We start from the raw sequence: 166895 nt of genomic DNA on the forward strand, positions 1-166895 counted from the left end.
TTCTCAACCGCACCTCCCGCCGACAGGCCCTGACGGAACTGGGTCGCACCATGGCCGAGCGCGCCATGCGTCTTCTGGAAGACGCGGAGGCCGTCGAAGCGGAAGCAGGGACACAATCGGTGACGCCGCGCGGCCTCGTGCGGATCGCAGCACCCATGTCCTTCAGCGTCGACCATGTGGGCCCATTGATTCCGGAATTGCTCTCCGCGCACCCCCAGATTTCGATCGACCTTCATCTGAGCGACGAGCAGGTGGATCTGGTGGGCGGCGGGTATGACCTCGCTCTGCGCATCGCCGTGCTCACCGATTCCACCTTGCGGGCGCGACGCCTCTGCCAGATCCGGCGGCTGCTGGTGGGATCGCCCGCCTATTTCGAGCGGCATGGTCGCCCCGCCCATCCGCGCGATCTCGTCCGACACGCCTGTCTCGGTTACGCCTACCTGTCCACGCCCGACCGCTGGCGCTTCGTTCACCGGGAAACCGGCGAGATCGCCTCGGTGGCACCCACGGGCCCGATGCGCACCAACAATGGCGAGGTCCTGCGGCCGGCGCTGCGGGCCGGTGCCGGGGTGGCGGTGCAGCCCGAATTCCTGGTGGCGGAAGACCTTGCCGCCGGTCGTCTGGAAGCCCCTCTGCCCGATTGGTCGATGCCGCCTGTCGCGCTGAACATCGTCACCCCGCCCGGTGGGCGGCGGCCCGCGCGGGTCACCACTGTCATCGAGTTCCTGGTGCAACGCCTGTCTGCCGCGCCCTGGGCGATCTCGCCGCACGGGGAGGCCAGTCACTAATTCTCAAGTGCTCAGAAAGTCCATTGAGAGACGGGACTTTGAATGCAGGGGTCACTCAATCTTGATGCGGACGCTCTGGACCCCGTCCTTGACCGACACGTCCAGGACCTGAAGCCGCTCGGATATGGGATGACACTGATGCTGCCGTTGCGCTCCAGATAGGCGCGCCGGATTTTCGAGCGATCCGTGTGTTTGGCGTTGATCCGCAGGGCCTGATCGAGATCCGCCGAGGTAATCCTGGCCCGTCGCATTGCCTCTTCCTGCACCTCGCCATCCTTGATCAGGAGCTGAGGCTCACCCTTGAAGATCGTCCCAATGCTCGTGTGGACGGCCAAGGAAGCGAGTACCCAGTGCAGCGCGACGAGAGCCGCAGCCGCCAGGACCGTGGGCAGGAACGGCGCCGACCCATTGATGGCTCGGCTGAGGATGGAGCCGAGCATGATGGCGACGATCACATCGAACGCCGTTGCCTGGCTGAGGAAGCGCTTGCTGGCGACCCGGATCAGCACCAGCGCGAGGCCGTAGATCAGGATGGCCCGGAGCGCCATCTGGCCGGAACTGACGTCCTTGATGTCGCGCTCCAGCCCGAGCAGCCAGTCGGCGGTCTCCTGGAGGGAAAGCACCAGGGGCCAGATCCAATCGGGCACGCGCCCTCCTTTCAGACGGACCACGGCCCAGGCTCGTTCTGTCCAGGAGACGGAGCCGCAGTGTCGGCCCCCAGGTCGAGTTGTGGGCCTGGGGCTGTCCTTCAGTCAGCCCGAATCATGGCCGGCCATGTCGGGGAGGTCCAGGTGCCGTTCTTCTTCCTGGATCGGTTTCAGCTTGCTCTCGATGGCTGCGCGGCGCGGCTCCAGGAAGGGCGGAAGGACGAGCTTCTCGCCCAACGCTTCCACGGGCTCGTCCACGGCAAAGCCCGGGCCATCCGTGGCGACCTCGTAGAGAATGCCGTTCGGATCCCGCGCGTAGAGGCTGCGGAACCAGAACCGATTCACCGGGCCGCTGGACCGCACGCCCAGGCGCTCCACCCACTGGTGATAGCTCGCGTCGGGGATGCGGAAGGCGACATGGTGCACGCCACCGGCGCCCGGCAGGGCAGGGGGCAAGTCCGGGTCGGCCCGCACATGCAGCTCGGCGGCCAGGCCGCCTTCGCCCATCTCGTAGACCTGGACGGTCACGCGAGGGGTGTCGGTCGCGACATAGGAGCGGCTCTGGTGCATTGCCATGACCCTGGTGAGGAATCGGTCCGTGGGCTCGAGGTCGCGCACGCTGATGGTGACCGGCCCCAGGCCCTGGATCTGGTGCGCCGCTGGCACCGGGCTGTCGGACCAGGGATGGAAGAAGAAAGCGCGATCATCCTCCACCAGGGTCAGGCGCTGACCTTCCGGGTCCTCGAAGTCGAGATGTCGTCGGCCGTCCAACTCGTAGACGGGACCGTGCGGCACGCGCTCGTTTTCGAAGCGGGCAGTCCAGTAGTGCATGGCGTTCGCGCCCGAGACGCGCAGCGCCGTGCGCACGATGGAGTTCGTGCCCCGATGTTCGGGCTCATCCTGCCAGTCGAAAAAGGTCAGGCCGGTGCCTGGGCTGCCGACGCCGTCGCCATAGAACAGGTGGTAGACGCTGGTGTCGTCCTGATTGACGGTCTTCTTGACCAGCCGCATCCCGAGCACGCGCGTGTAGAAGTCGTGATTGTTGCGTGCATCCGCCGTGATGGCGGTCAGGTGATGGATTCCATAGAGATGCATGACGACGTCTCCTTCATTCTGGCCGTGTTGCGTGAAAGGCGTGCCATTGTCCGCAGGCAAGGGCACGCCTCGGATCAGCCCGGGGCTATTGGCCCAGTGCCTGGACCAGTTCGGGCTGCCACCACAGCAGCACTCGGGCGATGAGCCAGGCCACCGCCAGCGCCCCGATCATCCAGATCGGCGCACGGTTGTCCGTGACGCGTGGATCCCAGGTGGGATCACCCGCCATCCAGGTCTGGCCGGTCCGCTCGTAATGCGCCCGTTGCAGAGGGGCGACCTCTCGGTGCGCGCTCATGCCGAGCCTCCTTCGTGACCGTTCTCAGCTTCCCCGTCACGCCTTGGACGTGACTGGGTGACGGAAATCGCGACCGGGTCGCTCGCGGGGAAAGTATCGGCCAGGGCGTCGTCCAGCCGGGCGTCCATCGCCGCGCGCTCGGACCAGGCAGAGCCATCATGCTCTGCCCAAACATGGGTCATCATGTGTAAGACCTCCATGCAGAGGAGGGGCTGTCTCTCGAAGAGACGGGCGCCCCATCAAATCTCTCGTGGGCTGTCCCCGGGCCGTAGGGCCCGGGGCTAGACACCCGCGAGGAGAGTTCCCGCATGGCGCGGGTGTCGGCAAATAATTCCGCGCTTTTTAATCATGGCTTATATGTAAGAAATTGCCTGAGCGATTTCAACTGTATTTTCCGCTGAGGAGCGCTGATCCAGAGGTGCGTGGCAGGGCCCAATGAAAAGCGCCTGTCGCGCGGAAATAACTTCTCGGCTGCTGGTATGCGCTCTGTTGATTCTTCGTCGATGACTTGGCGGGTGAACTTGTTCACCTCCTTCGGCGCCGGGGATCTGGTGGGTCCGACCGGAAAGCCTGTGGGGGAAACTGCTGCCCTTTCTCGGGCCTTGGAGCAGACACTGGGACCCGCGGGTAGGCACCGGTGGCTGGATGGCTGTTCAGGATTTTGTGGGTGGGGACCGCGCTCCTGCTGGTGGCGATTGTCGGCCTTCGCCTGCTCTATCCGCTTCCGCCTCTGGAGCCTTGCCCAGCTTCCGCCGCGTTGACGGACACGGAGGATACGCCGCTCGGCCTTGGGGCAGGGCAAGCGACCGTCCGGCAGCCAGGACTGAGCGGCGTCCATCTCCTGGATGACGGGCCCGCCGCCTTTGCGGCGCGCGTCCTGCTGGCGCGGTCAGCCACGCGCAGTCTCGACCTGCAATACTACATCTGGAGGGGCGACCTCTCGGGCTCTCTGTTGCTCGACGAGATCCGCGCGGCGGCGGGCCGCGGTGTTCGCGTCCGCCTCCTGGTGGACGACAACGGCACATCCGGTCTGGACGGACCGCTCGCCGCGCTCGACGACCTTCCGAACGTCGAGGTCCGCCTGTTCAATCCCTTTGTCCTGCGCTGGCCGAAGTGGGTCGGTTATCTCACCGAATTCTCGCGGCTGAACCGGCGGATGCACAACAAGAGCTTCACTGCCGATAACCGGATCACGATCATCGGAGGGCGGAACATCGGCGACGAATATTTCGGCGCCCGCGACGAGGGCCTGTTTGTCGATCTGGACGCCCTCGCGGTCGGCCCGGTGGTCAGCGACGTCTCCGCCGATTTCGACCGCTACTGGAACAGCGCTTCCGCCTATCCGGCCTCGCGCGTCCTGCCCGCCGTCAGGCAGGAAGACCTCGCGCGGATCGTCAACGCGGCGGCCGTCGCTCGCAACACACCAGCCGCGCAGGCCTATCTCGCATCGGTCCAGACGCTGCCGATCATCGAGGAGGCACGTGAAGGGACGCTGCCCTGGACCTGGGCGGCGGTCAGGATGGTGAGCGACGACCCGGCCAAGGCGCTCGGACTGGTGCCACGCGAGAGCCTTCTATGGCCCACGCTCAGTCGGGCCATTGGGCAGCCGAGACGAAACCTCCGCCTCGTTTCCGGCTATTTTGTGCCGACCGATGCAGGGGTCGAGATTTTCTCAGGCTTGGCCCGCGATGGGGTGGATGTTGCCATCCTGACGAATGCGCTGCGGGCGACGGATGTGCCCGTCGTTCACGCGGGCTATGCCTATCAGCGCGAACCGCTACTGCGTGCCGGCGTGCGGCTCTATGAACTCCACGGCATCGGCGGGGGGCCCGTTGTCGCCGAAGGATCGCGGGCCCTACTTGGAGAGGGCTCTGGACCACGCGGGTCACGTGTCGTGGGCGGATCGGCACTTCACGCCAAGACCTTCGCGGTCGATGGCGAGCGCCTTTTCGTCGGGTCTTTCAACTTCGACCCGCGTTCGATTCATCTGAACACGGAGCTGGGCTTCGTGATCGAAAGCCCGCCCCTGACGCAGGCTGTCGAGACCAGCTTCGCAGCGCGGGTCCCGGCCCAGACCTATGAGGTCCAGCTCGGGCCGGATGGAGGCATTCTCTGGATTGAGAGGCGCGGCGGCGAGGTCATCCGGTACGAGAGCGAGCCAGGGACGACCTTTCTGCGGCGGGCCGCAATCTGGCTGCTCTCGTTCCTGCCGATCGAATGGCTCCTGTGACGAATTGGCCTTCCCGCCTGACGTTCAGGCATTCGTCCCGGCACTCACAAGGACGGCGACTGCCTCGGCCGTGGCGGCCGAAAGCGTCCAGCCCAGGTGGCCGTGGCCGGTGTTGTAGAACACCCGCGGATTCCGGCCACGCATCACGCGCGGCATCATGTCGGGCATCATCGGCCGCAGCCCCGCCCAGGGCACCGCCTGGCGCGTGCTCATGCCGGGGAAGTGGGCACGACACCACGCGACGAGGGGAGCGATGCGCTCCGCCCGGATGTCGCGGTTGTAGCCGCTGAACTCCGCCGTTCCCGCCACGCGGAAACGGCGCTGTCCCAGTCGGCTGGTCACGATCTTGGCCTTGTCGTCGAGCAGGCTGACCCAGGGTGCGGCCTCCTGGTCCGCCGCCTCCTCCAGGGGTACCGTGATCGAGTAGCCCTTCACGGGGTAGATGTTGATCCGGTCACCGAGCGCCTGGCCGAGCCGACGTGACATCACCCCGCCGCAGATCACCAGCTTGTCGAAATGATGCTTCTCGGTCGGGTGCGGGGTGCCGTCTGCCTTGGGCTCAACCGGCCGGCTGATGACCGTGGTGTCGTAAGTGTTCGCGGACGTCGAAAGCACCTCGGTGCAGAAGCGCATCCGAACCCCGAGGCGGGCGCAGGCCTGCGCCAGGCCATGGGTGAACTTATGGATGTCGCCCGTGAAGTCGCTCGGCGTGTAGAAGCCCGCGTAGATCTGGCCCTTCAGCGCGGGCTCGATGGAGCTGATCTCGGCGGGTGTCACCGCCCGCCTCTCCAGCCCGCCCTTCCGCAGTAGCTCGGTCACGCGGGAGGCCGCCTCGAAGTCTTGCTTCGTGTGATAGAAGTGCAGGATACCGCGGTTCTCCGCGTCGAAGTCGATCCCTTCCTCCTCGGCCATGCGACGGAGATGCGCCCGCGCCTCGATGGCAAGGCGGGCCGAGGTGACCGTGTTCTCCTCATAGCGCGGGATCGAGGCGACGAACTCAGCCATCCAGGAGAGCTTGTGCCACGAGGGGCGGGGGCTCACGAGCAAGGGTGCTCCGGGCGTGAGCATCCACTTCATGCCCTTCAGCACCGTGGCCCAGCTGTTCCACACCTCGGCGTTGGACGCCGAAAGCTGGCCGCCATTGGCAAAAGAGGTCTCCATCGCCGCGTAGGGATGGCGGTCGAAGACGGTGACCGCATGGCCGCGGCGGGCGAGGTTGTACGCGGTGGTGATGCCGGTGACGCCAGCGCCGATGATGGCGACGGTCTGAGGACCCGAGCGAGGCATATGCATTCTCCTCCCGCGCCTTCGCGCGGGTCGAATGCCCCCTCTGTCATTGGCCTGAGAGCATCACCGCTGCTCCATCGCGGGGCAGGGGCTTACACCGTCGGCGGGAGCGGCTGCTCCACTTTTCAGAGTTCAAAATCGGCGCGGTGCTGAGCCTGAGAGTTTCCGGGGCGGTTGCTCCTTCGGCGCCGCAACGACCTTTCAGCCGCTGCGATCTCTCCCGCAGCGCCATTTGACCAAGGCCGGAAGTTTATGTCAATTCTGTAATTTGTGGCTGGCTGTGTCCTCGCGGCCGCTGCCAATACAGATTTCGCGCGCAGGATTTTCGGCAGCAACAAATCGGACGATGCATGCTTCGTCCGAGGCCCGGCTGGGCGTGATTGGTCGCGCCCGCGAGTGAAGAGGCAGTTCAGCCGGGAGCCACGATGATCACAGTGCCCCAGGGATCGCACAGCATCCTCTCTCCGCTCTCAGCCTTGACGGTCATGCCTGCCGCCCGCGCGCGGGCCTCGACGGCGCTGCCGTCGGCGCCGTTTCGGATCATCAGTTCAACGGCGTCGAGGCCAGCCATACCTTCCATGCGTGGCCCGGCGCCTCCGCTGCGCCAGGTGTTGGCTGCAAGCTGGTGATGGTAGCCGCCTGCGCCGAAGAAGCTGGCTTGGGGAAAACGGCAGGTCACTTCGAAGCCAAGGAGGTCACCATAGAAGTGCTCGGCCTCCGCGATGTCGCCAACCTGCAGATGCACGTGGCCGATCGTGCTTTCCGTCGGCATGCCGGTCCAGGGGCCATCGGCTACGCGCATCAGTTCTTCGAGATCCAGCCTGTCGTTCGTCATCTCAACCTTTCTGCCGGTGCGGTGCCATGCCGACACTGGGCGGTCGGAGTAGATCTCGATCCCATTGCCCTCCGGGTCGGCGAGGTAGACTGCCTCGCTCACTCCATGATCGGCAGCGCCATCCAGGCCGATGTTCCGTTCTTTCGCGAAACGCAGCCATCTGCCGAGGCTGGTGCGGTCGGGCAGGATAAAGGCTGTGTGGAACAGGCCGGCCTGACGGCCTTCGAGCGCAGCGAAACGTGGATCGCCGATCAACTCCATGAGGGGCTGTGCGCCTGCGCCAAGGACGGCGCGTCGGTTTGATTGCTTCACCGGCACTAGGCCCAGAATGTCGCGGTAGAACTGGACGACCCCTGAAAGGTCGCGCACCCGTAGGCGGACGCGGCCGATCCGCATTGGCGCCGCGTTGAGGTCGAAGGAGGGGTCGAGATGTTGGTTTGAGCCGGACATGAGGTCCTCCCGGCCCGAAACGTCTCAGAAAAGGTGAAGGATGCGTGGCGTGGCCAGGGAGGCTGCCCAGGCTGTCGCGCGCAGGGCTGGCGGGTCAGGGGCGAATGCCTGCTCCGGCAGCCGCGTCGCGGCTGCGGAGTGTCTGGGCCGGCGACCGAGCCCGCTGACACCCGTGGACTGGCCGCCTGGGCCGGGTCACCTGCGCCGTGCTTTCTGCAATTTTGACGGAGTGATGGGCTCGGCTGCAGCCGGCGCTTCCGGAAGAATGCAGCATCATTGCACTCATCGTGCATTGAATTTCGTTGGACCTTTTTCGGGCGGCAGCCTCATTCTCTTGACGGTATCTCCGGTTCGGGTGGCGCCCGAGTTCTCGCGCGACCACTGGTCTTTTCGTCAGGCGATGAGGAGGAGGTCATGGACAACGCGACGGCTCGAAGTGTGATGACATCAGAGGTCGTGGTCATTCCGCCGGATGCGCGCATCCTGAAGATCGCTGCGTTGATGCGGCAGCACAGGATTTCGGCGGTTCCGGTCGTGGACAAGGGCGGCGCCTTGGTTGGAATCGTCACGGAGGCCGATCTGATGCGCCGCCTCGCCGTCATGGCAGAGAAGCCGCCATCTTGGTTTGCGTCTCTTTTCGCGGATCCCTCGGAGGAGGCGGACCGCTTTGCCCGGTCGCATGGCTTCGTGGCTGAAGAGATCATGACGACAGAACTGGTAACCGTTTCGCTCGAAACCCCGGTCGCTGAGATCGCCGCCTTGCTGGAGCAGCGCCACATCCGTCGGGTGCTGGTGGTCAAGGCCGGACGCTTATGCGGCATCGTCAGCCGTGCGGATCTGCTTCGGGTCCTCGATGAACCAAGGAACGATGCGGCTGACGCCTCCGACGAGCGCATCCGTCTTGCGGTGATCGCGGCGATGCGCCGCGAGCATTGGGCCTACAGCCCTTATACGAGCATTTCTGTTGAAGACGGCGTGGTCACGTTTCACGGCTTCTCGCAGGACCGGGCGGTTCAGCGCGGGCTTCGCGTCCTGGCTGGGTGCATCCCCGGTGTGAAAGGCGTCGTCGACAAGACAACGCTCATGCCGCCCGAGATGCTTTATCAGGCGCTGTAGGCCCGGTAGCGTTTGCGAGCCTTGCGGTCTGGCCGTTTCGCCTTCTGGCGTGGCGCTGCCATTTCGCGGGCCGGATGGGGCTCCGACGCTCGGGTGGTGTCCGCCTGCGACACGATGGCCGCGTGGCGCAGGCCTGCCAGCGCCGTCTCCATCAATTCGCGGTCGCCACCGTTCTGCGCGTAGACGGCGTAGGCCGGGTAGATGAACTCGGGCGCGCCCTGCACAAGCTCGAGCTGACCGCTCGCCAAGTGGGATCGGACCGCGCCGAGGCGGAAGTACCCTGATCCGCCCGCCTGGAGGATGTAGGTCAGTGCCAAGGGGCCGAGGCCGACATGCAGGCCAGGTTCGGCCCGGTCGGGAAACGCCATGCCGTGTCGGACGGCGAATTCCGGGCCCCAATCCACATAGACGTAATTGTCGCCGTTGCTCTTGGCGCGCTGTCCGGGCGCCTTTACCATGACAAGCCTTTGTTCCGCCACAAGGTCCACCTTGAGGCCCGCGCGGTAGCGCGGCGCGTAGACGACGGCCAAGTCGAGGATGCCCCCTGCGACCTGGTTGGCCAGGTCATCGGCAAGACCGATGCTGACGCGCAGAGCGACATCGGGCGCCGAGCGACGCATCCACACCAGCCATTCCCGGAGAAGCGGCTCCCACAGGCTCAGTTCGCCGCCGATCGCCAGCATCGCCCGCCGGCCGGCCGGTACGGCGACTTCGTGGCGCGCCCGCTCCCAGAGCTGGATCATCTGCGGCGCATGGCGAAGAAACTGCTCGCCCGCCGATGTCAGCACCGCACCCGCTTTGTTGCGGACAAAGAGTGGCCGGCGGAGTTGCTCCTCAAGTGAGCGGATCCGCGCGCTGACCGTCGTCTGCGCCACATGCAGCTGGTCGGAGGCACCCACAAAGCTTCCAGCCGAGACGATGGCGAGAAAGGTGCGAGCGAGTTCGATGTCCATGGGCATTTTCTCGCACGGATGAACGCAAGATTTTCGCTTGAATCGTCCAATATATTTCGTTGGACCGTCGGCTCCGCCGTGGGTCCAGCCTCCCGGACGGGACCGCCCAGAAGAGGAAGGGATGGCGGAGAATCCGAATTTGGAGCGGCTCTCCGAGAGTTGGCGCTCTCACGACAGGGCCCGCCTGGGACACCTACGCCGATCCTCCTCGCGCGGCAGGGGCTGGCAGCTTACTGGCACTGCGCAGCAGAGTCGTTTCTCCTGCCGCGGCAGACGCGGCGCCCCGCCGGGCGTCGAGACCCACGTGGAGCCGCCGGTGCAAGGGCGGAAAGGCGCAGCCAAGCGTCAGCCCCCACAAGAGGAAGCCCAGAAAAACCCCGAGGGCCGGGTTTCCGATCAAGGTGGGTCGCCCAGGCAACCACTGCAGCAGCGGCACGGGCACAAGCAGCCACAGCGCGAAACCAAAGGCCATGCCGAACAGCCACCCGCCGCGAGGGTCATTGGCGGCGCGTTGGAAGGTCAATCCGTAGAGCAGGCCGCTCCCTGCCATCCCTCCAAGGCAGGCCAGAACGCCCATGAGCCAAGGGCTTGTCCCCGTCCGCCCCAGTGCATCGAGCGATCCAAGGGCGTGCAGAACGGCGAGCATTGGCAACGCGGCCGCGAGGCCAGAGAGAGCGCCGCCCAACATCGGCCTTTGCGATGGGCCGGCCTCAAGACCGTGGGCCCGCAAGATCCTAAGCATCACACGCCTCAGCAGCTTCATGCAGCACCGTGTCGAGGGGCGCGCTTCGAGAAAGTTCCGAGTCAAACAGGTGCGCGAGATGTCGATAGGCCTGGCCTACCGGGCGCGGATCGCGGTTGAGATCGAACAAGCCGACCGGGTTCACGTTTCCCAGCGGTTCGCGCATCCCGATGTCCCAGTCCACCTGATCGGTCAGCGAGAACCAGGTGAAGCCGACGATCGGCACGTTGCGCTGGCGCATGAGCTGCACGTTGTGCCACTGCCGCCACAGCCAGCGTGGAGCCTCGCGCGCATCAAGGTGGTTCGTCTCGGTGTGCATGAGCGGCCGCCGATAGCGCTCGTAGTATTGCTCGGCGACGACGTACCAGCCAAACAGCTCGCCCAGGGCCTGCACGCGGCGGTCGCTGTCGATGAGTTTCTCGTTCCAGTCATAATAATCGACGCCGAGCACGGCCCGATCGCGCACGCGCTGGCCCATGAACCAAGCGTACTCCTCGTCGGGCATTCCGTTGACGGCGAGATGAGCACGCATTTCCTCGCACACTGGTCTGGCATAGAGCAGATCGAGCGGCAGAAACCGGCGCTCGTTCTCGAAGGCAGCGATGCGGCGGATTTCCGGGTCTGGACAGCAGGGCTGATAGAACTCACCGCTCTCGCTGTTCACGAAGACCGCGTCTGGTCGCTCCTCCGCGATCGCCTGCATCATCAGCACATTCGCCTTGGCGAGGTGACGGACCGCGGTCACGAAGGCTCGCTCGTCCCGGAGCTGCTCGTTCCACAGACCATCGAGCGCGCTCAGCTTTGCGCAGACATACATTTCGTTCACCGGGGTGTAGAGCCGCACCCAGGGGAAGCGGCGCGCGAAGGCCCGCGCGTAATCGGCCAGTGCCCGTGGCACTTCCGGATTCTGAAAGTTGCCGAGCCAGTCGGGAAGGCCGAAGTGACACAAATCCATGATCGGCACGATGCCGAGCCTCTGCATCTCGGCAGAGACTTCATCGGGGAAGGACCAGTCGTACCGATCCGCCCCGCGGTGAACGAGGTGCAGAGGCGGTCCGTAGCGCAGGTAGCGCAGGCCGAGTTCGCGGACCAACGCCAGGTCGGTGCGCCAGTGGCGGTAGTGGCCGCAGGCCTGCATCTGGTCCATCCGCCAGCTTCCGCCCTCAATGGTGGGATAGCTGCACTCGATGCCCGTGGCGAGCATGAAGCGCTCGTGGCTTTCCTGACGCGCCTGGCCGCGAGAGGCGAGGATGTGAGCCGCGCCTTTCCTGCCTTTCGCAAGGCCGATCCGCGGAGGTGGGCCGCCCGTGGGCGCACCAACCGGCCGCACATACAGCCAACCGAGTGTGACCCCCCAGAGAAGATGCCCAAGGGCGATCGAGATTGGTTCATGCAGACGGCCGGGCAGGCCGGCGAATCCGAAGTGCGGAAGCGCGGCCGCCTCGGCGCCGCGCAACTGCATGAGTTCGAATTGCGGGTGCACGACGAGGATGGCAAGCGTCATCGGAATGAAGGCGAAGAGCAGCCCCTGCAGCACGGGGCGAATCGGCAGGTCGGACCAGAAGAAGTAGGCGTAGAAGATGGCCCAGATGGCGCCGACCAGAAAGTGAAGCAGCAGGCCTGCGCCCCATGATACCCAGACGCCTACTCCCGGTGCCGCGACCGCGCCGAGCGTGCCCACGATGTCGGCGACAGGCAGCCCGAACAGAATCAGCAGCCGGGCAAGCGCCTCCCAGACCGCGGCTCCCGCTACGCCGGCGAGGATGACCTTCCGATATGCAACCTTGCGGATCATGACCGGAGTGGGGGCGAGGTGGTGTGCGCGCGGCGTCGCGCCAGGGCGATGGCCAATCGCGACGCCATCCCGGTCACCAGGAGGGCCGACGCTGCCCGTGCGAGTGCCGCACTGATGCCAAGAACCTGCGGCTTGGCCTCGTCTTCAAATGGGCCTCGCACACCCGCATCGTCTCCGGCAGGGTGGTTCAGAATGCTGGTCCCGTCACCCGCCGGCTCGAGCGACATCTGCGCCTCGTAGGCGCTTCGCGCGAGGTAACGGTCGAACAGGCCGGGCGCCACCATCGTCCCCAGGATCGCCCCGATGGCGGGCATGCCGACCCAGAACTCACGGGGAGCGTGAAGTGCGGCGCGGACGATCTGCCGAGCGGCTGCCTCGGGCTCGAAAATCTTTCCGACGGGTCGGTGCCGGCGCGGCATGTGGGTCCGCGACCAGCTGAACTGCGGCGTGTTCACGCCGGGAAGCTGCACCATCGTCAGCCGCACGCCGCTGCGGTCGTGCAGCAACTCGCAGCGGAGGGAGTCCGTGAAGCCACGGAGGGCCGCCTTGGCGGCGCAGTAGGGTGCCTGCAGCGGGATTGAGCGATAGGCGAGAGCCGAGCCGACCTGCACGATGGTGCCGCCGTCCGCTTCTCGCATATGCCGGAGGGCGGCGAGCGTGCCATGCACGGCGCCGTGATAGGTCACCTCCGTCACCCGCCGCCACTCCTCAGGCAGGACGCGCTCGGCAGGTCCGAAGACGGTTGCCATGGCGTTGTTCACCCATACGTCCAGGCGACCCCATTGGGCGACGACCTGATCAGCCGCGGCGGAGACCGCAGCGCCATCGGCAACGTCGAGGGGGATAACCAGCGCCGCTCCGCCTGCTGCCTCCACGTCCCGGCGAGCGCCTTCCAACCCGGCGTGGCCTCGCGCCAGCAGCGCCACGCGCCATCCCAGGCGGGCGAAGGCCACGGCCGTCGCCCGTCCAATGCCCGCCGACGCACCAGTCACGACGAGGACGGGCGCGGCCGACCCGCCGTTCCGTGCGGGCCGAAGGAGGTGCGACGACATCAGAGCATCTTTCTCAGCGTGCCGTCGCGCCGCACGAACTGGTGCCAGAGCGCAGCCGAGACGTGGAGCACGATCATGCCGATGAGGCTCCAGGCCATCAGGCGGTGCGCGAAAGTGACCATCTCGGCCAGCGGCACGTTCTTTCCGACCGGATCGGGGAGGGGCACCAAGCCGAACCAGGTGAGCGGAAAGCCCCAGGCATTGGTCGCGATAAAGCCCAGCACAGGCATCACCAGAAGCCAGAGATAGAAGGCCCCGTGGTTCAGCCGGGCGGCGAGCTTGAGCGCATCCGGCAGATCCGCCGGTAATGGCGGAGCCGGATGGCCGAGGCGCCAGATGAGGCGGGCCAGGGTCACCAGCCCGATCGTGACGCCGATGCTCTCATGCAGGTTGTACAGCGTCATCTTGATCGCCTCTCCGGGCTCGGCATGGGCGATCCAGAGGCCCAGCATCGCGGCAGAGAGAACCAGCACCACGGTGAGCCAGTGAAAAACGCGCGACGTTGTGTCGTAGCGCGCGGGGACAGACTGGGCACGCAAGACGTTCACGGCGGTCGACATCGGCAGCCTCCCTTCTGGGTGGGCGCTGCGAAAGCGCCCCGTTCGTGAGCGGTCAGCGGAACAGCAGCGTGAGATAGGATGGCGCCACGGCCGGCTTGCGGGGAGCATCGCCTTCGGAAAGGCGCGACGTGAGCGTGATGCTGAGCGCCATCAAAGGCGGGGCTTGAGGTTCTGCGGCCCGTTCATCGGCGCCGATGTCACAAAGCCGGTCGAGCAGGTCGATGGCCTTGTTCCAGTACCATTCCTCATCGTCGGCCGTCGGTGCATCGGCCGCGCACAAGGTGATCAGGTGCCCCGCGGCCTCCGCCACGCGCTCCTTCAGCTCAAAAGGCGTGCTCTGCTCGCCTTCGGCGAGGAGCTTGGCGCGCGCGGCTGTGATCTCGCCGATGAGGACGCGTTTCGCCCTTCGGGTCCACAGGCGCCAAAAGAAGCCGCGCTCCCGTCCTTTGGCGCGCTCACGCCCCGCTTCAAACAACGTCTTGGGGACAACCTCCTCAAGAATGGCGCGGCACAAGATGGCCGCCCGCAGGCCGTCGAGCCCGTCATTGGTGCCGAGGATGCGAGGCACGAAGACCTTCAGGCGCTGACGCGCCTCTGGAGGCATCCGGTCATTGACCGGGATCGCCAGGGCCCGGATCACCGCCGAGGCACAGCGGGGGCGATCGGTGTGACCTTCGCCTGCCAGGCAGGCGACCAGCGACATGACGCAGAACTGGCCGAGAAGCGGGTCACCAACCCCTTGGACAAGCTCCACTGCTTCGCAGACCGTCTCCAACTGCGGACTGTTCATCGTCCTTCCTCCTTGGCTGCCTCCCCGGGAGGGAGGCTGGGTCTCATGCCGGCTCGGTTGCGCTTCTCCGGTTCTCAGCGAGTTCGCGTCGCAGCGACCGCATCTCCTCGAAGCGGCGGGTCACGTCCCGCAGGATGGCGGCCATGCCCTCCATCCGCCCGTTGGGCCCATGGAGCGGCACAATGGTGAACTCGACCGAGATGCGGCTGCCATCCCCTCGCATCGCGGGCACCGCGAGCAGCCCGTCCGAGCCATACCGGCTCTCGCCGGTTTCGATCACGCGCTGGAATCCGGCCCAATGACGGGCCCGCTGCGGCTCGGGGATGATGAGGTCGAGCGACTGGTCCAGCGCATCAGAGGCTGGAATGCCGAAAATGCGCTCGGCGCCGGGGTTCCAGAACCGGATGATCCCGTCCTCGTCGGCCACGATGATGGCGTCCGAGGCCGTGTCGAGCAGCGCGCGCCCGACCCGATCGAGTTCCGAAGAACTCAGTTCCCCACCACACATGGCACTTCCTCCTTTCTCGCTGAGTAGGTCACGTGCCGGTCGCAATCCGTGCCGCGCTCGGTGATGACCAGATCCATCGGTATGTCGTGTGGCTGCGGGTAGATCGTGCCCAGGCGCGACATCTCGAAGCCAACACCGATCGCAATCGGCTTTGGCGCCATGGCCGCCAGGGTCCGGTCGTAATATCCGCCGCCATAGCCCAGCCGGTGGCCGCAGCCGTCGAACCCGACCAGCGGCACCAGCAGGATGTCCGGGAGAAGGGTCTCTCCGCGCGCGGGAATGGGGATGTCCCAGAGATCGGGGACCATGGCAGCCCCAGGCCGCCATTCCCGGAAAATCACGGGCCTCCCCCGCTCCACGACCACCGGAAGCGCCAGGCGGATGCACCGGTGATGCAGCTGGCGCGCGAGAGGCCGCGGGTCGAACTCGCCCTTGAAGGGCCGAAAGAAGCCGAGGGTGCGCGGTGCGCTCTGGGTCGCATCGACCATGAGGCTGAACAAGTGGTCGGTGATGATGCCATCCCGGACCTTCCGCTCCTCGCGCGGCACAAGGAGCCGTCGCGCGATCAGGCGCTCCCGCTCGGCGCGTCGCCAAGCGCGCACTTCGTCCCAGCTGGGCATGGCCTTCTATTCCTCCTCTTGCGCTGCGGCGCAGTGCCTGCGGAGGAAATGCTGCAAGCTGGCGGACACGTCCTGAAGGTCGCGTCGCAAGCTTCGGTCTTCGATGCGCGGCAAGGCATCGCGCAGGTCGAGGGCGAGTTTCCGCAATGTCTCAGGAGTCGGTTCCTCCTCCACCGCCGCCAACTGCAGTGGCGATGTGGCCTTCGTTGCTCGGCCGTTGATCTGGGCGATGTGGCGGCGCAGCATGCTGCCGAGCCAGGCGCGCTCGAGAGGGGTGCGTGCCCATCGCACCGCGAGGAGGTCTTCCAGGAGCACCAGGATCTCAGCGCGCGTCAGAGGACCGAGGAAGGAAGGCGAGAACTCACGAAGGAAGCAGGGCGGCGAACTGCAGGAGATAAGGGGGATGTCGGGGTCGTCTTCGCGCGAGGCGGCTGCCTCACGCCTGTGATATCCGTTCATGTGCGCTTCTCCGCTTGTGTTGCAGCCTTGACGACTTTCAACCATCGCGGGGAGGAGGGCTGCGGTGCCTCCGCGGCGAAGAGTTCGATGCGCGTCCTTCAGCCGGCTTTTGTCAGCGCCGTCGGCAGTCAGGAATCGACTCAACACTGTCGCCGCGCCGTCCGAGAGATGCGGTTGATCCGCTGTCGCCATCGGTTCCATCTCAAGCGACAGCCTCATGAGTCGAAGGATGCAAAGCAAACGAAAATCAATGCAGGAAGAGCGCAAGTTTATTGCATTAAAGGGTGATGCGACGCCGAGGCCCAGCAGCGGGTCTGGGGGCGCTTATCGGCCCAGCATGGCGACCGCCTGCGCTGTGTCACCGCCGGGCCGCTCCAAGCGCAGCCGATACCGCCGGTGAGGCGCCGGCACAGCCCGCCGGCGGAGCGCCTCATCCACGGCGGTCAGCACCGCATCGCGGCAATCGATCTCCTGGGCGAAGCTCGGCACCCAGTAGCGGACCATGTAAACAAGGCCCTCCGCCTCATGCGCGGTCAGGCGCGCATCCGGTGGCGGATCGGATAGAACGCCCGGGGCCGCGGCGGCCGCCTCTGCCAGCAACTGGCGCGCGTCGTGCGCTGCCAGCGAGTGGTCGAGGGTGATGCGGACCTGCTGTCGATACTGGGGGCGCGGGGCGCTGTAGTTCGTGACGCGCTGCTGGGCGATGCGCCCGTTCGGCACGATGACTTGCACCTTGTCGCGCGTCTCGATGCGTGTCGCCCGCCAGGTGATCTCGATCACGCGCCCGCCGAGGCCCGCCTCCAGCTCCACCCAGTCGCCGATGCGGTAGGTGTGTTCAAGGCCGAGCGCGATGCCTGCGAAGACGTCGCCCATCACGCCGCGGAGCGAGAAGCCGAGCACGGCCACGATGACGCCGGACGTTGCCGCTGCGCCAAGGGCCGAGCCCTCGAAGACCAGCGCGATCGTCGCGAATGCCGCCGCCGAGAAGGCCGCCGCCGCCAGCAGGTCCTTCAGGAGCTTGGGCGAGCGCCGGCGTCCGCTGCCTTTCCGGGAGAGCACGGCATCGGCGAGGCGCGTGGCGAGCCAGGCGGCGCTGAAATAGGCCGCGCTGCCGAGCAGCAGGCGCAGGACCTGCCCGCTGCCCGGGGCCGGGCCAGCGTTTCCGAACAGCGGCAGCAGCAGCGGCTGCGCGAGCAGAAGCCCGACGCTCCCCAGCGTGGCGGCGAGCGGCCCTGCGATCCGCCGCAACTGCGCGTTCATGCCGACGACTCAGCCAGACGCTCACCCACCTCGAAAGGCTGTGGCGAGACCCGCAGCACGGTCAGCTCGCGCTCGCGCCCTTGCAGCGTGGGCCACAGAATGGAGCGGCCGGCGGCCATGCCGATCAGGCCGGCACCCACCAGGGTGAGGACGGAGACGCGTCCTGCCTCGATGTCGGCCTCGTGCGGATAAACGATCTGGACACGGCGAACCGTGCCGGTTCCGCCGTCGCGGTATTCGACATGCGAGTGCATGGCGACCACGTCCGGTGGCACGCGGCCGGGGGGCACGATCCGGGCGCGATCGATCTCGCGCAGGAGGTGCTCTGCCACCTCGGGGCTTCGGCGCGCGACGGCCGCGGCGAGGCTAGACAGCCGCTCCTCGTCCGTGGCCGAGAGGGTGATGGGGGGTTGGGCCAGCTTCTTGGTGCGGCGGGCCACCAGCGTTGTGGGCTCGGTGTTCATGGGTTTCTTTCTTTCGGGGTCATCACGGGCTGGGCTGGGCTTGTTGCTGACTGCGCCCAGCAGCGCGCTGTGCCATTCGACACGGCGTTCCCTGGGTCACGGCGATGCCGACCGTGGGAAATGGCCGGTCCGCAAGCGATCCGCGGCCGAGGAAGGGCGTCAGCCCAAGGAAAGGACGAATTCGGGCTTCCACCAGGACAGAAACTGCGTGACAGCCAAGGCCGCCACCAGCGCGCCAACGATCATGGCCCGGACCTGGCCTTCCGTGGGGCCGCTCTCTTCTTCGGAAGGGGGCGCCCCGAGTCCGCTGATCACCCCGCGCCCGCCGGAGGCCGGACGTCCGTCACGCCGCGTCGCCAAAGACGCCAGGAAAGCCCGGGGGCCGCGCCGGCATGGTGCGACGGATTGGTGGCGGCCAAGGGCCGCAAGAAGCAGCGTATCGACCGACGCCGCGCGTCGATCCACGGAGGCATAGTGCTGCTCCGCTAGGTCTTGCTGTGTCATTGTGAAAACCTTCATGCCAAGAGCGGTGCCGTTCAGGCGTGCGCATCAGCGGTCTTGCGCCGGACCATCCCCGAGCCGAAAGGCCCGGGGCTAATCTCCTGCGAGAAGGGTTCCCGCTTGGCGCGGGCGGAATGAAATTCCGCGCATCGGCATGATGACCTTTATGTAACAAATTCTTCGAAGGATTTCAACTCTATTCCATTTAGCGGGGAGAATTAGCGGCCCGCTGGAGAAGGGTCGTCAATCTGAGCTTGAAATCTTCATGAGAATCATTCCGCCCAGTAGTAGGAAGGCGGCGAGCACGCGCAAGGAAGTGACCGCCTCATCCAGGACGATGATCCCGACGACAAACGCGCCGACAGCGCCGATCCCGGTCCAGATCGTGTAGGCGGTTCCCAGCGGAAGAACCCGCATCGCCCAGGAAAGGAGGACAAAGCTCAGCAACATCGCCGCCAGGGTGGCGACGGTGGGCCAAAGCCGCGTGAAGCCCTCCGATTGCTTCATGGTGAAGGCCCAAAGGACCTCAAGCAAGCCGGCGGCAATGAGATACACCCAGGCCATCGCAGTCTCCTCTGGGCATCGGAGGCCTGGACACCCTGGGGGACGATGCCTGGCGGTCTTGGGGCTTGTCCCTTGAAGGCGCCGTGCCGGTCAGTCGCGGTAATCGAAGCCTGGCATGGCGCGGACCTCGTCGCGGGTCATGGGCAGCTCCGCTCGGCGGTTGTTGCCCATGCGCAGGCGCTCAAAGGGAATCATGACGTGGCGGTCGCTGCGTAGCAGGCCACGGTCCACTTCCACGACGACGCCCACGACACGTCCCTGGGCGTCCAGGATCAGATCCTCGACCTCGCCGACTTCGTGGCCGTCGGAGCTGTACACGTCCCAGTCCATGATGGCCTTGGCCCGCAGGTGGCCCTGCGCCATGCCTGCAGGCGCCGTTGTGGCCCGGGGGGCCGTCGTCACGCCTGGGGTCGTTGTCGTGCTGGGCGAAGGGGTCTGTGCCAGGGCAGGGGCCGCCAAGCCCAGAGCCAGGGCGGCGGCGAAAGTGGCCTTGAGCATGAGAGGTCCTCCTCTTCAGCCCGGAGGGCGCCGAGGCCTGCACCTTGTTGCGAAGGCGAAGAGATCAGGCCATGCAGAGGCAAGTGTCCCGCACTCGGCTGACAGAAACCTTGCAAGCCGGATACGGCTGATTTCCAGCCCTGGCCGCAGCCCGAGATCCAGCGCTGTGTCCTGATCTTAAGGGCAGGGCGAGCCCTTTCTGGTAGGCGCCGAGCCCGTGGGATCCACCGGCGCGGAGTTTGCAGCGAGGCTTCAAGCCGAGGACGCAAAGTGGGGGGAGGCTGCCCGGGCAGCAGGGCTGAACCCAAGGTGATTGGCGGAAACTGACGCTCTTAGCAGGAAGCACTCTCTTCCTTGAGTGGGCCGATTCACATCGTGATTCCAGGTGCTTAGACTCATGCGATGGCCCGATCCCTTCGCACGCACCAGCGCCGCATCCTCGGGGTCGTGCGGGCCATTGCGTCAGGCGAAGCCTCAGGGCTTCAGGACATCCTCGCGGCGGTGACACCGGGCGGGGGCAAGAGCCTCCTGCCTGTGCTGGCGGCGAGCGAGTTGATCCGCGCCGGGGTCGTGGACCGGGTGTGCTGGGTGGTTCCCAGAGACAGCCTGCGCCTGCAGGCAGAAGAAGCTTTCGCCGACGGGGGGTGGCGTTCGGAGCTTGGTCACAGCCTCTCCGTCCGAGCCGCCGAGAACGCGCCTGACCCATGCCGGGGCCTCGCGGGCTACGTGACCACCTACCAAGCCGTCGCCGCCGCTCCCGAACTGCACATGAGGGAATTCAGCCGGCACCGGTATCTGCTCGTGGTGGACGAGATCCATCATCTCCCAGCATTGAGCGACGCAGAGCCCTCGGGACAGGTAGGGGAGGGGGCGTGGGCCTTGGAGCGCGAGGCCTCCTGGTCGCGGGCCTTGTTGCCGATGCTCGAACTTGCCCGGGTCCGTCTCTTGCTTTCCGGAACACTCATGCGCGCGGATGGGCGGCCGATCCTGTGGCTGCCCTACGGCAAGGGAAGTTCCGACCGGACACGGGAAGTGGACCTTCGGGCGTCCGGCTGGGCGGTGGTTGGCTATTCCCGCGCCGAGGCCCTGCGGGAGAAGGCCGTGCTGCCGGTGACCTTCGGTGCCGTACAGGGGGAGGCGTCTTGGATCGAGCCCGACGGCCCAGCCGTAGGGCCCCATACACTGGATGCGGATTACGAGACCACGCGACCCGCTCTCTTCACGGCACTCCGCACCGAATTCGCCTTACAACTGCTCGACCGCGCCTTCGACGAGACGCGCATGCTCAGGGCCGGGCGACGCCGGAAGCTCGGTGTGATGGCGAGGGACGGCGGCAAGGGACTTGGAAAGCTCCTGGTCGTGGCACCTGATCAAGTGCAAGCACGGCGATACCTGGACCACATCAGAGGGCGGCTGCCCGTGGCGCGGCGGCTGGTGGATGCGCGGCTCGCCATTTCGGACGAGCGCGACGCGCAAGAAACCCTTGCTGCTTTTCGGCTCATGAGCGAGCCGGCATGCCTCGTGACCGTGGCGATGGCCTACGAAGGCTTGGACGCTCCGGGCGTGTCGGTCGTGGCCGCTCTCACCCACATCCGGTCACGGCCCTGGCTGGAGCAGATGATCGCCCGTGCCACGCGGATCGACCCCCATGCGGGGCCGGTGGACGAGCAGAGGGCGCTGGTCTTTCACCCTGACGATCTTCTGTTCCGCGCCTTCCGACGCCGTATCGAGACCGAGCAGGGCACGGTCGCGCGGAGGCCTAAGGAAAGCCGGGGGCAGCGCCTACCGGATTGGTTAAGACAGGAGCTGGGGGAAGAAGGCCGACACGGCATCGTGCCGCTCTCCTCCAACGCCACGGGGCTGCGGTGGGAGAACCTAGCGGCCGGGCCGACGCTTCAGGTGGGGCGCCCGGCAGCGGCGAAGGATCCGGGTCCGCTGCTCGATGGGCTGCCCACAACGCCCGATGCCCCGACCCCTTCGAGCGTGGAGCGGCGGCTGCGGCATCAGGTCGGCGAGATGGTGGCCGCACAGGCGGTGGAGGACGAAGCCGCGCTGCGGGCGCCGCGCGGCGACGGGACCTATCACCGCTATAATGCCGTGTTGAAGCGGGTGATGGGCAAGGGCAGAGGACTCATGACCCTGGCCGAGCTTGAGGCGACGGTGGGCTGGCTCGAACGCAATCGCCTGGCCGAGCATCTGCATCTCGTGGAAGGCGACCCTCGCTACGCGCACCGGGCGCGGCGCGTGAACGAGGCGGAGCGGCGGCGCCTAGCCTCGGAAGGGCAGAGCGCCCTCGATGCGACGAAGGCCCAAGCCGAGTTCTGGCGGCCGCCTGTGGGAAAGCCCGACACCAGGGCGAGACGGGGATAAGGCGGGCCTCTGACGCGGCGCGCGACGGTGGCGGGTGGCGGCGCAGAAACTAATCCGCACTTTGCGGATTTGTCATTGACGGCCGCGCCGCAAATCCGCACATTGCGGACACGACGAGGGTTAAGCCCCGTCAGATCGAGTGGAGACGCCGTTGAGCACCACCACGGACATCCCCGAGCGCCTCAACCTTGCGGAGCTGGTTTCACGCATCGAGCGCCAGCAGGAAGAGACGCGGAAGTTTGTCGCCGAGCAGCACAAGCTGACCGCCGAAGCTGCGAAGCTGAGCGCGGAGGCATCCAACCTGCGTGTCACGCGCTTTGTCACGCCGGTGGCCGCAGTGGTGGCGGCGATCGGTGCCCTGACGGCTGCCGCTCCGGTGATCGCACGTTGGCTGGGAGGGGGTGGATGAGCCCCACCCGCCTGCGTGAGTGCCTCATTCTCCTGCGGTGGACGCAGCGAGGACTGGCCGATGCTCTGGGCATGGACGAGGCGCGCGTCCGAAAATGGGCCAGAGGCGTGGGCAGCGTGCCTACCGAAATCGCGGAGTGGCTGGAACGCCGTGCCGCCGCCATGGCCGAAGACCCGCCACCAACGGCGCCCGATGGACGACGCCGGCAGCCCGAGGCGGCTTAGTCACAGCCAAGCAGGATAGGCTGGGCCGCTTCAGGCGGCGCTTGTGGGTTCCCGACGCAGGTGAGGACGGAAGGCAGGAGAGACCGTGCACATCCAAGCTGACCTAACCGAGTTCCTCGCCACGGTGTCCGACGCCAGCGGACAGATCCGGCCCCTGGCGCTGTGCGAGCGGCTGCGCATCACGCCCGCGCAGCTCGCCGCATCCATCGGCGTGTCCTAAGAAGCGCTGACTCAGGGCGCGCGCATCTCCACACCCACCATGCAGGCTTGGCTCCGCGATCTGGCCGAAATCATCGGCCGGGTGCGGCAGGCAGCGGGATCCGAGCTGGCGGCCTTTGCCTGGTAGCAGTCGCAGAACCTGCCTGGCTTCGGTGATCTGACCGCCGAAGACCTCGTGAAGGCCGGGCGAGCCGACGCGGTGCGCAGATACCTGGCCGACATCGAGCACGGCGGCTACGCGTGACTGACTGAGGACGGAAACACCACGCGTCCCCCGGGACTCTTGCGGAATCCCCTCCCTCTTTTGGTAGACGGTTCCCAGAATGTTCACGCTGGGAGGTCGCGATGGAGGAAAAGAAGCCGGCCAAGGAGACGGAGAGCGCCGTTGTTCTCGACATCGAGACGGTGCCTGACCTCGATGCGGCGCGCCGCCTGCTCGGCTTCGGACCCGAGGCGCAAGATCAGGAGGTCCGCGCCGCCCTGACGGATTATTGTCGCCGACCGGGCCAGAAGGACGAGGAGGTCTTCGTCAAACCCGTCCTGCAGAAGATCGTCGCGATCTCGGTGATCCTGTGTCGCCGCACGGAGAACGTCGAGAAGTCGCGGGGCTGGGAGGTGTTGCGCATCGCCACCCGGCACACGGGCCATGGGAGCGAGCGGGACATGCTGGAGCGGCTGGATCAGCTTCTCGGGCCCCGCCGGGAGACCAACAAGCAGCCCTGCATCATTGGCTGGAACACGGCGGGTTTCGATCTGCCCTTGGCCCGCCTTCGCGCCGTGGCGCTGCGCCTGCCGGCTCAGTACCTCGCCTATCGCAAGCCCGCAGGGATTCAGGACTGGAAGTTCGAGAAGGAGCACGGATACCCGCTGCCGCATGACTACTGGCGAAAATACGCCGACTGTCATGTGGACCTGATGGAGATCATGGCGAACTGGGGCGCCAGCACAAGGTACAAGCTGGTCGAAATGGCGGCTGCGATGGGACTACCTGGAAAGGCCGACGGCGTGGAGGGTTCCATGGTCGAGCCCATGGTCAACGAGGGCCGGATCGAGGAGGTGGGCCGTTACTGCGAGGGCGATGTCGGCCTGCTCTACGGTGCTTGGCTTCGCTACCAGCTTGCTTGCGGCCATCTCAATGAGAAGGAGCACGCGCAGAGCTGGAAGTCCTTGGCGGACTGCGCCCGGACCCGCGGCGAGCGGTTCGATCATCTGCAGCCGCTGCTCGACGTCGCAGACATAGAAGCGCGCAACGCCGGCCTCCTGACAGCCGAACCCGTCATGGCCTGAGGCGGCACCTCCGTATTCTTCCTCGGTGCGAAAAAGGATTCCCAAGCGGTGTGGCTTGGGCTTCAAAGAAATGCGCTCGCCCAGCGAGGCTTTTTCAAGGGAGTGGAATTATGTCCAAGGCGCTCATCATCGAGACGATCAAGAGCAACATCGAGATCACCGGGGTCGAGGCCACGCGGCTGGCCGGCGAGATCATCGGGGCGCTGCGCGACGAGCTGGTGAAGGAAGGCCGGCTGGCTCTACCCGAGATCGGTTCCTTGACGGCGCGTGAGCGGGCGCCGCGCTCGGGCTTCAACCCGCGCACCCAGGAGAAGATCAAGATCAAGGCCGGCGTGGGCTTCAAGTTCCGTCCCTCGGCCTCGATGAAGACGGATGCGCTGTCGGGTCTCAAGAAGGCGAAGCGCAAGGCCGCCAAGGGCTGATCCGCAGCGAATGAAGATACTTGTTTGGGCGGCCGCCGCGCTGGTGGCCGCCGGTTTCGCCTCTGTGCCTGCGCACGCCCAGGGGCCGCGAACCGAGCGCATCCCCGGCGGTGAGGTGCGGCTGGAATGGCCGGAGCTGAATGGGGACCCACGGCTGCGGCAGACGCTCGCCATCGGCCCGACGCGGCTTGCGATGCAGGCCACGGACCTCGGCGAGTTTTCCCTGCAGGCCAATGGGCGGGCGCTCCTCACCGGCGAGGAGGGCTTCGGCGGCTTTGCGGGTGTGTATCCGGCGCAGGACCGGACCTTCGTGCTGCTGACCGTCGAAAGCGGCGGGCGCGTGTGCCCGGCCCGGTTCCGCATCCTGGAGATGGGGCAGGGGGGAATGGCGGTCTCGCCGGCGTTCGGAACCTGCGCACCCAATCCCCGCGCGACGGTCACGGAGGATGGGCGGCTGCGGGTGCAGGTCGCGGCTTGGCAGCGGCGCGCCGCGCAGGTGGTGACGTTTCGCGATGGGGCGATGCGCGAGGGACGGTAGGAATTCCCGCGCGGGCGGGGAGCGGCTCGACAAGCACATCGGCGAGTGCGTGATGGCGGGTGCATCCCCGCGAGGCGAGGAACATCTCCGCCCGCTCGTCATCGGTCACACGCATCGCGGATCATCCCCGCAAAGGCAGGGGAACGTGTCGAGGACGCGGGTGGCACCAACACCTTTGAAGGGCCATCCCCGCAAGGGCAGGGAGGAGCAGGCCTTGCTCTGGGTCCGATTCTTTTGATCGGGCCATCCCCGCGAGGGCAGGGAAGCTGTCATGGGTCAGACCACGGGCAACGTCTACGCCGGGCCATCCCGCAAGGCAGGGACACTCAGCCCATAAGCGCATCCAAACGCAAAAGACCGGCTCATCCTCTTCGGGCGAGGAACAGAGACAGTTCGTGATGATGGCGTCCTGGATGTTCGGTGCAGCCCCGCAGGCGGGGACCTGTTGAACGCCAAGCCAGGGGTCGTCGTGACGATCGGGTCATCCCTGCAAGTGCAGGGAACGGATGAATACGGTGCGTGGTCGGGACCTCGTGTGCGGTTCATCCCCGCTCGGCGGGGAATGCAGATTGTCTCCTCCAGCACCATTTCCAACGCTGGATCATCCCCGCAAGGGCGAGGAGCTTGCGGCCCACAAGCGCATGCATACCAAAAAGATCGGCTGACCCCCGCAGAAGCAGGGAACCTCTCGGTCTTGGTCTCGGCGGTGCATATGATGACCGGCGCATCCCCGCGAGGGAAGGGAGCCGGATTTCAGCTGGGCCGAGTTCGCTTCTACCGAGGGCCATCTCCGCAGAGGCGGAGAGTGGGACTGGCGAGCAGGCAAACTCACCTAGCAGACCGGTGCATCCCCGCAGGGCGGGGAAGAGGTTTGCACGCTGATCGCCTTGCATCACACCCCTGGATCATCCCCGCGCGGGCGGGGAACACATGCGCCTCTTCGGCAACTTCGAGAAAAACGTCGGCGCATCCCTGCGTGGGCAGGGAAAGGACGCGCTGCGGCTTTAGCCGCCCGTTGGGTTGGGCTCATCCCCGATGGCGGGGAACACCAAGGCACTGATGTCGGCGGCACATAGGAGCCAGGATCATCCCCGCTGACGCAGGGAACCTCTTCGGGTGCTGGACCTCAAGCCGCCTCATTCGGGCTCATCCCCGCAGCGCGGGGGCCAAGGCAACAGCAACTATGGCCGCACCACCGATCTCGGCTCGTCCCCACGCGAGCAGGGGAACAACTGGGCCGTGAAGGTGCGCTGTAACGGGCGTGTGGCTCATCCCCGCACGCGCGGGGAACACCTCAAGATGCCCTACGAGGAGCGCAAAGAGATCGGCTCACCCCGCAGGCGCGGGGAACACGGTCGCTGCGGCTAGAGTGACACCAGTCTATTTGGATCATCCCCGCACGTGCGGGGGACACTCTTCCCGAAAGTCCTTGTTATCAAAGTTTTTCAGCCGGATCTCCCAATCGAGAATGGCGACCTGCCTTCTGAAGGCGGCGCGCGGCCCAATGAGAAAAGTGCCAGTGTCGACATCCAAGGGCCTATTGGCGTCAACGGCTGCTGGAAATGGGGCGATATGGGCTTTGATTCTCGTATATCGCTCAAGAGGCTGCGTCAGGTGAGAAGGTAATCTCCCGTGGTCAGGCTGCCACTGTCGACACCAGCGAGCGTCACGGCTCCAAAGCCCGACACGCTGATCACCGTGTCGGCTCCAACCTGCTGCACACGCACGTGCGGCTCTCGCGGTCCGTGCAGGCCAAGCACGGCGAACTCCAGGATGTCCTCACCCGGCTGGAAATCGCCGACCCAGTCCCGCCCGAACCGGCCCGTGAAGACGAACCTGTCCTGCCCACCTTCGGGAGGATCGCCAGGGGGATCCGCAGCGGCAATGATGGCGAAGTCGCCCCAGAGCGTGTCATTGCCGGGTCCGCCGTTCAGCACGTCATCGCCGCCACGCGCCTCGCCGGTCTCGGCCTGCAGAGCGTCGCCATACAGGGTGTCGTCGCCGCTACCGCCCGCCAACTCGTCGTTTCCGCCCGGGGCGTTGAGAAACGTCGCATCACCTAGCACCACGTCGTTCCCTGCCCCGGCCTGGAGCTGGTCATCGCCGGCTATGGCGCCTGCGAACATCTCATGCGCGTCGCCACGCAGAACGTCGTCCCCATCGCCGCCAAGGAGGCTATCACTTCCTCCCCCGCTGCCTGCGAACATCCAGAACGCATCGCCCATCAGCACGTCGCTACCGCCACCGCCGTCCAGCAAGTCGTCAGCACCCTGGCCGCTCAGCTCGTAGTAATCGCCAATCAGCCAGTCACCTCCGAGGCCACCGAAAAGGCTGTCCTGACCAGCGAGGCTTCCATAGTTGCCGTCTCCGAGGAGGGTATCGTCACCCTCTTCCCCGAAGAGCAAGTCGTTGCCGCCCTGGCCGTCGCCGACCACGATGTAAGCGTCGCCGTACAGCACGTCGTTGCCGTCGCCGCCCCGGAGAGTATCGTGGCCGCCCTGGACATCAAGGATGCTGCTGCCGAACTCGCCTGGCAGGTCCTCGACGTCACCAAACAGTCTATCCGGCCCCGGCGTGCCGGTAATGGTGTCGTCGCCAAGCGTGGTGCTGAGTGCCATGACGGCCCTCCTGTCGATAACACGCTGATATTCATAGCAGTTCCGATAAAAGCGGACCAGAAAATCCGAACTCATCCGGGCAATGCCGGTTTCTACACCTCGCCGGACGGCCAAACAGCCGGCCCGGCGAGGGTCGTGATTGGCTGCGCGGAAGCACCCTTCTCGCGACCGAAGTTCAGACACGGCCGGTGAACAGCATCAGGCCGTGTCCAAAGGCGCGGGCCCGGCCGAGACCTGATGCTATGGCCTCCCGGAGCTTGCCGGGGTCCGTCACCTCCAGCACGCCGACGAGATCGGCGACATCCAAGCGGATCTGCTGCCCTTTTCCGGCGCAAGCGCGGCTGAGCGAGGTGTGACGCTCCTGTTCGACCTGGAGATCCAGCAACGCGAAACCGTGCTGCTCGCCCTTGCGGGAAAGCCAGTCCCGAAGTGCGGCATGAACCAAGCGGTCCTTCTCTTCGGGCGCGGCGTCCCGCGGCAGGCCGCGCAGCGCCTTGGAGACGACGCCGAGCCGCTTTCCCCGCTTCTTGAGGAGGCCGCCTTCCTCGCGCACCGAGGCTGTCGGATTCACGCGCAGCTTGAAGCCCCAGCGGTCCCCAGCCGCCAGCGATAGCGGCAGGGGTTTGGTCCGCAAGTGGAACAAACCATGCGGGTCGCGCGGCTCGCGATGCGAAAGCACCCAGGCCACGTCGTCCTCCAGCCGCCACAGGAAGTCACGGCGGTCGTCGCGCGCCTCATGGAACAGGCCCCAAAGGAGCTTGTGCCAGGTGTCTGAGCGCTCGCTGTCGTCACGCGGCTGCAGCAAGGGCACGAAGGCCTGTGACGGCTGGTCGCGGCGCAGGCTGACCTGCGAAAGCCAGAGGGGATGCGTCATCGGGGGATCTCCGCCACGAATTCGGCGCGGCTGTCGTATTGCCGGCGCACGCGCGAGCGCAGGGCATCGAGACGCTGCTCCACCCGGCCCGAGAGGGTGAGGGAGGCGGCGTCCGCTTCGTCCAGCGCGAGGGTTTGGTGCTTCTCCCCGCCCGCATAAACGTCGAGAAGTCGCTTGCCCCGTCGCCCCGACAGCACCGTGTTTTCCGGCCCCGTCTGAGCACGCTCCTTCAGGGCGACCTCGGCGTTCGGAACCTGAATGATGCGCGGGGCCAGGGGCAGGGCGAGCGGGCAGCAGGCCCGCCCGAGGTAGGGAGCGAAGACGGGCCGTCGCATGGCTTCCGCCACCTGCTCCAAACTCCAGGGTGAGGCCTCCCGCTCCCAGAGCGCCCCGAGGTGCCAGACATCCTCGCGGTACTGGCGGCGAGTAATGCGGGTGGTCAGGGACGAAGCACCCGGCACGCGGAACTGGACCGTGTGGTAGTCCACGCTCATCCGCCCAGGGGCGAGGGTGAGCACGCCGAGGCCGAAGCAGCGCTCGATTTCCAGATGCGCGGCTTCGTCCGACCGTTCCACGCCCAGACAGGCCGCCACGAGGCCGAGCAGGCCCGACCGGGTGGGCCGGGCTTGGCTCGGGCGGATCTCGCCCAGCGCCAACTCGCCGAAGGCGGCGAGCGGCGCCACCAGGGCGAAGGTGAGATGCGGGCGCATCTCAGGGCGTCAGGGCGAGGGCGATGAGGTCCTCGCGGCTGATGCTCGGCGGCAGCTTCTTGCCCTGGCAGGGCTCAGCCTTCTTGTCCGCTTTCCCGAATGGCACCCGGGCCGCGACCGCCTCTGCGATCTCCGCCGGCATCCGCGTGGTCATCATCGCGGCGGCATTCCCGTTGCCATAGATGCGGTTCAGCCGCGCCCGGTAGTCGAGCAGCGAGCCGATCGAGGCATTCAGCAGGTCCTCACCCGACACCGGCATGGCGAAGGCGCCGGCGAGGGAACGGGGCTGCTCAGCGCCGACCTCGACCAATGTGAAGTCCACGGGCGGATAGGCCGCGAAGCTCGCTTGCCGTCCGCCCGGCACCGCAGCCGGCAGGGCCTCGATCAGCGCGGTGATGGTGTCGCGGAGGAGGGCATTTTTCTCCTCAGCAGCCAGCCCGGTGCCGAGATTCCGCTCCAGCAGGGCGCGGTTCAGCACGAGATACTGGTAGTAGACGCCGGAGCCGAAGAAGGCGGTGTCGATGTGACCGGCGCCGGTCTCGTCCGCGCCGCTGCGATCATCCATCCCGGAAAAAAAGTCATCCTCAGCGACGGCGCGATGCGTGGTGAAGGCATGGGCCACATGCAAGGCGGCCGTGCGGTCGAATTCGTGCGCGTCAGCGAACATCCGCCCCATGAGCGCGACATCCACGCCCGGATCGGCCGCGTTCAGCACCGCCGCGCGGATCTCGCCCTGCGCCCTGCCAATCGCCTTCTCGTCACGCTTGGGCTTGGGGGCCGGCTTGCCGCCCTTCCTGGACTTCTCGGCCGCCTTGGCCTTGGCGGCGGGCGCGGCCGTGGGCGTGCCGAACATGTCGGTCGCACCTAGCACGGTGCCGGAGAAGTCGTCCTGCGCGGGCCCATCCTGCGCGCCCTCGGGGCCGGCATCGGCGTCGGCCGCGGGCGCCGTCTCCTCCGGTGGGATCGCCGCCAGTGTCAGGAAGGCCTTGATCCTCTCCGCATCCGCGAGCGTCTCGACCAGGAAAGCCTTGAGGCGCTGTTCCTCGAAGGGGGAAAAGAAGGCGAGCGTCTTGTTCTGGATACGCCCGTTGGTCTTCTCAGCCGCTTCGAGCTTGCCAAACGCCTCGGCGATGAAGTGCGACAGGGTCAGCCGGTCCGCCGCGGAGAGGGACTGCGCGGCGGTGGCGTGCCGGGCCTCAATCTCGGCACGAATCGTCTCGCCGATGCGCCGGGTCCGTGCGCCGATCAGGCTCTCCAGCCGCGCCTGGAAGGCGGGCGAGAAGCGCAGCGCGCGCTTCTGGCTTTGCGAAGACAGCCGCAGGCGGGGCACGCCGCCCACGTTCGCCTGCTTGGGCTGGCCGGCCTCATCGCGGTTGAGGTTGTGCAAGCCGATGAAGCGCAGGAGGTGGATCTGCACGAAGGGCCGCTCGGCATAGGTGGGGGCATCCCCCGCGCGCAGCGGCGCGGAGGCAATGGTCGTCTTGGTCATGGGGGTCTCGTCAGGAGGAGGGGAGGGAGGAGGGCTCGGAAAAGCCCCAGAATTGGTAGACGAGCCGCTGCTTTCGGCGGTCGTTCCAGTCGAGCAGGGTCTCGGCCAGGTCGATGATGGGCATCGTCCGGCCCAGGAGGTGGACCGTCCGCCGCCATTCGCCGAGCAGCAGTTCGGGCTCGGCGATCTTCAGCAGCCGCGCGAAGCGATGGGGGTTCATCACACGGCTGTCGCTGCCGGGACGGAGCGCGCCGAGATGGCGGCCCAGGCTTCGTGAGACAGCATTCTCGCGCACCTGCGCCAGCACCCCGGCCGTGAGCGCCACCTGCTCGAAGCGGGGTCGGTACTCGGCCGGAAGCTTGCTGAACAGCTCAGCGGCGGCCGGCTGGGTCATGAGCGCGAGCAGCGTGTCGGCCCGCGCCAGGGCGGTGCGGCTGCCCGCATCGCCCTTGAAGCTGCCGTTGCCCTGCAGGCGCGCCCACCAGGAGAGCGCCACGCTGCCATGCGTTTCTTTTTCGGCAGGGCGGGCGCTCATGCCGCACTCTCCACCGTGTTCGCGGGTCGCAGGGTCAGGGAGATCCCCAGGGGCTTGGTGATGGCCTTCCGGGCATCGTCGGTGCGTCCGAACAGGTGATCCATGAGGATCCGCCTGGCTTTGGCGATCCGCTCATTCGCGGGGCTGCCCAGAGGGTCCAGCGGCGCTTCCTCGTCGAAGATGCGCAAGGCCTCGAGCCGCAGCCGCGCCACCCAGGCCTCGCGACCCGGCATCAGCACGCCCGCATCCTCGCGGACGCGAGCCAGCGTGTCGTAGAACAGTGCCTCGGTGGCGCCCTCTAGCTGCTCTGTCACTGCGAGCAGCACGCCGTTCGACCCATCGAGCGCGCCAGTGTAGCTCGCCTTGCCGAGGAAAAGGGCGTCGTTCAACGCAACTCGGAGCACTTGGCTGGCGAAGTCTGCGGCTTGGGTAAGCAGCGTGGCCTCGGTGTGTACGCGCGGGGCGGCCTCCGGCTCCATCGCGAAGATGGGCAGGCGGCTGTGGAGAAAGCTCAGGGCCTTCGAGTTGGTGGTCTCGTAGCCCGCGAGCAGCAGGCTGCCGGCAGCGGCGGCATTGGTGTGCCCCCGCCCCACGGCATAGGCCTCGCCGCGCCACTCCAGCCATTCCTGGGTGGCCGGCGCAGGAGAGATGTCGGGGGCGTCCGGCCGCAGCAGCGCCAGGTTGTGGTAGTGGCGATAACCCACCAGGCCACGCCGGGCCTTCAGGCTGCGCTTGATCCTCGGCCCGTCCTTGCCAGCGGACAGATGCGCCACGGGGGTCAGCGGGTGAACCCCGGCCCAGTCCGCGTAGCGCACGCCGGACGACTGCATCCAGAAGCTCGACAGGACCACCTCCGGCTCCGTGCCGGTGATGGAGCAGGCGCGTCCGTTGGCGGGCTCGAAGCAGAGGCGGATGCGGCGCGGCATGGGCCAGAAGGCTTGCAGATCGTGGGCATCGTCGCGCACCGGGCGCACGGAGCGGCCGCCGATGCCGGTGATGGTGGGCGCGAGCCAGGGGAAGATCCGGGGCAGATCGGCCGCCTCGGGGGCCTTGCCGCGCGGCGTGTTGGCCCACACCGCCTCCCACAGCGTGGCATCGGGACGGGGCTGCACCAGCTGCACCAGGGGCGAGGCGCCGCGCAGAGTCGAGTAGTGGCCCCGGCCGCCGGGATGCGCCCAGGCCTGCAGCGTGTAGAGCGCGATCGCGGCCGCCCCGGGCGAAAGAGCCATCTCGAAGCCCGGCTTCATCGTGACGGGGTTGCCGTCTGCCAGGTCGAGCAGCAGGTCGGTCGCCGGGCGCTGGTTCTTCTCGCGCCCGTCCAGGGGATCGAGGTCCTGGAGGAAGCGCGGCGCATCGCCATCGGCCCACAGATTGAACGCATGCGCGAAGGGAGCGAAAGCCGCTTCCAGTTCCGCTGGCGAGGGCGGGAAGGCGACGCAAAGGCGCCAGTCGCGGCGGTCCTGCGCGAGCCCGGCGAGGCGCATCAGGCCGACCAGCATCTCCAGCGTGGCGATGTGGAAATCCGCGCGCGGCCAGTCGATCCGTATGACAGGATTCTCTCGGAACTGGCTGGTGATCTGGGCAGGGCTGATGGTGGCCCGGGAGCCGTCGGCACGGCGCACCGGGAGCCAGGGATCGGTGATGAGGTTCATTCAGGGGGTCTCGGAAGTGTGGGGGTGAAGACCCCTGCTCGGCGCGCAAAGGCGATCCGGCCGGCCTCGTCAAAGCCGGGCCGGAACCAAGGCAGGGCAGGGGGAAGAGGAAATCCCGACGGGAGGGAGGCTCAGCCGTCGCCCTTGGAGCGGGGCAGGAGCAGGCCCTCGCGGGGGTGGTAGCGGACGTCGCGCAGGCCGAAGACCGGCACGGGCGAGCCCTGGGGATCGGGCCGTCGCGCGAGACAGCCAAGCAGGAGCCGCTCGTTGTCGCGGTCCAGCTCGTTCCACGTCTCGCGCGTGGCTTTCATCGCCGCGTCCATCTGAGATGGAGCGGCAATCGCTGCGGCGCGCTTGAGCGATGCCGAGACTTCGGAGAGCGCCCAGGCGAGGGAAGGGCGCTTCTCGGTCGAATACGGGCGGAACTTCCCGCTCTCCAGGAAGCCCAGCCGGATCGTCACCGTCGGCTGATCCTCCAGGCGGGTCCGGGCCGACTCTTCGGATGTCCAAGGCGCGGAGCGGCGATAGCCGTCCTCGAAGCGCAGCACGGTGCTCTTGGCGATGGCTTCCTGGCGGCTTTCGTCCTCGCGGGCTTTCTGCGCCAAGGCGACGAGAGCGCCAGGTCCACCCTCTGCCGCGGCCGCTTCGATCAGGGTGCGGAGATTTTGCTCCTTGTCCTGGTGGCCCGGGGCCTTGATCGCGCCTTGGTCGAGAAGGGCTTTAGTGGACCGCCACAAGAGCGAGGGATCCGCGTAGACGGCGGCCGAGCCCTTGTGCTGGTCCAGCCATTCGGCGATCGCGTCCTCCGCCGGCTCCGGCGCGTAGAGCAGCAGCTCGGCGCGGGGCAGCGGACGGTGCGGTCGCTCGATGTGACGCCACAGGCGCCCAGCCCTCTGGATCACGAGGTCCACTGGGGCGAGGTCGGTGATCATCAGATCGAAGTCGAGGTCGAGCGACTGTTCGACGACCTGGGTGGCGATCAGGACCCGCGCCCTCTGGTCGGGCGTGCTCGTCTTGCCGAAAATGTCGAGCACCTCGGCTTCGATGGCGAGACGGTCTTCCATCGCGAAGCGGGCGTGGAAGAGGATGGGATCCAGCCCCCGGCTCCGCAGCAATCGCGCGGCCTCGATGGCCTCGTCCACGGTGTTCCGGACCCAGCACACGGCCGCGCCGAGCCGAGCGGCTCCTTCGATCTCGCTCAGCACCTCGCGGAACGAGCCGACGCGGCGAACGGCGGTGCGCGGTCCGATGGCCGGGCGCGCCAAGCAGGGCGCTTCGCGAACGCCCGAGGCGGAAGCCAGCGTCATCAGCGGATAAGCTTCGGCTGTCACCGTCTCGGGTTGGACGCCCAAGCCTTCAGAATAGGCGTCCACCAGGCGCTGGCGCAGCTGCATCGGCAGGGTCGCGGACAGGATGATGGCGGAGCCGCCCAGGGCCGCATGAAAGCGCAAAAGAGTGAAGATCTCCTCGCGCATGTAGCTGTCGAAGGCGTGCGCTTCGTCGATGACGAGGACCTTCTGGCTGAGGCCCCAAAGGCGCAGCGCGGCGTGCCGCACCGGCAGAATGGAGAGCAACGCCTGGTCGATAGTTCCCACACCGACGTGAGCCAGAAGCGCCTTGCGGCGCTCATCGCCAAGCCAACCCGCGCACTGGGCTTCGCTGTCGTTGCCCTGGATCACGGGGATGTCCTCGAACATCGGCAGGATCGTCGAAGTGAACTCCTTTATGAGATCGGCGCGGCCGTGGGAGAGAGCGAGCGAGGGCTGGGTGCCGGGAACAAAGAACCGAGACCAGCACTTGCGCAGGCGGCGAAACATGCCGTTCGCCGTCGCCATGGTGGGGAGGGCGAAATACAGGCCGTCGCCGCGGCCCCTGGCGAGCAGCCGGTGCGCCAGGGTCAGAGCGGCTTCCGTCTTGCCCGCGCCCGTCATGTCTTCGACCAGGACCAGCACCGGCCCCTCGGGCAGGGGCTCGGTCTCGGCCTTTCTCTGCAGCGGCGTGGGTTGGGCAATCTGAGGGAAGAGATGGCGCAGCCCCGCGAAAGGCGCGACCTTGGCGTGACGGATGCCCGAGGTCGCCACAGCATGATCGGCAATCCGTCGGGACCGGGCCAAGTAGTCCGACAGCGGCGGAAAATGCTTCGCCTCGACATAGGTGAACTGCTCGCGCGAGGATCCGAGCCAGTCGGCGAGCACCACGAAACCCGCCAGGCGCCACGTCAGCGTCGCCAGGGCGTGATCGCTGTCGATCGCGGGCAGGGGCTCAGGCCGGAACAGGTCGAGCAGGTGGCGCACGTAGGTCTCGGCAGCCTCGCATTCGAGCGGGCCGAGCTGCGTGGGAGCGGGCGGCAGGATGAGGTCGTGCGGCTTGCCGTGATGCCCGAAAATCACGTGCAGCAGGGCGTCGCGCTCCCACGGCATGAGGTTCGCAAACAAGGGGGCGAGGAGCGTGCGGATGTTCGGCAGGCGCACGAGATGGTGCCCCACACCCTCGTGGCCGGGATCGTCCACGGCCGGCGGCTCGCAGCCGAACAGGGCCGCATCCCAGGCCTCCGGCGCCTTGGCTTGGAAGCAGCGCGCGAATTTGCCGATGTCGTGAAGTGCCAGGAGAAAGCCGAGTTGTGCCTCGGAGAATGGCAGATTGTGGGGAAGCGTCATGGCGCACGCCGCGACATCAAGATTGTGCCCGATGACCGGATGGCTGTGGGTGGTGGCTTGGGCGTCAGGCTTGGCCTTCGCCCAGAAGCGCAGAAGAGCGTCGAGATGCATGGGGATCGCCGGGAGGAGGAGAGGAGTCCGGCAGCGCGACGGGATCTTTTCTTTTCATGCCACTGAGGCGGACCGTTCCGGCCTCCTGCGGGAGAAGAAAACCAGCGCTGCCGCGTCTTTTGTTTTCTTCACCGGACCGAGAAAGAAAAAAGGCCGGGGCGCCCCCCGACGCCCCGGCCCACTTTACCCTCACTATCCGGGAGACAGGCCCAGGCGACGAAACCTGGACCGCACGAAGGAGGGCCGGGTTTTGAAGCTGGGCCTGAACTCCATCACTGGTTTTTCAGGCGCTTAGCCGACTTTCCTGTCTGGAAAGTCGCCCAAAGGGCCTGCATCAGGCCAGGGCCGGTTCGAGCTGCGGCACGACGGCAGCGCTGTGGGACAGATCCTTCTCCATCCGCGCGGCGATCGCCTCGCCCGACGCCCGGAGAGCCTTCGGCGCGGTGTCGCTGATCACCAGATCGCATTCGAGGGCGAGCAGGGCGGCCATGTCCGGCGTGGTGACGAGAATCTGCGCACCCGACCGCGCCTTGTCCGTGGCGAAGGCGCCGTTCGCTTCGGCTGCCGGATCGGCCTGAAGCAGGATGGGGTTGTAGCCGCCGACGCGCAGCAGGCTGGCCGCTTCCAGGGCGTCGTCCGCGGTCGCGCGGATCCAGCACACCGTCGCGCCAGCCATGGAGGCGCGTTCGATTTCGCATAGCGCTTCGACGATCGAGGAGATGTGGCGCGCAGGCGTGGAGAGGGCGTTGGGGAGCGGGCAGGTGTCGAGGGTCATGGGGTTCGCCGTCGGAAGGGGTGAGGAATTCGACAGCGCAGGGCGGCTTTTTCTTTTCTGCGGTCGCGCGATGCGCCGCGAGGTGCCGGAGGCTAAGCGCTGAAGCGTCTTTGTTGTCCCTGGAGGACGGAGAAGAAAAAAAGCCGGGGCACCTTTCGGTGCCCCGGCCAAGTTATCCTGCAATCTACTAGGAGACGGCCCAGGCGACGAAACCCGGTCCGCACGAAGGAGGGCTGGGTTTCAGCGCTGGGCCAAACCCACTTCCATCACTTTCTGGCCTATGCCGATTTCCTTGGACCTTCCGTAGGGATTTGCCTTTGACTTCGCCTGCTGCGATTGGAAGGAAATCCAGAGGAGGGGCATAAGATAATGAGCTTTTTGCCTAGGGAGATTTTGTTGATCCCCATGGCCGTTGGGCTCCTGCTCGGAGGCTGCGTGCAGGATCAAGCTGCGACCCAATTCGAGGACGTCCGCCCCATTGCGAGTTCCCTCGCCAGCCCTGGGTCTAGAAGAGCGGGATCAACACAGCATTGGGCGATAGGCCGTTGGACCGGTGAACTTGTTGGCCAACTGAGAGGCAATACGCGAACTCTACGGATCACAGAAGTAAACGGGCCTCGAGCAAGAGGGACCTGGGCAGGCTCTCCGGTAGACATCGTCATTGATGACAGAACCTTGAACTTTACGGGTCCGCAAGGCAACCCAATAAGCCTAACGATGACCGACCCAAACACTCTTTCGGGATACGTCATCACCATGCGTAACCGATCAGGCGGCCGCTGGACTGTTGTCTTAACTCGAAGCTGAGTGCATGGCCTCTCCGTGGCGCCGCCTCTTGAGGACATATGTGTCCGGTCGGAGATGTGGTGCGCGGTCGCCAGCCGGTCTGATAGATCCGCCTGCTCATTCCTCGGCGTCCTCTATTTCGCTTCCTCGCTCGACTGGCTCAGGCGCTGACGGGCTTTGGCGAATTACAACTCCACGACAAGATCCGGACGGAAGTCAGGATTGGGGTCGTGGCCTACATAGCCGCGCGGATTGGCGACGAGACGCGTGCGGCCGATCCAGAAGTCCTGGCTCGTGTGGATGTGCCCGAACAGCCAAAGGTCTGGCTGCATCTCCTCGATAAGGCCATCGAGCTTCGACGCATAGGCCACGATGAACGGGTCGGAGAGCCGGTGCTGCGGCACGGCTTGCACCGAGGGCGCGTGGTGCGTCATGACCACCGTCCGGCCCGCGAATGGCTCCTGGAGCTTGTCGCGTAGCCAGCGCACCGATTGCTCGTGGAGCATGGCAGCGTCCTTGGGCCGGAAGCACCGGTAGGCGTCGGCCGCGACCCGGATTGCATGGAAGTCGTTGATCCGGCGGCGGTGGCGGTCGCCCACGCAGATGTTCGCCACGCGCCGCACCTCATCCAGAGCGGCCACGGGGTCTTCATCGCCGGTGAGCGGAAGGCGGAAGTCGGCCCACAAAGTGCATCCCAAAACGCGCAGCTCATGGCCGATCCGGAACTCGTCGCACTCCAGGAGCGCGAGACGTTTGGCTGGCGACATCGCCTTCAGCTTCGGCACCATGGTGTCGATCTTGCCGTCGTAGAACGCGTGGTTCCCACAGACCGCGACCACGGGATGGCCAAAGGCGGCTTCGGCATCCTCCCAGGGGCATAAGCGGCCGCGGGTGAAGGTGTCGCCCGCGAGCAGAGCTAGGTTGGCTTCCACGGCCGGCGGCTCGAAGACACCGAACTGACGCTGCTCGCTCGCAGTGCAAATCGGACAGGACGTGCAGGCGCATGGCGATAGAAGTTCCTTGCCGGGCGGATACAAGAGGCCACACCGATATTTTCTTGCAGGATCAGAATCTTATTTTCAGTTTCGGGTGTATGCCCCCGCTGCGCGGGACGACCTCCGGATGATCCAGCCTGCCTTGAGCGCGTCCCTGCGCCTCACCCCTGAGCGTGTATCGCCCAACGAGAAACGACGATGCGCTGGACCTCCGAAGTGCCATCAAGGATGCGGAACAGTCGAGCGTCCCGGTAAAGCCGCTCGATCGCCGACCCTTCCATGTAGCCCTCCCCTCCGTGTAGCTGCAGCATCCGGTCGGCGACGCGACCGAGGGCCTCGGTCGCGAAGAGCTTCGCCGCCGCCGCCTCGCCTGGGGCGAGCCTCCCTTCGTCACGCTTCCGTGCAAGTTCGAGCGCCATGCAACGCGCGGCCAATGCCTCTGTCGCGCTGTCTGCCAACATCGCCGCGACCATTTGGTGCTCGTGCAGAGGGCGCCCGAACTGCTGCCGCTGCGCAGCATGATGTACGCCATCGCTGATCATCCGCTCGGACAGGCCTGCGCAGAGTGCGGCCAAGTGCAGCCGCACCTTGTCCAGGCCAGCAAGCGCCGACCTCAGGCCGGCTCCGGCCGGACCAACCAGCGCGTCGCCGGGCAGGCGCACGCCATCGAAGCGAAGGTCCGCCACATGCATCCCACGCAGCCCCATTTTGCGTTGTGTGGGCAGAACGGTGAGCCCCGGCACACCGGCCGGCACGGCGAAGGCGCTGATGGCGTCTCCCGTACGGGCCATGACCAGGAAGAGCCCAGCTTCAGGTGCGTTCGTCACCCAGCGCTTGCTGCCTTGCAGTACCCAGCCTCCCGAACCATCGGGTCGTGCCTCGCTGCGCAGCGAGGCAGCGTCCGAACCCGCTTCCTGCTCCGACAGACAGAAAGCGGCTACGATCTCGCCGCTGGCCATGGAGGGCAGCCATCGCGCCTGCTGGGCCTCACTGCCCGCATGCAGCAGGATCTGCGCGGCGCCGCCGCTGTTCAGGGCATATCGCGACCGGTACGCGGGGGCGGAGTGGCCGAGCACCAGCATCAGCTCGGCCTCCTCCTCCATGGTCAGGCCCAGGCCACCGAAGCTATCGGGGATCGAGATGCCGAAAAGACCAGCCTCCCGGATCGCGGCCAGGACGGGAGCAGGCACCTCATCCGTCTGGTCCATCTCGGCCTCGGCTGGGATCAGGACGTCCTCCACCAAGCGCTTCGCGGCCAGAAGGCGTGCTTCCTGGGCTGTGCGGTCCCGTATCACGACGAGCCTCCTGACCGCGCCGTCCGAGTGTTCGTCATGGGAGGAACCCGATCGCGACGAGGACGCCCAACACCGCTATCCCCCTGAGGGGCCGCAAGCCACCATGAGCACGTCGCCCGGCTCGGCCTGCACCAGCGTGCCAAACATGGCGCCCCCGTCGGCCGGCGAGGCCTCGTCGGGGCCCAAGAGGGCCGCATTGGTCGGATCCAGCGGCTTGATGCGGCGGTCGAGCGTGGCCCAGGCCGCGCATCGTTCTGCAACGATGCGCGGACTGAGTGCCGTGGAACTTCTCCACCAGTGCTTGAGAAGGGCAGCGGCCGAGGTGGACCGTCGGCAGCGGCGGATTCATGTGCATGCTCCAACTCTGCCTGAGTTGAGGCCGGACGAACATCCGACCGTTTCGTTCTGGACGCGGCCTTATTGTGCGAGCTCCTTCAGGGCTACGCCACAGGCTCGTAGCCCTGAAGGTGGAGAGCTGCCTTCACTACTTCCTGCAACTCCAGGCCCGTAGCGCACGCCCACGACGATGAACGGATGGAGGGTTGAGCTGTGCTCCCTCTTGCTTGGCTTAGCGTAGCACCGCGATCTCATTGCGCTGGATGAGACCGAAATCGATCTCGGCTCCAAGACCCGGCTTCTCGGGCGCGCGCACCATGCCATCCGCGTCGATCTCGATCTCCTCCAGCAAGCCATACTTCTGCGCCTCTTCCGGGAGCAGCACCTCGAAAAACTCAGTGTTCGGAATGCACATCGCGAGGTGAAGGTTTGCGAGGTTGTTCAGCGAGTTCCCGCCGTGGTGGATCTCATAGTTCATGCGAAACGCCTGGGCCAAATGCGCCGTCTTGAGGCAGGTGGTCAGCCCGCCCTTCACTGTCACATCGCCGCGCAGGTAGTCGGTCGCGTGGTTCATGAGCCAGACTGGATAGCTCTCAAGCCCGGTCATCGGATACTCTGTCGCCATGATGGGAATACGGAGCGTCTGGCGCAGCTTGACGTAGTTGTAGACGTCCTGGTCGTGCAAAGGATCCTCGTACCAATAGAAGCTCATCTCTTCGATGGCTCGTCCGACGCGCAATGCGGTCGGGAAATCGTAGCCCCACGTCGAGTCCAGCATGACGCGATAGTCGTCGCCAACGGCGCGGCGGACAGCGGCGCAGGCCGCGATATCGTCCGCGAGGCGCTGTGGCGGGTGGATCTTGTAGGCCGCCCACCCGGCTTCCTTGATGCGGACCGCTTCCTCGGCATAGGCGGATGCTGAAGGAAGGACAGCCGAACTCGCGTAGGCGGGGATTGCGTCTCGGACCTTTCCGATCAGCTTCCAGACCGGCACGCCGAGCGCCTTGCCGGCGATATCCCAGAGTGCGATGTCGATGGCGCCGATGGCGCGGGTCGAGGTCTGTCGGAGGCGACTCCAGAGCTTCAGATTCAGCTTTTCGCGAGCGAACGGATCTTCCCCAAGCATCATGGGTTTCAGCGTGCGAATCAGCGCCGCTGCTTCGGTGTCTGCCCCGTTGGTCGCGCTGCCGAGAAAGGCATGGCCTGTCACGCCTGCGTCGGTTTCGATGGCGAGGAGGCCCAGCTTCGACTCGCCGCCGCCGGCCGCATGCGCTCCGTAGCTGATGGCAGGAAGACCCTTCCACGTGAAGAGCGTCAGGGTGATGTCCGTGATCTTCATCGCGTTCAGCTTTGCACCGTGATGTTGCGTTCGCGGATGACCCGGCCGTAGCGCACCTGCTCGTCCCGGATCAGGGCAGTGAAGTCTTCCAGCGCAACGTTCGCCAGCTCCATATCCGGCGTCGCGCGCTGGCGCAGGAAGTCGGAACGAAGGGCGACGCCGAGCGCATCGGCGAGGCGCGCGCGGATCGGTTGCGGCACGCCCGCAGGCAGAACCAGCCCGTGCCAATAGCGCATCACCAAGTCGGCATGCACCGTCTCGCGGAAGGTCGGCACGTTCGGCAATGCCGGCAGGCGCTCGGGGGAGGACACGGCAAGGATGCGGAAGCGGCCGCCCTCAAGGTGCGGGAGGAGCGAATTGGTGGAGCCAGCATAGAAGGGAACCCGCCCCGTCATGAGGTCGGAGACGATCGGCGCTTCGCCGCGATACGCGACGCTCTCGATCGTTATGCCTGTCAGGCCCGCCATCATCTCGATGAAGACATGCGGCGAGCTGCCGTTGCCGACGCTGCCCACACCCTCGCCGGGCTTGGCGCGCATGTGTGCGAGGGCCTCCTGGACTGTGCGGATGGGGAGCTGTGCGCTCACGGCGAAGGCGACGGGTGCGCGGTAGGCCATCCGGAGCGTTGCGAAGTCGTCCAACCCGTAGGTAATGTTGGGGTAGAGGTTGGGATTCATCACGAGGGTCGAAGTCGCGACCCATCCGATTGTATATCCATCCTTGTCCGACCGAGCGACGTGCTCCGCCGCAATCATGGTGTTCGCACCAGGGCGGTTCTCCACCACCACGCTCTGGCCCAGGCTCTCGCGTAGCCTCTCCGCGATCGCGCGGGCGAGGAAATCCCCGCCGCCTGGTGCGAAGGGATAGACAATGCGAAGTGGCTTGTTTGGCCAAGCCATGTCCTGCGCGATGGCGGCGGCAGGCAGGGCAGCGATGCCGCTGGCGAGCGCGCGACGGCCGATGCTGATGGTCATTGCTTTGCTTCCTCCCTGTTCGCGGCCTCGTTTCCGGCCGCTCGACGCGTTCTCAAGCCACGGCGGCGCGTACCTTCCGCTGCGAAACTGGGATGGCCTCCGTTCCGATGACTTGCGCCTCTTCCAGTCGCGCAAGTTCTGCGGGTGGCAGGCCCAGTAGACCACCCAGCACTGCAGCGTTGTCCTCCCCGAGGGTCGGGGCCGGGCGGCGAACGGCATAGGGGGGGGCGCCGGCCTCCCGGAATGGTGCCGAAGGCTGGCGATGCGGGCCAAGCCAAGCGCGGTCGGTCGCCTGCCAGAAGCCGCGCGCGACGAGGTGGGGGTCGTCGTAGAGGCGTGTCGGCCAGCGAACGGCGCCAGAGGCAACGCCTGCAGCCTGCAGGGCCGCCATCGCGGCATCAGCGCCGCGCCCGCGCGTCCAGGCCGCGAGCGCCGCTTCGAGTTCCGCTTCGCGCGCACGGCGCCCTTCAGCGGCCGCAAGGCTCGTGTCGGAGGCGAGGTCGCTGCGGCCCAGGGCGCGGCACAGGCCTTGCCAAGCCGCATCGTCGGTCACTGCCACGGCGACCCAGTCCCCCCCAATGCAGGGGAAGCAGCCATGCGGCACGTGTTGCGGATGCCGGTTGCCGAGGCGCGGTCCGGGAGACCCGGTTGCCGATTGCGCCACGATCCAGGGTGCGACCAGGGGGAACATGCACTCGACCTGCGCGAGGTCGATATGCTGGCCTTCCCCGGTGCGAGCCCGATGCAACAAGGCGGCAAGCACTGCGGCCGCGGCGTTCAGCCCACCGATGGGGTCGCCATAGGCCAGCTGGTTCGTGGTCGGTGGCCAATGGGCCTCGCCGGAGACGCTTGGAAGGCCGGAGGCGTGCTCCAGCGTCGAACCATAGGCACGCGCGTCGCGCCATGGGCCGGTGCTCCCGAAGGCCGGCATGGAGACCATCACGAGGTCCGGACGCTCCTGCGACAGGACGGCATAGTCGAGGCCCAGCTTCGGAAGCACCTCGCGCGCGTAGTTTTCCACCACCGCGTCGGCGTCGCGCACCAGCCGCCGGAGCAGCGCCGCGCCATCGGGCGAGGAGAGATCAAGCGTGATCCCAGCCTTGTTGCGGTTCAAAACGCAGAAGCGGATGTCCTTCTCATACTGGCGCTCGGCGAAGAAGGCGTCGCGCGGGTCCACGCCCCGCCACCAATCCGGGTATTGCAGCGCCTCGACCTTCACCACCTCGGCGCCGAGATCGGCGAGCTGGCGCGTGCAGATTGGCCCAGCCCAGCCCATGGACAGGTCCACCACCCGCAGCCCAGCGAGCGGCAGCCCGCCCGTGCGCTGTGGCGGAGAGGGTGGGCGGGCGGGGAGGGGTTTCCCATTGTGCTCACCGGGAAGTGGCGCGCGACCCCCCGCCAGAGGGGGCGTGCGCGTCAGGCGCTGGGGAATCGTCGGGCCTTCGAATTCGGCCGTGCCGATGCGCACGGTGCCGAAGGCATCCCGCGCCCGGTGCGTCGGGGTAGCGAGCAGCCGCGCGATGTCGGGGACCACGGCGAAGGGAAGGCGGCGTTCCAGCGCCTCGGCGAACCATTCCTCGGCGGTGCGCTCCGTAAGGCGGGGCGCGAAGAGGGCTTCCAACTCGTCGGCGAAGCGCAGGCGGTCGATCCCCATCACAAAGCGCGGGTCGCGCCCCAGCTCGGGCGCGCCGATCATGTCGCAGAAGGTGCGGAACTGCGCAGGCGTCACGATGGTAATGCCGAGCCACCCCTCCTTGCAGCGATAGACGCCGAGCGGGCTGGTTGGCGCGAAGCGGTTCACGCCGTGGCGCCGGTCCACCTCGGGGTGCGTCAGGCCCTGGGTCGCTTGGTACTCTGCGATGGCGACGTTGGCCTCGTGAATGCTGACCTCGAGCCGTCGCGGCGCGCCGGAGAGCAGCGCGGCGGCGACGGCGTTGAACGTAGCGATGCCGCCCACCGCCTCCCCGGCGATCCCGCCCAGCATGGAGGGTGGACCTTCGGCAGGGCCAGTCCCGGCGACGACACCCGCCAGGGCGCGGCAGGTGGTGTCCGTGGCTGCGAAGCTGGCATAGGGACCATTCTCGCCGAACCAGGAGATGAGCGCGGTGATCGGCGCTTCGGCGCTGCGTTGCCCGACGGGCCGCGAGTCGAGCAGCACGTCGAACTGCCCAGCCTCCGGCGCATGGGTGACGCTTTGCTTATTGGTGTTGAGCCAGGCAAACAGAGCGGATTGCGCACCGGCCCCGGTTTCGATGAGCGGTGGCGCCTGGCGGAGCGGGTCGCCCCCGGGCGGCTCGAGCTTCACGACGGTTGCGCCGAAATCGGCAAAGAGCTTGCCGGCATAGGCCAGGGCGACGCCTCCGCCGGCCTCCATCACCCTTAGATGGGCAAGCGGCAGGGGAGCGTCACTGGCACGCGGCATCGGGCAGAATCCTCCAGGCCCTGTCCGGGTGGACAGCGGCCAAAAAATTTGTGATCACTATTTTGGCCGCGCCTGGGGCTGTCAACCCTTCCGCGCCGCGTTGATCTCCGGAAGGCGGCGGAGGATGGCCTGCGAGTAGACAGCGATGTCCCGCTGGACCGCCAGGCGCGCGAGAGCCCCATCACGGGCGCGCAGGGCACGGATGATCTCGTTGTGAGGATGCTCCTCGGGCCGGTGCAGGAAGCGCATGTGGAGCAGCGCGAAGTTCAAGGGGCCGCAGCGCAGCCAGAGGCCTTCCACGATCTGCTGCAGCACAGGCATGTCGGCGAGGTTGCAGAGTTCCATGTGAAAGCGTTCGTTTTCGATCAGCATCTCGGGCGCGCGGCCCGCCAGCCGCGCCTCCGACATACGAGCATGGATGCCAGCGAGCCGGTCCGCGTCCGCCGGGGAGGCCCGTTCCGCCGCGCGTTCCGCGGCCTTTCCCTCCAGCTCCATGCGAAGTTCGCAGACCTCGTTCAGCCGTTCATCGGAGAGGAGCGGCACACGGGCCGAGCGGTGGTCCACCTGCTCGAGCGCATTCTCGCTCACCAGCCGCGCGAGGGCCTCGCGCACGGGGGTGAGGCTCACGCCAAGTTCCTCTGCGAGGTCGCGCAGCTTCAGCTTCTCGCCGGGCCGGAATCGACTTCGCATGAGTTCCTGTCGCAGCCACTGGTGCACGCGCGCGGCGAGGCGTTCGCCGCCGGGCGACTGACGCTCGGCATCCACGGTTGGCTTCCTTTCTCCACGCCTTGACAAAGGACGCGCAAGGCGGCGAATTTGTGATAACAGATTTAACGCCTTGGAGGAAGCATCATGGCCGAGATCACCGTCGTCGCCGAACTCGCGGCCGCCGTCTGGAAGGTCGAGGCCGCCTTGGGGGCGCGTGTCGCTGAGGGCGATACGATTGTGATCCTGGAGTCCATGAAGATGGAGATTCCGGTCCTGGCCCCGGCGGACGGCACGGTCATCTCTGTCCTCGTCGGCGAGGGCGAGCAGGTCGAGGAAGGGCAGGCTGTTGCGACCCTTGAGGCGTAACGTGATCGGGCCCGTCCTCATCGCGAACCGAGGCGAGATCGCCTGCCGCATTGCCGCCAGCTGCCGACGCCTGGGTGTCAGGACGGTCGCGGTGTATTCCGACGCGGATGCCACAGCGATGCATGTCGCCGCCGCCGACGCGGCGGAGCGCATTGGGCCACCGCGGCCGCTGGAGAGCTACCTTTCCATCCCGGCGATCCTTGAAGCCGCGCAGCGGTCCGGCGCGCGTGCCGTGCATCCGGGATACGGCTTTCTCAGCGAGAATGCCGACTTCGCCGATGCCTGCGCCGCGGCCGGGCTGGTGTTCATCGGCCCGCCCGCCGCCGCGATCCGCGCGATGGGGGGCAAGGCCGCCGCCAAAGCCGTGGCGCACCGGGCCGGCGTGCCGGCGCTGCCGGGCTACGACGGTGCCGACCAGTCGCCCGAACGTCTCGCGACAGAAGCGGCGCGCATCGGGTTTCCGGTGATGATCAAGGCTGTCGCGGGGGGCGGGGGGCGCGGCATGCGCCGGGTCGAGACGGCGGACGCCTTTCCCGCTGCTCTCGCTGCCGCCCAACGCGAGGCGGCCGCGTTCGGGAACACGGCGGTGCTGCTCGAGAAGTTCGTCGCCAGCGCGCGGCATATCGAGGTGCAGATCTTCGCCGATGCCGCCGGGGAGGTGATCCACCTCGGCGAGCGCGACTGCTCTCCGCAGCGGCGCAACCAGAAGCTTCTCGAGGAGGCGCCGGCGCCGGGAATGGACCCCGCACTGCGCGGCGAACTTGGCCGACGTGCGACGGCGCTTGCCCGGGAAGTGGGCTATGTCGGCGCCGGCACGGTGGAGTTCGTCGCCGACGGCTCGCAGCCGCTCAGCGCCGATCGGATCTGGTTCATCGAGATGAACACGCGGCTTCAGGTCGAACATCCCGTCACCGAGATGGTCACGGGCCTCGATCTGGTGGAATGGCAGCTTCGCATCGCGGCCGGCGAGCCCTTGCCGCTGGCTCAGGATCAGGTGCGGCTAGACGGGCACGCCATCGAGGCACGGCTCTGTGCCGAGGATCCGGCCCGCAACTTCCTTCCTTCGCCCGGCTGCCTCACCACGCTTCGCCTGCCCGAGCCAAGCCCGGGCTTGCGCGTCGACACCGGCGTGCGGTCCGGCGACACGCTGACGCCCTTCTACGACCCCATGATCGCGAAGGTCATCGCTCATGCGCCGACGCGGGCCGAAGCGCTGGAACGCCTCACCACGGCGCTGGAATCCTGCTCTGCGGAAGGTGTTCGCCTGAACGCCGCCTTTCTCGCCCGGGCGCTCCGCGCGCCGGAAATGCGGTCGGGCGGCGTGAATACCGCGTTCCTCGAATCCTTCCGCGCGCGCGAGGCCGCCGCCGCGCGCAGTGCAGCCTGAACCATGGAGACCCCCGCATGATTGTCCGCCGTGCAACAGATATCCTCCGCCTTGCGCTTCTCGCGCTGGGTGGGAGCTTGGCGATCGCCGCCTCGGCGCAGATCCAGGTACCGATGCAGCCGGTGCCAATGACGATGCAGAGCCTGGTCGTGCTGCTCGTCGGCATCGCCTACGGCCCACGCCTCGGAGCCGCCACGGTGCTGCTCTACCTCGTCGAGGGGGTGGCTGGATTGCCGGTCTTCGCCGGCTTCCGCTCCGGACCGGCGGTGCTGGCTGGTCCAACCGGCGGCTTCCTGATCGGCTTCATTCCCGCCGCGGCCCTGGCGGGCTGGCTGGCGGCTCAGGGCTGGGCGCGCGGCTCGCTGCGTTCGGTGGCGACCTTCCTCGCCGGGCATGCGGTGCTCTTTGCCTGTGGCATTGTCTGGCTCGGTTTGCTGATTGGGTTCGATCGTGCGGTCGCCGTTGGGTTTCTGCCCTTTCTACCGGGAACCGCGGTGAAGGCTGCGCTGGGCGTGGCGCTCCTGGCCGCGCTGCGGGGGGTGCGTCGTGCTTGACCGTCCTGAGAAGCCCGCCGAAACCAAGCCCCTGACCTGGCAGCCTGAGCTGGAGGAACTGCGACAGCGCGAAGCTTTCGCCCGCGAGATGGGCGGCCCGGACAAGGTGCGGCGTCAGCACGACGCGGGCCGCCTGACCGTGCGCGAGCGGATCGAGAAGCTTGCCGATCCAGGTTCCTTCCACGAGGTCGGAGCGATCGCGGGCAAGGCGAGCTACGACGACAAGGGTCAGCTGGTCGAACTCACGCCCTCGAACTGCGTCTGGGGACGCGCGACGCTGGACGGTCGCCGCGTGGTGCTGGTGGGAGACGACTTCACGGTGCGCGGCGGCTCCGCCGACGCCACCATCCGCGAAAAGCCGCTGATGGCCGAGCGGATGGCCAACGAGTTCCGGCTGCCTATCATCCGCATCATCGAGGGCTCGGGCGGTGGCGGCTCGGTGAAGACGATCGAGACGACGGGCCGCGCGAACCTTCCGGGCGGTGTCGGCGGCACGGGCCTGTTCAACTACACGACCCTGAACCTGTCGGCCGTGCCGGTGGTCGGGCTCGGCCTCGGCTCCGTCGCGGGCCTCGGCGCGGCGCGGCTCGCGGCCAGTCACTTCTCCGTCATGACCAAAAAATCCGCCATGTTCGTGGCCGGCCCGCCCGTCGTGTCGCGCCTCGGCAAGCCGGTGACGAAGGAGGAGCTGGGCGGCTGGGAGACCCAGTGCAAGGCTGGCGCCGTGGACCATGCGGTGGAGACGGAGGAGGAGGCATTCGACGCGGCGCGCCGCTTCCTGTCCTACCTGCCGTCCTCCGTGCACGACGTTTCCCCGGTGCTGCCTTGCGAGGACGATCCGGAGCGGCGCGACGACAAGCTGATGAACGCGGTTCCGCGCGACCGGCGCCGCGTCTACCAGATGCGCCCGATCATCGAAAGCGTGGTCGATCGTGGGTCCTTCTTCGAGATGGGCAGGCTGTTCGGCCGTTCGCTGATCACGGGGCTCGCGCGCCTGGAGGGCCGGGCGGTTGCCGTGATGGCGAGTGACCCCTTCTTCTATGGCGGTTCCTGGACCTTCGACGCCTGCCAGAAGGCGGTGCGCTTTATCGATCTCGCGGAGACCTTCCACCTTCCGGTGGTCTACCTGATGGACTGTCCGGGCTTCATGGTGGGGCTGGAGGCCGAGCGCAACGCCACCATCCGCCACGGGGTGCGTGCCATGGCGGCGATGAACCAGGCGACCGTGCCCTGGTGCACCGTCATCGTGCGCAACGCCTTCGGCGTGGCAGGCGCAGCGCACCAGCCGGCGAACAGGCTCTCGCTCCGTTACGCCTGGCTGTCTGCGCGCTGGGGCTCGCTGCCGCTGGAGGGCGGCATCGAGGCTGCCTATCGCGCCGAGATCGACGCGGCGGAAGACGGGGCGGCCAAGCTCGCGGAGATCGAGGAGCGGTTGAACCAGCTCCGCTCGCCGTTCCGCACCGCCGAGACCTTCTGGGTCGAGGAGATCATCGACCCGCGGGAGACGCGCCCACTTCTGTGCGAGTTCGCTCGCATGGCTGATCCGCTGCGCCAGCCCGTGCCGTCACGCTTGCAAATGCGGCCTTGAAGGGCCGCGAGGACGAGGGAGGAAACAAGAAAATGACACGCATCCTCTTCGCAGCCCTGGCGGCTGCAACTGTCGCTGCGACGCCCGCGACCGCCTTCCCGGACCGACCCGTGCGCATTCTGGGTGGCTTCGCTGCGGGTGGCACCAGTGACATCGTCAACCGCCTGACGGCCGAGGCCGTGGCCGGCACCTTCGGCCAGCGGCCAGTGGTGGAGATCCGAACTGGCGCAAACGGCTTCATCGCCGCCGCCGAGGCGGCCCGCAGCCCGGCGGACGGGCATACCGTCGTGCAGTGCTCGACCGGGTTGTTGACCATCACGCCCGAGCTGCCGGGCGCCCAGATGCCGATCGACCCGTCGCGCGACCTCGTGCCGATCGCGAACCTGGTGCACTCGACGCAGGTGATGGTGGTGTCCGCGCGTTCACCGTATCGCTCCGTGGCAGAGGTGGTCGCTGCGGCGCGTGCGCGGCCCGGCACCCTCAGCTATGCGAGCGCGGGGATCGGCGCGGTGTCGCACCTCTCCGGCGCGCGCTTCGCGCAGATGGGACGGCTGGACCTTGTGCACGTGCCGTATCGCGGGGCGGCGCCGGGCGTGCTGGACGTCGCCGCCGGCCGGGCGGACATGATCATCACCAATCTTGGCGACGTGACGGCGCAGCTGGGCGAGGGGCTGCGGCTGCTGTCCTTTGCGGACGGCATTGGATCACCCCGTTTCACCGATGTGGGGCAGGTGTCCGATGCGCTGCCAGGTTACGCCGTCAGCGGCTGGTTCGGCCTTTGCGGGCCACGCGGGATGCCGGAGGAGGCGATCGCGCGGTGGGTCGATGCCTTGCGTTCGGGTTTCGCCGACCCGGTGCTCCGCCAGCGCCTCGTGGATAATGGCCTGACGCTGCGCTTCGAGGAGCCGGAGCGCTTCGCGCGCACCATCGCCGCGGACCGAGCGATGTGGGGCGAGACCATCCGCGTTGGCCAGATCCGCGTGGAGTGACGCTCCGAAAGAGGAGGAAAACGGGATGAACAAGCGACCGATTGCTGCATGGCTTGGGGCGGCTTTGCTTGCCTCTGGCGTGGCATTCGCGCAGCCTTCGGACAGGCCTGCGCGCATCGTCGTCGGTTATGCGCCAGGCGGAACGACGGACATCACCGCACGGGTCGTCGCCGAGGGGGTCGGAGCGAGCTTCGGGCAACGCGGGGTCGTGGACAACCGCACCGGGGCGAACGGCTTCATCGCCGCGGAGTTCGTTGCGCGTGGACCGGCCGACGGCTCGCAGGTGCTGCTGTGCCCAATGGGGCCAATGACGATCAGCCCTGAGATGCCGGGCATGCACCTGCCGATCGATGTCCGGCAGGACTTGGTTCCGGTCGCAAATGCCGCGCGCTCCTCGTACGTAGTCGTGACCGGTGCCAATAGCCCGTATCGCACGCTGCAAGAGTTAATTGCCGCGGCAAAGGCGCGGCCCGGTGCCCTGACCTATGCAAGTGCTGGCTATGGTCAGGCGCAGCATCTCTCATCTGAGCGGCTGAAGCGCATGGCTGGGATCGACCTAGTCCACGTGCCTTATCGTGGCGCAGCTCCTGCAGCGGTGGACGTGATTGCGGGCCGGGCGGACATCCTCATCACCAACCTCGGTGACGTCATTCGCCAGATCCAGGGCGGCCAGCTGCGGCTGCTCGCGATGGCGGACCGCGCCGGCTGGCCCGAGTTTCCCGATGCCCCGCGGCTACCCGACATCGTGCCAGGACTGGAGGTGATCGGGTGGTTTGGCGTTTGCGGGCCGCGCGGCATGCCGGAAGAAGCGATCGCGCGCTGGGCGGAGGCGATCCGCACCGCGCTGAACGATCCGGTGCTCAGCCGGCGCCTCATCGACAGCGGGCTGGCACCGAACTACGAAGATCCTCAGACCTTCGCCCGCACGATTGCCCGTGACCGGCGGGCGTGGGGCGAGACCATCCGTGCCGCCGGGATCCGCGCCGAATAGGGTGCCGCCAACGGGGAAGGCGGGAGCGTCGGACGTCAGGTGTGCGTCGGCGCTCCGTCTTGCCGGAAGGTGCATCAGAGCCAGGAGGAGGCGCCGGGGAGGTGTGGCAAGTGGCCGGCCGGCTTTGGTGGGCCGGGCAGACAGCGGTGATAACCGCGCAAGGCACCGGGTGCCACGCCGTCTGAGCTTGGGGTCTTGGCGAGCGCTGCGATGAATGAGAGTGGGGCCTTGAGGCGCCCGCGCGATCCGGGCGACGTAGTGGCCCGACGCCGAGGTCACCGCCACAGAGAGGCTCAGCACGAGTTGACCTCTTGTGACTGCGCGCAGCAGCCATCCTAAGATAATGAATCTAAAAGAAAAACTCTGCGCTTTCCCTCCCTGACCCTCTTGATTGGCCCGTCACGCCGTTATGGGGGCTGCGGCCTTTTCCTGTTGGCCGGGCCGTGCAAGCGGGAGATGGTTGGCCAAGGGGTTCCACCCCCTTGAACACGCCGTCTCCGAAAATATCTCGACGGGCGCCGAAGCCTTCGGTCCACGGTGATTCTTGAGGGAACTGCCGATGAACGAATGTGAGGAAGCCAGACATCCAGAGATTGGCAAGCAACCCTTGTCAGCGAGTTGCGGCCCTCCCACGGCGCCGCTCACAAGCCGCGAAGCGGCCGCTCGCTACACGGACCCACGACAGGTGGTGGAGGATCCCGCCCTTACCCCTGCTGAAAAGCGCGAGGTCCTGGCGTCCTGGGCCTGCGACAGCCGCGCTCCGCACGACTCCCCCTCCTCGCGGATGCTGGACAGCGGTGCTGTGGTCTATGTGCGAGAAATCCTGGAGGCCCTGAAGTCCCTCGATGGGACGGCAGTGCCAGTTCAGGACGACGGGCCGAGCCGGCCGCGCCATGCCTATCCCCGTCGCGGACGAGCAACCTGGCATGCGTGGCGTGATCGGCGCCTGCGCAAGGGGCGGCCCGAGGAGGATGACGATCCTCCACCTTGCCCGGTGCGGTCGCGCCCTCCGGGTCCCACTCTTCCGCCGCTCGCGGCCATGGCCACGGCCCCGCGATATGAGCGAATGCCGGATGACGCTCTCGGCCGACCGATGACCTTTCACACAGAGCCTTGGCGGCAGCGAAGCGCGACGGCATCGGCGGCCTAAAGCCCAAGCCCGCTCCGCCTGATTTTTGGAGAGTGCGGTCATGATAGGGGATTGGATGAAGTTCAGCGCAGTGAGGCCCCAGCATCTGAAGGACAAGGGGCGACAGCGCCGACGCCGACCGGGGCTGCAGGGCGACGTCATCGAGCTGCTGGCGCGTTCGGCTGGGTGGATGCTGATCTGCCTGGGCATTCTTCATGGCGCTGGGCTTGCCTACCTACCCCTTGATGCCCGGTGAGGGTGACGTGCAAGTCGAGCGGCTTGCCGGAAACCTCCACTAGGCCAGCGTGACCACACTCGCCGCCACGATCGCCTTGCTCTTCTCCTTCGCGTGGGCACCGCCTCTCTGGGTGCCGGCTCTTCTCGCTCCCCCCGCGTTTCCGTGGCCCCACGTACCGCGTCCAACCCGGAAGCGTGGGGCTTGAAGTCCCCTGATCGCGCACCTAGACAAAAATGCGCTGGGAGCCCGATCGGGGCCCAGTGACCGGCGCCCGGTGGCCGGTGAGACGGCTTGGCGCCGCTCGTGTCCATGTTGCTTCGGAAGGAGGATGTGGAAATGAGGACCGAGTTCGACTTCAGCCCCCTGTTCCGTTCGACAGTGGGCTTCGACCGCATGCTGGATGGGCTGCGGAGTGCGGCACGGCTTGAGCGTCTTGAGAACCAACCGCCCTACGACATTGAGCGCTTAGGCGAGGACGAGTATCGCGTCACGCTCGCCGTAGCCGGCTTCCATCCCGACGAACTAACGGTAACGGCCGAACACAACATGCTCATGGTTGTTGGCGTGCCGCGGGAGCGGAGTGGTGACGGCACGAACGACAACGGCCAGCGCCAGATACTTCACCGCGGCATCGCGGCCCGCGCTTTCGAGCGTCGCTTCGATTTGGCGGATCATGTGAAGGTGGTGGGCGCGAGCCTCTCCGATGGGCTGCTGACAATCAACCTCCGCCGCGAGGTGCCCGAGGCCATGCGGCCGCGCCGTATCGAGATCGGCGCCCGCGATGGCGGGCCGGAGCGTCAGCAACGGACGGGGAGTCAGGCCGCGTGACGCGCGCTGGGGACGGCGGCGCACGCCGCCGTCCCTTGCGGATGAGAGGTGATCTCTATGAGTGACGTGCTTGAGCGCACGGCGCTACCATCGCCGTGCTGCATGCCGCTGAGCCACTTGGCAGGCGCTGCTGCGGTGCTCAGCCGACGCTGTGGACCGACCGGGGCCGCGCGTGGCCTTCGCGGGGAAGAATGGGTGCTGCGCTTCCGGCCTCGCTGGCGCGGCCGCATAGACGAGTTGATGGGCTGGTGGGGCGGCGGTGATCCGCTCGAAACCCTGACGTTGCGCTTCCCAACCCGGCAGTCGGCAGAAGACTATGCGCGCCGCCAGGGGATCCGGCTCGAGGTCTCCGAGCCATTGCCGGCCAACGACGCTTGCCGGCGGCTCGCGATGCCCGTGGCAGTGAACGCCGCTTGGCCGGATCCTTTCTTGCCCTGGAGCTGGGACGGCCGCGCGGCCGTCTCGCCGAACCTGGCGCAGGGCGATGCCGATGAGGTCGATATCGACCTCGTGCTGCTTGATCCAGCGGCGGTGTTCAGGGATCCGTTGCAGGTGGCCACGCATACACGCCTGACACGCGCGCAGAAGCGCGAGATCCTGGCGCGCTGGGAGTGGGATGCCCGATTGATCGAGACGGCTCAGACCGAAGGGATGCCGGACGGCGGCGAACCGTCGCGACTGGAGGAGGTGCTCGCCGCACGGCGGATGCTGGAGGGTGCTGACCCCGCACGAGCCAGTCTTCGGCCGACGGGGAGTAGCCTGCGTGCCGCGCCCGCACGAAGGTTCAATCCCGGCTCCGGGCTTGCGGCTTGAACCCCGAGAATCATGGAGGTGACGGCATGTACAGCCTTGATCCGCGGGACTGGGGTTGGCCGGGGCAGGGCGGAGCTGGGCGTGGACAAAGGCCGGGAGATCCGAACCTAAACCGCCTGGTGATGTTCGGCTTGGTGGCCGCAGCCTGTCTCTGCGCTGCCTCGTTCGCGCCCCCGGACCTGATGCCGCAACTTGCCGCCGAGATGTTGGGCTGGGCGGCGCTCTTCAGCGTGTATGAGGCCATTTTGTGCGACCAGCTGCCCTCCGAGGAAGGACTGACCGCTTGGGATCAGGCGGCGGGTCTCCTGGCAGCCTCGCTGCTCCTGCGTATCCTCTTCCCGCTGCAGGGTCTGCCGGCGGCCGGAGCGGGCCCATGAATGGCCGCGCCGCGCGGCACGGTGAGGCGCCGTGCAGGACTGCTGGGTCAGCCGGAAATGGCTGGGGCGGCCTCCGTCCCTGACCCGCGGTCATCGGCCGCGGGTCGTCCCACCCGCACTCGCGCGAGGTCTAGCATGCGCTTGGTCGGGCCTTCTGGCCGGCGGCAGGGGGCGATACAGCGTCTGGACCGTCTAGTCCTGGCGCGCCAGCGCCGGCTGAATCAGCTGCAGTCGGCGCTGCTGATTTTCGGCCTCGTGCTGCTGGCCAGCCTGACTGGCTTCGTCGTGGCCGGGCCGGAAGGTCTGGTGTACGCGGCATGCCTGGCGGGGCTGTTCCTCCTGTTTGACCCGCTGGTGCCGGGAGACCTTCTGTTCCGCCATGCGTTCGGCGCCATTCGGCTGACGTCCGAGCAGGCGCCGGAGGTCTATCAGGGCTTGGCAGAGCTGACGCGACGCGCGGATCTCATGACGCTGCCGACGCTTTATCTGATCCCCTCTCGCATGCTGCAGGCCATGGCGGCCGGAACGCGCCAGGAACCTGTCATTGCTGTCACGAGCGGGCTTCTTCGCGCGCTGCCGTCGCGCGAACTCGGAGCCGTGCTGGCCCACGAGATTGCGCATATCCATCACGGTGACGTGGCAGTGATGCGCCTTGCGATCGCTGCGGCGTCCCTCACAAAGGCCATGGTGTGGGTTGGACTGCTGATGCTCGCTCTGTGGGCCCCAAAGGCGCTCTCGATGGGCCTCGTACCGCCGGTGGAGGCCATTCTGCTGCTGCTGGGCGCTCCGCTGGCCGGTGATCTGATGTCGCTGTCGCTCTCCCGGCAGCGCGAGTTCCTTGCCGACGCAGGGGCGGTGGAGCTGACTGGCGACCCGCTTGGACTTGCGGCGGCCCTGACACGCCTTCATCGGTTGCAAGGCGACGACTGGGAGAGGCTGGCCACCCGCGGAGCGGGATGGGTCCGCTTGCTTCGGACCCATCCAAGTTTCGGGGAGCGTGTGCGCCGGCTGAGGCAGGCGGCCGTGGTCGCTGAGCCCGTTTGGCCCCACTGGAAGTGGAGCGACGACATGCCCTTGCGGCTGGCGCGCCTGAGCTGCCGGTACCCTGCACAAGCGCTGATCCGCCGCTGGCTGCTGTGAGCGCGCTGCGCGGCCGGTGACCAAGAGCATAGATGACAAGTCCTGCCTCCCCCTTGCGGCAGGCGTGTGCGCCTCATGGCGTGTGGTTAAGAACAGGCGGCACCCTTGCTTGCGCCGGGTTCTTCGGGGCGTCCAGAGTCAGGGGGTTCAGCCCGCATCAAGCGGAGGATCTCCGGCCCCGCGCTTTGCCACCTCCTCCGGCCTGTCCTGGATCTGCATCAAGATCTCCTGCCGCAGAGGCTCGGGCAGCGCCCGCAGTGCCACACTCAGCCTGCCCAGTAGGTCCCGTAGTCCGTACACTTGGTCGAGCAGGCCGAGCACCACGTCGATACCTTCGTCATTGACCCCCATGCTCTCCCGTAGGTCGCGGATCAGGCAGGCGCGTGAGAGGTCGATCTCGGAAAACGTATGCTGCGGCCCGGCCTGCCGTGGCGCCAGCCATCCGGCTGCGATCCAGGCGTCGAGCGATGCGGTATCGAGCTGTGCGCGAAGCAGGAATTCGCGGTGTCCGTACACTTATTCCTCCATGCCTGCGCGCGGATTGTGGGTCTTGCCTGCCTCCCAGCGAGAGGCGAATGCTTCAAGTTCCGGATCTGGCCGGTCGGGCAGTACGACACGCAGCGTCACGTAGGCATCACCGTACGAGCCATCGGGCCGAGGCACGCCTCGGCCCTTCAGCCGGAGCACGGAACCGGTATTGGAGTGCTTAGGAACTGAGACGACGACAGTGCCAGCCGGGGTCGGTGTCTCGACACGGCCGCCGAGCACTGCCTCCCTGAGGTTGATCGGAAGTTCAAAATGGATGTCGTCGCCCTTTCGGACGAAGTGATGGTGCGGTCCGACCTCGACCTCAACGAGCAAGTCGCCCGGCCGCCCGCCGCCAAGCCCGGCACCGCCCTTGCCGCGCAAGCGGAGCACTTGGCCGTCGCGCGTTCCGGGCGGCACAGTGACGTCCACGATAGACCCGTCGGGCAGAGTCAACCGCTTCGCTGTGCCATTGACTGCCTCCAGGAAATCCAGCGTCAGACGCCCGTAGTGGTCCCCGCCGCGCGCTCGCATGCGGGTGCCGCTGCGGCCAAACAGTTCAGCGAGCAGCTCGTCTGAATCCATCATATCGGCGAAGCCGGCATCGCTGGCATAGGGATTTCGGTCTGCGCCGGTGCGGCTTGTGAAATCCCGATAGGAGTATGTCGGCTGCGGCCGCTCGACGCCGGAGGCATCGATCTCGCCGCGGTCGAAGCGGGCCCGCTTCTCGGCATCTCCCAGCAGATCATAGGCCGCGGAAACCTCCTTGAAGCGCTCTTCGGAACTGCGGTCCCCAGGGTTGAGGTCCGGGTGCAGCTGCCGGGCCAAGCGGCGGTATGCGCTGCGGATCTGCGCTTCTGTCGCCTCAGGCTTGACGCCCAGGATCTCATAAGGGCTTTTGGTCATGGTCGCCTTCGGGAATGGGCGGCTGCGTCTTTGGGCTGAGCGTTCAGCCGAATTGTTGATGGTTTATCTTCTTTTCCGTTCAAGACCTTGCAGCAAGGTCTGATGAACGTGCCACCCGCTCCGGAACGGGCGCGGACCAGCAGCGGCAGGCCAAGCGGGGATGCCCTCAGCGCAGAGACCCAGGTTTCGCCCGGAATTTGCCTCCTTCGAAACTTGATCCGGACCCTGCGCGCAAGCTATAAGATGTTGATTATGCTTGGAAAACGCCATAAGTTTTTCCATAACGAATCTTACGCGGTCGCTGGGTCACCTTTGTTCGTGCCCTCGCCCTGCAACTGAGAACGTCGTGGCATAAGGATCTCCCGAGCGATAAGGTCCCTGCCATTCCGCGGCAGGCATGAGCCGGCCCGCGCAGTTCGGGGGCAGATCACGATGCGGTGGCTGACGGTGTGTGTTGCTCTGGTGGCGGGCTGCGCGCCCTTTCCCCAGGATCGTTCGAGATCAGCCGCCTTGTGGACAGGCAGCGATTGGGACGCACCTTCGCTTCTCTTCCCACGCTCTCTGACGTCCCGAGCGGCCGCCCATCATCCTGGTCAAGGGGATGGAGTGACGCGCGAAGGTGTGACCGAAGCGCTGTTGTCCGGGTTCGAGCGGTCTGGAAGCTGAGGGGTGGCGCTTGAAGCGCCGATGATGCGAGGTCGCACGGATGTTGCGCCCGGTCACCTCTGCTACCCCTCCCAGGTCATGCGGAGGGACTGATGAAGTTCTACGTGGACGAGGACGGGCACCGGCGTCTGATCGGACGTGCCGAGATCCCTGAGGATGTGGGTGCGGTGCATCGCGAATGGCTGTTTGGCGGCGCGAGCGCGATCTACGAAGACTTCGCCATCGGCAGCGTGACCCACTTCGGTCCTGATGGGAGCACCACAGTCGAACGCGCGGTGATCCTCAGCCCGCTGCAGCGCGCCGACTTCCTGCCCGGCTGGGCCCCCCTCGCCTCCTGAGATGGAGGAGCGACGCCATCCAGGGTGGAGGATGTGCTGCCGCCGCTTGGCCTGACCCTGCCCCAGGCCGCGGCGATGATGGGCCTGTCCTATCAGCTGCTCTACAAGCTGAGGAACGGGCGCATCGCCATCTCGCCGGCGATGGCGCTGCGGCTCGGCAAGCTGACCGGCATGGACCCGCATGTCTGGCTGCGCGTGCAAGCGGTCTACGACCTCGCCACGCTGGCGCCGCAGATGGCGGAGGAGTTGGAGACGATCCCGACTTTCAGGCCGGCCACCGTCTCGAAAGACCACGCCCCCGTGTCAAAGCAGCGTGTGCGCAGGAGCGGCTCGCAGGTCAGCGTGGCAGGTCCTGCTTCCGGCCCGATTGGGTGAAGGAGCAAGTGCCTCCGCGAGGCCCGACGCAGGGGCTGCTTTGCGTGCAGGTGTCGCCCGCCTACGGACGGACTGCACCCAGGACCGACGCGCGGTGCGCTGTCATGCCGTCAGCCGCGTGGCCCAACCGAGCGCGCGATCCAGTCGGCCAGCCAGCCAGCCAACTCCAGCGAATTCCGGTCCTGCATCAACATGTGCGAGTTGCCGCGGATCCCCATCTCCGGCAGCACCGCGATCTCGACCTTGCCGCCCTGGGCGTTGGCGGCGCGGGCGAAGTCGCGGCATGCGCTCAGGCGGGGTGCCCAGCGCGACGATTCCTCGACGAAGTCGCCCCACAGCACCAGCACCGGCAGGCCAGCATAAGGGGTCATGTCCCCGTCCGCCGCCGGGCAGGCTCCGGGCTCAATTGAGACGATCCCCGCAATCCCTTCGCGTCGCATCGCCGCAGCCTGGAAGGGATGTATCCCGGACTGCGAGTGGCTGATCAGCACTGCCCCGTCCAGCCGCCGCGCCAACTCCGAAAGTCCGACCACAGAGGGGTGCGGTGTCGGCACCGCCAGGTTCCAGTCGGGCACCATCTGCTTCCAGAATTCCTCCAGTGCCTCCGTCGGGAACAGCAGGCCTGGGAAGGTGTCTGAATGGCGCGGGCCGAAGCGGAAGATCGTCCATGCGTCCTCCTGCCCTGCGGCGAAGACGGTCGGCAGGGTGTCCGCTGCGGCACGACCAGTGCGCACGGCGTTGATCGTGGTGGGGTGCGCCGCCGAGCGACCGCGCCAAGCTTGGTCCACGACATAGATCGGGTGGCCGCGGCGCAACAGGAACTCGTCCCAGCCCATACGGCCATCGGGTGTGGTTTCCCAGGTCTTGCCGGTCAGGCAGCAGCCATGGACGAGCACCAGCGGTCGGCGGCCCGCCATGTCCACCGGCTCCTGGAAGCGGACGTAAACTTGGTCCACGGTGATGGTGCCGCTGGCAGCATAAGCGGGTACGGTGGATAGCGTGTCCGAGCGCAGTGTCCGCCCGCCGACGAAAAACGATCCCTGCCGGGCGATGGTCAGCGGCCCCGCATCGGAGGCCGGCGCCCCTGTCGGCGACTGGACAGGCGTTGGGGCGGGCATCTGGCTCCAGGCTGGTGTACCGAGACCAAGGGCCGTTAGCAGGGCGGCCAACCCCGCGAAGAGAGAAAATCTGGGCATTGGCGCACGTCCTCCGCTGCGGGCCGGACGTCTGCGGGCGCCGGTCACGCAATGGTAGTCAGCCACCGCGGCACGCGGCAATCACACACATGCCATATGGCCAGCGCGCCAAGGGCAATGAACTCTCGTTTGATGCATATTTTCCTCATGGGTAAAGCTTCGGGCTTTTGGCGGCGCGGAGTTCACCTCTTCGTTGCCTTCACCGCTGTCCTCCTCCTCGGAACGGCTCCAGCAGGCGCCCGAGGTCTGCGTTGTCAGGCGAGCGACGGTGATACGCTTCGCTGCGGGGCCGAACGCATTCGTTTGATCGGTCTCGACGCGCCGGAGATGCGTGGGCAATGCCCCCGCGAGGTGCGCTTGGCTCAGGTGGCCAGGAACCGGCTGGCAGTTCTGGTCGCGCAGGGTGTGGAGATTGAGCCTCGGGGCCGCGACCGATACCGGCGGCTGTTGGCCGTGGTGCGCGACCGGGAAGGCCGAGACGTTGCGCAGACGCTGATCACCGAAGGACTGGCTCGGCCCTACTACGGCCGCGGCCGACGCCAAGGATGGTGTTGACTGACTGGCACAGGTCCGGGGGTGGCCGTTAAGCCGCGTCCTGGACAGTGCGGCCGCGCTGAGGATCGATCACCGCTGTTTCGAAAGGATGACCAAAGAGCGAGCGCGACATCTTGCTGCGTCGTGCGCTGGCAAGCCCCTTTGCGCCGTTGGCCGAAAAATCGAATGATCCAAGCTTCGTAGCTTACCGTGCCAGGGCCATCGTGGAGGCTAAGGTGGCGTGGCTCACCGAAAGAGGTCAGCGGCCAGCATCCCGCGGCATCGGCGCCCGTGACCGCTCCACAGAGAGATCCAGCGTTCGATCATTTGGGTCTAGTGCTGCTCCCAATCTGTCCAGCGCTTCAGTGAACTCCGCATGCAGTGCCGACCTCTGTTCCTCGGGTAGCCAGCTTGCCTGTACCCCAGCCAAGCTCAGCTGCCGTGCCTCTGCCACGCCCCAGCCGGTGTGCTGAAAGACGGTGCGCCAGCAATGGCCCATGTTTGTCTCGAACATAGTGGGGTCATCAGTGCCAAGCACGATGTTCAGTCCAGCCGAGAACATACGTTGGATGCGGTCGCGCCGAGGCGCCCGGTTGGGCGGAATGGAGGACCAGCAGGCCATGGTGAAAGGCGTGCCGTCCCGCGCCATGCGGGCAGTGATATCGGGATCAGCGAGCATATTGTAGCCGTGGTCTAGGCGGTCGCAGCCCAGCGCGTCGCGGCAATGGGTGATGTGCTGCGGCGGACCTTCGAACAGGGTCTGGTTGTCCTCGCAGACGTGGGCGGTCCGGCGATAGCCGGCGCGGCCTGCGCGGCGCCAGGCCTCGAGCCAGACGAGCGGCGGGCCGGCGCGCTCCGCGCCGTCGAGGCCAATGCCCACCACGCGTGGGTGCGGGTACTCGGCCATCCAGTCCAGCATTTGCAGCGCCTCGGACGGCAGGCAGACGGAGCGGTCTATGCAGGCGATCATCAGCGACGAAACGCCAAAATCGCGCTCCGCGTGTTCCAGCCCCTCCGCCAGGCCATCCACCACTAGCGGGTAAGTCGCGCCGTTAGGTGTGTAGTAGTGCGGATTGAAGAAGATCTCGACGTGTCGGACATTTCCATGGCGGTGCATGTCCTCGACGCATTCGTATGCGATGCGCGAGAAGTCCTCGCGCCGCTTAACGGCCAATGCGCCGAGGCGCAGCACCTCAAGGAAGCCGTAGAAGTCCTGCCACCGGTAGAGGGTCTCGGCCGGGCGTGGCAGATGCACACCGTTCGCAGTGGCCATCTCCACGAGCGTCGTCGCGCGCACGGCGCCAGCGATGTGGCAGTGCAGCTCCACCTTCGGGACAAGGTCCAGGTAGTCGGAAAGGGAGAGCATAGCTCTCATCGCTCACGCCTGATGTTCCAGAGGAACATGGCCGGCCCCGTCGGTACGTCGGAGAGTTCCGCACGCCATGCGGAGGCGGCGACGAACTGGCCGAGCGGCATGTAGAAGCCAGCCTCCGCTGCATGCCGGTGCACTTCATCCGCGATCCGTCTGCGCGCAGCCTCCTCCGAGGCAGCTGCGAACTCGACGCGGCCTGCCTGCACCGCCTCGTCCTTCGGCCAGCCCGCAAAGCCTGATGGCGGGCCGGCCGCCTCCATGTACACGTTCTGCACCGGTGTCTGCATGTCGGGCACGGTGTTGGTGGTGTGGAAGACGTTCCAGCCCTCCGGCCGTGCGCGTCGGGCAAAGAATGTGTTCAGGTCCATAGCCTGCAGGTCGACGTTGAAGCCAAGCCTCGTGAGCAGATCCTGGGTGACAAGGCCGAGCGCGGCGATACCAGGCGCATCGGCGGGATGTAGAATAACGATGGGCCGGGACAAATCAGCGCCGGTTTCCCGTAAGGCGCGGCGCGCTGCTTCAAGGTCGGGTGCGGAGGGCATCCCGACATTGGTCTCATATGGCGTCCCGCAGCCGTACATGGATGTGCAGATGCGGCCATACTCCGCTCGGCCGGCGACGCCAGGGAGGTATTCGGCCTGGTTCACCGCGGTCATCACCGCACGTCGCACCCGCACATCGTCGAAGGGGGGCTGGCTGTGGTTGAAGCGCAGGATTCCCTGATAGCCGTAAGGCGAGACGACCTGCACGCGCACCGTCCGGTTCCGCTCCAGGATGGGCAGGACATCGGCGGGCAGGCGCTCTAGGTAGTCCACCTCTCCGGTCAGCAGGGCGCTCACCTGGCTCGAGACGTCGGGCATGGAGATCAGTTCCATCCGCTCGAACGTCGGACGCTTGCCACCCGAAGCCCAGACGGAGGGCTCTGACCGCGGGCGGTACGCCTCGTTCCTCACCAGCACAATGCGATCGCCTGGCCGGTACTCAGTCGCCAGGAAGCGGTATGGCCCGGAGCCGATGGGCTCCGTCACGGGACGGCTGGGCGGGGTTTCGGCCAGGCGCTTCGGCATGATCATTGGCACCATGGCACCGGGCTTCGCCAACGCCTGCAGGACCAAGCCGAAGGGCTGGGAAAGGCGCAGTCGAAAAGTGGCCGCATCCAGCGGCTCGAGCGCCTTTGCCGCGCGAAGGAGCATTCCGCCGAGCGCGTCGCGCGCGCCCCAGCGGCGCAGGCTGGCGACAACGTCCTCGGAGGTGACAGGGCTGCCGTCGTGGAAGGCGAGGCCGTCTCGCAGCGTGAATCGCCAGTCCCGCCCGTCCGGGGAGCGCTCCCAGGTCTCCACCATCTGGGGCCGCGGCTCCCATTTGTCGTTCACCGCAAAGAGCGTGTCGTAAACGAGGTAGGCGAAGTCCCGCGTGGTGAAGGAGGTCGTGAAATGCGGATCGAAAATGTTGGTAAGCGTCTCCGGCACCACCCGCAGGGTTGTGGCTCGCAAGGTCCTGCTGCCAGAGGACTGGGCTCGACCGAGGGAGGGGAGGAAGAAGGGCAATGGTGCGGTCAGGCTGGCTAGCATCGGCCGGCGGCGCATCGGGATGCTCCTTCGTTGGTGCGCTGAAGGATGGTGCCATCTGACACGGCGGGCAAGCGTGGCGGCCGGGCGGCCGCCGTATCCTCGAGATAGCTTGTAATGGGCGGGTGCTCCACAACGCAGACCGGAACACTGTAATGCATGCGCGACGAGAAGTTGTGTGCGAGCGCCATCAAGCGGCGTCCTCGGTCAGAGCGAGAGATCCCCGCGTGCCGGAGATGCGAGGGGCCTGCCCCCGCGTGGCGCGTTCGGCAGCGGCAGCCCAGGACCGGCTGGCGGTGCTGGTAGCGCGGGGTGTGACAATCGAGCCTCGCGCCCGAGACCGATACCGGCGGCTGCTGGCTGTGGTGCGCGACCGGGAAGGCCGTGACGTGGCGCAGACGCGGTCCACCGGAGGCTTGGCGCGGCCCTATAGCGGCCGCGGCCGACACGCCAAGGGTGGTGTTGAGCGCGGGGCGGAACCCAATGATGGGGGTATCAGGTCGCTGCTTGCACAATACGGCCGCCCTGCAGATCGGTCGCGAAGCGGGTTTCGGCTCAGGGCTCGATCTTCGGGGTATGGCTGCCCCGACGCCACGCGTCCTTGTCGCTGCGATAACCTGGGCGACCGCGCCACACCCGAGAGCGACCCTGCCTCCGCGATGCGGACCAAGAGGCGCATCAATCTGAGTCTATCCAGCGAAACCAACGGCGGCCGCCTATTCGATTGGCGAATATCCGGCTTTCCTGCAATCAGGCTACCGGCTCAAGCGCGTTGTCGCGACTTGTCCAGGAACGCCCAACAACGATCCACTGGGAGGAAAGCCGATGGATGCGGCGCAAGACCAGGACCGCGGACTGTACTGCGGCCAGTTCCGGCTCGATGTTGTACCGGAGTTCGGCGGCCCCCGCATGCTACCGTGGGAGATGTTCCCTGCCCTTGCGCCCGAGGCCGCCGCCAGTCTCATTGCTCGGACCCCGGCTGCTGCATTCGATGCCACCAGCGGCAAGCTCGTGACGAGCGTGCACACTTGGCTCGTGCGCGGCGAGGGCGTGGTGATGCTGATCGATACTGGCTCCGGCAACGGCAAGAACCGCCCCAATTTCCCGATTTTTCACATGCTGAGCACTGATTGGCTGCAGCGCCTCGTATCCGTGGGCGTCCACCCCAGCGACGTGACCCATGTGGTGAACACCCACCTCCACCACGACCACGTCGGCTGGAACACGGTGCAGCGCAAAGGCAACTGGGTGCCGACTTTCCCGAATGCTCGCTACATCATGCCACGGCTCGAGGCCGAAGCCGGCCCAGGCATCATGCCGCCGTGGAACGCTGGAGCGTTCGAGGACAGCGTCGCGCCCGTGCTCGCGGCAGGCCTCGCAGATCTCGTGGAGCCGTCGTTTCAAATCGCGCCGGGCCTGAGGGTGCTCCCGGCCCCCGGCCATTCGCCCGGAATGACCGTCATCGAGGTTTCGGATGGCAAAGGCGGCGGAGTGTTCTTGGGCGGCGACCCGATGCACCATTGCCTGCAGGTGTTCGCCCCTGAACTGAACACCCGCTTTTGCCAAGATCCTGCAAAGGCCGCGGCGACCCGCCATGCTCTGCTGGAACGCTGCGCCGACGAGGGTTTCGGGATCGGCGCCATTCACTTCTACGCGCCACGCATCCTGCGCGTCCGGCGCGATGGGCCAGCCTTCGCTTTCGCCTGACCAACCCTGCCTAGGCCGAGGCCGGGCGACATCATATGGGAGGAAGAACCATGAAGCGTCGAGTACTCCTCGTAGCGGCATCCGCGCTGTCCGCACCCGCAGCCGCCACGGCCCAGCAGTCCTATCCGTCGCGCCCGATTTCCCTCGTCGTCGCGTTTCCGCCAGGCGGGCAGGCAGATGTCGTCGCGCGCCTCGCCGCGCCAGCGCTTGAACGCGACCTTGGGGTTCCGGTGCCAGTCTCCAATCGTCCTGGTGCGTCCGGTGAGGTGGGCAACTCGTTCGTCGCACGCGCGGCCCCAGACGGCCATACGCTGCTCATGGGTCTATCCTTCATGACTCTGGTGCCGGAAGCGGCGCGGGTGAACGGGCGCGAACCGGCATATTCGCCCGACCAGCTCCAGCCGATCGCCTTGTTTTCACTCGATCCGACTGTGCTGATCGTCCCTGCATCGAGCCCGATCCGCACGGTCGAGGAGTTCGTCGAGGACGTTCGGCGACGACCGGGCGCCGTCGCCTACTCGTCGGCGGGTAACTACTCAGCACTGCACGTCTCGGTGGTCATGCTGTCCCAAGCGGCTGGGCTCGATATGCTCCACGTCCCGTTCCAAGGCGGCGGACCGGCCACGGCAGCACTCCTCGGCGGGCAGGTGCAGTGTATGGCTGCGACGCCGTCCGCTGCGGCGCCCCTTGTACGCGATGGGCGCGCGCGAGCACTGGCGGTCTGGGGCAGAAGCCGGCTGCCAAGCTTCGAGGGTGTGCCGACCTTTATCGAGCGTGGCTTCGAGGGTGTGGAGTTCTACATCTGGGTGGGGCTGTTCGCGCCGCGCGGCACGCCGACATCTGTTGTCGATCGCCTGCGCATGGCTGCGCGCTCGGTCACGGAGGCAGCCGAATTCCAGCGTGCCATGGCCGCCAGCGGCAACACCTTGGATTTCAGGGACGGGGAGACGTTCCAGCGCTTCTATGACGAGGACACGGCACGCGGGGTGCGCGTCGTGCAGCGTCTTGGACCCATTCAATAGACAGGCCGCCCAAGTGGCTCACCCTGAGCGGCGCGGCAGCCGGAGCGAGGCAGGGACGCGATGTCCTGCGCGGGGGATGTGTTCTCCCTGCATTCCCTCCTGCGTCATCACATCGGCTGATTCTTGTCGATAGGGGCGACGCTGCGGGTCCGGCTGCAGCCCGTCTTCGGGTACGCCAGGGACCAGCCCTCGCTCTGGCAGGACCGAGTTTTATTGAACGAGGAGTTCCACCGGGCCCTGCGTAACCATCCGGTGGCGCCCAGCCACTCGCTGTTACCCAATGAGACGATAGCAGGCGGAAGGACATTCGATGGATGTCATGCCGCCTGCTGAAGTGGGTCAACCCTGTCTCGTGTCAGATGCTTCTCGCAGCACGTTCCTTTGCGCAGATCCGAACTCGTCCGTCCTCGCCTGAGGATTGATTGCGCGGACTGGTGATTCGGGGCGATCGAATGCCTATGGTTGGCGCATCCGCCTTGCGAGGTTCTCGCCAATCATCACGCAGGTGAAGTGGAGGTTCGCGCGGCAATCGGTGGGCATGATGGAAGCGTCCGCCACGCGCAGCCCGCGCACTCCACGCACGCGTAGGTCGGGATCGACGACGCCGTGCGGAATTTCATGCGCCGTCATTCTGCAGGTGCCCGCAGCGTGCTGGATGTCACCCGCCTGTTCCAGCATCAGCGCGTTCAGCTCACCATCCGGCATCGCGGCCGCTTCGGTAAGGCTGAGTTCAGTTTCGCCAAAAGTGACCCTTTCGGAGATGCCGGTCACAGCCTCACGCGCTGCGATACGGGCAAGACGCCTGATTCCGTCGCGCATCCGCAGCAGATCGCCAGGGTGATCAAGCATGTTCTCCTCCACCACCGGATTTGCATCCGGATCGGATGAAGCCAGCTGCAGCGAGCCGCGCGAAAAGGCATCGTAGAGCGATACTCCGATCGCGCCGGAGGCGGAGGGCGAGTCATCCGCTGTGATACCGCGGTGGTTGAAGGCGATCATGATCATGTCGCGCTCACCACCGCCCCCGAGGCCACTGCTGTAGGTCATGCAGCAATTGGTGTGGCGGGCATCGCGTCCGCGCGCGATATGCTCAGCCTTCAGCGCGATCGTCGCCCGCAAGATGGGGTGGTCCATCAGGTTGCGCCCGACCGCTGGCAGATCACACAACACCGGGATGCCTAGAGCGGCGAGTTCCGAAGCCGGGCCGATGCCCGATCGCAGCAGAATGGTCGGGCTGTGAATCGCGCCAGCGGAGAGCACAACCTCGTGCGCCGCGATCTCCTCCCACGCTCCCTTTCCAAAGCGCACCCGCACCCCACACGCGCGCGTCCCATCGAACAGCACGCGGTCGACCATGGCCTCGCCGCGGATGGTTAGGTTCTCGCGACCTCGCGCCGGTTCCAGATAGCCGTCATTGGTCGTGATGCGCTGCCCGTTGCGCAGATTAATCGGGTAGCAGGAGACGCCCTCGCCTTCGGGCGCGTTGAGATCAGCCTTCCAGGGATAACCTTCCGCCAGCGCTGCGTCGCGCAGCGCGCGGTCCACCGAGCCCCATTCTCCGGGTGGTGCCCTATAGACGGGCAGAGGTCCGCCTTGGCGGATGCCGGGTCCTGCGGCCGTTTCAGGATCGTCCTCTATGGCGTCAAACAGGGGCAACACATCGACCGCCGCCCAGCCCTCGCAACCGGCCTCGGCCCAGGCGTCGAAGGCCTGTGGCACGCCGCGGATGGCGATCTGGGCGTTGACCGTGGAGCTGCCCCCCATGGTCTTTCCGCGCCAGTAGAATTTCGGCTCCTGCGCTTTGGTCCGACGGGTCATCAGCCCGGGCCATTGCCACTCCGCCTGGTGCGAAGGCTGGTGCATGAAGGGGATGATGTTGGCGCTGCGGAGTGCGTGCGGAGCCTCGGCCGAACGCCAGTCGCGTCCGGCTTCCAGCAGCAGCACGCGACGCGACGAGTCCTCGGACAGTCGTGCGGCTAGCGGGGCGCCGGCGGAACCGGCGCCCACCACGATCACGTCATACATGCCGGCTACCGCTTCTCCACGTTCCAGAAGAGAGGAATCGCCGAGGGGATCAGGTTCCGCAACTGCACCCGATGGGCGGCGGGCTGAGCGAACTGGCCCCAGGGAACGGCTATGCCCTGGCCATAGACGACCTCTTGGATCTGCGCGGCGATGCGCTGCCTCTCGCCTTGGGTTGAAGCCGCGGCGAATGCGTCGAACAGGGGGGGCAGCGCTCGTTCGCAATGAAAGCCGCCGGTGTTCGAGTCCGTGCAGTTGGGGCCGATGATCGAGTTGGTCAGCGGGTTGTGCAGGTCGACGCCGAGCGCATGGACTCCGAAGACCGACCATCCATCACGCCGAGTGCGGCGCGCAAGCACCGAGGCCCAATCCATCACTTGCAGGTCGACGGTAAATCCTGCGCGCCGCAGGCGATCGGCAAGGATCTCGGAGGAGACTTTTGGTGCCTCCAGGTCGCTTGCGACCAGCACGACGACGGGCTCGCCGTTGTAACTGGTTTGACGCAAGGCTGCCTGCGCGGCCTCGACAGACGGTCTACGCATCGGCTCGGTGCCCACGTCGCTTTCATAGGGCGAGCCGCAAATGAAGAAGGCATTGCAGGTCTGAGAGTAGCGGCCGGAAAGGCCGAGCCCTGCCATCACTTCCGACTGGTCCACCAGCGAGAGCAGCACACGCCGGATCGCCGGATCTGCGAAAGGTCCTGAAGCCGCGTTGGTGCGGTAGTGGCCGGTGAACTGCTCGAGCCCATGGAAATTCACCAACGAGATGCGCCGATCGCGTTCCAACGCGGAGAGCATATCAAAGGGCGCATACTGAATGTAGTCGATCTCGCCCCTGCGCATGGCAGAAACTGCAGTCGTGCCATCCGGCACAACGCGGATGTCGAGCGCTTCGATCCGTACCACCTTCCCACCAGCCAAGTGATCGGCGGGCTCGTTCCGCGGCACATAGGCGGCATTCCGCCGCAGCAACATGCGATCGCCGGGGCGATGGTCCTCTCGCCGGAAGACGAAGGGGCCCGAACCGATGATCTCGGTGATCCGTTCCGTCCCCGGTGTCTGAGCAAGGCGCGCAGGCATCATGAACGGCCCGGGCGATGAGGTCGTGCCCAGGGTTTCGAGCACAAGACCAAAGGGCTGGCCCAGCGTCAGCACGAAGGTCTTTGTGTCGCGCGCCTCCAACGACGCAGTGGCCCGGCCCAGCCGTCCGCCCAGCACGCTGCGTGTGAACCAGCGCCGAAGCGAGGCCACGATGTCCGTCGCCGCCACGTCTGTCCCGTCATGCCACTTCAGGCCGTCCCGCAGCGTGAAGGTCCAAGTCAAGCCGTCATCGGAACGCGTCCAGCTGTCCACCATCTGCGGCTTGACCTCGCCCGCCGCGTTCATTGCAAATAGCGTGTCAAAGACCATGTAGCCGAAGGTGCGCGTGATGTAGGCCGGCGTGAAATGCGGGTCGAGGGTGACGATCTCGGCTTCCAATACCGCGGTCACTGTCTGGGCCTGCGGCGATGCGGGGGCGAACCCCGCGAGCAGGCCTAGTGCCAGAAGCCATCGCTTGCGCAATGTTGTCGCCATACCGGGTTTCTCCGTCAGAACCGTCGTGGGCGCAGCCTCCTACCAGCAGCGGTAGCAACAATGTGGCTGCTTGTCGTAGAGTGCTCGCGTGGTGCCGGTCTGGCCAGCCCGGTCTTTTGCCTTTTTCCCCGTCGGGACCGACCCGGAGCAACGTGACTTGGTCTCCCCCGCGGCTCGACTTTTGCCCGGTCCGCGATGCCTGACCCTGGTTTTCTTTTTAGAGTCAGCCCGCCCCGCGGAATTGTGCAAGATCAACCCCGGCCGGCGCGAACCAGCCACCAGCCGCATATTTCGCGCCCACGGCATTGGCACGGTCCTTGTTGCCGAAGGGAAATTTCAGCGGCGTGGCATCGGACGGTCGCGGCCCGCCCCTGGCCGGTGAGCGGGACGCTGCCTTGGGCGCAGGCCGAGCAGACGTCTTGCCCGCCGATCACACGCCTTTCCCTCTCGCATTCCCTTCGGCGCCAAGCTGGCTTTTCGGGGCTGCTTCGGCAATTACTTTTCGATCCAAGCCCAGAGGGCGCGCGACGAGGAGCGGGCGTCATCCGGGATGGGCTCGCCAATCTCGCCTGATCTTCTCCGCAAAGCGCAGCTGCGCATCGGACGGAGGTCGCGGCCCCTTCCCCTCCCTGGCGTTGCTTCCCGCTTCGGGGTGTGCTGATCCAGAAATGCGCGCGAGATTGCCGTCGTTCGCGTAGCCCCTTGAGAAGCAAGAGTCCCTTCGCCTTTGCCAAACGTCAGCGATACCCGTCATCGCTGGCGTGGGTGGGCTGGCCTTCTGCCCTACGGTGGGGAGCCCGGCGCCGCCTGGGCTGCACGTGAGGGGAGTGGGCGGCGTCACAGCAGACGCCGTCCGACCCGGTCAATGCTGCAGTTTGAGACCTGTTCCCCTCGTTGCAGGGAGTAGATCCTATGATGGATGCTTTAGGTGCGGCGCCACCGAAGCTGGGCGCTGGGGCCTTCTCGACTGGCGGCGGGCTTGAGCGTTGGCTTTTACGCTTTAGCCGGTCAGCAAAGCCTCACCCGTCCCTGTGGCGGGTCAGGGATCCAGCCATCTCGTCGGCTCGTCACCCTCTCCTGCTCAGGAAGCTCGCCGCGGTGCTCCCGCTGCTCCGGGATCAGACCTGTGCTCCCCGGCCCGCTCTCTGCGGTCTCCCTCTGGAAGCGCTGAGCCACGACCGCAGGCGGCTTCGACACTAGCCTCAGCGCCTGTTCCAGGATGGTGCGGTGTTCCTCCTCCGCCGACCGTCCATAGGCAGCCGCACGATCTTCAAGGCGCCTGACCATCTCCTCGCAGACGTCCCGCACCAGCAAATGAGCCATCTTGATCCCCCTGAGGCCAGATGATGCCTCAGCTTCAAGGCTGGTGGATGCCGCGTGACGTCCATCCTTCTCCCAAGTTACAAGAAAGCATGGCCGCTCCTTCCCCTGCCCCGTCTTCCCGGACGAAACCTTATACCGAGCGCCTGAAGGTCTGACTCGTGGGGCTTGAGCCGACACGGTTGGACGTGATTCATCGGCTGGCATGACATCTGGGGATCGATCATGCCGGCGCTGATGATTTGAGAAAACGTGTCATCTGGCGAGTTGCGTCGACTGGCGAAGGTGGAGCGCGATCTGCGGGTGGCGCGACGCCTGCTGGCGATTGCGGCGGCCCTTGAGGGGCTGAGCCGGGAGGCGGCGGCGCGGATCGCGGGGATGGACCGGCAGACGCTACGCGACTGGGTGATCCGCTATAACCGCGGCGGGCCAGCAGGGCTGTCGGACCATTGGGGCGATGGTCGCCCTTGCCGGCTGACGGAGGGCCAGCAGGCGACGCTGAAGGCCATCGTGCTGCAAGGGCCAGATCCCGAGGCGGACGGCGTCTCGACCTGGCGGCTGATCGACCTCTGCCGGATCGTGCAGGAGCGCTTCGGCGTGATCTACAGCGAGACCGGGATGGGCAAGCTGATGCACAGCCTCGGCTTGTCCTGGCAAACGCCATGACCGCAGCATGCCGAGACCGACCGCGCCGCCCAGGAGCGGTTTAAAAAGGGGGCTTCGCGCAAGCCCTCGCCCAGGTCGCGGCCGACCACCCCGAGGCCGAGCGGATCGAGGTCTGGTTCCAGGACGAGGCCAGGGTAGGGCAGAAGGGGCGGATGGTCCGCCGCTGGTTCGGGCGCGGCATGCGGCCGCGGATGTTCAAGGACCAGCGCCCCCGCTCGGCCTACATCCTTGGCGCGGTCTGCCCGACCCGCGACACCGGCGCGGCGATCGTGCTGACCCATGTCTCGGTCGCAGCGATGAACCTGCTGCTCGAGGATGTCGCTGCGCAGCTGCCGGCCGGCACCCATGCGGCGATGTTGATCGACAATGACGGTTGGCACATTGCCAACGACCTGCGCGTGCCGCAGAACATCAGCTTGGTCCACCTGCCACCCCCCTCGCCCGAGCTGAACGCCATGAAAAGGTCTGGCAGTACCTGCGGGACCGCTACCTATCGGGCCGGCTGTTCAGCGGCTCGCACGCCATCGTCGATGCCTGCTGCAAGGCTTGGGACAAGCTCATTGGCGAAACCGGCCGCATCCAGGCGCTGACCGATTTCGAGTGGGCTCAACAGGTCAGTCCATAGTCAGCTTGGTATTAAGGCCCGTTAGCGTCTGAACTTGCCCAGAGCGGCGAGGCAGAGCATGCCAGCCAAGGATCGGGCAGTTTTCGCGTGGAGGGACACGGCGGCACGCCATTCCTTCAACTGTGTCCACGAGTTCTTCACGAGACGGCGGCTGGGGTAAGCTTGATCGGAACAGGCGATCGACGCTGCCCAGCGCGTCGGTCGGCACCCACTCACCGCCCCGAAGCAAGCCCACCGGCACAACCGCCGAAGTTCAGAGGCCAGCGGGCCTTAGCCCTGCTGCCTGGGCGGCCTCGGCCCACTTCGTGTCCTCGGCCCGAAGCCGCACCGCGAACTCCGAGCCGGTGGACCCCACCGGCTCGGCGCCCACCTCGCGCAGCCGCCCTGCCACCGCTGGATCGCGTGTCGCCTCCATTGCCACTCGCTGAAGACGGTCCAGCACCTCCGACGGCAGGCCACTGGGTCCGGCGACGCCGTACCATGCCTCGACCTCAAAGCCGGGCACTGTCTCCGCCACCGTCGGGATGTCCGGCGCGGCTGCGATCCGCTGAGTTGAGGCGACCGCGATCGCCCGGGCACGGCCGGCACGGACAGCCGGCAGCGCCGCGGCCGCAGCGCTGAAATAGAGTTGGACCCGGCCCGCCTCCAATCCCGCGATCACGGCGCTCGGGTTCGGATTGTGGTCGGGGCGGCATTCGCTGCCGAGCGCCCGGGTCAGCAGCACGAGCGACAGGTGCAGGAATGTGCCCTCGCCCAGTGTGGCGCACACGACGGGCCGGCTCCTCAGCACCTCCCCGAGTTCGCGGAGGTCCCGCGCCGGCAGGTCTGGACTGACCAGCACGAGCACCGGCGCCGTGGCGGTCAGGCTGATCGGCGTGAAGTCGGCCTGTGGGTCGAAGGGCAGGTTTCGCGCCACGTGGCGTGCAACCGGAAAGGACGGGGCGAGGAGCCCGATCGTGGAGCCGTCCGGGGCGGCCCGGGCCACCGCCTCGGCCATCGCGTTGCCCGATCCGCCGACGCGGTTCTCGACGACGACCGGGCGTCCAAGCCGAGGCGCCATGGCTGCCGCCAACAAGCGGGCGACGACATCCGAATTGCTGCCCTGAGCAAAGCCGACAAGCAGGCGCACCGGCTCGGGCGACGGTGAGGCACTTTGAGCGGACGCCGTTTCGTTGCAGGCCAAGCCCGCGACCGTGATGGCAGCAAAGGAGACGGCGAACCGACGACCGAGATCCTTCATGGCATCCTCCTCACCGCCAGGAGCGCCGAAGGGCCGGCGGTCCGGCCCCTTCACTTCGGAGCCGGTGCAGAAGCATTGTCAATGGAAACGTGACGGCCGTATCCGAAAGCGATACGGCCGCGCCTTGACCTGCGAGCGACAGGCTTCAATTAGAGGCTTCAAGATCGCCCAGCATTTGTCGGAAAGCCCCGGCTTGCCTTCGCGGAACAAGCGCAACGCCACGACGCGCCTCAGGTTCAGGCGCTAACGGACCCTTCTGTAATCGGGTCGGTCAATGACCGGCGTGGTGGTCACGTCGCGGGTTCCTCGCTTCTGTTCGTGGTCGGCGTGGAGCCGCCACAGGCTACGGCCAGGCAGGCGGGGCAGACCAATCTAGTAAGCGGGTTCGGCGGATGCCGGCACCGGGTCCGTTGCGGTCTCGCCCTGCCGCGTCCCCACAACGGGACGTCGGACGCTTGGGTCAGAGGTGAGGGCGACTACGCCACGGCCACCTCCTTGCCCCAGCGGAACTCGGTACCGTCGCGCCACAGGCTCAGCAGCACGACGGCGAGCTTACGAGCCACCGCCACCTTGGCGCGGCGCATGCCCGAACGCCTCGCGATCGCCATGCCCCACGCCTTGAGTGACGACCAGCGGCTTGTTCGGGTCAGCAAGACGTTCGCAGCCTCGTAGAGCGCCTGGCGCGCCAGACCATCGCCCTGCTTGCTGATGTGTCCCACACGATCAGTCTCGCCGGACTGGTAGCGCCTTGGCGTAAGGCCGAAGTGGGCGCCAATAACACGCGATCGGCTGAACCGGGCGGGGTCATCCACCGCCGAGCAGAAAGTGAGCGCGGTGACCGGGCCCACGCCAGGCACGGTCATGAGCCTGCGGCAGACCGCATCGTCGCGTGTGGCGCGGACAACCAGACCGTGCAGGCGCTCCCGCTCGGACAGCAGCACCTCGCGCACCCGCAGCAGGGGCTCGATCACGGCGGCCAGGCTCTCGCGCTCCGCTGCCAGCTCGCGGACACGGCTGGGAAAGGCGCGGTCACCGACGGGGCCGACCTTCAGGCCAAAGCCGCGCAGCAGGCCACGGACGCCGTTGTCGATGTCCCTCAGCTTGCCCACGAGCAGCTTGCGCGCAGTGAGCAGCGCCCGAAGCTCCTGGGAGAGTTCGGACTTCACATGCACGGCCCGGAACCAACCGGTCCGGACCATCTGGGCGATGGCACGCGCATCGGTCCGGTCGGTCTTGGTCGGCATGGCCTTCGTCGCCGCCCGCAGCTGCCGTGTCTCGAGCAAAACCACCGGCAACCCTGCGGCCTTGAGCCCGGCATGAAGCCACTGCGACATCGGCCCCGCCTCGAGGCCAACACGGGCGAACTCCAGCCCCGTGCCCGTCAGGGCCGCCGCCAGTTCATCCGGCTCGCTTTCGGCCTTCAGTTCGCGGAGCACGGCGCCAGAGCCGTCAACGATGCAGATGCTGCTCGTCTCCAGTGAGACGTCGATCCCGGCATAGTGGGTCATCTCGGTGCCTCCCTTCGCTGCGGCCCACTTGGGGCCGCCTGGAAGAACAACCGGTCATGGCAGCTCGCGCCACCAGCCGACCCGATTACGGTATCTAGAACGGAGGGTGTCATTTTACTTGCGTGCGCATAATTTCCTTGCATAACCTTCGATTGAGGGTCGCTTGCGGAGTCAGCGGGGTCATCATGTTGAACCGCCTTCTGCTTGTTTTGCCGCTGCTGATCGCTTCGCCTGCGGCGGCGAGCCCGAGCGTCGCCTGCCCTCATGATCGTCCATGTATTTCCCGGATTTGGATCAACAGCGACGGCGAGCTGTGGGTGAACGTGATCCAGGCGGATTGGGACGTCATCCAAGTGCGGTGGTCGCGTGAAGGCCGCGAAGGCGCACAGCAGGAATATGGCCCAGGGAACGGCAGGATCCGAGTGTTGTCAGGCACACGCTCCGGTGAGATGTACACGGTGGCCGTCCAGGGTTGCTCCCGGCGTGCATTGCAGCGCTCAGTGTGTTCGGGCTGGGAGTTCGCCAGGGCCCGTCGGTAGTGCAAAGGAGGCCCTTGGGACGGTGCTGACGGAACTAGCGGCCCGGACGCCAAGGCACCAGCATGTTGTCTCCGCAACGCAATCGCCGCGCTCACCTGCCGGTACGTGGACACCACCTACACTTTCGTTAGCACCCGTGCCTCGTCACTCCAGCCGCCTCGTGCAAAACCTGTGGGCACGGGTCAAAGAGTGGCACGCCGTGGCCATCCGCTCCGAGAAGACCGCACGATCTTTCCTCGGCGTGCTCTGCCTTGCAGCCACGCTCGACTGGCTCATACGCTAACGGGCTTTAATGTAGTTGCCGTCGGTACATTTTTTGAGAAAGACTGGGCGCCACGTAAACCCTCTCCTGTGGGTTGCCTGCGACGTAGGAAGGTGCGCCTTGGCGGACGAACCGGATGTCGTGATCGTCGGCGCGGGGATAGCGGGGGGCGCCCTGGCCACGGTGCTCGCCCGCGGTGGCTTGGACGTGCTCGTGCTAGAACGAGCGCTGGTCCACCGCGATCGGGTCCGAGGCGAGTTCCTGGCGCCTTGGGGCGTGGCAGAGGCGGGCAAGCTTGGTCTGCTTGATGTGCTGGCTCGCGCTGGCACCCATTACACTGTCCGCACCGTCCCCTATCGGGATGGTCTTGACCCTGAGGCAGCGAGGGCGCGTGCCACCGACCTCAGCGTGATGCTGCCAGGCATTGCTGGCGCGGTGACCGTAGGCCACCCGCGCCTATGCGAGGCGCTCGACGCCGCGGCCTGTGAGGCCGGGGCGACGCTGTTGCGCGGCGCGTCTGAACTCTCAGTAGAGGCTGGCGAGCGTCCGCGGGTCGGCTTTACCCATGATGGCCACCGGCGTGAGGTATCGCCCCGGCTGGTAGTCGGCGCCGACGGGCGCGGGTCGGCGGTGGCGCGCTATATTGGCTTGAACGCTGAGACGGACCCGATCCACCACATCATGGCAGGGCTTCTGGTTGAGGGCGCGGAGGCGTGGCCGGAGGATGAGCAGACCTTTGGCGCCCATAGCGGAGCCACGCTCTACGTCTTCCCTCAGGGCGGCGGCCGAGTGCGGCTGTACGTCAACCACACCCTCGCCGAACGCAGGCGCTACGCCGGTCCCGACGCGGCGCGCAACTTCCTGGCTGCTTTCAACGTGCCATCGCTGCCGTTTGGCGAAGCCCTGGCGGCGGCACGCCCAATTGGGCCGTGCCATGGCTACCCGAACGCCGACAGCTGGATCGACGAGCCGGTCGCGCCGGGGGTGGTGCTGATTGGCGATGCGGCTGGGCACAACGACCCCACGATCGGTCAGGGGCTGAGCATTACACTGCGCGACGTGCGCCTTGTCTCCGAAGCCATGCTTGAGGGTAGGTTTTCGGCCAAGACCTTTAAACCTTATGTGGAAGAACGGCGCGAGCGCATGCGACGCCTACGCTTCATCGGTCGGCTTTTCTCTACGCTCCACGCCGAGTTCACGGAGGAGGCGCACCAGCGGCGCCAGCGCGCTTGGCAGCGTACTGGTGCAAATCCCGCCATCGGACTGCCCATACTCGCGATTCTGAAGGGGCCTGACGCACTTCCGTCTCACGCCTTCGAGCAGGAGGCGTGGGATCGTCTGCTCGCCTAGGAGTGTCTTGGCGATCGATAGTGGAGGGCAAGCCTATGCCGACCCGCACCGCCACCTGCGCCTGCGGCCAACTCCGGGTGATCTGCGAGGGCGAGCCGCCGCGCGTGGTGCTCTGTGACTGCACGCAGTGCCAGAAGCGCACCGGCAGCGTCTACGGCGTGTCGGCCTACTTCGAGCGGGGGCAGGTGAGGACCGAAGGAGCCTATAAGCGGTTCCGGCGCTCCTCGGACGCCGGGCGGTACATGGAGACCGCCTTCTGCCAGGAGTGCGGCTCAACGGTGTTCTGGGAGTTGGAGATGGCCCCCGGCAGGATCGGAGTGGCGGCCGGGGCCTTCGCCGATCCGGACTTCCCGGCGCCCCACGTCGCGGTCTGGACCGAGAACAAGTACCGTTGGGTCCCGCTGCCCGACGGCGTCCCCACCCGTCCGAAGCAGACCTGAGGGACAGTGCCAAGAGCTAACAGGCCCTAGCACTACCTGGGCACTTTGAATTCAAGGGGTGTTGGGAAGCTGCGCTTGCAATGCGGACATCGAATAGGCGCGACGAGGTGGGCGAACAGCTGACAAAGGCTCGCGCGTCGCACGGCCGGCAGGCTGGGTGACGGCGGCGGGCCCAGACGACGAGGCGACATTTTTCCCCCGCTTCAGCCGGCGGTTCTGAGCCAGGAGCAGGTGCTGCAGAAAGGCGAAGGCCATGCAGCTCATCAGCGCGTGTCGGTGCAGCCCCGTCCAGGAACGCCCCTCGAAGTGGCCCAGCCCCAGCTCCCCCTTGAGCTGCTGGTGCGCCTGCTCGCACACCCAGCGCGCCTTGATGGTCGAGGCCAGCGCGCGCAGTGACGTGTCAGGTCCGAGATTGCTGAGGTGATACTTGCGCTCGCCTGAGGAGCGCCACTCGCCCACCAGCCAGACCTCCTCGCCCGGCAGGTGGCGGTTGTTGCCCCAGACCGCGCCATCGCCGACCCGGACACGCAGGGCCGCAAACCGAGCCGTCAGCGCGCCCTTTGTCCCCTGTCGCCAGGTGATCCGACGCCAGGACAGCCCGGCCAGGACCTTCTCCGCCTCTCGCGGCTCCTCATCGGGCACCGGACGTCGCTTGCGGCCCCGCCACTGCGGCGGCACCGCGACCTGCACGGCGGCGCCGTAGACCTTCTGCACCCGCAGGATGCCCACGGCCCAGAGCAGGCCGCGCTCCGACAGCGCCTGGCGGAACGCCGCGCTCGCGCCATAGCCCGCATCGGCCAGCACGGCGCCAAAGCGCACCCCCGCGGCCAGGAGCCGGTCCAGCTCGGCCAGGGCGATCTCGCCCTTGCTGCGTGGCTGCATCTCCGTATCCGGCACGCCGGCCTGAGCGCAGCGGGCGGGATCGCCGGTCCATTCCTCCGGCAGGAACAGGCGCAAGGCCACCGGCACGGGCACCTCGCCCTGGGCCAGGGTGAGCGAGACCAGGGACTGGCAGTTGGCCTTCTTGCCCAGCTGCCCACAATACTGCCGGGCCACGCCCACCGACAGCGTGCCCTTCTTGGGCAGCGCGGTGTCGTCGATCACGAGAAAGGCGCCTGGCCCGCCCACCAGCCGATCGGCCTCGCGTGCCAGCACCGTCCAGAGCGGGGCGTCGTCCCAAGCTGTGCTGGCGATGAAGTGCTGCAGCTGGTCATGGCCGCCTCCAGCCGAGGTCACACGCTGGAACTCGGATCGGCGCGCCAAGACTACAAGTGCCCAGGTAGTGCTAGATCGCCCTCCGTCCTTATCCGGAGACTGGCTGCGGCAATGTGCCCCGCTGCTGGCGAACGCCCGGCGCGACGCCCTCGCCCTCGCCCTCGCCAACGAAGACCTTGGCACGATGCTTGGTCGATACGATGCTGGGCTTTCTCCTTCAGCCGCCACCGGCTGCTCGAAGGCGACCGTAAGTAGGCGCGCTGGCGACGTGGCTTAGATCTCCACCACGAGATCTGGCCGGAAGGCAGGATTGGGGTCGAGCACCACATAGCCGCGCGGATTTGCGACGAGGCGCGTGCGGCCGATCCGGAAATCCTGGCTTTGATGGATGTGGCCGAAGACCCAGAGATCGGGCTGCAGCTCCTCGATGAAGCTGTCCAAGCGCGAGGCGTAAGCCACGATGAACGGGTCCGCGAGCCGATGCGGCGGCACGGCGCGCAGCGACGGCGCGTGGTGCGTCATGACCACCGTCTTGCCCGCGAAGGGCTCGGAGAGGCGCTCCCGAAGCCAGCGCACCGACTGATCGTGTAGCTGCGCCGCATCCCTGGGCCGGAAGCGCCGGTAGGCATCACCCGCGACCCGGATCGCGTGGAAGTCGTTGATCCGGGCGCGGCGCCGGTCTCCGACGCAGATGTTGGCCAGCCGTCGCACCTCATCCAAGGCGGCCATCGGGTCCTCGTCGCCGGTGAGCGACAGGCGGAAGTCGGCCCACAGCGTGCAGCCAAGCACGCGCAGTTGGTCGCCCAGCCGGAACTCGTCGCGCTCCAGCACCATCATGCGCTTGGCCGGAGACAGCGCCTGCAGCTTCGGCACCATGGTGTCGATCTTGCCGCAATAGAACTCGTGGTTGCCGCACACCGCGACGACCGGACGGCCGAAGGCGGCCTCGGCATTGTCCCAGGGGCACAGACGCCCCTTGGTGAAGGTGTCGCCCGCGAGCAGCGTCACATCGGCCTTCACGGCCGGGGGCTCGAAGCCTCCGAACTCGCAATGAAGGTCGGACAGGACATGCAGACGCATGACGGAACGGGTTCCTTGCTGGGCGGGGCGATGCTTGCTAAAACCGAAGAATCATAAGAAAAATCAAAGACTTAATTTCCATAAACCTGGATGCGGCTCAAGCTGGGCTGCTGGTCAGGCCCCATTTTGGACGATGCGGCCGCGTTGAAGATCGATCGCGAAGCGCGTCTCGGCTTTCGGCTCGACCGTTGGGATGTGGCTGCCGCGGCGCAGCGCGTCTTGGTCGGGTGCCAGAGTGATGACGGTGATCGTGTCCACGAAGGTGTCCTCCACGCGCAGGTCGAGCAGGCGCAGCCGGCCGTGCATCGTGGCGATGAAGCCCATGTCGTCGAGACGCTCGGTGAGATCCTGTGCGGCCTTCACCGGATCGAGCGGCAGGCGCTTATTTTTCAAGAAAGCGTCAACGACCCACGGCGGAATGCACATCTCGGACCTCACGAAAGGGTGAGAGAACAAAACGGGCACAACGGGAAGGTTTCCGCAAGCCGTTTCGTGACGGCGCGCGACCATGCGCGGGAGGCGCTTGAAACCGTGGGGAGTTCTGTGTTCTTAATTTGTTCAATCCCGGCATCTTGGACACCGCATGACCACCCTCACCCGCCACCGCTCGGTCGATGACCCTCGCTCCTCGGGCTACATCCGCCACTCGCGTATACGGCAGGCCGAGGAAGTGCTGGCTCTGATCGCGGAACGGGAAGCCGAGCTGGCGGGGCTGCGGCGGGATCTCTTTGGCCTGGACAGCGAAGACAAGGCGCTGAGCCTGCTGCTCATGCGCGTGGTGGAGGTCTTTGGCGAGCACGCGCCACGATGGTGGCTGACCCCAATCCATGACGCCGGCGGGCGCACCCCTCGCACCATGGCCCTAGGTGGCGAGGCCGAGCTGGTATGGCGTCTGATCGGCTGCGAAGGACGCGAAGGCCGCGACACTTGAATGGCGGCGGTCCCTCGCCCCGTACCGAAGGGGCAACGGGTCCCTTCCCCATTCAATGATGGTCTGGCCGCGCCCCAGGTCCCTGGTGGGGCCTGGTTCGGCAGGCCCGTGCCGGGGGGCAGAACCCGACTCCACACTTCGGAGGCGAGTCGCGGTCTCACGACTGGGGGCGGCCTTTCCGAAGGTCCGGCGCCACTTATGCACAACTCTTGCCGATATCCCGTGGACTCTGGTTCCGCACTTCCAGCCGAGCGGTTTTTCCGGGGGTTGGCCGTCAGGCCCGGTGTGTCCTGATACTTGAGATCGCGTTGATCAGGCGGCGTGGCTCAATCGGCTTCTGAAGAAACTCGATCGGCGCGACGGCCTCGGCACGGCGGCGCGTTGTCGGGTCGCCTGATCCCGAGGAAAAGATGACGGGCAGAGGGATGCTCCGTCGGGCGATCTCCCCGGCCAATTCAATCCCGTCCATGCCGCCGGGTAGCTTGATGTCCAGCAATGCCACGTCGGGAGCAGTGTCGCTCTCCAGTATTTTGAGAGCCTCGGCCGCGTTGGTCGCCGGGCCAAGCACTTGGTACCCGGCTTCCTCCAACAGCAGCACGATGTAATCGGCGATCAGGAACTCGTCCTCGACAACAAGCACGCGCAACGGCATTTCTTGGACGTCTTTCATGTCGGCACTTTGACCTGGCACCGTGTCCCCCCTGCTCGCCCGGTTCGCAGTCGACCGAGGCTCTGATCTGCCGCGCCAGGCGCCGGACCAGCTTGGTTCCGAGCCCCAGCGACGCTTTGTCGTGCGCGGTCGATGTTGATGCCACACCGGGTCCCACGCCGTCATCGGCGATCTCAAGCAGGACGCCGCCTTCGTCTCGGATGCGCAGAGTGGCTTCGAGGCGCCCTTCCGCTCGGCCGACAAAGGCATGGCGGAGCGCATTCGTGATCAGCTCGTTGGCGATCAAGGCGAGGGGCACGGCTGTGTCAACGCGCAGTTCGATCTGGTCCATCTGCGCAGAAACCGCGATCGGGCGTGAATCAAGGGCCACGAGGTCATCAATGAGCTTGGAAAGATAGGTCTTGAAGTCGATCTTGCGCCAATCCCTTGCCCGGTAAAGCTGCTCCTGCAGCATGGCAAGCGACTGGACTCGTCCCGATAGGTCCTCGATTTTGGCGCGGGCGTCATCGTCTGCGATGGCGCGGGCCGTGAAGGTCATCAGGCTGATAACCAGCTGCAAGTTGTTGTGGAGGCGATGGTAGAGTTCCTGAGCCAGCAGGTCCCGGTTCTCCACATGCTCGCGCCGCTCGGCCATGCGCTGCGTCGCGGCACGGCAAGCAGCGGCCAGCCGCCTGAGCTGGCGCTCGGACTTGACGACATAGTCGTCGAAGCCGGCCTTGAGCGCGCGGACAGCCAGATCTTCATTCCCGGTTCCAGTGAACATCACCGCAGGGCAGTCTGGGTGGGTGGCACGGGTGGTGGTGAGGATCTCGAAGCCATCGGCCCAGCCCAGGCTGTAATCCGAGACCAGGAGGCCAGGCGGCGCCGCAGAAAGCGCCTGATTCAAAGTGGCCCGGTCAGGGATTTCTGTGATGTCTGCCTCGGTGCCGAATTCCTGGCGCAGGACGCGAGCCGCCAATCCGCGGATATCCGGGTCGTCGTCGGCAAGGAGGATCCGCATCCTGGTCAACTCGCTGAGGCAAAGAAGGATTAGAGAAGGGCCGGACCCAAGAAGCCAGCGGGACGTGCGGCTTGCTACCTTCGAAGACTAGAGCACACAACCTGTCAGGATGGTGGAGTAGTTGAGTCTGGTGACCATCCCAAAAGAGCACCCTGGCCCCTCCCCTTCCAGCCTCGGCGGCGGGCACCGACTGCGGCTCACCGGTGGCGCGGTGGCCGCCCTATCGTCCGTTCTCCTGATTGTCACGGCGTTGCTGCTGAACCTCAACCTACTGCGGCTGCGAGAAGCACGCGGCTTGGTGCGGCTCACCAACGAGATCATGCGGACCTCGGCTGAGGTCAGGACCCAGGTCATCAAGGCCGAAACCGGCCAGCGCGGATTCCTGCTGACGGCGGAGGGACGCTATCTCGCTCCCTACGAGGAAGCAGCGGCCCGCATCGGTTCTGACCACGCCCGGTTGGTCGCGCTGGTCCTGGATCCTGAGCAGAAGCGGCGTGCCGTCGCGCTCGGAGCGCTCCTGGACGCCAAGCTGAATGAGCTTCGGCAAACACTTGCTCTCTACCGGTTGGACCGTGACGGCGCTTTGGCCCTGGTGCGCACCGACGAGGGACAGCGCCTGTCCGAGGAGATCCGGGCCCTTCTGGACGAGTTCGACAATGCCGAGCGGCAGTTGCTCGAGGAGCGCACGGATGTGCAGGACGACCGGGCCGAAGCGCTGACGATCCTCGCCGGCACGACAGGGATGCTGTCGTTGATGAGTGCCCTTCTTGGAGTTGGGCTGATCCGAAAGCAGCGCCAGGAGGAGCAACTCCGCGAGGTCAATGCTGGGCTGGAGCGGCGTGTCACCGAACGTACGGCAAGCCTGGCCGAAGCCAACCAGGAGCTCGATGCCTTCGCGCACACCGTCTCGCACGATCTCCGCGCCCCCTTGCGGGCCATGCGCGGCTATGCCGCGGCGCTGGAAGAAGATTTCGGGGAGGCGATCGGGAAGGAAGGGCGCCAATACGTGGGGCGGATCCGCGCTGCTGCCGAGCGGATGGATTCGTTGGTGGAGGACATCCTGACCTATAGCCGTCTCGCGCGAGAAGACATCCGGACCGGGCGCGTCGAACTCGAAGGGGCGGTGGACGCGGTCCTTGAGGCCATGGCGCCTGCCGTCGCTGAGACGGGCGCTTTGGTCGAGGTGCGGCGTCCAATGCCGGCTGTCCGGGCTCAGGGTGCGATGGTGCGCCAGGCACTGCAGAACCTGATCGGCAACGCGCTCAAGTTTACCCCGCCTGGAAAGGCGCCGGTTGTTCGGGTCCGCGCCGAAACGCGGGGCGAAGGGAGTCCGGTGCGTCTGTGGGTCGAGGACGAGGGGATCGGCGTCGCTGCGACGCATCAGGAGCGGATCTTTGCGCCCTTTGAGCGGCTGCACGGCCGCGAATCCTATCCGGGCACCGGGATCGGACTTGCGATCGTCAGCCGGGTCACCGAACGACTTGGCGGCGCCTGCGGCGTTTTCTCCCGACCGGATGGCGGGAGCCGCTTCTGGATGGATCTGCCTGCTTGGAAGGATTGATGGATCATGGAGAAAGCCGCCGCTTCCCGCGACGACCGCCTCGTGCTCCTCGTGGAGGACGATCCTGACGACGTGATCCTGATGCGTCGGGCCCTGCGGAGGCTGCCTGCCCCGTTGCAGGTCGAGCATTTGGAGGATGGGGAGCGCGCCATCGCCCGGCTGGCCGATGAGCAGAAACCCGTGCCGGCCGTCGTGCTGCTGGATTTGAAGCTGCCGCGCCTGTCGGGCTTCGAGGTGCTGCGCTGGATGCGCGACCAGCCTCGGGCCAAGCGGGTGCCCGTGGTCGTGCTGACCTCTTCAGCCCTGAAGGACGACGTGGGCCGGGCCTACGATCTCGGGGCGAACTCATACCTGGTGAAGCCGGGCGCTCCCGAGGCCCTGGCCGCCATGATGGCGGATGTCGACCGGTATTGGCTGACGCTCAACGAGCGACCGCCTTTTGTGGCCAAGTGAGGCTTCCTCGGCCATTTTCGTTTTCAAACCTGCGACATCGGCCCTGCAATTCTCCGATACCGCGGAAGTTCTGACGGTGAACTTTGGGCGGGCGGTCGAACTGACGGCCTTGCGCAACGATCGTTTTTGGTTTCGGCAGCGAGGACAAGGCACTGCGGTCCCTGCTCGTGCGGATCGTCGAGGTGTTCGGCGAGCATGCGCCGAAATGGTGGCTCACCCCGATCCATGACGCCGGTGGCCGCGCGCCATGGCGCTGGGTGGTGAGATCGAACGGGTCTGGGGGTTGATCGGCCGCGGCGGACGGTGAAAGCCAGTCGGGGGTCGCTGCGATGGAGGCCCGCTCTTTGTGGTCGGATCCGCGTTAGGCTTCTGGCGTTCCGTGTGCTTTGTGAGGGCCGATGCCGTCAGACTCCTTCGTGCCCATCAATCACAGCCGCTCTTGGCGGCCGGGCACCGTCCACGAGGGGGTCATCGAGATCGCCGCACGCATGGCCAAAAGCGACTTTAAAATCCCGGGCATGGCGTTCTACGCGACCTTGGCGAATGAGGCAGAGGAAGCCGCCATCGAATTCGCCTCTGAGGCGATGGAGATGTTGAAGGGCGCGGAGCCAGATCACACTAACGCTCTCTCGAATCTCCGGCGCGCCCACCATCTTCATTATGCCTTCCCGGATGAACTCTGGATGGCGGCTGAGCAGTGCGAGAGCCCCATTGAGAACATCTTGGCGGCGTATCTCATCCTCGAAGGCACGGACGGCTACAACGACCTCGATTACAACCCATTCTGGGGGGCGCCCTCCTTCCCTGACCCAGCCTGGGGAACGATCTGGACCATTCAGCACCAGTTCCGCCGCATGCGTCCGGACTTCTTGTTCAAGGTCTGCCTGGAGGGCGAGAACCGCTTTCTCGCAGTCGAGTGTGATGGTCACGATGTCCATGACGGCACGAAGGAACAAGCCCGCCGAGACCGGAGCCGTGACTGGACCCTTCTCACCAGCGGCATCCCTGTGATCCGCTTCACGGAATTCGAGATCGTTCGCGACCCTCAAGCTTGCGTCAAAGACATCATCTCGGTGCTCTCCGGGCTCTGCGAGGATTTGCTTGTGAAGGCTGGAAGGGTCGCTCCTCGAAGATCTGGTCTGCGCCGGGGTACGGAAGGCCTCAGCTGACCGAAGCTGGACTGCGGGCGGAGAGCATTCTCAGAGCCACCCCGCCTCACGGAAGGCTGCAAGATCGGTCCCAGCGGGCGCGAACCAGCCTTCAGCCGTGTACTTCGCTCCCATGGCAATGGCTCGCTCCTTGTTGCCGAAGGGAATTTTGAGCGGCGTGGCGCCGGCCGGTGGCGGTGCGCCTTTCGCCGGAGTTCGAGACACTGCCTCGGGCGCAGGGCGAGCAGGTGCCATGCCGGCCGATCGCGCCGCCTTCCCCCTGCCCTTCGCTTCGCCCTTCGGCGCCGAGATGGCCTTGCCGCCTCTCTTTGGCATGTGCTTGTCGATCCAGGCAGAGAGCGCCTTCGAGGAAGCCCGAGCATCGTCCGGAATGGGCTTGCCGATCTCGCCGCTGATCTTTTCGGCAAAGCGCAGCTGCGCTTCGGACGGTGGGCGAGGCCCCTCCCCCTCCCCTGGCGCGGTGTCCCGCTTCGGCGCGTGCTGATCCAGGAAGGCGCGGACGAGATCGCCGTCCTTGCTGTAGCCCTTGGGCAGGGAGAGGCCCTTCTGCTGTGCTAGGCGCTCGGCAAAGCCCTTCATCGCTGGCGTGGGCGGCCGGGTCGTATCCCCCAGGGCGCCGGGCACCGCGCCGCCCTGGGCCGCATAGGCCTTCAGCCGATCAATCGCCTGCTGCGCGTCATCGCAGATCGACATGATCGCCCGGCCGAACTTCTCCCGGCCCGTGAGCACGTCATCCAGGCGCATCTCCCAGGTCGCCGTCACGCCGGGGTCCACCAGCATCGGCTCCGCCTGAAGGAGCAGGCTGTAGAGCGCCAGGCCACGACCGGTGGGAACGACGTTCTTGCCCTTGGCCTCCAGGAACTGCTGCGCCTTGAGCCCCTTGATTACCTCGGCCCGGGTCGCGGGCGTGCCGATCCCCTTGGCCTCCTTCAGCCGCTCCCGCAGCGCCTCGTCCTCCACGAACTTCCACGCGTTCTGCATCGCCTCGATCAGCGTGCCTTCGGTGTAGCGCGGCGGGGGCTTGGTCTGCTTTTCGAGCAGCTTCGCATCCGAGAGGGTGGCCAGCTCGCCGTCGCGAAGGGGTGGAAGGGTCTGATCGGCGTCAGCATCGTCCTTCTCCCCCGCTTCCGTCTTCGCCACCTTCTCGTCCTCAGACGTGTCGTAAACCGCCTTCCAGCCTGGCGAGGTGGGGATGCCGCCCGAGGCGCGGAACTCGTGACCGTTCACATCCAGGGTCACCGTCGTCTGGCGATACAGGAAGTCGGGCATCAGTGCGGCGAGGTAGCTCCGCGCGACGATGTCGAACATTTTGGCCTCATCGGCCGAGAGCCGCGGCAGGATCTTGGGCAGGTCGCCGACGGTGTTCGCGTTCGGGATGATCGCGTGGTGCGACGCCCCTTCCAGGCCCTTGTCCCAGAAATGGCCGCTCTTGCCCTTTCGGACCGCGGGCGGGTTCGGGATCGCGATCCCGGCGAGCGGTGCGCCCGACGCGGTGAGCCCGGCCACCAAGCGCGGCACATCGGCGATGAGGCTTTCGGCCAAGTAGCGGGTCTCGGCGCGCGGGTAGGTGATGATCTTGTGGGTGTCGTAGAGTGCCTGGGCCACATCCAGGGTCCGCTCGGCGGTCCATCCGAAACGGCTGGAACACAGCTTTTGCAGGCTGGGGAGGTCATGCAGCCGGGGTGGGCTCTGGCGCTTGTCCTCGACCTTGACCTTGAGCGGGCCTCGGAAGCCCTCGGCCTTTCGGACGATGGCTTCGGCCTCATCCTTCTTTTCCAGTCTCTGCTTGGGTGCGTGGCGCATGCGGAATGAGCCAGCGGCCACGCCAGCGTTCGCGACGATCTCGAAATACGTGACCGGCTTGAAGTTCCGGATCTCCAACTCGCGCCGGCACACGAGCGACATGGTGGGCGTCTTCACCCGGCCGATGCCGATGGGGGACCCCGGCCGCGAGAGCAGCACCGACGCGGTGCGGGTCAACGAAAGGTTGAAGATCTGGTCGGCTTGCGCGCGAGCCAGCGCGGCATTGTAGAGGTTACCGTATTCGGTGTTGGGCTTGGCCCCGGCGAAAGCATCGCGGATCGTCTTGGGGTCCTGGGCGGTGAACATCACCCGCATCACCTGCCCCCCATATCCGGCCCACTCGAGGATTTCCTGCCCGATCAGCTGCCCTTCCCGGTCACAGTCGGTGGCGATCCAGACGCGGGTTGCCTTCTTCAGGGCGGACTGGATGGCCTGGAGCTTCTGCCCCTTGTTGCCACCCTTTGCCGGCTTGAACCCATAGCGCCGCTCGGGCTTGAGCAGCACCGGGCTCCACTTTGCCCAGTCCGGATTGACGTCCTGGGGCTCCTCAAGGGTGAGGAGATGGCCCTCGGCCGGGAAGATCTGGCCGTACTTGCTGCCGACGGCCGCCTGAACGTCCTTCGCCTGGCTGGTCTTCTCGGTGATGACGATGTCCATGGGCTCGGTGCGGAGGTGAGTGCGGCTGCATTCTAAATAAGCCCGACCCCGCCTCGCAGCAGGGTCGGGCCGAGGAAAGAAAGCGGCCGCCTCAGAACACGGCAAGCCATCTCGTCACCGCGCCGACCCAGACATTGTGTGGCGCTGCGTCGAGTTGTTCTGGACCGTCTTTTCTTCGGGCGCCTTGGCTGTCTGAATGGCTCGGCTCGCCTCGGAGGGCGGTTCTTGGCGCCACGAAGTGGTGCCGTCTTCGGCCAGCACCTGCCAGTGTATCCGGCCGTCTTCGCCCTGCACGCGCATCGTCCCGATATCCAATTGGATTTCCACCCCGGCCTCGCTCTGTCGAACCATCTCGGGATCATCCTGGTCGAACTGCGTCTCCATGAGAGCAGGCAGCGGCCGGTGCTGATGCTTGAGTCGCTCAAGCTCCTCATCGGTGCGGTGGAAAGGCTTGTTGCCGTTCCGGCGCTCCAGCCTCGAAGGATTGAGGTTGATATCCAGAAAGAAAGGAATGCTTGCGACGTCAAGCGGTTCCGAGAAGTACGACGGTGTGCGGGTTCGCTCAAGCACCGTGGAGACGGCGGCCAGCCATGAGGGCATGTCGATGTCCTGGGCCAGCTCGCGACCGCGAACGCAGATCGCGGAGAGGTTGCCGAACTGCTCGTCTGTGAGCCCTTCCGACGAGACGCTCGCGCGCCGTGCCTCCACAACCGCGTCCACCAGCTGCTCGCTGGCACGGAGAACATGCTCAAAGCTTTCGGTGATCGGCTTCGGGTCAAAACCCTTTTGATCAAGAGATTGGACGAATTTCTTGGTGATCTCCTCCTCTGAGAGCCCCTTTTCCTTCCAGCGTGTCTCGTGCTCACGCAGGGTTCGGCCCTGCACATGGAGGGCCGACAACTGGGTGACCGAAGCTTCGAGTTCTCGGAGCGCAGGCGCGCACTTCTCCGCGATTAGGCGGTTCACTTCCATGATCGCCTTCTCATGCTTCGTGCGCTGCGATGCGTAATCGTCGGCGGGCTTCTGATGCGAGGCGGCCGCAGCATCCTTGGACGTCAACACCATGACCGGCGCAGCCTCGGTCTTGGGCGCCTCAATCGAGATCGCAGCAGGCGAAAAAGGTGCGATGGGAGGCCCGACTGGCGCAGTAGCAGAGGGAACCAATTCCGGCCGCGCCGCATCGGACAGCTCTGTCAGCACCGGGGTCATGGGCGGAGTTGCAGGCTGGGGCCGGCCGGCAGGGGCAGCCACGGGGAGGGGCGACTGCAGGATCGGACGAGCGTCAGCAACGGGCGTGAGAGTGGACGGCACCACAGCCTTGATCGCGGGGTTTGCGGCGGCTCGCGATGCAGCCTTGGCTTGGAGCCGGGATTCCCTCGCTTTGAGGTCAGCATTCCGCTTGAGTATCCGCGCCGTAAACGGGTCGGTCTCTCGCACTTGCCGAGCCGCCCCAGTCGCATCGGCCCGGGGACTGGACAGCGCAGCCATGGGCGGCCGCTCGCCCAGGGGAGCACCATCGCCGCGCCCCACGATTGAGATCTCTCCGAGCGGAGACTTGGCGGGGTCGTGGCGCACCTCCAGAGGGCGCAGAACGATGATGTCCTCATCGCGGGTCTGCGGCTTCACGGGCTCGACCTCGATGGGCTGCTCGGCAACGGCCGGAGCGGCCTTTGCCTTCACGTAAGGCATGAGCACAAAGCCAGGCGTTCGGGTTTCGTAGCCGCCCTCGACCGTGAGCCCCCGCTTGAGGGCCGCGCGGGTCAGTTCGAGATGGTCCTCACGACGGCCGCCTCGAATGTCGATCTTCAGGACCTTCGAAGTCATCCGCGTCCGAAAGGCCTCTACTGCGCGATCGCAATCCACCGGCCCCTCCCCTCGGACCAAGAGCCCCTCCGGGAGATGCGAGCCGAAATGCACGTTGCCCTTGCGAAGCTCTCCATCGCCCGAGGGCGGCTTAATGTTGGGGCTCGTGAGCAGGGGAAGCGAGCGTCGGTCGAGTGCCTCGATTGCCGCTTCGGCTGCCTGCTCGGTCGCCAGATCCTTCTTCTTCCGAGCCAGGCCGCGTTGCCGGCCGAGGATGCCGCGCTCCTTCGTATAGGCCTTTCGCGCCGCTGGGATGGCTTTCCGCCGTGCCTCGGCGAGGGACGGGAGCCGCATCTTCTTCATCGCTGTCAGCAGCGCGGGAGTATCCACCGGGTTCTTTGCATCCAACCCTGCCTCCTGGACGCGCTGCATATACGCGGTCAGGGAGTGGCACTTCCCTTCGCCATCCAGGCCCAGGACGTTCCCTCGTTCGTCCATTGCCAGTTGGAGCCCGTAGGCGGCGCAGCGCCCCTTGAAAAACAGGGGAATGAACTCCGCACCGCTCGACGCCTCGCTCCAGGCCCGGTGAAACGCCGCAGCGATCTTCTCGACGTTGATCCCTTCCGCCTCGGCTTTGCGGGCAGGATCGTCCCGAAGCTGCCGAGGCGAGCAGTGTTTGGTCCAAGCCGCCATGAGGGTGTCGGGATCGTCCGACGGGTCTTGACCGGCATCGCGCAGCTGCCGCGCGGCTTCCTCGCGGATGCCTGCCGCGGTGGCGGCCGGGTCATAGGAGAGGGGCCGATCAAATTCGGTGCGGCCCTCAGCCAGCTCCCGCAATTCCCGCTCGTTCGCCTGGGCGTGATTTCCGAGCACATGCCGGTGCCCCAGGTAGTTCTCGATACACCGGGCCGCCAACTCGCCGCGCTGGCTGAACTTGTGCAGGCTGCGCCGGAGCCCGATGACCGGCTCATACCCCGGGACTTCGAGGTGCATGTGTTGAGGAAGGGCCGCGAGGCCTGTCTTCTGGCTGACGGGGCGATCCTTGTCGTGCAGCACGGCCTTGCGGGGAGAATCTTCCCAGCCGAGCACCTCCAAGGTGATGTCGATCACCTCGATCCAGTCACGAGCGCTGAGCGTCTTGCCTTCGCCTGGCGAAATCACGATCGAGAGCGCTCCCAAGCCTGTGCGTGCCCCCAATGCCTCGCCCTCGGCCAGGACGCGAACCGCGAATTCTCCAGCGGTGGGAGCCATGACCATCAACCCGTCCGGGTCCTCAAGCTGGTGGAACCCCTCCGACTTGGACTCGTGATCCAGGTACTCGGCGTGCTCGGCCAAGCAATCCTTCGCGACCTTGGTCTTGTCGATGATCATAACGCGCCCTCCCCGACCCCGAGGATCTCGTCTGCCGCCGCGCGCAGCACATTCTCCGCCAATGCCAGTGTCGTCTCGACGCGTTCGCGGGTCTGCCCGGGGTTTCGGAGCTGCTTCATCTCGCGGAAGCAAAGCTGCATGAGCGAGAGGTGGGCCGAAACCGCCCCCCGCAGGCCAATCGCATGCGATCCGGCATCTCCCTCGCGACGAACCCGATCCAGCGCTGCCCAGGCCCGATGGATCACATCGACGCTCACGCAGGAAATCGTCTTGGCCCTGGACCAGGGAGCCGCGATGTGGATCACGCCCTCGGTCGCGTGCAGGAACATGACGACATCACTCGGCTTGCAGAGCTGGTCCAGCATCGCGCCGCTGAGGGGGGCCGGCGGACCCTCGCTGGGTGGAAGCTCGGTCGGAGGAGGGGGAGAAGGCGAGCCGATCGTGGCCTGACCCACCTCCACCGCATTCGCCATGAACTCGAGATACTTGCGAACGATGTCGGCAAGATCGACCCCGTCCGCCGTCGCCTGGACCTGCAGACGCTGCTTCAATCCTTCCTCGACCCTGACGTCGATCTTGGCCTTCTTAGATCGGCTGCCTGACATGATTCTCACCTCAACCTCGAAGCTTCGATCGGGGGCAAAGACGGGTGCCGCGGAAGGGCCGAGTGCATCGGGAAGAGGGGGAAGCCAGACGCTGGACTGCAAAGTGTCCGACGTTTCTGACGTGCTTGCCCCCTGTTCCTTCTCTCCAGCCAGCCCACCTCTCGGAAGTAGTGCGCGCCCTCACCGAAGAGAAATTTCGGGGTGAGAAACTTGGCGCCAGGCACCACCGACCAGGAGCAGCGGGAACCAAAACTGGGGTCTCGACCGGTCCGAAAGGACAGCTCGAAAGGATGCAGAGAGGGGGTCGGAGAGGGTCAGCGGGAGGGGTCGGAGGAGGTCCTCAGGAGGGGGAGGAAGGGGTCGTTTGGGATCTGGGAAGACGGCAGCGAGGGGGGTCGAAATTGCGTCTTGGACCTCCCCGCCACGCCCCAGCTGGGGGTGAAAAGAAGGCTCGTGAAGGTCGCGAGCACCCCCGCCGCCCTCCCTTCAAAAAAGCATCTTGGCCTGCCGACAGGCAGGTGCAGCGCCCCAGAACGGGGCAAAATCGGCCGTTTGGACGATGCTGCGCTCGGGCCAACCCCACGCCCGCCACAGGCGCCAAAACCCGCAGGAAACCGCCGTTTTGGGCTCAGGAGCACCCCGCAAGGGCCATTCTTGGTGTGACTGTTGGGCTGTCTCTGCTGGCGTGTCTGGAGGACTGGGCACCGGGAAGCGGTCATGCCCTCACGCCACACGAATCGGCCTTATCAGAGGGGTGCTTGGCCGCCCTTCTGGATGACGTCGTAGCCTGGGCCCCTGGTCCTCCGATATCGGCTTCCTGAGAGAGAAAAGGCTGGAGGCAAGGAAGGAGACGGGGCTTTGGGCGCGAGCTTGAGAAGGGTCTGACCAGCGACGGATGTGTCACGGCGTGCGACGCCGCGCTGCCATGAAGCCCGCACTCTTCCTGGGAATTTCGGTACTGGCTTTTGGCTAATCGTCCGATCGTCCGTCCGTCCGTCGGCACGCTCATCCGCCGGGCGATGCAGCAGCAAATCTTGGTGAAGGGCATCCGGTGCGTTTGTGCCCAGCGATGCGTGCTGTTGGTGGGGAGAGCATGCGGGTGGCGGCGAAGTATGTGCACATGGGCGCCTCCTTGTCGGATATGCCGGGGAGTGAAGTGCGAGCCGCTTGCTCCTTGTTTGAGGCGTGCTGGCTCTGGGGTGGCGATAGCGGCCACGAAAAAAACCACGTTGTGCTGGCGACCCTTTCCCGTGTGATGCGGCGTGCGAGCAAACAAAGAAGCGACGAGCGGCCAGGCTGAAACCCCGGCAAGTCAACGGTTCCAGCTTCTTCTTCTCAGCGTAATCGCCCGATCGTCAGTCCGCACGTCGGCTGGTTCTGCGCCCCAACCGCCAGCAGATTTGTGATGCGACGTTTTGCTATCCATTTCCTCAACAAGCTCTGCGTGGGCTGGGAATTGAGGATCAGGCACATGGCTGAGGAAGCTGCGCCGCTTATCATGCGAACGGCCGACCGTCGTGAATTCATCGAAGGCGCGCTTGATCGCGAAAAGCCCGAAGAGATCTCGACCTATTTCCGGCGGTACTGGCCGGACCAGGCTGGCGTCTGGTTGTCCGGCCTGGATTTGGTGCTTGGGCAAGCGGTGAACATCGCCCGTGAGCGCGACCCGGGCCGGGCTCTCATTGTCGGGAGCAAGACCGTTCTTTGGCTGACACCACTCATTGATGACATGCAGGCCGAAGATGTGTTGGCCGAGGAGGTCAACGCACTGATCACCGAACGCCAGCGAATGATCTACCACCAGCTCGGGGTGGAGGAAGAGCCGGGGATGAGCCTCGTCACCTATACGAAGGGGCGGAGCGAAGCGAACCGCGTCTTCAAGGGAAGGAAGACGCGCGCGAAGGCGTACAAGGCCAGCCCGTCGCTGATTTCCGACATTCCGCTCTGCCCCGCTCGGGCACGGCAGGCTCTGCTCGATGCCATCCGGGGTGTTCGTGCGAAGGAAAGTCGGCAGCTCCGTGAAGCCAACGCCAAGCTGTCGTCGCGCTTCGACGTGGCCCTGGCGAGCCGCAACGTGAAGGCCGCTGCGGCTGATCGGCGCTCGGCGGGTGGTGGCGTTGGGGGTTCATCAGCTGCGCCGCATTCGACCTCTAACCATGAATTTGGGTCTGGAAATGGGACGACTATTTCCCTTTCGAGTGTCGAGCAATCTGAGAAGGGAAAGCGACCGGAGGCAGTGCCTTCGAAGGAAGAGGACCAGGACGATGGTGATGCCGAGACGCCGGTGATGCTCATCCAGGAAGGCGGGGTGCTGGGCAAGGGCATTTCTGGCGGATTTCAGATGCCGAGTATCACCCGGCTCAGCAAGGAGCAGCGAGAGGAGGCCCGAAAGAATGAAGAGGAAGCAGACGAGCAAGCGAAAGCACGGCTGTCTGCTGCATCAGGGAGCACCGTGGAATGCGCTGATCCCGATTTGTCGCCACTGAAAGGAAAATCGCTTGTCCAGAAATCCTCCAACGCCAGCCCCTAAGGCGGGCCAGATCATCATCTGCCTCGTACGACGGGGAGGAGCGGGAAAGTCAATTCTACCGAGCCGCTGAACAGCAGCCGGTGCACGTAACGCCAATCCATTGAAGGAGAAGTTCCATGAAGCCTAACTCTTCAACGGCCCAAATCGTGACCAAGCCGAAGGTCGTCATCGTCATCAACCGCCGCGGCGGCGGAACCAAGACCACGCTCTCCTGCGCCTTGATCGACGCCTTCCTGGAGGGGAAGATCGAGGTCGCTCTGGTCGAAGCCGAGCAGGACGAGCGTATCACCCCGCTCTACAAGGATCGGATCGACTGTGCCTATCTGCCCTTCAATGCCGAGACCGATCGGCAGCTGCGGGCGGACGCGAAGATCCTGGCCCGGTTCTGGGACAAGGGCGCCTCGTTCATTGGCGACAGCGTTGAGGCCGGTAAGTCGGTGGTGATGGATACCGGCTCCAACTCCGACATCCGCTTCGCGGAGTGGCTAAAGGGGGGCGGCAAGGACGAACTCAACGACCTCGATGCCGAGATCCATCTCGTCGTCCCGCTCTCGACGGACGGAGACACGATCAAGGGCGCAATGGCTTCGCTGAAGCTCGTCCTGCCGCACCTTCCGAATGCGAAGGTCACGCTCGCCCTTTCGGCCCCCGTCGAGCGACTGATGGTTCCCAACGATAACCCCGGCCTCGGGGAGCTGCTGCGGTCGTATTCGAAGCACGCGTCGCGCGCGGTCCGCTTTCCGATCGGAACGTCCTCTCTCATGTCGATGAAGGAGGTTCAGACGCGGCGCCATAAGGATGTCTCGCGCATGACCAAGGTGGAGTTCATCCAGGCGCTCGGCTTGGAGAACACCCGCGAGAATCGGCTCGAGGTTGGCCGGGAGATCGAGGAGTTCCGCGTGTGGTGGCAGGATGAAGTGGCGGCCGCTGGCGTGATCATCGGCACGGTCGAGGGCGAGAAGAATGGCTTCGCCCTGCTCCCTAAGAAGAAGCAGGAGCCCAAGGACGCGGCGGCCTGAGGTGAGAAGGAGTCGTGACGATGTCGAGCGACCGAAAGAGTGTCAGCTCACCCCACGCTGCTCAACCGGCCCCCCGGCGGATTCCCGCCGGGGGCGCTGGCGTACCGGCGCCTCGGCGGGCCAAGGATGCTTTCCAGTGGGAGGAAGAGAGCAACGCGCTGTGGCGGGCTCATCGGGAGGAGTATCTGCGCGATAGCAACGATGAGGCCCTCGCCCTGGCCTCCATGCCGCTGGATGCGCGCAAGGATGCGTTTGAGAAGGTCAAGCGGAACCTCGCCCCTTTGGACCGGGAGCGCGTCAAGTGGACGATTGACCGTCCTGAAGACGTTCCGATGTTGGATGATGGGGCGTTTCCGGAGCTGGACCGCACGTACTGCGAGAGTCTGCTAGGGGCGGTGCAGGATTCGGATGCGCGATTGGTCCTGCGGTTCCTGCTCGACCGGGACGAGGCAATCACAAGCCCTCCTGAGCACCTGATCAAAACAATGGCGACGGCCAAGCCGGCCGGGGTGTGGTTTCCGCGGGCGGTTTTGGAAGGAAGCGAAGCGCGAGCCCTGATCGAATGCATTCGCGTGCACCGGCTTCTGGAGAACCGGCTCAAGTTCGCCCTGGAGGGCGAGGTTCTGGACCAATTGTCGCATTCGGATGCCTTGACGCTTTTGTGTGCACTGGCGCCGCCTCGGGAAAGCGGACATCCGGCAAGGGAGCCGAAGCTCCTTGGCGGCCTCTTGCGCCGCGTTGCGCCGTTTGAGGGTCTGCTGCATCGGTATTCCGAACCTTATCGGTTCGCACAGGCCCGGCCCAAGAAGTCTCTTCCGATGCAGATGCTCGCCTTCCTGCGCCACGTGCCGGCGAAGTTGGCTGTCCACGAGGACGTCCCTTCCGAAGAGCGGATGGAGATGGAGCAGGCTGATCTGAAGACGGAAGAACAGGAAATCCACGACGCGCTGTGCAAGGCGGATGCTGGTCCGGCGCCCGCCTTCCTGAGTGCATGGCTTCGCCACAGCCCTCGCCTGCATTTCACGCAAAGTGCGGATTGGCGGAAGCGGGTCGAATTCCGGGTGGCCCAGGCCTCACTGGCTGCGGAGATGACTGCGGCTGAGGCTGCGATCCTCGGGGTGGCCTGGGAAATTTTGGGTCTCACGACACCCGAAGGTCGCTTCCAGCTCGGCCCGGTCACCAAGTCTTGTGGCAAGAAGTGGTGGAAGGGGAGCGACGGCCCTGTCCTGCTCGGCAGCTATCTCGCGGCCGTTCGACAGTGGCACTACCAGGACCCGATCTGGGGCCCGGTGCTTCGAGAGATGCTGGAGGCTGCGGAGGCATCGCATAAAGGGTGGATGCGGCGGCTGACGGCGGTGCGGTCATTGCGACGCACGTTCGAGAAGACGGTGGGACGTCAGTTCGACGACTATGAGGTGGCTTTGTCCCGGGCCTCCACCGTCTCCGAGACTCTGGGCACTCAGATGGCTTGGGGCGTGCGGCGGGTCGAAGCCCAGATTTCGCGCCTTGATGAGGAGACTGCGCTTTCAAACCAAAAGGAGGCGAAGGGTCCCGGCGCGCCTTGGGCCTAAACCCAGGTTCGCCTTGCGGGAACCCCGACCCCTCCTTATGTATTAGAGGGCTAAATGAACTTAGAGGTCTAAGAGCATGGCCGAGTTGGGGCGCGAGGCGGGAGCCAAGAGCGGAAAGGCCCGATCGAAGGCAGACTCCCTCAAGGCGGGCGGGACCCGAAAGGCTGGGGTGCGGGACAAGGCGCCCGGTCGAGGCACCCCCCTTGCTCTCATCCGTCGCGGTGGCCCTGAGGGCGCAATCACGCAGCGTCTCAAGCCCGAATACTCCCGAGTGATCCAACAAGCTGTGGCGGCCGCCGAGAGGTTCGGCCCCGAGGCGGTCGAGCGCACGCTGGATCAGCTGCAGCAGATCCCACCCGAGGCCGGGATTTCCGACAACCTTCCTGCGAGTGTCACCGAGCGCTGGGCCGAGATCCGGAAGGACTGGCTGCGCCGCCACCGGTCCCTGACGGCCGCCGAGATCGCCGCCCTGGTCGGCAGCGAGACCGCCAACCCGTCAGCCCTGCTTAATGGCTGGGTCAGCGCGAAGCGCGTGTTCTTTGTCCAGGACGGGGCAAAGCGCCTGTATCCGGAATTCCAGCTCGGACCGTCCGGCCAGCCCAAAGAAGTCTTCCGCTCCCTGATCACGGCGCTCCAAGGCAAGCGCGACGGCTGGCACCTCGCCATCTGGCTCACCAAGCCGAATCCCGAGTTCGGGCACTGGCAGACGCCGCTTGAGATGCTGGACCGCGACCCGGAGGCGGTCGTCGCTGCGGCCAAGCGCGAGGCGCAGGAGGCGGTCCTCTAGCTGCCATGCTGGTTCCCGATGCCCCTCCCTCGCCCTTGCCGAGGTTCGGCGAGCGCGTCCTGCCGGCCGGCACCCGTCTGTGGCGCCTGCACCGGTCCGCCTTCCGGGCCGGTGAGTTCAACCCCTGCCTGGGTGCCCCCAGCCGCTTCGCGCCGATCTGGGATCGAAAGGGGCGGTGCATTCCGACCCTCTACGCCGGCACGGGCCAGGTGGCGGCCGCCTTCGAGACGGTGTTCCGGGACCTGCCGCCCCTGCCCGCCCTCCGTCAGGTCTTCCTGCGGGACCTCGCCGTGTTTTCGTTGAGCAAGTTGGTGACGACCCGCGACCTGAAGTTGGCGCCATTCTTCAACGGCACTCTTGCATTGATCGGCCAGGGGCGGGAGTCGATGATTGAGTGCCACGGTGCGGCGGCGTATCAGCGGACGGCGCGGTGGGCCGAGGCCGTGGCGCGGGACCTGCCCGAGTTTGATGGCGTCATCTGGACCTCTCGCCAGCACGACGAACAGCAAGCGGTTCTGCTTTTCCGTCCGCGCTTCCGGCCTCGCGATCTCGTGAGGCGTGCCACCTGGAGGCTCGACCGCGGCAAGGGCCGCGATTGGATCATCCGGCTGGCGGGCGACTACAGGGTGGACCTGATCCCCGACTGACGCTTGGGCTTCGGCCCTGCCGTCCACTTCGGCAGGCGTCCTCCGGCGGTAGGTTTTCGGTGCGGCCCGCCTGCCCTGTTGCTGTCCTCACTGCAGGGAGGCGGTCCTCTGGCGAAAGGCCCCTCGAGCCGATCATGGCTTCGAGCAGGCTGTCCTGAAGGCCGGGCCAATCTTCTTCCGATTTGGCAATGGCCCAGAGGTGAGCGGGGCAGCACCGGATGCGCCGCCCCGCTTCCGTTACGCGCTGGGAGCGCGGCGCCGGGCTCCCCACACGCCCAGCGAGGCGAGGAGCAAGAGGCTCAGCCCGGCCGGCGCCGGCACCGGCGCTGGCCCGTTCGGCAAGATGGGAGTCTGGCTGCCGTTAAACTGCCCGGCGCCGGTGAAGCTCAGACCGGTGATGAAGGCCTCAAACAGGCTGGAGTTGATGCCTGTCACGGTGAACTTCGACACGCCGCCGGCCGGGAAGAAATACTCCACCCCGCCCAGCACCGTCTCCAGGAAGCTCAGCCCGCCCCACATGAAGGAAAGCTGATAGGGAGAGGTCTGCTCATCGGGCAGCAGGACCGAGGCGAAGTTGGGGTCGCCCGCGCCGATCTCGTAGACGTAGCCTGTCGCGGGGATGGGATCGATATAATAGATCTGGCTTGGCTGGACCGGAAAGTCGAAGACCTTCGCGCCGTTCACCACAGCGGTCGGCAGGTAGACTTGCAGGTTGCCCGTGTTCGTCGTCGTGAAGTCAGCATAGACCCGCGACAGGGCATGAACGTTGGTATTGTTCAGGTTGGTGTTGCTGCCGTCGCGCGTCTGCAAGAGGCTGATCTCGATGGTCTTCTTGCTCGACGTGTTGATGTCATAGCCGGCCGGCACACTGCCCGGCGACAGCTGACTCAGGATTTGCTGCAGGCTGAGGGACGTCACCGTGGACGCTATGTTTCGAGAGAAGATCTGCCCATTTGGGTTGTTCGGATTGAGCAGTCCCTGGTCGTAGATGTTGACCCGGTAGCCATTCACGGTGGTGCCGGGCGGTGGCGCCCAGCTGAAGACGGAGTTGGTGCCCGTTCCGTTCACGGCGACGCTCTGCACGAACGGCGTCTGGGTGGCACCTTGGGGAATGGCCGCGGTGGTTCGCGTCGTGGTGCCGGTTCCGTCGCTGAAGCTCAGCGACCAGCTGCCGCGCAATGCCGGATTGTCGAACACGAGGCGGTTGTACAGCGCCCCGATCGCGGGAGCGCCATTGTAGTTCAGATCCCGCGTGAAGGGGTTGCCGGTGCTCAGGTTGGTCGTGCTGCCCTGGGCAAAGCCACCGTTTGCAGGGAGGAGTTCGGTTCGGATCGTTTCTAGACTGCTGCTGGTTCCATTGGGCCCTGTGACGGACGTGACGGTGGCACCCACCCGGATGTACTGGCCGCTCGCGGCACTGATCGTATTCGTGCCGACATTGTAGAGCTGCTCGAAGGGGGAAATCACAGTGGGCGCTGCCTGCCCAGGACGAGGGGCCATGACAGCCGTGCTGCAAAGCAAAACGAAGAGTGCGGCAGACGACCAAGGTGGGCGCCCACTTTCGCGAAGCAGGGATTTGGAGGCCATCGGGATCCTCTCGGAATCTCAAAACGTGGGCCCGGCGCGAAAAGCGAAGCAAATCGCATGCCAAACGATAAAAATATCCTAAATCAGCGCGCTGGCTTTTCGGGGCAATTGCCAAAAGTTCACTATGTCAAATTTGCCGACAATCACACATCGGCCGCCGCTCTCGTCACTTGGTGGTTGCCAACTGGCTTAGACGCAAAATCAGGAAAAGCAGGCTCGATGAATCTCATAAAGCCAGAGATTGCAGAATCGCGGGGTGTTCCGTGGACGGGAGCCGCTGTCCACAGGACAAATTGAGGTGACCTCCCTTACCTTTCAAAGTAACAAGGGCGCATGGCTGCTCCCTCCCCTTCCCCGTCATCCAAGACGAAGCCCTGGGATCTGCACCCGGCGTTGAGCGAGGATCGGCTTCGGCTCTGTGCCCGGCTGCTGGCGAATGCGCGCCGCGATGCGATCGCCCTCGCCAACGAGGACCTAGGCGACGATGCCTGGTCTGTGGGCTGTCGGGCGTTTTCTTTCTCGCGCCACCGTCTCCAGCGCGTGGCGGAGCAGAAAACCTACCCGTGGCTAAGGGTGCTGGACGAGGGCATGGCATTCACATTTCTCATCGGCACCGGGGCAGACGCCGTGCCCGTTCGTTTTTTTCGAGGCGATGCCGAGGCACCAACGGCTCGGACGCTTCGCCGGCTCGAGCAGGAATCCCAGCAGCTGACCCTGGCGCTCGGCGACCGGGCGGAAACCGGGCTGATGTTCCGCATGGCGGTTGAGACTGATACGAAAGGCCATGTCAGCCGGGTCGTGTTTCTCGCTTGCGAGGGCACAACGGATGAGCCGCGGCCCGTTTGCGCTTGGCCGGTGCCGCTGGAAATGCCGGAAATCGAGCGTGCCGGGCGGATGGCGCAGCTGCGGCTGATCCCTGACGACGGCTATCAGGGGCCCCAGGTCAGTGAGGCCGCGTCCCGTGCGAAGGGCGGGCGGCGCAAGGCTATCCTGGGCTGAGCCAGTTCCACGTCGCGCCCACGACGCCGTTCACCGAAGCATAGAATGCGCCGGCGCAGTCCCGCTTCGAGGGCACGCCGGCTTCGATGCTGTCAACAAGTTTGAAGGACAACTCTCCCTAGCGGGACGCGTACTCCGCGAGCGGCTTCGCAATCCCGAGCCTCGTGGCAGCAGTCTGCAAATCCGCTGCCGTTTGCTCGGGCAAAGTGATCCCTTCGATGCTGAAGCGCGCCTCGTTCCGTGCCTCAATCTCTCCCGGGTAAAATACCTCCTCGAAACCTTCGGCCAGCGGCACTGCCTTGGTCTCGGCCACCATGCGCTCCATGCGTTCGTTGAACGCCTCCAACGGCCCAAAAGCCGCGATGTTCAGCGCAAGCACCAGATGACCGCAGCGGCTGCGTTTGGCTGCTTGGTAGGGGCCGCTCACGTCGGCGAGGATACCGCTACCGGATAACACGCCGGACAGCACATCCATCATCATGGAGATGGCATAGCCCTTGTGCTCGGCCATAGGCAGGATCACGCCTTCGAGTGCGCGAACTGGGTCGGTTGTACGGCGGCCATCTCCATCGATGGCCCAATGGTCTGGGATGGGTTGGCCCTTTTGCCGTGCGAGGAAGATCTTGCCGCGAGCGACCACCGTATTTGCGATGTCGAGCATCATCGGCGCATGCCGCCCAGCCGGTGCAGCGATGGACCACGGATTGTTGCCCACGAGCTTGCGCCTTCCGCCCCAGGGCGCCATTGCTGGGCTGCCATTGGTTGTGAGCAGGCCAATACATCCTTGCTCCGCGGCCATGCGGGTGAAGTAGCCCAGGGCGCCATGGTGGTTCGAGTTGCGCACCGAGACTACGCCAACCCCGTGTGTCTGGGCGCGCCGGACCGCGTCCAGCATGGCCGCTCGCGTGGTGACTTGGCCGATCGCATCATGCGCCTCCCACAGTGCGATGGCCCCTGCATCCACGATCGGCTCCGGCTTGGCACGCCCCCGCATCGCGCCACTTGCCAGTCGGTCCAGATACCATGCCGCGCGCAGCACTCCATGGGAGCTGTGACCCCACAGGTCAGCACGCACGAGCGTATCAGCAACGAGCGCCGCATCGTCCGGGGAGACGTCTGCCGCACCAAAAAGGTCTGCGACAAACTGACGCAACGCGCCTGCGTGGATATGCATGAAAGGGTAATCCTGATCCTGAGCCGAGCCCTCGACGCTACGGGCGAGTATGCTAAGCAACAAGCATAAGGCCGTAGAGCCGACTGGAGGATGTTGTCCATGTTGCGACGCCGCGCCCTATTTGCTGCACCTCTTGTGGCCGGGACCGCCGCTCAGGCGCAGGAACGACCGTTTCCCGATGGTCCCGTCCGCATCGTCTCGCCTTACGCGCCCGGTGGGGGCACCGACGTCACCTCGCGGCTTATTGCACCTGTGCTCAGCGAATTCCTTGGCCAGCCAGTGTTGGTGGAGAATCGCGGCGGAGCCGGTGGTGCCCTGGGTGCCGCCGAGGTGGCCCGCTCGGCTCCAGACGGGCGCACTCTCCTGGTGGACGCATTAGGTCATGTGGTGAACCCGCACCTTCTTCGCGATCTTGCCTTCGACTACTCGGCTTTCGTGCCTGTCACGCAGATCACGCAGTTGGCACAGGTGCTCGTGACGCATCCCCGCACCCTGGCGAACGACTTGGCAGGGCTTGTGGCGCTCATCCGCTCCCGACCAGGCCAGCTCTCCTTTGGTTCTTCGGGCAACGCCACGGGCTCGCACCTGGCAAGCGTGCTGTTCTTGCGCGAGGCAGGGCTGGACATCCAGCACATTCCTTATCGCGGCGGCTCCGCTGCCATGCAGGACGTCCTCGCCGACAATGTCCTCTTCTCCTTCCCCACGGTGAATTCGGCGACGAGCCTTGTCCAGGACGGACGGCTGAAGGCGCTCGCTGTCGCGTCTGCCAACCGCGTGACGGCGCTGCCGAACGTGCCGACCTTCGTCGAGGCGGGCTTCCCAAGCGTGGTGGTGGATGAGTGGAACGGAATGTTCGCGCCGCCCGGCACGCCGCGCCACATCGTGGATCGCCTTCATGCTGGAGTGCGCCACGCGCTTGGCACGTCGGCAGTAGCACGCCGCTTTGCGGCTATAGGCGCTATTACGGTAGGCAGCGATCCCGACCGCTTCGCGGCTTTCGTGCGCGAACGCCGCGACGTCTATGGGCGCCTCGTCCGCGAGGCCAACATCACCATCGACTGACCGGAGACGCGATGTTCGCCCCACCCCCCGAGCTGACACTCGACATCTGGACTGAGCTTCCCAGCGAATTTCATTCTGCCGGCCGCGAGTCGGACTGGTTCTTTGGCAAAGACCATAAGACCCATTCTTTTCTCGAAGGTCCGGCCTTCGACGGTGGGGGCAATCTGTGGGTTTCCGATATCCCCTTTGGCCGGCTGTTCCGTATCTCGCCGGAGGGCAGATGGACCTTGGCCGCCGAATATGACGGTGAGCCGAACGGCCTAGCTTTCGATACGGAGGGAAGGCTCTTCATCGCCGACCATCGACGCGGACTGATGGTGATGGAGCGGCCGTCCTCTGGCGAGGTAAGGCCGTTTCTTCCGCGCCTCAAGCGCGAGGGCTTCCGCGGGCTGAATGACCTGATCTTTGATCGCGCTGGCGACCTGTACTTCACGGACCAGGGCCAAAGCGGCCTGCAAGATCCGAGTGGGCGACTGTACCGGCTGCGCCACGGCACTGGTCATGTGGATTGCGTGCTGGATCGAATTCCAAGCCCGAACGGCCTCGTTCTTTCGCCCGATGAGCGCCACCTTCTGCTGGCCGTGACCCGCGCGAACCAAGTGTGGCGCTTGCCGCTCCATGCTGACGGAACGACAAGCAAGGTCGCGGCCTTCATCCAGCTTTCGGGCGGCTTTGCTGGCCCAGACGGTCTCGCCATGCACCGGGACGGCCGCCTGGCTGTGGCGCATTGCGGACTAGGGTCAGTGTGGCTGTTCAGCCGATTGGGTGAGCCGGTGCTGCGTCTGCGTGCGCCGCGCGGGCTCTCCACCACCAACCTGTGCTTCGGCGGACCGGAGGGCCGCACCTTGTATGTGACGGAAAGCGATACCGGCACCATTCTTCGGGCAGAGATTCCGGGTGAGACACTTTGACATTCTGGCCGCCGCGGCAGATTGAGCCTTCCTCGGGGCTCTGGCCTTTGGCTGGCGGCGACCTGGTCGCCGAAGACGGGGCTCACGAAATGATTTGCGCATCGGCCGATGCAAATAGAATGGCTGCAGACCAACGAGGTTGAGTGGTCGGCCCAGCTGCGGCCTGTTCCGGTTGAGGCTTTGAGGACGTTTAGGCCGTAGCGCGTCCATCGTATGTGTAGCTGCGGCTAGGCTTCTTCGAGATGAGCACGCGGGCCTCGGCCCGCGGCTCGGAACTACCCACCCGCGCGGTTCACCGCGCCTTCCTCCCTCTCGCCTCCCGACGCCCCCGGCCGGGGTGGGTCCACCCGCTGGTGGCGGCCGGTCGGCACCCCACCCGCGGTGATCGCGGCGTTGAACGACGCCTTCCGCAAGGTTCTGGAAGAGCCAGCCGTGCGGCAGCGCATCATCGATATTGGCGCCGTTTCGGTAGGTGGCAGCCCGGCCGCCGCACCCTCAAATTGACAATCGGGGCCGCGCCGCTTTGCTTATGACTGGCCCCGCGAGAGGGCGAGGAGGAAAACACCGTGAAGAAGCGCCAGATCCTGCGCGCTGCTGCCGGCCTTGGACTGCTGGCCGCCCCCGCCTATGCGCAAGCGCCTTTCCCCAGTTCCAGCATCCGCATGGTGGTGGCGTTCCCGCCAGGTGGAAACACGGACATTTTTGCGCGCCTGTTTGCCGAGCCTTTCGGGCGGGCGCTCGGCCAATCCGTTGTCGTCGACAATCGCGGCGGGGCGGGCGGTCTCATCGGCTCGGGCGAGGTGCATCGCGCCCGACCGGACGGGTACACGTTGATCTTTCAAAGCCCGACGGCCGGGATCACCGGCCCACTCACACGTCGCGTGCCGCCCTTCGATCCCGTGACGGGGTTTTCGCACATCTCCATCCTCGGCATCACGCCGCTCGCCCTGGCGGTCAACCCACGGCTTGGCGTGAACAGCCTAGCCGAGTTGATTGCGATAATCCGCGCCCAGCCGGGCCGGCTCAGCTATGGCAGCTCGGGCATCGGCGGCGCCCCGCACCTCTCGACGGAGTTGCTGCGGATGCGGGCAGGCAACCTTGATGTGGTGCACGTGCCCTACCGAGGCTCCGGGCCGCTGACCCAGGATCTTCTCTCCGGCACGATCTCCTTCGCGGTGGACGCCTTCACGACGCTGCTGCCCCAGCACCGCGAGGGGAAGCTCCGGATCATCTCCGTCTTCGGCGAGCAGCGCGCAGCGGTGGTGCCTGAGGTGCCGACCGCGCGCGAGAGTGGCTTCGACATCGTGACCCGCATCGCCAACTACCTAGCCGCCCCCCCCGGCACGCCGCCGGACCGGCTGGAGCGCCTGGCCGCTGCCGCTCGCGCTGCGATGTCCACGCCCGAGATTGCCCGCGCGCTGGAGGACATCGCCTTTGTGCCCGTGACGGATTCCACGCCCGAACGCGCGACGCGCTTCATCGCGGAGGAGGCGGCGCTCTGGGCCCCCGTCATCCGCGCCGCCAACATCGAGATCGAGTGAGCGCATGTTCAAGCTTACGGACAAGGTAGTCTTCCTGACCGGCTGCGGCTCGGTCGGCCCCGGCTGGGGCAATGGCAAGTCGATCGCGGTGCTCTTTGCGCGCCAAGGGGCGCGCATCTTCGGCGTGGACATCAATGAGGCGGCGGCGCGCGAGACGCAGGCGATCATCCAGGACGAGGGCGGCACCTGCGAGATCGCGACCGGCGACGTCACGGATTCCACCGAGGTGGCGCGGCTGGTCGAGGCCTGCATGGCGCGCTTCGGCCGCATCGACGTGCTGGTGAACAATGTCGGCAAGTCCGAACCCGCTATCCCCGGTGAGATGGACGAGGCGCTGTGGGACAGCCAGCTCGCCGTCAACCTCAAGAGCGCTTTCCTCTGCTGCCACGCGGTGCTGCCGATCATGCAGAAGCAGGGAAAGGGAGCCGTGGTCAGCATCGCCTCGACGGCGGGCATTCGCTACACGGGCAAGCCCCAGGCGGCCTATTCGGCAGCCAAGGCGGGGCTGATCCATTTCAGCAAGACCACCGCCATTACCTATGCTCCGCGCGGTATCCGCATGAACTGCGTGCTGCCAGGCCTCATGTACACGCCGCTGGTGGCCAAGCTCGCCGAGCAATTTGCGGGCGGCGACCTGGAGGGGTTTGTGGCGAAGCGCAACGCCGCCGTTCCCATCGGCCAGATGGGCGAGGGATGGGACGTGGCCCATGCCGCGCTGTTCCTTGCTTCTGACGAGGCGAAATACGTGACCGCAACGGAACTCGTCGTCGATGGTGGGTTGACGGCTTCCACCCGTTGATTGCGGCACGCTGTCTAGAACCCGCTTCGAAGCGGGGGGCGATTGGATCTGAGGCGAGGTGAGCGGCGGCGGTCTGCAGCGTTCGAGGGGTGTCTGACGTCCTTCAAGCGCGTCGCTGATGCCAACACGGTCTGCGCCGAACTCGTGGGCCCAAAGCCGGGCCAGCGCGGCTTCGCCGTGCAGCCTCGGCGCTGGGTGATTGAGCGACCTTTGCCTGGACGGCGCGATGCCGTCGCCTCGCACGCGACCACGAAGCCACTCCCCAGCTCCGCCATCGCCTTCTTCGTGATTGCCGCAGCCACCGTCCTGCTCAGGCGCTTGGCAAGGACGTTACGAAGCGGGCTTTCAGTCGCGCGTTGCACCCACGATGACGCCATTCACCGAGGCATGAAAAGCGCCTGGGCGCTCACGCTCTTCCAGCGCCGCCGGCCAATCATTTACGGCTTCGGCCGTCACAGTCTCCGCTTCGGCCGCGCCTGTCGCAGGGCGTCACGACGGGATGAGCACGCGGGCCTCGGCCCGCGGCTCCAAAATACCCACCCGCGCGGTTCACCGCGCCTTCCGCCCTCTCGCCTCCCGACATCCCCCGGCCGGGGTGGGTCCACCCGGCGGGTAGAGGTCGAGGCGAGCCATCAAATCAATCCTGGAAGAAAGCGCGGCGGCCGGAGCCGCCAGCGCCCTCAGGCGGGGTTCTACGCGGCTATTCTTCAGGTTTTGGTTGAAGCACTTGATGCAGATGCGGAACACGCCCAGGCAATCCGGCCAAACCTCTTGGCAAAATCAGCGCAACCATGGCCTGATCAAAGGAGACCGGCGTCGCCAGACACGCCGGAAATACTCAGGGAGGTTCATCCATGTCACGGCTGACGCGCCGCTGTGCGCTTGCGACCCTTGGCGCCATGGGCAGCGCTTCCACGCTCTCCGTGCCCGCCCTAGGCCAGTCGCGTTTCCCTGATCGGCCAATTCGCCTCATTGTTCCATGGCCCCCTGGGGGTTCAACGGACGGCCAGATGCGCGCCATCGCGGAGGTCGCATCGCGGCATCTCGGCCAGCCAATCGTGATCGAAAACAAGCCTGGTGCGGCCGGCACGTTGGGCGCGCTTGCCCTGAAGGATGCAAGGCCCGACGGCTACACCTTGGCGCAGCTGCCGATCTCCGTCTTCCGCCTGCCGCACATGATGGACCGGCCCAACTTCGACCCGCTGAAGGACTTCACGTATGTCCTTCATGTCACAGGCTACTTGTTTGGTGTTGTCGTCCGTGCCGACAGACCTTGGCGGACCTGGCAGGACTTCCTCGCCTACGCCAAGGAGAATCCGGGCAAGGTGACCTACGGCAGTCCGGGCGTGGGCACCTCTCTTCACATCACGATGGAGCAGATCGCCCAGCAACTCGGGATCAACTGGACGCATGTCCCATTCCGCGGCGGTTCCGAGAACATGCAGGCCACCCTCGCGGGGACGATTGATGCCACGGCCGACTCCACGGGCTGGGCGCCCCTGGTCGAGGCCGGCAGGCTGCGTCTCCTTGTGGTCTGGAGCGCCGAGCGTTCGAAGCGCTTTCCCGAGATTCCCACGCTCCGCGAGACGGGCACCGACATCGTCTCCGCCTCTCCCTACGGCTTTGCCGGGCCGGCTGGAATGGATAGGGGAGTGGTCGAGATCTTGCACGATGCCTTCCACAAGGCGCTCTTTGACCCCACTCATCTGCAGGTCATGGAGCGCTTCGATATGGCGCCATGGTATCTGAACAGCGCCGACTACACCGCTTTCGCCGAGCGCCTCTACCGAGACGAAGGCGAAATGGTCCGCCGCCTCAACCTGCGCGTCTGACTAAAGAAAAGAATCGGGCGACGGGGAGGGGGAAAAGCCAATCCCCTCCCCGTCGCCGATGAAAAACAAGAGGGCAGAGAGGCTTAGCGCAAAGCTTGCGGCCCGGGCGCTCGGGTGTCGCGCGTGATCACGAAGAGGGCGATGTGCATGCGCGAGCGCCGCAGAGTCTCCACGAGCCATTCATTCGACCCCGCGAGGATCGTGCAGTTCGTCGCCGACGTGTGCGGATCCAGCGCATGGGCGGGAATGCCGTGCGCGGCCGAGGCGCGGGACGCGATCTGCGTGTGACCAGGCTGGACGCAAAGCACGGGCGCCGGTGTGGGCATGTTCGGCACGGCGCGTCGCATCAGCACCAGGATGTCCGTGGGCCAGGGCCCGGCATCGCGGGGTGCGGACTGACGGGCGGGTCGGGGCTGGGATGGCTGGGCCTGGGGGCGCGGCTGGGTGGCCGAAGGTGCGCCCTGTGTTCGGCTCTCCGCGCGCGGCGCGGTTTGCGGTGCCGGGGCTGCGGGCTCGCTGCGGCGGGCGGGAGCCATCTCGAACTCATCGAGACGAAGGGCTTGGGCTTGGGCCGAGGTCGAGACGGCAGGGGCAGCCAGCCCGGCGAGCAAGAGATGACGCATGCAGTTCGCTCCTGGTGGAATGAGAGGGGTCAGCGCGGCAGGCGGACGAGGCTGGAAAAGCCCTCGCCTTCGCTCCAGCCGGTGATGGCGCGCGGGATGGGCGGCTCGGAGGGTGGCAAGCTGGGGCGCTGGCTGGACGGCAGCCGGGCCTGATGCCGCGCGAGCGGGGCCACGACGGCCGGATCAGCGGGAATCGGCGGGGGCGGCTTCCAGCGCTCGCCGCCCGACCGGCCTGCCTCGCCCGTGGAAAGGCCAGAGGTGGTGCCGCCCCGCGCGCTGCGGCCGGAGCCGCCGGAGAACACGCCCAGTCCCCCTGTGTCCGCACCGGTGGCAGGAGAGCGCTGCGCAGGCGCGGAGGGGCCTGCGATCCAGGGATAGGGTTGAGCCGCCAGGGGCGATGAAAGCACGGCCAGGGCGGCCGCCAGCAGCAAGGGGCGAGGCATCAAGGTCTCCGTTCGGAGGCCGAAGTGTTCCCGCCTGACTGTTGCGCTAGACCAAGCCGTCAGTCCGCCGTGAACCTCTCTCGGGGCTGTGGGTGGCAAGACGTCTGGCCTTTCGGGCAAGGCATCGGCTTCACAGCAGCTGCTCCCAGTCCCGCCGTCCTTGGAGGACGCGCACGATCAGAACCCCTTCCCTGTCGATCAGATAGACAATGAGATGTGACTGGTAGGGGTGCAGGCGAACTGACGGGTCGAGTTCGCGCCGCTCACGAGCCATACGCGGGTTCGCAGCGATCAGTTCGAAGGCAGCGATCAGACCTGCATGGTAGCGCTCGGCCTGCGTCAGCCCGAATTCTTGGTACCCGCGAACATAGACGGCGATGATGTCATCATCTGCCTGAAGCGTCGTTCTATACGCCATGATCCCGCGAGGCTTTGGTGGCTTGGTCTCGCGCCGCTTCCAAGATCTCGGATGCAGACCGAGGGCTGACGCCGCTGTTGATGCCCTCCGTGACCAGCGCCTGCAATTCGGCCAGGTGGTCCGCCCGCTCCTGGTCCCGGCGGATCAAATCGCGCACGTAATCGCTCGCGTTGCTGTAGCGCCCCGTTCTGGCCTGTGCCTCGACCCAATCCTTCATCGCATCGGGCAGAGAAACATTCATCGTCGCCATGGCAGCCTCCGTCCGCTTTCATGGCAAAGATTGGCAAAATTTGTCAAAGGTCAAGTTTCCCCTGGTGCCCTCCCAGGGAGCCCATGAAGCCTCTCAACAGGGCTTCAGAACGATGAGCTTTTGGGCGGGGCGGGTAATACCGGTATAAAGCCAGCGCTTGAACTGCTCGCGGTCCGTCACTTGGCCGAAGCGATTGCGCTCACCAGGCGGGTCGAGCACGAGCCCCACCGAGCCGAAGCCAGAACCTTGGGCCTTGTGCACCGTGGCGGCGTAGCCCCAGCTGACTTCGATGGCGCCCAGCGCCACGGCCACGCGGGCGTCACGGCGGAGAAGCTCGGCCGAAATCGCCTTCTTCTCGGCCAGAGCCTCGTCCTCGAGGATACGCCGGGTGTGCGGTTCCCCTTCGACACGATCATCATCTCCGCGTCCGGCAGCGGCCGCTGCAGCGCCTTGGCCTCTTCCCAGGGCGCTTCCAGCCAAGTCTCCATCTCCTCCGGCTTGCTCAACAACACCGGCATGGCCTTGGGATGGATGGAGCCAACGACGTCGTTCGCGTCACAGGTCAGAAAGCCATAAAGCTCGTGCTCGCCCTCAACAGGGCTCGACTTCGGCCCGCGCGTGCCAGTCCAGGTCGTCCAGATCCCGGCAAAGGAGAAGGGCGGCCTGTCTTCCGACAAGGCGAACCAGACAGGCGTCTTCTTGGGCTTGGTGTCCTCCCACTCGGCGAACGAGGTCATCGGCACCAGGCAGCGGTGAGCGGGCCCAAGCCAGCGGCGCCAGTGCGGGCTGCCGGTGTTGCGGATGTTGGTCACGGGGTGGCCACCATATTGCTGGGGGCCGGGCATGCCCCAACGCATCATCGTCATCTCGCGATCGCCGCCCTCCAGCCGTCGCACCACGGGCGCCATGGAGTCCGGGTAGATGGACGGCAGCGACGGTAGGTTTCCGGTGCGGTCGCGGCTCACCCGCATCAGCTCGACCAGCGCCCGCTGATTGCTGCTCATGCTGTAGAGATTGCACACCCCCCTGCCCTCTCAGCCCCGCTTCTTTGGCCGCTTTCTGCCCGTTGCCGGCTTGCCGCTCTTGGCCGCGGCGGAGATCTGGCGCTTGGCCTGCGCCGTCATGATGCCCCGAGCCGCACCCGCCCAGGCATTGGCGGCGCTCAGGGCCAAGCTGAGAAAGGGGTTCTTTTTGGTCCAGGGCTTCGCCATGCGTCCCTAAGCAACCCCCAGGGCCGCCAGTTTCCCCGATGGCTGATCTGCGCCGCAGGCTCCTCGCCCCAGCTTCCAGGGGAATACCTCCTCCTTCTGGCAAAGATTCGCATTCCGGCGCATCGGAAGGTCTGTCTCGTGCGTTTCGGAAAGAAGATGGAACTGAGCAATGAGGGCAGAAGGATGAACATCAAAGAGGCGTCAGAGCGCAGCGGCGTGTCCGCGAAGATGATCCGCCACTACGAGATGATCGGCCTACTCCGTGCCGAGCGGCGCCCGAACAATTATCGCACCTACACGTCAAGGGAGATTTCGGTGCTGCGCTTCATCCGGCACGCCCGGGACTTGAACTTTCCGCTTGCCGAGGTGAAGCGGCTCTTGGGTCTCTGGCAGGACGACCAAAAGGCGGCTGAGGAAGTGCGGACTGTCGCCATGGAGCAGGTCGAGGTTCTGGAGGAGAAGGCGCAGTCGATGCGAGCCATGGCGAAGGCGCTGCGCGATCTGGCCGAGACGATCGCATCCCAGGAAAAGCCCGACGTGCCACGCTTCGAGGTGGCCTAACTCGACATCTCAAGCATCGGCCTAGCGACCTCAACCAGTCTGCCGCTTGTTTGCCGTGGATCAAAGCGGTCCCGTTAAGTAGCTGCAGCTAAGTGCGGGACGAGATTCTCCTGCGTCGTCGTTCCGGGTGCAAGCGACAGCGCCCGTAGCGCATGGACGACAGGGGCACGCAGTGTGCAGCTTTGCGTTGGGCCCGAAGCCGATGTCAGCGAGGTGTCCTGACCGTGCACTCCGAGACGAGAAGGTCCGGGCTGGCTCCGCACCAGCCCGGACCTGATTGGGCGGCTCACCGGCTGGCAAGACGCCGCTGAAGGCCGCGCTGCTGGAGAAGGCTGCCATCACCGTTCATCGTGACCAGGGCGCTGGGCCGCGTGCCCGAAGGCACCCACACCACCTCGGCGCGGCCGTCGCCGGAGGTGAAGACATGGGCGACCATGCCGGTCTGGCCCCGCTGCTCGTATTGCGGCTCCAGGTAGGTGAAGGAGCGGTTCTCCTCCTCGAAGCGGGCGATGAGGTTGCCGCCGCCAACGGCGTTGCTGGGCGCGGCCGAACCGTAGTCGATGCTCGAGTCTTCGGCTCCATGGTTCATGCAGGGGCAGGATTGCGCGACGGCCGTACCGGTGCCGAGAAGCGCCGCGATGGCGGCAGACCGGGCAAGGGCCAGCGGCAAGGCATAGATCAGGGAATAGGCGTTCATTTGAGCCTCCCTTGCGAAGCTGGCCGGTGCATCCGGACTATCCGAATGCTTCATTCAAGCCATTCCGCGTCGGAGACCCACAAATGCCTCGTTGCCCCCGGCTAAATCCTGATTGGGAGGTGCAAATCTTGCGCTGAAGGCATGGAATTTTGATGCAAGCCCTTCTCGCCTCCGCTAAGGCTCGCGGGGACGATGTCCGGGAGAGCCGGCCATGGGGGAGAGTCATCCTTCCATCGTTTTCCGCTTTGCAGGTTTCATCCTCAATCCGAGCCGAGCGGTCCTGCGCAGTGGCGATGGCAGCGAGATCTCTTTGCGGCCGAAGACCTTCGACGTGCTGCGGCACCTCCTTGCGAACGCGGGTCGGCTGGTCACGCGTGAGGAACTCCTCGCCGCCGTCTGGCCTGGGCTCTTTGTCGCCGATGAGAGCGTCACGGGCTGCGTCGCCGAAATCCGCCGCGCCCTCCGTGACGACGGGCGGCTGCTCCGCACCCTGCCGAAACGCGGCTACCTGCTCGAAGCCGAGGTGATACAGGAGGAAGCAGGCTCCCCTCCTTCTGAAGCGACTGAGAAGCCAACTTCTCTTGGTGGCCGAACTCTGGGTGAAGCTTCCTATCACCCGCCCCTCCCAGCGGATCATCCTTCGCTCGTTGTCCTGCCCTTCGCCAATCTGAGCGGCGACCCTGACCAGGAGTACTTCTCCGACGGCATGACCGAGGAACTGATCAACCAACTCTCACGCGCGCGCTGGTTCTACGTCATCGCGCGCAATTCGAGCTTCACCTACAAGGGCCGCGCGGTAGACCCTCGTCAGGTTGGGCGCGATCTCGGCATTCAGTATGTGCTCGAAGGCAGCGTGCGCCGTGCGGCGGGCCGGGTGCGCATTTCCTGCCAGCTCATTGATGCCCAGACCGGCCACCAGCTTTGGGCCGAGCGGTTCGAGGGCACCTTGGACGACATCTTCGATCTGCAGGATCGGGTTGCCGAAGCCGTCGCAGGCGCCATCGAGCCGAGCCTGCAGCATGCGGAGATCCAGCGCGCACGGGCCAAGCCGACCGGCAGCCTGAACGCCTACGATCTGCTGCTCCAGGCCATGCATTGCCATCGGACCATGACGAGGGAGGGCGACGACCAAGCACTGTGCCTGCTCCGCGCGGCCATTGAGCTGGACCCCGAGTTTGCCTTGGGTAAGGCGCAACTGGCCTACACGACGATCTTCCTGGCGGCTCACAACAGGGGCAACGAAGCAATCCTGGAGGAAGGCGTCCGATGCGCTCGCGAGGCATTGGCGAGCAGTCGGGATGATCCCCTCGTTCTCGCCTTCGCAGCTTTAGCCCTCGCTTTCCACGTTGCGGACTATCCAACTGCACGCGCGGCCGCCGCGCGGGCCCAGGCGATGAGCCCCAACTCCGTCCAAATCGCCGTCTGCGCCGGATGGGTCTATGCTTTGAACAGCGAACCAGAACTCGCGCTCCAGGCCTTCCAGCGCGCGCAAAGGCTTAGTCCGCTTGATCCTGCTGTCGAGTACGTTTACGTGGGCCTCTCGTCGGTTCACGTCGCGCTTGGAGACTATGCGAGTGCGCTCGAATGGGCGGAACGCGCCGTGCAGATCGCACCAAACTACGCGCCGGGGCACCGCTACCTGATCATCGCGAGTTGGTTGCTGGGCCGTGAGGATGCCGCCCGGGCTGCGGCAACACGGATGCTGGCGCTCTTCCCGAACGCCCGCGCGCAAATGCGTCGCTATCGGGACGATAGCTTCCGCCAGAAGATCGTTGGCGCACTAATAGCCGCAGGAATTCCAGAGTAGCGCGTCATAACGCGAACTGCTGCAGGGCCGTTACAGGAGATCTGCGCAACCTCACAACAGCGGAAGCTTGAATGCCGGTCACAGGCTCTGCTGGCCGTGTTTTCCTATCCTTCGTGCCATGAAAGACACGGGCATCGAGGCTCAGCCGTGAGTGGGCCGCCAACGGAACAGCCAGCTCATTGTGCGCGGCAGACTTGCATCAGTCTCGTGAGGTTGTTCAGGACCGGACGGCAGGACGCGCGGTCGAAACCGATCCCCAGGACGCGCAGCACGTGGACGTCCAGGCTTGGCCCGTCGTCGGCGACGTCAGGGCTCTCCACAAGCACGAAGACAGGCCCAGTGTGCTCCCGGATCATTCGCTCCGTCTCGTCCGCCATGCGGTGCCCCTTCATGGAGAGGGCCTCGCCCACGTCCCAGGCGGCTCCCCCGCCCACGGTCCACCTCGTCGCTCCCACGAAACGGATCTCGCGACCAGCCAGGAAAGGAGCAGCAAAGGATACGTACATCCCGGCCGCCACCACCAGCGAGCCCTCGGGAAGCTCAACGCGGGTAACCCCCACCGCCCTCGAGCTACGCGGCGCCCACTGCGGGTCAAAGCTCTCGCGAGAATGATCAGGGTATTCGGTGACCAGGGCACATACGCCGAGGACGGCGCCCATGCAAAGCGCGGCTCCTCGACGCCACAGCGCGCTCATCAGGTCTCTCTCTACCCGCCTTCGGCCATTCGGGGCTGCGAGCATCAGGGCACGGCCTGCCGCCCAAACCGGGACGCCGAGCAGCGCTTCGACCGGCAGAGCGTAGCGAAGGATCGAGAAGGTGCTGAGCCACGCCACGTAGGCGACGAGAAGGAAGCCCATCACCGCGTGCGCCGCACGCGTGGCCGCGTCCGGGACGGCGCCCGCGCAAGCGTCTTCTGTCGCACCGCCGCCAGTGAGGCCACCTCTGGATCGCAATCGGCGCCAGGCTTCACCTCCGGTGGCCAGCAGCAGGGCGGCGAGACCAACCGCGAAGCGCGGGTCGGCCATGGGCGGCTCGATGACCAGCCCTTCCGTGCGGTGCGCCCAGAGCACGGGATAAAGCAGCGCTTCCGTCAGCGTGCGGGGAAGGAAGCCAAGGTCACTCGGGTTCTCGGGCAGGAACCATGGCGAGCGGAAGACGTTGTTGAAGAACGGTCCAAAGGGATTGCCGAACCGTTCCCAAAGGAACCATCCCCAGAGACCGTAGACTAACGCGAAGCCGAGCACACCGCCCGCCGCGAGCAGCGCAACGGCGCGAGCGCGCGCCTGCGGCGCGGCCAGGATGGCAGCGATCACCAAGGCGGGCGGGTAGATGACCGCAGTCAGCTTCAGCCCAATCGCGCCGCCGCCGAGGGCGCCTGCAAGCAGCCGCAGCCTCTCGGCACGGCGGCCTTCCCCGGCGTCGTCAGCACTCGCCGCGAGCAGCAGCGCCAGCAGAGCACCGACAACGACGCATGCCACCTGGACGTCGTTTTGGGTCGCGCCCACCTCGGGCAGCGTCGCCGCTCCGGTCAGCCCAAAGAGCGCGACCAGGAGGCTGGCCCCCGTCGCACGGCGGGCTGCCCCGTGGCAGGCGACGTTGGTGACCGCGAGCACCAGGAAAGCGAGCAGCCCAAGATAGCCGGCCTGCAGCATGGTGACGGCCCTGGGCCAGCCATTCAGCGGGCTCGTGGTCAGGAGATAGAATGGCAGGTCGAGGAGTGGGTGGAGAAAGCTATGCATCCCCGCCGGCGCGAGGTCGATGTTCCACCGCCCCTCCAGAAGAGCCCAAGCATTGTGATAGTGGTAGTTGCGCAGGTCGGGATTGACGTCGCGCCCGAGAGCAAGAGCAGTTATTGCCGCCGCGGCCCAGCAGGCAATGAATACACCCCATCCCATCCGCACGCCGGGCTCGTGCTTTCGGCACGCAAAGGTTGCAGATGCAAGCTCAGTAAGCCCTGGCTTGTGGAGGATGACTTCCCTCTCGGGCGTTTCCAGAAGCTGCTTTGCCATGTCGTGTCTCCCGAGATCTGGCCACTGTTCTCAAAGCACCTGCCTTAGGGCGAGCTTTCCCTAAGCTGCGTAGAAGACGCCCGGCTCTCAGAAAGGGAGCATCCCCCGCACGATATCTCTTTGCATGAGCAGATCGCCGGCATATCGATGAGCGTCTGGCCGCAACCCTATGTCGGCGAGCATCCGGTCGCTCACATGGGCGAGTTCGTCCCGCTCCCCTGGCAGCTTGAATGCTTGAAGCCACGCAGTCAGGCGGACGTAGAGCCTTGCCGAGCGGTTTCCCTGCCGGCTGGCTGGCCTGGCGAGCGGGATTTGAAAGGCGGAGATCGGGGCTGAGTAGGACATCGTAAGCCTCCCTGCTGGCTCGGCCGGCCTCCCAGACCATCCGGGCACTGCCGCCAAGCCGTTCTGCATCGGTGGCCCGAGGGTGCCTTGGCGGCCCGAAACTCGTCCTGGAAAGGAGGTGGAAGTCTCGTAGAAACGAGGTGGAATCTTGCTGCGCCCCCTTCCCTCCTGCGCCTAGGCTTCCCGGGGAGATATCCACGGGAGCCGGCCATGGATGAAGCGAAGAGCGCTGCCGCCTTCCGCTTCGCGGGCTTCACCCTCGACCCGCGGCGCGGGGCGCTGATCGACGGTTCCGGCGGGGAGGTCGCCCTGCGGCCGAAAACCTTCGGCGTGCTGCGGCACCTTCTTGCGAACGCAGGTCGACTGGTCACGCGCGAGGAGCTGCTCGCCGCAGTCTGGCCGGGGATTTTTGTGGCCGATGAAAGCGTCACAGGCTGCGTCGCCGAGATCCGTCGGGCGCTCGGCGACGACGGGCGACTGCTCCGCACCATGCCGAAGCGAGGGTACCTGCTCGAGGCCGAGGTGACGCAGGCTACCGGCGACGCATCAGAAACCAAGGACGCGGAGAAGGCCCCGTCCTTTGACCGCCAAGCGTCGGGTGAGGCCACGCCACATCCCCTCGTCCCGCCAGCCCGCGCCTCCCTTGTCGTCCTGCCCTTCGCCAACCTGAGCGGTGATCCCGAGCAGGACTACTTCGCCGATGGCATCACGGAGGAGTTGACGACGGCACTGAGCCGGGTCCGTTGGTTCTTCGTCATCGCCCGGAACTCCGCCTTCACCTACAAAGGGCGTGCTGTGGATGTGCGCCAGGTCGGTCGGGAGCTTGGCGTTCGCTATGTGCTTGAGGGCAGCGTCCGCAAGGCTGGCGAGCGCGTCCGCATCACAGCCCAACTCACCGAAACTGAGACGGGGCACCATGTCTGGGCGGACCGCTTTGAGGGCACATTCGGCGACATTTTCGCCCTCCAGGACCAAGTGGCCGAGGCTGTGGCAGGTGCGGTCGAGCCGAGCCTTCAGGCCGCCGAGATCGTGCGCGCCTCCGCCAAGCCGACCGAGAGCCTCGACGCCTACGACCTTTACTTGCGTGCGCTCAGCCGGATCTACCGCATGACGCGCGAAGACAGCGATGCAGCGCTTACCCTGTTCCGCCAAGCGGTCGAACTTGACCCGGATTTCGCGCGGGCAAGAGCCAACAGCGCCGCGTACCGGGTGGTTCGGAAAACGCAGGGTTGGTCTGAACCTAAGGAATGGGCGGAAGGCGCAGCCTGGGCGAGAGCGGTTCTAAGATTTGACCAGGACGACCCGGGTGTCCTTCGGTGCGCAGCCCTCGCAGTCGCCCATCTCGCTCGGGACTATGCGGCCGGCGTCGCGGCGGCCGAGCGGGCCATCGCGCTGAACAGCGGCTCGGCCCAGGTCCTGCTAAGCTGCGCGTGGGTCTTCATCTATGCGTGCCAGCCCGAGAGGGCGATCCCGCTTTTCGAGCGCGCCATACGTCTCAGCCCGCACGACCCCGAGGAAGCCTTTATGCTTTCTGGCATTGCGTTGGCCTATCTCGTCACAGGTGACTTCGAGGCCGCTGTTCAATGGGCCGATCGCTCGGTGAGTCACGCACCGAATTGGCTATCAGGACGTCGTACGTTGATTGGCGCGCTCATGCTGTCCGGCCGGGAGGTAAAGGCTCACGAGGCCGCAGCGGCTTTGAAAAATGTCGCGCCGCAAGATCGCAGCCTCGAGGCAGTAATTCCTCCTCTCCGGAATAAGGATATCCGCGACCGCTACATCGCGGCCTTGAGAGCGGCTGGCGTACCAGGCTGAGAGTGCCATGCGGGCCGGAGGCTTGCAGCCGCTCTCAAAGCGTCCGCCGCGAAGGCGCTAGGCGCTTCTCCATCTCGAAATCTAATCCTTTCAAGCGCGGCCGACTGACCTCAGCCACACCTCCGCCTGACACCCGGCCTGGCGCGCGGATACGCGCACCAGCACTGAGGAGGCGCGACCATTCACGCGCCAAGCCTGCACCCGACGGAAGCGCCAAGGGCGAAGGGGAAAGGCATCCATCAGGATGCCGGCCTTCGCGGCCTCGCTCGCACCGGCAGCAGGCCTCTCGGCGGACACGATCAGTGGCGTGGCACGGCTCCTTTGTTCGCTAAATGTTCCCTCTAGCCTCCCTCTGCGTCAAGCCGATTCCGGCGGGCTGCCCGACCCGGTTCTTTCGAGGAGGAGCAACCCGCTTCTCCAATCCCGGAAAAGGACAAGACCGTGCCTTGGACGAATTACAGCCTCGCGCCGGGCCAGCCGGTGAATGCCGCCTTTCTTCGCTCGAAGCTCTGTCACCTTGCGCATGGCAAGCGCTACACGGTCGTGGCCGACGCCCTCACCGAAGTTGGCTACTACGCCGCGGTCGCTGAGCGCGACCTCAAGACCGGCACCAGCCGGATCTTCGCCACCACCGCTCGCTTCTTCCGCCACGCGGCCGCGCTGAGCGTCGAATGGCAGACGGAGTTCAACGAACCGCAGCTGCGCGAATGCCCGGAGGCTGTCTTCAACGCCCTCACGCCGCTCGCGGCGCACCAGGCCAAGGCGCGGCAATGGCGCGACGTGGTGAGGCAGCGCATCGAGGCCTCCCGCCCGGTCTGGCCGGACTGGCTGAAGCCGCAGCCCAGCAAGAAGCACGACCACCGGCAAGGCTGGCTCTTCGCCAGAAAGGCTGACGCGGCCCCCAGGCGGGGGCCTCGGGCCTCGCTTCACAAAATCGTTGCGGAGGCATCAAACGTAACGATACGGTAGTGTCAACGCGCTTGCGGCGGGGGCACATCGTGACCAACGAGCTGGCTTGCGAGGAAGAGACGAAGAACTGTGTGAGGCGGCCCGCCAGGCGGGACGCGCTTCAGACGGTCTGTCTCCGGTAATCCATCGCAGAGCGGTGCTGGGATTCCAGGCCAGCCTCCTCCCATGCGCAGTGACGGTCTGGCTTTCCCCTAGAATGTCATCTGCTCAGGCCGGGATATTTCTCCTCGCAATCGATGTGTCGCCTGAGGTCGCGGCCGGAGCGGTTGTGGTCGACGTCCGAAGCTCGACGGAGAGGCATCGCGACGGTGCGCCGCGCATGCGGCACCACTGGATCCCGCTCGGCGCGGAGCGATGGTCGGGAGCCGCGACGCCGCCGGAGCGCCAAGATTTTCTGCGACGAGTTTCAGGCACCTTCGGTCCAGCTGGAAGCGCGCCTCGCCTCATCGTCCTCTGCTCCATCGGCGTGAGGTCGGCATCCGCGGTGCATCTTCTCGCTGCATCCGGCTACGACGCGGAAAGTCCGCAGGATGGTTGGCTCGGCAATGAGACAGGCCCCGGCCTGCGTGCCATCGAGCCACGTGGCTGAGTGTCCGGGATGACAGAACAAACGAGAAGGACTCCATGGAGAACACACGCAGCGAGATCGTGCCGATGATCGCCCGTCACGCCCTTCCCCTTGCTCTCCTGCTCTCTGCATGCGCGGCGGAAGATCGCGGCGCTCCAACCGCAGGCAGCGGCCAACCCGTGGATATCCGAGCCGCCGCCGCTGCGTGCGGCCGCACGATCCCGGCCGCAGGGACCTACCTGTACCGGACCTCCTCGGAGGGCGACGTCCAGGAGGAACGCTCTGCTGAAAACCCGCTGATGCGGAGGAGGTCTGACGGCTTTACGCGCGTAGACCCATGCGGACGGGTGATCGAGCGAACCGGCCAGAATGCCGTCCGCTTCTCGCCACACAACGGACAGTTGCCCGGCGTGCCGATGACCCTTGGCCATCGGTGGACACAGGACTATTCGTCTCAAAGCCAAAGAGACCCGCATCAACGCCGCAAGACATGCAATGTGGCTGCTGCCGAGGATGTTACCGTGCCAGCGGGCACATTCCCCAGCTGGCGTGTCGAGTGCATCAACCAGCGGCTCGGCGTGATGCACCCGATCAACGAGGTAGTCTCGTTTCGGCAGGGAGATCTTATTCTTCTTCGGTACGATGGTTCGTCCATAGGCGGAATTCGAAACACCATTGAGTTGCTCGCGCTCCCTGGAAACGCAGGAGGCCGTTAGCCGCCCGGCGCCCGCGTCAGCACAGTTGCAGGTGGGCATATCAAAACGAGAGACATGAGCCGAGATCACTCTCAGCATCTCGGCTCATAGCGATCCGTGGCAGGCGCATCCTCGTGGCTATCCCTGCTCTCTTCCCTCCGAGGTGCCAAGCCTCTCCCATCCCGGAAAGGGGCGCATATCGGAGGATTTCTCCAAGTCGGACATCGGTGCCGAGTTTCTCTGGGTCCTCCTAGGATCCGGACGCTTATTCGTGGCCATCGCCAATCCCAGCGAGGAGCTTCCGCTGATCGGGGTGCGGCGGAACGGTCACGCGGTTCAAGTCCTCGACTAGCCCTCGGAGGAAGTGCAGCTCGTCACCATGGAAGTGAACGGCAGGTCCATCCGCCACAAGCGCGACCTGGACGACGCCTGTTGTTGCGTTGACGCTTCTGCGGACATCCCGTCCGCTCCAACGCGAGGGTGATTGTTACGACATCACGACGAGGCCCGGAAAGATGCTTGGGCCTTGAGCACCCGGATCTTGCGAATGGCGTCTCGCGCCTCTGTTTTCCACAAGCCGCGAGCAAAAGAAAATCACACCATAATTTCTCTCCTGCGCTTGAGCGCACTATCTCCCCTCCGTGAAGCCTGATCCACACCCCATCGCTCGCGCCGCGCGGCCGCAAGCTCGAGCCTTACTGCCACCCCGAAGCCATTGAGGCGGCTGTGGGCGGTGGCGGAGGGCCGTCCGTCATCGGCTGAACAGCCACCCATCCTTCTCGAAAGGAATTTTTCCATGTCAAACAGCAATTCGAATACGACCAGCGCGCCGTCGGCTGCCTCGGGGACGCCGTCAGGACCAACTGCACCACCGCTCGGCCCACGGCTGAACAGCACAGGCGACGTCAAAATGGTATGGTCCTGCGAAGACTGCTTCTTCTTTGATCGAAGCACACCAATCCCTGCTTCATCCAAGGACAATGATGTGGACAAGGCATTCCACGCTATTGCGGGTTTCTGCCGACGCGGGTCGCCGGGCGTGGGTACCTATCCGATCCGTCGTGCCATTTGGCCGCTCGTCGCAAAGAGCGATTTCTGCGCCGCAGGTGTGGAGAAGTGACTCCTGCAGAGGCGGCCACGAGCGGAAGGTGATCGGGCTGTATTCTCTGGGAGGAGAGCCCTTCACCTTCTTTGAAACCGGCGAACCCTTGGTCTTGGCCCTGAGCGTGCCCGCGTGTTCGATCTTGACGGGGCTGCGGCGCGCTCATTACCGGACCCTGAAGCGCACGGGGTGGAGGTCCGGCGGCAGAGCTTCGCCCTGGGCGTCAGGTGGAAGACAGGTCTCGGCACTCAGCCGATCAAGAGAGCGAGCAACGCTCGGCGGGTTACACCGTGCCATATGCACACCCTCCACGTCTCTTCCGATGAAAGGTGCGTGCATCACGCACCTCCCGCCCCTGCCGGCCCAGATCGTCTGCGGCAGTGTATGCGCCGCGCCCGAGGCGCCTTGTCGCCCAGTCCCGCAGTGAAGCAAGATCGCTCCGGCACCGGCGATCGCCCCTGGGCCGCGCGATCAGACTTGAGCCTCGCTCGGTCAGCCTGCTTCCGGCTTCCCTGGAAGCCGCAGCGTGGTGTTCTGATGGTTATCGGCCAGTGCCCCGCGTGCGTGGGCCAAGTCCTCCATCACAATGCTGTGAGAGGCGCGAGGCAGAGCTTCTGACATCAGCTGGAAGGCATGGGTTGCACAGCGGCCGCTTCTGCAGGATCTGCGCAGCCGGATGCCGTGTGCGAGGATCATAACCAGCAAAGTCGCCACAACTGACTTGAGATCTACCGGCCATCGCACGGCTTCGTCACGAGCCGCATCGACTAGCTAGCTACGGGGTGCATCCCTCCGTCGGATCAGCGGCAGCAAAGGAGCCCGCCTCCACGCCACGCACTTCAAAAGGTGAACAGGCCCTGAGTGGCCTTTTCGCCACGTCGTGAATTAAGCCGGACAAAGAAAGGGCGGAGATGGTCAGCCATCTCCGCCCTTCTTGTTTTGGCTGGCCCATAACTGAGCCTAAAAAAGTATTGGCAGCTACGACAACTTCTTGCCGCTGATCGCCAGTAGCTTTTTCTTTTTGTTGGCCCAGTAGTAGGGCCTCGGAACCGTGGCTCTTTCGCGCGAGGCACACTCAAGGCACCCGAGCGAAGTTCACCCTCTTGCCTTACAAGAGTAATAAGGGAGATGTTGTTAGAGCACAAGGGGGGTTTCGGTCGAGTTTCGTTGTTCCGTTGGCACAATTGCCGCAACGGTCTCCCGATTCACAGCCTTCTTGGTCAATGTAGAGGGAATGGTACCGGCTCAGTGTTGGATTCTGATGCCTCGTCCGTCCCGAGAAGCCCCCGGTCTGCAAATCCATTCCCTCTCCTGCCCCATGCCGAGTGGGACGACTTGAGGTGCCAACTAGAGCCATTCACCGACACTTGGGCGGAGCGATAGGCACCCGAGCAAATGGCAAGCCCAAGTAGCGTCGTTGCGCTCGGGATCCGCCGTTAGGGGTCGCCTCGGAGACCATTAAAGTTACTTAGATGTAATCCACCAACCTTGATAACTTGGTACAGTGTAAAGGGCACGCAGAGGCGCAGCTATGTCCCTGGGCTTATAGGGCTTCAGGAACGTTGCTCGCATCTTCGTTGCCAGGAAGCGGTAACCAAGCCTCCGGATGACCGGCTTGGTACCCCCCATCCGTCTCAGGGGTGCTTCCCCCCCACGTCCCTGTTCGGGTGAGGCGTTGGTCCCATGATCTGCTCAGGGGAGAAATCCCTGCGCTGAAATGAGGAGGTGTGGGTACGTCCCATCGCCCTCCTGATCGAAGGCGTCACATCTGAGCAACAACCATCCAGAAATTGGCCCCCTGGGGCCCGATGGAGACTGGGATCGTGAATCACGATCAAACGCGTATTCGACTGCCTGTGCCGCCGCGCACGGGCCACATAAAGTGCATTGCGGCCCGCATCCGCCTCGCCAGGACTTCGGACATGAAGTTCGTGCACATGGCGCTCGGCAACTCCGCCAGCCAGCGCGAAGGCAAGCACCACACCAAAACAGGACACTCCACCTTCTTTCCGTCGGAAGGGCTGGACCTCTGGATCGCTGGGCTACCGGGCATGGCTCCAACTTCCGCCACCGGGACATGCACGTTTCGGCTGGGCAAGCGGTCGTAGACGTGCCCATGTCCACAGAAGACATCAAAGGCGGCTGCGAAGCCGTCGATCCGCACATCGCCTCCTCTGCCCAGCCGGCCGATCGCTCGGCTTACACGGATGTTGTAAAGGGTGGGCTCGCTGGCGAGCGGCCTCGCTTGGGTAGCTGTGATCCCAGCGAAGACCCGGCAGCGTCGCCGCTCCCCGCAAGCACCGCTAAACGTGCACGGTCAAAATCGGTCAAGAGGCGGGTGGGAACCATCTCCAAGGCGATGATGGTCCACGACCGAACCCTGCGGGCGATAAAGAACTGGAGAAGCTGGAGTGAGAACCGGCATCGGCCGCATGTGCCCAAAGAGGCTATCACGGATCTTCTCCAAGGCACCCTAGCAGGGATGGAAAAGGCCCGTCAGAACAAGGAGGCGAAATCCACCGCTAGCGCAAGCCGGACATCCTCCGGCCCCGCGCGCAAGCTTGGCCCAGAGGACGCCGCTCAATGCATCTGGAGCGACGCTCGGGAGCAGGCCGCGAAGCACCGCGCGAAGGCCGACGCCGCCCTGGCTCCGGGCGGGCTCGTGGCCGTCGTCGCCCATATCCACCTGCCGGCTGCGGTCCGCAGCGATGTTGGCAACGAGGCAGCGGCCACCGCCCATCTCCTTCGCCAAATCTACAAGAGTGTCCGAGCGACGCTAGCCCACAAGCATGCGGGGCCTTGCTGGGAGATTGGCGTCGTTGAGCCGAGCCGGGACGGACGGGCCCACGGCCATCTCGTCGTCATCGTGCCGGCTGAAGAAGAAGCCACGGCGGAGGACGTCATCAGGCGGGAAACGGAGCGCGCCTGCTCCGGCCGCACGACAAAGGCCTCAGAGGCCATCGTGCACTTCACCCCACAGCAGAATCTCATCGGCGCGCGCTACGCCGACTCTGGGATTCACGTGGTGGACTACCTGTTGAAAGTGCATATGGGCGGGCCCGACAAGCCGGAGGAGATTTTCAAGCTCGACCGTGTCACACCTATCGTCCGGCGTGCCTGGGGAAAGCATTTCAACGTCGGCTTGACCGTGTGCGTAGTTACCCGAACAAAGAAGGCCGCCGCACTCCAGCAGACCCAGGTGGCGGAAGGAAGCGCGCCGCCTATTCTAAATTCCGGGGCGCATCTCGCGGCGGATGCAGGGCAAGCGCCGATGGAGAACAAGACCCCGCCTGCGCGCAAGAAACCCTCACCGCAGTCCTCCGGCGGGCAAAAGGACATCGAGGCTCCGGTCGCGGGCGTGACTGTCACAGGGTGCGGCGTCTCGATGGGACATGTCACACGCGATGACGACGGAAGCATCGTACTTACAACAAACGACCACCCCAGACTTCAGAGTGGTGCCGGCTCTGCGGTGGGAGGACAGTTGGCTGCATCACAGGCTGGCAGGCCGCGCCAGCCCGCCATGACGGCGGCCCAACGCAAGCGGAAGAGCCGCGAGAAACTCGAGGAGCAGGGCCTCAAGGAAGCGACTGTCCTAATCCGCGAAGAGCATGAGGCTGAGTTTCGGAAGGCCGCGCATCTCTCAAGGCAAAACATGCCTCCATGGATGCCTCCGCTTTGCCCCGAGGCGGGAAGCGACCTGTCCCCGATCTTGGATCAATGGCCGCATGCGGCATGGACCGGAATCACTGGAAGCCGAATGCCTGAGCCGGCCGCGCGGCGGCGCGTCTCTCCACGAACCATCGGAGCGACAAGGCTGTCTCGGTCCGGCCAAGGTCTTACCCGAGCCGCAGCCCCAGTCCGCGCAACCCGCGCCTGGAGCGAGAACAGCGATGGGTCACTTCATAGCGTCGAGGTTCTGGCGACATTGCTCGAGACGTTACAAGAGGCCCATCAGATGAGCGCGGTCGCTCTCATGTACGCGAGGGAGATGCTCAGCCGCCGACAGCCATAGCGTTCCCCTCTAGCAAGAGCGGGATACAGCGTGAGCTGCGGTTCGGCGCCGTCGCCAAAGGAGCCGCACAGGCAGCTCACGCAAAGATGTGCCGATCAGCACAGTGCACGAGGGTGACGAGTGGGTATCGAGGAAGCAGTGCGATGGCAGCAGGACGCTAACTTGCTGCTTCACAATGCGCCCGAGACTGTATCCTGGGGGAACGCACGCTCTGAGTCTGCTGCGGGCCAGCCGTCATGTCGTGGTCTGGGAAGAACCACAGTGGGCGTGGACTTGACCAGCCTTCGCCCTGGTCGCGGATATGTGAGTTTTTGTTCGTGTTCAGCTTGATTGGCAAAGGCTGATGTCGGGGTACTGGCCTCCGGGACAGACCAGCATCGGCCAGGAGGACGACGAGCGAAGCAGCACGGAAACAGACTCGCTGCAGGTAGCATGTGCAGGACCGGCAAGCCGGCGGCGCCTGGCTCGTGACGTCAAGGCGCTTGAGAAAGAGGAGCTTCACCAGCAGCTGGCCTATGTTCACCGCCGCATCGGAAGCGCAGGCTCGCCTCTGCTTCGTCCTGAGCCGCCTGCTCCACCTCAGAGTCCCAAGGCTCCCACACAGCTTCGCATGGGACGCGAATTTCGCTCAATTCACTGGAATGGCGCCCAACGGTGGGATCGCGCGATGAGGAAGTCCTCTTTGGCCGTGCCGTTGTTGCCTTCGCGAGCCCAGACGCCAAGCGCCCGCTGTCCATCCACGCAAACCCAGCTGGTACCTGTTGGGGAGGGTGCGCAGCTTGGCGCGGGTCACGTCCTCGCGGCCCAAACTGCCTGATCACGCAGAGATTCATGACCCTTTTTGCCGCATCATTGTCTGGTCATTTCCACCAAACGCTACATGATCGTGCTGTCGGGATGCAGCGCCACGACCAGATGAGGTCAGACGCGGCACATTATTTCTGCTGCCCACTTTGTTTGGCTCTCCACGCACCACATGATGCGGGCTGGAGAAGTGCTGCTCAACTTCCATCGCAGAAGGCAGAACCATGGCGAGAGTACTCTTGTCGAGGCCGCAGTCATCGACGCACGGCACGACAAGCCGGCTCTTCACCGAGGCACAGCTGGTGATGGCGGCGCCGCAGCTCACTCATCCACGGGATAGTCTGGACAGAAGCTGGCAACCCGGAACGCAAATGGCCGCCCCTCCGCTCTCGGAGAAAGGGGCGCAACTGGAGATCGCTGTGATGAATGTCGTCACTTTACTTGTCGCCCCTCCCAAGGCCGGGGGCATTTCCGGCCCGCTCAGAGGGCTGGCTTCCAGCAAGACGGACGCAGCCATTCTGCGCGTGCTGACGCCGGCCATTCCGAAGACCTTCTTCGAGGCCGACGACAAGGGGTACGGCAACGCCGACGCCGACGCCGACGCCGTCGCACGCACCGCGAAGGATCACATCCGGATCCAACCGGACGGAGGCAATCCCGGCGCGGAAGTTCAGGAGGCCGAGTGCACGACCTCTTCCAGACTTACGAATGGTCGTTCCCAGCATGACGACAGCAACTTGCCGCCGGGTGGCGTCTGACACCCGGGCCGGCACTCACAAGCCAAGTCTTACTTTCAGAGCAGACCGCCTGTCCTCCTCCAGAAAGGGGAGAACTGAGGCAGACAAGTCCATCCCCTCACGAAAGGCAATGCTTCATGTCTTGCATCACTCCAAGCGACACGTTTCAAAATCTTCTGCACATCCTGGCCAAGGAGCATGGAATTTCCCTGCCTGACGATATCAGCGCGAGCCTTCTCGCGCGGGCCCTGGGCCAGCCCGCTGCCGTACCCGATGCGCGGCAGTACATAATCAAGCGCGACGGACTTCCTCCGCTGCGCTTCGTAGGCTGGCAAGAAGCCTACGTGATCTCCGATTGGGTCGGAAACCGGCTCACGTGCCTCGGCCTCTACAAGACCAGGGGCGGCAAGTTCGTCTGCGAGCGAGACGTGACAGACGTGAGCTTTGGGCAAGAGGAGTTTCTTGAAGCCAAAGCCTGCTCCACGTTGGCAGAGGTCGGCGAGTTCTTTGGACATGGCGATCTCGCCAAGCAGCTCTACGAGGAGGCCTCCCTGACGATCGCGGAAGACGTCGACTGATACGAGGTCCGGCCGAGATGGCCGGGCCTTTTCCCTTGACAAGCTGACCCGGAGACGGCGCTCAGCGGTCGCGCCAGGAGAACGCCAGGCTTTCCCGGCACCGTGTCATCAACGGGCCTTCAAGCCATCGCCAGGAAGGTTGTAGGTCCAGAGGCCGCCACCCGTACTGCAACGGTCGGTCGATGCTTTTGCAGGACAGCGGAGGCGGCAAAGAGCGCCGCGCCAGCCTGCTCGCGCGTGTCGAAGAGCAGAATCGAGGCCGAGCGATTGGGGTCTTCCGTGGAGCGCAGCCAGGATGCGCCGCGGAAGCCCGCTAGTTTCGCAACTACTTCCGCCATTGCCCCCGTACCTCAGGGCCGTCTCAGTCGGGTTGTTGTCGGCCTTGCGCACCATGCAGAAGTGAGAATCACTCCGGTCGCCGCTCTGCGAGGATGCGATGCTGTGATGTCCAACCTCACCATCGAAGCGCTCGGTCGGCTCCCCTAAATCCGAGAGGTTGGTTAGGCGGCCGGTCCGCCCGGCCTTGCTTACGCGATGCGTCTCGGCGCCGCGCTGGCAAGGCCAGCAACTTCGTCTGAGGCTCGACCATGAACGTCACCGATGCTTCAGGTGCAACTCGGCTTGGATGGTACCCTGAGCCAAGCCACCCTAAGCCGCGAGAAGGCGCGTAGCGGATACCATTTGGCCGATCTGAGCTTCCTGACATTTACTGAGGCCCAGGAGCAACCACGCCTGCCACATACAGGCGGGCTTTCACAGCTCGGGCACGTCGCGGAACGCGGATGGGGCGCTCGTTTCTGGCCTGTGGAATACAAACACGAAGGAAAGGCCTTTGCACCGCACGACGGCGACCGGAGACAGCCGCTCCTCCTACATTTAGACAACGAGCACCGCAGCCATAACATCGGGCTCGCGCTCGAGCATGCGCAGTGCCGCAGCCAGCGTGGCCACGGGCCCAGCGGCCCCGGTCCCGGCTAGCCCAGCAGTCCTCCCGGTAAGCGCCGAGCGAGCACGGACGTCAGGCCCTGCTTTGTCTCGCTTCACACGGGACCAGACGCCGCAGCACCTGAACCATCTTCGCTAAAGTGGAGCACAGTCGGCCGCGATATCCCGACCCAAGCGGAACAGCCACCTCGGTGAGGTCGGGCAGAAGCGACCCTGCCCATCGCCGCACTTGTCTGTCCGATGTGCTGCGATGGGCAGGGATGAAGGAGTGGATGGCTGAGTCAGGAAGCGACCGCTCCGACAGCGGTTCCAACGAGAGCGCCTGAGGCCGTCAGTCCCGCCGTGGTGACAGCGCCGGCAGTGACGATGGTGCCCATGGTGACGCCCTCTGCGAAGACCGCCGCCGCTGCGGTGCCCAGAAGAGGGGCGGCCGCTCCGGCGGTGGCGATGGTGAGCGCCACTCCGGCCACGAGCCCGACGCCCGCGCCGATCCAGGTTGCGGCACCGATGCCACCGGCCACGTCATCCAGTTGGTCGTCGGACAGGGCGAGGGCGGCGTGGGTCTGCGTCATGGTCGTGTCTCCTGCGAAGAGGTCTGGAAGACGGGTTCAGGTAAGCGGGGAGAGTGAGAGAGGTGGCTCAGCCGATCGAGGAGCCGATCCGCTGACCCACGACGCCGGCGGCACCGCCCAGCACGCCACCCGCCACAGCGCTCGCGACCGTCGCGCCACCGACGGCACCCTCGGCGGCGATGCCGGCCAACACAGCACCCGCGGCCAGACCACCCGTCGCAGCGGTCACCACGCCACCGACGATGATGCCACCCACCAAGCCCAAGACGCCGCCCAGGCTCATGCCGCCCGCCACGTCATCCAGCTGGTCGTCGGAGAGGGCAGCGGCAGCGGGGAAAGAGGTGTGGGTCATGGTCTGGGTCCTTGGCTCTCGGTGGGTCCCGTCCTGCGGGAGTGAGGCCATCCTACCGGGGTCGCGCCATCGCTGAAGTCGATTGGACCGAAGCGAGCGATAGGCGGCGACGATGATCAGGTTGACTAGCGCTATGAAGGCGCGGCCGAGGGGGCGCCCGAAAACACTAGTTTTCGGGCAGAATCACTGCTGTTAGTTTTCCGGGATGTCGCGCTGCCCGAAAACCCCTGCTCGAAAAGCCGCGTGCAAATCTGCCACCTCGGTGGTGGTGTCTCCTCCCCTCTTCGATCTGCCGGAGGGGCCGCGGGTCATCGGCTACGCGCGGGTGTCGACGGTCGACCAAGGCATCGAGCCGCAAACGGTCGCGCTGGCCAATGCCGGCGTGTCCGAGATCTTCTCTGATGTCGGGATCAGCGGCTCCGTCATGCACCGGCCTGGCCTCGAGGCGGCCCTTGCCGCCCTGCACCCAGGAGACACGCTGGTCGTGGCGCGCCTGGATCGGCTCGGCAGCTCGACGGTCGGCATGCTCCAGCTGCTGCACGCGCTGGCATCGCGCGACGTGCGCTTCCGGAGCTTGGCCGAGGGCTTCGACACCACCACGCCGGCGGGCCGGGCCATGCTGCAGGTCGTCGCCGTCTTCGCGGAACTCGAGCGGAGCACCATCCGCGAGCGCGTGGTTGCTGGCCTCGATGCCGCCCGGAAGAACGGCAAGCTGCTGGGGCGCCGGCCGTACCACGCCCGCGAGCTGCTGACAGCAGGTCGAAGCCAAGCTGAGGTCGCGCGAATTCTTGGTGTCGGGCGATCTACGATCCAGCGCCTGCAGCCCCCGACCGGCGAGGACGACTTTGCCAGGAAATTCCTGGCGCTGAAGGGAACGCTCCCTCGAGGATCGCTCACGGATTGAGCCGGTCGCTCCGAGGGCCGGCCGCCGGAAGACCTCGATGTCCTTGCGGCGATCGATCAGCGCAACAAGGACTGACAGATGGCGAGCAGCATTCCGCCAAGGGCTGGCTGGGGCCAGCAAATGCACAGACTATTCGCATCACTGCTCGTGTGATTGATTTCGACCGTGAGGGCGAAGCGAAGCACTACATTCCGCAGCATGGCTTTGGCGGTCTTGGCCACATGGACCGCCACCGATGGGCGACCGGCACGAGCCGACGAGGCCGCGGATTGCTGGAGGAGCTTCTTCGCGGAGACCGGTGCGGAGGAGCGGTTGGCGGACGAGATCGTACGCTTCCGCTTCGTCGGTTACTCCTTGCGCATTCCCACCGCCTATCTACGCGGCGGCGCCACGCCCCGGCCAGAACTCGGCATCAGCGACGCCGTACGGCTGTTCGCCTCGGCCCCTCACTTGATGCCACTGACGCCGGCCCAATCCGAAGCCTTCTTCCGGCCCGGTTCACAAGGCGTGTGGGTCACAATGGAGGGTCACCCGCAGATCTTGCATGGACAGGCGCTGCTTGACGCCATGACGCGGTTCAACGGCCACGAGAACCGCGACGGCGAGCGAGACGCCAACGGCTTCCTGGTTTACCGGGCGAAAATCCCGGCTGCGGCCGCCACCTGGGCCGAGATATACGTCTGGCCCGGCGACCCCGAGCGGATCTTTCATTGCAGCGACAGCCTGCCTCCAGTCCGCTTTCCGCATTGCGCCGCGGAACGCTGGATCGGCGGAACGCTGCGCCTTTCGATGCGCTTCCCCAAGACGCTCGTTCCCCACTACCTCGCCCTGGAGGCGTCGCTCGAAAGCGCCATGTCTTGCGCGCTTGATGGCAGCGATCTACTGGGGCGCGCCTGGCCGCCGCGAACGCTGACGCCGTGATGACAAGGAAGATCTGTTGGCGCTGAGCCAGTCGAGCGCGGCGGTGCGGCAGAGCAAACCGAGGCAGGAGTTGGCGGTCTTCTCCTACAGCATTTTTCGGTTAGACGCGTTCACTATCGCGAGCAGGTGTTTTCCAAGGGTCCGCCCGCTGCAGCTCTTGGGCAGTGAGCCGCGAGCACTAAGCCCGTGCAGCTCGAAACTGCTCTAGCCCTGCTCACGCGCTCTCCTGCACCGGCTGCCGACGGCGCTAACGGACCCGCCGGGTATAGCCATCAAACTCGATCGTCACCCTTTGGTTCTGCGGGTTCTGTGGCCCTCCTTCTGGGCGATCGAGCGTCACTAGAGGGTTCCTCGATCCCTCGCCGACGACGCGGATGTGCTCCCGTGGGATGCCAGCCCGCTCCAGCATCGCGGCAACCACCAGCGCCCTCTGAAGCGAGAGGACCCGGTTCTCTTCGTCGCTCGCCAGATCGGTCGCGTAGCCGACCACCCAGAAGGGGAGCATGACGGGCTCCGTCGGAACCCGCGGAGGTGATCCCTGCTGCAGCTCGGCCATATTGGCCCGCCTTTCGCCACGACGATAACCATCCCAGGTCTCCGCAAAGGCCGCGACCATGCCGGCGCAGCGTTCCGTTGAATTGATCTCGGTGCTGCCGGTCAGGAAAAAGCAAACATAGGTTGTGATGATGGCGTCGGACGGCTTTGCGATCCAGCACGACAAGGCCAGAACGGCGGAGCAGAGCAAGGCGGATCGGCGCATGGGGAAGAGCATAAGCTGCGCTCGAAAGCAGTCAAAATATCTGCGCTGCAGCGGCCGCTGCCTCCGGACGGCATGTTGCTGTTCTTGAACCCGTGTAACTCGAAAAAGGCCTAGTGGGCGGCGACGGCCACTCCTTGAGCTGAGCCCATGGCCGCCCGGCCAAGCCGAGGTGGCCCATTGCGCCGATCTACCAGCGCAACAAGGACTGATGGATCGGGCACGTTTGAAGTCCACGGCGGCGATCACCACCTTTCTTCAACTCATGCTCGAAGCACAGCCGTGCGGACGTCCATCACCGTCGATGAAGATCTGCTGGCACAGGCTCGGCAAGCGACGGGCCTCTCGTCGGCCGAAGCCCTCGTCGAGGAAGGCCTCCGCCTCCTGGTCCGCCTCAAGGGGGGCGAAACTCGGCAAAGGGACCGTGATCTTCCAGTGAAGCGCGTCTGGGCTAAAGCAAGGCATGCCGAATGCCACTGACCTGCCTCCCCTCTCGCCTGGCGCTCTCGAGCAGACCGAGGCCGTCGGGCCGCATGGAGGTCCGCTCTTCCGCTACCGCGATGTCGCGGAGATCTCGTGCAACCGCGTGAGTGCGGTTTGCGTGTTGCGCATGCCCACGCATCCCCTCGACGGACATCAAGGCGGCGCTCCACGGACTGTGAGTGGCCTGGTCGATTGGTGGGTGGATCGCGGCTGCTTGCCGCCGTGGCTCAAAGCCGTCCCGAAGAAAGCCAAAGGCGGCGCTGGATAGGCCGGCAGTCTCGACCTCTCCCTTACCAAGGGCGTGCTCCACGAAAGAATCATGGTTGGGGCTGGGTTGGTTTAGAAAGAAGCCATGGGCCCAAGCAATCAAGAAACAGGCGAGGACATCGCGCAGTCCGAGGCTTCGGACGAGTATCTCGCTCGCGCCGGAGAGGCGATCACCTTGACCGAGGCGGCTGCGCGTCTCGGCACCACCCGCCAGGCGCTTTACGACCAGATCCGCCGCGGGACGGTCCTGGGAATGATGACCGAGAACGGGTCCATCCTCGTCCCCTCGGTGCAGTTCGTCACCGAGGGTGACAAGACCGTGGTGCTCGAGAAGATCGAGTGCGCGGTCCGGCCCTTCCTCGAAAACCACGGGGACGGCTGGACAGCCCTGCAGTGGATGCTGGATCGGGACCCCAACCTTCTCGAGACGCCCCTTGAGGCTCTCCGCAAGAAGCGCTTCGAGGCAGTCGAGGCCGCCGCCCGGGCCTATACCTGCGCTGACGAGCGATGAGCGTCATGCCGAAACCGGGCGTGCGGCGAGGCCGCTTGTATGGTCGTTTCCGCCAGGCCACCTCCTGGCGTGCAGAACACAGGCCCGCTGCGCAGGACGTCCGGCCTCAACGCGCGGCCCACACAGGAGGCGCTTCATGGAGGACCGCGAAAGCCCCGAAACCCGCCGGCGCCTGAGCCCCCCGGGCCTGCGGACCTTTCTCGCCATCGCCGACCTCTGGCGGCTCGACGAGGTCCAGCGGCTGCGGGTCCTCGGCGGCCCGCCCCACGCCACCTTTGACGACTGGGCCCGGGCTGCGCGCGAGCACCGGGACCTCCTGCTCGACGTGGATACGCTGACCCGCATCTCGGCCGTGCTCGGCATCCACGCGGCGCTGGTTGTCCTCCACGCAAACGAGCAGGAGGGCGTCGCCTGGCTGCACGGACCCCATGGCGCCGCCCCGTTCGGCGGCCGCACGCCCCTCGCGCTTGCGACCAGCGGCAGCCTGGACGACCTGCTCACGGTTCGGCGCTTTCTCGATGCCGCCCGCGGCGGGCTTTACATGCCGCCGGTGGAAGCGATCGACTGGAACTTCACGCCCTACCGGGACGAGGACCTCGTGATCGAGGCGCAGGCCGCGGTGCTGACCGATCCCGAGATCCTGGGCGGGCGGGAGCCCGTCCTGCGGGGGACGCGCGTGCCGGTGCGGGACATCGCGGCCGAAAGGCGACGCGGAACGCCGGTGGAGGAGATCCTGCGCGACTATCCGAGCCTGACGGCAGAGATGGTGGAGCAGGCCGTGCGCTACGTCGAGGCGGAGCCGCTTCCCGCTCCGCCGCAGGCACGTTCGGCAACCGTCCCTGCTGGCGGGCGGTTGGTGCACCGCGAGTTTATCCCGCGCGTCCGAGACCAAGACGAGTGAGGCGGCCGGCGAGGCGCTGAGCCAAAAGCGGCCCCCGACAGGTCGGACACTTGGTCGGTCAATACGGCAACTCGCCCAGCTCTCGCTCGGCCGCGCGGACCACCGCTTGCGGGTCCTGCCCGATCATCGCCTCGGGCGTCTCCCAATTTGGGAATTCGGCGTTGTGCCGCGTCAGCCAAGTGGCCAGCTCCCAACCCTCCATCCGGCCGCGCAGGGCGGTCAGCAGGGGCTGAAACTCCGGCCGGGGCTGGCCGTCCCCCTGGAACTGGAAGAGCGGGTAGAGCCGCTCGGTGCCCTCCTGGATGGCGAACACACGATGGGCGGCCTCCCATGCCTCCAGCAGGCTCGCCGCGTCCGTGGCAAGACAGCCGGCGAGGCGCGCGATCGCCTCAGCCGACACCGTGCGATGCGCCTTCAGCCAGTCCTGGCGGATCTGCACCCAGCGGGCCGCCTCGACATGGTGCCAGTCCTCGCTCATGACGACGTCCTACTCGGAACCCGATCTTTGTTCCCCGCCCCGTCGGTCAGTATGAGTCCTCGGCCGTGTCGTACTCGGCGGTCGCGATGACAGCTTCGAGGTCCTGCCCGATCACCTCGAGCGGGGTCTCCCAACCCTGCCCTCTGGGCTTCTCGAACTCCCCATTCGGCGTGGTGAGCCAGATCGCCAGCTCCCAGCCCTCCATCCGGCCATGCATCGCGGCCAGAAAGGGCTGGAACTCGGGCTTGGGCTGCCCGTCCTCTCCCAGTTGGAAAAGCGGGTAGAGCCGTTCAGGCCCTTCGGGGATCGCGAACACGCGATGGTCCGCCTCCCAACCCTTCAGCAAGCGCTCCGCGTCAGCGGCGGGACAGCCCGCGAGCCGTGCGAAGTCCGCAGCCGGCACCGCGCGGTATTCCGCCAGCCATTCCTTGCGGAGTTCAGCCCAGGCCTTCGCTTCTCTCTCCTGCCAGGTGTCGTCGCGTCCGCTCATGGCAACGCCCTTTCAAAGCTCGACGACAAGATCCGGCCGGAAGCCGGGGTTGGTATCATGACCCACATAACCACGCGGATTGGCGACGAGGCGCGTGCGGCTGATCCGGAAGTCCTGGCTCTCGTGGATGTGCCCGAAGACCCAGAGGTGCGGCTGCATCTCCTCGATGAGCCCATCCAGGCGCGAGGCGTAGGCCACGATGAACGGGTCCTCCAGCCGGTGCGGCGGGACAGCGCGCACCGAGGGCGCGTGGTGGGTCATCACCACCGTCTTGCCCGCGAAGGGTTCGGAGAGCCGCTCCCGAAGCCAGCGCACCGACTGCTCGTGCAGCTGCGCCGCATCCCTGGGCCGAAAGCGCCGGTAAGCGTCGGCCGCGACCCGGATCGTGTGGAAGTCGTTGATCCGGGCGCGGTGCCGGTCTCCGACGCAGATGTTGGCCAGGCGCCGCACCTCATCCAGCGCGGCCTTCGGGTCCTCGTCGCCGGTGAGCGAGAGACGGAAGTCGGCCCAAAGCGTGCAGCCCAACACGCGCAGCTTGTCGTCCAGCCGGAACTCCTCGCGCTCCAGCACCGTCATGCGCTTGACCGGAGACAGCGCCTGCAGCTTCGGCACCATGGTGTCGATCTTGCCGCCATAGAACTCATGATTGCCGCACACCGCGACGACCGGACGGCCGAAGGCGGCCTCGGCATCGTCCCAGGGGCACAGACGCCCCTTGGTGAAGGTGTCGCCCGCGAGCAGCGTCACGTCGGCCTCTACGGCCGGCGGCGCGAAGCCTCCGAACTCGCAATGAAGGTCGGACAGGACGTGCACGCGCATCAGAAGGACCGCTCATCCAGGTGCCTTTCCGCGGCCCTGACAAAAGCTTGTGGGCTGTGCGCAATTACCTCAAGCGGACGTGTCCAGGCTGCAAATTCCGTATCAGGCCCCATCAGCCTTGCCGCCTCGGTCTGACTCCAGTCGTCGCCGTCATCGTTCATGGCGTCACGATACTTGCAACCCGAGCGCCCTTCATGTTCTTTTTTCGTTCCAGCAGACCTTGGAGTGTCGGATGTGCGGAGGATCGGCCGGTTCGTCGTGCTTGTGTCCCGTGACGGCACCCGCCACGCCCTGTCGGTGACGGCGGTCGCGGCGTTGTGCGAAGGCGACGACGGGACGACAACGATCCTGCTGAGCGGCGGCAGACACGTCACGACCGATGTCGGTCTCGACGAGTTGGCAAAGGCGCTCAGCCTGCCGGCCCAATTGCCGTCATGACCCAATACGAGCCGCCCGCCGACCTCGTGGCCCTGGTCCACCGGATGGTCGCAGAGTCGGGCAATCCCGAGGGCTTCGACGCGCGAGCCTGGCTCGCGAACTGGATGCAGGCCGCAATCCCCGCTTTGGGCGGCCGGACGCCTCAAAGCTTCATGGATACCGAGGAGGGCCGGGCCCTTGTGACGAACATCCTCGGGCGGATGCAGTCGGGGGCTTATTCGTGAGGGAGCAAGACGCGAGCCCCGTGATCGAGGGCACCTTGCTGAGTTGGTTCGAGACAGGACTGGAAGGGATTGTCTGGGCCGTCCACGAGGACGGCAAGGCAGGATACTCCGGCCTCAATCCCCTGCGCGATGGCGACCACCTGCAGATCCTCGAGGCCGACGGGACGCTCATCTGGGAGGGCACGATCGACCTGGATCGTGAGGTCAACCGCCGGCCATACCCCTTCAATCCCGGCGTTTCTGGCCATGCGGTTCGCGGCTGCTGGGTCAAAGGGCTGCAGCGTGGCGTTGACCTGGGGCTTTGGTTTCACTGGTTTCAAGACGAGAAGTGCGCGCGGCTGCGCAAGCTCGCGCGACCGATGAGTTTCGACGACCTGCCGCTGCTGCCTTTGGATTCGAGTCTCGATCTGGCCGATCGCCACTACTACGGGCTGACGTGCCGGGGCTGCCAGCGGACGGTGAGGATGGGCATTCGCCGTGCGGTTCGCCTGGCGGGAGGTCAGCGGACGGAGGACTGGCTGAAGCGGCTGCGTTGCGTCGCATGCGGCCATCGGGGCGCGGGGATCCAGCTCCTGGCCGATGTCCGGAACCACGAGACTATCGAGCGCGAGGGCCTGCTGTCAGTCACTCAAGAGAAGTGAGCCGAGAGCGGCGGCGAAACTTCCTGCTCTCTCCCCTGCCCTAGGCTGGTCGCTGCTCGGACGAGGTGAGACGGTGGTGTAGAGGTATCACCTGCGTCGGGTCCCTTCCGCAGGAGGCTAACCGCCAGCCGATTCCGCGTAAGTGCCAAGTCATTGACCTGCGCTTCCTCTGCGCAGAGCCCCTCGCCTTCCCCAAAATGAGTCAAGGCCTCAGGCAGACCCCTAAGCGTGTCCGCCAGTTGGGAACCTGACCCTCGCCACGCTTCGCTCGACGCTCACCGGCGCGCGCGACATCAGCGCCGACTGAACCAGGAGCGCCCGGCCAGGAAGGCGGACGCTTTCTTTCATGGAGGCTCGGCCCGGAGGGAGTCCCACCCGAGTGGGGGCTTCTGTGCGGCCCCGTGTGAACGCGTCCACGGGAGGTGCGTGAGGGCGTTTGTGAGTTGGGAGGGCGGAGAGTTGGTTGGATACCCCCACCCCTCCCCTCCCCTCCCCGTTCCCAGCAGCTATGCGCGCTTCTTCTCAGGCTGGATCTCAGCCAGGAGATCCGGCAGCCGCTGAAGAAGTGCCTCCATGAGCGTGTCATCCACGTCAGCCGTGAAGGCGATGTTCCAGCGGCCGCCGCGCTGAGTGGCACCCGCGATCTGCTTGTTGCCCATGAAGATGGGCAGCGCCTGTTGGCGGCTCGACGGCTTCAGCACCGGCGACACGCCGCGCGCCGCCGCCTGGGCCACGCGCACTTCCATGGTCAGGTCGTGTGCCGTCCCGTTGTCGATCTGCCTATGGAATTCTTGCAGCGCGCGGATCACCCTCGCCTCGGTATGAGGGCTTTGGTTCTTGTCGAGGGCAACGACCAGATCCAGACCGGCCTTGATGCTGATGTCCTGAGGTCGACGAAACGCCTGCACGATGGCGGCCGGAATCCGGTTGAGGCGCAACACATGCCGGATCAAGGACTGATCGACTCCGTAGAGGTCGCCTAGCTCCTTGGCGGTGATCCGCATCATGGCCAGCGAGTTCTGATAGAACATCGCGCGCTCCAGGGCCGATAGGTCCTGGCGGTGGTGATTCTCCCCGAAGCGCGCTGTTAACATCTCTTCGTTGGACAAGACGCGGACCCGCGCGAGCACCGTGCGGCCCAGCGTCCGGCAGGCAGCGAGGCGGCGCTTTCCGGCAGCAATCTCATAGACCGTGCCCTCAGGAGCGCCGGGCTTGGGACGCACGAGAATCGGACTGTCCTGGCCGCGTGCGGCGATATCGGCGGTCAGGCGTTGGATGGCTTCGTCGTTGAAGGCTGAGTCGAAGCGATCGGCGGGAAAGGTGTCCTCGATCTGCGACGGATCGAGGAAGACGAATTCGGTGATGTCGCCTTCCTGCTGCGCTTTGTTCGCAAGCGCGCGCAGCGTCTCCATCTCCGCCTCGTAGCGGCGGAGGTTCTGCTCCATCTTCTCCAGCTCGGCTGCGTTGGCCGGCCTCTCGGAGGTGGCGCTTCGCGCGGCGAGTTCCTCGCGCAAGGACGCAATGATCGCGTCTCGCTCATTGAGACGGTCTTGCATGCTTTGACCCCGCTGCTCTGCCGCGTCGAGCGGTGCGAAGGGCTGGGAGCCCGTGAACGCGTTCACGTCACTCAGGCCGAGGCTCGGGTCACTCTCAGCTTGGGCCATGGCTGCCGCCATGGTCATGCGGGTCTTGGGCTTGGGCGCGGGCTTGGCCATGTTCGTGTCCCCTCCCCTCAGACCGCCGCTTCGACATCGAACGCGGCTTCCTTCACTGCTGAGCGCCCCCAGAACTCCTGGATCTTGCTTTCGATCTCGAGCCCGATGGCATCCATGGCCGCGAGCGCCCTCCTGTGGGTCCGGTCTTCCGACTTCGCCGGCATGTGCTCATAGAGCGTCCACTTGACGTTGTTGGCAGAACCGAGGGCGCTGGTCTCCACGAGGAACTCCTGCATCAGCAGATCGCCCATTTCATTCTTCATGAGATCGATGATGTCCGCCTGGGGACGGCTTTGGCTCACGTACCGGTTGGGAAGAAGCTTGATAAAGCTCCAGCCTGGCCAGCCTGCGCCAAAATAGCGCTCCATGTGCCGCTCCTGTTTCGCGATGAAGGCCAGGAACTCGGTGGTCGATTGCAGGTCGATGTTGCTGGGTAGCAACGGCACCAGGAGCCCGTTCGCTGCCGTGAACGCGTTCACGGCGAGCAGATTGATGTAGGGAGAGGTGTCGAGGATCACGACATCGTAGGCCGACCCGACATGGGCAATGAAGCTCTTCACCTCGAGGTCGTATTGTCGGTCCTCGCCGTGGCCGGTGCGGCTGACGGTCTGGCGGGCGCTGAGCAGGTTCTCTGCGCTCTGCAGCCGGGCATTGGCGCTGACGATATCGATGTTGGGCCAGTAGGTCCGAGCCACGGCGAGGCGCGCCGCCTCCCCTTCATCGCCGTCACGGCGCTCGATCCAAGGGTTCAGCGTGGCGCCGCCCAGTAGCGGCGTGCCGTCGGAGGCGAGGCCGACATGCCGCGCGGGATCCAGGCCGAAAAGCGCCGTGCTTGAGGCCTGCGCGTCCAGATCCACCAGCAAGATTCGGTAGCCGCGTAGCGCAAGGTGTTGCGAGAGATGGACGGCGATGGTGGACTTGCCGACACCGCCTTTGAAGTTGGTGACGGCCAGGGTGAATGGGCCATCATACTCGCCGCGGCCGACCTTGTAGCGCTCGTTACCAGTGCTGGAATAGAGGTGAGCGCGCGCCGCGATGATCTCTTCCAAGGTAAACCAGCGGTTGGTGCCGTATTTCTCACCCTGCGGAAAGCCGTCGCCTTCTGCGACCTTGTTGCGTAGGTGGGTATCCGAAATGCCAAGAAGACTGGCCGTTTCCTTGAACGAGAAGGCCCGCAAGGTCTTTTCGGGCCGCTTCTCGTTGTTCATCGCCACGATCGCAGCCTGCGTTCGGCGGAGATTGACCACCAGCTTGTCGAGCTGCGGATACCACTTCGTCATGGACCCCTCCGTGATGACGAACGAGGGGCTCCCCCTTTCGCGAACTGAACTTCCCCAAGCCCACTTCGCGCAACTACACGCGGAAGCCCCCCTCACGCGTGCCCAGGCATCAAGACTCAGCGCGAGGCTCAAGGCAAGCCTCGTGAACGCGTTCACGCGCGATTCCCCGACGCTGTGTCTGTGGCGCCGCCCCCATAGATCTCATGCAAAGATGCGCCAGGAAGCAGCATGCTCCCCGCCGCGTGAACGCGTTCACGGCCCCGCTTCCTAGCGCCATCTCGGCGGGAGAAGTCAGCGTAACGTGCGATCATGGGCGTCAGAAATGCCGGCCACGCATGAACGCGTTCACGCGCCTGCAGAAGGCGTCGGCCGCGCAGAGCAGAGCGCGGCGCCACCACCGAGAGCGCGCCAGATTGACACATAGGGTTAGCACGCGCGCTCTTACGACCACTTCTGCCAACGATGATTCCCGGCAGACTCCACCCAAAATTATGAGTTTGCAAAACAGCAGCGCGAGACCGTCGCGGCACGCGATCTTGAATATGCCGCGTGAACGCGTTCACGGCAGCGCCTCCAGTCACCATCTCGACGCCGAGAAGACGGCCCGAGCTATTTGCGCGTGCGTCAGGAGGAATGCCTCGCGTGAACGCGTTCACACGCAGATGGGAAGGGGGCGACCTCTTGGAGAGAAGGCGCCGGACCTCGCGGCGAACGCTCGCCAGGCGACGCAGGTAGCTCTGGAGTGCACAGTCCAATGCGCCAGAAAGGGGCGGGCCCGCGGGAAGGGCTGACGCAAAAAAAAGGCGGGTTCGTCCAACGGCGGCGTGAGCATAGAGTAGCCCGGTGCGGCGATGCGGTCGCGTGAACGCGTTCACGCTTGCGCTGCATTCGGGTTGGTTCTCGTCCGGATCGCGCAAGAGGCCGAGAAAGTCCGAAGTCGCGACGCGCTATCGCGGTGCTTGCCGCGTGAACGCGTTCACGCCTGGGCTTGCGCCGAAGCCCGGGCAGAGTGAGATGCGCGAAATTTGCCGGTGATAAGACAGGGACGTCGGCAGCCATCGGCTCAGCATCAAGCCGATCGCGACCGAGAGGGGAGGGGCCTCTTGTTTCCCGAGGTGTGCGCGGCGTCGTCCATTCCATACGGAGCCTGATGCAGAGGTGCGTGCCGTGTGAGAGGCAAAGCCGGTTTCGCCAAATGACTCGCCTGCGCGGCCTAGAAGGGTCGCTGCATCGCTTTCCTCGAAGTCGAGCTGTGTCGATTTCACGCAGGAGACGCAGAAACCCAATGCTCGGCACGCGATGGGCCAACCCGTCTCATCCCGGACGATTTCCGGCAACTGACCCTGGTTGCCCTGTTCAGAACCAACCGGGGTAGGGGAGGGGGGCGGCGTCAGCAAACGGCTGACGGTCCGCAAAAGGGCATCGGTCAGCCAGGGTCGGGAGCGACCGCATTGGGATCGGACAGGCCGCGCTGTCGCCGCCGTCAGGTGTAGGCGCCGTAGTCAATGCGCATCAGGCGGGTCTCCACGGCCTCTGCGCCTTCTTCGGTCGTCAGGAGATCAGCCGGCCGCCGCCAGCCAAACGCGATGGCAGGGGAGGCGATCCAAGCCTCGCCCGCTTCCACAGAGGTCTGCAGATCGGCCGCCTTGGCCTTAATGCGGGCCACTCGCTCAGCGAGGGCGTCGGGAACTGGCCGGGTCAAAGCTGAGACGTGGTCAGCCCGCGACGGCCACATAAGCGGCCTTCTCGCACCTTATGAACGGAGACGGACTGCAGGAGGCCGAAATGCGCGTCTCGGACAAGGGCCTGGCGGTTCTCCGGTCTCGCATCACGCAACGGGCGACAGAGACGTTCGGGAGTCCAGTCAAGGCGTCGCGGTGGCTCCATCGCCCAACTCGTCCACTGGGCACGGCTTCACCGCTAGAGATGCTCGCCACGCGGGAGGGGGCGGTCGAAGCCCTCTTGGCCCGCGTCGACCACAGCCTCGCTAGCTGATCATTCCGAGCCAGGGTGCCAGAGCTTACAGGCCAAGCTCCTCCGAGATCGCCGTCATTTCCTTGGGAGCTTTCTGCCGCAAGCGCTTCGAGCGCGTGTGATACGGCGCGGACCTTAGCACGCGAGAAGACGAGGACGGGCTTCTCGCTCCAAGGCTTCAGGTGCCCGTTCTCAAGGAGGCGCAGCACAGAATCCGGCTTCGAGTTGATGACCTCTGCCGCCTGTTCGAGCGTGATCGCGTCATCGGGAGGTGAGGGCGGCTCTTGCGCGGCGGGGTGAGCTTTGGACCTGTCGGGTTTCGGATCGGCCAGGAGCGGCCACATAGGGGAGGTGCTCCTAACCGAAACGCGGAACAGGGGGATAGGGCGGGCCCTACGCTTGTCGTGAACGCGTTCACGCGGCGCTGCCGGTGAGGGCGCTCACAGCGGGGTAGGGGCTGTTAGCCGATCGAGGAGCCAATCCGCTGCCCCACGACCCCGCCAGCGGCGGCGCCCAGCACGCCTCCCACCGCGGTGCTCGCGGCCGTCGCGCCCGCGATGGCGCCCGCCTCGGCCACAAGGCCCGCCAGCACAGGACCCGCTGCCAGGCCGCCCGTCACGGCGGTCACCACACCGCCCACGATGATGCCGCCCACCATGCCGAGGACGCCGCCCAGGCTCATGCCGCCCGAGATTGCATCCAACTGCGTGTCGTCCAGAGCGATGGCGTGAGAGGGGGAAGAGATGTGGGACATGGAGGTGATCCTTCGCTTCTGTGTCCCGTGCTTCGGGTGAGGCCAGGATGGCGAAGGCTGCTCATCGCTGAAGGCGATTGGACTGATGGCCGCGATCGATCGAATCTATCGCGAGATAAGCGAGCCCGGAGGGGCAGTGGATGCTTTCGGGGCAGGGGGGCGGTATCCTAGATTTTCGTCATGCCCCGCCGTCCGAAGACTTCTCACCAGTCCGAGAAAGACGACTTCGGAAAGAAGATGCTCGCGCTGCAGGGAACGGTCCCGCGGGGGACCCTGAACTTCGAGACGGGCCCTGACGAGCGGGGTCCCGCGCTTCCTCCCCACTTGGATCAGATCCTCGACGAGATTGCCCAGACACTCGGCGCCGCGCCGCTGTCGGATGAGGCGCGCACGCGCCTGGAGCCGGTGCTTGTTGCGGCGGTAGACACCTGGCGCCTGGAGGAAGAGGCGCGGGCCTTTCTCCTCCGTCCGCACATGCTGCTGGATGATGCCACACCCTTTGCCCTGGCCTCCGCCTCCCCCAAAGGCGCGGAGCGCGTGCTGCGCATCCTGGGGCGCCTGAAGTACGGCACGGCGTCCTGAGCGCGGCAGGAGCAGGCTACGGCGCCTGACAATCGCAGGGCGGCCCCTGAGCCGGGCTCAGTCCGCGCAATATTGGGTTGGGTGGGCGATCTTGTGCTCGCGGGCGATGCGGCCGAACTCAGCCCCGTAGGCCAAGCAGCCAACCGACTTCGCTTTTCCGCTTTTGTAGAACCGGCCGCTCGGCGCACGTGCTGGGGATTCCGCACTCTTCGCAATGAAGACGTCCATTTGAGCATCCAGCCCACCCGCATGCACCTTCTCCACCGCCAGGGCGAGCCGCGAGGCGGCCAGCTCTCACTCCCTTTCGGCCAGGATCTCGAGCAGTCGCGCAGCCTCGGCTCCGGCCGCAATCGCCGGGCGCTCGGCGGCGTGCCATTTCGCGTGATTCTGGACGGCCGTCAGTTCCGCCATCCCGGCACCGCGTTTTGGGTCGTCAAACAGGAAGGGCCTCGTGCGCTGAGTTGCTGTGATCATGCCTAGGTCCGAGGGCGGCCGGAACAGCGGGGAAGCGGCGACACCGTCCAATGCAGCACGTGTCTGCCTGCAAGGTCTGATCGTGATCTGAGCACAGCGAAGGAGCCCCGACGGGGGCCGGCTTGGGGGACAAAATTAGGCCTCGCCAGCGGCCAAGCCCTTGATCCAACATGCAACACGCAAATGAGGCATCTCGCGCATAGTGAGCAATAAAGTGTATTATCCAACCTAGGCGGCGACACAAAACGCATGCTATCGTGAGGCCACTCAAGTCATTGAAATCACTCGGAATCACGCGACACGTTCAAGGGGAAGACCGTGGGGAACAGGGGGACGGGCGCGCGGGGGTGCGCCAAGGGACCGAAGACGGCCCAGGCATCCGCGCATGAGTGACGAGGGGCGGGCGCCCGGCGCGGTCGCGCCGGTGGGTCAGCCGAGGTCGAGCTATCGCCGCTGGGGCGGACGGGAGCGCGAGTTCGTCGAAGTGCCGCTGCCGCCCATGCGCCTCGTAGTGCCAAAGGGATTGTCGCCCGAAGGGGAGCGCGCGCTGCAAGCGGCCCTCGCCCGCCTTGCCACGTCGAAGGCCGACAACACGCTGCGCGCCTACCGCACCGACTGGTCGGTATGGTGCCACGCCGCGCCGATCCTCGGGGTGTCGCCGCTGCCGGCCGACCCGGCCGGACTGGCTGCCTTTGTGTCCTGGCTGCGCGACCAGCGGAATGCGGAACCCGCCACGATCCGGCGCCGCCTCGCCGGCATCGCCTGGGTGCATCGCCTGGCCGGCCACCCGCTGGACGTCCGTCATCCCTTGGTCGCGGGCGCCGTGCGCGGCATTGCCGAGGAAGCCCGACCTCAGCGCCAGGCCTCGGCGCTCCTGCTCGCCGACATCCAGAAGATGCTGAAGAAGGCCGGGGGCGGCATCGCGGGCCTGCGCAACCGGGCGATCATCCTGCTCGGTTGGGCCGGCGCGCTCCGGCGCTCGGAGATCGTCTCGCTGCGCGCCGACCTTCCGCGGCGCAGCGATGAGTCTTGGAACCACATCGAGCTGCGCGGGGAGGGGCTGGTGGTGCGCCTCATCCGGTCCAAGGGCGAGCGCGAGCGCCCGACCGAGATCGGCATCCCGCGAGGGAAGGGGCGAGATACCTGTCCGGTGCGCGCGGTCGAGGAATGGATGCGCGCGGCCGACATCCGCTACGGGCCGTTGTTCGTCCCGGTCTCGGCCAAGGGCATCCCCGAGCCCCGCGCGCTGTCGGGCGAGGCGGTGCGCAAGATGATCAAGCATGTCGCGGGCGAGGCTGGGATCGAGAGCACGTCGCTGGAGCCAATCTCGGCGCACAGCCTGCGCGCGGGCTTCATCACCGAGGCGTACAAGCAGGGCATCGATGACGAGAGCATCATGGGCCACTCGCGGCACAAGGATGTGAGCACCATGCGCCGCTACGTGCGCCGCGCGAAGATCGTCTCAGGCTCGGTCGCCGGCAAGCTCGGGCTTTGAGCCGGGCAGGGGAGGGGAGCCCGCCTTGAGGTGCCCGCACCCAGATTGGGTCTACAACCGCCTGAGCGTCTCAGGGCCAGAGGAGCGCGTGCGCGCCTTTCGCTTTGCCGCCCAGGGCTGCGGGGCCGTCCCATGGGTGCTCGACTACGACCAGATCGAGCAGGAGTTGGTGGCGCTGCTGCTGCAGCAGCCACCGGAGCGCCGCTCAGTAGGTCTCGAGGGCGCAAAGATGCTGGCCCGCGAGGTGCGCGACTGGATCCGCAATGGGACAGACCTCGTGCATTCCGCCGTGGGGGTGAGGACCGACTGCCCCTTCGATCTGCACAGCCTCGTGCCGGTGCCCTGGGAGATCCTGCGGCTTGGTCCGGATGATCCGAAATCCGTCGAATGGATGTATGCCAACTGGGGTACCACCTGGACGCCCCGTCGCGTCGAGGAGGTGCCGATCGCGCGAGATGAGAAGCGGGCCCTTCCCCCTGGCACATCCCTGGCCCGGTATCGCTTCTGGTCGGCCGACTGGTCGCCTTGGCAGGCTCTGGTGCAATTGAAGAAAGAATGGCCTGCGCTCCGCTTCCAGCTGTCGTTCCAGGTGGAATGGCCGGAGCTGCGGCAGAAAGGTGCGACAACTGAGAGAAAGCCCCCCGGGCGATTGGCATCTGCATCGTCAGCGAGCCGATCGAGAGCGGCTTGAGATTTCGATGAACGTTGCGTCTGCGTTTTTCCCGGCCCTAGCATGATTTGTCATGGAAACCCGTGACGGGCGCCCCGTGTGGCTCCTCCAGAGCGAAGCGACTTCGACCGATAAGGGCGCCATGGGTATGCGCATGCTCGTGCTCATCGCGACGTGGGATGCGCTAAATGCGCCTCGGGCTGTGCTTCATGTCGTGCAAGGTTCCCCGCAACCCAGTCCTTCCGCCCGACTTGGTAGCTAAGGGACCTGAGCCAGGCGTCCCACGGAGAGAAGGGATAGGAACGGATGGATCGCTTTCTTCTCGACCACGTGTTCCAGCCCTTCGCAGACCGCACCCGAGGGCCCGAACTTTCGATCACGATCTTCGGGGTCAGCTGCCTCGTGGGGATCTTCGCCCTGGCGTTTCGGTGGCACGATCCCGCGCCGTGGGATTTCATGGATTTCATCGCATCCGCCGCTCAACCCACATGCGGCGCCTTTGTCGCCGTGTTCCTGCAGAGCATCCTCCGCCGCCTCAAGGAAGGCCAGGCGAACCCCATGCGGGCGATGCTCGCCGTCCCGCGCATCGCGCTGGGGATCACGGTTCTGATCTCGCTGGCCGCGCTCGTGGTGGCGGGCTTCGCCGTCTCTCCCCTGCGGGCAGCGAATTTCGCGTGGAGCGTGCTCTACGTGTCGGGTTTCTATCTCGCCTCGTGCCGGATCAATCCGCCGAGCCAGCGCGAATCCCGAGGCCATCTGGCGCATCAAGGGATTTGAAGTGCGCCTCCCGAGGACAGCGGGACGCCGTAAACTCAAGAAGACCAGCAGCGCCTGGTCCTAGTTGGGCATGATCAGCTCGGGCTTACGGATGCCGAGGCGCGCGCCAGGGACGACCAGCGGGCAGGCCGAATCCCGCCGCCATGGCACCGAACTGTGTGATAGGATGGCGGACCGGGCCGGCGCGTCACAGCGCGGGGACTGATGACGCCATCTTCGTCCAGTCCGAGGCAGGGGGGAGTATCAGATGAAGGCCAACAGCGTGCTCGACACCATCGGCAACACGCCTCACATTCGCGTCAGCCGTCTGTTCCCTGACGCCGAGGTCTGGATCAAGTCGGAGCGTGCCAACCCCGGCGGCTCGATCAAGGACCGCATCGCGCTGGCCATGGTGGAGGCCGCCGAGGCTGATGGCCGGCTAGGGCCCGGCGGCACCATCATCGAGCCCACCTCGGGCAACACCGGCATCGGCCTTGGCATGGTGGCCGCGGTGAAGGGTTACCGGCTCATTTTGGTGATGCCGGAGTCCATGTCGGTTGAACGCCGGCGGCTCATGCGGGCCTATGGCGCTGACTTCGAGCTTACCCCCCGCGAACGCGGCATGGCGGGTGCGATCGAGCGCGCGCGGGAGATGGCTGCACAGACCCCGGGCTCCTGGATCCCCCAGCAATTCGACAATCCGGCGAACATCGAGGTGCATGCCCGCACGACCGCACAGGAGATCCTCGCCGACTTCCCGGACGGCTTGGACGCCATCATCACCGGGGTGGGGACAGGTGGGCACATTACGGCCTGCGGCGAGGTGCTGAAGCCGCGCTGGCCGACGCTGCGGGTCTTTGCGGTGGAACCGGCGGCCTCACCGGTAATTTCGGGTGGCCCTGCCGCGCCGCACCCGATCCAGGGCATCGGCGCTGGCTTCGTGCCAGCGAACCTGCACCGTGATGTGCTGGACGGTGTCATACAGGTGGAGGCGGAGGAGGCACGCGAATTCGCTCGCCGCTCCGCACGGCAGGAAGGACTATTGGTTGGGATTTCCTCGGGCGCCACGCTGGCAGCGATCGCGAAGAAGCTGCCGGAGTTGCCGATGGGTGCCAGGGTGCTGGGCTGCAACTACGACACGGGCGAGCGCTACCTGTCCGTGCCCGACTTCCTGCCAGATTGAGGCGACGACTGGCGAGACGAAGCCAGCACAGTTTGGTAGCCGCGCTCCGCAGGCAAGGCACCGTTCATCTGCTCCGCCCAGTACGGCGCGGGAAGTACGCCCTCGTCGCCATCCTGAAGGGTCGCCGGCCCAGGGAACAGGGGCCAGCAGCATGAGGCTGATCCAGGGCAGGCCGGACGCTTTCACGAAGTGCCCATGGCTGGAGCGAACCGGGTCCCGATAGATCCCCATCGCTGCAATCCGTCGGCCGCGGCGGCGCTCTATGGTGTCGTCGATGCCCAGCACCACCGGCCCGTCCGATGCGAAGGTGACGATCAGGTGCGCCAGAAGAAGACGCGACGCCGCCCGCGGGCTCCAGGCGGCGCGGTTGAGCACTCGATGATAGTTCCCGAAGCGGCGCTCGGCTGCGAGCCCGCTGATCTGCAGCAGGCTGGTCACCGTACGTTTGCCGGGCGCCAGGATCGCCCCGACCAGCAACGTTTCGGCATGGCGCCAACTTCTCTGGAAAAACAGGGGCGCAAAGCTCAGGATCACCGCGGCGAAGCGGGACGGCAGGCGGAGCATGGCAGCGTCTCTTGGCGGGACGCACCACCTTACCCTCAGCCCGCTTCGCCGCCTCAACCCACCTCAAATGGCCAAAGTCGAGCTAAGACGATGAATGCCCAGCGCAACTGTGTGTGGGGCCGCCTCGGCTGCCGGGACCATATCCGCACTTCGGCAAGCCTTGGCACGCCTGTGCGAATAGGACCCTAAGCTTATCGTCGGAGGCAGCAAAATTTGGCGCGATTGCAACTCATTTGCAATTGAGCTACGTGCGCCAGATGCCAGTTTGGCAAGGAGCGGTGCCCACAGATGGCTGGGATCTCGTCGGGGCAAGCGTCGCGCTTGCTGGCCGCACCCTTCTTCACCCGCTGACCCTACACCTGGGATCTGGCCAAGTGCTTGGTCTCATTGGCCCGAATGGTTCGGGCAAAAGCACCCTCTTGCGCCTCCTCGGACGCCAGATCGCCCCCACGAGCGGCGCTGTCCGCTTCGGCGCACGACCCATTGGCGCTTGGCGCGCGCGGGACTTTGCGCGACAGGTCGCCTATCTGCCTCAGGCACTGCCCTCCTCGGACGGCATGACCGTGCGCGAGCTGGTCACGCTGGGGCGTTATCCCTGGCACGGCACCTTTGGCCGCCACGGGGCACAGGATCGTCTGGCCGTAGAGTCGGCCATCGCCCGCGCCGGGCTGGCCGAATACGCGACGCGTCCAGCCGATGCGCTCTCGGGCGGCGAACGCCAGCGCGCTTGGCTTGCCATGACCCTGGCGCAGGAAGCGCGCTTTCTCCTTCTCGACGAGCCGACTTCGGCGCTTGACCTCGCACATCAGGCGGAGGTGTTGGGGCTGGTCACTCGCTTGGCGCGTGAGGACGGGCTCGGCGTCGTTGTGGTGCTGCACGACGTGAACATGGCGGCGCGGCACTGCGATGCGATCCTTGCGCTCGATGCCGGGCGTGTTGTGCTGCGCGGAACGCCCGCCGACCTCATGCAGCCCGCCGTCCTGGAGCGGCTCTATGGCGTCCCGATGGGGGTGGTGCCGCACCCGGGGACCGGCGCGCCAATCAGCTACTTGCGATGAAGCTTGGCATCGCCCGCCGTGCAGCGGTGCTCGGCACCCTGGCCCTCGGCGCCCGTCCGGCGGAAGCGGGAACGCCACGCGTTGCAGTGACGGACTGGGGACTGACGGAAACGGTCCTTGCGCTTGGCACCACACCGGTCGCGGCAGCCGAACTTCAGGGCTACGCGGAATGGGTGCGTGAACCTGAGATGCCACCGGGGGTCGCGGATCTGGGCCTGCGCAGCGAGCCGAACCTCGAGCTTCTGCACCGCACGTCGCCGGAACTCGTCCTCGCCACGCCGCAATTCGCTCCCTTCCTGCCGCGCCTGGAGCGCGTGGCACCTGTCGCGACCTTCGCGACCTATACGCCCGACGGCAACCCGCTTGCGCGGTCTTATGACATCATCCGCGAGATCGGCCGCTTGCTCGGTCGCGAGGCCGCAGCCCGCACGCTGCTCGACCGCGCCGGTGCGGCCTGGACGGAGAGGGCAGGGCAGCTTTCCCCCCTCGGTGCGCGACCGCTGCTCGTGGCGAGCTTCGTGGATGCGCGTCACCTGCGCGCCTATGGCGGCAACAGCCTGTTCGGCGCGACTCTGTCACGGCTCGGTGTCAGCAACGCCTGGACGGCACCCACCAATTTCTGGGGCTTCGCCACCATTCCCATCGAGCGTCTGGCCGCTGTTCCGGACGCGTCCTTCCGGATCATTCAGCCCCTGCCGCCCGCCGCGCGCACCAGCCTTCAGCACAATCGGCTTTGGCAGTCCTTGCCCGCTGTCCGTGCCGGGCGTGTCATCATGATGCCCCCGTGCTGGGCCTTCGGCGGTCTGCCGAGCGCCATGCGGTTCGCACGATTGCTGTCCCATGGGTGAGGCGGTGGCGCTCAACCCTTCTGCACTGCGGCTCAGCCGGCCCGCGCTCCTGCTCGGGGCGCTCCTGCTGCCGGCGGCCCTACTCTGCGCCTCCAGGCTCGCCGAGACGCTTCCGGTCGCGCTGTGGTGGGCAGCCCTGCTGGAACAGGAAGGAGAGGGGATGGCAGGGGCGGTGTTCCGCCACGCCCTCCTGCCGCGCGCGGCCATGGCCCTTCTTTGCGGCGCGGCCCTCGCCCTTTCAGGCGCGATCCTCCAGCAGGTGCTGCGCAACCCCATCGCATCGCCTCTCACCCTTGGCATCTCCTCGGGCGCTCAGCTCGCCCTGGGTGCGGCAATGCTCTGGGCGCCCTCCCTGATCGCCCTCTCTCGCGAGGCGGTGGCTTTGGCCGGTGGGGCGATAGCGCTGCTTCTGGTTGCCGCGCTGTCCTGGCGGCGCGGCCTGGCGCCCGCTGCGGTCGTGCTGGCCGGGCTTGTGGTGAGCCTGACCGCCTCCGCACTTGCCTCCGCGCTCGTGCTGATGAATGGCGAGTACCTGACCTCCCTCCTGATCTGGGGCGCGGGATCGCTCGCGCAGGCGGGGTGGGACCCGGCCTTGGCGCTTCTGCCGCGCCTCGCCCTTGCGGGGGCGGCTGCGGCCTTGCTGCGCCGTCCTCTCGTGCTGCTCGGATTGGATGATGCAAGCGCCAAATCCCTGGGCCTCTCGCTCGGACTCAGCCGCGCCGTAGCACTGGGTGTCGCGGTGTGGCTCGCCGCCGCGGTGGTGGCCGAGGTCGGCGTGATCGGCTTTGTCGGCCTGGGCGCCCCAGCCTTGGCGCGTTTGACCGGCGTGCGGGGTATGGGCCGGATGATGGCCTGGTCGGCCGCATTCGGCGCCGCGCTGCTTTGGCTGGCCGACGGCTTCGTGCAGCTCGCCCAGGGTGTACGCGGCGACCTGTTGCCGACCGGCGCTGCGACGGCCGTGTTGGGCGCACCGATCCTGCTTTGGCTGATACCCCGTCTGGGCGCCGGCCGACCTGCGTCCAACCCTGCGATGGGCACCGCGCTCCTGCGGCCCTGGCTTCTGGTCGTCTTGCTGGCCGCGATCTCGCCGGCGCTGATCTGGCTCGGGCTCGCGCTGGGGCGCGGGATTCAGGGGTGGTGGCTCGCCGCGGGAGCCGAATGGATGGAGCTGTTGCCCTGGCGTGGCCCGCGGCTGGCGGCAGCCATGGCGGCCGGCGCGATGCTCGCCGCATCGGGCACGCTTCTGCAGAGGATGACGGGCAATCCCATGGCAGGGCCGGAAGTGCTTGGCCTCGGTGCGGGTGCGGGCTTCGGGCTGACACTCCTGCTCATCCTCGTGCCGGCGCCGGGCAAGGTGGCGCAGCTCCTCGCCACGGGGGGCGGGGCGGCTCTTGCGCTGGCCGTGCTGCTGCTTGTCGCGCGTCGTGGAGGCCTGGCACCTGGGAGGCTGGTGCTCGCTGGCGTCTCGCTTGCCGCCTTCTTCCACGCGCTGGTGGCCGGCTTCCAGGCAACTGGAGATCCCCGGGCCGTGCCGCTGCTCGGATGGATCACCGGATCCACGTCGCGGCTTGGGCCCGACGACGCGCAGCTCGCATGCCTGCTCGCGGTCGTACTCCTGCCCCCGCTGTTTTTCGCAGGCCGCCTGCTCGCGTTGTTGCCACTCGGAGATGGGGTGGCATCGGGCCTTGGGCTCCGGCCTGGCGCCGCGAGGCTGGGGCTGGTGATCCCGGCGGCGCTGCTGGCAGGGGCAGCGACACTCATTGTCGGGCCGCTTAGCTTCGTCGGGCTGATGGCGCCGCACCTCGCCCGGATGCTCGGCTTGCGCGCGCCGCTGGCGCAACTCGCAGGCGCCATCCTGCTCGGGGCGCTGGTGATGGGGAGCGCGGATGTGCTCGGGCGTGGCCTCGCCTTTCCGTTCCAGCTTCCCGCCGGGCTGGTCGCAGCGCTGATTGGCGGTCCCTACCTGATGGTGCTGCTGGCCCGGCGGGATGGCGGGGCATGACCGGTTTCCCGCTGCTCCCGGGCGCGCATGCCGCGCTGGTCGAGAGCCTCGTCCCCATGCCCGCGCCGGGCGCCTTGCCGGCGAGCCTCTTCCTGGCACCAGGGGGAACAGCGAGGCTGCTGGCAGCAGCGCGACTGCACCGGCCGGGCGCGGACGAACGTGCCATGGCCTCGCTCTGGTCCCGCTGGTACTTCGCGAAGCTGATCCCGCCCGTGCTGATGTGTGGCGTCCTTGCGCGCCGCAGCCTGCCCCTGTCGCCCGTGCATACAGCCGTCGTGCTGGGCGAGGACGGCCTACCGCGCGCAATCGCGTTGCCCCATTCCGGCGAGGTCCTGCCGGAGCCCGACCCGTTCGCGCGCTTCGCATCCCTCGTGCACGATCACGTGGCCGTGGTGGTGCGAGGCCTCGCCGCCCACGCGCGACTGGCGCCGCGCATCCTTTGGAACAACGCGGCCGTCTACGCGGACTGGGCGCTGCGCCACTTGGCGGAGGAGCAGCTTGTCGCGCCCGACATGGTCCGCGCTGCGCTCGTCCTTGTTGAGAACCAATCGTGGTCGGACGGCGACCCCAACCCAATCCATGCGCCGTTCACCGAGCGTGCCGGCGCCGATGGGCCCTGCCGCATCCGCCGCCAATGCTGCCTGCGCTACCGGCTAGCGGGGGAGGCGCCTTGCCGGACCTGCCCGCGAACTGGAGCACGCGCCACCCTCACCAATCGCTATTGATAATGCGAGTCGTTTGCATTAGGGCCGCGGATGGCTAATCCATGACTCCGAGGAAAGGATCATCCGACATGGGCATGACCACGCGCCTGGCGCTGCTGCTGGGAACGACGGCCTTGTGTGCGTGGCCCCTCGTCAAAGCCAGCGGGCAGCAGCCGCAGCCCGATCCGGCCGCCAGCGCGCTCACCCTGCCGGAGCTTGAGGTCCAGGGCAGGACACCCAACCAGCCTGGACGCGGCCTCGTCGCACAGCAGGCCAATTCTGGCACCAAGACCGCCACCCCGCTGATCGAGACGCCGCAATCCATTTCCGTCATCACGCGCGACCAGATGGATCTGCGCCAAGTCCAGAACCTGTCCGAAGCGATGCGCTTCACGCCCGGCGTCCGGTCCGACGCCTACGGGGAAGGTGCCCGCTATGACTGGTTCTATCTCCGCGGCTTCCGCGCTGACACCACCGGCGTTTTCCTGGATGGCCTGCGCTTCGACTCCGGCGCCCTGGCCGGCCGGCCCGAGGCGTGGGGGCTCGAGCGCATCGAGGTTCTGCGCGGTCCCTCCTCCGTGCTGTTCGGGCAGAATGCGCCTGGCGGCATTGTGAACATGGTCTCGCGCCGCCCGACCGATACGCCGCAGGGCGAGGTCCGTCTCAGTGCCGGCTCCCATGACCGGCTGCAGACCGCCTTCACCTCCAGCGGCCCGCTGACGCGCGACGGGACGTGGTCCTACAGCCTGACCGGCCTCTTGCGGCAGTCCGGCACACAGGTCGATTTCACGCCGGATGACCGCGCCTTCATCGCCCCTGCGCTGACGTGGCGACCGACGGCTGACACGCGGCTGACGCTGCTTTCGCACTACCAGTATGATGAGACGCTGGGCTCGGAGTTCCTGCCGTTCAACGGGACTGTGGTGCCGTCGCCCTTTGGCCGCATCCCCCGATCCCGCTTCACCGGCGAACCGTCTTTCGACACCTTCGTTCGCCGGCAATACAGCCTGGGCTATGAGTTCGAGCATCGCTTCAACGATGTCTTCACGGTCCGGCAGAACCTGCGCTACGGCCATGTGGATGGCGACTGGCGACAGACCTACGGGCTTGGCCTGCAGCCCGATGGCCGGACGTTGAACCGCTTTAGCTATGAAAGCCGCCGCGCTTCCTCGACCTTTCACGTGGACACCCAGCTCCAGTCGCGCTTCGTCACGGGCCCCCTCGAGCACACGCTGCTGGCCGGCCTGGACTACTCGCGCACCACCTTCAACAACGTCCAGAATGGCGCGACGGGCACGCCGCTCGACCTCTATGCGCCGGTCTATGGCCGTGTGGTGCGCAACCTCGCACCCCTCTCCAACGACCTGCAGCTTCGCGACCAGCTCGGGGTCTATGTGCAGGACCAAGTCCGCTCCGGGAACTGGATCCTGACGCTTGGCGGCCGCTACGACTGGGCGACGACAGAAACCGAAAACCGGCTTCGTGGCGCAACGACCACGGCGCGCGATGGGGCCTTCACCGGCCGCATTGGCCTTGTGTACCGCGCGCCATACGGCCTTGCACCTTACGCCAGCTACAGCACGTCCTTCCTGCCGCAGCTTGGCACCACCGCCACAGGGCAGGCCTTCCGTCCGATCGAGGGTGAGCAGTACGAGGTCGGCGTGAAGTTCCAGCCGCCCGGCCGCAACAGCTTCGTCCAGCTTGCCGCGTTCCAGATTACCCAGAACAATTCCCCGACGCCCGATCCGTCGAACCGGCTCTTCCAGGTGCAGACCGGCCAAGTCAGGGTTCGCGGCGTCGAACTGGAGGCCGTGGCGGAGGTGACGCCCGAGTTGCGCGTCCTCGGCGCCTATACCTATCTTGACGCAGAGATCACCCGGGCGAATGACGGCACCGCCGGCAACCGACCAAACGGCATTCCCGCACATGTCGCCAGCTTGTATGCGGATTACAGTTTCCGGGACGGTTGGCTGCGCGGACTTGGCCTGGGGGCGGGCGTCCGCTACGTCGGCAACACGCCGGTCGGCAATGCGAATCTTGGGCTGGTGCCTTCGGTGACATTGTTCGACGCCTCTGTGCGCTACGACTTGGGTCGGGTCAGCCCCGCGCTGGAGCGGGCGCGCCTCTCTCTGACGGCCACGAACCTCGGCGACCAGCGCTATGTGGCCGCTTGCGATACTCAGTCGGCTTGCTTTTATGGCACGGGACGCACGGTGCTTGGCGCGCTGAGCTACGCTTGGTGATGCAAAGCATAACCGCTTAACGGGTCGGCTCGGCCCAAAGCAGATCCTCGTTGAGGCGCACCCCCCTCAAGCCGAAGAGGGGCACGCCGCTCGATTGCGGCGTGTGAATGCTTCGACCAGCTACTCATCCAAGAAGTAGCAAATCAAGCTGTTTACGTGTCCACGGTTCCTTCTGAAGGGGTCCTCCAAGCTTTCTTGCCGATGTGAGACGCGCGCCCAATCGCAATGATCAGCCAGGCACGCCTGCCTCTCTAAGGGCCGCAATGTAGCGGTCCCGGATTTCGTGGTCGCGGAGGGGAGGTACGAGATCCTCAAGGCTACGATCAGAAGGCTGCACGCGCTGCAGGGCGGTGGAGGCCTCGCGGGCCTCCTCCTCCCGGCCGGACAGCATGAGCGCCCCAACCAGCATACGGCGTCCCGACAACCAGGATGGCGTATGACGCACCGAGCGCTCCGCCCAATGGATGGCGGTCTCAAGATCGCCTGCGACGAGGTGGGCCAGCGCAGTGCCCGAGAACATCAAGACCTTCTCGTGGTCGTGCGGGCTGAGACGCATGGCGCGCTCGAGAAGCGGGATCGCCTTCTGGGGCTGGCATGCAAAGATGTAGACCCAGGCGCAGCTCACGAGGACCGGGGCCGAGCCACTGTTCCGCACCAGCGCCCGCTCGGCTGCCGCAACCCCCGCTGCGTAGTCCCGCGCCAGATAAGCGATCGCCAGGGCCGCAAGCCGGAGGACGCTGGGATCGTCCGGCTCCAACTTGAGGGCGTCTCTGGCCCAGGCTGTTCCTTCCGCCCACTCCTCAGGTCCGGACCAGCCCTGCGCTTTGCGGATCACCCGATGGCCCGCGCTGAAGGCCTTGGCCAGAGCGAAGTTGGGATCAAGTGCGACCGCTTGGCGGAGCTTGGAGATCGCCAGATCGCTGTCCTGGCGCGTGAAGCGATAAGCGCGGCTTAGCGCGCGCAGGTAGAGATCATAAGCGTCGAGGTTCTCGGTGGGTTTGGTGTACGCACGCCTGATCTCGGCAGCCTCGATCTTTGGCTCGACAGCAGCAGCCACGGCTTCGGCCACGCGGTCCTGGAGGGCGAAAATGTCTTCCACCGTGTCGTCAAACCGCTCGGCCCAAACATGGTGACCTGTCTCAGCTTCGATCAGCTGGACCGTGATGCGGACATGCGCGTCGGACCTGCGGGCGCTGCCCTCGATGACATAGCGCACGCCCAACTCCCGGCCGATCTGACGCACGTCCACCGCCTGTCCCTTGTAAGCAAAAGCCGAATTCCTTGCGATGACGAAGAACCAGCGCACCCGGCTCAGCGCCGTCGTCAACTCCTCCGTCATGCCGTCGGCGAAGTACTCCTGCTCCGGGTCGCCGCTTAGGTTGATAAAGGGCAGGACAACAAGGGATGCCCGGCTCGGCGGGGGCGAGGGGTGTGGCGTCGCCACCTTCACAGTCTGGTGGCCAAGGGGAGACAGCGTCTCCGCGCCCACTTCCTTCTCCGATGCAAGCCCATCCTGTGTCACTTCGGCGTCAAGCAGATACCCCCGCCTTGGCATGGTGCGGAGCAGCCGTCCGTCGTCACGGATGGCTCGGCGGATCTCGGCGACGCAGCCCGTGAGATTGTCGTCCGCCACGAACACCCCTGGCCAGACCGCGGTGAGCAGTTCGTCGCGCGTCACCAGCCGGCCTGCATTTGCCAGGAGGTGCCAGAGGACATCAAAGGTCTTCGGCCGCAGGACGATTTCCGCGCCCGACCGGTCGATCAGCGCCGCTCGGCGCGGGTCAAGGGTGAAACTTGCGAAGTGGAAGGTAACAGAGCCTTTCCTTTCACTCATGGCCGGACCTCCCGGACATCTCGCAAGAACCTACCTTTTTGCAGACCTCACCTTTGGCTGGGGACAGTTTGCAGGCAATTCGGTTCGTGCCGCTGAATTCGGCCCGAGGCCGACATTCCATTCCCCGCTTTCAAACGCGCGAACTGGGTATTCGGTATGAGATCTCCCTGTTTGACTGGGCATCGCCAAAACGCCTTTGGACAAGGGGCTAGAGGATCTGCGTCAGTTCCAAAGAATAAGCGCAGTTCCAGCCGCGCAATTCGCCGACGAAGCGCCCGTCGGCATCGAGCCGACCGGTCAGCGTGGCCGGGCCGCCGAGCGTGCCGCTGAGCACCGTCCGGCCATGGGCGTGGACGACGCCCTGCAGCACCGCCGGTCCGGCGCGGAACGAGGCCCTCTGGCCCTCGATGACCAGCAGCGGTGCTGCCGTGAGCCGGCCGCACTCCCCGTCGCGTCCCTCGAACGCCGCCACCAAGGCACCGCCATAGCGAGCATCCAGCGCACCCACGGCCGCCGCAGGCCTCGCCGCAGGGCTTTGGAGCATGGCCATTGTGGCCACGGCGCTGAGCACGAGCGCGACGCCGAGCCGAAGGTCCGCGGCCCGGGCGGAGAAGGCCCGGGGGTCATGCGCGGAGAGAAGGGTGGTGCTCATCGCGGGCTTTCCGATCCTGTGCCGCGGACCCGTTTGATCCGCGGCTTGGTGGAAAGACTAGGGATGGACGTCGCGGGGCGTATCACCCGGCCGGCCCGGGCCGCGCATCACCCGGGCGGATCACCCCCCCTTAGGCAAGGCCGGCGCGGATGGCCAGGGCTGCGGCGGCCGTGCGCGAGGGGGCGCCGAGCTTCAGCAGCACATTGGCCGCCTGCCGCTTCACCGTGTTCTCGCTCACCCCGAGGCTCGCGGCGATGGCGGGGTTGCTGAGGCCGCGCGCCATCAGGCGCAGAACCTCGCGCTCGCGCGGGCTCAGCTCGGCCAGGCCTGCGGGGAGCGCATCGCCCGGCGGCGCCGTTGGCACGGGTGCCCCTGTCACGGGCGGCCCGAGGGCGGCCGCGTCGTCCGCAGCGAAGGCAAGGAGCGGCAGGCGGACGCCGCCCGCCTCCGGCCCAAGCGGCAGCCGCGCCTCGCGCTCGCGAAAGCGCAGGCCAGAGCCCGCCACGAGGTCGCGCACCGTGCCCGACACCAGCACCTCGCCGGGCGCGGCCAGCGCAGCGACGCGCCGCGCGACATGCAGGGCCAGCCCTGCGTTGGCGCCGGCTTCGCCGAGGGGCGCGGCGGCGACCTCGCCCACGTGCAGGCCGCAGCGCAGCCCCCGGTCCAGCAGACGCTGGGCTGCCTCCCGCAGCGCGACGGCACAGCGGACCGCGCGGGCGGGGCCGTCGAAGCTTGCGAGGAGCGTGCCATCCGAGAGGAGCGAGGCGCCGGGGCGCACACCGGACTTGGCGGCAAGTACGGCGTTGGCCTCCGCGCGCCAGCGGTCCAGCCGCGCGCACCACACCGCATCGCCCAGGGCCGCGGCGCCGCGCTCTGGATCGGCGATCTCGGCCACCAGGACCGTGGCCAGGACGCGGTCGACCGTAAGCGGGGCGGAGGGGCGTTGCCCGGTGACAAAGGCCTCGATCTCGTCGGCGACCGGAGCCACGTCGCCCATCCAGATCGGATGCGCATCGCCAGGGACGGTGACAAGGCGGGCAGCCGGGATGTGTGCCTCAAGGAAGGGTCCGGCTTCGTGACCGATCCAGGTGTCGCCCGCGCGATGGAGCACCAACGTGGGCACCCGGATCGCTGGCAGGATTGGGCGGATATCGATCGAGGCGTTCATCCGCACGAGTTGCTGTGCCATGCGCGGGCTTGCCCCGAGCCGCTCGTGCCGAGACCACCAGGCGCGGAGGTCCGGGTCGAACTGATGCACCGGGTCGAAGCGCTCCAGCATCATCCCAGTGCCCCACCCCGCTTCGATGTCGGCGAGGAACTGCTCTGTCTTCTCTGGGCCGGACACGTAGGCGGCGAAGGAGGGATAGGCGCCGTAGAGCACCAGCCCGCGTGTGCGCTCTGGATAGGTGGCGGCGAAGAGCGCGGTCATGGCCCCGCCTTCGGACGCGCCGACGAGAAAGGCACGCTCTGAGCCCACGGCGTCCATGATGGCCCGGACATCGTCCATGCGCTGCTCGAGCGTTGGTGCCTCCGTCACCGGGTCGGACAGGCCGGTGCCGCGCTTGTCGAACAGGATCAGGCGCGAGAAGGAGGCGAGGCGCGAAAGGAGATGCGCGTAGCCCTCGTGCTCCCATTGCAGGTCGAGGTTGTTGATGAAGCCGGGGACGTAGACGAGATCCACCGGCCCATTTCCCACAACTTGGTAGGCCAGGTGGACCTCGCCATTCCGGGCGTAGCGGGTCTGCGGGCGAGCCAAGAGCAACGGGCCTCCTGCATGAAGCTTGGGCTCAAAGCCACAACGGCAGCAAGCACCATCCAGAAGGAGATAATGGCAAAGCCTAACGGCCGAGTGGGCTTTTCGCTCCTCTTGGCTGCACACACCTTGCGCCGTCACAGCCTCAGCCAGATCCGCACGTCATGAGGCTCGGAGGGAAGGGATGCAGCGGAATTCCATTCTTTTTCAAGAGTACTTGCAGGCTCTTCACAGGACTTGGCTTGGGCCGGGGACGCATCATCGCCTCACCGATGCGACATGGCACTGGGGAACGTCCAGGTTTTCCAGAAAGCGCCGACCAGCATCGTGAGGGAGGCAAAGATGATCACCGTCAAGAACACTCTGGCCCTGGCCGCCGTGGCCGCGGCCCTTCTCGGCACCGGTGCGGCCAGTGCGCAGTCCTGCCCGTGCATGAACCGCGGTGCCGAGGACTCCAGCATCGATTACGGCCCGGGGCGGCCTAACAACGTCGTCGGCGGCGGCCGGCTGGTTGCCCTGTTCCAGGAGGCCAACCGCACCTTCACCTACCACGAGCCACAATACGAGCAGCAGGCGCAGAGCCGCATGGTGCCCCACGTCTTCTCCTCGGGAGACGACGGCCGCGCCGAGATCGTCTGGGTGCCTGAGGGCACGCGAGCCATCGGACTGGTAACGCTGGGCGGTGATGGCAGCCAGCTCCTGCAGCGCGCCCGCCAGCGCCTCGCCAGCCGGTGAGACAGGTTACAGGGTCCGGGATGCCGCGGAGCGGACCCGGACCCTTCCTCCCTTCCGCGCCACAACCCAGATCCACGCGCGCTGCGTCAGATCTGTGGGCCACGCGGATGCATCTCTGGCTCAGGGCGTCCCAGTCGCGACGCAGGGCGGGCACCATGGATCGAGCGGCCCACCGATCCATTCAGCCCTGCTACGGATAGATTTGCGGCGATCCGGGAAGCACATGTGCAGCGATCTAGATTGATGAGAGCGCGCCCCGGGCTCATCTTTGCGCTCGTGGAAAGCCCAGATGTTGCCGACGAGAGCCTAAAAGCGCCTCCTGTACTCGGGTCGGTCAATAACCGGTGTGGTGGTCACGTCGTGGGTTCCTCACTTCTGTTCGTGGCCGGTGTCGAGCCGCAACAGGCTACGGCCAGGCCCGAGCGCCTCGCGGCCGCCATGCCCCACGCCTTGAGCGACGACCAGCGGCTTGTGCGGGTCAGCAGCACACTCGCAGCCTCGGGGAGCGCCTGGCGCGCCAGACCGTCGCCTTGCCTGCTGATGTGTCCCACACGATCAGTCTCGCCGGACTGGTAGCGCCTTGGCGTCAGGCCGACGTGGGCGCCCATGGCACGCGACCGGCGGAACCGGGCGGGGTCATCCACCGCCGAGCAGAAAGTGAGCGCGGTGACCGGGCCCGACACCAGGCGCGCTCATGAGCCTGCGGCAGACCGCATCGTCGCGTGTGGCGCGGGCCACCAGACCGTGCAGGCGTCCCGCTCGAACAGCAGGACCTCGCGCACCCGCAACAGCGGCTCAATCACGGCGGCCAGGCTCTCGCGCTCCGCGGCCAGCTCGCGGACACGGCTGGGAAAGGCGCTCACCGGCGAGGCCGACCTTCAGGCCAAAGCCGCGCAGCAGGCCACGGACGCTGTCGTCGATGTCCCTCAGCTTGCCCACGAGCAGCTTGCGCGCAGTGAGCAGCGCCCGAAGCTCCTGGGAGAGTTCGGACTTCACGTGCACGGCCCGGAACCAACCGGTCCGGACCATCTGGGCGATGGCACGCACATCAGCCCGGCCGGCCTTGCTCGGCATGGCCTTGGTCGCCGCCCGCAGCTGCCGCGTCTCGAGCAACACCACCGGCAACCCTGCGGCCTTGAGCCCGGCATGAAGCCATTGCGACATCGGCCCCGCCTCGAGGCCCACACGGGCGAACTTAAGCACGGGACCTGAGCTGGGCACACGACCGCGGCCGATGGAGCCCGGCAAAAGAAGCGTGCCATCGGGTCTCGATGGTGCGGTACCGTCACAGAAGCTCGTCGGGAGGCGCGGGCCAGACACGAGGGCAGCGCCGCGACGAGCAGGAGGACATGGCCATGTCGGCATCGAAGCGAGCCCTCTTGGGCTTCGTCGCCGCCGTGATTGCGGTGCTGATTTTTCACCAAGGCACGTCGGCGCTGCTCAACGCCTCCGGGGTCCCCACCGTGGCTCCCTACGGCATGAACCCCGTGCCCCCCCTCGGGGTGCCGATGCTGATCAACCGATGTTTCTGGGGAGGCCTGTACGGCCTCGCCTTGGGTCTGGCGCTGCCCTGGCTGCCGCGCGCTCCGCTGTGGCTACTGGGATTGGGCTTCGGTCTCCTTTCCGTGCTGGTCGGCTGGTTCGTCGTGGCCCCGCTCAAGGGGCTTCCGGTCGGCGGAGGATTCATCCCCGTCCGGATGCTGACTACCATCGTGATCAACAGCGTGTGGGGAATGGGCATCGGCCTCGTTCTCTCCCTGCTCATGGGTAAGGACGCGGAGCGCGCAAACGAGCACCAGCGAGGCACCGCCTAGCATTACAGTTGCGGCGCGATTGACTGTTCTTGTGTCCTGCTGCTGTGGCAGGAGTGATCACGATGGCGGGTGCATCCTTCGAGACGACGCTGGAGCTTTGGGCGTCGTCGCTGCGCGCGCCCAAAGCGCGCATGCGACCCGTCTTCGAGCAGGAGCGCACCGCTCGCTCGGCCGCGCTCTTTCTCGACGGACTGCTCGGCCCGAGCGCCGCAAGACCGGCTGGATGCGCGCCGAGGCCGCCGGAGATCCCGGCCCCTGGCGCCAGCAGGCGGTGCTGGGCCGCGCACGCTGGGACGCGGAGGACTTGCGCGACGTAGCGCGCGACTACGCCCTTGAGACACTGGCTGACCCGGACGCCGTGCTGGTCCTGGATGAAACCGGCTTTCTCAGGCAGGGCAAGGCGTCCTGCGGCGTGGGGCGGCAGTACACGGGCTCGGCGGGCAAGATCACCAACTGCCAGATCGGCGTCTTTGCGGCCTATGTGTCGCGGCATGGCCATGCGCTGATCGACCGCGCGCTCTATCTGCCCAAGCCTGGGCCGAGGATCCCGACCGGCGCGCGGCCGCCCACATCCCCGAGACCGTGGACTTCGCCACCAAGTCACGGCTGGCGCTGGGCATGATCGAGCGCGCCATTGAGCAAGGCGTCCCCTTCGCCTGGGTGGCGGCCGACACGGTCTATGGCACAGGCGAGATCGAGATGGCGCTGCGCCGGGCCGGCAAGGGCTACGTGCTGGGCGTCACCGGGGCGCACGAGTTCAATTCCTGGATCGACAAGCCGGAGGTCGCCGGCGCGGCCGCAGAAATTTCAGCGAAATTGCCTCCCACGGCATGGTGCCCGCTTTCGGCGGGCGCAGGCACGGTGGGGCCGCGCGTGCACGACTGGGCCTATCTCGAACTCGCCCACCTCGAGGCCGACGCCTATGTCGGCGGCTACGAGGGTGTTTGGACCCGCGGCCTGCTGATCCGCCGCCACGTCGCGGACGGCGACCTCGCCTTTTTCAGCACGTGGTGCCCGGCCGGCACTCCGATCGAAACCCTGGTCGCGTTCGAGGGCCGGCGCTGGGCCATCGAGGACAGCTTCGAGACCGCCAAGAATGAACTGGGCCTCGACCACAACGAGAGCCGCACCTGGCACGGCTGGCACCGTCACGTTTCGCTGGTGATGCTCGCCTTTGCCATCCTCGCCGTGACCCGCCATTGCGCCAACGCCGCAGCCGAGCAAACCCCGACGCGCCTGAGTCGGAAGGGCGCTGGCTCGTCCGCTGGTCGCTCCAGGAGATCCGCCGCATCGCCGCCCGCTTGGCCCAGCGACGCATCCAGCCCGCTTTCATCCTGAGCTGGTCCGCGTGGCGAAGAGCACATCAAGCCCAGGCTCGACACGCACACCTAAAGCGGAGGGCGCAACTGTAATGCTAGGGCGCGCAGGTCTCCGTGGACATGCCCTGCGTCAGCGTCAGGGCGCCTCGGAGGGCATCAGCCCGTTGCGCCGTCCGGCTTCCGAGCCACGAAGAGCAGCGCCGGGCTCGGGATGGTGACCCCACCCGGTCCGGCGTATCGAGATGCGGCCTCGACGACCGCCACCCGTATACGCGCCTGGATCTCGGGTATCTGCTGAGCGACGACACCCATGGTCCGCACGGTGCTCTTTTCGAAGAAGTCCCAGACCTCCTCAGCCCGGGAGCCGCGGAAGACGAGTGGGAGTTCTTGGATCGTCACATCGCAGAACCCTATGCGGCTCAGGGCGGCTGGCGTGAACTCCCGTTCGGCCAATTGAAAGATCGGCGGACCTGGGGGCATGGGCACACTCATATCCGCATGGGCCAACACGGCCCCCATGCCGATCTTGAGAAGCGTCGCTCGCTCAGGGCCATCCCACACCGTGAAGGCGTAGGCACCGCCGGGACGGAGGACGCGGAAGGCCTCGGCGATGGCCAGCTCCGGACTGGGGAGATGAAGCAGACCGAAGGCGCAGCCGACCGCGTCAAAGCTCGCATCCTCAACGTCGAGCGCTTCGGCGTCGCCGATGTGGAACTCAGCATCGGGAGCGCGGGCTCGAGCGTCCTCCACCATCGCTGGGGCGATATCCACGCCGACGGCCACGGCGCCCCGCGCGGCGGCCTCGGCCGTCACGTATCCAGGGCCGCAACAGACGTCGAGCAGCCGGACGCCTGGCCGCACGTCCAGCGCATCAAGCAGCGGGTTCACCGCATCCTTGGTCATGCGCCCAGCGTGGTCGTTGTAGAACGGCGCCCGTCTGTGCCAGCCGTCACGCTCGAAGGCCTTGAAGCTCTGTTGATCCGAAGGCACGGCCATCACGACCTCCTCTGGCTTCAGACTCAGTGGGGAGGCGTCGGAGCCGGCGCCTGCAAATGACCTGCGGTCGTTCCTCGTGGCAATTGCGCCCCTCGTGGTGGCCTAGTAGGCCAGCCGTCACGAAGACGTGGCATCGAGACGCGTAGGTGGATCTGTGCATCTCGGTCCTCCCTCCTCGCCTGCTTCCCACCAAAGATGAAAGCTTCATTAAGGCGTGGCCCAAACCACTGGTCTGGTTGGGATGACGCTCATGGAGATGGTTCAGCCAGGGCGTTGGCCCAGCCGAGATTGTAGAGCGCTTCGAAAGCAAGGGCCCAAGGCGGACGCAGATAGCCCATCGCCCGGACATCCTCGAACCAATGGCCGAGCGGCGAACGACGCGAATACGCCCCTCCCCCTGCGACCCGGCAGAGCCGTCCCAAGAGCATCTCGGACAAGGTCGCGATGTTCGACTTTGCCATGCTGGTGTCGAACCGCGCGCGCCCCTTTTCCTCCAGGATGCGGAGCCCCGCCTCGAACGCCTGCTGCACGAGCCAAGCCTCACGGTGCGCGATGACCCACTCGATCTTCTCAAAGGGGAGCAGAGGCTCAGACGGTGCGCCCCGTGCCCGGAGCTGTGTTCGCATGTAGTCCATCGCCGCGTCCACGATGCCGACGATCACGGCGACCTGCACCATGGCAACCGAGCCGCCAGGCCCCTCAAGGATTTCACGCCAATGTCCCGGCCAGGCGTAACGCGTGGCTGGGAAGTTCTCGAACACGAAGCCGTGGCTGTCCGTGGCTGCCATCCCTTGCCCATCCCAACGCGCCCGCAAGGCCATGCCGGTGGTTCCGTCCCAGGGAGCGCCCTTGACCCTCATGAAGAACCAAGAGGGATCGATCTCTCCTTCAGGACGGGCCGAGGTGATCATGAAGGAGGTTACGCCCGAGCCCGATCCGAAATGCTTCTCCCCGGTTAGCAGCCACCCCGCGGGCGAAGCCGGGTCACGCCGCGCGGTCGCGCGTGTCTTCGAGATGTCGCTGCCGCTGCCCGGCTCGGAGGTGATCGTGCCCCACCAATGACCTTCGAGAGTGGACGCGGAGATCTCGCGCTTCTGTGCGGCCCATGCGCGTCCACCGGCATCGTCAGCGGGGGGTGGCGTGTCGCGCCAGAAGGCCAGCACGCCAGGATGCATGGAGGCCGAAAGGGCGATAGACGGGTCAGCGGAGCCCAGGAGGCGGAAAGCCTCGCTTAGGGTCCGGATGGACCCGCTTGTGCCTTCCCACCATCCGCCGTGCTCCACAGGGACGCTGGCGTGGAGGAAACCGATCTCACGCAGCCGGCTGAAATCCGGAGGGTCGAGCGCGCGCCTGCTCTGCCGTTCGGCGCGCTGCGCGGCCAGCTCGGAAGCGTACTGGCGGGTCCTGTTCAGGAACTCCTCGGCGTCTTTCATGGCCGGCTCGTTCGTAAATGCGGTCCTCAGACTGAATTATTCGTGGCCGCTAGAGAAAGGTTGCTTCATTAAAGAGGTGTTAGCAAATCGGACTTTCCCACACGGGCTAAAAATTGATTCACGACTTTCGCGAAATCGGCGCCTCAAGTTTAGGTACCCAAACGAGCGAGACGGCCATCATCTTACATCGGGCCTTCGGTTCTTCTGACAAAGAATGAGGTGACCCGGCGGAAGTGGTCCGGTCCTGATGTTAGCTTTTCGGCGGATTTCCCCAGATTGGATGGAGAGATTGGCCGTGAAAAAGCGATACTCGGTGGAGCAGATCGTGGCGGCGCTGAAGCAGGCGGAGCTGGGCCTGCCGGTGGCCGACCTGATCCGCAGGCTCGGTATTTCCGAGCAGACATGGCGTAACTGAGGGCGGGCGCACTCCCCGGCTGGTGGCCAGAATGGCGGACCAGCCTGCAGAGAAAGGAGTGCGAGATGGACTGCTATGTCGGCCTCGATGTCTCCATGGAGGAGAC

The 166895-nt window shown here is 66.0% G+C and carries 152 protein-coding genes, 8 pseudogenes and 1 riboswitch (1 of these 161 running past the window's edge); of the genes and pseudogenes, 79 read left to right on the plus strand and 81 right to left on the minus strand.

The annotated features are described in order from the left end of the window. A protein-coding gene (locus JTJ31_RS15040; RefSeq protein ID WP_207539546.1) for a LysR family transcriptional regulator crosses the window boundary here: on the plus strand, nt 1-788 show its 3' portion. It extends 151 nt beyond the left edge of the window; only the last 788 of its 939 coding nucleotides appear in the window; its start codon lies beyond the left edge, outside the window; its stop codon occupies nt 786-788. 11 nt (nt 789-799) lie between these two features. Here JTJ31_RS15040 and JTJ31_RS25035 read toward each other — a convergent pair whose 3' ends face one another. From JTJ31_RS25035 to JTJ31_RS15060, 4 genes are all read right to left on the minus strand, one after another. After that, entirely contained in the window at nt 800-1435 is a 636-nt protein-coding gene (locus JTJ31_RS25035; protein ID WP_207539547.1) for a DUF421 domain-containing protein, read from the minus strand. A 105-nt stretch (nt 1436-1540) separates the two neighbouring features. After that, nucleotides 1541-2530 (minus strand): ring-cleaving dioxygenase, encoded by a 990-nt coding sequence (locus JTJ31_RS15050; RefSeq protein WP_207539548.1) that lies wholly within the window; start codon nt 2528-2530, stop codon nt 1541-1543. 85 nt (nt 2531-2615) lie between these two features. Beyond that, on the minus strand, nt 2616-2825 hold the full coding sequence (locus JTJ31_RS15055) for a hypothetical protein (protein ID WP_207539549.1): 210 nt from the start codon (nt 2823-2825) through the stop codon (nt 2616-2618). Continuing rightward, entirely contained in the window at nt 2822-3010 is a 189-nt protein-coding gene (locus JTJ31_RS15060; RefSeq protein WP_207539550.1) for a hypothetical protein, read from the minus strand. Before JTJ31_RS15060 ends, JTJ31_RS15055 begins: the two co-directional genes overlap by 4 nt. 482 nt (nt 3011-3492) lie before the next feature. Between JTJ31_RS15060 and JTJ31_RS15065 the strand changes: the two genes are divergently transcribed. Continuing rightward, nucleotides 3493-5055: a phospholipase D family protein gene (locus tag JTJ31_RS15065; protein ID WP_207539551.1), complete on the plus strand. Its 1563-nt coding sequence runs from the start codon at nt 3493-3495 to the stop codon at nt 5053-5055. Between the two features lie 24 nt (nt 5056-5079). Here the strand turns inward: JTJ31_RS15065 and JTJ31_RS15070 are convergent, their stop codons facing one another. Together JTJ31_RS15070 and JTJ31_RS15075 are read right to left on the minus strand one after the other, a co-directional pair. Continuing rightward, complete coding sequence (locus JTJ31_RS15070; RefSeq protein WP_236020282.1) at nt 5080-6342, minus strand: D-amino acid dehydrogenase; 1263 nt, start codon at nt 6340-6342, stop codon at nt 5080-5082. Between the two features lie 134 nt (nt 6343-6476). Continuing rightward, nucleotides 6477-6575, minus strand: a riboswitch (glycine riboswitch). Between the two features lie 176 nt (nt 6576-6751). After that, nucleotides 6752-7627, minus strand: coding sequence for a VOC family protein (locus JTJ31_RS15075; protein WP_207539553.1), 876 nt, complete (start codon nt 7625-7627; stop codon nt 6752-6754). Between the two features lie 414 nt (nt 7628-8041). Here JTJ31_RS15075 and JTJ31_RS15080 point away from each other — a divergent pair, with 414 nt between their 5' ends. After that, a complete protein-coding gene (locus tag JTJ31_RS15080) occupies nt 8042-8743 on the plus strand; it encodes a CBS domain-containing protein (RefSeq protein ID WP_207539554.1) in 702 nt (233 codons plus the stop codon). On the opposite strand, the gene JTJ31_RS15085 is transcribed toward JTJ31_RS15080, so the two are convergent. The 12 genes from JTJ31_RS15085 to JTJ31_RS15140 all read right to left on the minus strand — a co-directional run bounded on the left by JTJ31_RS15085 (nt 8731) and on the right by JTJ31_RS15140 (nt 19509). Next, nucleotides 8731-9696, minus strand: coding sequence for a LysR family transcriptional regulator (locus JTJ31_RS15085; RefSeq protein ID WP_207539555.1), 966 nt, complete (start codon nt 9694-9696; stop codon nt 8731-8733). The genes JTJ31_RS15080 and JTJ31_RS15085 overlap by 13 nt on opposite strands. Nucleotides 9697-10430: 734 nt before the next feature. Then, nucleotides 10431-12233, minus strand: a complete 1803-nt coding sequence (locus JTJ31_RS15090) for a family 1 glycosylhydrolase (RefSeq protein ID WP_207539556.1) — start codon at nt 12231-12233, stop codon at nt 10431-10433. Further along, nucleotides 12230-13285, minus strand: coding sequence for an SDR family oxidoreductase (locus JTJ31_RS15095; RefSeq protein ID WP_207539557.1), 1056 nt, complete (start codon nt 13283-13285; stop codon nt 12230-12232). The genes JTJ31_RS15090 and JTJ31_RS15095 overlap by 4 nt, the downstream gene beginning before the upstream one ends. Next, nucleotides 13285-13845: a cytochrome b gene (locus JTJ31_RS15100; protein ID WP_207539558.1), complete on the minus strand. Its 561-nt coding sequence runs from the start codon at nt 13843-13845 to the stop codon at nt 13285-13287. Before JTJ31_RS15100 ends, JTJ31_RS15095 begins: the two co-directional genes overlap by 1 nt. A gap of 52 nt (nt 13846-13897) precedes the next feature. Further along, nucleotides 13898-14635, minus strand: a complete 738-nt coding sequence (locus JTJ31_RS15105; protein WP_207539559.1) for a hypothetical protein — start codon at nt 14633-14635, stop codon at nt 13898-13900. 43 nt (nt 14636-14678) lie between these two features. After that, nucleotides 14679-15143 carry a PAS domain S-box protein gene (locus tag JTJ31_RS15110; RefSeq protein WP_236020283.1) on the minus strand — a complete coding sequence of 155 codons (465 nt, stop codon included), beginning with the start codon at nt 15141-15143 and terminating at the stop codon, nt 14679-14681. Next, complete coding sequence (locus tag JTJ31_RS15115) at nt 15125-15763, minus strand: 5-formyltetrahydrofolate cyclo-ligase (protein WP_207539560.1); 639 nt, start codon at nt 15761-15763, stop codon at nt 15125-15127. The genes JTJ31_RS15110 and JTJ31_RS15115 overlap by 19 nt, the downstream gene beginning before the upstream one ends. A 6-nt stretch (nt 15764-15769) precedes the next feature. Beyond that, on the minus strand, nt 15770-16423 hold the full coding sequence (locus tag JTJ31_RS15120) for a hypothetical protein (RefSeq protein ID WP_207539561.1): 654 nt from the start codon (nt 16421-16423) through the stop codon (nt 15770-15772). A gap of 123 nt (nt 16424-16546) precedes the next feature. Further along, complete coding sequence (locus tag JTJ31_RS15125; RefSeq protein ID WP_207539562.1) at nt 16547-17482, minus strand: mechanosensitive ion channel family protein; 936 nt, start codon at nt 17480-17482, stop codon at nt 16547-16549. After that, the gene (gene rnk, locus JTJ31_RS15130) at nt 17479-17946 is read right to left on the minus strand and encodes a nucleoside diphosphate kinase regulator (protein ID WP_207539563.1); all 468 of its coding nucleotides are present in this window, start codon (nt 17944-17946) and stop codon (nt 17479-17481) included. The genes JTJ31_RS15125 and rnk overlap by 4 nt, the downstream gene beginning before the upstream one ends. 744 nt (nt 17947-18690) lie before the next feature. Further along, a complete protein-coding gene (locus tag JTJ31_RS15135) occupies nt 18691-19011 on the minus strand; it encodes a DMT family transporter (RefSeq protein WP_207539564.1) in 321 nt (106 codons plus the stop codon). A gap of 90 nt (nt 19012-19101) precedes the next feature. Next, nucleotides 19102-19509 (minus strand): PRC-barrel domain-containing protein, encoded by a 408-nt coding sequence (locus JTJ31_RS15140; RefSeq protein ID WP_207539565.1) that lies wholly within the window; start codon nt 19507-19509, stop codon nt 19102-19104. Nucleotides 19510-19911: 402 nt separating this feature from the next. On the opposite strand from JTJ31_RS15140, the gene JTJ31_RS15145 reads away from it, so the two are divergent. From JTJ31_RS15145 to JTJ31_RS15175, 7 genes are all read left to right on the plus strand, one after another. Further along, the gene (locus JTJ31_RS15145; protein WP_207539566.1) at nt 19912-21879 is read left to right on the plus strand and encodes a DEAD/DEAH box helicase; all 1968 of its coding nucleotides are present in this window, start codon (nt 19912-19914) and stop codon (nt 21877-21879) included. A gap of 151 nt (nt 21880-22030) precedes the next feature. Next, nucleotides 22031-22288 (plus strand): hypothetical protein, encoded by a 258-nt coding sequence (locus JTJ31_RS15150; RefSeq protein WP_207539567.1) that lies wholly within the window; start codon nt 22031-22033, stop codon nt 22286-22288. Then, entirely contained in the window at nt 22285-22512 is a 228-nt protein-coding gene (locus JTJ31_RS15155) for a helix-turn-helix domain-containing protein (protein WP_207539568.1), read from the plus strand. Before JTJ31_RS15150 ends, JTJ31_RS15155 begins: the two co-directional genes overlap by 4 nt. Nucleotides 22513-22597: 85 nt before the next feature. After that, nucleotides 22598-22732, plus strand: coding sequence for a hypothetical protein (locus tag JTJ31_RS25040; protein ID WP_268957080.1), 135 nt, complete (start codon nt 22598-22600; stop codon nt 22730-22732). A 344-nt stretch (nt 22733-23076) separates the two neighbouring features. Next, nucleotides 23077-24018: a 3'-5' exonuclease family protein gene (locus JTJ31_RS15165; protein ID WP_207539569.1), complete on the plus strand. Its 942-nt coding sequence runs from the start codon at nt 23077-23079 to the stop codon at nt 24016-24018. A gap of 110 nt (nt 24019-24128) precedes the next feature. Next, nucleotides 24129-24440 carry an HU family DNA-binding protein gene (locus JTJ31_RS15170; protein ID WP_207539570.1) on the plus strand — a complete coding sequence of 104 codons (312 nt, stop codon included), beginning with the start codon at nt 24129-24131 and terminating at the stop codon, nt 24438-24440. Between the two features lie 10 nt (nt 24441-24450). After that, nucleotides 24451-24978: a hypothetical protein gene (locus tag JTJ31_RS15175; protein WP_207539571.1), complete on the plus strand. Its 528-nt coding sequence runs from the start codon at nt 24451-24453 to the stop codon at nt 24976-24978. A gap of 1610 nt (nt 24979-26588) precedes the next feature. Here the strand turns inward: JTJ31_RS15175 and JTJ31_RS15180 are convergent. The 14 genes from JTJ31_RS15180 to JTJ31_RS15245 all read right to left on the minus strand — a co-directional run bounded on the left by JTJ31_RS15180 (nt 26589) and on the right by JTJ31_RS15245 (nt 45311). Further along, nucleotides 26589-27596, minus strand: coding sequence for a calcium-binding protein (locus JTJ31_RS15180; protein ID WP_207539572.1), 1008 nt, complete (start codon nt 27594-27596; stop codon nt 26589-26591). 175 nt (nt 27597-27771) lie between these two features. Then, nucleotides 27772-28470, minus strand: coding sequence for a type I-E CRISPR-associated protein Cas6/Cse3/CasE (gene cas6e, locus JTJ31_RS15185; protein WP_207539573.1), 699 nt, complete (start codon nt 28468-28470; stop codon nt 27772-27774). After that, complete coding sequence (gene cas5e, locus JTJ31_RS15190; RefSeq protein WP_207539574.1) at nt 28467-29180, minus strand: type I-E CRISPR-associated protein Cas5/CasD; 714 nt, start codon at nt 29178-29180, stop codon at nt 28467-28469. Before cas5e ends, cas6e begins: the two co-directional genes overlap by 4 nt. Nucleotide 29181: 1 nt before the next feature. Beyond that, complete coding sequence (locus tag JTJ31_RS15195) at nt 29182-30669, minus strand: type I-E CRISPR-associated protein Cas7/Cse4/CasC (RefSeq protein WP_207539575.1); 1488 nt, start codon at nt 30667-30669, stop codon at nt 29182-29184. Nucleotides 30670-30679: 10 nt separating this feature from the next. Beyond that, entirely contained in the window at nt 30680-31204 is a 525-nt protein-coding gene (casB, locus tag JTJ31_RS15200) for a type I-E CRISPR-associated protein Cse2/CasB (RefSeq protein ID WP_207539576.1), read from the minus strand. Then, nucleotides 31201-32856 (minus strand): type I-E CRISPR-associated protein Cse1/CasA, encoded by a 1656-nt coding sequence (casA, locus tag JTJ31_RS15205; RefSeq protein WP_207539577.1) that lies wholly within the window; start codon nt 32854-32856, stop codon nt 31201-31203. Before casA ends, casB begins: the two co-directional genes overlap by 4 nt. A 131-nt stretch (nt 32857-32987) precedes the next feature. Continuing rightward, nucleotides 32988-35624, minus strand: coding sequence for a CRISPR-associated helicase Cas3' (cas3, locus tag JTJ31_RS15210; protein ID WP_207539578.1), 2637 nt, complete (start codon nt 35622-35624; stop codon nt 32988-32990). 334 nt (nt 35625-35958) lie between these two features. Continuing rightward, nucleotides 35959-36399: a hypothetical protein gene (locus tag JTJ31_RS15215; RefSeq protein ID WP_207539579.1), complete on the minus strand. Its 441-nt coding sequence runs from the start codon at nt 36397-36399 to the stop codon at nt 35959-35961. A 971-nt stretch (nt 36400-37370) separates the two neighbouring features. Next, nucleotides 37371-38222, minus strand: coding sequence for a metallophosphoesterase family protein (locus tag JTJ31_RS15220; RefSeq protein WP_207539580.1), 852 nt, complete (start codon nt 38220-38222; stop codon nt 37371-37373). A gap of 119 nt (nt 38223-38341) precedes the next feature. Beyond that, nucleotides 38342-39475 carry an acyl-CoA dehydrogenase family protein gene (locus tag JTJ31_RS15225; protein ID WP_328805754.1) on the minus strand — a complete coding sequence of 378 codons (1134 nt, stop codon included), beginning with the start codon at nt 39473-39475 and terminating at the stop codon, nt 38342-38344. A 568-nt stretch (nt 39476-40043) separates the two neighbouring features. Next, nucleotides 40044-41150, minus strand: a complete 1107-nt coding sequence (locus JTJ31_RS15230) for an enolase C-terminal domain-like protein (RefSeq protein ID WP_207539581.1) — start codon at nt 41148-41150, stop codon at nt 40044-40046. A gap of 5 nt (nt 41151-41155) precedes the next feature. Further along, complete coding sequence (locus tag JTJ31_RS15235; RefSeq protein WP_207539582.1) at nt 41156-42124, minus strand: Bug family tripartite tricarboxylate transporter substrate binding protein; 969 nt, start codon at nt 42122-42124, stop codon at nt 41156-41158. 52 nt (nt 42125-42176) lie between these two features. Further along, complete coding sequence (locus JTJ31_RS15240) at nt 42177-44546, minus strand: CaiB/BaiF CoA transferase family protein (protein ID WP_207539583.1); 2370 nt, start codon at nt 44544-44546, stop codon at nt 42177-42179. An 81-nt stretch (nt 44547-44627) separates the two neighbouring features. After that, entirely contained in the window at nt 44628-45311 is a 684-nt protein-coding gene (locus tag JTJ31_RS15245) for a GntR family transcriptional regulator (protein ID WP_207539584.1), read from the minus strand. An 87-nt stretch (nt 45312-45398) separates the two neighbouring features. On the opposite strand from JTJ31_RS15245, the gene JTJ31_RS15250 reads away from it, so the two are divergent. The 10 genes from JTJ31_RS15250 (at nt 45399) to JTJ31_RS15295 (ending at nt 55654) form a co-directional block, all read left to right on the plus strand. Further along, entirely contained in the window at nt 45399-45620 is a 222-nt protein-coding gene (locus tag JTJ31_RS15250; protein WP_207539585.1) for a biotin/lipoyl-binding carrier protein, read from the plus strand. A 1-nt stretch (nt 45621) separates the two neighbouring features. Next, nucleotides 45622-47007: an acetyl-CoA carboxylase biotin carboxylase subunit gene (locus JTJ31_RS15255; RefSeq protein WP_207539586.1), complete on the plus strand. Its 1386-nt coding sequence runs from the start codon at nt 45622-45624 to the stop codon at nt 47005-47007. A 17-nt stretch (nt 47008-47024) separates the two neighbouring features. After that, a complete protein-coding gene (locus JTJ31_RS15260; protein ID WP_207539587.1) occupies nt 47025-47561 on the plus strand; it encodes a biotin transporter BioY in 537 nt (178 codons plus the stop codon). Beyond that, nucleotides 47554-49149: an acyl-CoA carboxylase subunit beta gene (locus tag JTJ31_RS15265; RefSeq protein ID WP_328805755.1), complete on the plus strand. Its 1596-nt coding sequence runs from the start codon at nt 47554-47556 to the stop codon at nt 49147-49149. The genes JTJ31_RS15260 and JTJ31_RS15265 overlap by 8 nt, the downstream gene beginning before the upstream one ends. Nucleotides 49150-49181: 32 nt before the next feature. Further along, on the plus strand, nt 49182-50138 hold the full coding sequence (locus tag JTJ31_RS15270; RefSeq protein ID WP_207539588.1) for a Bug family tripartite tricarboxylate transporter substrate binding protein: 957 nt from the start codon (nt 49182-49184) through the stop codon (nt 50136-50138). 25 nt (nt 50139-50163) lie between these two features. Next, nucleotides 50164-51129 (plus strand): Bug family tripartite tricarboxylate transporter substrate binding protein, encoded by a 966-nt coding sequence (locus JTJ31_RS15275; protein ID WP_207539589.1) that lies wholly within the window; start codon nt 50164-50166, stop codon nt 51127-51129. A gap of 1703 nt (nt 51130-52832) precedes the next feature. Next, entirely contained in the window at nt 52833-53324 is a 492-nt protein-coding gene (locus tag JTJ31_RS15280) for an Hsp20 family protein (protein WP_207539590.1), read from the plus strand. A gap of 195 nt (nt 53325-53519) precedes the next feature. Then, the gene (locus JTJ31_RS15285; protein ID WP_207539591.1) at nt 53520-54137 is read left to right on the plus strand and encodes an NADH dehydrogenase ubiquinone Fe-S protein 4; all 618 of its coding nucleotides are present in this window, start codon (nt 53520-53522) and stop codon (nt 54135-54137) included. 119 nt (nt 54138-54256) lie between these two features. Beyond that, nucleotides 54257-54514 carry a hypothetical protein gene (locus JTJ31_RS15290; protein ID WP_207539592.1) on the plus strand — a complete coding sequence of 86 codons (258 nt, stop codon included), beginning with the start codon at nt 54257-54259 and terminating at the stop codon, nt 54512-54514. Nucleotides 54515-54649: 135 nt separating this feature from the next. After that, nucleotides 54650-55654 carry a M48 family metalloprotease gene (locus JTJ31_RS15295; RefSeq protein ID WP_207539593.1) on the plus strand — a complete coding sequence of 335 codons (1005 nt, stop codon included), beginning with the start codon at nt 54650-54652 and terminating at the stop codon, nt 55652-55654. A 147-nt stretch (nt 55655-55801) separates the two neighbouring features. Here JTJ31_RS15295 and JTJ31_RS15300 read toward each other — a convergent pair whose 3' ends face one another. After that, nucleotides 55802-56170 carry a chaperone modulator CbpM gene (locus JTJ31_RS15300; RefSeq protein ID WP_207539594.1) on the minus strand — a complete coding sequence of 123 codons (369 nt, stop codon included), beginning with the start codon at nt 56168-56170 and terminating at the stop codon, nt 55802-55804. After that, nucleotides 56171-57085 (minus strand): DnaJ C-terminal domain-containing protein, encoded by a 915-nt coding sequence (locus JTJ31_RS15305; protein WP_207539595.1) that lies wholly within the window; start codon nt 57083-57085, stop codon nt 56171-56173. 758 nt (nt 57086-57843) lie between these two features. On the opposite strand from JTJ31_RS15305, the gene JTJ31_RS15310 reads away from it, so the two are divergent. Continuing rightward, nucleotides 57844-58089: a hypothetical protein gene (locus tag JTJ31_RS15310; protein ID WP_207539596.1), complete on the plus strand. Its 246-nt coding sequence runs from the start codon at nt 57844-57846 to the stop codon at nt 58087-58089. Nucleotides 58090-58113: 24 nt separating this feature from the next. Beyond that, complete coding sequence (locus JTJ31_RS15315; RefSeq protein WP_207539597.1) at nt 58114-58464, plus strand: HigA family addiction module antitoxin; 351 nt, start codon at nt 58114-58116, stop codon at nt 58462-58464. Between the two features lie 110 nt (nt 58465-58574). On the opposite strand, the gene JTJ31_RS15320 is transcribed toward JTJ31_RS15315, so the two are convergent. Continuing rightward, entirely contained in the window at nt 58575-59582 is a 1008-nt protein-coding gene (locus tag JTJ31_RS15320) for an alpha/beta hydrolase family protein (protein WP_207539598.1), read from the minus strand. A 210-nt stretch (nt 59583-59792) separates the two neighbouring features. Here JTJ31_RS15320 and JTJ31_RS15325 point away from each other — a divergent pair, with 210 nt between their 5' ends. Then, nucleotides 59793-60215 carry a thermonuclease family protein gene (locus tag JTJ31_RS15325; protein WP_207539599.1) on the plus strand — a complete coding sequence of 141 codons (423 nt, stop codon included), beginning with the start codon at nt 59793-59795 and terminating at the stop codon, nt 60213-60215. A 238-nt stretch (nt 60216-60453) separates the two neighbouring features. On the opposite strand, the gene add is transcribed toward JTJ31_RS15325, so the two are convergent. Further along, the gene (gene add / locus JTJ31_RS15330; RefSeq protein ID WP_207539600.1) at nt 60454-61569 is read right to left on the minus strand and encodes an adenosine deaminase; all 1116 of its coding nucleotides are present in this window, start codon (nt 61567-61569) and stop codon (nt 60454-60456) included. Further along, nucleotides 61566-63059: an ABC transporter substrate-binding protein gene (locus JTJ31_RS15335; protein ID WP_207539601.1), complete on the minus strand. Its 1494-nt coding sequence runs from the start codon at nt 63057-63059 to the stop codon at nt 61566-61568. The genes add and JTJ31_RS15335 overlap by 4 nt, the downstream gene beginning before the upstream one ends. A 900-nt stretch (nt 63060-63959) precedes the next feature. Here JTJ31_RS15335 and JTJ31_RS15340 point away from each other — a divergent pair. Together JTJ31_RS15340 and JTJ31_RS15345 are read left to right on the plus strand one after the other, a co-directional pair. Then, a complete protein-coding gene (locus JTJ31_RS15340; RefSeq protein WP_207539602.1) occupies nt 63960-64841 on the plus strand; it encodes an MBL fold metallo-hydrolase in 882 nt (293 codons plus the stop codon). A gap of 50 nt (nt 64842-64891) precedes the next feature. Further along, nucleotides 64892-65863, plus strand: a complete 972-nt coding sequence (locus tag JTJ31_RS15345; RefSeq protein ID WP_207539603.1) for a tripartite tricarboxylate transporter substrate binding protein — start codon at nt 64892-64894, stop codon at nt 65861-65863. A gap of 456 nt (nt 65864-66319) precedes the next feature. Here the strand turns inward: JTJ31_RS15345 and JTJ31_RS15350 are convergent, their stop codons facing one another. From JTJ31_RS15350 to JTJ31_RS25380, 4 genes are all read right to left on the minus strand, one after another. After that, nucleotides 66320-67888, minus strand: coding sequence for a GMC family oxidoreductase (locus tag JTJ31_RS15350; RefSeq protein ID WP_207539604.1), 1569 nt, complete (start codon nt 67886-67888; stop codon nt 66320-66322). Between the two features lie 5 nt (nt 67889-67893). After that, nucleotides 67894-69459: an ABC transporter substrate-binding protein gene (locus JTJ31_RS15355; protein WP_207539605.1), complete on the minus strand. Its 1566-nt coding sequence runs from the start codon at nt 69457-69459 to the stop codon at nt 67894-67896. 223 nt (nt 69460-69682) lie between these two features. After that, nucleotides 69683-69799 (minus strand): DUF5710 domain-containing protein, encoded by a 117-nt coding sequence (locus JTJ31_RS25375; RefSeq protein WP_408015427.1) that lies wholly within the window; start codon nt 69797-69799, stop codon nt 69683-69685. A gap of 668 nt (nt 69800-70467) precedes the next feature. Next, nucleotides 70468-70986 carry a FitA-like ribbon-helix-helix domain-containing protein gene (locus JTJ31_RS25380; RefSeq protein WP_408015422.1) on the minus strand — a complete coding sequence of 173 codons (519 nt, stop codon included), beginning with the start codon at nt 70984-70986 and terminating at the stop codon, nt 70468-70470. 45 nt (nt 70987-71031) lie between these two features. Here JTJ31_RS25380 and JTJ31_RS15360 point away from each other — a divergent pair. Beyond that, a pseudogene (locus JTJ31_RS15360) lies at nt 71032-72070 on the plus strand (IS630 family transposase). Between the two features lie 253 nt (nt 72071-72323). Here JTJ31_RS15360 and JTJ31_RS15365 read toward each other — a convergent pair. Further along, nucleotides 72324-73310 carry a Bug family tripartite tricarboxylate transporter substrate binding protein gene (locus JTJ31_RS15365; protein ID WP_207539606.1) on the minus strand — a complete coding sequence of 329 codons (987 nt, stop codon included), beginning with the start codon at nt 73308-73310 and terminating at the stop codon, nt 72324-72326. A gap of 476 nt (nt 73311-73786) precedes the next feature. After that, entirely contained in the window at nt 73787-74818 is a 1032-nt protein-coding gene (locus JTJ31_RS15370) for an IS110 family RNA-guided transposase (protein WP_207539607.1), read from the minus strand. Nucleotides 74819-75517: 699 nt separating this feature from the next. Between JTJ31_RS15370 and JTJ31_RS24695 the strand changes: the two are divergent. The 3 genes and pseudogenes from JTJ31_RS24695 to JTJ31_RS15380 all read left to right on the plus strand — a co-directional run. Then, nucleotides 75518-75640: pseudogene (locus JTJ31_RS24695) on the plus strand (IS5-like element ISMex42 family transposase); the annotation flags it as partial. A gap of 99 nt (nt 75641-75739) precedes the next feature. After that, entirely contained in the window at nt 75740-76969 is a 1230-nt protein-coding gene (locus tag JTJ31_RS15375; protein ID WP_207539608.1) for an NAD(P)/FAD-dependent oxidoreductase, read from the plus strand. A gap of 20 nt (nt 76970-76989) precedes the next feature. Beyond that, nucleotides 76990-77409 (plus strand): GFA family protein, encoded by a 420-nt coding sequence (locus tag JTJ31_RS15380; protein ID WP_207539609.1) that lies wholly within the window; start codon nt 76990-76992, stop codon nt 77407-77409. 51 nt (nt 77410-77460) lie between these two features. Here the strand turns inward: JTJ31_RS15380 and JTJ31_RS15385 are convergent. The 3 genes and pseudogenes from JTJ31_RS15385 to JTJ31_RS15395 all read right to left on the minus strand — a co-directional run. Beyond that, nucleotides 77461-78636, minus strand: a pseudogene (locus JTJ31_RS15385) (IS701 family transposase); the annotation flags it as partial. Between the two features lie 261 nt (nt 78637-78897). After that, nucleotides 78898-79704 carry a metallophosphoesterase gene (locus JTJ31_RS15390; protein WP_207539610.1) on the minus strand — a complete coding sequence of 269 codons (807 nt, stop codon included), beginning with the start codon at nt 79702-79704 and terminating at the stop codon, nt 78898-78900. Between the two features lie 114 nt (nt 79705-79818). After that, nucleotides 79819-80130: a hypothetical protein gene (locus JTJ31_RS15395; protein ID WP_207539611.1), complete on the minus strand. Its 312-nt coding sequence runs from the start codon at nt 80128-80130 to the stop codon at nt 79819-79821. 157 nt (nt 80131-80287) lie between these two features. Between JTJ31_RS15395 and JTJ31_RS15400 the strand changes: the two genes are divergently transcribed. Next, nucleotides 80288-80635, plus strand: a complete 348-nt coding sequence (locus tag JTJ31_RS15400) for a hypothetical protein (protein ID WP_207539612.1) — start codon at nt 80288-80290, stop codon at nt 80633-80635. Between the two features lie 274 nt (nt 80636-80909). Here JTJ31_RS15400 and JTJ31_RS25385 read toward each other — a convergent pair whose 3' ends face one another. Then, nucleotides 80910-81305, minus strand: coding sequence for a response regulator (locus JTJ31_RS25385; RefSeq protein WP_408015423.1), 396 nt, complete (start codon nt 81303-81305; stop codon nt 80910-80912). Nucleotides 81306-81342: 37 nt separating this feature from the next. Further along, a pseudogene (locus JTJ31_RS15405) lies at nt 81343-82305 on the minus strand (sensor histidine kinase); the annotation flags it as partial. A 130-nt stretch (nt 82306-82435) separates the two neighbouring features. Between JTJ31_RS15405 and JTJ31_RS15410 the strand changes: the two are divergent. From JTJ31_RS15410 to JTJ31_RS15420, 3 genes are all read left to right on the plus strand, one after another. Then, on the plus strand, nt 82436-83866 hold the full coding sequence (locus tag JTJ31_RS15410; protein ID WP_207539614.1) for a sensor histidine kinase: 1431 nt from the start codon (nt 82436-82438) through the stop codon (nt 83864-83866). A gap of 6 nt (nt 83867-83872) precedes the next feature. Then, nucleotides 83873-84319, plus strand: a complete 447-nt coding sequence (locus JTJ31_RS15415; RefSeq protein ID WP_207539615.1) for a response regulator — start codon at nt 83873-83875, stop codon at nt 84317-84319. 398 nt (nt 84320-84717) lie between these two features. After that, nucleotides 84718-85488 carry an endonuclease domain-containing protein gene (locus tag JTJ31_RS15420; RefSeq protein ID WP_207539616.1) on the plus strand — a complete coding sequence of 257 codons (771 nt, stop codon included), beginning with the start codon at nt 84718-84720 and terminating at the stop codon, nt 85486-85488. Nucleotides 85489-85518: 30 nt separating this feature from the next. Here the strand turns inward: JTJ31_RS15420 and JTJ31_RS15425 are convergent, their stop codons facing one another. From JTJ31_RS15425 to JTJ31_RS15435, 3 genes are all read right to left on the minus strand, one after another. Next, nucleotides 85519-87948, minus strand: coding sequence for a DNA topoisomerase (locus JTJ31_RS15425; protein WP_207539617.1), 2430 nt, complete (start codon nt 87946-87948; stop codon nt 85519-85521). Between the two features lie 114 nt (nt 87949-88062). After that, entirely contained in the window at nt 88063-91122 is a 3060-nt protein-coding gene (locus JTJ31_RS15430; RefSeq protein ID WP_207539618.1) for a hypothetical protein, read from the minus strand. Beyond that, the gene (locus JTJ31_RS15435) at nt 91119-91829 is read right to left on the minus strand and encodes a hypothetical protein (protein ID WP_207539619.1); all 711 of its coding nucleotides are present in this window, start codon (nt 91827-91829) and stop codon (nt 91119-91121) included. Before JTJ31_RS15435 ends, JTJ31_RS15430 begins: the two co-directional genes overlap by 4 nt. 1369 nt (nt 91830-93198) lie before the next feature. On the opposite strand from JTJ31_RS15435, the gene JTJ31_RS15440 reads away from it, so the two are divergent. From JTJ31_RS15440 to JTJ31_RS15460, 5 genes are all read left to right on the plus strand, one after another. Next, nucleotides 93199-94257: a hypothetical protein gene (locus JTJ31_RS15440; RefSeq protein ID WP_207539620.1), complete on the plus strand. Its 1059-nt coding sequence runs from the start codon at nt 93199-93201 to the stop codon at nt 94255-94257. A gap of 116 nt (nt 94258-94373) precedes the next feature. Continuing rightward, a complete protein-coding gene (locus JTJ31_RS15445) occupies nt 94374-95276 on the plus strand; it encodes a hypothetical protein (RefSeq protein WP_207539621.1) in 903 nt (300 codons plus the stop codon). Between the two features lie 20 nt (nt 95277-95296). Then, nucleotides 95297-96847, plus strand: coding sequence for a hypothetical protein (locus JTJ31_RS15450; RefSeq protein WP_207539622.1), 1551 nt, complete (start codon nt 95297-95299; stop codon nt 96845-96847). Between the two features lie 271 nt (nt 96848-97118). Further along, nucleotides 97119-97634, plus strand: coding sequence for a hypothetical protein (locus tag JTJ31_RS15455; protein WP_207539623.1), 516 nt, complete (start codon nt 97119-97121; stop codon nt 97632-97634). Between the two features lie 5 nt (nt 97635-97639). Continuing rightward, nucleotides 97640-98281 carry an RES family NAD+ phosphorylase gene (locus tag JTJ31_RS15460; RefSeq protein WP_207539624.1) on the plus strand — a complete coding sequence of 214 codons (642 nt, stop codon included), beginning with the start codon at nt 97640-97642 and terminating at the stop codon, nt 98279-98281. Between the two features lie 237 nt (nt 98282-98518). Here the strand turns inward: JTJ31_RS15460 and JTJ31_RS15465 are convergent, their stop codons facing one another. Next, nucleotides 98519-99748: a hypothetical protein gene (locus JTJ31_RS15465; protein ID WP_207539625.1), complete on the minus strand. Its 1230-nt coding sequence runs from the start codon at nt 99746-99748 to the stop codon at nt 98519-98521. Nucleotides 99749-100261: 513 nt separating this feature from the next. On the opposite strand from JTJ31_RS15465, the gene JTJ31_RS15470 reads away from it, so the two are divergent. Then, the gene (locus tag JTJ31_RS15470) at nt 100262-100867 is read left to right on the plus strand and encodes a hypothetical protein (protein ID WP_207539626.1); all 606 of its coding nucleotides are present in this window, start codon (nt 100262-100264) and stop codon (nt 100865-100867) included. A gap of 118 nt (nt 100868-100985) precedes the next feature. On the opposite strand, the gene JTJ31_RS15475 is transcribed toward JTJ31_RS15470, so the two are convergent. Continuing rightward, nucleotides 100986-102041 carry an Ldh family oxidoreductase gene (locus JTJ31_RS15475; protein ID WP_207539627.1) on the minus strand — a complete coding sequence of 352 codons (1056 nt, stop codon included), beginning with the start codon at nt 102039-102041 and terminating at the stop codon, nt 100986-100988. Nucleotides 102042-102140: 99 nt separating this feature from the next. Here JTJ31_RS15475 and JTJ31_RS15480 point away from each other — a divergent pair, with 99 nt between their 5' ends. The 6 genes and pseudogenes from JTJ31_RS15480 (at nt 102141) to JTJ31_RS15505 (ending at nt 108186) form a co-directional block, all read left to right on the plus strand. After that, nucleotides 102141-103103 carry a Bug family tripartite tricarboxylate transporter substrate binding protein gene (locus JTJ31_RS15480; RefSeq protein WP_207539628.1) on the plus strand — a complete coding sequence of 321 codons (963 nt, stop codon included), beginning with the start codon at nt 102141-102143 and terminating at the stop codon, nt 103101-103103. A gap of 11 nt (nt 103104-103114) precedes the next feature. Beyond that, entirely contained in the window at nt 103115-104014 is a 900-nt protein-coding gene (locus tag JTJ31_RS15485) for an SMP-30/gluconolactonase/LRE family protein (RefSeq protein WP_207539629.1), read from the plus strand. A 566-nt stretch (nt 104015-104580) separates the two neighbouring features. After that, nucleotides 104581-105555 (plus strand): Bug family tripartite tricarboxylate transporter substrate binding protein, encoded by a 975-nt coding sequence (locus JTJ31_RS15490; protein WP_207539630.1) that lies wholly within the window; start codon nt 104581-104583, stop codon nt 105553-105555. Between the two features lie 4 nt (nt 105556-105559). Then, on the plus strand, nt 105560-106354 hold the full coding sequence (locus tag JTJ31_RS15495; protein ID WP_207539631.1) for an SDR family NAD(P)-dependent oxidoreductase: 795 nt from the start codon (nt 105560-105562) through the stop codon (nt 106352-106354). Nucleotides 106355-106504: 150 nt separating this feature from the next. Then, a pseudogene (locus JTJ31_RS15500) lies at nt 106505-106687 on the plus strand (transposase); the annotation flags it as partial. 677 nt (nt 106688-107364) lie between these two features. Continuing rightward, nucleotides 107365-108186: a tripartite tricarboxylate transporter substrate binding protein gene (locus JTJ31_RS15505; protein ID WP_236020284.1), complete on the plus strand. Its 822-nt coding sequence runs from the start codon at nt 107365-107367 to the stop codon at nt 108184-108186. Nucleotides 108187-108269: 83 nt separating this feature from the next. Here JTJ31_RS15505 and JTJ31_RS15510 read toward each other — a convergent pair whose 3' ends face one another. From JTJ31_RS15510 to JTJ31_RS15540, 7 genes are all read right to left on the minus strand, one after another. Continuing rightward, complete coding sequence (locus tag JTJ31_RS15510) at nt 108270-108809, minus strand: hypothetical protein (protein WP_207539633.1); 540 nt, start codon at nt 108807-108809, stop codon at nt 108270-108272. Between the two features lie 29 nt (nt 108810-108838). Next, nucleotides 108839-109252: a hypothetical protein gene (locus JTJ31_RS15515; protein WP_207539634.1), complete on the minus strand. Its 414-nt coding sequence runs from the start codon at nt 109250-109252 to the stop codon at nt 108839-108841. A 130-nt stretch (nt 109253-109382) separates the two neighbouring features. Beyond that, the gene (locus JTJ31_RS15520; protein WP_207539635.1) at nt 109383-109670 is read right to left on the minus strand and encodes a type II toxin-antitoxin system RelE/ParE family toxin; all 288 of its coding nucleotides are present in this window, start codon (nt 109668-109670) and stop codon (nt 109383-109385) included. Next, complete coding sequence (locus tag JTJ31_RS15525; RefSeq protein ID WP_207539636.1) at nt 109660-109920, minus strand: type II toxin-antitoxin system ParD family antitoxin; 261 nt, start codon at nt 109918-109920, stop codon at nt 109660-109662. Before JTJ31_RS15525 ends, JTJ31_RS15520 begins: the two co-directional genes overlap by 11 nt. Nucleotides 109921-110013: 93 nt before the next feature. Further along, complete coding sequence (locus tag JTJ31_RS25390) at nt 110014-110148, minus strand: hypothetical protein (protein WP_408015424.1); 135 nt, start codon at nt 110146-110148, stop codon at nt 110014-110016. Then, entirely contained in the window at nt 110097-110942 is an 846-nt protein-coding gene (locus JTJ31_RS15535) for an SOS response-associated peptidase (RefSeq protein ID WP_328805756.1), read from the minus strand. Before JTJ31_RS15535 ends, JTJ31_RS25390 begins: the two co-directional genes overlap by 52 nt. A 12-nt stretch (nt 110943-110954) precedes the next feature. After that, nucleotides 110955-111131 carry a hypothetical protein gene (locus JTJ31_RS15540; RefSeq protein WP_207539638.1) on the minus strand — a complete coding sequence of 59 codons (177 nt, stop codon included), beginning with the start codon at nt 111129-111131 and terminating at the stop codon, nt 110955-110957. Nucleotides 111132-111314: 183 nt separating this feature from the next. On the opposite strand from JTJ31_RS15540, the gene JTJ31_RS15545 reads away from it, so the two are divergent. Then, the gene (locus JTJ31_RS15545) at nt 111315-111692 is read left to right on the plus strand and encodes a MerR family transcriptional regulator (protein WP_207539639.1); all 378 of its coding nucleotides are present in this window, start codon (nt 111315-111317) and stop codon (nt 111690-111692) included. Nucleotides 111693-111978: 286 nt separating this feature from the next. On the opposite strand, the gene JTJ31_RS15550 is transcribed toward JTJ31_RS15545, so the two are convergent. Further along, nucleotides 111979-112389, minus strand: a complete 411-nt coding sequence (locus JTJ31_RS15550) for a hypothetical protein (RefSeq protein ID WP_207539640.1) — start codon at nt 112387-112389, stop codon at nt 111979-111981. A 211-nt stretch (nt 112390-112600) separates the two neighbouring features. Between JTJ31_RS15550 and JTJ31_RS15555 the strand changes: the two genes are divergently transcribed. After that, nucleotides 112601-114196: a winged helix-turn-helix domain-containing tetratricopeptide repeat protein gene (locus JTJ31_RS15555; protein ID WP_207539641.1), complete on the plus strand. Its 1596-nt coding sequence runs from the start codon at nt 112601-112603 to the stop codon at nt 114194-114196. Nucleotides 114197-114372: 176 nt separating this feature from the next. Here the strand turns inward: JTJ31_RS15555 and JTJ31_RS15560 are convergent, their stop codons facing one another. Continuing rightward, nucleotides 114373-116205, minus strand: coding sequence for a glycosyltransferase 87 family protein (locus JTJ31_RS15560; protein WP_207539642.1), 1833 nt, complete (start codon nt 116203-116205; stop codon nt 114373-114375). 555 nt (nt 116206-116760) lie between these two features. On the opposite strand from JTJ31_RS15560, the gene JTJ31_RS15565 reads away from it, so the two are divergent. The 8 genes from JTJ31_RS15565 (at nt 116761) to JTJ31_RS15600 (ending at nt 127833) form a co-directional block, all read left to right on the plus strand. After that, nucleotides 116761-118365 (plus strand): winged helix-turn-helix domain-containing protein, encoded by a 1605-nt coding sequence (locus JTJ31_RS15565; protein WP_207539643.1) that lies wholly within the window; start codon nt 116761-116763, stop codon nt 118363-118365. A 441-nt stretch (nt 118366-118806) separates the two neighbouring features. Continuing rightward, nucleotides 118807-119334, plus strand: coding sequence for a hypothetical protein (locus JTJ31_RS15570; RefSeq protein WP_207539644.1), 528 nt, complete (start codon nt 118807-118809; stop codon nt 119332-119334). Between the two features lie 624 nt (nt 119335-119958). Next, nucleotides 119959-120618: a hypothetical protein gene (locus tag JTJ31_RS15575; RefSeq protein WP_207539645.1), complete on the plus strand. Its 660-nt coding sequence runs from the start codon at nt 119959-119961 to the stop codon at nt 120616-120618. 775 nt (nt 120619-121393) lie between these two features. Next, on the plus strand, nt 121394-121717 hold the full coding sequence (locus tag JTJ31_RS15580; protein WP_207539646.1) for a hypothetical protein: 324 nt from the start codon (nt 121394-121396) through the stop codon (nt 121715-121717). Nucleotides 121718-123522: 1805 nt separating this feature from the next. Beyond that, nucleotides 123523-123807: a hypothetical protein gene (locus JTJ31_RS15585; RefSeq protein WP_207539647.1), complete on the plus strand. Its 285-nt coding sequence runs from the start codon at nt 123523-123525 to the stop codon at nt 123805-123807. Between the two features lie 8 nt (nt 123808-123815). Further along, a complete protein-coding gene (locus JTJ31_RS15590; RefSeq protein WP_207539648.1) occupies nt 123816-125714 on the plus strand; it encodes a hypothetical protein in 1899 nt (632 codons plus the stop codon). Between the two features lie 1226 nt (nt 125715-126940). Continuing rightward, nucleotides 126941-127276 (plus strand): hypothetical protein, encoded by a 336-nt coding sequence (locus tag JTJ31_RS15595; RefSeq protein ID WP_207539649.1) that lies wholly within the window; start codon nt 126941-126943, stop codon nt 127274-127276. A gap of 116 nt (nt 127277-127392) precedes the next feature. Next, the gene (locus JTJ31_RS15600; protein ID WP_207539650.1) at nt 127393-127833 is read left to right on the plus strand and encodes a tunnelling fold family protein; all 441 of its coding nucleotides are present in this window, start codon (nt 127393-127395) and stop codon (nt 127831-127833) included. 1226 nt (nt 127834-129059) lie between these two features. Here JTJ31_RS15600 and JTJ31_RS15605 read toward each other — a convergent pair. Continuing rightward, nucleotides 129060-129350 (minus strand): hypothetical protein, encoded by a 291-nt coding sequence (locus JTJ31_RS15605; RefSeq protein WP_207539651.1) that lies wholly within the window; start codon nt 129348-129350, stop codon nt 129060-129062. Nucleotides 129351-129417: 67 nt separating this feature from the next. Then, on the minus strand, nt 129418-129702 hold the full coding sequence (locus JTJ31_RS15610; RefSeq protein ID WP_207539652.1) for a hypothetical protein: 285 nt from the start codon (nt 129700-129702) through the stop codon (nt 129418-129420). Nucleotides 129703-129907: 205 nt separating this feature from the next. On the opposite strand from JTJ31_RS15610, the gene JTJ31_RS15615 reads away from it, so the two are divergent. Then, a complete protein-coding gene (locus JTJ31_RS15615) occupies nt 129908-130606 on the plus strand; it encodes a recombinase family protein (protein WP_207539653.1) in 699 nt (232 codons plus the stop codon). A gap of 312 nt (nt 130607-130918) precedes the next feature. Beyond that, the gene (locus JTJ31_RS15620; RefSeq protein ID WP_207539654.1) at nt 130919-131527 is read left to right on the plus strand and encodes a hypothetical protein; all 609 of its coding nucleotides are present in this window, start codon (nt 130919-130921) and stop codon (nt 131525-131527) included. A gap of 247 nt (nt 131528-131774) precedes the next feature. On the opposite strand, the gene JTJ31_RS15625 is transcribed toward JTJ31_RS15620, so the two are convergent. After that, nucleotides 131775-132287 (minus strand): OmpA family protein, encoded by a 513-nt coding sequence (locus JTJ31_RS15625; protein ID WP_207539655.1) that lies wholly within the window; start codon nt 132285-132287, stop codon nt 131775-131777. Between the two features lie 147 nt (nt 132288-132434). Between JTJ31_RS15625 and JTJ31_RS25395 the strand changes: the two genes are divergently transcribed. The 3 genes from JTJ31_RS25395 to JTJ31_RS15640 all read left to right on the plus strand — a co-directional run bounded on the left by JTJ31_RS25395 (nt 132435) and on the right by JTJ31_RS15640 (nt 134446). Next, nucleotides 132435-132764, plus strand: coding sequence for a type II toxin-antitoxin system VapB family antitoxin (locus JTJ31_RS25395; RefSeq protein ID WP_408015425.1), 330 nt, complete (start codon nt 132435-132437; stop codon nt 132762-132764). 355 nt (nt 132765-133119) lie between these two features. Next, nucleotides 133120-133545: a hypothetical protein gene (locus JTJ31_RS15635; RefSeq protein ID WP_207539657.1), complete on the plus strand. Its 426-nt coding sequence runs from the start codon at nt 133120-133122 to the stop codon at nt 133543-133545. A 136-nt stretch (nt 133546-133681) separates the two neighbouring features. Then, on the plus strand, nt 133682-134446 hold the full coding sequence (locus JTJ31_RS15640) for a DUF433 domain-containing protein (RefSeq protein WP_207539658.1): 765 nt from the start codon (nt 133682-133684) through the stop codon (nt 134444-134446). 58 nt (nt 134447-134504) lie between these two features. Here the strand turns inward: JTJ31_RS15640 and JTJ31_RS15645 are convergent, their stop codons facing one another. Genes JTJ31_RS15645 through JTJ31_RS15655 form a run of 3 tightly spaced genes read right to left on the minus strand, consistent with a single transcriptional unit; the run spans nt 134505 to nt 136233 of the window. Further along, nucleotides 134505-134924: a hypothetical protein gene (locus tag JTJ31_RS15645; RefSeq protein ID WP_207539659.1), complete on the minus strand. Its 420-nt coding sequence runs from the start codon at nt 134922-134924 to the stop codon at nt 134505-134507. Nucleotides 134925-134970: 46 nt separating this feature from the next. Beyond that, complete coding sequence (locus JTJ31_RS15650; protein ID WP_207539660.1) at nt 134971-135414, minus strand: hypothetical protein; 444 nt, start codon at nt 135412-135414, stop codon at nt 134971-134973. Between the two features lie 12 nt (nt 135415-135426). Further along, complete coding sequence (locus tag JTJ31_RS15655; RefSeq protein WP_207539661.1) at nt 135427-136233, minus strand: metallophosphoesterase; 807 nt, start codon at nt 136231-136233, stop codon at nt 135427-135429. 225 nt (nt 136234-136458) lie between these two features. Between JTJ31_RS15655 and JTJ31_RS15660 the strand changes: the two genes are divergently transcribed. From JTJ31_RS15660 to JTJ31_RS15670, 3 genes are read left to right on the plus strand one after another with little or no spacing between them, the layout of a single operon-like run. Beyond that, nucleotides 136459-136671, plus strand: a complete 213-nt coding sequence (locus JTJ31_RS15660; protein ID WP_207539662.1) for a hypothetical protein — start codon at nt 136459-136461, stop codon at nt 136669-136671. Then, the gene (locus tag JTJ31_RS15665) at nt 136668-136895 is read left to right on the plus strand and encodes an MbcA/ParS/Xre antitoxin family protein (RefSeq protein WP_207539663.1); all 228 of its coding nucleotides are present in this window, start codon (nt 136668-136670) and stop codon (nt 136893-136895) included. The genes JTJ31_RS15660 and JTJ31_RS15665 overlap by 4 nt, the downstream gene beginning before the upstream one ends. A gap of 20 nt (nt 136896-136915) precedes the next feature. After that, on the plus strand, nt 136916-137536 hold the full coding sequence (locus tag JTJ31_RS15670) for a hypothetical protein (RefSeq protein WP_207539664.1): 621 nt from the start codon (nt 136916-136918) through the stop codon (nt 137534-137536). A gap of 506 nt (nt 137537-138042) precedes the next feature. On the opposite strand, the gene JTJ31_RS15675 is transcribed toward JTJ31_RS15670, so the two are convergent. The 3 genes from JTJ31_RS15675 to JTJ31_RS15685 form a co-directional block, all read right to left on the minus strand. Next, entirely contained in the window at nt 138043-139251 is a 1209-nt protein-coding gene (locus JTJ31_RS15675) for a ParB/RepB/Spo0J family partition protein (RefSeq protein ID WP_207539665.1), read from the minus strand. 17 nt (nt 139252-139268) lie between these two features. Beyond that, on the minus strand, nt 139269-140531 hold the full coding sequence (locus JTJ31_RS15680; protein WP_207539666.1) for an AAA family ATPase: 1263 nt from the start codon (nt 140529-140531) through the stop codon (nt 139269-139271). Between the two features lie 1483 nt (nt 140532-142014). Beyond that, complete coding sequence (locus JTJ31_RS15685) at nt 142015-142197, minus strand: antitoxin Xre/MbcA/ParS toxin-binding domain-containing protein (RefSeq protein ID WP_207539667.1); 183 nt, start codon at nt 142195-142197, stop codon at nt 142015-142017. A 119-nt stretch (nt 142198-142316) separates the two neighbouring features. Here JTJ31_RS15685 and JTJ31_RS25400 point away from each other — a divergent pair, with 119 nt between their 5' ends. After that, nucleotides 142317-142526 carry an antitoxin Xre/MbcA/ParS toxin-binding domain-containing protein gene (locus JTJ31_RS25400; protein ID WP_207539668.1) on the plus strand — a complete coding sequence of 70 codons (210 nt, stop codon included), beginning with the start codon at nt 142317-142319 and terminating at the stop codon, nt 142524-142526. A 439-nt stretch (nt 142527-142965) separates the two neighbouring features. Here JTJ31_RS25400 and JTJ31_RS15695 read toward each other — a convergent pair whose 3' ends face one another. Then, nucleotides 142966-143259, minus strand: coding sequence for a hypothetical protein (locus JTJ31_RS15695; protein WP_207539669.1), 294 nt, complete (start codon nt 143257-143259; stop codon nt 142966-142968). 180 nt (nt 143260-143439) lie between these two features. Here JTJ31_RS15695 and JTJ31_RS15700 point away from each other — a divergent pair, with 180 nt between their 5' ends. Then, nucleotides 143440-143841, plus strand: a complete 402-nt coding sequence (locus tag JTJ31_RS15700; RefSeq protein ID WP_207539670.1) for an antitoxin Xre/MbcA/ParS toxin-binding domain-containing protein — start codon at nt 143440-143442, stop codon at nt 143839-143841. A 57-nt stretch (nt 143842-143898) separates the two neighbouring features. Here the strand turns inward: JTJ31_RS15700 and JTJ31_RS15705 are convergent, their stop codons facing one another. Continuing rightward, nucleotides 143899-144069 (minus strand): hypothetical protein, encoded by a 171-nt coding sequence (locus tag JTJ31_RS15705; RefSeq protein ID WP_207539671.1) that lies wholly within the window; start codon nt 144067-144069, stop codon nt 143899-143901. Between JTJ31_RS15705 and JTJ31_RS15710 the strand changes: the two genes are divergently transcribed. The 5 genes from JTJ31_RS15710 to cysK all read left to right on the plus strand — a co-directional run bounded on the left by JTJ31_RS15710 (nt 144070) and on the right by cysK (nt 148419). After that, nucleotides 144070-144321, plus strand: coding sequence for a hypothetical protein (locus tag JTJ31_RS15710; RefSeq protein ID WP_207539672.1), 252 nt, complete (start codon nt 144070-144072; stop codon nt 144319-144321). A gap of 379 nt (nt 144322-144700) precedes the next feature. After that, nucleotides 144701-145810, plus strand: coding sequence for a site-specific integrase (locus JTJ31_RS15715; RefSeq protein ID WP_207539673.1), 1110 nt, complete (start codon nt 144701-144703; stop codon nt 145808-145810). Nucleotides 145811-145898: 88 nt separating this feature from the next. After that, nucleotides 145899-146501 carry a hypothetical protein gene (locus JTJ31_RS15720; protein ID WP_207539674.1) on the plus strand — a complete coding sequence of 201 codons (603 nt, stop codon included), beginning with the start codon at nt 145899-145901 and terminating at the stop codon, nt 146499-146501. A gap of 381 nt (nt 146502-146882) precedes the next feature. After that, nucleotides 146883-147257 carry a hypothetical protein gene (locus tag JTJ31_RS15725; RefSeq protein WP_207539675.1) on the plus strand — a complete coding sequence of 125 codons (375 nt, stop codon included), beginning with the start codon at nt 146883-146885 and terminating at the stop codon, nt 147255-147257. A gap of 247 nt (nt 147258-147504) precedes the next feature. After that, entirely contained in the window at nt 147505-148419 is a 915-nt protein-coding gene (gene cysK, locus JTJ31_RS15730) for a cysteine synthase A (RefSeq protein ID WP_207539676.1), read from the plus strand. On the opposite strand, the pseudogene JTJ31_RS25405 reads toward cysK, so the two are convergent. Next, nucleotides 148369-148983: pseudogene (locus JTJ31_RS25405) on the minus strand (transposase); the annotation flags it as partial. The gene cysK and the pseudogene JTJ31_RS25405 overlap by 51 nt on opposite strands. A gap of 257 nt (nt 148984-149240) precedes the next feature. On the opposite strand from JTJ31_RS25405, the gene JTJ31_RS15735 reads away from it, so the two are divergent. The 5 genes from JTJ31_RS15735 to JTJ31_RS15755 all read left to right on the plus strand — a co-directional run bounded on the left by JTJ31_RS15735 (nt 149241) and on the right by JTJ31_RS15755 (nt 155838). Beyond that, complete coding sequence (locus tag JTJ31_RS15735; RefSeq protein ID WP_207539677.1) at nt 149241-150041, plus strand: ABC transporter ATP-binding protein; 801 nt, start codon at nt 149241-149243, stop codon at nt 150039-150041. Further along, nucleotides 150038-150889: an ABC transporter substrate-binding protein gene (locus JTJ31_RS15740; RefSeq protein WP_207539678.1), complete on the plus strand. Its 852-nt coding sequence runs from the start codon at nt 150038-150040 to the stop codon at nt 150887-150889. Before JTJ31_RS15735 ends, JTJ31_RS15740 begins: the two co-directional genes overlap by 4 nt. Further along, nucleotides 150882-152891, plus strand: coding sequence for a Fe(3+)-hydroxamate ABC transporter permease FhuB (gene fhuB / locus JTJ31_RS15745; protein WP_236020286.1), 2010 nt, complete (start codon nt 150882-150884; stop codon nt 152889-152891). The genes JTJ31_RS15740 and fhuB overlap by 8 nt, the downstream gene beginning before the upstream one ends. Next, nucleotides 152888-153616 (plus strand): siderophore-iron reductase FhuF, encoded by a 729-nt coding sequence (gene fhuF, locus JTJ31_RS15750; RefSeq protein WP_207539679.1) that lies wholly within the window; start codon nt 152888-152890, stop codon nt 153614-153616. Before fhuB ends, fhuF begins: the two co-directional genes overlap by 4 nt. Before the next feature lie 68 nt (nt 153617-153684). Further along, nucleotides 153685-155838, plus strand: coding sequence for a TonB-dependent siderophore receptor (locus JTJ31_RS15755; RefSeq protein WP_236020287.1), 2154 nt, complete (start codon nt 153685-153687; stop codon nt 155836-155838). A 229-nt stretch (nt 155839-156067) separates the two neighbouring features. On the opposite strand, the gene JTJ31_RS15760 is transcribed toward JTJ31_RS15755, so the two are convergent. The 3 genes from JTJ31_RS15760 to JTJ31_RS15770 all read right to left on the minus strand — a co-directional run bounded on the left by JTJ31_RS15760 (nt 156068) and on the right by JTJ31_RS15770 (nt 160080). Continuing rightward, nucleotides 156068-157672: a winged helix-turn-helix domain-containing tetratricopeptide repeat protein gene (locus JTJ31_RS15760; protein WP_207539681.1), complete on the minus strand. Its 1605-nt coding sequence runs from the start codon at nt 157670-157672 to the stop codon at nt 156068-156070. A gap of 208 nt (nt 157673-157880) precedes the next feature. Continuing rightward, nucleotides 157881-158324: a hypothetical protein gene (locus JTJ31_RS15765; protein WP_207539682.1), complete on the minus strand. Its 444-nt coding sequence runs from the start codon at nt 158322-158324 to the stop codon at nt 157881-157883. Between the two features lie 130 nt (nt 158325-158454). Continuing rightward, the gene (locus tag JTJ31_RS15770) at nt 158455-160080 is read right to left on the minus strand and encodes an alpha/beta fold hydrolase (protein ID WP_207539683.1); all 1626 of its coding nucleotides are present in this window, start codon (nt 160078-160080) and stop codon (nt 158455-158457) included. Between the two features lie 339 nt (nt 160081-160419). Here JTJ31_RS15770 and JTJ31_RS15775 point away from each other — a divergent pair, with 339 nt between their 5' ends. Continuing rightward, a complete protein-coding gene (locus JTJ31_RS15775) occupies nt 160420-160812 on the plus strand; it encodes a hypothetical protein (RefSeq protein ID WP_207539684.1) in 393 nt (130 codons plus the stop codon). Nucleotides 160813-161165: 353 nt separating this feature from the next. On the opposite strand, the gene JTJ31_RS25410 is transcribed toward JTJ31_RS15775, so the two are convergent. Together JTJ31_RS25410 and JTJ31_RS15785 are read right to left on the minus strand one after the other, a co-directional pair. Next, nucleotides 161166-161495 (minus strand): transposase, encoded by a 330-nt coding sequence (locus JTJ31_RS25410; RefSeq protein ID WP_207539685.1) that lies wholly within the window; start codon nt 161493-161495, stop codon nt 161166-161168. A gap of 112 nt (nt 161496-161607) precedes the next feature. Next, nucleotides 161608-161976, minus strand: coding sequence for an IS110 family transposase (locus JTJ31_RS15785; RefSeq protein WP_207539686.1), 369 nt, complete (start codon nt 161974-161976; stop codon nt 161608-161610). A 191-nt stretch (nt 161977-162167) separates the two neighbouring features. Here JTJ31_RS15785 and JTJ31_RS15790 point away from each other — a divergent pair, with 191 nt between their 5' ends. Beyond that, entirely contained in the window at nt 162168-162626 is a 459-nt protein-coding gene (locus JTJ31_RS15790) for a hypothetical protein (protein ID WP_207539687.1), read from the plus strand. Between the two features lie 62 nt (nt 162627-162688). Further along, nucleotides 162689-163964, plus strand: a pseudogene (locus JTJ31_RS15795) (IS701 family transposase). Nucleotides 163965-164101: 137 nt separating this feature from the next. Here the strand turns inward: JTJ31_RS15795 and JTJ31_RS15800 are convergent. Both JTJ31_RS15800 and JTJ31_RS15805 read right to left on the minus strand, forming a co-directional pair. Further along, the gene (locus JTJ31_RS15800; RefSeq protein WP_207539688.1) at nt 164102-164941 is read right to left on the minus strand and encodes a class I SAM-dependent methyltransferase; all 840 of its coding nucleotides are present in this window, start codon (nt 164939-164941) and stop codon (nt 164102-164104) included. Between the two features lie 248 nt (nt 164942-165189). After that, a complete protein-coding gene (locus tag JTJ31_RS15805) occupies nt 165190-166374 on the minus strand; it encodes an acyl-CoA dehydrogenase family protein (protein ID WP_207539689.1) in 1185 nt (394 codons plus the stop codon). Between the two features lie 280 nt (nt 166375-166654). On the opposite strand from JTJ31_RS15805, the pseudogene JTJ31_RS15810 reads away from it, so the two are divergent. After that, nucleotides 166655-166780: pseudogene (locus JTJ31_RS15810) on the plus strand (transposase); the annotation flags it as partial. Between the last annotated feature and the right edge of the window lie 115 nt (nt 166781-166895).

The organism is Sabulicella rubraurantiaca, assembly GCF_017355885.1.
GTDB lineage: Bacteria > Pseudomonadota > Alphaproteobacteria > Acetobacterales > Acetobacteraceae > Roseococcus > Roseococcus rubraurantiacus.

Bases quoted from the DNA above. Each gene is read 5' to 3' on its own strand.
- JTJ31_RS15050 (WP_207539548.1), bottom strand. From the start codon at position 2,530: ATGCATCTCTATGGAATCCATCACCTGACCGCCATCACGGCGGATGCA.
- JTJ31_RS15055 (WP_207539549.1), bottom strand. From the start codon at position 2,825: ATGAGCGCGCACCGAGAGGTCGCCCCTCTGCAACGGGCGCATTACGAG.
- JTJ31_RS15060 (WP_207539550.1), bottom strand. From the start codon at position 3,010: ATGATGACCCATGTTTGGGCAGAGCATGATGGCTCTGCCTGGTCCGAG.
- JTJ31_RS15070 (WP_236020282.1), bottom strand. From the start codon at position 6,342: ATGCCTCGCTCGGGTCCTCAGACCGTCGCCATCATCGGCGCTGGCGTC.
- JTJ31_RS15075 (WP_207539553.1), bottom strand. From the start codon at position 7,627: ATGTCCGGCTCAAACCAACATCTCGACCCCTCCTTCGACCTCAACGCG.
- JTJ31_RS15080 (WP_207539554.1), top strand. From the start codon at position 8,042: ATGGACAACGCGACGGCTCGAAGTGTGATGACATCAGAGGTCGTGGTC.
- JTJ31_RS15085 (WP_207539555.1), bottom strand. From the start codon at position 9,696: ATGGACATCGAACTCGCTCGCACCTTTCTCGCCATCGTCTCGGCTGGA.
- JTJ31_RS15090 (WP_207539556.1), bottom strand. From the start codon at position 12,233: ATGATCCGCAAGGTTGCATATCGGAAGGTCATCCTCGCCGGCGTAGCG.
- JTJ31_RS15095 (WP_207539557.1), bottom strand. From the start codon at position 13,285: ATGTCGTCGCACCTCCTTCGGCCCGCACGGAACGGCGGGTCGGCCGCG.
- JTJ31_RS15100 (WP_207539558.1), bottom strand. From the start codon at position 13,845: ATGTCGACCGCCGTGAACGTCTTGCGTGCCCAGTCTGTCCCCGCGCGC.
- JTJ31_RS15105 (WP_207539559.1), bottom strand. From the start codon at position 14,635: ATGAACAGTCCGCAGTTGGAGACGGTCTGCGAAGCAGTGGAGCTTGTC.
- JTJ31_RS15110 (WP_236020283.1), bottom strand. From the start codon at position 15,143: ATGTGTGGTGGGGAACTGAGTTCTTCGGAACTCGATCGGGTCGGGCGC.
- JTJ31_RS15115 (WP_207539560.1), bottom strand. From the start codon at position 15,763: ATGCCCAGCTGGGACGAAGTGCGCGCTTGGCGACGCGCCGAGCGGGAG.
- JTJ31_RS15120 (WP_207539561.1), bottom strand. From the start codon at position 16,423: ATGGAACCGATGGCGACAGCGGATCAACCGCATCTCTCGGACGGCGCG.
- JTJ31_RS15125 (WP_207539562.1), bottom strand. From the start codon at position 17,482: ATGAACGCGCAGTTGCGGCGGATCGCAGGGCCGCTCGCCGCCACGCTG.
- rnk (WP_207539563.1), bottom strand. From the start codon at position 17,946: ATGAACACCGAGCCCACAACGCTGGTGGCCCGCCGCACCAAGAAGCTG.
- JTJ31_RS15135 (WP_207539564.1), bottom strand. From the start codon at position 19,011: ATGGCCTGGGTGTATCTCATTGCCGCCGGCTTGCTTGAGGTCCTTTGG.
- JTJ31_RS15140 (WP_207539565.1), bottom strand. From the start codon at position 19,509: ATGCTCAAGGCCACTTTCGCCGCCGCCCTGGCTCTGGGCTTGGCGGCC.
- JTJ31_RS15145 (WP_207539566.1), top strand. From the start codon at position 19,912: ATGGCCCGATCCCTTCGCACGCACCAGCGCCGCATCCTCGGGGTCGTG.
- JTJ31_RS15155 (WP_207539568.1), top strand. From the start codon at position 22,285: ATGAGCCCCACCCGCCTGCGTGAGTGCCTCATTCTCCTGCGGTGGACG.
- JTJ31_RS15165 (WP_207539569.1), top strand. From the start codon at position 23,077: ATGGAGGAAAAGAAGCCGGCCAAGGAGACGGAGAGCGCCGTTGTTCTC.
- JTJ31_RS15170 (WP_207539570.1), top strand. From the start codon at position 24,129: ATGTCCAAGGCGCTCATCATCGAGACGATCAAGAGCAACATCGAGATC.
- JTJ31_RS15175 (WP_207539571.1), top strand. From the start codon at position 24,451: ATGAAGATACTTGTTTGGGCGGCCGCCGCGCTGGTGGCCGCCGGTTTC.
- JTJ31_RS15180 (WP_207539572.1), bottom strand. From the start codon at position 27,596: ATGGCACTCAGCACCACGCTTGGCGACGACACCATTACCGGCACGCCG.
- cas6e (WP_207539573.1), bottom strand. From the start codon at position 28,470: ATGACGCATCCCCTCTGGCTTTCGCAGGTCAGCCTGCGCCGCGACCAG.
- cas5e (WP_207539574.1), bottom strand. From the start codon at position 29,180: ATGCGCCCGCATCTCACCTTCGCCCTGGTGGCGCCGCTCGCCGCCTTC.
- JTJ31_RS15195 (WP_207539575.1), bottom strand. From the start codon at position 30,669: ATGACCAAGACGACCATTGCCTCCGCGCCGCTGCGCGCGGGGGATGCC.
- casB (WP_207539576.1), bottom strand. From the start codon at position 31,204: ATGAGCGCCCGCCCTGCCGAAAAAGAAACGCATGGCAGCGTGGCGCTC.
- casA (WP_207539577.1), bottom strand. From the start codon at position 32,856: ATGAACCTCATCACCGATCCCTGGCTCCCGGTGCGCCGTGCCGACGGC.
- cas3 (WP_207539578.1), bottom strand. From the start codon at position 35,624: ATGCATCTCGACGCTCTTCTGCGCTTCTGGGCGAAGGCCAAGCCTGAC.
- JTJ31_RS15215 (WP_207539579.1), bottom strand. From the start codon at position 36,399: ATGACCCTCGACACCTGCCCGCTCCCCAACGCCCTCTCCACGCCTGCG.
- JTJ31_RS15230 (WP_207539581.1), bottom strand. From the start codon at position 41,150: ATGAAGATCACGGACATCACCCTGACGCTCTTCACGTGGAAGGGTCTT.
- JTJ31_RS15235 (WP_207539582.1), bottom strand. From the start codon at position 42,124: ATGACCATCAGCATCGGCCGTCGCGCGCTCGCCAGCGGCATCGCTGCC.
- JTJ31_RS15240 (WP_207539583.1), bottom strand. From the start codon at position 44,546: ATGCCGCGTGCCAGTGACGCTCCCCTGCCGCTTGCCCATCTAAGGGTG.
- JTJ31_RS15250 (WP_207539585.1), top strand. From the start codon at position 45,399: ATGGCCGAGATCACCGTCGTCGCCGAACTCGCGGCCGCCGTCTGGAAG.
- JTJ31_RS15260 (WP_207539587.1), top strand. From the start codon at position 47,025: ATGATTGTCCGCCGTGCAACAGATATCCTCCGCCTTGCGCTTCTCGCG.
- JTJ31_RS15270 (WP_207539588.1), top strand. From the start codon at position 49,182: ATGACACGCATCCTCTTCGCAGCCCTGGCGGCTGCAACTGTCGCTGCG.
- JTJ31_RS15275 (WP_207539589.1), top strand. From the start codon at position 50,164: ATGAACAAGCGACCGATTGCTGCATGGCTTGGGGCGGCTTTGCTTGCC.
- JTJ31_RS15280 (WP_207539590.1), top strand. From the start codon at position 52,833: ATGAGGACCGAGTTCGACTTCAGCCCCCTGTTCCGTTCGACAGTGGGC.
- JTJ31_RS15295 (WP_207539593.1), top strand. From the start codon at position 54,650: ATGCGCTTGGTCGGGCCTTCTGGCCGGCGGCAGGGGGCGATACAGCGT.
- JTJ31_RS15305 (WP_207539595.1), bottom strand. From the start codon at position 57,085: ATGACCAAAAGCCCTTATGAGATCCTGGGCGTCAAGCCTGAGGCGACA.
- JTJ31_RS15310 (WP_207539596.1), top strand. From the start codon at position 57,844: ATGAAGTTCTACGTGGACGAGGACGGGCACCGGCGTCTGATCGGACGT.
- JTJ31_RS15320 (WP_207539598.1), bottom strand. From the start codon at position 59,582: ATGCCCGCCCCAACGCCTGTCCAGTCGCCGACAGGGGCGCCGGCCTCC.
- JTJ31_RS15325 (WP_207539599.1), top strand. From the start codon at position 59,793: ATGCATATTTTCCTCATGGGTAAAGCTTCGGGCTTTTGGCGGCGCGGA.
- add (WP_207539600.1), bottom strand. From the start codon at position 61,569: ATGAGAGCTATGCTCTCCCTTTCCGACTACCTGGACCTTGTCCCGAAG.
- JTJ31_RS15340 (WP_207539602.1), top strand. From the start codon at position 63,960: ATGGATGCGGCGCAAGACCAGGACCGCGGACTGTACTGCGGCCAGTTC.
- JTJ31_RS15345 (WP_207539603.1), top strand. From the start codon at position 64,892: ATGAAGCGTCGAGTACTCCTCGTAGCGGCATCCGCGCTGTCCGCACCC.
- JTJ31_RS15350 (WP_207539604.1), bottom strand. From the start codon at position 67,888: ATGTATGACGTGATCGTGGTGGGCGCCGGTTCCGCCGGCGCCCCGCTA.
- JTJ31_RS15355 (WP_207539605.1), bottom strand. From the start codon at position 69,459: ATGGCGACAACATTGCGCAAGCGATGGCTTCTGGCACTAGGCCTGCTC.
- JTJ31_RS25380 (WP_408015422.1), bottom strand. From the start codon at position 70,986: ATGCCAGCCGATGAATCACGTCCAACCGTGTCGGCTCAAGCCCCACGA.
- JTJ31_RS15365 (WP_207539606.1), bottom strand. From the start codon at position 73,310: ATGAAGGATCTCGGTCGTCGGTTCGCCGTCTCCTTTGCTGCCATCACG.
- JTJ31_RS15370 (WP_207539607.1), bottom strand. From the start codon at position 74,818: ATGACCCACTATGCCGGGATCGACGTCTCACTGGAGACGAGCAGCATC.
- JTJ31_RS15390 (WP_207539610.1), bottom strand. From the start codon at position 79,704: ATGCGTCTGCATGTCCTGTCCGACCTTCATTGCGAGTTCGGAGGCTTC.
- JTJ31_RS15395 (WP_207539611.1), bottom strand. From the start codon at position 80,130: ATGTGCATTCCGCCGTGGGTCGTTGACGCTTTCTTGAAAAATAAGCGC.
- JTJ31_RS15400 (WP_207539612.1), top strand. From the start codon at position 80,288: ATGACCACCCTCACCCGCCACCGCTCGGTCGATGACCCTCGCTCCTCG.
- JTJ31_RS25385 (WP_408015423.1), bottom strand. From the start codon at position 81,305: ATGAAAGACGTCCAAGAAATGCCGTTGCGCGTGCTTGTTGTCGAGGAC.
- JTJ31_RS15415 (WP_207539615.1), top strand. From the start codon at position 83,873: ATGGAGAAAGCCGCCGCTTCCCGCGACGACCGCCTCGTGCTCCTCGTG.
- JTJ31_RS15420 (WP_207539616.1), top strand. From the start codon at position 84,718: ATGCCGTCAGACTCCTTCGTGCCCATCAATCACAGCCGCTCTTGGCGG.
- JTJ31_RS15425 (WP_207539617.1), bottom strand. From the start codon at position 87,948: ATGGACATCGTCATCACCGAGAAGACCAGCCAGGCGAAGGACGTTCAG.
- JTJ31_RS15430 (WP_207539618.1), bottom strand. From the start codon at position 91,122: ATGATCATCGACAAGACCAAGGTCGCGAAGGATTGCTTGGCCGAGCAC.
- JTJ31_RS15440 (WP_207539620.1), top strand. From the start codon at position 93,199: ATGGCTGAGGAAGCTGCGCCGCTTATCATGCGAACGGCCGACCGTCGT.
- JTJ31_RS15445 (WP_207539621.1), top strand. From the start codon at position 94,374: ATGAAGCCTAACTCTTCAACGGCCCAAATCGTGACCAAGCCGAAGGTC.
- JTJ31_RS15450 (WP_207539622.1), top strand. From the start codon at position 95,297: ATGTCGAGCGACCGAAAGAGTGTCAGCTCACCCCACGCTGCTCAACCG.
- JTJ31_RS15460 (WP_207539624.1), top strand. From the start codon at position 97,640: ATGCTGGTTCCCGATGCCCCTCCCTCGCCCTTGCCGAGGTTCGGCGAG.
- JTJ31_RS15475 (WP_207539627.1), bottom strand. From the start codon at position 102,041: ATGCATATCCACGCAGGCGCGTTGCGTCAGTTTGTCGCAGACCTTTTT.
- JTJ31_RS15480 (WP_207539628.1), top strand. From the start codon at position 102,141: ATGTTGCGACGCCGCGCCCTATTTGCTGCACCTCTTGTGGCCGGGACC.
- JTJ31_RS15485 (WP_207539629.1), top strand. From the start codon at position 103,115: ATGTTCGCCCCACCCCCCGAGCTGACACTCGACATCTGGACTGAGCTT.
- JTJ31_RS15495 (WP_207539631.1), top strand. From the start codon at position 105,560: ATGTTCAAGCTTACGGACAAGGTAGTCTTCCTGACCGGCTGCGGCTCG.
- JTJ31_RS15505 (WP_236020284.1), top strand. From the start codon at position 107,365: ATGCGCGCCATCGCGGAGGTCGCATCGCGGCATCTCGGCCAGCCAATC.
- JTJ31_RS15510 (WP_207539633.1), bottom strand. From the start codon at position 108,809: ATGCGTCATCTCTTGCTCGCCGGGCTGGCTGCCCCTGCCGTCTCGACC.
- JTJ31_RS15515 (WP_207539634.1), bottom strand. From the start codon at position 109,252: ATGCCTCGCCCCTTGCTGCTGGCGGCCGCCCTGGCCGTGCTTTCATCG.
- JTJ31_RS15520 (WP_207539635.1), bottom strand. From the start codon at position 109,670: ATGGCGTATAGAACGACGCTTCAGGCAGATGATGACATCATCGCCGTC.
- JTJ31_RS15525 (WP_207539636.1), bottom strand. From the start codon at position 109,920: ATGGCGACGATGAATGTTTCTCTGCCCGATGCGATGAAGGATTGGGTC.
- JTJ31_RS15540 (WP_207539638.1), bottom strand. From the start codon at position 111,131: ATGGCGAAGCCCTGGACCAAAAAGAACCCCTTTCTCAGCTTGGCCCTG.
- JTJ31_RS15545 (WP_207539639.1), top strand. From the start codon at position 111,315: ATGAACATCAAAGAGGCGTCAGAGCGCAGCGGCGTGTCCGCGAAGATG.
- JTJ31_RS15550 (WP_207539640.1), bottom strand. From the start codon at position 112,389: ATGAACGCCTATTCCCTGATCTATGCCTTGCCGCTGGCCCTTGCCCGG.
- JTJ31_RS15555 (WP_207539641.1), top strand. From the start codon at position 112,601: ATGGGGGAGAGTCATCCTTCCATCGTTTTCCGCTTTGCAGGTTTCATC.
- JTJ31_RS15560 (WP_207539642.1), bottom strand. From the start codon at position 116,205: ATGGCAAAGCAGCTTCTGGAAACGCCCGAGAGGGAAGTCATCCTCCAC.
- JTJ31_RS15565 (WP_207539643.1), top strand. From the start codon at position 116,761: ATGGATGAAGCGAAGAGCGCTGCCGCCTTCCGCTTCGCGGGCTTCACC.
- JTJ31_RS15575 (WP_207539645.1), top strand. From the start codon at position 119,959: ATGGAGAACACACGCAGCGAGATCGTGCCGATGATCGCCCGTCACGCC.
- JTJ31_RS15580 (WP_207539646.1), top strand. From the start codon at position 121,394: ATGTCAAACAGCAATTCGAATACGACCAGCGCGCCGTCGGCTGCCTCG.
- JTJ31_RS15590 (WP_207539648.1), top strand. From the start codon at position 123,816: ATGTCCACAGAAGACATCAAAGGCGGCTGCGAAGCCGTCGATCCGCAC.
- JTJ31_RS15595 (WP_207539649.1), top strand. From the start codon at position 126,941: ATGAATGTCGTCACTTTACTTGTCGCCCCTCCCAAGGCCGGGGGCATT.
- JTJ31_RS15600 (WP_207539650.1), top strand. From the start codon at position 127,393: ATGTCTTGCATCACTCCAAGCGACACGTTTCAAAATCTTCTGCACATC.
- JTJ31_RS15605 (WP_207539651.1), bottom strand. From the start codon at position 129,350: ATGACGCAGACCCACGCCGCCCTCGCCCTGTCCGACGACCAACTGGAT.
- JTJ31_RS15610 (WP_207539652.1), bottom strand. From the start codon at position 129,702: ATGACCCACACCTCTTTCCCCGCTGCCGCTGCCCTCTCCGACGACCAG.
- JTJ31_RS15615 (WP_207539653.1), top strand. From the start codon at position 129,908: ATGTCGCGCTGCCCGAAAACCCCTGCTCGAAAAGCCGCGTGCAAATCT.
- JTJ31_RS15625 (WP_207539655.1), bottom strand. From the start codon at position 132,287: ATGCGCCGATCCGCCTTGCTCTGCTCCGCCGTTCTGGCCTTGTCGTGC.
- JTJ31_RS25395 (WP_408015425.1), top strand. From the start codon at position 132,435: ATGGCCGCCCGGCCAAGCCGAGGTGGCCCATTGCGCCGATCTACCAGC.
- JTJ31_RS15635 (WP_207539657.1), top strand. From the start codon at position 133,120: ATGGGCCCAAGCAATCAAGAAACAGGCGAGGACATCGCGCAGTCCGAG.
- JTJ31_RS15640 (WP_207539658.1), top strand. From the start codon at position 133,682: ATGGAGGACCGCGAAAGCCCCGAAACCCGCCGGCGCCTGAGCCCCCCG.
- JTJ31_RS15645 (WP_207539659.1), bottom strand. From the start codon at position 134,924: ATGAGCGAGGACTGGCACCATGTCGAGGCGGCCCGCTGGGTGCAGATC.
- JTJ31_RS15650 (WP_207539660.1), bottom strand. From the start codon at position 135,414: ATGAGCGGACGCGACGACACCTGGCAGGAGAGAGAAGCGAAGGCCTGG.
- JTJ31_RS15655 (WP_207539661.1), bottom strand. From the start codon at position 136,233: ATGCGCGTGCACGTCCTGTCCGACCTTCATTGCGAGTTCGGAGGCTTC.
- JTJ31_RS15665 (WP_207539663.1), top strand. From the start codon at position 136,668: ATGACCCAATACGAGCCGCCCGCCGACCTCGTGGCCCTGGTCCACCGG.
- JTJ31_RS15675 (WP_207539665.1), bottom strand. From the start codon at position 139,251: ATGGCCAAGCCCGCGCCCAAGCCCAAGACCCGCATGACCATGGCGGCA.
- JTJ31_RS15680 (WP_207539666.1), bottom strand. From the start codon at position 140,531: ATGACGAAGTGGTATCCGCAGCTCGACAAGCTGGTGGTCAATCTCCGC.
- JTJ31_RS25400 (WP_207539668.1), top strand. From the start codon at position 142,317: ATGCGCGTCTCGGACAAGGGCCTGGCGGTTCTCCGGTCTCGCATCACG.
- JTJ31_RS15695 (WP_207539669.1), bottom strand. From the start codon at position 143,259: ATGTCCCACATCTCTTCCCCCTCTCACGCCATCGCTCTGGACGACACG.
- JTJ31_RS15700 (WP_207539670.1), top strand. From the start codon at position 143,440: ATGCCCCGCCGTCCGAAGACTTCTCACCAGTCCGAGAAAGACGACTTC.
- JTJ31_RS15705 (WP_207539671.1), bottom strand. From the start codon at position 144,069: ATGGACGTCTTCATTGCGAAGAGTGCGGAATCCCCAGCACGTGCGCCG.
- JTJ31_RS15715 (WP_207539673.1), top strand. From the start codon at position 144,701: ATGAGTGACGAGGGGCGGGCGCCCGGCGCGGTCGCGCCGGTGGGTCAG.
- cysK (WP_207539676.1), top strand. From the start codon at position 147,505: ATGAAGGCCAACAGCGTGCTCGACACCATCGGCAACACGCCTCACATT.
- JTJ31_RS15735 (WP_207539677.1), top strand. From the start codon at position 149,241: ATGCCAGTTTGGCAAGGAGCGGTGCCCACAGATGGCTGGGATCTCGTC.
- JTJ31_RS15740 (WP_207539678.1), top strand. From the start codon at position 150,038: ATGAAGCTTGGCATCGCCCGCCGTGCAGCGGTGCTCGGCACCCTGGCC.
- fhuB (WP_236020286.1), top strand. From the start codon at position 150,882: ATGGGTGAGGCGGTGGCGCTCAACCCTTCTGCACTGCGGCTCAGCCGG.
- fhuF (WP_207539679.1), top strand. From the start codon at position 152,888: ATGACCGGTTTCCCGCTGCTCCCGGGCGCGCATGCCGCGCTGGTCGAG.
- JTJ31_RS15755 (WP_236020287.1), top strand. From the start codon at position 153,685: ATGGGCATGACCACGCGCCTGGCGCTGCTGCTGGGAACGACGGCCTTG.
- JTJ31_RS15760 (WP_207539681.1), bottom strand. From the start codon at position 157,672: ATGAGTGAAAGGAAAGGCTCTGTTACCTTCCACTTCGCAAGTTTCACC.
- JTJ31_RS15765 (WP_207539682.1), bottom strand. From the start codon at position 158,324: ATGAGCACCACCCTTCTCTCCGCGCATGACCCCCGGGCCTTCTCCGCC.
- JTJ31_RS15775 (WP_207539684.1), top strand. From the start codon at position 160,420: ATGATCACCGTCAAGAACACTCTGGCCCTGGCCGCCGTGGCCGCGGCC.
- JTJ31_RS15785 (WP_207539686.1), bottom strand. From the start codon at position 161,976: ATGTCGCAATGGCTTCATGCCGGGCTCAAGGCCGCAGGGTTGCCGGTG.
- JTJ31_RS15790 (WP_207539687.1), top strand. From the start codon at position 162,168: ATGTCGGCATCGAAGCGAGCCCTCTTGGGCTTCGTCGCCGCCGTGATT.
- JTJ31_RS15800 (WP_207539688.1), bottom strand. From the start codon at position 164,941: ATGGCCGTGCCTTCGGATCAACAGAGCTTCAAGGCCTTCGAGCGTGAC.
- JTJ31_RS15805 (WP_207539689.1), bottom strand. From the start codon at position 166,374: ATGAAAGACGCCGAGGAGTTCCTGAACAGGACCCGCCAGTACGCTTCC.